Here is a 230,686-nt window from a genome sequence, read left to right on the forward strand (position 1 = left end):
AATTGTCGGCGTGCAAAGGCGCGGGCAACGTCGTCGGCTTCGATGCCGGCGCCGCGACCAGCGTGGGCCAGACCTGTTCGATCGCCGCGAAATAGATGCGGTGCCCGGCGGCGGTCGGGTGCACGCCATCGAGCGAAAACGTGCGGGGATCGTCGGGTGCGTCCGGAGCCTTGAACAGGAGCGTGCCCGCACTTACCCGCCGCGCGATCTCCACGCCGAAGTGAAGCGAGGGAAGCGCGTAGTGCCCGGCCACGCGCTCCATGGCCGCGGCTGCGACCGGAAAGCGGCCGGCCTCGAGGTCGGGCAGGCCTGGCGTGGAGACGGTGTAGACGAAAAAAATATCCGTCTGCGGATTCGCGCGCCGGGTCTGGCGGACGATGCCTTCCATCGTCCGCTCGATCCGGTCCGGCGGCGTCGACGCGTCGTTCACCGCAAATTCGACGAAGAGCAGATCCGGCCGATGCCGCAGAACGTCGCGTTCCAGCCGGCAGACGCCGAGATCCGAACCGGTGCCGGGCAGTCCGGCCGCAATCTCGACGACATGAAGTTTTGGATACGACGCCGCGAGATGAGCGGTGGTCAGGCTGCGCCAGCCGTTGGCGGCCGCGGTGATGCTTCCGCCAAGATACGCGACCCGTAATTCACCGTCGCCTCGTGTCGCGATGTCCGCCACATGCGGCAGTCCGCCGCGCCGGTGGAAGGCCGTGGCGGACGGTTGGGCGAGGGCGGGGGCAGCCAGCGCGGCGGCCAGCAAAAGGTGACGGAGAAATCTCATCGCGCGTCAGGAGGCGTAAACCCGGATTTCGAAGACGCGAGCGTGGGAAACACCGTGGGTGCGGTTCACGCGCAACTGCAGCCGGCTGGCGGCGACCGCCTCGGTCAGCCGGTGCACGCGCTTGCGGACAAGGTTGTCCTGCACCTCGAGCAGCACGCGGCCGTCGAGCAGGAGCTCGTAATCGCGCACCAGCTCGGGTTGCGGCCCGCGGATGAGTTTCCGCGTCGTGCTGTCGCTCGCACTGAGCGTCAGCTCGCGCTCGAAACCGGAATCGAAGGTCAGATGAACTTCCCGCACGGCCACCGGCTCCGACCATGCGAGCTCAAGCCACGCCGGCAGCGTCGCGGATTCCCAGCGGTGCGTCGCCCCGTCGGCCCACGGCCCGAAGCCGCGGAGAAGTTCACGGGTGATGCCATCCGTCACCTGCGCGGGCGCCCCGCGTTCCGTGGCGGATGAGGCGCTCACCTGCGAGCGGCGGGCGAGATCGGCGGCATCCTCGGCGCGGAAGGCCGGCAGGAAGGCGTCGTCGCGCAGCAGCACTTCCTGGAGGCGGCGAATCGCAACCGGATCGAAATACTCGGCGAGCGCGCGCGAGCCGAGCGGCGTGGCGAGCGCGGCGGCGGTGCCGATGGCCTGACCCATCACCGCGCAGGTCGCCATCACGCGCGTGCTGGCGAAGGCCACGTGTGTGGCGCTCATGTTGCGGCCGGCAAAGAGGAGATTGGCGATATTCCGCGATACGAGCGCGCGCAGCGGGATCGTGTAAAGGTGATCGAGGTGCGTGTGCTCGCAGGGCCATTCGTCGACGGCGTCGACGCCGCTCGGCGGGTGCAGGTCCAGTGGCCAGCCGCCATAGGCGACCGTATCCGGAAAAATACGACCGCTTTGCAGATCGTTTTGGGACAGGACGTGCGGGCCGAGGAAACGGCGCGACTCGCGTTTGCCCGGGAGGGCGCCGACCCATTCCAGCGCCCAGTTGGCCGAACCGGGATGGTCGCCGGAGTTTTTCACATAATCCCAGACGCCGAGCGCGATGCGCAGGAGCTCGTGCCGGATCGTGGCGTTGTCCTTCAACGTGTCGAGTTGCCCGCCCCATTCGGCCCACCAGTAGCCGTATTCGAAACTGTCGATCGGGCGGAACTTGAATTCGTTTTTTTGAAAACGGCGGATCCAGGACGGCGCGCGGAACGGCTGTGGCGTGTCGTAGCGGCGCGCGGTGAACAGGATCGAACTGCCAAGCGTTTTCCGGTCGGCGACGTCGAGCGCCAGTGACTCGCCGTAGTCGGATTTTGCCTCGCGCCCGACCGTGAAATCCGCGCCGGCTTCGACGCCGAGCCGGCCGTCGCCGGAACAGTCGGCGAAGACGTCGGCGCGAATGGAAAACGCATCCTCCGTCGACTGGCGGACGGCCTCGACGCTGACGATCCGTCGCAACCCGTCGGGCCGCGTCTCGCAGGTGCAACTCACGCAGTCCGTGTCGAGCAGCAGCGTGAGGTTCGGCTCGGCCATGACCTTCTCGTAAAGCAGCAGATCCCACTGCGAGTAGGACCGGTGGGGATTGCGCGCGGCGTCCTCGAGCCGAAGCTCCTCGATCAGACCGGATTCGCGCGCGCCGGGCCGGCGGCCGTGAATGTCGGCGCCGACGACGTGCATGCGAATCTCGCTGGAGGCGTTGCCGCCGAGGACGGAGCGGTCCTGGATGAGGATGACGCGACGGCCGTTGCGGGCTGCGGCCAGAGCGGCGCAAACGCCGGCCAGGCCGCCGCCCACGACGAGAAAATCGGTGGAAAGCTCGTGACGAGTCATGAGGACGAAAAGTGAAGGGGCGACGGGACGAAGGCACCGCGCCAGCGATGCGTTGGTCCGGCCCGCCCGTGGGAACGGTGGATCGCAACTTTGCGGCGGTCCGGCCGCGTCGCGATTCGCCGCCTACTGAAATCGCTCAGTGAGCGGGCGCGTCGCTCGTCAACGAGGCGAGAAAACGATCGGCAATCGCGAGGGTTTCGCCCCGCAGCGTTCCGCCGCCGGCGCGATAGGAATAGAGCGGGTGCCCCTGGCCGGGAAAGACCGTCACCTCGCACCGCGCTCCGCTTTCACGGGCGAGGGTTTGAAACGTGTGCACCGTCGTTGCCGGGACCGCCGGATCGGCGCCGCCAACCAGGATCAGCGTCGGCGGCAGCGGCCGTATTCCGGCGCGGAGGAGATGAAGAGGGGAGAGTTCTGCGAAGCGCGGCCCGAAGCGTTCGTGGCCGTAGCCGTCTGCGCTCGTATCCAGAATCGGATACCAGAGCAGCAGCGCGTCCGGCCGCGCCGAAACGGCAGGCGCGTTTCCCGGGCGAGGCTCGTCCGCCGCCAGCGCGGCCGTCAGGGCCAGATGGCCGCCGGCCGAAGCGCCGGCGGCGTAGATTCGTGCCGGATCGACGCCGAGCTCCGCGGCGTGCGTGCGGATCCACCGGAGCGCCGCGCGCGCATCGGCCGCGCTTTCGAACGGAGTCGTGCCGTGCGTCGAGGCGATGCGGTAGTCGGCGCTGATCGCCACGAAACCGTTCGCCGCGAAATGCGCGCACTCCGGGTAAAATTGCAGCGGCGTGCCATGCGTCCAACCGCCGCCGAAAAAGAACACGATTGCGGGGCGCGGGCCGGTCGCCGACGCGGGGGACGCGGGGTCGAAAACGTGAAGCTGCAGCGTCGTGTCGCCGATGGTTTCATAGGTGACGCGGCGCGGTGCGAACCGCTGTGCCGGCGGCGGGAGGACGCGTTGCAGCGCGTCGAACCAACGTTGCGCCATCTTTTCGGCGCCGCGCGCGTTGGGATGAACTTTGTCGGCAACAGTATCCGTCTCCCAGTCGAAGCCGCTCGCCTGATCGACCAGCACCACGCGTTGGTCGGCGCGGTCGAGTCGCGCGGCGAGTTCGGCGAGCGCGGCGTTCAGTGCGGGAAGGTAAGCGTATTTCGGCAGCTTGCCGGCCGGGATCACCTGCGCGAGCAGCACGGTGACGCGCGGATTCGCGGCGCGAAACGCAGCGATCAGTTTTTCCGTGGCGGCGACGATGCCGGGCACGGGCTGCTCCTCGACGGTGTGATTGTGGCCGCTGTGCAGCAGCACGATGTCGGCGGGCTGCGCGGCGAAATGCGGCGGCACTTCGGTGGCCAGGTATTCGGTATTCTTGCCGCTGTAGCCCTCGTGCGCGAGCGGACCGATGCGCGTGGGTCGCGTGCGCGTGCCGACGAATTCGACGACGTAGCCCGCGCCGAAAAGTTTTTCCCAGAGGGAAAACCGGTAGCTCGTGAAGAAGTCCGCGCCCTCTGTGATCGAGTCGCCGACGGCCATGAGGCGCACCGGTGTCGCCGGGGACGTCGTGGCGGCGCCGGCGGCAGACGCCGGCAAAGGCAAAACGGCAGCGCCACCGCAGGCGAAAAGAAGGAAGGCGAGCAAACGTCGGGGCATGCGCGTGATTACCATCGGACAAATCCCACCTCCGACCGCGTGTCTGCTGAAATCGTTCGGGATTTTTTGCTCCTGGTCCGATTGCTGAGCGATTTCAGTAACGCAGCGGTTCCCGGGCCTCCCGGCCGCGGTCATAGGCACTGCAACCCCAGCAAGCCCTGCGTTTGGGACCGGCTTCCGACCTCACGTGCCCGCCGCACGTTCGGGCCGCCCATCGAGCGCTTGCCGGCTGACACCGCCAACCCATCAACCAAGCTGCTCCATGAACCTTCCCCGTTCCCATCCGCTGGCGTTCTCCGCCGCCTTGCTCGTTGCGAGCCTGCCCGTCGCTCACGCGCAGACCGCGGCCGCACCGAGGGACTCCTCGGAGAATTCCGAGGTCGTGCAACTCTCCGTGTTCGAAGTCACGAGCAAGAAGGACTCGCCCTACGTCGCCGACAAATCCGTCGCGACCACCGGCTTCGCCGCGGACCTCGCAAAGATCCCGCTCGCGATCAACGTTGTCACGGAACAGTTCCTCAGCGACACGGGCGGCGTCGGTTTCAACGGCGTCGCCGCTTATCAGGCGGGCCTCACGACCGACCAGGGCGGCATGGACGACGGCGCGCGCAACACCGCGGGCGTGAATCCGACGGTCGGCGCCGTCACTGGCGGCGAGCCGCTGCGCACCCGCATGCGTGGCCAGCCGATCAATCTCAGTCAGCGCAACGGCCTGCCGATGATGTTCGGCTTCGGCACGGAAAACGTGAATCGCGTCGAAGTCGCGCGCGGTCCGATGACGGTGTTCATCGGCGGCTCGACGCTCGGCGGCGTGATGAATCTCGTGACCGAAAAGCCGTCGTTCCAGCGCAGCGGTTCGCTCAACGTCCGCGTCGATTCCAACGAAAGCTTCATCTCGAAGCTCAATCTCACCGGCCCGATCGTGAAGGACAAACTCGCGTATCGGTTCATCGCCTACTACCAGGACGGCAACACGTGGCGCGACGACAGCCACAACCAGACGCGGTTCATCAACCCGCAGCTGACCTGGCGGCCGTTCAAGCGCCTGACGACGCGACTCGAATACGCGCATCGCAAACGCAGCGGCAATGCGGTCAGTCATTCGCAGCAGTCCACGCAGAATTACCAGAACGACTACGACAATCCGCCGCAGGCGCTGCTCGATCTCGGCAGGAGCCGCACGACCGGTCCCAACGCCGGCCAGCCGTTCACGATCGCGGAATACCGCACGCGCATCGGCCGGGCGTTTGCCACGTGGCGCTCCGATCGCTACACGGCCTACGGCAACTGGGTGTCGCTCGGCGAGGGCGAGGGCTTCGTTGCCGGCGATTGGCCCGGCGGGGTCGAGGCCAACCATTTCGGCGCGCACAATCCGTTCAACTCCGACTACGACCTGGTCGAAAGCGAAACGAATCTGTTTGTCGCCGACTGGCTCGAACTCCGGCTCGTCGGCCGCTGGATGGATCTGCACAGCACCACGACCGCGTTCGGCAACGCCTACCGGCGCTACCCGGACGGCTCCACGCCGCTCGCGACGAGTTTTTCCACGAAGCGCGAGGAGATTCCGCTCAACGGCAAGGTCGAGGCCGTGCTCAGCAAGGAAATGCTCCGCATCAAGCACAAGCTGCTCCTCGGCTACGAGGCGGCGTTCAACCAGGCGTGGTCCGTGAATCCAGTCTGGAACTACACGAGCCTCGGCACGGTGGCCGGTTCGCCCAACGTCGCCGGTTCGCCCGCGACGCTGACCGGCTCCAACATCTTCGGCTATTTCGATCCGCGCGTGCATCAGGTGCCCGATTACACGCAGGTGCAGAAGTTCGCCGACGAGGTTTACGCCGACGGTGTCTCGGCCCAGTTCTACACGCGCTCGTTCCCGGAGGCCGGCTACGCCGCCTATAGCGGCAGCTTTTGGAAGGACCGCATCAGCGTCTTTGCCGGTTATCGCAACAGCATCATCCAGGCGCACACGTGGACGGAGGATCGCAATCGCACCCGGCTCGCGAGTTCGACGATCACGCCGAAGCAGTCCACGCAGTCGCGCACGATCGGCGTCGTGTTCGAGCCGTTTCCCGGCCTGAATTTCTACGCAAGCGAAAACATCGGCCAGGAGGCGCAGACGGGTTCGTTGATCAACGCGACCACCACCTCCTTCAACAACCTCGTGACGCTCGAGGAGCGCGCCGCGAATCTCGTGCCGGACCTGGAAGGCTACGGCCGCGAGGCGGGCGTGAAGGTCGAGATGCTCGATCGCAAGCTCATCGGCCGCGTCGGCGTCTTCGACCTTTATCGTCACAACACGATTGTCGTGGACAACGAGCGCACCGCCAACGACCCGCGCAACGTGGGCACGCAGGTCGATCCGAATCCCGCCACGCAGAACACCGCGCAGACGGCGCGTGTGCAGTGGAACCGCACCCTCGACGGCAATCGCTCCAGCGGCATCGAGGTCGGTTTCACCTGGATGCCGACCCGCAACTACACCGCGGTGCTCGAGATGAGCCACCTGTGGACCAACAAGCTCACGGTGAGCAAGCCCGCGAGCACGAGCCCGACGGTGTTGATGGATTACATGATCCTCAACGGCCGCCCGCTCGACAACACGCCCGACGACACGCTGCGCCTCTGGCAGAAATATTCGTTCACCGAGGGCCGGCTCAAGAGCGGCTGGATCGGTTTCGGCGTGCGCGCGCAGAGTTCGCTCATGCCGGCGGCGAGCACGTCGTCGTGGGGCACGGTCGTCCGCGGCTGGGTGGTGTATGACCTCGCGCTCGGCTACACCGTCAATCTTGCCGGTCGCCCGGTCGAGTTTCAGCTCAACGTGGAGAATCTCACCGACGAACTTTACTCGGCGGGTGGCCGTTCGTTCTCGCCGCCCCGGCAGTGGTTGCTGCAGGCGACGACGCGGTTCTGAGCGGGACGACGGAATCGATTAACGCAAACGGCGCGCGTCGAGAGGACGCGCGCTTTTTTTTTGGCTGCATGCGCCCGGAAGGTAGTTCGCGTGTCCCCGCGAGGACGCCGCTGTCCTAAGTAGCGAAGGCAGGCGCGATTGAGCGGAGCCGGCCGCGGTCCCAAAAAAAAACAGCGCACATCTTGCCGGCGGTTTTCGTCACCATTCGCCAACTCGCGCGTCAGATTGCCAAGATTGGGGATAACGAGTCCGTTGCGCTCGGTTTCCATTTCGTATCTTTTCGGCTCTCTGATGAAAAAACGTGTCATTCTCACGACCTTGGTCGCGCTGGCAGTGGTCGGTGCGATCTTCGGCTATAAAATTTTGACGCTGCGGAAAGCCGCGGCGGCGATGGCGGCGATGAAGCCTCGACCTGCGGCGGTCACCACCGCGCCGGCGGTGCAACAAAACTGGCGCACGCTGCTTTCGGCCGTCGGAAGCGTGGAAAGTTACCAGGGAATCACCGTGCGGACCGAGATCGAGGGACGCGTCTTGAAAATCGGTTTCGAATCCGGCACGCACGTCAATGAAGGCGATCTCCTGATCGAGCTCGAATCGTCCACCGAGCAGGCGCAGCTGACGAGTGCGGAAGCCGGGGCGAAGCTCGCGCAGGCCTCGTTGAACCGGGCGCGCGAGTTGCGCTCGACGAACGTCAGCACCGCCGCCGAGCTCGATGTGGCGGAGGCGAACCACGCGCAAGCCATCGCCGCCGTCGACGCCATCAAGGCGACCCTCGCCAAGAAGCGCATCGTCGCGCCGTTCGCCGGCCGCGTGGGCATTCGCACGATCGACGTCGGCGAATTTCTAAACAAGGGCGAGGCCGTGGTCACCCTCGAGGCTGTCGATCCGGCTTACGTGGATTTCGCGCTGCCGCAGCAGGATATCCCGCAGCTGCGCACCGGGCTCACGGTGCGCGTCAGCGTGGATGCGTTTCCCGACCGCACGTTCGAGGGTAAAATCGAGGCGATCGATCCGCGCGTGACCGAAACGACGCGCAACGTGCGCGTGCGCGCCATCGTGCCGAACTCCGACGAGATTTTGCGCCCCGGCCTGTTCGCGCGCGTGGCGGTGGAGCTGCCGGCCGAGACGCCCGTGCTCGAGCTGCCGGCGACCGCGATCGTCTACAGCCCTTACGGAAATTCCGTCTATGTCGTGGTGGAAAAGGCCGGCGACAACGGCGCGACCCAGCTTGTGGTCGAGCAGCGCTTCGTCACCACCGGGACCAAACGCGGCGATCTCGTTTCCATCGTCAACGGGCTCAAGCCCGGCGAACAGGTCGTCACCTCCGGCCAGATGAAGCTGCGCAACGGCGCGGCGGTCGTCATCAACAACTCCGTCGTCCCCGCCAGCAACCCGGCGCCCACGCCGGCGCAGAGCTGAGCCGCTCCGAGGCACTTCGCGGCCGCTTCCGGCGTATCCGGGATACCGTGACGCCATCGGCCGGCTTCGTCGCCTCCTTATCCTCATGAGATTCACCGACCTTTTCATCCGCCGTCCCGTGCTCGCGACGGTGGTCAACCTTTTCATCCTGCTCGCCGGCTGGCAGTCCATCCGCGCGCTCACCGTCCGGCAGTATCCGCGCACGGAAAACGCCGTGGTGAGCGTGAGCGTCGCCTATCCCGGCGCCAACGCCGACCTCGTGCGCGGCTTCGTGACCACGCCGCTCGAGCGCGAGATCGCCTCGGCCGACGGCATCGACTACCTTGAGTCCTCCAGCCGCCAGAATTCCGCCACGATCACCGCGCGCCTGCGCTTGAACTTCGATCCGAACGACGCGCTCACCCAGATCACCTCCAAGGTGAATCGCGTGCGCGGCGAGCTGCCCGCGGGCGCCGAGGATCCGGTCTTCGACGTCTCCGTCGGTGAGACGACGGCGTCCGCCTACCTCGGTTTCTACAGCGACACGATGAGCGGCAATCAGATCACCGACTACCTCGTGCGTGTCGTGCAGCCGAAGCTGTCCACCGTCCCCGGCGTGCAGAAAGCCGAGGTGCTCGGCGCACGCACCTTCTCGATGCGCATCTGGCTCAAGCCGGACCGGATGGCGGCGCTGGGATTGAGCGCGGCGGACGTCCGCAGCGCGCTCGCGGCGCAGAACGTGCTCTCGGCCGTCGGCCAGACCAAGGGTTCGATGCTCACGGTCTATCTCACGGCCGAGACGGATCTCACGTCGGCGGAGGGGTTCCGCAACATCATCGTGCGCGAGCACAACGGCGAACTGATCCGCGTCCGCGACATCGCGGATGTCGTGCTCGGCGCCGAGAGCTACGACAGCTCGGTGAAGTTCTCGGGGCAGAACGGCGTGTTCATCGGCGTCTTCGCGCTGCCCACGGCGAACTCGATCGAGGTGATGCAAGGGGTGCGGGAAATCCTCCCGGACATCGCGGCGCAGCTTCCGCCCGGCCTGCACGGCAAGGTGGTGGCCGACCTCACCGAGTTCATCACCGATTCGATCAGCGAGGTGATGCATACGCTGCTCGAAGCCATGCTCATCGTGGTCGTGGTGATTTACCTCTTCCTCGGCTCGTTCCGCTCCGTGTTCATTCCGATCGTCGCGATCCCGCTGTCGATCGTGGGCGCATGCACGTTCATGCTCGCCATGGGATTTTCGATCAACCTGCTGACGCTGCTCGCGATGGTGCTCGCGATCGGTCTGGTGGTCGACGACGCGATCGTCGTGGTGGAGAACATCCACCGTCACATCGAGGAGGGGCTGACGCCGTTCGACGCCGCGCTGCGCGGCGCGCACGAACTGGTCGGTCCCGTCATCACGATGTCGATCACGCTCGCCGCGGTGTTTGCGCCGATCGGTTTTCAATCCGGCCTGACCGGCGCGTTGTTCCGCGAATTCGCGTTCACGCTGGCCGGCTCCGTGATCATTTCCGGCGTGGTGGCGTTGACGCTCACGCCGATGCTTTCGTCGAAGATCCTGCGCCATAATCCGAATCCGCGCGGGTTCGAGCACTGGCTGGACGTGGCGTTCACCAAGCTGCGCAGCGCCTACGAGCGCTCGCTGCACACGGTGCTCGAAACGCGGCTGGCGGTGGTGATCGTCGCGGTGCTCGTGTTCGGCTCGATCATTCCGTTCTTCCTCATGACCAAGAGCGAACTCGCGCCGGACGAGGACCAGGGTATCATCTTCATGCAGGCCCAGGCGGCGCCGAACGCGACGCTGGAGCAAACGGAGATGTTTGCCGATCAGGTCTCCGCGATCATTCGCGAGAACTACCCGAACGAGACGGCCGACATTTTCCAGCTGGCCGGATTCGGCGGAGCCACCAACACGGCGTTCATCGGTTGGCGCTTGAAGCCGTGGAGCCAGCGCGATCGCTCGGCCGCGGAACTCCTCGCCGAGATCCAGGGGCGGGCGGCGGCGGTCGCGGGCTTGAACACCGCGGCATTTCAACGTCCGCCGCTGCCGGGTTCGACCGGCGGCCTGCCGGTGCAGTTTGTCATCGGTTCGACGGAGGAGCCACTGCGCGTCGCGGAAGTTGCCAACGATCTCCTGCAACGCGCGATGGCGAGCGGATTGTTCCTGTTCGGCGACACGAACCTGAAATTCGACCAGCCGCAGGTGAGCATCGAGATCGACCGCGAAAAAGCCGCGGCGCTCGGCGTCAACATGCAGCAGGTGAGCTCCGATCTCGGCTCGATGCTCGGCGGCGGCTGGGTCAACCGCTTCGCGATCGAAGGACGCGCCTACAAGGTCATCCCGCAGGTGACCCGCCTGGCGCGGCTCAATCCGGATCAGTTGAAGGACTACTACGTGTCGACCACGAAGGCCGGCCTCGTGCCGCTCTCGACGTTCGCGACCTTGAAGGAGACGACGCAGCCGCGCGAACTGCGGCGCTTCCAGCAATTGAACGCGGCCACGGTGTCGTTCCTCCCGGCGCCCGGCGTGTCTCAAGGCGAGGCGCTGGCGTATCTGCAGGAGCAGGCCAGCACGTTTCCGCAGGGCTTCACGGTCGATTACGCCGGCACGTCGCGTCAGTTCATGCAGGAGGGCAGTTCGCTCCTGGCGACCTTCGCGCTCGCGGTGCTCGTGATCTTCCTCGTGCTCGCGGCGCAGTATGAAAGCTTCCGCGATCCGCTGATCATCCTCATGTCGGTGCCGCTCTCGATCGCAGGCGCGCTGCTGTTCCTTTTCTTCGGTTTCGCGACGCTCAACATCTACACGCAGGTCGGACTGATCACGCTGGTGGGCCTCATCACGAAGCACGGCATTCTCATCGTGGAGTTCGCGAACAAGCTCCAGGAAGAGGAGGGCTACTCGGTTCGCGAGGCCGTGCAGCACGCGGCCGGCGTCCGGCTGCGCCCGATCCTGATGACGACCGCGGCGATGGTGCTCGGCGTGCTGCCGCTGGTGTTTGCGTCCGGTGCGGGCGCGGCGAGCCGGTTCTCGATCGGTCTCGTGATCGCGGCGGGCATGTCGATCGGCACGCTCTTCACGCTCTTTGTGGTGCCGACCTTCTATACGTTCATCGCCCACGACCGGAAGAAGGAGGCCGCGGTAGCGGCCGCGAGGTCGACGCACGTCCATCCCGGCGCCGAACCCGGGACGGCGGCGGCGGAGATCTGAGCGAAGCGCACCAGATCGATCAGCGGGCGGGGCGGATGATCGCCCCGCCTTTTTTGTAATTGGAAAACGGGGACGCACGGCGCCGCCCCGTTTTTCCCGCAAATCGCCCACCGGCGGCGGCAGCCAGTCCCATTTGGCTCCCCACGGGCGGGGAGCGTTGCCACTGAAGCGGCGCGCCAGCGGCGGAAGCGCCGCGGCGCCACACACCTAACCCCCGACCTCCCCCCATGCTCTCCCTGCGCGTTGGTTCCCCGACCCTGCGTTTCGTTGGCGCGGCGCTTTGCGTTGCCGCCTTTTCCCTGCCCGCCGCCTTCGGCCAGGGCTGCGTCATCGCCCGCGGCGGTGGATCCGCCATGATCCCTGACGGCGCGTCCTCGCTGCAGCCCGGCCACTGGCAGGTCACGGTGGCGCACCGCTGGTTCAAGTCGCACCGGCATTTCGCAGGCGACGACGAACAGGTGCATCGCGAGATCGAAGGCACGGAGGTCGTGAATCGTTCCCACTTTCTGGATACGACGCTCACCTACGGCTGGTCGCCGCGTCTGAGCCTCAACCTCACGCTGCCGTTCGTGCATCACGACCGCTCGTCGATGTATGAGCACCTCGGCAACGCCTCGGGCAAACGCTACCACACGCAGGCGGCCGGGCTCGGCGACATGCGCGTGAGCGCGAATTACTGGGTGCTGAACCCGGAAGAGCATCATCGGGGCAACCTCGCGGTCGGCCTCGGCCTCAAGGCGCCGACCGGCGACTACAAAATGGCCGACACCTTCATCCGTCCGACCGGCCCGACCCTCCGCTATGTCGATTCGTCGATCCAGCCCGGCGACGGCGGCTGGGGGTTCACCGTCGAGCTCCAGGGCTATCTGCACCTCGTCCAGAACTGGTCCGCTTACGGCAATGCGTTCTATCTCTTCAATCCCAAGGAGCGGATTGCCTCCACCGGCTTCTCCGTGCCCGACGCCTACCTGGCCCGCGGCGGGTTCGAATATGCGGTGACCTCCGTGCGCGGTTTGTCGGTCGGACTCGGCGCCCGGATCGAGGGCGTGCCGGGTAACGACGCCTTCGGCGGCAGCCGCGGCAGCCGCCGCCCGGGTTTTGCGGTGGCCGTCGAGCCGGGCGTAGCCTTCACCAAAGGTCGTATCACTGCGGCGGTGACGGTGCCGGTGGCGGTGCATCGCCGTCGTTCGACGACGTATGGTTCGGCGCGAGCCGGCGACGCGGCGTTCGCCGATTACACGGTGAACTCGAGTCTGACGGTGCGGTTCTGAGCTTTTCAATCGGAACGGCCGCCGCGCTCCGGAGTCGGCAAACCGACACGGAGCGCGTGACCGTTGTCCGCAGGCGCAGGATTGCGGTCGGCCAGGGCGGCGATTTGACTGGGGCGAGCCTGTCGAATTCATGAAATCTACCCCCTGGCGCTGGTTGGTCCTTCTCGTTCTCTGTTCGTCGTTCTGCACCGCCGCGTTCGCTGCCGCTGCCGCAAAGCCGACGACCGTCTCGGATCTTTGGAACGCGTCATGGATCGCGCATCCGACCGATCCGGAGCTCGGCTATGGGGTGTATCGTTTCCGGAAAACCTTCGAGCTCTCCGAAAAACCGGAGCGCTTCGTCGTGCAGGTTTCCGGCGATCGCCGCTACCGGCTGCTGATCAACGGCACCTCGGTCGCGGTCGGTCCGCAACGCGGCGACGCGTTGCGGTGGCATTACGAAACGGTCGACCTCGCGCCGCATCTGCGACCGGGCCGCAACGTCCTCGCGGCGACCGTCTGGAACTACGGCGCCGAGCATCCCTACGCGTTGCACACGGTGCGCACGGCTTTCATCGTGCAGGGCGCGGGCGAGTCGGAGAGCGTCGTCAACACCGACGACAGCTGGCGCGTGAAGCGCGAGGACGCTTATGCGGCGCTGCCCGTCGATCACGCGGCATTGCGGACGTTCATCGTCGTCGGCCCTGGCGACCGCGTGGACGGACGCCGTCTCGCGTGGGGCTGGGCGGAGGCGGATTTCGACGACGCGGGCTGGCCCCACGCGGCCGCGCTCGGCCGGGGCACGCCCGAACGCATGGCGACCGACGTGAGCTGGTGGCTCGCGCCGCGAACGCTCCCGCTGCCGTTTGAGCGCCAGCAGCGACTCGCCCGGGTGCGCCGGTCGGAAGGCGCGCCGGTGCCGGAGAATTTCTTGCGCGGAGCCAACCCGTGGCGGATTCCGCCGCGAACGGTGGCGCGCGTGCTGCTCGATCAAGGTTTCGAAACCAATGCGTATCCAGAACTTCATGTCAGCGGCGGAAAGGATGCCGTGTGCCGGCTGACGTATGCCGAAGCCCTTTTCGATTCCGCCGGCCGAAAAGGAAATCGCGACGAAATCGACGGCCGCCGGATCGTCGGGGTGCAGGACGAGTTTGTGGCCGACGGCGGGGTGGAGCGCGTGTTTCGGCCGCTGATGTTTCGCACCTACCGTTACCTCGAGTTGACCGTGGAGACCGGCGACGAGCCGCTCACGGTGCTCGATCTCACGGGGGTGGCCACCGGTTATCCCTTTGAGGAGCGCGGGCAGTTTTCCAGCGACGATTCCCGGTTGAAAACGATCTGGGACGTGGGTGTGCGCACCGCGCAACTCTGCGCCTATGAGACCTACGTCGACTGCCCTTATTACGAACAGCTGCAATACGTCGGCGACACACGCATCCAGGCGCTGATCTCGCTGTATGCGTTTGGCGATGACCGGCTGATGCGCAACGCGATCGAGCAGTTCGATCGGTCGCGGTTGTCGTTTGGGCTCACGCAAAGCCGCTATCCGGTCACGAGCGCGCAGATCATCCCGCCGTTTTCGCTCTTCTGGATCGGGATGGTGCACGACTACTGGATGCACCGCGACGACGACGCGTTCGTGCGCGCGCGACTGCTGGGCGTGCACAACGTCCTCGCGTGGTTCGAGGAGCGGATGGATCCGGCGACGGGATTGCTGGGGCCGCTGTCGTATTGGAACTTTGTGGACTGGCCGGACGAGTGGCCATGGGTCGACGCGGCGCGTCCCGGCGGACAACCGGCGGGCATTCGCGAAGGCGGCTCGGCCATCGTGTCGCTGCAATTCGCGTGGGCGCTGCAGCAGGCGGCCGCGCTGGCCGACGCGTATGGCCAAACCGCCGAGGCAACCCGCTGGCGCGACATAAGCGCCCGCATCCTCGCGGCGGTGCGGCAAAACTGCTGGGATCCGCAGCGTAATCTGTTCGCGGATACGCCGGATCGCGATCGTTTCAGCCAGCATGTGAACGCCCTCGCCGTGCTGACCGGTGCCATCGGAGGTCCGGAGGCGACGGACCTGATGCGACGCGTGCGCGACGACGCGACGCTGACGCAGTGCACGCTCTATTTCCGGTTCTACCTGTTGCGCGCGGCGAAGCAGGTCGGGCTGGGCGACGACTACCTGCGGGCGCTCGGACCGTGGCACGACATGCTCGCGCGCGGATTGACGACATTTGCCGAGCGGCCCGATCCGACGCGCAGCGATTGCCACGCCTGGAGTGCGTCGCCGGTCTACGAATTCCTCGCGACCGTGTGCGGCATCGAGCCGGCGTCGCCCGGCTTCCGGCGCGTCACGATCGAGCCGCGTCTGGGCGAACTGCGCCGCGCGGCCGGACGGGTGCCGCATCCCGCCGGGCCGATCGAGGTGAATTTCGAGCGGGCGGACCACGGTCTGCGCGCGGAAATCAGTCTTCCTCCCGGGATCAGTGGAACGCTGCTTTGGCGCGGCGAGACGATCGAGCTGCGCCCCGGCGCCCAGACGATCCAGCGCTAGCCGGAGCGACCGGGGCCGCCGGCGCCGCGCAGGAAATGCGCAGAAGATGCGCAGAAGATGCGCAGAAGATGCGCACTTTTTACCAAAATACTGCGAGGTGGGTTGCAGGTTTTTCGCTAGTTTTGGCGAATGGCCCCTATCGCCTCTGACCTCGGACCCCAGGCTTGCGGCAGTGCCTCGTTGCTTCATGGCGCGGCGCTGCTCGTCGATCCCTTGTTGAACAAGGGCACGGCATTCACCGAAGAGGAGCGGAATCTGCTCGGCCTGCGGGGCCTGCTGCCGCCAAAGGTTTTCACGATCGAGGAGCAGCTGGTCCGCGTTTATAACAACTTCAAACGAAAGTCCGATCCGCTGGAGAAATATATCTTTCTCAGCATGCTCCAGAATCGGAACGAGACCCTCTATTACCGGCTGATTCTCGAACATTTGGAGGAGATGATTCCCATCATCTACACGCCGACGGTCGGACAGGCGTGTCTCGAGTTCGGCGCGATTTTCCGCCGGCCGCGCGGGTTGTTCATCAGCATTCGCGACCGGGGACATATCGCGGAGCTGTTGAGCCACTGGACGCGGACGGATGTGCGGATGATCGTCGTCACTGATGGCGAGCGCATCCTCGGATTGGGCGATCTCGGCGCCCTCGGCATGGGCATCCCGATCGGCAAGCTCGCGCTCTATACGGCCTGCGCCGGCGTGCATCCGTGCTATACGTTACCGATCGCGCTGGATGTCGGCACCGACAACACGGCGCTCCACTCCGATCCGCTTTATATCGGACTGAACCAGAAACGCGTGCGCGGGCCCGACTACGATGCGTTCATTGACGAGTTCGTGACCGCGGTCAGCAAGGCCTGGCCTCGCGCGCTCCTGCAGTGGGAGGATTTCGGTAATACGAACGCCTTCCGTCTCCTGCACCGTTATCGCGAGCGGATCTGCAGCTTTAACGACGACATCCAGGGCACCGCAGCCGTGGCGCTCGCCGGGTTGATCGCCAGCCTCCGATTGACGGGGTCGTCACTGAAGGAGCAGCGGCTGCTCTTTCTCGGCGCCGGCGAGGCCGGGATCGGGATCGCCGACCTGTTCGTCGCCGCGGCGCGCGCCGAGGGGTTGAGCGAAAAGGAAGCGCGGGAACGATGCTGGTTCGTCGATTCGCGGGGTCTCGTGGTCCAAAGCCGGCTGCCGAAACTCGCCGAGCACAAAGTCGCGTATGCGCACGTGCACGCCCCGCTCGCGCATCTGGCGGACGCCATCGATGCGCTGCGACCCACCGCGCTGATCGGTGTGTCCGGCCAGCGTGGGGCCTTCACGCCGGAGATCATTCAAGCGATGAGCCGGCTCAGCGCCCGACCGGTGATCTTTGCGCTCTCCAATCCGACGGCGATGGCGGAGTGCACCGCGGAGGACGCGTATCGCCACAGCGGCGGCCGCGCGATTTTCGCGAGCGGCAGCCCGTTCCCGCCGGTGACCTTCGAGGGCAAGACCTTCGTCCCTGGCCAGGGCAACAATGTGTATATCTTCCCCGGCGTCGGTTTCGGCGCGCTCGTGAGCCAGTCGCGGCTCGTAAGCGACGGCATGTTCCTGACGGCGGCGCGAACGCTCGCGGCGCTCGTGACGGACGAGGACCTGGCGATGGGACGCGTCTATCCTTCGCTCACCCAGATTCGCTCGGTCTCGGTGGCGATCGCGACGGCGGTCGCTGACGAGGCCTTCCGCAGCGGCACCGCGCGCGCACCGCGTCCGCACGATCTGACCGCCGACGTGCAAGCGCGGATGTTTCAGCCGGATTATCGCCCGCTCGTCCCGAACGCCGACGCGTGAAAATTTACGCCGACCGTCGCGGCGTGGCGCCTTCGTCGGCATTCGAGGCAAGGCGGCATCAGGGGCTAGATAACCGCGGCGTCGCACGCGGGCGCACGGCCCATGCGCCCGGCCCAAGCAGGGCCTGAGTGCCGAGCGCGATGGTGAGAAACGCAGGATATTCCCAGCCACCGTCCGGCATCGAAAACATCCAGCCATTCGGAGCGTGCACCGTCCAGGCGCCGAGCATCACCGGCATCAAGGCGGCGGACACCCAGCGTGTTTGCCAGCCGGTCACGAGGAGCGCGCCGCCGATAGCCTCGACTCCGAAAACCGGATACGCCGTCCAGTCCGGAAATCCGTGCGCGGCGAAGAACGCCGCCGTGCCGGGCAGCGTGAACATGAAGTATTTCGCGGCGGCGTGCGCCAGCATCACCGCGCCCAGCGCGCAACGCAGCAGGGTGGCGCCGTAGTCCGGTAGAGAAGGGGAAGTCGTTTTCATGAGCGAGTCGGGAAACGTCATGAAACTACCGCAGAACGCCCTCGGCCGGGTAATGCTTTCAGGTTGGCACCGTCATGCCGGCTGGGCATGACTGGCGCCCGCATGGAACTGAGGCATCTGCGGGCGCTGGTGACGGTCGCCGAGACCGGCAGCATTACGGCGGCGAGCAAACGGCTGCGCCTCGCGCAACCCGCGCTCAGCCGGCAGCTGCGTGCGCTCGAGCAGGAGATCGACGCCTCGCTCCTGGAGCGCAGCGCCCGCGGCGTCCTGTTGACCGAGGCGGGCAAGGCTTTCGCTGCCGATGCCCGCGGGATTCTCGCGGCGGCCGAAGCCGCGGCAACGGCGGCGCGGGCGCGGGCTCGCGGCACCGTGGGCGAACTGCATCTTGGCTACGCGCCGTCGCCGACCGCTGAAATTCTGCCGGCGGCGCTGAGGACACTGGCCGAGGCCGCCCCCGCCGTGAACGTGGTGCTGCACGATCTCGGAGGCGACGAACTGCTGCTCGGCCTCGAATCCGGAAAACTCCAGTTCGCGGTGATGGTGGATCCGGGCGAGCTCGTGCCGGCCAATGTGATTTTTCGCCCGCTTCAGCGTTACGCGCATTGCGTGGCGTTCGGCTCCCACCATCCGTTCGGACGCCTGAAATCGGTGCCGTTGACGCGGCTCGCGGACGAGCCGCTCGTGGTCTATGACCGCCGCCACTACGGTGAATACCGACGCACGCTGGCCGCGTTGCTGGCGCCGGTGACGCGGGCGCCGAACATCGCGCTCGAGTGCGACGGGCTGACCTCGCTGATCGCGGCGGTGACGGCGGGGCGGGGCGTCGCGGTGGTGCCCGAGGTTTTCCGGCGCTTCTCGGGCGAGGGGATTCGCCTGCGCAAAATTGCTCCGCCGCCGGAGCCACTGGTCATCGGCTACGCGCACCGGGTTGATGTGCCGTTGGCGCCGATTGCGCGACGACTGATCAAAATTCTCCTCAGTCTCGCGCGGGACACCGCCGCGGAACGCCCCGGATCGCCATGACCCACCGCGGTGTTCAGACCATCGTGAGCGCTCGCCGACAACCACCTCGGGCAACCGTGTCCAGTCCCTCCCTTCCGACCGCCACCAAGCAGAGTGTCATACATTATATGACACTCTGCTTGAGGCGGGGAGAGGCAGACGCGAGGCGGTCGGGGGTGAGGCGGAGCGGAGTTTTGCCTTGTCGAGAAAAGGGCGGGCGGCATGGTCGGGCGATCGGCAATGGATTCTGCCGGCCCGCTCTGCGGGAAACCGCCCGACGAGCGTTGGGGCTGATGACTCCTGCTGCGAGGCGACGCATTGAGGAACCATCATGTCCTTATACTTCTGGATTTTTTTCGGCAGCGGTCTGGGCGGTCTGGCGCGGTTCGCGCTCTCCGGCCTGGTGGCCCATCGCATCGGCGAAACCTTCCCGTGGGGCACGCTGGTGGTGAACGTGTCGGGTTCGTTCGTCATCGGATTTTTCGCGACGTTGACCGCACCCGACGGCCGTATCCTCATCGGCCCTACCGCGCGGCAGTGCGTGATGACCGGCATCCTGGGCGGGTTCACGACCTACTCGTCCTTCAGCCTGCAAACGCTCGCGCTGGCGCGGGACGGAGAATGGCTGCGCGCCGGCGCGAACGCTTCCGGCACTTTCATCGTTTGTTTTCTCGCCGTGTGGCTCGGACACCTCTGCGCCGCCTGGCTCAACGCTGCGAAAGGATCGTGATCATGCACCTGCCCACCGACTCCACGCTGTTGCGTATTTTCATCGGCGAATCCGACCGTCACGGCGGTCTGCCGCTCTACGAAGCCATCGTGCTCAAGGCCCGGGAAACGGGATTGGCGGGCGCCACGGTGTTGCGCAGTCCGATGGGCTTCGGCGCGGCGAGCCGGTTGCACACGGCGAAAATCCTGCGACTCTCCGGCGACCTGCCCATCGTGGTCGAAATCGTCGACGACGAAGCCAAGATCAACGGCTTCCTGCCGGTGCTCGACGGGATGATGGGAGGCGGCCTCGTGACGTTGGAAAAGGTCCGCGTGATTCGCTATCGCCACGATCGCGGCACGCCATCGCCCCAGCCGTGAAGTGGCGTCGAGCCGAACTCCGGCCGCCCGGTCCTCACGAGCCTGCGACGCGGTCCCGCAGCGCGGCATTTGATTTGACGATTCTGTAAACTCGTTCCCCTTCGGACGGTCGCCCTTTCCCTTTTCGAATGAAACTCTGGTCGAGAATTGCTGCGTTTCTGCTGCTGGCGCTTTGGTTGCCGGCGACCCAGCATTGCGATCTGGAAGCGGCGGGCCTCGAATTTTCGGCCCACGAGGGTCACGCCTCCGCGACCTGTCAGGACGCCTGCAAGGACGATGCTTGCCGCAATGTCGAAGGCGTCGCGTTTCCGAAGCAGGTCGGTTCGGTGCGGGTCCTCCCGCCGCCGGTGCTCGCACTGTGCGAGGGCTTGCGGGCGCTAATGACTCCGCGGGTGGTCGCGATCGTGACACCGGTCGTTGAAGGCGAGAGCTCGGACGAACTTCTGGTGCTGCATCGCACCTGGTCCTTTGTGCACCGCGCCGCGCTGCCCGCGCGGGCGCCGGATTCGCTGGCCTGAACCGTCCCTGCGCGGACGGATTTTCCAGGCTGATTGTGCCCTGCTGACGCGCATGCGTGCGCGCGTGGGGCGTTCCGAATCCCTCCTTTCCCCAACTTACCATGTCCCGATCTCTTCGTTTTCTCCGGCCGCGTCCGGTCCTAGCCGCGGTTTTGCTCTTCGCCACGCACACCGTCCTCGCCGAGCAAGTGCCGTCGTCAGCAGCCGTTTCCCTCACAGAAGCGCTGCGGCGTGCGGCTGAACGCAATCCGGCGTTGCTGGCGAAACGCCATGACGAGCGCGCGGCCGAGGCGCTGATCGAACAGGCCGGGCTGCGTCCGAATCCGACGCTCGACGTGGCGCTGGAGAATTTTGCCGGCACCGGTGCGGTGCAGGGCGTGCGTGGTCTGGAAACCACCGTGCAGGCGAGCCAGGCTTTCGAGCGCGGCGGCAAACGCGATCGCCGCGTGGTGCTCGCCGGCAGCGAACGCGCCGCGGCCGCAAGCGAATATGCGGTGCTTCGCGCGGAGATCCTCGCGGCGACGGCGACGGCTTTTGTCGAAGCGCTGGCCGCGCAGGCACGCCTCGCGCTCGTGGCCGAGCCGCGGCGTCTGGCGCGTGAGACCGTATCCGCGGTGGAAGGGCGGGTGAAGGCCGGGGCCGCTTCACCGGCCGAATCGGCGCGCGCCCGCGCGGGACTCGCGGTCGCCGAGGCCGACTTCGTCCGCGCCGAGGCGTCGCTGAACGCCGCGCGCGCGCGTCTCGCCGCGACCTGGGGCGGGGCGTCTGAGGAGGTGGCGACAGTGTCCGGGGCGTTGCACCTGCCGGAGGCCTTGCCGGATCGCGAGGGGTTGTTCGCACGACTTGTGGAGCATCCGCGTTTGGAATGGCAGCGGACCGTGATCGCGAGCCGCCGCGCGGCGCTCGATCTGGAGCAGGCGCAAGCCGTGCAGGACATCACCGTCGGCGGCGGGGTCCGCTTTCTCCGCGATGGCAGCGACGCGGCCTTTGTCGCCGGAGTTTCCGTGCCGCTGCCGGTGCGCAATCGCAATCAGGGCAACATCCGGGCCGCGCGGGAGACGTTGTCCCGCGCGGAGCAGGAGGTGCGCACGGTCGAGGTGGAGTTGCGGGCGGCGTTCGTCGCCGCCTGGCAGGACCTTTCGGCCGCCCATCGGGCCGCGCGCAACCTGCGGCAGCAGGCGCTGCCCGCGACCGAGGAAGCGCACGAAGCGGTGCGTCATGCTTACGAGCAGGGGCAGCTGCCGCTGATCGATGTGCTCGATGCCCAGCGCGCGCTCGCCGCGATTCGTCGTGAAATTCTCGATACGGAGTCCGCCTATGCCCTGGCGCTGGTGCGCCTGGAGGCGTTGACCGATCCCGCCTACGCGGCCCTTTCCCGCCTGATCGCCCAACCCTGATCGCCCAACCCTGATCGCCCCTTCCCGCTTATGAAATTCAGACTTCCCCTCACGATTCTCGCCGTGCTGGCGCTCGGCGGCGCGCTGGCCTTTTATCTGCACGAAAGTGGGCCTCAATACGCGACGGGCGACGCCGACGAGCACGGACACCACGGCCACGCCGAAGCGGAAGGCGAGCGAGGGCCGCACGGCGGGCGGCTCCTGGTGGACGACAGTTTTACTGTGGAACTCGCGATCGTCGAAGCGGGGGTGCCGCCCGAGTTTCGTGCCTGGTTCACGCGGGACGGCGAAGCGGTGGCACCTTCCACGGTGACGCTGACGGTCGAGCTCACGCGACCCGGCGGAAAGGTGGAAACGCACCGGTTTGTCGCCGAAGGCGACCACGCCCGCGGCGTTGGCGAGGTGCGTGAACCTCACTCTTTCGATTACCGCGTCGTGGCGGAGCAGGCCGGTCGCACGCACCGCTGGACGTTTTCCGCGCCGGAGATGCAGACGACCATTCCGGCGGACGTGGCGCGGCGTTCTGGCGTCGAGGTCGAGGTGGCGGGTCCCGCGACGATGCGCGAGACGCTCTCCGTTTATGGCAGCGTGAAACTGAACGCCGATCGCGTTGCGCGCGCGGTGCCGCGTTTCGGCGGCATCGTGCGCGAAGCGCGCAAGGCGCTCGGCGACCCGGTCGCGGCCGGCGAGACCGTGGCGGTCGTCGAAACGAACCAATCGCTCGCGACGATCGAGGTGAAAGCGCCGATTGCCGGCGTGATCGTGGATCGCGACGTCAATGCCGGGGAAACCGCCGGCGACGGCGCGACGCTCTACACGATCGCCGACTTGTCGGACGTCTGGGTCGATCTCAACGTGCCCAAGCGCGATCAAGCCCGCGTGAAGGTCGGGCAAGCCGCGGTGATCCATGCCGACGACGGTGGGGCGGACGCATCGGGCAGGATCGCCTGGTTGTCGCCGGTCAGCTCGCCCGAAGCCCAGACGCTCATCGCGCGTATCGTGCTGCCGAATACGGAGCAACGCTGGCGTCCAGGGCTCTACGTCAAGGCGGCGATCACCCTGAGCGAAACGACGGTGCCCGTGGCCGTGAAGGACTCGGCGCTGCAGTCGCTCGCGGATTTCACGGTGGTGTTCTCGCAGCATGGGGACATTTACCAGGCGCGCCCGGTGGAGTTGGGGCGTCGGGGCGGCGGTCATGTGGAAGTGCTGGCGGGCCTCGAGGCGGGCGAACGCTATGTCACGGGGAACAGTTACCTGATCAAGGCGGACATCGGCAAATCCGGTGCGGCCCACGAACATTGAGGAACGCGCCATGCTGACGAACATCATTCGCTATGCGATCCGTCACCGCTGGCTCGTCCTGATCCTCACGATCGGGATCGGCGCGCTGGGCGTCTATAATTACCGGCACCTGCCGATCGATGCGGTGCCGGACATCACGAACGTCCAGGTGCAGATCAACACCGAGGCGCCCGGCTTTTCCCCGCTGGAGGCGGAGCAGCGCGTCACGTTTCCGGTGGAGACGGCCATGGCCGGCCTGCCCGGTTTGGATTACAGCCACTCGATTTCGCGCTATGGGCTTTCGCAGGTGACGGTCGTTTCCAAGGACGGCACCGACATCTATTTCGCCCGGCAGCTCGTCAACGAACGTATCCAGGAAGTGAAGTCACAGCTTCCGCCCGGCCTGGAGCCGACGATGGGGCCGATTTCCACCGGGCTGGGCGAGATCTTCATGTTCACCGTGGAAGCGGAACCGGGGGCACGAAAACCTGACGGCTCGGCCTACACGCCCACGGATCTGCGCGAGATTCAGGATTGGGTCGTGCGTCCGCAGCTGCGCAACCTGGCGGGCGTCACGGAGGTGAACACCATCGGCGGTTTCGTGAAGCAGTTTCACGTCACACCGCGGCCGGACCAGCTGATCGCCTACGGATTGACGCTGCGCGACGTGATCGACGCGCTGGCGCGCAACAACGCCAATGTCGGCGCGGGCTACATCGAGCGGCACGGGGAGCAATATCTCATCCGGGTGCCGGGCCAGGTCAGCGGCATTCCCGAGATCGAGAACATCGTCGTCGCGCGGCGCGGCGGGCAGCCGGTGCGCGTGCGCGATGTGGCGGACGTCATCCTCGGACAGGAACTGCGCACGGGCGCCGCCACCGAGAACGGACGCGAGGTCGTGCTCGGCACCGTGTTCATGCTCATCGGTGAGAATTCGCGCGAAGTCTCGACACGAGTTGCGGCCAAGCTGATCGACGTGAACCGCAGCCTGCCGAAAGGCGTGGTGGCGAATGCGGTCTACGATCGGACGGCCTTGGTGGATCGCACCATTGGCACCGTGCAGAAGAACCTCGTGGAGGGTGCGCTGCTGGTGATTGTGATTCTTTTTCTCCTGCTCGGAAACTTTCGCGCGGCACTCATCACCGCGGCCGTCATTCCGCTGTCGATGCTGGTCACGATCACGGGCATGGTGACCAACCAGGTATCGGGAAACCTGATGAGCCTCGGCGCGCTCGACTTCGGCCTGATCGTGGACGGCGCGGTGATCATCATCGAAAACTGCCTGCGTCGGTTCGGACACGAGCAGCATCGGTTGAGCCGTCTGCTGACGCGGCCGGAGCGTTTCACGCTGGCGGCGGAGGCGACGGCGGAGGTGATCAAGCCCTCAATTGCCGGCGTGTTCATCATCACGGTCGTCTACATCCCGATTTTCGCGCTCACCGGCGTGGAGGGAAAGATGTTCCATCCGATGGCGTTCACCGTCGTCACGGCGCTGCTCGGGGCGATGATTTTGTCCATCACCTTCGTGCCGGCGGCGGTGGCGATTTTCGTGAGCGGAAAAGTTTCCGAGCAGGACAACGTCGCGATCCGTGGCGCGAAGTCGCTCTACCGGCCGGTCCTGCGCTTTGCATTGTCGGTCCGGCCGGCGGCGGCCGTCGCGGCGGTGGTGGCGGTCGGACTGGGCGCGCTCGCGGGGTCGAAGCTGGGCACGGAGTTCATTCCCGGTCTCGACGAGGGCGACATCGCGCTGCACGCGTTGCGGATTCCCGGCACCAGCCTCACGCAATCGCTGCAGATGCAGACGATGGTGGAGGAGACGCTACAGTCATTTCCCGAGGTCGAGCGCGTGTTTGCGAAGATCGGCACGGCCGAAGTGGCCACGGATCCGATGCCGCCGAGCGTGGCCGACACCTATGTGATGTTGAAACCGCGCGACCGGTGGCCCGATCCCAAGCGCGACAAATCCGACCTCGTCGCGGCGATGGAGGCCGCCGTCTCCCGGATCCCGGGCAACAACTACGAATTCACGCAGCCGATTCAGATGCGGTTCAACGAACTGATCTCCGGGGTGCGCTCCGACGTCGCCGTCAAGGTGTATGGCGACGATCTGGACGTCATGACGGAAGTCGGAGAACGGATCGAAGCGGTGCTTCAGCAGATTCCGGGTGCGGCGGATGTGAAGATCGAGCCCGCGACGGGGCTGCCGCTGCTGACGGTGCAACTCGACCGCGAGGCGATCGCGCGCTACGGTCTCGCGGTCGGCGACGTGCAGGAACTTGTTGCGACGGCGCTGGGCGGCACGGCCGTCGGGCAGGTGTTCGAAGGCGACCGACGTTTCGATCTGGTGGTGCGTTTGCCGGAAGAGCTGCGCACCGATCTCGCTGCGCTCGGCGACCTGCCGGTGCCGCTGCCGCGGCTACACGACGACGAGGCACAGGTTTTGCCAGCGATGCTTCGCGCCGGTGGACATGGCGCGCCGGCGGACGAGTTGACGCGCGCCTACATTCCCCTGCGCGAGGTGGCGCGGATCGAGATCGCGCCCGGGCCGAACCAGATCAGCCGCGAGAACGGGAAACGGCGCGTCGTCGTGACGGCGAACGTGCGCGGTCGGGATCTCGGGAGCTTTGTCGGCGAGGCGCAGGAGCGCATCGCGCGATCGGTGGAGGTTCCCGCGGGCTACTGGCTGGATTATGGCGGCACGTTCGAGCAGCTGATCTCGGCGAGCAAACGACTGCAGATCGTGGTGCCGGTGGCGCTCCTGCTGATCTTCGGATTGCTCTTCATGACCTTCGGCAACGCGAAGGATGCGCTGCTGGTTTTCACCGGCGTGCCGCTCGCGCTGACTGGCGGGATCGCGGGGTTGTGGTGGCGGGGCATTCCCTTGTCGATTTCGGCAGGGGTGGGATTCATTGCCCTTTCCGGCGTGGCGGTGCTCAACGGGCTGGTGATGATTTCGTTCATCCGCAGTTTGAGAGCGGACGGGAAATCGCTCGACGTGGCCGTGGAGGAGGGCTGCCTCACGCGACTGCGGCCGGTGCTGATGACGGCACTGGTGGCGAGTCTCGGTTTCGTGCCGATGGCGCTCGCCACCGGGGCGGGAGCGGAGGTGCAGCGTCCCCTGGCGACGGTCGTGATCGGGGGGATCGTCAGTTCGACGCTGCTGACGCTCGTCGTGCTGCCGGCGCTGTATCGCATGGCGCACCAGGACGGCGAGCGGGCGGACGGGTGAGCTTCGCAGGGCCCGCCAGTGGACTTCTGTTCACCGATATAATGAACTGAAATGAACCAATAGGTGCAGCGGATCCAGAGGGCGGGAGGCGGGAGTGCGCCTGGGCGGGGCGCAGCTCCTCTTCGAGCGATTGACATCGGCGGAGGACTCTGCGGGTTTGGGCGGGTTGCGCCGTTTCTTTAACTTCCCCCGTGTTGTATAAGTTCATGAACATAAGTTCCGGTATTCCCGCGCTCTGGATCGCCGCGCTGACGCTGGTGTCGGCGGGGCACGGCGGAGAGCGCGAGGCGGACCTCCTGTGGTATGATGCTCCGGCGACGACGTGGGAGGCGGCGTTGCCGTTGGGAAACGGGCGGATCGCGGCGATGGTGTTCGGCGGGATCGAGCGCGAGCGCATCGCGCTCAACGAAGACACGCTGACCTCGGGGGAGCCGCCGGCAGACTTGAGGTCGCTCGACATCACGACGACCTATGACGACGTGCGCGCGTTGTTGGCGGAGGGGAAACCCTCGGCAGCGGAAGCGATCATCAAGTCGAAGTGGCTGGGCCGGAGTCAGCAGAGCTATCAGCCCCTGGGTGATCTGTGGCTGGAGATCGAAGGCGACGGGGAAGTATCGGCCTACCGACGCTGGCTGGATTTGAGAACGGCGGTCGCCGGGGTGTCGTATGCTCGAGGCGGGGCGACCTTTTCCCGCGAGATGTTTGTGAGTCATCCCGATCAGGTCATGGTATTACGGATACGAACGAACCGGCCGGGTGCGATCGGAATGAAGGTGGGGTTTTCGTCGCCGCATCCCACGGCGGAGGTCCTGGCGAAGGGCAGGGAAATAAGAATGTCGGGTCAGGTGCCGGGTTTCGTCGGCCGACGGGAGCTGGCGCTGGTGGAGAAGTGGGGGGATCAGTGGAAGTATCCGGAGAATTTCAATCCTGACGGAACGAGGAAGGCGCACGCCGCGCAGGTGTTGTACGGCGCGGCGATCGATCGTCGTGGGACGTTTTTCGAGTCGCGCGTCCGTGTGCGCACCGATGGCGTCGTCAGCGCGGCGGACGGGGCGTTGCGGATCGCGGTGGCCAGTGAAGTCGTTCTCGTTCTTGGAGCGGCGAGCAGTTTCAACGGCGTGAGTCGCAGCCCGAGCCGCGAGGGCCGCGATCCGGCGAAGTTGAACGAGGCGACTTTGGCGAGGAGCGAGGGAGCATCGTTCGAGGCGATGCAGGAGCGTCACGTGGCGGATCATCGGGCGTTGTTCGATCGCGTGGAGTTGGATCTGGCGGGCGAGCCGTCGAAGACGCATTTGCCCACCGACGTCCGGATCGCGTCGTTTCGCGAGTCGGGCGATCCGGCATTGGCGGCGCTCCTGTTTCAATTTGGACGTTATCTGATGATTGCCGGATCGCGCGAAGGCACGCAGCCGCTGAATTTGCAGGGAAAGTGGAACGACCAGGTGATTCCCCCTTGGTCGTCCGGCTACACGCTCAACATCAATGCGCAGATGAATTACTGGCCGGCGGAGACGACGAATCTGGCGGAGCTGCACCAGCCGCTGTTTCAGATGATGCGGGAGCTGGCGGTCAACGGCGCCGTCACGGCCAGATCCATGTATGGTCGTCGCGGATGGGTGGTGCATCACAACACGACCTTGTGGCGGGATACCTTTCCGATCGACGGCTGGGCGCACACGTCGATCTGGAACATGGCGGCGGGCTGGTTGTGCAGCCATCTGTGGGAGCACTGGCTGTTCAGCGGTGACGAGGCGTTTCTGCGGAATGAAGCCTATCCGCTGATGAAAGGTGCGGCGGAGTTTGTGTCGGACTGGTTGGTGGAGGCGGCGGATGGGACCTTGGTCACGCCGGTCAGCACATCGCCGGAGAACAAGTTCGTCACAAAGTCAGGTGAGCGCGCCTCGGTCAGCGAAGGCGCCACGATGGACCTTGCGATTGCACGGGAACTGTTGGCGCGCACGGCGGAGGCGGCCGAGCGGTTGGGGACGGATGAGGCTTTTGCGCAGCGCCTGCGCGAGCAGTTGGGGCGCATCGCGCCGTATCGTATCGGCGCTCGCGGGCAGCTCCAGGAGTGGCGGGAGGATCAGGTGGAGAACGATCCTGCGCACCGGCATCTCTCGCATCTCTACGGCTTTCATCCGGGCAATCAGATCAACGGGGATGCGACGCCCGAGTTGCTGCGGGCGGTGCGGCGGACGCTGGAGCTGCGCGGCGATGAAGCCACGGGGTGGTCGATGGGATGGAAGTTGAATTTATGGGCGCGGATGCAGGACGGGGACCGCGCCTACACGATCATCCGTAATTTCTTTCATCTGGTGGAATCGACTGAAGTGGGGATGACCGGCGGCGGGCTGTATCGAAACCTGTTCGACGCGCATCCGCCGTTTCAGATCGATGGAAATTTTGGATACACTGCCGGAGTCGCGGAGATGTTGGTGCAGAGTCACGCGGGCGTCGTGCAGTTGTTGCCCGCGCTGCCGTCGGCCTGGCCGACCGGGAAGGTCAGAGGGCTGCGTGCGCGCGGCGGGTTCGAAGTGGACCTGAGCTGGGCGGAGGGAAAATTGACCGAGGCGACGATCCGGTCGAAGCTTGGAGGCGTGCTGAGATTGCGAACGCCCGTGGATGCGGCGATCTCGGGGGGCACGAGTCAGCCCGCGGCAGGCGCGAATCCGAATCCGCTTTTCCGGATCGTTCCCGCCGGCCGGCCGGAAATCATGGCGATGGCGGACGACGACGAGGGGGTGCTCCCTGCCACCTGGACCGTGGATATCGAAACGACTCCGGGTGGCGTCTATCATGTTCGCGCGCGTTGAACGCAGTCGCACCTCCGGCCCGAAAGCTATCTCGCCCTTTTCATCATGAGCAAAAACTACTCGATCGCCCACCTGAACGACATCGCGCCCGTGAAGTGCCCCTGCGGCTTTTCCAAACGGGCGTTCGCTACGCCCGACAATCAAGTGGCCACCCTCCACCTGGTCGACATCCAGGAGGATGCGCAGACGCATTATCACAAGAAGCTCACCGAGATTTATCTGATCCTCGAAGGCGAAGGATTCATGGAGCTCGATGGCGAGCTGCATCCGGTGAAACCGATGTCGACGATCTTGATCAAGCCCGGCTGCCGGCATCGCGCGATCGGGAAGCTGAAGCTCATCAACGTGCCGGTTCCGGCATTTGATCCGGCAGACGAGTGGTTCGATTGACCGTGGCTGGTGTCCGGCCGCGCTCACCGGAGAAACGGCCGGAATCCCGGCCGAATTAGTTCACCAAACCGAGGCCCGTTCCATGAACTTGCTCGGTTTTGATGGCAACCGGGCCGGGATTCTGCCATCCGTCAATTTGTGGCAGCAAAGAAAACTCGGATAACGAAGGCGCCGCCGACGGTGCGAGACATCGCGCGGCTGGCAGACGTGGCGGTCGGTTCGGTGTCGCGGGCGTTGAACGGACATCCCGATCTCAATGCCGACCTGCGTGAGCGCATCCTGAATGCTGCTCGCGAGCTCGGCTACACGCCCCTGCGCAAACGGCGCACGAATGCCCAGCCGCGCCGGGGCGGACTGGGTGACGGCGGTCGCATCGGCCTGATTTGCTTTGGGATGGAAGACACGCTGGTGCAACTGCCGGTGGTGAGTGCAGCGGTGCACGGGATCGAAGAGGCCGTCTCGCTTAGCGGCGGCACCCTGATGTTCGCGAATATTCCGCGGGGTGACCGGCTGCCGCCGTTCCTGGCGGAAAAACAGGTGTCCGGCGTGATTCTGAAAGGTCCCAATATGGGTCTCCTGCCGCCGGAATCCGAAAGCGAATTGCTGCGGGCGATCTATCGGCTCCCGCATGTCTGGCTGCTGGGACAGCTGCCGAACGCACGTGGCGATCACTGCAACTTCGATCATGAAATTGCGGGACGCCTCGCCGCGAACCATCTACGGGAAAAGGGCCACACGCACGTCGCGTTCCTGAATCCGAAGCCGGGGCATGCCCAGTTCGAACCGTTGAAGGCCGCCTTCATGTACTCGGCGCTCCAACGTGGCATGAAGGTCGATGTGCTCGAACCGGCGAGCGATAAGGTTCCCTCGTGGCCGCTGCCGGCCATCGCCTCGGAAGCGGTGGTGGAGGCGCTGGTAGCCGAGTGGGCGAAAGTCAGGGCCAAGCAGCGGGCAACCGTCATCGCCGTCGGCGCGGACTCGACGGCGGTGCAGCTCTACGCGGCTCTCAACAAGATCGGCGTCCGGCCGGGTCGGGACGTCGGCATCATCTCCTGCAACGACGAGCGGTCCCTGATCATGAGCCTGAATCCGAGCCTCACGACGATCAACGTCGGGGCGGAGACGGTGGGGAGAAATGCGGTCGCCCGGCTCGCCTGGCGGCTGGCGCACGGCAATGAAGACACCGCCGTCAGGATCCTGGTGGAGCCGAAGCTGGTGGTGCGCGATTCCGTCCCTGAACTGAAATAAGTTCATTTCTGTTCATGGAGAAACCTGGCGGCGCCGCAGCCGGCAGAGCCCGGCACCAGCGATTTTTTGCGCTCCGTCGCGATCGCGGTTTGACAGGGCTGGTCCAGCCTTCATTTTTGTTCATAGATATTTCATGAAATAGGTTTTCAAAAACCTGTTTCCGTTTCACCCTTTGCGCGCGGCGAATCCCTCCGGGCCTTGCATTTCCGGAGTGGGCGGGCCGCGCCGTGTTGCCCCCGCACGTCCCATGATCAAACCCCTTTCCGCTTCCGCCCGCTATGCCGTGTTGGCTGCGGCTTTCGGCGCCCTGCTCTTCGACGGCTTCGAGCTGGGCCTGATGCCGCTCGCCTCGCTTTCGGTGACGCAGGATCTTTTGGGCGACGCCTACACACCGACGGTCGGCGGGGACTGGTTCGCTCGCTACACGGCGGCGCTGATGCTGGGTGCGGCGATCGGCGGCATCGTGCTCGGCAGCCTGGGGGATCGCATTGGTCGCACGCGCGCGATGGCGGTGAGCATCTTGTTCTACGCGGTGTTCGCCGGGTTGGGCGCGTGGGTGACGAACCAATGGCAGATGCTGGCGCTGCGCTTTGTGGTCGGATTGGGGGTTGGCGGCGTCTGGCCCAACGCGGTTGCCCTGGTTTCGGAGTGCTGGCCCGACAAGGCGAAGCCGACGGTGGCCGGCCTCATGGGCGCCGCGATCAACTCCGGCATTTTGCTGCTCTCGCAGATCGCGCAGTTTTGGGATGTCTCCCCGGACTCCTGGCGCTGGCTGTTCCATGTTGCAGCGTTCCCGACGGTGCTCGGGCTGCTGGTCCTGTTGTTCCTGCCGGAGTCGCCAAACTGGCTGGCGGCGCGGCAGCAGCAGGGAAACCGGAAACGGCCGGCGCCCTTGCGGGAGTTGTTCCAACCGCAGCTGATTCGGATCACCTTGATCGGAATTCTGCTGGGCTCGATTCCGCTCATCGGTGCGTGGGCGGCGAGCAAGTGGATGATTCCGTGGGCGGACAAGATCGGCGGCGAGACGCACACCGGCTACAAGGCGATGACGCAGGGGTGGTGGGCGATCGGCGCGATCATCGGCAGCATGGTAGGCGCCCAAGTCGCGAGCAAACTGGGCCGTCGTCGCTCGTATTTCCTGATCAGCGTCGGCTCGTTTCTGCTCACCTTCGCGATGTTCAAGCTGACGGCGCCGCTCGAGCCCTCGTTCTTTCCGATCGTGTTTGCGCAGGGATTCGTCGCCACGCTGTTCTTTGGCTGGCTCCCGCTCTATCTGCCGCAGCTTTTTCCCACTCATGTGCGGGCGACCGGGAGCGGCATTTCCTACAACGTGGGACGTTTCGCAACGGCGGTCGGCGTGCTGGTCGCGGGCGGAATTTTCCATCTGCTCGGCGGCAGTTACCCGGCGATGGGCACAGCCGCGGCTTTCATTTACGCCTTCGGAATTCTCGCGATCTGGCTGGTGCCGGACTCCGTGGGAGCGGATTCCAAGTGAGGAAGGCCGAGCCGTTCGACCAAGAGGCGTGCTCCCGTCATGACCCGTCGCGGGCTTCCCTCGCGCGCGCGCTTCCCGCTAACTTCCGTTTCTAAAATTATGTCAACCGCCCGCACTTACGGATTCGCCATCGTTGGCGTCGGCATGATTGCCGAATTTCACGCGCAAGCTCTGGCGCACGTTACCGGCGCCCGACTCGTGGCGGTGGCCAGTCGAAACGGCGCCAACGCCCGCGCCTTTGCGCAGAAGCACGGCGTGCCGTTTGCGACGACGTCCGTCGCGGCCCTCGTGGCGCGCCCCGAAGTGGACGTCGTGTGCGTGACGACGCCGAGCGGCGCGCATCTCGAGCCTGCGCTGGAAGCCGTGCGCGCGGGCAAGCATGTCGTCGTGGAGAAACCGATCGAAGTGACCATCGAGCGCGCGGATGAACTGCTGCGCGCGGCGGAAAACGCGGGCGTCATGGTGGCGCCAATCTTCCAGGCGCGTTTCGGGCAGGGCGCGATGACGGTCAAGGCGGCGATCGACGCCGGGCGTTTCGGACGGCTGGTGCTGGCGAGCGCCTACGTCAAATGGCATCGGGCCGCGAGCTACTACACGGGTTGGAAAGGCACGCTCGCACTCGACGGCGGCGGGGCGCTGATCAACCAGGGCATTCACGCGGTGGACCTTCTGCAGTGGTTCGCCGGAATGCCGGAGAAGGTGACGGGTTTCACGACGCGTCGCGTGCACACCGGTATCGAGGCGGAGGATACGATGAGCGGCAGCCTGCGCTTCACGAATGGCGCGCTCGGGGCGATCGAGGCGAGCACGGCGATTTTTCCCGGATCGCCACGCCGATTGGAAATTTGCGGGGAGCATGGGGCGGTGACGCTCGATGACGACCGCATCGTGCGTTGGGAATTCCGCGAGGCTCAGGAGGGAGACGAGGCGATCCGGGCCAGCCGGGAGGCTGGGGCGCTCGGTTCGGGGGCCAGCGCGCCAAACGCGATCAGCATCACCGGCCATCAGCGGCAGCTGCAGGATCTCGTGAACGCGCTGAACGGCGGCACGCGCCTGGCGATCGACGGCCGCGAGGCGCGCAAAGCGGTCGCGATCGTGCGCGCGCTCTACACCTCGGCCGCCCGCGGCGGCCAGCCTACCGACGTCTGAGTTTTCGTTTTCCTTTCCTGTATCCCCCAATGGCAAATTCCCCTCTGACCCAACCCTGGTGGCGGACCTTCAATCGCGAGCATTGGATGGTCTTCAGCATCGCTTCGCTGGCCTGGCTCTTCGACTGCCTCGACCAGCAGTTCTTCAATCTCGCGCGCGATGCGGCGCTGGAGCAGCTGATTCCGGACAAGACCAAGGCGACGGAGTACGGGCCTTATACGACGTCGGTGTTCCTCGTGGGCTGGGCGATCGGTGGATTGATCTTCGGATCGCTCGGCGATCGTTACGGCCGGGCGAAAGTCCTGACGTTCTCGGTGCTCCTGTATTCGGTGTTCACCGGGCTCAGCGCGCTGTCGACGGGTTTTTTCGATTTCTGCGTGTATCGCTTTTTGACCGGCCTGGGCGTCGGCGGGGTGTTTGGTCTCGTGGTGGCCTTGGTCGCGGATTCGGTGCCGGATCGGGCGCGAGCCCCGGCGCTGGGCCTGCTGCAATCGCTGTCGACGTGGGGAAATCTTCTCGCGGGATTGATCGGAATGGGCGTCGGCTTGCTGGCGGCGCGGCAGGCTCTGCCCTTCGGGCTGGAGGCGTGGCAGACTTTGTTTCTGATCGGCGCGGCGCCGGCGTTTCTGTGCGCGTTCATTATTCGCAAGCTGCCGGAGCCGGCGAAGTGGCGGGAGGCGAGAGCGGCGGGCGCGCTGAGAGGCGTGAAGTTCGGCTCCTACGCGACGCTGCTGCGGCATCCGCGCTGGTCGCGACATGCCTGGCTGGGTTTGTTGCTCTGCAGCGCGGGCATCGTGGGGCTGTGGGGGATCGGAAATTTTCACCCGAAGATCGTGGGCTCGATCATCGAGCAGCACCTCGCGGCGTCGAACCTCGACGCGGAGAGCATGGCGAGCGAGAAAGCTTACTGGCGGTCGCTCGGTTTGCTGCTGCAGAACATCGGCGGCTTTCTCGGCATGCTTTCGCTGACGAAATTTGCGCAGGTGAAAGGACGCCGGCCGGCGTTCGCGATCTCGCTCTCGCTTTCGTTTCTCACGACGCTGCTCGTCTTCAAGGGCCTGCGGGAGGTGGACCAGATGTATTGGATGCTGCCGCTGATGGGGTTTGGGCAGCTGTCCGTCTTTGGCGTGTATGCGGTTTATCTGCCGGAGCTTTTCCCGACGAGCCTGCGCAGCACGGGCACGAGTTTCTGTTACAACTTCGGCCGGCTCGCGGCCGCGACGGCGCCTTTCACGATGGGAAAAATCACGAAAAGCCTGGGCGGAGACATCGAGAGTTTCCGCACCGCCGGCGTGTGGGTCAGCCTCGTTTTGCTGGCGGGAATTGCGGTGCTGCCGCTCCTGCCGGAAACGAAGGACCAGCCGCTGCCTGAGGAGTGAGCGGCGGTCGCGCCGCCAGCCACCATCCCTATCGCATGAATAAATCCGACGGAATGAATTACGCCCCGCGGGGCAAACCTGCTCCCGTGGTGAAGCCCGGTGAGTTCACCTTTGCGGCGACGCACCTCGAGCACGGTCACATCTACGGACAGTGCAACGGACTCACGGAGGCAGGCGCGACGCTGAAGTGGGTTTACGATCCCGATCCGGAAAAAGTCGCGGCGTTTCGCGCCCAGTTTCCCGAGGCAAAGGTGGCGCGCTCGTTCGACGAGGTGCTGGCCGATCCCGAGGTGAAACTCGTGGCGGCCGCGGCGATTCCGTCCGAGCGGGGCGGGATCGGCTGTCAGGTGATGGAGGCGGGGAAGGATTATTTCACGGACAAGACACCGTTCACGGCGATGGACCAGTTCGAGCGCGCCCGACTCGTATCCGCGAAGACAGGACAGAAATACATGGTGTATTTCAGCGAGCGGCTGCACGTGGAGGCGGCGATGCATGCGACGGACATGATCCAGCAAGGAGCGATCGGTCGCGTCCTGCAGGTCATCGGGCTCGGGCCGCACCGGCTGAACCAGCCATCGCGACCGAAATGGTTTTTCGAGCGGGAGAAATATGGCGGCATCCTGTGCGATATCGGCAGCCACCAGTTTGAACAGTTCCTGACGTTTTCCGGGGCGACGGATGCCTCCGTCATGCATGCGGCGGTGGCGAATCATGCGCATCCGGACGTGCCGGAATTCGAGGATTTCGGCGAGGCGTCGCTCCTGGGCAACAATGGGGCGACGAATTTTGTGCGGGTGGACTGGTTCACGCCGCCGGGGCTGAGCACGTGGGGCGACGGGCGGATGATCATCCTCGGGGAGAAGGGCTATATAGAATTGCGCAAATACGTGGACGTCGCGCGTGAGGCGGCGGGCGACCATGTGTATCACGTCGATGAGCGCGGCGAGCATTACATCAATGTGGCGGGGAAGGTGGGCTTCCGGTTTTTTGGCGAGTTGATTCTCGATTGCTTGAACCGCACCGAGAAGGCGATGACGCAGGCGCATGTGTTCAAGGCGGCCGAGCTGTGTCTGCGGGCGCAGGCGGTGGCGCGGCGGATTGCGTAACGCGCAGCGCGGGACGAATCGCTGGCCAGCAAAAACGCCCGTTCCTGCCGGGACGGGCGTTTTGATTGAGAGAACTACGACGTGTTCGTACGGCTTACTGCGTCAGGGAGACGTTGTCGAAGGTGGCCGTGGCGAGCGTCGAGGTGTCGGACGCCACCGCGAGGCCGATGTAGGTGTTGGTCCCCATCGAGATCGTGACGGTCTGATCCAGCGTCCAGGACGTGCCGCTGCCGCTGTGGTAGAACTTGAACGTGTTGCCGGTGCGATTGACCTTCACCCACTCGGGCACGGACACGGCGACGGTCGTGTCGTCGGTGTTTCCGCTGACGGTGGTTCGGCGGCGGGCCTTGGCGGCGTTGCTGGTGTTGGTGAGGAGCATCGCGGCCATCTGGCAGTTTGAGTTGAGGTTGTCGCGAATCATCACGCCGGCGGCCGCATCGGGGTCGCTGCCGGTGAGGCTCGCCACGCGGGCGATGATCTCGCAATCGCCCTGTGCCTCCTGATACACGAAGTGGAAGCGATCGTCGGAACCCTTCAGGTCGCCGCCGCCGGAGATCGTGTGCGTGCCGCTGGATTCGGAATGGCTGCCGGCGGCGCTGGGACTGCCGACATCCTGCCCCAACCACGTCGTGGGCGGACGCTTTTTCAAACCTTCGCTGGTGTCCTCGTCCATCACAGTGTCGATGATCCGCGTGTCGGTTTCGTCGCGATAACTTGAATGCGCGCCGACAGACGCGAGGATTCCCGCGAGGAAGGTGGTCTTGTTGGCGATCGTGGTGACCGGAGCGCCGGAGAGTGACGTCGTGCCGGTGGTGATGACCTGGTCGTTGTAGGCGGTGCTCGCGTTATTGACCTGCACGAGGTTGCCCGACGAGGGGTTTTTGGCGAACACGACGCGCCGTTGGTCATTCGGATCGCCCGCGTCGGCTGAGGGGCGGTTGGGGCCGAAGTTGCCGCTCACGTGAACCTTCAGCAGCGTGGGGCTGGTAGGCGAGGACGTGGTGGCGGCGACGATTTCCTTCGGGCCGGTGTCGGTGCCGTTGTTGGCGCCGTGGCTGTAGAAGAGATTGCCGATGAACTGAAAGTCGAAGGTGGCGTTCGACGGAGTGTCGTTTTCGATATCGGCGCCGTAGCGGGAGCCGGATTCGGTATAGTTGAACATCACGTTATTGACGGCCTCCATCTTCACGAGGCGCTGGCCGCCGGTTTCGGGATAAGCTTCTCTCACATCGTTGGCTTCGAACTGCGGTCCGCGGGTGCGGTAATTGTAGAACAGGTTGCGGATCAGCGAGAGGGTGGCCGCGCTGGCGTTGATGCAATAGTTGTGGTCGGCGCCGTAGGGATGAATCTGGTCGGGGAGCGGATCCTGAGGCGAGGATGACGTGCCGCGGGGCGACACCGCGACATCACCGAGCGGCTCGGCGAAAATGCATTCGCTGATCGTGACGTTTTGCGCGCGCATCACGCCGACGATCTCGTCGCAGCTCCACGCGAAGGAGATTCGGTGCAGCACGACATTGCTGACGTCCTCGAGCGCGATGCAGTCGAGTTGGGCGCTGCCATTGCCATACTTGAACTGTGAGCGGTCCATCAGCTCGCGTCCGCGGCGGATCCGCAGTTCCTTAAAGATCACCTGCGAGGTGTTTTTGATCGTGATCTCGTAGCCGGCGATCGTCACGCCACGGATGCTCGAGTCGGTCGCATCGATGACGTTGGAACCGTCGACGGTGAGTTGCCCGCGGGAGGAGCCGTCGATGATGAGACGCCGGTTCAGCGTGATGGTTTTTCCGGCAAGGCTGTTGGCAAACGTCACGTAACGCGCGCCGGTTTGGGTCAGCGCATGACGGAGCGTGCCGGACACGGTGGGGTCGGGGTCGTCGTCGCGGTTGACGACCAGGGACGTGTAGCCGGAGGAGCCGGCGCCGGTGGTGGCAGCTCCGAATCCTTCGAAGGGTTGCGCCAGGGCGACGGTGGGGAGCAAGAGGCCGGCAAGCGCCATGGCGAAGCAGGCGCGGAAGCGTAAACGTGAAACGTTCATGTTTTTGGGGTGGGTTTTGGGAAACGCATGAAGTTGCTCCATGCGCAGGATCGGCCGCCGTTCGAAGAGCTGGATGACGACAGAAAGTGGGTCGCTAAAAAGTGGATACCTTACGGGCGGAGTTGCGTGGCGCGGGCGGGATCGAAGTTCTCGTTGATGGTGGGGAGCTGGGCGCCGGCGGCGGACAGATGTTGCTGCAACGTGGCGAGGAGTTCGGCCGCGCCGGTCGGTTGCTCGAGGATGAGGTTGCGGGCCTCGCCTGGATCGTCGCGGAGGTTGAACAGTTCGTCCCCGGTGCCGTGAGCGGTCAGGGCGTGTTCGTAGTAGTGAATGAGTTTCCAGTCGGCATGGCGGATGGCGCTGGCGGGGCCGTGAACGCCGGCGGTGTGATAGTGCGGGTAATGCCAGATCAAGGGGCGCGGGGAGTGCGGAGATTCGCCGCGGAGCACTGGCAAGAGGCTGACGCTGTCTCGCGGTTCGTCGTCGGAGAGCGAGGTGCCGGTGACGTCGAGAACGGTCGCGAAAAGATCAGTCGAGGTCGTGAGGACGTCGGTGGTCGTTCCCGCGGCGATCGTGCCGGGCCAGCGCATGATGAGAGGAACGCGCAAGCCGCCCTCGTAGAGCTGGGCTTTGCCGCCGCGGAAGGGCCCCTGGGTAGCGTCTTTCAGACTGCCGCCGTTGTCGGAGGCGAAGATGACGAGGGTGTCTTGGGCCAGGTTGAGCGCGTCGAGTTTTGCGAGCACATCGCCGATGGCGGCGTCCAATTCTTCCATCATCGCGGCGATGATGGGATTGTTCTCCGGAAGTTGGGCGCCGGGGCGCAGTCGGTGTTTTGTTTCCAGCGAGGCGGGAGCGATGAGCGGCGAATGGAGGGTGTGCGGCGCGAGATGGAGAAAGAATGGCGCGTGTTGGTGGCGTTCGATGAAGGCGAGCGCGCGTTGCTTGATGGCGTGGACGCTGTGAGGGTCTGTTTCCGGGGCGGAATCCTCGGATGGTTTCTCGGTGATGAAGGCTTCGTGGAAGCCGTGGCGAGGAGACGCGTCGTGGGTTGGGGACGGTGGCGTGTAGCGATTGGGAACATGCCATTTGCCGAAAACGCCGGTGATGTAGCCGCGCTCCGCGAGGAGGTGGGGGAGGAGCTTTTCGTTGAGCGATTTCCTCCACTTGGGCTGCAGCAGGCGCGCGTAGGGAAACGGGTGGCCGGGGACGAAATCGGTGAGACGTGTGCGGGCGGGAGATTTGCCCGTCATCATCGCGGCGCGCGACGGTGAGCAAACGGGAGCCGCAGCGCAGGCGGCGGTGAAAACGAGACCTTCGCGCGCGAATTGGTCGAGGACGGGCGTGGCGGCGTAGGGATTGCCGTAGGCCCCGACAGGATTGAGCCCGAGATCATCGGCCAGAATTAGCACGACATTCGGCGGGCGTTCGGATGCGCGGCCGAGGGACGCGGAGATCGACGCGACGAGGAGAAAAAGAATCGCACCGCGTCGCATCGGGAGAACGGCGGGTCGGATTAACGCGCGGCGTCCGCGGCGTAGTCCGCGTAGTGCTGAGCGACGTGGGCGCGCTGCTCGTCTCCGTGGTGGAAGAAGATGCGGTAGCGCAAGGTGAGCTCGCCGCCGGCGGGGATCGTGATGTCGCCGGCGTTGGGCTGGTCCTTCAGCTTTTCGAAATCGTGTTTTCCGAACGGATTGGCGGCGAAGAGGCCGTAATCGCGGACGTGCCACCAGGTCGGATGTGAGGGGTTTTTCGGATGATCGAAGATGGCGATGCCGATGTGTTTGCCATCGACGGAGCCGTTGTAGTCGCACCACGGCGCGCGCTTGCCCCAGGCGGCGCGATCGGTGTCGCCGTTGGCGTTCACGATTCTGCCGGTGCCGCGTTTGCGGTCCTTGCCCTTGCCGACCATGAGGCGGATGCCCTCGTTGATGCGGACGCCGAGTGCGCCTTCCTCGGTGTCGCCGAGGACGACCGGGCCGTGCGTCGCCTGCAGCGTGATTTCGCAATCGAGGAAATAGCCCTCGGCGATGCGCTCGAAGCGGTAACGCGTGGTGTCGGAGCAGATGATCTCGTTGGTGGCGGCGATCCAGTGATTGCGGACCTGGAGTTCGCCCGTCGCGCCGCTGCGCGCGGAGACAATCTCCTGATGGACTATGCGGCCGGTGGAGTTGTCGGCGAGTTCGCGCCAGAAGTCGTGACCGTTGACGAGCCCGTGGGCGAACCAGACGGAGCGGTGCCAGTCGTGGTCCTGGATCTCGCCGTCGACCTTCTGCATCGGCCAGTGGCGCGTGTAGAAGGTGCCTTCCTGATCCTGGATCGGGTAGAGGCACGGTTTCGGTCCGTCGCGGAAACGGTATTCGGTGAACAGATACCCATCGATTTCGACGCGGACGCGATCGCTCAGCGGCGTGAGCACGACGCGGTTTTTGAGCTGCGCAGGAGCGGGCGCGTTGGCCGCCGCGGACGGTAGTCCGCACAACGCCAGTGCACCGAGAGCGACTCCTTGAAACGCGACGCAAAGCGACGAGGAGAACCGGCTCATAGACGGAAGAGTTTGCGGGCGTTGGTGGAGAAAAGCTTCTGCTCGGACTCGGGCGGAAGGCCGGCGGCCTGGACGGTGTCGACGATCAGTTTCGGTTCCACCCACGGGTGGTCGCTGGAGTAGAGCAGGCGATCCGGGCCGATGAAGTCGTGGCCGAATTTGACCGCGAGCGGCAGCGGCGAGACGACGTCCATCCAGATCTGCTTCAGGTATTCGCTGGGCAGGCGCGTGAGATTGCGCGGGCCGCGTTTGAGCACGCTGACCTGGTGATCGAGACGGCCGACGATGTAAGGGAGCGTGCCGCCGAGGTGCGGGCAGACGAGTTTGAGCTTCGGGAACTCGTCGAGGATGCCCGACATCAACAGGCGCGTGATCGCAATGGTGTTGTCGAACATGTTGCCCAGCGTGCTGGTGAGTTCGTAGGCCTTCACGAACTCGGTCGTGATGGGTTTTGCCGGGTGAAGGAGAATGGGGATGTCGAGTTCGACGGCGCGCGCGAAGAGCGGGCGAAACTCGGGTTCGTCGGGAAACTTTCCGGCAAGATTCGTGTAGAGCAGGATGCCCTTCATGTCGTAGGCACGGACGACGCGATCGAGTTCGGCCAGCGATGCGCGCATGTCCTGGAGTGGCAGCACGCAAATGCCGAAGAAGCGCGTCGGATGTTTGCGCACGGTTTCGCCGACGAAATCGTTGTAGAGTTGAGCGACGATGGGGCCGTCGGCGCCGAACCATTCCGGGCCGGGATCGTTGATGCTGAGCGCCGTCCGGGAGATGCCGGCGGCGTCCATCGCGGCGAGCTTCGCATCGACGTCGGTGTAGTGCGCGGGGATCTTGCGATACCAATCGCCCATCCGCAGGATGCGCACGCCGTCGGCGGTATAAACGGAAGGATCGGTTTTACGCTTCTCCATCAGGGTGATCGCCTCCGGGCAGAACAGGTGGCTCTGGCAATCGATGCGTTCGCCGACGACGGGCGTGGCGGACTGAGTGGACGCGCTGAGATCCAGGCTGAGGGTGGACATCGCCGCGGTCGCGAGGGAGGTGCGCGCGATGAATTCGCGCCGGTTGATCAAAGGAGACTTGAGCGACATGGGAAGGGAGGCGGAGGGTGATCGGGTTATTGCGACGGCGGACCGTCGGAAGGCAGGGTGCTTTCGAGCGCCTGGGAACGTTGGGCGAGGAGGAACGCCACGACGTCGGCCATTTGTTGCGGACTGAACGTGTTGCCGAACGGCGGCATCGCGGACAAATGCAGGCTTTCGCGCGAGGTGATGAGGGCCTTGTCGATGCTGACGGTGCTGCTGTCCATCTGCACGAGGACGAGCGAACGGTTGGTCTCCTCCTTGAAGACACCCGCGAAGGACTGGCCGTCGCTGGTCGACACCGTAAGGAGGGCGAAGCCCTCCGCGATCGCGGCGCTCGGCGCGAGCATCGAGTCGATGATGTGCGCCGCATCGGCTTTGTCGCCCATGGCGGTGAGGTCGGGGCCGAACGTTTTGCCTTCGCGTCCGACGCGGTGACAGCTGACGCACCCGGCGGCGGTGAACAAACGCCGGCCGAGGACGATGTCGCCCGTCTCGACGAGAGGAAGGACCTCGGCAGCGGTGAGCGGCTGTTCGCGAGGTTCGAGGACGAGGGGCGGGAGTTCCTCGGCCGCGGCGCGCCGTATCCACGTCGCGGTGACGGTGGGGCCGACCTTCTGATACGTGCGTTCCGACTTCGAATCGGAACCGGGCACGAACAACGCGATCTTCAGCGTGCTGGTCTGGTCGATCGTGACGCTGGCGCCTTCGCGGGCGCGCTCCTTCGGGCCGGGCGGCACCGGTTCGGTGCCGTCGCTCGTCCAGCGCAGTGCGGCGGGCTTGATGCCGGCCAGCAGCTCGATCTTGAGGGGGCCGGTGAACTCGCCGGGAACGGGGTTCATCACGACCAGCGGATTGCCGGAGAGACGCGCAATCCACTGCGCGGCGAGTTCGGACACCTTGGCGTCGGAGTCGCTGACCAGGCGTTCGACCGCCGGGCGATCGAGGGCGTCGCTTTCCAGAAGGGCGAGCAGCGCCGCGCGGCGCACGCCGCCGCGCGAATCGCCGAGCAGGGAGGTTAGCTGAGATTCGTCCGACAGCGCACGGAGCGCCTGCCAGGTGGCGTAGAAGGTGATGCGCTCGGATTCGTCGGCGGCCAGGTCGAGCAGTGCGGGCACGAGTCGGCGCTGACGCGCCTGCTCGATGGCTTGCACGGCGGCGAATCGAACGCGGGGTTCGGAGGCCTTCAATGCGGCGACGACGAAGGCGGGGAAGGCAGCCGACGAATCGGTGGCACGCCAGCGGTGGCCGGCGATGCGGATGGATTGGATGCGGGCGTTGGCGGAGAGGGTGGATCCGGTCTGGGAGAACCAAGCATCGATCGCTGCATCCGAAAGATTGATACGGCCGAGCGTCCAGAGCGTCCACGTTTCCTGCGCGGTGCCGAGTAGGCGGGATTCGAGGGCCGCGATGAGAGCGGGGACGACCGCGGAGCCGCGGCGGACGAGTTCTTCCTGCGCGTTGGTGTTCCAGACGGGGAGAATCGAGCCGAGATCTTCGATCAGCTCGGCGACGCTCCAGTCGGTGAGGGGACGCGTGCGCTTGGGCGTATTCCAATCGGCGTTGGGCGCGTCGGGCCAGGAGATGCGGAAGACACGGCCCTCGTTGACCTGTTCGCCGTTTTTATAGACGGCGCCGTAGGATTTACCCCAGCCGCTCAGGTAGAGCGCGCCATCGGGGCCGGCGGCGATGTCGACGGGTTGGAAGAGGGCGGCGCGACCGACGGCGAACTCCTGCCATTTTCCGCCGGAGGGGACGGTGAGGGCGCCATCCCAGGTCGGGCGGTAGACGAAGGTCGTTTTGCGCAGCCAGTCGTTGATGAACCACACGCCGCGAAACTCGGGCGGCATCTGGGGCGAGTCGTAATACACGAGGCCGGTGCCGGAGCCTTGGAAAACGGGCCCGCTAATCGGCGCCGTGGGAAGGTGCTGGTCGCCGGTCCAGTCGGCGCTCCAGGTATGGCCCCAACCGAAGTGGGCCCCGAAGAACGGCATGATAATGCGGTCGCCGTCGTATTGGTCGTTGTCGGTGCCGAGCCAGTTGAATTCGTGGTCGAAACCAATGTCCCAGACGTTGCGGGTGCCGCGGGAGACGATTTCGAGGTTGGCGCCCATCGCATCGGCGCGCAGCACGCCGCCTTCTCGGCCCCAGTTGTCCTTGGGGTCCTGATAAGTGTGCCGGTATTCGCCTTTTTTATACGTGCGCGGCGGAGGGATGTCAGGAGTGCCTGCTGGAGCCTGCACGCCCCACAGATCGCGGAAGGCTTTCGGCGCGAGGCGATCGGGCGGTTGGGTCAGACCCTTCGAGGTGCCGGCGGAGAGGTAGAGTTTGCCGTCGGGGGCCCAGTTGAGTCCGTGCGACGCGTGTTCGAGATTACCGAGGTCGGTGTAAACGCGCACGTATTCGTCGGCTTCGTCGTCGCCGTCGAGATCGCGCACGACGGTCAGATCGGGCGAGTTGGCGACCCAGAGATCGCGGCCGTTCCAGGCGAGGCCCTGGATGCAGTTGAAGCCGGTGGCGAAGATCTTGGTTTTGTCGGCGACGCCGTCGCCGTCGGTGTCGAGGAGAATGGCGATGCTGTCGCCGGGAGTATCCGGTTTAGGGTTACGATATTGGGGCCCGTAGCCGACGAAGAGGCGACCCTGGGCGTCGAAGACGAGAGCGCAGGGATTCCGCACCAGCGGTTCCCTCGCGTAGAGTTCGGCCTGCAGCGGCGCGGGCACGACGGGCAGCAGGGACGGGTCGGCCCCCAGCAGCGGACTGACGAGCAGAAGTGCGCACGAGACGGTGGTGATGGGAGGGCGCATGAGGGCGAAAGGGCGGAGAGGCTGAGGCAGAAACCGGAAAGCGAACGGCCGAACGGCTAGGTGTCGTCCCTCACCGGACGGCGCGCGGAGAGGACGCGGATGATGGCGCTGTTGTCGAGTTCGCCGAAGCCCTCGGCTTCGGCATGTTCGAGGATGGCCCGGTGCGCCTGGCTGAGGGACATGGGCAGGCCGGAAGCGAGGCCCGCCTCCACGATGAGCCGCACGTCCTTCAAGTGTTGGGAAAGGCGAGCTTCGGGGGAGAACTCCCGCCGGATCATCTTGTCGCCCTTCACATCCATGGCGCGCGAATAAGCCGGACTCCGGCGCATGATTTTGAGGACCAGGTCGAGGTCGAGCGACAGCCCTTCGGCGAACGCGAGTCCCTCGGCGAGCGCGGCGCGGTTGAGGCCGAGGACGAGGTTGGTCACCAGCTTCATCTTCGCGCCGCTTCCGCTGGGGCCGGTGTGAAACGTGGCATCGGCGAACAGGTCGAAGATGTCGAGACAGGCATCGAAGCCGACGTGGTCGCCGCCGACCATCATGACCGCGGAACCATCGCGAACCTGCCGGCTGCTGCCGGAGATGGTGGCGTCGAGGTAGGTGACGCCCTGGGCCCGGAGCGTGGCGGCGATCGTTTCGGAGCTGGCGGGATCGCCGGTGGTGGTGTCGATGACGGTCATGCCGCGGCGGAGGCTCGCGGAGTTGCGGGTGAACACGTCCGTGACTTCGCGGTGGCTGGGCAGGCTGACGAGGATGCGCTCGCAGGCGCCGAGCACCTCGGCGGCGCTGGCCGCGATGCTGCCGCCGGCTTGGGAAAGTTCAGCCAGGCGGTCGGAGTTGATATCATAGCCGATGACGGCGCGGCCGCCGGCCATGAGTCGTAGGGCGAGTTCCGAGCCGACGAGGCCGAGGCCGATGATGCCGATCGGATCAGTGGAGCGTGAGACGGGAGGAGGCGAAATCATGGAGAGGAAGGAGCCGGGAGCTTGCTCCCGGCGGGATGGGATGGAGGAATCAGAACTCGCCCTGAACGCCGGCGGAGATGCGCATGCCGTAGATCTGGGTGTCGCGCTGGAGGCGTTCGTTGCCCTGGTATTTGGTCCGTTTCGAGTTGGTGAGATTGTTGATGTCGAGGAACACGGACGTGGGGGTGCGGCGGAGGCCGTACTTGATGCTGAAGTCGACGGAGGTGCGGGCGCCGTCGTATTCGCGCTCCATCGGATTGTCGTCGAAGTTGTTCAGGCGGCCGCCGTTGTAATTGGCGGAGAGGCGGATGGTGTATCCATGCTTGATATACGAAAGGCCCGCGTTGCCGGAGCGCTTCGTGAAGCCCGCGATGTCGTCGTGGACTTCGTCGGTGGCGTAGGTGCCGCGGCTCCGGAGGAAGGTGGCGTTGGCGTAGATGCCGAAGCCGTTGAGGAAGCCGGGGAGGAAGGTGAGCTGCTGCTGGTAGTTCAGCTCGAGGCCGTCGACGTTCGCCCAGCCGCCGTTCTTGACCGTGCGGAGCTTCCAGAGACCATCGGCATATTTGTCGCCGAAGATCGGATACACGATCGGATCGCCGGGCCGGATGAGGCGCAGTTCGTCGAAGATGAACCCGGTGATCTCCTTGCGGAAGACGCCGACCGACACGGTGCCGACGCCCTTGAAGTAGTATTCCGCCACGAAGTCGTAATTGTCGGAGAACTGGGGCTCGAGATTGGGGTTGTTGACCTCGATGCGCGGGAGGTCGTCGCTGTCCTCCGGATCCGAGTCCGTGATGTCGCGGACGCGCACGTTGGGCATGAGCCGGGTGAAATTCGGCCGGCCGATGCCGGTGGAGAAACTGGCGCGGAGGTTGAAGTTCGGCGTGACGCCGTAACGCAGGTGGAGGCCGGGGAAGTAGTTGTTGTAGCCGCCTTCCACGCGCTGGACGCCTTCGTAGCGAAGCGGATTGCCTTCGCCGTAGGCTTGGTTGAGCCGCATGTTCTGGCCGTAGGTTTCGGTGCGCTCGAAGCGGAGGCCGCCGACGGTGGTGAGCTTGCCGGTCTTGACGGAGCCCATGAGGTAGCTCGCGTAGATCCGCTCGCCGGCGGTGAGGTCGTTGGCGAGATCCTGCTCGATGCCGCGGTTGACGTTTTCGGTGAACCGCTCGGAGCCGTAGTCGTCGATCTCGTCATGGACCGCACGGAGATCGGGCCACGGCCAGCGCTGGTAACGGCCCTCGACGGGGAAGACCGTGCGATCGTTGCCGTGAAAGCGGTTCAGATCTCCGATGGCGGACGCGATCGCGGTCCAGCGTGGGCGTTGGCGGTCCTGGGTTTTTTCCTGGTGCCGGTAGCGCAGGCCGGTCTTGAGATAGGTGGGGAAGCGGGTGTTGAAGGCGCGCGTGACATTGAGTTTGCCGGCGGTGACGTCGTCCCAGTTGTGGTCGAAGCGGCGGTCGAGGTTGTTGAGAGCGCCCTTGCTGTAGTCGGAGATGTCGTTGCCGGCGGTCTGGGTGATCGTGGGGAAGTGGATGCTGGCCGAGCGATCGATGCGGTAGGTGATGTTGTTGAAGCGCATCAGCATGATCTCGCGCTCGTCGCTGCCGTGGGAGTGGGAGGTGGACAGATCGTAATCGAAATCCCAGTCGCTGAGCTGGGTGCGGCCGCCGATCTGCACCATGTTGGTCTCGACGGTGCGGGTGCGGCCCTCGAGTTCGAAGTCGACGCGGCCGCGCAGTTCCTGCTGCTCGAAGGACGGCGTCCCAACGACGTTGGTGTTCGCCAGGATGAACTTGTGCTGCGACATCTCGTCGTTGAAGTCGTTGTAGAGGACGTTCAGGAAGAGCGTGGTGCTGGGGTTCAGCTTGAAGTGCAATTTGCCGCCGAGCCCGAGGCGGTCGAGGAGGATGTCGTCCTCGGTCGTCTGGAAGTTGTTGATGATGGCGACGGGGCTGGCGAGGGTCTCGTCCTTGTATTCCATCCGGGCGGCGGTGCGGGGCGAGAAGGTGCGGTTGAAGCTCGCATTCATCGTGAGGGCCCATCGTTTCTCCTGACCGAGGACGTCGGTGTAGCTGATGCTGCCGGAGGGATGGGCTTTCGCGCGGGCAAATTCGAAGACGCCGCCGCCGCCGCGGCGCGTGCCGTCGGCCCCGGAAACGTAATCCTGGAGAAACACATTCGCGCCGAGGCTGTAGCGGATGGTGCGGCCGTGGGCGTCGAAGCCGTTTTTGGTCTTCAGGTTGATTTTCCCGCCGATCGCGTCGGCGTCCATGTCCGGCGTCGGCGCCTTGATGACCTCGATCGATTCGATCGAGTTGGTCGAAACCTTGTCGACTTCGAAGGCGCGACCGGTGCCGCGACTGCTGCCGCTGGCGAGGAGCGTGCCGTCGACGGAGACGGAATTCAGGTCCGGCGAGATGCCGCGGATGCTGACCTGGTAGGTTTCGGCTTCGTCGCGCTCGGGCGAGATGCCGGAGAGTTTGACGAGGAGGTTGCCGACGTTGGTGTCGGCGACATTGCCGAAAGCATCGGTGGAGACGACGGCGACGACGTTATCGGCGTTGCGCTGTTCGTTGAGGGCGGCGGCCTGGCCCTCGCGGACCGCGGAAACCTGGAATTGCTCGAGACGATAGATCTCCGACTGCAGCTCGACTTCGACGGTGGTCGTGTCCTGGGGACGAACGACGACGGGAAGCTCGGTCGGGTTGAGACCGGTGTAGCTGACGATGAGCGTGCGGGATCCGGACGGCACGTGATTGAGGCGGAAGGAGCCGTCCTCGGCGGTGCGGGCGAAGTGCCGCTCGCTGCCGGCGAGCGTGACGGAGGCGCCGGGGAGCAGCGCGCCGCTGGCGTGGCTGCGGACCCGGCCGGCGATGGATCCGGTGTCGCCGGACTGCGCGAGCAGGGCGCCGCTCAGCGAAAGAAAAATTGATGTAACGAAGATCCTGATACGAATACGGGGGGCGAAGGCGGGTGTCATGGGGGTGGAACGGGGTGGGGGAAATGGGGTGGGCGGGGCTGGCCTTTTTGGGGCGCCGCAGGCCGGCGGCCGGTGTCCAGGCCAGGGCGAGCAGATCGCCCCGGCCTGGCGCGGAGACGGAGATGCGTTTAGAATTCGCCCTTCACGCCGGCGGTGATGCGCATGCCGTAGAGCTGGGTGTTGTTCTGGAGCTCCTCGCGGCCTTTGTAGCGGGTGCGCTTCGCGTTGGTGAGATTGTTGATGTCGAGGAAGAGGGAGGTCTTCCAGCGGGGCAGGGCGTAGGCGAGGCTGAGGTCAATGCTGGTGCGTGCGCCGTCGTAGAACTGGCGCTCGCGAATCGCGTTGTAACCTTCGAGGCGCGGGCCGTTGTAGTTGAGGGACGCGCGCGCGGTGACGCCGTATTTGATATAGCTGACGCCGAGATTGGCGGAGCGCTTGGTGAAGCCCTTGATCTCGTAACGAATCTCGTTGAGGGATTCGTCATACGTGCCCTTGGAGTTGAGGAACGTGCCGTTGGCATAAACGCCGAGGCCGTCGAGCGGACTGGGCAGGAAGGTGAGCTGCTGTTGGTAGCTCAACTCGAGACCGTCGACCCGGGCCCAGCCGCCGTTGGCGGTGGTCTTCAGCGCGTATCCTTCATACATGCCGCCGAAGCCGTTGTCCGGGCCGGCGCCGATCTCGTCCCACTGCGTGAAGATGAAATTGGTGATGTTCTTGCGGAAGATCCCGAGGGTGAAGGAACCGACGCCCTTCATGTAGTATTCGGCGGAGAGATCGAAGTTGTCCGAGAACTGCGGCTTGATGTCGGGATTGTTGATCTCGACGCGCGGGATCGGGTCGCCGGTGCCGGAGGGCGTTTCGCCGTCGTTCAACTCGCGAACCTTGATGGCGGGAATCAGCTTCGTGAAGTTGGGGCGGCCGATGCTCGTGGAAATGCTGCCACGGAGAATCAGGTTGGGGATCGGCTCGTAGCGGAGGTGAACGCCCGGGAAATAGTTGGTATAGGAGCCGTCGACGCTCTCGACCGTGCCGTAGCGGCGGGGATCGCCGGCGGCGAAGCGGAGGTCTTCCTTGACGCCGCTGCCGTAGGTTTCGGTGCGCTCGACGCGCACGCCCGCGAGCGAGGTCAACTTGCCCGTCTTCACGCTGCCCGTGAGATAGGTGGCGTAGATCTTTTCGCCGGCGGTCCAGTCGTCCTTCATCGTGTTCTCGGTCGAGGTCGCCGGATTGAAGGTGTAGAGCTCGGGACGGTTATCGAGGTCGTCGTAGATGCGTTCCATGTTCGGCCAGATCCAGCGGTCGTAGCGGCCTTCCACGGGGAAGTAGCGGCGGCCGTCGTCGAGGTAGGTGTCGAGGACGGGCTTCGGGCCGGTGAACGCCCAGCGGTCGCGGTGGCGATCCTGGCGCTTCTCCTGGCCGCGGTAGCGGAGGCCGGTCTTGAGGAACGAGGGGAAACGGGTGTTGAAATCGCGGCGGGCGTTGAACTGCCCGGCCGTGACGTCGTCCCACGATTGATACTTTTGCCGGTCCACTTCCGGCAGCGTGCCGGTCGAGAACGCGGCGGGATTGCCCTGGGTGACCGTGAGGGTGGGGAAATGGATGCTGTTGGTGCGGTCGATGCGGAAGCCGAGATTCGGGACGCGCAGCTGGATGGCCTCGCGGGCATCCGTGCCGTAGGAGGACGACGTCGAGAGATCGTAGTCGAACTCGTAGTCGCGCCACTTGGTGCGGCCGCCGACCTGGACCATGCCGGTCTCCACGGTGCGGATACGGTCCTCCAGCTCGATGTGGATGCGGGCGGTGAGGTCGCGGACGGTCTCGGGATTCTGCGGTTGCTCGAGGGCCTGGTTGATGCCCTGCAGCTTCACCTTGTGCTGCGTCATGTCGTCGTTGAAGTCATTGTACATGACGTTCAGGAAGAGCATGGTGTTGTCGCTCAGCTTGAAGTTGACCTTGCCGCCGAGGCCCAGGCGATCGAGCAGGATGTCGTCCTCGGTGGTGGTGAATTCGGTGTATTTCGGCGTGGGCAGGGAAAGCGTATTGTTGTCCCAGCCCTGGATCAGCGCGGTGCGGGGCGAGAAGGTGCGATTGAAGCTGGCGTTGAAGGTGACCGCCCAGCGCCGGTCCTTTCCGAGGACATCGGAGTAATTGAGGCTGGCGGAGGGGTGCGCTTCGGCGCGGGCGAAGTTGCTGCCGCGGCGGACGCCGTCGGAGCTGCGCGCATAGGGCTGGAGAAAGATATTGGAGCCGATCGTGTAGCGGATCGTGCGGCCTCTGCTGTCGAAGCCGTTTTTGGTGCGAAGATTGATTTTTCCGCCGATGGCGTCGGCGTCCATGTCCGGCGTGGGCGCCTTGATGACCTCGATGGACTCGATGGAGTTGGTGGAGACCTTGTCCAATTCGAAGCCGCGAACATTGTCGCGCGTGGTGGCGCCGGCGAGGAGCGTGCCATCGACGGAGACCGAGTTGAGGTCGGCGCCGATGCCGCGGACGCTGACCTGGTAGGCTTCGGCTTCGTCGCGTTCGGGCGAGATGCCGGGCAGCTTCATCAGCAGGTTGGCGGCGTTCGTGTCGGCGACGTTGCCGAAGGCATCGACGGAAACGATGTTCACGACGTTGCTGGCGTTCTTCTGCTCGTTGATCGCGGCGGCCTGACCCTCGCGGACGGCGGAAACCTGGAAGGTTTCGAGCGAATAGATCTCCGAGGACAAATCGATCGCGACCTCGACCTGCTCGTTGGGGATGACGGTGACCGAGCGGTGGGCCGTGTTGAGGCCCGTGTAGTTGACGACGAGGTTGCGCTGACCGGCGGGAACGTGATTGAGCCGGAAGGTGCCGTTCGCATCGGTGAGGACGAAGAAGCGTTCGGTGCCGGAGACGGTGACGGAGGCGCCCTGCAGCACGCTGCCGCTGGCGCTGTTGCGGACCCGGCCGAGAATCGAGCCGGTGTCGTCCGACTGGGCGAAGGCGGCGGTGGCGCCGAGCAGCAGCGCAAAAGCGCCCGCCACGACACGGGCGTGCGGGCGGCGGACAGGGAGGTGTGGTGACGGGATCATGGGGTCGCTGGAGGGTGGGGGTGGTTTGTAGTTCATGAAATATAGTTCATGAATTATCGGAGCCGGTCCGAAGGAGTTCATCTCAAATGCGGTCCCGATTTCTGTTTTCAACCCTAAAAGTGCCGCGAAAACGAAAATTAGGGCGCTGCGAAATAGATCATGAACTAAAATGAACGAGATTTTGCTTGAACGCGACGGAAGGAGCCGCGAGATCGATGCGCGGTTGCCGACGGGCCGGTGTTCCACCGCCCTTTCCGGCGGCACGCGCGTTTCCGACGACCCTCAACCCCGCACCTGCCCCCCCCGATGAAACTTTCCTTCCCCATCCGTGTGCTCTCGGTGAGCGTCGCGCTGCTGGCAAATGCTCACGCGACGGTTGCGTTCAAGAAGATCGTGCTGACTGACGAATATCTCGCGGACGGCATCAATGCCGGCGATTTCAACCGCGACGGGCGTCGGGATGTGGTGGCCGGGCCGTATTGGTATGCGGGGCCGGACTTCAGCACGCGGCACGCGTTTTATCCGGCCGAGCCGCAGGATGTGGAGGCGGCTCCGTCCAACAGCCTGTTTTCATTCGTGGCGGATTTCAACGGCGACGGCTGGGACGACATTCTCGTCCTGGGCCGCGTGCTGCATCACCAGGCCTTCTGGTATGAGAATCCGCGTGGCGCCGGCGGTTTTTGGAAAAAGCATTTCGCGATCCATCGCGTCTTCGGCGAGGCGCCGATGTTTGTGGACATGGATGGCGACGGTCGCGCGGAGGTCATCAGCTTCTGGCAGGACCAATGGGGCTGGTGGGCGCCCGCACCGGGCGAGCCGGCGGCGCCCTGGGGGTTTCATCCCGTCACCGAGAAGGGCAAGTATCGCGAATACTATCACGGGTCGGGCGTCGGCGATATCAACGGCGACGGTCGCATGGATCTGGTGTTGAACGAAGGCTGGTGGGAGCAACCCGCCGAGAAAGGCGCCACGTGGAAGCATCATCCGGTGAAATTCAGCCAGGGGCGGGGCGGCGCGCAGATCCTCGTTTACGACATTGATGGCGATGGCGACAGCGACGTCGTTTCGGCAATCGATGCGCACGGCTGGGGGCTCTCGTGGTTCGAGCAGGTGAAGCGGAACAAGGAGCAGATCGAATTTGTGGAGCACCGGATGATGGGCGATCGGTCGGAGGAGACGAAGTTCGGCGTCGCATTCTCGCAGCCGCACGCGCTCTGCCTGGCCGATATCGATGGCGACGGTTTGATGGATGTGATCACGGGCAAGCGGCGCTGGGCGCACGGGCCGAAGGGTGACGTGGAACCGATGGGCACGCCCGTCAATTACTGGTTCCGCCTCCAGCGCGACGGCCGCGGCGGCGCGTGGTTCACCCCTGTTTTGATCGACGACGCTTCGGCGCTGGGCACGCAGGTGGAGGCGATCGACGTGACCGGCGACGGGCGGCCCGACGTCCTGACGGCCTCGAAACTGGGCGCATTCGTTTTCGTGCCGGAGGCGACGGCGTCCTCCCGCTGAATTCGGAGCAATCCGGATTGTTCCAACCCGCCGGCGAAAAGCCGGAGCGTATTCACAGCCTGAATCCCATGATCGCTTTTTCTGAATTGAAGAAACGGATACATCTGTTCTGCGCCGCTTTCGCCGTGCTGACCGGCGCGGCGTTCGCGGCCGGTCCGGAAAGTTTGCTGATCGAGCGAACGCTGATGCCGGAGGCCGCCCCGAGCTCGTTTGCGGTGGGATTTCCGAACGGCGTGAGCTTCTGCTACGACGTGGTCCGCGGCGGAGTGAGCTATGTCTGGCGCGGAGGCTTCGTCGACGTGACGAGCGTCCGGCCCAATGCCGGCAAGGCGGTCGCGCCAGTGACGCTGCTGGGAAAGATCGTTTATCGGGAGGAAGGTTTTTTCCCGCTCCGGCCCGGCGATCCGCAGCACGGCTCGGCGTTCGTCTTCAAAGGCTATCGGTTGCGAGAAAACGCGATCGAGTTCCGCTATGAATTCGGCCGCTGCGAGGTGAGGGAAGAAGTGGCTCCGCTGCCGGATGGCTCCGGCTTGGTGCGGCGGTTTCGCATCGCAGGCGCCACGGCGGACGAGGCCTGGTGGTATGTGCCGGGCCCGAGGTCTGGCGGTGAACTCGTCGCGCCGCGGGGGCGACGTGACGCCGACGGGTTCCGCTTCGATGCGGCCCGTGAATTCGCGCTTGAAGTGCATTTTGGGAAGGAGTCGTCATGAGCCGTCTCGCCTGGATGTTGCTGCTCCTAGTCCTGCCACTCGGCGCGAACGCCGGCTACCACATCGAGACGATCGTGCTGCCGCCGGAACTGCGCGGAGGGATTTCCGGCGTCGCGTTCACGCCCAAGGGCACGCTGGTGCTTGCGACGCGCTACGGCGAAATCTGGATGCGGGACTCCGATGCGGCGCCGTGGCGGAAATTTGCGGGCGGACTCGATGAGCCGCTGGGGTTGGTGGCGGAGTCCGAGGACGTCGTTTATGTGGCGCATCGGCCAGAGCTGTTGAAGCTGTCGGATACGAACGGCGACCGGCGCGCGGACACGTTCGATGTGCTCGGCTACGATTGGGGGCAGTCCAACAACTACCACGAATTCTTCTACGGCTTGCGGCGCGACGCCGACGGCAATTTCTACGGTGCGATCTCGCTCGATTCCTCGGGCACGAAGGAGCCGGCCGGCCGGACGCGCGGTGTGCGCAACCTCACACCGGCGGTCGAGGCTTCCTATCACAATTCCGAAATGCCGTATCGCGGCTGGGCGGTGAAGATCACACCGGCCGGCCGGACGATTCACTTCGCCTCGGGCCTGCGGCAGGCGAACGGCGTGGGCCTGAGTCCGGAAGGCGATCTGTTCATGACCGACAATCAGGGCGACTACAAACCCTCGGGCGGGCTGATGCATGTCGAGTTCAACGATTTTCACGGTCACGCGGAGAGTTTGAAATGGGAGCCGGGTTTCGTATCCGGTTCGCTGACACCGGAAAAATTGTGGCGGCGCTACAAGTCTCCCGCGGTGGTGTTTCCACATGGGCCGCTCGGCGTGTCGGCCGGCGAACCGGTGTGGGATTTGTCCGCAGGACGGTTCGGTCCGTTCACTGGCCAGACCTTCGTCAGCGACTTCACCAATCTGGTGCTGCGCGTCGAACTGCAGAAAGTCGGCGGTGCGTATCAAGGCGTCGCGTTTCCCTTTCTGGGACGAAGCGAAGATCCTGAGTTCGTTTCCGGCGATCGGCTGAAGCAGGGGGGAATCCGGCTGGCGTTCGCCCCGGATGGCAGCCTCTACATCGGCCAGACGAGCGGTTGGGGCGCGGGCACGATGGGGTTGCAGAAGGTCACGTGGGACGGCGGCATGCCCGCGGAAGTGCTCTCGCTGCAACTGACGGAGCGGGGCTTTGCGTTGAAATTCACGCAGCCGATGGATCCGTCGACCGTGCCGGCGTTCGCCGGGCAGGGCGTGCGCGTCTTCCGCTACTATTATCACGTGCAGTATGGCTCGCCGCCGATCGACGAGACGGTGTTACCGATCAGCGACGTGCAGCTGAGCGCGGATGGATTGAGCGCGCACTTGACGGTCCCCGGATTGAAGGCGGGGTTCGTTTATGAGTTCGATTTCGAGCGACTGCGCACGCAGCGGGGCGGCATCCTGGCCAATCCGGTCGCCTATTATACCGCGAACCGCCTCTTGACCGGCGAAGTGGCGATCGGGGGCACGACGCGGCTGCCGCGGCCCAACGAAGACGCTCTCGGGGCGAAAGCGGCGCTCAACGAACTCGCCCCCGCGGCTTTGGTCGCGGAAGGAAAGAAGGTTTATGCGCTGTTTTGCGCGGCCTGTCACCAGCCGGACGGCCGCGGGATGAAGGGTGGGGCGGCCAATTTCGTCGACGACAAGAGCCGGCTCGCCAAGTCGGATGAGCAGTTGCTGAAATCCATCGCCCAAGGCGTCGAAACGAAAGGCATGCCGGCGTTCGGCTCCACCTTGCCGAAGGGCCAGCAGAAGGCGGTGCTCGCGTATTTGCGCGCTGCTTTCGGCGAGCCGGCGACTGCCGCGCGGCAGGAGTGAGTGCGCGAGTTTTTCCATCCATCATGCAACCCTCCCTTCCTTCCCCCTCGGGCGTCGATCGCCGCGCTTTTCTAAAAACCCTCTCCGTGGCCGGCCTCGGCCTGGCCGCGATGAACGCGTTGCCGCGAAGCCTGGCGCAGGCGCCCACTGTGCCGCGGCGCAAGCGTTACGCGATCGTCGGACTCGGCTCGCGGTATCGTCTTTACCAGAACGCGATCCACACCACGCACAAGGATTACGCTGAACTGGTGGGCGTGTGCGATCTCAACCCGGGCCGCGTCAAACTCTCGCAACAACGCTCCGCCGCCGCGGGTGCGAACGTGCCGCCCGGATACGGACACACCGATTTCGAGAAGATGATCCGCGAGACGAAGCCGGACTGCGTCATCGTGACGACAGTCGACGCGACGCATGACGACTATCTCGTGCGCGCGATGGAGTTGGGCTGCGACACGATCACGGAAAAGCCGATGACGACCACGCCGGAAAAGTGCCAGCGCATCCTCGACGCGCGACGTCGCACCGGCCGGGAGGTGCGCGTGCTTTTCAACTACCGCTATTCTCCGCCGCGGAGCCAGGTGAAGGACATCCTGATGTCGGGCGAGATCGGCGAAGTGCGGTCGGTCGATTTTCATTGGTTGCTCAATACGACGCATGGCGCGGACTATTTCCGCCGCTGGCACGGCGAAAAGATCAACTCGGGCGGCCTGATGATTCACAAGGCCACGCACCATTTCGACCTCGTCAACTGGTGGCTCGGCGCGGTGCCGGTCAGCGTGGTCGCGACCGGGAAGCGTGAGTTCTACACGCCGGAGATGGCGAAGCGTTTCGGATTGGAGTCGCACCACGAACGCTGTCGCACGTGTCCGGAGCAGGCCCGATGCGGCTTCTTCGTCAGTTTGGAGAAGTCACGCCAGCTCAAGGAAACCTACCTCGACCACGAACATCACGACGGCTATTTCCGCGACCGCTGCGTGTTCCATCCCCGTATCGACATTGAAGATACGATGAACGTCATCGTCGGCTACGACAACCGCGCGACGCTCAGCTACTCGCTCAACGCCTTTAATGCGTGGGAGGGCTATCACGTCGCCTTCAATGGCACCAAAGGCCGGCTCGAGCACAGCATTGTCGAGGCGGTGTATGCCAACGGCACCACGAGCGAGGAATCGCAGGGGGCGATCGCCGACGGCGGCGTGAGCACGCGTTTGATCCCGCTGCGGGGCGCGCCCCGCGCGATCGAGCCTTGGACGGGGGCCGGAGCTCACGGGGGCGGCGATGCGGTGATGTTGGACGACGTTTTCCTGCCGCAGCCACCGGCGGACAAGTATCAGCGTGCGGCCGACGAACGCGCGGGCGCGCACTCGATGCTGATCGGCGCGGCGGCGAACATCTGTTTCAAGACCGGCCAGTCGGTGGAGGTGCAAAAGCTGGTGAACAATCTGGCGCGGCCGGACTATGCGCCGATGCCTTCGCGCACCGGGCCTTTGCCGATGCCCGAGCCGGCGCAAATCCTGCGAGGCTGACGTTATGGCTCGGCTGCAGGCGGTTGCGCGGCCGCGGTATCGGCGCGACTTATGACCGGCCGCGTTCGCCCTACTGACCTTCGAACGCGCGGTGTTCCGAGTTGCACGTCGGTCTGCCTTGGGGATTGTTGGCGATGTTCCTCCGCTTAGCGGAGGATTGGGGTAACTAAGAAAGCAATGCCCGCCGCGTTAGGGGTAACGCGGCGGGCTCTTTTTTTTTTCAGCGGCGATGAAGGATCAAGTGTCTGCAGCTACGGTGCGTTAGGGCAGTTTGAGAATCGCAATCGATGCGGGACCGCTCTCGGTCTTCATCAGCGCGTTTTTCATCCCCACCGCGACGGCAACATACTGTTTGCTGTCGAGGGCATAGGTGATGACGCCGCCGCCGATCGGATCGCCGAGGTTTTTCTTCAAGAGGACTTTCCCGCTGTCCGCATCGAAAACCAGCAGATTGCCGTCGAGATCGCCGGTCAGGACCAAGCCACCCGCGGTGGGGGTGATCGCAGCCACCAGCGGCCGCGGCGCCCGGTATTTCCAGCGAATTGCGCCCGTGTCGGCGTCGACGGCCGTCAACCAGCCGATCATCTCCTTATCGTCGTCGCCGAAAGCATTGGCCGATCCGATGAAAGGCACGCCGACCTTGTGATTGAGACTGTCGGGGGAGCCGAGTTTCACGGTGACGCCGGCATCACGGGCCGGAACATACAACGCGTTCGTGACGGGCGAGTAGGCTGGACCGTTCCAGTTCACGCCGCCCTGCGTGCCGGGGAAGAAATGCGTTCCTTCGGGGGTGATGGGCGCATCCTCGTTCTCGATTCTGCAGACCGGCACCTCGAAGCGCACGGTCTGGAGATCGCGGTCGAGTCCGTAGAGTCGGCCGTTCTTGGCCCCCACGCCGACCATCTTCCGGCCGCTCTTGGACGTGAACAGCATCGGGCTGGCGGCGATGTCCCAGTCGTGGACATCGTGAGGCACGAACTGATGATAGCCGCGCAACGCTCCGGTGGCGGCATCCAGCATGAGCACCGAACACGTGTAGAGGTTCGCGCCAGGCCGGTAGGCCCCGTAGAAATCCGGGCCGGGATTGCCGGTGGGCACGTAGAGCGTGCCGGTTTCCGCATCGAGCGCGTAGGACGAATACGTGCCGCCGCCCGCACGGTGTTTCTCGGGGTCTGACGGCCAGCTTGAGGCCGCCGGATCGGTGGAGCCGGGACGGGGAACATTGTCCCAATTCCAGATGCGTCGGCCGTCCTTCACATCGAACGCCATGATGTGGCCGATCACGCCGATATCGCTGCCGGAATTTCCGATATAGATGCGATCCTGCCAGACGATCGGGGCCGCGGTGAAATACTCGCCCTTGCTGGCGTCAGCCGCCTCCACGCTCCACAGCACCTTGCCGGTCGCGGCGTCCAACGCCATCAGTCGGGCGTCCATCGTGCCGCGATACAACCGGCCGTTGGCATAAGCCACGCCGCGGACGGGCGTGCCGATGCCCATCGATTTCGGCACTTCTTCGTGCGACCACCGCAGTTTGCCGGTGCGGGCGTCGATGGCATACGTCGCGTTGACGGTGGTGAAGTAGAGCGTGCCGTCGACGGCCACGATCCCGCTTTGGAACGATGTCGTCTCGGGCAACTGATAGCGGGCGGCGACTTCGAGTCCGCCGACGTTGCCCGGTGTGAGTTCGGTCAGCGGCGAATAACGCGCCGCGTCGTATTCGCCATTGAACATCGGCCAGTCGACCTGTCGGGCGGCCGCGGTCGGCGCCGGCCCGGCGGTCGCCGCCCGCGCGAGCGACCCAAAGGGAAGGAGGATGGTCAGAATCAGAATGATACGCAGCGGAAGGCTCCGCCGGCGGAGGACAACGAGCGATGGGGTGGTCTTCATGGGATACAGGCGTCGTATTTGTGAACGCGATACGCACCGGTTGCGCCGCCGACGGGGAAGGTCTCCCTGATTCAGCCAGAGCGGTGGGCGCGTGTTGCGGGCCGGGGACGTGACGATTCGAGGGGGCGCGTGGCGGCTCCGATGTGGGAGCTTCATCGCGCTTCTTGAACGCGGGGTTCGGGTCGTCGATTCGTTAGCTTCGAGTGCGGGTGTGCGTTTTCCCGCACCGCGCGGACAGCCTAAAGATGGCTCATTGGTGGACGATCGCGAGTGACGCCGGCGCCGAAACGCACGGCTTCGCTCATCGGAAATCGTCCGACGCTCGCCCGTTCGAAGCACTTAGGCGGCGGGCTATGACCGTCGCGCGCGGCGCCAGTTGAGCTCGGCGACGAACCTCTCGCCGACTGCGCTCGCCTCGACCTGACAGCCCAGGCTGGGGGCCAGGGCGCGGGCAATCCGCAACCCCATCCCGGTGCGTTGCCGCTCCGCTTTCGAAGGGGCGATCTTGTTTTCGATCCGGCAAACCGCCCCGTCCGGAGTGCGGGCCAGCGTCACACGGATCGGCCCGCAGCCGTGCCGGACCGCGTTGGTGAGCAAGTTATGCAAGATTTGTCGCAGATACCGCGGGTCGGAGGCCACCGTGATGTCATCCGACGCGACATACGTGACGGTCCGTCCGCTTTGATTGGCCCAGAGCTGATACGTTTCGATCAGGTCGTCCAGGAACGGGTGCAGGTGCACGTCCTGGCTCTTCACCTCCAGCCGCCCCTGTTCGGCGGTGGCAAGCAACAGGCACTGGTCCACGTAGTCGGACAAACGGGCCAGCTCATCCTGAATCGATTCCGAGAAGTCCGGATCGATGCGTGCGCTGGCGTCCTCCAATTTCAATCGAAGCAACGTCAGCGGCGTGCGCAGTTCATGGGCCACCTGCGCTGAGTATTCGGTGAGCTGGCCGAAGGCGTTTTCCAACCGGTCCAGCAGGAGATTGATCTGGGCCACGATCGGCTCGAACTCGCGATCGACCGCCGGCAGCGCGATGCGGCGGCCGAGGCTTCGCGCCCCGATGGCGGAGAGTTGCTGTTCGAGCGCAGCGACCGGCTGGAAGGAGCGCCGCGCGAGGAAGTAGCCGATGCCGAACGCGAGCACCCCGACCGGCAGTGCATAAAGAAGCGAGAGGCGCCAAAGCTCACCGGCAATATCGTCGACCTCCGCTTCCGAATAGCTGCCGTGCAAGGTCCAGTCGGAGTGTTGGGGATGAGCGCGCTCCCAATGCTCGAGTCTCAATTCGTGGCGGAGATGCGCGTAGGTGATGGCGGCAAAAACGCCGAGCACGACGATCATGCTCAACGTGAACCAAAGCGCGATCTTCAGGCGCAACGACCTCATGGCTCCCGCACGGCAAAACCAACACCCCGCACCGTTTGAATCAGCGGCACGCATCCCGGCGGATCGATCTTCGCCCGAAGGTAGTTGACGTAGACGTTGACGACGTTCGTGCCCGAATCGAAGTGCTGGTCCCAGACGTGCTCGACGATCGCAGTCCGGCTGACCGGCCGCGGCGAGGAACTCATCAGCAGTTCGAGCAGGGCAAATTCGCGGTTCGTCAGGGTGATCGTGCGACCGCCGCGGGTCGCGGTCCGGGCAATCAGGTCGAGTTCGAGATCCGCGACCCGCAACCGGTCGCTCAGGTCCGGACGCTGGCGACGCAGCAAGGCGCGAAGCCGCGCCAGGAGTTCGACCATCGAGAACGGCTTGGCGAGGTAATCATCCGCACCGGCGTCCAATCCCCGCACGCGATCCTCCAGCCCATGCCGGGCCGTGAGAAAAATCACCGGCGTGCGCAGGCCCTTGCGGCGCATTTGCCGCACGGTGACGATGCCGTCCTTTTCCGGCATCATCACATCGAGCACCACGGCGTCGTAAGGCGTGTTTTCCGCCATCCACAGCGCTTCCGCTCCATCCGCCGCCACATCCACCGCATAACCTTCTTCCGTCAGTCCTTTCCGGAGATGTTCGGCGAGCTGCTTTTCGTCTTCGGCGACGAGGATGCGCATGGGATTTTGCTAATCGCGAACGACGGCCACGGCGAGCCTTCCCTCGCTCAGCCCGCCGCGGTCGGGCTCCGGAGCAGGAGCAGGCGAAGCCCGTTCAAACAGACGAGCACCGTGCTGCCCTCGTGCGCCACTACGCCGAGGGGCAGCGGCACCCGAGCGACGAGCGTGGCGACGACCATAATGACGATGACCCCGAAGGCGAAGGTCAGGTTTTGAATGACGACCCGCCGCGCCCGGCGACTGGCTGCCAGGGCGAGCGCGACGTTGTGGAGGTTGTCGCTCATCAGGACGACATCGGCGGTCTCCATGGCGACGTCCGTGCCCGCGGCACCCATCGCGATCCCGATGTTGGCGGCCGCGAGGGCGGGGGCGTCGTTGATGCCGTCGCCGACCATGGCGACCGGCCCCACCTGCTGCAGGTTACGCACGACGCGCACCTTTTCCTCGGGCAGGAGCTGGGCGTGGACTTCGTCGACGCCGGCTTCGCGGGCGATGGCTTGCGCGACCCGGCGATGATCGCCGGTCAGCATCGCGACTCGCTTCACGCCCAGGTGCTTGAGCCGACGAATGACGGCCGCGGCCTCGGGGCGCAGGACATCGGCGACGGCGATGACGCCCAGGATTTTCGCCGCCTCGCCGCCGGTCGCTGTCTCCGCAATCAGGATACAGGTTTTACCCTGATCCTGGAGGTCTCCGATTTCCGCGAGGGCTTCCTCCAATCCGAGGCAGGACCGCCCTTCGAAAAAGCCCGGGCTGCCGACCGCGAGGCGACGCCCCCGCACGGTGGCCGTCGCCCCTTTGCCGGATATCGATTGGAACGCGGCGGCCTCGAGCAGCGGCAGGCGACGTTCTTCGGCCGCATCGACGATCGCACGGGCGAGCGGGTGCTCGGACTTCATTTCGACGGCGGCGGCGAGCTGGAGGAGATTGAGAGCGTCCGCGTCGCTGCAGGACGAAAATTCGCATCGGTGGCCGCCGGTGACGATGTCGGTGACCCTGGGTTTGCCCCGTGTCAGCGTGCCGGTCTTGTCGAACGCCACGACGGTGATCGTCGCCATGCGTTCCAGGTGCGCGCCGCCTTTGAACAGCACGCCGCGCCGGGCCGCGCCGCCGATGGCGGACAGGATCGATGCCGGCGTGCTGATGATCAGCGCGCAGGGCGAAGCGACGACCATCACGGTCATCGCCCGGTAGAACGTCTCGTGAAACGGATGTCCGAGGAGAACGATCGGCACGAGAATGAGGCCCATCGTGAACAGCAGTACGCCGACCGCGTAATACTGCTCCGTGCGGTCGAGAAAGCGCTGCGTCTGCGCCTTCTCGCTCTGCGCCTCCTCGACCATCTTGATGAGCTTCGCGATGGTGGAATCCTTCGCCAGTTTCGTGACCCGGATTTCAAGACCGCCGGTTTGATTGATCGTCCCGGCGAACACCGGCTGGCCGACGCTCTTGGCGACCGGCAGCGACTCACCGGTCAGCATCGATTCGTCGAGAGTGCTCTCGCCTTCGATCACGACGCTGTCGAGCGCGATGCTCTCGCCTGGTCGGACGATGAGCACGTCGCCCACCACGAGTTGCTCCACGGGCAGCAGCCTGGCCTCGCCGTCCCGCCGGCAGAGCGCCTGTGTCGGTCGCAATCGCATGAGCGAGTTGATGGCCCGGCGCGTGCGATCGATCGCGTAGGCTTGCAGCACATTGGAAAGGGAGAAGAGGAACAGCAGCATCGCACCCTCGAACGGAGCGCCGACGAAGGCGGCGCCGAGCGCGGCGAGGACCATCAGCAAGTCGACGTCGATGACGCGCTGCTTCAGCGACTGCCAGCTCGCCTGAACCCCGAAAAAACCGCCGGCGAGATAGGCCAGGACGTAGGCGGTGACGCTCGCGGCCGGCAGGTCCATTCGTTTCAACGCCCAGCCGGCGAGCATCAACACGAACGTGGCGACGGTGCACAGGAGCTCCCAGCGATCGCGCGTGAACCACGTCGGCGCTGCACCGCTGGCGTCATCCGGACGGCGTTTGACCGGCGCGCCCGTTTCGCGCACCCGGGTCTCGAGGTCGGTCTCGGAAAGCACCTCCTGGTTGTAATTCACCGTCATGACGCCGCCGATGAAAGTCGCGGTCGCGCGCCGCACGCCGTCGATCTTCTCGGCCTTCCGCTCGAATTTGATCGCGCAGCTTTCGCAAGCGCGCCCGGAGAGACGCAGCGTGCAGTTGGCGAACTGGCCGCTGGCAATCGGCGCGACGCGTTCGATGATGCGGCCGATTTCCGCCTCGCTCGCGGCTTCGGGCCGGTAGTCGACGCGAATGCGCCGCGGCTCGGCTTGGACCTCCACGGACACTACGCCGGGATGGCTTTGCAGCGTGGCCTTCATCGCGTCGTCGCATTCGCGCGGCGCGGAGGGGGAGGACTTCATGGGATGAAATCGGGAACAACCGGCGGAGCGGGGCCGCGGGGTGGCGGGAGCTCAATCGTCGTCGTGGTCGCCGTGATGGCGTTGGCGCTCGTTCTTGCCGCGCGTGCGGCCGTCGCGTTCGCCGCCTTCGTTTTCCCCGAGTTGGATCACGGTCCCAACGAGCGGCAAACGCACCGTTGCCGCCGGGGTGTCGTGATTGGAGAACAAAGCGACTACCCAGGCCAGCGCTGCGATCCCGAACGCCGCGCCCCAGATGGAGTGGCTCGATGCAATCGCCTCGTTGGGGGCCACCGCCTTCTTTCCGTCCACCATCGAGAACGCGATGTTCTCGCGATGGCGCAACGTATGCAGCACGAGGCCGAGCAAGTGCGCGCCGATCACGCCGAGTAAAACGTAGGCGGCCACTTCGTGCACCTCCTCGAAGGTCTCGCCGCCGCCGATCGCGCCGGTGAACACCACGACGGGGACCAGCCCCAGCATCGCGAGCGTGGCGAGCGCCGAACCGGGATTGTGCCCGGCGAATTTCTTCGCGCGGCCGGTCAGGATGCCTGCAAAATAGGCGAACGTTGCTCTCGGAGCCACGGGGAAGTTCGCAAAGCGGGAGTAGCGCGAGCCGAACAAGCCCATGGCGAGGCGCAGAATCAGGAGAAAGGCCGCGACGAGACCGAACAGCATGTGGAGTTGGAAGAGCGGGCTGTGGTCGTCAACGGCCAGGGCGAAGATGAACGAAAGGGAGATCGAAGCCGTGAATCCCCAATGAAACAGGCGGGTGGGAAGATCCCAGATGAGGAATTTTTTCATCGTGAGCGGAAGGTGCTCACGAGCTTACCCGACCGATCCTTAGGAATCGGGGTGCGGTTGATTAGAATGCTCTAATCTTCGGCGGTTTATTGGACCCGAAGCGCGCGCCCGAAAAATGAACCGGAGCGCTTGGTGGCGCCTAAAGCAGAACGCCTCCCGAGCAGTGGGAGGCGTTTGAAATTGGGTGCAGGGGTTGGATTTGAACCAACGACCTTCAGGTTATGAGCCTGACGAGCTACCAGGCTGCTCCACCCTGCAACAAATGGGAGGCGGAACGTGCGAGCGGCGTTTAGGCCTGTCAACCCCCTTTTCCGAAAAAGCCCGAATTCTCGCTTGCCAGCCTCGCACCGCCTCTCTGTCTTCGACCGCTCTGTCAGTCAACGACCGTCAACCATAACCTCCCTCCCGATCGCAAGGCGGCCCTGCGGCCGACCTGTGTTTCAGAGGAAACATAGATCAAATGAACATCACTCCTAAAGACCTGCTCGATGCCGGTGTGCATTTCGGGCACCAGACCAAGCGCTGGAACCCGCGTTCGAAGTCCTTCGTCTTCGACCACCGCCAGGGGATCAGCATCATTGACCTCGGCAAAACCCATGCCGCCCTCGAAAAGGCCTGCGCGTTCCTCGAGGACACCGTCGCCAACGGCGGCAACGTTCTGTTCGTCGGCACCAAGCGCCAGGCGAAGGATATCGTTCGCGAAGCCGCGACCGCGACCAACATGCCTTTCTGCGTCGATCGCTGGCTCGGCGGCACGCTCACGAATTACGAGACCGTCAAGCGCTCCATCGCGAAGTACAAAAAGTACCAGCAGATGGAAACCAGCGGCGAGCTCGCGAAGCTTTCCTCCAAGGAAGAGTCCGCCATCAAGCGCGAGATGGTCCGCATGCAGAAAAATTTCAGTGGCATCGTGGAGATGCCCGGGATGCCGACCGCGATGTTCGTGGTCGATGTGAACCACGAAAAGATCGCCGTGGCCGAGGCCGCGCGTAGCGGCATTCCTTGCGTCGGGCTCGTCGACACGAATTCGGATCCGGCCACCGTCTCGCATCCCATCCCGGGCAACGACGACGCGGTGAAGTCCATCCGCATCATCGTCGAAACCGTCACCGCAGCGATCCAGAGCGGCCTGTCGCAGCGCGACTCCCGTCGCGCGGCGCGCGGTGCCGCCGACCTGAAGGCCGCCGCGGCTGCCTCTGCCGGCGTCACGGGCGAGCAGCCCGCGCCCGCGGCCGATGACGTCGATCCCGCCAAGGTGGAGCTGCCCGCCGAGGTAGCTGCCGAAGTCGAAGGCGAGACCGAAGCCGCCGCCGCGAAGAAGAAAACGACGCGCGCCAAGCGCCCTGTCGTCAAAGCCGAATAATTCAAATGTCCGTCACCATCACCGCTCAAATGGTCAACGACCTCCGCACCGCCACCGGTGCGGGGTTGCTCGACTGCAAGAAAGCCCTCACGGAAGCCAACGGCAACGTCGAGGAAGCCACGACGATCCTTCGCAAGAAGGGTGCCGCCTCGGCCGCGAAGAAGGCCGATCGCGCGACGAACCAGGGTCTCATTGAGAGCTACATCCACGTCGGCGGAAAGGTCGGCGTGCTGCTCGAGGTGAATTGCGAAACCGACTTCGTGGCGCGCAACGAGGACTTCAAGGCGTTCTGCCGCGATCTTTGTCTGCAGATCGCCGCCGCGAGTCCGCTCTACGTCGGACGCGACCAGGTGCCCGAAGAGGACCTCGCCAAGGAGCGCGAGATCGCTGCGGCCCAAGTGCAGGGCAAGCCGCCGGCGGCCGTCCAAAAGATCGTCGAGGGCAAGCTCGAGAAGTTCTACTCCACGATCTGTCTGCTCGATCAGCCGTTCGTGAAGGACCCGGAAAAGACGGTCAAGGATATGCTCACCGAGAGGATCTCGAAGATCGGCGAGAACATCCAGATCCGCCGTTTCACGCGCTACCAGCTCGGCGCCTGAGCCCGTCCCGCCAGAACAAATCTTCAAGGCGCCTCCGCAGGGAGGCGCCTTTTTCTTTGTGAGCGACGAGGGGCAGACCATAGTGGCTTCGTTCCCAATGATGAAAGTCACGCGAGTCCATATTGTTGCCCGAGGCCTGACCAACCGCTGCCCGAACTGTGGCGGCCGCACCCTTTTCAAAACGGGCACATTGTTTCAGGTGAATCAGAACTGTCCCCGCTGCGGCTTTCAGATCGAGCGCACAAACGACGAGGGGTTCTATCTCGGCTCGCTCTCGTTGAACTACGGCGTGACCCTCGTGTGTTTTCTGGTGCCGGTAATGCTGCTGGCGTATAACGATGCAATCAGCGTCCGCGCGGCGACCGTCGCCGCGGTGATCGGCGCGCTCCTGGTGCCGGTCCTGTGCTACCGCCCGTCGCGCAGCTGGTGGCTGATGAACTACTACTTGCTCTTTCCTCATCACCTGCCGGCCAACGGTGGCACAGGGCGGGGGAGCGAGACCGATCGCTGATTTACAGCGATCGCGGCGGCCTGGCCGGCGCCGCCAAGAAAGCGTCGATAGCGACGAGAAAAGTCGCTCGCGGAGTAGTATAAAGTTTAGCCCTATATAGATTCTAGGAAAATTACCTAGGCTGAGGCTGAGCGTCTGACGCGATTACGCCCTATACGCCGAACTATCAGAGTCAGATGTCCAATGCGCTACGGTTAGACTCATGGGGCTTTTGATTCCCCCGGCGAGGTCTGGTTGCTTCGCCGTATTCGGTCGTTTTCACCCCGGATTCTCCGATGGTCGCCTCGTTCCTCGGATATACCCCCATCCCGAACCGCGATTTTATGCGCCGGCGTTGGTGAGCCGCGCATTTGTATAACAACCCCCTAGACACCACCCAAACTATGAAACCCGCCAGACAAGCCAAGCCGCGGATGAAGGTCGCGTTAGCCTTCTCTGCGTTAAGCGTCGCCGCCTACGCCCAGGTGGCTTCACCGACTCCACCTTCGACCTCCGCCGAGCCGGGCGACGAGGACGTCGTCATGCTCTCGCCCTTTGAAGTGACCTCGCAGACCGACCGCGGTTATCAAGCGACGGAGACACTTGCCGGCACCCGCATCCGCACGGACCTGCGCGACGTCGGTTCGGCGATTTCGGTCGTCACCCGCGAATTCATGCAAGACGTCGGTGCGACCGACAATAGCACCTTGCTCCAATATACGACGAACGCCGAAGTGGCCGGCACCCGCGGCACCTATGCTGGCCTGGGCAACGGCACCAGCGTCGACGAAACCGCCAGCCTGCGGGCGCCGGCGAGCGCCCAACGGGTGCGCGGCCTCGCTTCGGCTGACAATACTCGCGACTTCTTCGTCACCGACATCCCGTGGGACAGCTATAATGTCGACCGCATCGATATACAGCGCGGCCCGAACTCGATTCTTTTCGGGCTCGGCAGCCCGGCCGGTATCGTCAACGCGTCCACGCGCAACGCCGAGTTCCGCAACCTCGGATCGGTGGAGGCGCGCACCGGTTCGTATGGCACGTTCCGCAGCAGCATCGACATCAACCAGCAGCTCATTCCGAAAATGCTGGCGATCCGGCTGGACGGGATGTGGACCGACCAGAAATACCAGCAGGATCCGGCGTATCAGGACGACAAGCGCTTCTTCGGTGCGATCCGCTTCGATCCCAAGCTCTTCGCGCGCGACGATTTCCGCACCAGCATCAAGGCGAAATACGAACACGGCGAGATCGATGCCAACCGGCCCCGCCTCGTTCCGCCCAACGACAGCATCACGCCGTGGTTCCGTCCGGTCGACACCAAGAGCCTGAACGGCGGCATGGGCAAGCTTGCCATCAACAACGGGTACGAAGTCGGCGCCGCCCTTTCCGCCGTCAATCCCTGGCTGAGCGGCGGCGGCATCGATCAGCAGCAGCCGGCGTGGTTCATCGATGGCATGACGGGCTCGCTCGACCGGATCTACGGCGGATACGTCAACACCGGCGCCCGCAATGCCGACGGCAGCCTGCGGGGCGTCAACGACAGCCTGGTCGCGCAGCGCTATTCGCAGCCGTTCTTCGGCCTCACGAGCCTCAGTTCCTATGCGGGCATCGCTGGATTGCCGGGTTCCACCTTCGGCCAATACCGCACCGCCACGTTGCTCGATCCGTCCGTCTTCGATTTTTATAATCAACTGATCGATGGTCCGACGAAGAAAGAATTCGAAAACTGGAATGCCTATAATATCGATTTTTCGCAGACGGCCTTCGATGACCGCTTCGGTCTGCAGCTGACCTATGACCTGCAGAAATACCGTCGCGGTGGCGAGGCGTTGCTCGGCAGCAGCGTCAACACGTCGCCCACGCTGACGATCGATATCCTGAAGAACTTCCAGGATCTCTCGGCCAATCCCCACTTCGGCCGGCCTTATGTGCTCGGCGGACCCGGCGGCGGCGACTCCTATGAAAGCGAGCGCAAATACGTCCGCGGTTCGCTCTTCGGCGAACTTCGCGCCTCCGATTTCCTATCCAATAATTTCCTCGTTAAACTGCTCGGCAAGCATCGGCTCAACGGTGTCTATAGCGACGAGAAGTATTTCGCCGAGACCCGCCGCTGGCAGATGTATGCCAACAACCGCGCCTGGGATACCTACTGGACCCGCGCGGACGGAAACCTGAACGGCATCAATAATCGTCCGCCCGTGGCCGTTATCTACCTCGGGCCCTCCCTAGGCAGTGCTGCTTCCGCGTCGGGGGCGCACATCCCCGGGATCGCCGCACCGGTGACGCTCGCGGACGGGAATTTGTATTACTTTGACGCCACGTGGAAAAATCCCACCGGCGTCAACTTCGGCGATCCCTGGACGGTTCCCGCTAATCTGTCGCCGATCTTCAATCCCACGGCTCTCCCCGCGGGCCAGACGCAGTTCCTCCAGAATTCGAATCCCGCCAATTACGTTGGCTGGACGACGAATTATCAAATGAACCTCCTGCGTTATAATGACGGGGAGAACCTGGGACTGCTCCGCAACGCTGCCAAAAGCCTGCGGCGCACGAAGTCCTACGCCGGCAGCTGGCAGGGCTTCCTCTGGAACGACGCCATCGTGCCGACCTTTGGCTGGCGCTATGACGAGGTTCGGGGCCAGAACGTCACCGCGCAGTCGGTCGCCAACAACCGCTCGATGCTGAACCTCAGCGAATCGGGCGACGCCGCGACCCGGCCCTATGCGCTGCCGCGCGGTGCCACCGGCTTGAACAGCAACCAGTCGTATTCGACCTTCAAGGACCACTCCACCGCCGGCGGCGTCGTCGTGCACCTGAACCGCCTGCTCGAGAAGGACCCGCTGCCGATCAACGTCAGCCTTTCCTATAACAAATCGAGCAACTTCCAGGTCACCAACACGCGTCGCGACATCTACGGCAATCTGATCGGCAATCCGAGCGGATCGACCAAGGACTACGGGGTGCAGCTCTCGACGAAGGACGGGAAGTATTCCTTCCGCGCGATCAAGTACGAGACCAGCCTCACCAACGCCGACACCCAGCTCGATATCAGCGGCCTCACGGGCACGATCAAGAACGGCCTGAACTGGCGCAATATCATGCTGTATCACATGACCGGTTACGCGTGGTCGACGGTCACGACGGGAAACAACATCCGTTTCGAATGGATTCCCGCCTACGTGAATCAATATGGCCGCACCGTCTGGTCGCAGGACAAGGTGACCGCCGGTCAGCCGCCGCCTCCGGGCGCGGTCCTGCAGACCGAGGCGCAGTCGATCGCCCAGCGTGACGCCTCGATCGGCGCGTGGAATGACATCCAGAAGTTCCTTCAGGATAAAGGCTACTTCTCGGCTTGGAACTACGGCGTCGGGCCGACGAGTCCGGACAAGTTGACCAATCGTGCGACCTACGAGGCGAACCCCGGCGCGTATCAGCCCGATCCGGCCAGCGTCTACGATTATCGCAACGCCCCGAACCTGCAGGGCTTCGCGGTCACGGCCGACACGATGTCGAAGGGTTACGAGTTCGAGTTCACGGCCAATCCGCTGCCGAACTGGCGCATTGCGTTCAACGCCGCCAAAACGACGGCCGTGCGCACGAATGTCGGCGGAGCGCTCCTCGATGATCTCGTCAATTACATGACCGAGAAGATCGGCACCGCGACGGTGCCCGGAGCCGCCGGCGACATGATCATGTTCAACGCGCACTTCGACGATCCCACGAACGTGATCTGGAACAACGGCACCTGGAAAAACTTCCGGTCCGGCTACACGCTCCTGAAGCTGCAGGAGGGCGCGGCGACGGCCGAGCTCCGCAAGTGGCGCTACAATGTCGTCACGAACTACACGTTCGACACCAGCTTCCTCAAGGGCGTGGGCCTCGGCGCCAGTTATCGCTGGCAGGACAAGATCGCGATCGGCTATCCCGTTCTCGAAGGCGCGGGCGGCCTGGCGACGTTCGATCTTTCGAATCCCTACTACGGGCCGAAGGAAGACGCGCTCGATCTCTGGATCAGCTACGAGCGGAAGCTCACCAAGAAAATCCGGTGGAAGATCCAGCTGAACGTTTACAACGTCGGAAAGAGCGAGGATCTGATTCCGATTTCCGTTCAGCCCGATGGACACACGTGGGCCTCGGCCCGCATCGCCCCGGTGCAGGAGTGGATGCTGACGAATACGTTCTCGTTCTAACGTCGCCTCTGCCTCCCTGCTAGGTTTCACCCGCGGCGGGGTCGCTCCGACCCCGCCGCTTTTATTTTAACTCATCGCATGATTCATCGACTCCCTCCTGGTTCTCTCGTTCGTCTCGTGCTCGCCTGGCTGCTGGGCTTGAGCGTTTCGACCGCAGCCTTCGCTTTGCTGGCGCGGCCGTCCTTCGTCGTGGAGACCGGAAGCGCCGGCGATTTCCCGCTGGTGCGCGAGGGCCAGGCCGCGGACGTGCAAGTGGCGCCGCAGGAGTTTCCCGGGGTCCGGCGCGTGGCCGGCCAACTGCAGGCCGATCTCGAGCGAGTTTCAGGGGTGCGCCCGGAGTTGGTCGCATCCGCGCGTCCGGCGCGGGGGCCGGTCGTGATCGTCGGCACCCTCGGTCGCGGAGGCGCGGTGGATGAGTTGGCCACGAGCGGAAAGATCGACGCGACGCAGATCCGGGGACGCTGGGAAGCGTATACGATCTCGGTCGTGTCGCAGCCGTTTCCCGGTGTCAGCCAAGCGCTCGTGATCGCGGGCAGCGACAAACGCGGCACGATTTACGGCCTCTATGAGCTTTCGGAACAGATCGGCGTTTCGCCCTGGTATTGGTGGGCCGATGTGCCAGTGACGCGCCGGTCCAGTCTCTGGATTCGGCCCGAGCCGATCGTCGAGACCGGACCGGTCGTGCGCTATCGCGGGATTTTTATCAACGACGAGGCTCCCGCGCTGACCGGCTGGGTGCACGAGAAGTTCGGCCGGTTTGATCACACCTTTTACCAGCACGTGTTCGAGCTGATCCTCCGTCTGCGCGGCAACTATCTGTGGCCCGCGATGTGGCAGCCGCGGGCGTTCATCGACGACGATCCGAAAAACGCGGCGCTGGCCGACGAATACGGCATCGTGATCGGCACCTCGCATCACGAGCCGATGATGCGCGCGCATGCAGAGTGGGACCGCTACGGCAAAGGTCCGTGGAATTACGAGAAGAACGCCGACGTGCTCCGGGAGTTCTGGCGCGGCGGCGTGGAGCGCGTGAAGGATTACGACAAGATTGTCTCGCTCGGCATGCGTGGCGACGGCGACGAGCCCATGTCGGAAAGCGAAAACGTGGCGCTGCTCGAGCGTATCGTCGCCGATCAGCGGCAGATCCTTTCCGACGTGGAGCGCCGGCCGCTGCCGGAAATCCCCCAGCTTTGGGCGCTCTACAAGGAGGTGCAGGGCTATTACGAACGTGGCATGCGCGTGCCGGACGACGTGACGCTGCTGTGGTGCGACGACAACTGGGGCAACATCCGCCGGCTGCCCACCCCCGAGGAACGCAAGCGCACCGGCGGCGCCGGCGTGTATTATCATTTCGACTACGTCGGGGGACCGCGGAATTACAAGTGGATCAACACCACCCCGATCACGAAGATCTGGGAGCAAATGCACCTCGCGTGGCGCCTTGACGCGACGCGGATCTGGATCGTGAACGTCGGCGACATCAAGCCGATGGAGTTCCCGATCGAATTTTTCCTGCGCTACGCGTGGAATCCGGCCGCGCTGCCCTACGAGCGGCTGGGCGACTATTCCGTCGCGTGGGCGACGCGGAATTTCGGCGCGGAATACGCGTCGGAGATCGCCGCACTGATCAACGGCTACACGAAACTTCTCAGCCGGCGAAAGCCGGAGATGCTCGCTCCGGACACGTTCAGCCTCGTGAACTATCGCGAGGCCGAGCGCGTGCTGGCCGAGTGGCGCGACCTCGTCCGCCGGGCCGAGGCGGTGCGCACCGCGCTGCCGGCCGCGGCGCAGGACGCGTTTTTCCAGCTGGTGTGGTATCCGGTCAGGGCCGCGGCCAACGTGCAGGAGGTGCACGTCGCGGCCGGATTGAACCGGCTCTACGTGGCGCAAGGCCGCGTGGCGGCGAATGCGCAAGCTGCCAGAGTGCGCGAACTGTTCGCCTTGGATCAGGAGCTCGCGCGCCAGTATCATGCCCTCGGAGGCGGACGGTGGGATCATCTGATGTCCGAAACCAAGTTCGGCTACACCTACTGGCAGACGCCAAATCTCGAAGCCGCGCCTGCCGTCCAGGAAGTGCGGCCGCGCGACGAAGCCTCGCCCGCGCTGGCGATCGAAGGCAGCGCCGTGGCGTGGCCGTCCTACGGTGCACGTGCGCCCCTGCTGCCGTCCCTCAATCCACTCGGTAGCGAGACCCGCTGGATCGAGGTATTCAACCGCGGCAATCGCGAATTCGGGTTCCGCGCCGAGGCGGACCAACCGTGGGTGACGCTGTCGTCGCGAGAAGGTCGCGTCACCGACCAGGTGCGTCTCGAAGTCGGCGTCGACCGCGCCGCCGTGCCGCCGGAGGCCTCGACTGCGACGGTGAAGATTGAAGCGGAGGGACAGACGTTCCGGATTCGGTTGCCGATCGAGCAGCCGCCGGGCGAGCGCGCGGGTTTCGTCGAAACCGATGGCCACGTTGCCATCGAAGCGCCGCATTTCGCTCGCAAGATGGATGCTGGAGACGTCGCGTGGCGGACGCTCGACGATTTTGGGCGCACGCTGGGCGGAGTGACGACGTTTCCGGTAACGGCGGCGGAGTCGACGCCCGGCGGCGCGTCACCACGGCTTGAATACGACCTGACGCTGACGTCCACCGGCGAGGTCACGGTGGAGCTGCACTGCGCGCCGTCGCTCGATTTCCAGCCGGGCGAAGGCTTGCGGCTGGCGGTTTCTTTCGACGACGAGCCGCCGCAGATTGTAAAACTCGACACCTGGGCGACACTGCAAACCTGGGAGACGTCGGTGGGCGACGGGGTGCGGCGCGTCGTTACGCGCCATCGTATCGAGCGTCCGGGCGTTCACGTCTTGAAGGTCTGGCGGGTTTCGCCGGCCGTCGTGATCGAGCGCATTGTCGTGAACACGGGCGGCGTGCGGCCCAGCTACCTCGGCCCGCGGGAAAGCCCGCGTGTGGGACCCGGCAACTGACTTCGTTCCCGCGGTCTTTTTCATTCCATTTCTTTCATGAAACTCGGTCTTGGCCTTTATCGCCACATGCTCACGCCGGAGAACTTCGCCTTCGCGAAGCAGGCCGGCGCCACTCACATTGTTGCGCATCTCGTCGACTATTTCCGCGGCGGCGCGGGTCATTCGGCGACGGACGACCAGCCGCTCGGCACGGATTGGGGCTGGGGGCTGGCCGGCGATCCCGACCGGCTCTGGACGCTCGAGGAAATCGTCGCGGTGCGCGACGCGGTCGAGGCTGCGGACTTGAAGCTCGAAGCGATCGAGAACTTCGATCCGGCGCATTGGTATGACGTGTTGCTCGACGGCCCGAAGCGCGCGCAGCACATCGAAAACGTGAAGACCATCGTGCGGCGCGTCGGCGAGGCAGGCATCCCGATCATGGGCTATAATTTCTCCATCGCCGGCGTAGCCGGGCGGACGAAGGGCAACTACGCCCGCGGCGGCGCACCGTCGGTTGGGATGGAAGGACCTTACGACCTGCCAATGCCGAATGGTCTCGCGTGGAACATGGTGGTGGATCCGACCGCGCCGGGCCGCGACACCGGCACGATCCCCTCCGCCACACACGAGCAGTTGTGGGATCGCTATCGCCGGTTTCTCGATGACGTCCTGCCGGTCGCCGAACGCGCCGGCGTGCGGCTGGCGCTGCACCCCGACGATCCGCCGATGCCGTTCATCCGCGGCCAGCCGCGGCTCGTGTATCAGCCGGAGTTATACCAAAAGGCGATCGATCTGAACCCAAGCCCGGCGAACGCCCTGGAGTTTTGCGTCGGCTCGCTCGCCGAGATGACGGAGGGCGACATCTACGACGTCGTCGATCGCTACAGCCGGCAGCAGCGGCTCGGCTACGTGCACCTCCGGAACGTCCGCGACAAAGTGCCGCATTACAAGGAGACCTTCATCGACGACGGAGAAGTTGATGTGCTGCGCGTGCTCGCGATTTTGAAGAAGAACGGCTTCGAGGGGGTGATCATTCCGGATCACGCGCCGCAGATGAGTTGCGCGGCGCCGTGGCACGCAGGGATGGCCTTTGCGCTCGGTTACATGAAGGCCGGTTTGAAATCGCTCGGGATCGAGTGACGGTCAAGTTTCGCGAGGTGTCGGTTTCGCTCGCCGGAAGACGCACTACACCCAGAGATTCGTTCCGCGAATCGTAACCCCTGAGAAAACCACGATGAAACCTCCGAAACTCCTTCGTCTTGCCCTTGCGTGCCTGGCGCTCCCGCTGGCCGGCCTGAGCGCGGCGCAACTCGACGTCAAAGTCGACACCGCCAAAACCGGCGCGCCCATAAACCCGTTTATCTACGGCCAGTTCATCGAGCACCTCGGTCGCTGCATCTATGGCGGGATCTGGGCGGAGATGCTCGAGGACCGGAAATTCTATTTTCCGGTCACGGCCGACTACGCGCCCTACAAGGCGTTGCAGGATTCGAACTATCCCGTCGTCGGCGCCTCGCCGTGGCAGATCATCGGCGACGCGGCTGCGGTGACGATGGTGAAGGAAAACGTGTTCGTCGGCGATCACGCTCCGGCGGTGCGCGCGGGCGCGGGTCTGCGGCAGCGCGACCTCGGCGTGGTGGCGGGGAAGAACTACGTCGGTTACGTCTGGGCGCGTCCGCTCGGCGGAAGTGCGGAGATCGAGGTGACACTCGTCTGGGGCGAGGGCGCGGCCGAACGCGCGACGCGGAAGCTCTCGTTTCGTGGCAAAGATTTCAGCAAGCAGGGGTTCGAGTTCACGCCCAAAACCACGCTGGAGCGCGGCGCTAGCTTGGAAATGCGTGTGTTGAAGGGCGACGTCGTGCTCGGTCCGCCGTCGCTGATGCCGGGTGACAATGTCCGCGGTCTGCGCCGCGACACCCTCGCGCTGCTGAAGCAGCTCAACGGCACCGTGTATCGCTGGCCCGGCGGCAATTTCGTGAGCGGCTACGACTGGCGGGACGGCATCGGCGATCGCGATCGGCGCCCCCCGCGCAAGAATCCCGCGTGGACCGGCGTGGAGCACAACGATTTCGGCACGGACGAATTCATCGATTTTTGCCGCGAGATCGACACCGAACCCATGATTGCCGTGAACACCGGCTTCGGCGACGCCTACTCGGCGGCGCAATGGGTGGAGTATTGTAATCGAGGCGCGGATACGATCGGGGGCGGCTGGCGCGCGAAGAACGGCCACGCGAAGCCCTACAGCGTGAAATACTGGTGCGTGGGCAACGAGATGTTCGGTCCGTGGCAGCTCGGTTACATGCAGCTCCCGCATTACACGCTGAAGCACAACCTGGTCTCCGAAGCCATGTGGAAGGTCGACCCCAAGGCGGTGCTCGTGGGGGTCGGCGACCTGGAAACGATTCCGCTGTCGTTCGATCCCGATCGTCCGGCGCCGAAAACCGGCTGGTCCGAAGGCATGCTCGCGGCGTCCGCGGATCACATGAACATGTTGTCCGAGCATTTCTACCGCGGCCGCGTGCCGTGGACCCAGGAAGGCCGCACGGACGTGCTCACGCATGTGGGCATGTTGCGCGAATCGATCCGCAAGAAAGCTGACGGCCATCGCGAGTTGCAGGCGCGGCTGCCGAACCTGAACGGTCGCGTGATGCCGATCGCGATGGACGAATGGAATTACTGGCACCGCGAATCCGCCTACGGCGAGCTCGGCTGCATTTACGAACTGACGGACGGCCTCGGTGTGGCCGCCGGCCTGCACGAATATTTCCGGCAGAGCGACCTGATCCACATGGCGCATTATGCGCAGACGGTGAATGTGATCGGCGCGATCAAGACGTCGCGCATCGCGGCCGAGATGGAAACCACCGGTCTCATGCTGCAGATGTATCGCGCCCACTACGGTCAGACGCCGCTCGAGATCGGCCGCGATTTCGGCAACTATGACGTCACCGCGGCGCTCACCGCCGATGGCAAGGTGCTGACGCTCGGCGTGGTGAATCCCACGAACGAGGAGCTGTCGCTCCAGCTCGACCTCGCCGGGCGGTCGGTCGCCGGATCGGGCACGCGCTGGCATGTGACCGGTGCGGATGCCTCGGCGCACAACACTCCCGGTCAGCCCCGGGCGGTCGATCTCCAGCGCACCGAAGGTGTCAACGGATCGCAACTGCGCATCCCGGCGCTCAGCGCGGCTGTGTTCGCGTTGCCGCTGAAATAGGAGAGCGCCGCCGCCGCTCCGATTCTTTCTCATTTCTTATGAACCACGACGACTTCTCCACCATCTTCTCTCTGCGCAACGAACACGCGCTCATCACGGGCGGCGGCACCGGCATCGGCCTGGCGGTCGCCCGCACGATGCACGCCGCCGGAGCGAAGCTGACGCTGGTCGGTCGCCGGGAAGCGGAATTGAAAGCGGGGGCGGTCGCGGTCGGCCCCAACGCCGGCTACATCGTTCATGACATCACGGAACTCGATCGGGCCGACGAGCTCGTGCGGCAGGCCGCGCGCGAACGCGGACCGGTCTCAGTCCTCGTGAACAATGCCGGCATTCACCTGAAGAAATCGGTCGTCGAGACGACGCCGGCCGAGTTTCAGCAGGTGCTCAATACACATATTCTCGGCGCCCACGCGATCTCCCGCGCGGTGCTGCCGGGGATGATGGAGCGCCGGCACGGCTCCATCCTGTTCATGGCGTCCATGGCGTCGCTTTTCGGGATTCCCTACGTGGTCGCTTACAGCGCGGCGAAATCCGCGATGGTCGGCATGGTGCGCACGATGGCCACGGAAGTCTCGAGCCACGGCGTGCGGGTCAACGCGATCGCGCCGGGTTGGATCGAGACGGAGATGTCGCGCAAGGCTCTCGACGGCGACCCGGTGCGTAAAAACAAGATCGTCGGACGCACTCCGATGGCGAAGCTGGGCCGGCCCGACGACATTGGCTGGGCGGCGGTTTATCTGTCATCGCCAGCCGCGCAGTTCGTCACTGGCGTGGTCCTCCCGGTCGACGGCGGCGTGAGCGTGGGTTTCTAGAGGTAACCGGCGCAGCTCGGCAACCTGGCGCTGCGAGGTAGGGCGGGGTTCGACCCGCCCTCGTCGCGATAACCGAACCGAAGCCTGCGGCGCGACGTCGCCCGGGAATTTTTCGCGAATCGCGTCACTTTGCGGATACACAATCCGTCCTGCGCTAGATTACCCCATGAACGCCCCCGCTGTGCTCCACTGGTCCGCGCTCGGCTCCGCCGTCGCGTTTGGTTTGCTCACCCCCACCGTCAGAGCGCGCGCCGACGAACCCGTCGGCGAATTCGCGCAACACGCCGATGTGGGCGATCCGGCGATCGCCGGATCCGCGAATTACGATTCCGATACGCAACACTACCGCTTCGCCGCCGGCGGCACCAACATGTGGGGCACGTCGGACCAGTTTCACTTCGCGTGGAACCGCATGAAGGGCGATTTCATCGTGCGTGCGCGGTTCGAGTTCGTCGGCCAAGGCGTCGATCCGCATCGCAAGGTCGGCTGGATCGCGCGGAGCTCGCTCGCCGCGGACTCGCCGTATGCCGACGCGTGCGTGCATGGCGACGGGCTCACGTCGCTCCAATACCGTCGCACCCAAGGAGGCGAAACGCAGGAGGTGGCGCTGCCGCTGCGGGGCGGCGATGTCATCCAGCTCGAGCGACGCGGGCGGACCTACCTGTTTTCGTCGGCGCGATACGGCGAGCCGTTCGTCACGCGTGAGATCGAGCTCGAGCTCGGCGAAGAGGTGCTCGTCGGCTTGTTCCTCTGCTCGCACAATCCGCAGGTAAAAGAAGAGGCGATCTTCAAGGACGTGCGCATCATCCGCCCGCCGAAGACGGGCTACGTGCCGTATCGCGATTACATCGGCGCACAGCTCGAGGTCCTCAACGTCTTCACCGGCCAGCTCTCCGTCGTGCATCGTTCCCCGGAAGCGTTTGAGGCGCCGAACTGGATGCCCGATCTGCGCACACTGCTCGTCAACGTCAGCGGGCCAGGGCCGAACAAGGGGCGCCTTCAGCGCTTCGATCTCGTGACGAAGCAGATGACTCCGTTCGACACGGGCTTTGCGACGCGCAACAACAACGATCACGTGCTCTCGTTCGACGGGCGTCAGCTCGGCATCAGTCATCACAGCGCGGATGACGACGGCCGCTCCGTGGTCTATCGCTTGCCCGCGACGGGCGGCACGCCGGTGCGCGTCACGCCGAAATCGCCGTCGTATTTCCACGGCTGGTCGCCGGATGGGAAATGGCTCGTCTACACCGGCGGGCGCAAGGAGCGGCCGGACGGCCCCGACAAATACGATATCTACAAAATCTCCCTCGACGGCGGCGACGAGGTGCGGCTGACCGATTCGCCGGGGTTGAATGATGGGCCGGAGTTTTCGCCGGACGGACGCTATATCTACTTCAACTCGACGCGCACGGGCCGGATGCAGCTGTGGCGGATGAACGCGGACGGTTCCGGACAGGAGCAGCTCACCGACGACGGGCTCAACAACTGGTTTCCGCATGTCTCGCCGGACGGGAAGTGGATCGTGTTTCTCTCCTATGGTGCCGACGTGAGACCCGACGATCATCCGTATTACCGGCAGGTTTATCTGCGGATGATGCCGGCGGACGGGGGCGAGCCGCGCGTGATCGCGTATGTCTTCGGCGGACAGGGCACGATGAACGTTCCCTCGTGGTCGCCCGACGGCGTGCGGATCGCGTTCGTCAGCAATACGGCGATCGAATAGCCAAAAAATGAATACGCGAAACCTCCTCGGCGCGATTGCGGTGGGCGTCGCGCTGGCGCTGCCGCTCGGCGGGCAAACGACAACGACCGCCAAAAAATCCCCGCCAGCCGCGTGGCCGTCGCCGGAGGAGCGCAAGCGCATCGCCGAAGCGTCGCACGCGGACTGGCAGCGGATGATGACGCAACTGGGATTGTCGGTGCCGGACAATCTGTCGCCGGAGGAAAGCGATCCGCAGCGTCCGCCGAACGCGCAGCGCAATCCGAACGGCAACGGCTGGACGGACAACGGGCGTTTCGTCGTGCGCTCCGCGTGGGGCAACTGGATCCGCTACGATCTGGACCACGCCGACGTCGGCCCGCTGCCGGATCCGCTCACGCTGGAGAACGGCGAGCATGTGACGACGCCCGCGGCCTGGTGGTCGCAGCGGCGGCCGCAGATCGCGGAGTTGTTCGCCCGTGAAATCTACGGTCGCATTCCGGCGGATACGCCTGCGGTTACTTGGGAAACGATCGAGACCGACGAGCACGCGCTGGACGGACGCGCGCGGCTGCAGCGGCTGGTCGGCCGCATCGACAATCGTGCGTATCCCGAGGCAGAGCCGACGATCGAGCTCGAACTCTATCTGCCGAGCGCGGCGCGCGGACCGGTCCCGGTGGTGGTGGCGATCTCGTTTAATTTTCCGCCGGGGATGCGTTTCCCCGGCGCGCCGACAGGACCAAGCGCACTCGAACAGACGATCGCGCATGGTTGGGGCTACGCGCGCTTCGTGCCGACGTCACTGCAGGCGGACCATGGAGCGGGTTTGAATTCGGGGATCATCGGTTTGATGAACCGCGGTCGGCCGCGCACCCCGGACCAGTGGGGCAGCATCGCCGCGTGGTCGTGGGGTTTGAGCCGGATCGTGGACTATTTGGAAACGATTCCCGCGATCGACGCACGGCGCCTCGCGGTGCAGGGGCATTCGCGTTATGGGAAAACCGCGCTTGTCGCGGCGGCGCTCGAACCGCGCTGGGCGCTCGTGTTTGCGAGTTGTTCCGGCGAGGGCGGGGCGAAACTGCACCGGCACGATTATGGCGAGTCCGTCGACATCGTCGCGTCGAGCGGCGAATACCACTGGATGGCGGGGAATTTTCTCAAGTATGCGGGCCGCTGGAAGGAACTCCCGATTGACCAGCACGAGCTCATCGCGCTCGTGGCGCCGCGACCGGTGTTCGTGACCGGCGGCACGCAGGACACGTGGGCCGATCCGGTGGGCATGTTCAGGGCGTGCGTCGCTGCGGGACCGGCTTATCGGTTGCTCGGAAAAGAGGATCTGGGGCGGACGGAAATGCCGGCGCCGGACGAGGAGTTGATCGCGGGCGATCTGGCGTTTCGCTACCACGAAGGCGGCCACTTCGATGTGCTCGACTGGCCGACGTTCCTGAAGTTCGCGGACAAATATTTCGCGAAGGCGAAATGGTAACAAGAAAGTGGATGCGCGATCCGGTTCAGCGCATCGCCGGATCGCCGGGAACGTAGCGCAACCGGATCGATTTGTAGTAGTCGAGCGGATGCTCCGGTGGTTCCACGCCGGCGGGTAGCGGGCGTTGCGAGAACGTCTGAAAATACAGCAGGCAGGCGTCGCGCCACTCGCGCGCTTCGCGTTCCTGACGGCGGAGGAGCGCTTGCACGTGACGGAAGCGTTCTTCGTCGATGCGGCCCGTGAGGCCATCCCACGTGCGTTGAAAGCCGCGAACCGCATCGACGCCCGCCTGATAATGCAGGGCGAGTTCGTCCCAGAGCGTGCGGCCGGATTTCATCCGATAATCCCACGGCAGGTGGTGAAACCACAGCAGCAGGTTGTCGGGGGTGGTCGCGGGGTTGCTCCAGCGCTGCTGGATCTCAGGGGCGTATTGACCGAGTGCGTTGGAGCCGTGAGCGGTGCGATCGAAGCCGATGCCGTTGCGATCGGCGCGGTGATAATAAACGGAGGTCCAATCCGCCCGGCCCGCGTTGTCGACCCACGGACCGGGACCGTAGTGATGACCCTCGGCCATGATGTGATGCAGACCGAGCGGCATCGAGTAGTTCACGGCCGCTTCGCGGGACGCGAGGAGGATGGAGTCGATCGCCGACACGACGGCTGAATCGTTCGAATAGGTCTGGCGGGTCCACTCTTCGGCAATTTGCGCGGAGGCGAGCGCGGGATCCCAGGCGAGCCGGCCGTAGGCATACCAGTTGGCCTGTGCGAGGGGATTGCCGGTCCAGTTGCGGGCGTTGCCGACGTTGGCGACGCCGGAGATGGCGGAAAGTCCGTGGAGGTCGAGCGAGCCGTCGACGATGCGCGCGACGGTCGAGCCGGGGCCGCGCACGAAGGTGTCGGCGTCGAGCACTTCTTCGAACAGCGGTCCGAGGAAAACCGTGTGGATGCCGCCGCCGAGATATTCCTGCGTGATCTGGAGCTCGAGCGCGAGCGGTGTGCGGGGCATCGCGCCAAACAGCGGGTGAAATGGTTCGCGCGGCATGAAATCGATCGCGCCGTTCTTGACCTGCACGACGACGTTGGTGCGGAACTGGCCATCGAGGGGCTGGAACTCGTTGTAGCCCTGCTTGTGGCGGTCGTCGGGAACCTCGTGATCGTAGACAAACGCGCGCCAGAGCACGATGCCGTTGAACGGGACGACGGCGTCGGCGAGGAGATTGGCGCCGTCGGCGTGCGTGCGGCCGTAGGCCTGTGGGCCGGGCTGGCCCTCGGAGTTCGCTTTCACGAGAAAGCCGCCGAAGTTCGGAATCAGGCGATAGATCTCCGCGGCCTTGTCGTTCCACCAGCGTTTGACGGCGGGATCGAGCGGGTCGGCGGTCGCGAGTCCGCCGATCTCGATGGGCGCGCTGAACCGGGCGGTAAGGTAGACGCGGATACCATAAGGACGAAACACCTGCGCGAGGGCGGCGACTTTTTGCAGATAAGGCGCGGTGAGAACGAGAGCGTTGGCGTTGACGTTGGTGAGGACGGTGCCGTTGATGCCGATCGAGGCGCAGGCGCGGGCGTAGTCGCGGTAGCGCGGGCTCACGTAGTCGGGGAGCTCGAACCATTCCCAGAGCGAACCGCCGGACTGGCCGCGTTCGACGGTGCCGTTGAGGTTGTCCCAGTGGTTGAGGATGCGCTTCTGAATGCGCGGCGCGCTGACCATTTCGAGCCGTTCGACCGGTTTATGGGTCTGCAGTTGGCGCAGCAGGGCGAACGCGCCGTAGAGCACGCCGATCTCGCGGTTGGCGAGCAGGAGCGTGCACGGGCGGCCCTCAAACACGGTCCGGCGCAAAATAAAACCCTCTTCGCTCGCGGCGCGGAGATCGGACTCGCTCACGAGTCGCGTGATGGCGGGCGAGCGCGTCGCGACGGCGAGCAACAACGTGCCCTGACCGGTCGGCCGATCGACGACGGGCACATCGACTCCGAACAGGCCTTGGAAGCCGGTGCGCAGTTCGTCGACGGCGGTGCCGACGGAGTTGGGGCCCCACGGCGTTTCGCGCGTGGCACCGACGATCGCGATTTCGCGAAACGCCGCAGCGTAGCTTTGGCGCAGGGCGTCGTCGGCGATGCGATCGTAGCGCAGCCACAACCGGTAGCCGTCTTCCGCCCGCGCGTGAAGCGCGGACAAAACGAGCGCGAGCGCAGAGAAAAGAAACGGAGCGAGGCGGATGCGAGCGGCCACGGTGGGAAAGGGCTAAAAAGGTTAACGGATATCGCGCGTGCTGGTGACGAGGTGCTTCGATTCGACGAAGAGATCGCGGATCATCAGCAGCTCGAAGGTGTGGTGGATGCGCGTGAACTCGGTTTTCGTCAGGGGCTCCTTGATCATGCGGAGCGAGCCGTCGATCGGGTCGATGTAAGGCACCTCCTGCATCTCCGCGGCGACTTGGCGAACCGGACCGCGCGTCGTGACGGAGTAAGTCCAGATCTCGCCGGTGATACCCTCGGCCGCGAACGCTTTGACGCTCGCGGGCGGGCCAAGTCGGGCGCGGACTTCGGCCGTGGTCATGCCCTTGATGATCGTGGTGAACGGTTTGATTTCGTCTTGCGGCTCAGACGCGGCGGACGCGGGCGAGGCGGTCGGTGCGGGTTGAGCGCTAGGGCTCGTGCACGCGCCGAGCAGAAAGGTGAAGAGCGCGAGCGCGGGAAAAACGAACCGGGAGGAGGGGAGGCATCGCGAGGTCATGGGCGGGATCGGTTGGAGAAACGGCTAAACTCAAGGGGCGTCTGGCGGCGCGAACGCGTGGAAGCGCCCGCTCACCTGGAGGAGAGCAAGATGATAAAGCAGACCGTCGTAGTAGCGCCAGCGGCCGGTTGGGATCGGCAGGTCCCAGAGTTGCTGCACGAACGGCCGCGCGAGCTCGGGATCGGCCGCGAGACCGGCGACGGCGGCCATCGCGATCAGTCCGGGCGATGGTTCTTCGGAGAGCGGCCGGCCATCGAGGGTGAATTGGTTGGGGATGCGCGGCGCGTGCGAAGCGAGGAAGCGCAGCACGCGGTTGCTCTGTTCGATCTGCCACGGGTCGGCGGCGAACCACGCGTGGTCGAGGGCGACGTGCGCGAGCGTGCGCCACGCGTCGAAACGGAAATCGCCCTTGCCCGGGCCGAACAACGTCTCGGTGAAAGGGCGTCCGTCGAAGTGCGCGTATTCCGGCATGAGTCCGGTTTGGGGATGCGCGGCGCGTCGAAAAAATTCGCGACTGGTGCGGGCGGCCTCGCGCCAGAAAACGCGGTCGTCGGCGTCGTCGGACCATTGGGCCCAGAGCTCGTAGTAGGAAGGAAGATGATACGAAGGATCGGTCAGCTGACTGGCGGCGGGCGTGGGAGCGAAGACGACCTGGCGCCGTTCGCGATCGAAGATGCTGGTGACGCCGCCCGTGGCGGGTTTGTGCAGCATGTCGCGGAGGAGCGTCTGCGCTTCGGCGGCGTAAGTGTCGTCGTGCCAGCGGTGGGCGGCGAAGAAGAGGGCCATCGCGAACCATTCCTCGCCGTCGGAGGCGGAGCCGGCGTCGATTTTCTTTCCGTCGAATTTGCAGTGCCACGCGAAGTAGCCGCGACGCGGACCGGAGTCGTGGCGCATGTGGCGTTTGGCCCAGCGCCAGAGCCGGTCGAATTCGTCGCGATGATCGGTCTGCACGGCGATCATCATGCCGTAAGACATGCCCTCGGTGCGGACATCCTGGTTGCCCGTGTCGGCGATGTAGGCGGCGTCGCCGTCGGCCGGGTAGTAGAGCCGCTCGGTGCGTTCGTCGCCGTGGAACAGCTGTTGCCAGGCGGCGTCGAGTTTCGCGTCGATCGCGGATTCGGGTTGGCCGAGCAGTTCGGTGAAGAGATTGCGCGTGGAAGAGGGCGTCGCGGACAGCGTCGACACGGCGAGCACGAATGAGGCGGCGAGGAAGTTCAGAAAGGAGTGACGTCGCGGGATGAAATGGCGACGAGACGCTGAGGTGGAGCCCGACGTCCTCGTCGGGCTGATCAGCGAGCATTTGTTCCCGGTGGGGACATCGGGCTCCACCTTGCGGCGAGACAGCGCGAGGTTCATTGCGGACCGTAGATGCGGAAGTTGCCGCTCACTTCGAGGAGCGCGATCATCGTGAGCAGTCCGTCGTAGTAACGGAGCCGGCCGGACGGCACGGGCATGTCCCACAGGCGTTGCACGAACGGCTCGCCGAGTGCGCGGTCGGCGGCGAGCGCGGCGGTGGCCGCCATCGCGATCAGGCCGGGCGTGTTGACGTCGGTCGAGACGGGCGTGCCGTCGATTTTGAAACGATCCGGAATATCGGGCAGGTGCGAGCCGAGGAAACGCAGCACGCGGTTGCTTTGCTCGACCTGCCATGGGTCGGCGGCCCACCAGGCGTGATCGAGCGCGGGATTCGAGAGCGTGCGCCAGGCGTCGTAGCGGAAATCCTCGTGATTGCCCCACGGCGCTTTGCGGGGCGAGCCGTCGAATTCGCTATAGTCGGGCATGAGGCCGGTCTGCGGGTGCGCGGCTTTCTTGAAGAGTTCGCGGCTCACTTTCGTGGCATCGGCGAGAAAAGCGCGATCGGCCGGATCGGCGGCCCAGCGCGCCCAGAGTTCGTAAAAGGCGGGCAGATGATACGACGGATCGGTGAACGTCGCGCCGGGTCCGTGCGGCGTGAAATTGATCTGCTTCGCGGCGCGGTCGAACATGTTGGTGATCGAACCGCGATCGGGTTCGTCGTCCTTGTGCAGCATCGTGCGGAGGAGCGATTGGGCTTCGGCGCGGTAATTGAAAATGCCTTCGCCATCGCCCCAGCGGTGCGACGCGAAGAACAGCGCCATCACGAACCATTCCTCGCCATCGGGCGCGGGGCCGGCGCTGAGCCGGCGTCCGTCGAAGGCGGTGTGCCAGGCGAAGTAGCCGCGGAGCGGGCCGCTCGGATAAAACATGTAGTGTTTCGCGAACTTCCAGATCTGGTTGAACTCCGATTGGCGGTTCATCTGCACGGCGATCATCATGCCGTAGGACAGTCCCTCGCTGCGGACATCGTTGTTGTTGATGTCGGGGACGTAGGCCATGTCGCCGGGAACGGGATAAAACAGCCGCTGCGAATTCTCATCGCCGTAGAACAGCTGCTGGAAGGCGCCGTCGACTTTGGCGGCGATCTCGGCGTCGGACTTGCCGAGATATTCGCGGAACAGATTGCGATACTGGCCGGTGGCAGCGGCGCCCTGGGGAGCGGCGGAGATCGAACCGCAGCAGCAGGCGAACAGCAGAAGGGGAAGGAGTTTGCTCATGACGGACGAAAGCACGCAGGGAAGACGAAGCGGCGCGGCGGAAGAGTCGCCGCGCCGCTCACAAAAGGAACTGAGCCGCCCGCCGGTCGCTCAGGTCGCCAGACCCGCTTTCGCGCGGCGATCGGCGAGCTCGGAGGCCATCTGGAGGGTGAGCTTCTTGTTGAGCTTGCAGAAGGCGATCGCGAACGCGCCGCCGAGGAACAGAATGCCGACCCCGATGCTGCTGGAGGCGTGGTAGCCGGTGACCGCGTTGGGCGCGGCAGGCGCGGTGGTTTCGTAATTCCAGAATCCGGCCATCGCCCAGAGGAAAATCGCCGAGCCGAGCGCCAGGCCGGTCTTGAGCGCAAAGCCGATCGTCGCAAACACGATGCCGGTGAAACGCCGGCCGGTCTGCCATTCGGAGTAGTCGGCGGCGTCGGCATACATCGCCCAGGCGACGGCGATGGTGGGCGCGTAAACGAGCGAGCCGACGATCGCCAGCACGAGCATCGCGGTGGTGCTGGTGGGCGTGAGGAAGTAGTAGGCGAAGGCGTTGAGCGCGGCGAGGAGGAAGCCGGTGAAGATCACGGCCTTCTTGCCGAATCGTTTCGACAACCCCGCGGAGAGGATGATCACCACGATGGTGGTCGCGAAACCGGCCATGTTGATGATGCTGTTGAACACGTCCGCGACGTTCGAGCCCGCGAGGTTGTCGCGGGTGCCGTGCACGATGTAGCCGAGCGTTTCGAGCAGGCCGCTTTCCGCGGCGCCGGCGGAGGTGAGACCGAGTTTCTCGACGAAGTCGAACATCGCGGCCTTGTCCGCAAAATGATGATACAGGTTGTAGTGCGCCCCGCCGCGATAGGTGAGCATCGCGAAGTTGAAGAGCGTGTAGACGAACAGCGCGATCCACGGGGCGTTCCTGAAGAGGTCGGCGAAGTCCTGCTTCGGCGAGGACTTGGTGGTGACGACCGGCTTGATGCGCTCGCGGGTCGTGAAGAACGTGATGAGGAAAAGCACGAGACAGAGGACGGCCCAGAGGGTCATCGTCATCTGCCAGCCGTGGGCGCGGTCGTGGCCGTGCGCGAACTTGGCGACGAGGGGGAGCGTGAAACCGCCGACGATGAACTGCGCGATGTTGACGGAGACGAAGCGGTAGGAATTGAGCTTGGTGCGTTCGTTGAGATCCGCCGTCATGACGCCGCCGAGCGCGGAATACGGCATGTTGTTCATCGAATACAGCGTCATCAGGATCGTGTTCGTGATGCCGGCGTAAGCGATCATCATGCCCGTGCTCAGGCCGACCGGCGTCGTGTAGGCGAGCACCATCACGATCGCCCACGGCAGCGAGGTCCAGAGGACCCACGGCCGGAACTTGCCCCACCGCGTCTCGGTGCGGTCGGCGAGGACGCCCATGATCGGGTCGAACAGCGCGTCCCACAAACGCGGCCAGAGCAGGATTGCGGCCGCGGCGCTGGCGGAGAGCCCGAAGACATCGGTGTAGAAGTTCAGCTGGAACAGCACCATCGTCATGAAGACGAAGTTGGCGGCGGCATCGCCGGCACTGTAGCCAGCCTTTTCGATGAACGAGAGACGCTGAACGGGCGCAGACATGGGGTCGTGGGGCGTGGTTGAGTGGACGCTTATTCGTTGAGCCAGAGCCAGGCGGAGACGCCGCGCGGATAATAGCGGCTACCGCAGGCGATGCCAGAGTCGCTACGGATCTGGTCGCACATCGCGTCGCGGCCGCAGCCGGGCGTGCGCTGCCAGTCGGCGTGGACGCGATCGCCCTGGCGCGCGGCGTCCGTCATCGCTTCGGGGAAAAGCTGCCGGATCACGTGCTGGGCGATGGCGATCTTGCTGAACCAGGTGTTCGTGCTCGTGCTGCTCATCTTCCAGCCGCCGCTGGTGGCGTCGAGGCAGATCCCGGGTTGCAGCGCCTGGGCGATGTGCTGGCTGAGTTGTTTGAAGAGCGGGGCGAAGCGGCCGTTGCGATCGGTGGCGTCCTTATAGCCGAGGAACAGCGGATAAATGAAGCCTTCCACGGCGGGCAGGATCCGCGAGCGGTTGCCCTTCTCGAATACGGCCGGGAAGAAACCGGTGTCGGCTTCGAACTTGGTCGTGAGCGTCTGCGCCAGCAGATCGGCCGTCGCGTGGGCGTCGGCGGCGGCCTTGGCGAGTTTCAGCGTGGCGAAGGCGCGTTCGAGCAGCACCCACGCCCCGAGGGTCTTCACGGCGAGGTAGAGGTTGTTGCGCGCCTGGCCGAGGCTGACGTCGAGCGAATCGTAGGTGGTGATCTCGGAACCGCCGCGGACGCGATTCGAATCCTGTTTCAGGATACCGTCGCGTTTTTTCGGATCGGGATCGTCACGGCGGTGGAGGCTGTCGGCGCACGCGAGGAGGGTCCTCTGGTTCGCGCGGAGCCACGCACGGTCGCCGGTGTGCTCGGCGTAGGTGACGGCGGTGAGGATCCAGTTGAGCAGCTGCTCCATCGTCATGTGGCTGAAGCAGCCCTCGAGTCCGTCGCACTCGTAGCTGGAGCGGCCGGGCGGGGTGAAGAAGCTGTTCACTCCCATGTCGTGGGTGAACGAGAGCCCGTGCTGGTCGCGATACGAGTAGCGGCGGACGAACAGATCGAGCGTGTCGCGGACCGCCCAAGGCTGCCAAACGAGTTCGAAGAACACGTGGTCGACGGTGAGATCGAACGTGTTGATCATGCGGTATTCGCCTTCGTTGACCATCCAGAGCGGGCGGCCGTTGCTCCACATCAGCTGTGTGCTGCCGAAGTAGCTGTGGGCGGATTGCGCGAGGAGAAACTTCTGGTCGTCGTCGAGCCGGCTGCGCGCGAGCTCGCGGTCGCGTTGGGCGGCGACCTTGCCGTAGCGGGCGTGTTCCTGGAGGCCGTGCACGAGCACGTCCTCGAGATTCTTGAACACCCGCGTGTAGGCGTAAACGGAATCGATGCCGGTCGTGATCGGCCCGGCGGCGTAAAAGCCGAGGGCGAGCGGGAAGCGCTTCCGCGCCCCGGCGGGCACTGTGAAGACGAGCGCGGTTTCGCCGGCGATCACCAGCAGCCCGCGGTAATCGCGGAACTTGGGATCGAGGATGTCGAAACCCTGGCGCATGGTCACGCCGCGGGCCGGTTTCGTCGCGTAGCCGAACGCCGTGCCCCCCGCAAAACCCATGAGTTTGTCGCTGGTGTCGGTGAGCGGCCGCAGCGTGTCCTCGCCATTGCCCACGCCGAACATGAGCTCGACGGGCTCCTTGCCCTGGCGGTTGTCGTATTCGATCCAGCCGGTGACGACCGGCGCGAGGTGGAAGCGGGCGGCGGCTTTCGGCATCCGCGCGGGATCGGGCACGCGATCGAACGGCGTGAGCAACGAGAAACCGAAACGCCCCTCGTCCGCGCGCCAGGTATCGCTCGCCAGACCGAGAGTGCGGGTGTAGTCGGACGGCCGCAGGGCGTCGAAGCCGCGCGGCGGCTGGACGACGGTGGTGTCGCCGGTGAAGGCTCCCTCCTGCGATTTGGGCGGCGTCAGGAACGGCAGCAACTGCCAGGTGCGCTGGGCGTGACCCCGGAACCCGATGTAGATGTTCTGGCGGGCGGGACCGCGCAGGGACTGACCGAATCCGCCGGGGGAGTCGACCAAGCCGATCGTGAAACTGGCGAACGCCCCGAAGGGCGAGTGCTGGGTGTGGTAGTTTGCTTCGGGCACGGGAACAGGAGGTGAAAAGATCGCGGGCGCGCAGAACAGGGAAACGCTTCATCGTGTCGCGGGCAGGCCGCCATGAACGGCAACGCGCGCCGGGGGGAACGGAAAGCAGGCGGAGATGATTCCCGTCGGGCCGGCCTGCAGGCGAACTGACGCAAACTCTAACTGTAGACTTGTGCAGCGCTCACTTCCCCTCCGAATGGTCGCTGCATGAACGAGCGCCGTGTTACCCTCGCCGACGTCGCCCGCAAAGCCGGTGTGCATGTCACGACCGTCTCGCTGGCGTTGCGCAATCATCCGCGGCTGCCGGAGGCGACGCGGCAGCGGTTGCAGGCGCTGGCGCAAAAGATGGGTTATGCGCCGGACCCGCTCCTGCGGGCCTTGATCGCCTACCGCGGCCGCGTGATGCCGCGGCGCAATCCGCCGACACTGGCCTATCTGACCAACTGGTCGACCCGCTGGGGCTGGAAAAACACCACCGCCCATCCCGACTTCTTTCTCGGTGCCGAAGCCAAGGCCAAGGAGATCGGCTATCATCTGGAGCATTTCTGGACGCACGAACCCGGGCTGACGCACGGCCGGCTGAGCGCGATCCTGCACGCCCGCGGGATCGAAGGCGTGATCCTGGCTTCCCACGGCCGCGAGATGGGCGACGAGTTGCTGTTCGACTGGGATCACTTTTCCGCGGTGAAGATCGATTACTTTCCGCACCAGCCCGCATTGCACAACGTCACCAATCACCAGTGCGACATCGTGCGGCTCGCCATGCGCAAGGTGATTGCGCTCGGCTATCGCCGGATCGGATTCGTCATGCACCGTGGCTGGGATCACGCCGTCGACCGCCACTGGACCGCCGGTTACCTGTGCGAACAGGAGCAGTTGCCCAAAGCCCTGCGTATCCCGCCGCTGCTCTTCCCCGAGCCCACGCCGATCGAGGGCTGGCTGCGGGAGAACAGCGATCCGGTCGTCGATCCCGAGGTGTTTCGGCGCTGGTTCGAACTGCACCGGCCGGAGGTGCTCATCAGCAAGGCATCGTTTGTTCGCTCCGCGCTGGCGGAATTGAAGCTGCAGAGTCCGCGGGATGTCGCGTATGTGGACGTCTTCCTCGAGGACGCCGCGGCCGGGACGGTGGCGGGCGTGAGGCAGAATCACCCCACGGTCGGCGCGCTCGCGGTGGAGATCCTCGCCGGGCAGCTGCAGCACAACAAACGCGGCGTGCCGCGCATCCCGACCACCACGTTCGTGGAAGGCACCTGGTTCGACGGAGCCTCGTGTCCAAGAATTGGAGACATCGCGCCGTCGCCGGCAATCCGCCGCCGGCGGCAGAAGGTCTGACCGGCAACCCGCCATGGAAGAACGACGCGTAACCCTGGCGGACGTGGCCCGGCGGGCGGGCGTGCACGTGACGACCGTGTCGCTCGCGCTGCGCGACCGGCCGCGGCTGCCGGAAGCCACGCGCCGGCGCATCCAGGAGCTCGCGCGCGAGATGGGTTACGCACCGGATCCGTTCCTGCATGCGCTCGTGCACTACCGCAGCCCGGCATCGCAGCCGCGGCGCGAACCGGTGCTGGCATATCTGACGAACTGGCACACGCCGTGGGGATGGAAGGACGTGCCGGCGCATCGCCGATTCTTCGCGGGAGCGGAGGCCAAGGCCCTCAAGCTGGGCTTCCGTCTCGAGCATTTCTGGACGCACGACCCGGCCCGGCGGCCGGAGGAGCTCGGCGAGACGCTGCGGCAGCGCGGGATCCAGGGCGTGATCCTGGCCTCGCACAGCCGCGATGTCGGGGACGCGCTGCAGCTCGACTGGGAGCGGTTCAGCGCGGTGAAGATCGATTATTTCCCGCATTACCCGCCGCTGCACAACGTCACGAACTCGCAGTCGCGGATCATCCGGCTGGCGGTGAGGAAAACCGCCGCCATGGGGTATCGGAAAATTGGATTCGTCGTGCACCGCGGCTGGGATCATGCGGTCGATCACAACTGGACCGCGGGGTTTCTTTGCGAGCAGTCCTGCCTGCCGGACGCGGACCGGGTGCCGATCCACGTCTTCCCGGGGGCGCGCCCCGTCGCGCGTTGGTTCAACGAGAAGAACGCGTCGGTGCGCGCCGATCGCGCACCGCTGGAACGATGGTTGGAGCGTCACCGGCCGGAGGTCGTGATCTCCAAAGGCGACTACGTGCTGCCGGTGTTCGCCGAGATGGGCGTGCGGATCCCGGAGGATTTCGCCTTCGTGAATCTGTTTCTCGATCCGCCCGACGGGACCATGGCCGGCGTGCGGCAGAATCACGAAACCGTGGGCGAGCTGGCCGTGGAAACCCTGGTGGGACAGTTGATCCACAACAAATTCGGCGTTCCGTCGATTCCCACGACCACCTTCGTCGAGGGCACGTGGTTCGATGGCGCCTCGTGTCCCCCGCTCCCGGGCGTGGCCGCGTCGGGCGAACGAGGAACCGCGCGAGGCGCCCGCTGACAATGGCGGGACCACGCCCGCGAGTGACGCACGGCGATCGCTGCCGCGGCGTTTCGCGCGCCGGCTCATCCACGCCACGCCATGTCGCTCGCCGAATACGCCCGCAAACGAGACTTCGCCAAGACCGCGGAGCCGAAAGGCGGTCGCGTCGCGCGGAGCGGGCATCGTTTCGTGATCCAGAAGCACGCGGCCTCGCGGCTGCATTACGATTTTCGCCTGGAGATCGGCGGGACGTTGAAATCGTGGGCCGTGCCGAAAGGGATGCCCTTCAAGAAAGGCGAGCGCCGGCTCGCCGTGCACGTCGAAGACCATCCGGTATCCTACATCGATTTCGAAGGGACCATTCCCCAGGGCCAATACGGCGGCGGCACCGTGATGGTCTGGGACCGCGGCACTTTCGAGCCGCTGAGCCGCACGCCCGCGAAGGACCTCGAGGGCGGCAAATTGCACTTCGTCCTCGCGGGCGAAAAACTGAAAGGCGAGTGGTATCTCGTGCGCCTGCGCGGCGGCGACGAATGGCTGCTGATCAAAGGCGGCGAGGACATGAAGCCCGTGAGTGCGAAACGCGACGACACGTCCGTGCTTTCCGGAAAATCCATGAAGGCTCTCGCCGCGGGCGATGGGCGCGTGTGGCAGTCGAACCGCACGGAGAAACCTACGTTCAAGGCGAGGATCGCCGCCGCCGCGCAGCAGGCGGAAGCGAAATCGAAAAAACCGAAGGCCCGCGCCGAACCGACAAAAAAACGGGCGCGTCCACGGGCTGCGGCGAAGAAGTCGAAACTCACTCCCGACTTCATCGAGCCGATGAAAGCGCTGTTGGTCGACGCGCCGCCGGCGGGCGATTGGATCTACGAAATCAAGTTCGATGGCTTTCGCGCGATGGCTTTTCGCGACCGGCGTGGCGTGCGGCTGCTTTCGCGCAACAACAAGGATTTCGCGAAAAAGTTTCCCGATGTGGTCGGCGCCGTGGCCGAGCTGCCGGTGGACGATGCGGTGATCGACGGTGAGATCGTCGCACTCGACGACAAAGGCCGGTCGTCCTTTCAACTGCTGCAGGCTTATGAGATGGGCGAGGAGCGGCCGCCGCTGTTTTTCTACGCGTTCGATCTGTTGCAGCTGAACGGTCGGGATCTGCGCGAGCTGTCATTGACGGAGCGCAAGGCGGAGTTGCAGCGGCTGTTGCAGGAAGAGGACGGAATGGTGCGCTTTTCCGTTTCGCTGGGGAGCGACGCCGAGGCGCTGCTGCAGCAGGCGCGCGAACTCGGCCTTGAAGGCTTGATTGGCAAGCGACCCGACTCGACCTACGAGGCCGGCGCGCGAAGCGGCGCGTGGGTGAAGTTGAAGTTGCATCAGGAGCAGGAGTTCGTGATCGGCGGCTACACGCCGCCGGGCGGCTCGCGCACGCATTTCGGCGCGCTGCTGGTCGGCTATTATCAAGGCGCGAAGCTGATGTTCGCCGGCAAGGTCGGGACCGGCTTCGACCGCAAGCGGCTCGCGAGCCTGCACGCGCAGTTCGAGAAAATCGCGCGCACGTCGTGTCCGTTCGCGAACCTGCCGGAGAAGCGCAGCGGGCGCTACGGGCAGGGCGTCACGGCGGCCGAAATGCGGCGGTGTCACTGGCTCGAGCCGAAGCTCGTGGCGCAGATCCGGTTTGCAGAATGGACGCGCGACGACCGGCTGCGTCAGCCGGTGTTTCTCGGGCTGCGCGAGGACAAGGCAGCGAAGGACGCGGTGCGCGAAAAAGGAGCGTGAATCATGGCGACGAAAACGGAAATGACGGTCGGCCGGACGAAGGTGGCGGTCAGCAACCTCGACAAGGTGCTGTATCCAAAAGTCGGTTTCACGAAGGGCAACGTGATCGACTACTACATCCGGGTTTCGGACCAGCTGCTGCCGCATCTCAAGAACCGGCCGATCACGCTGAAGCGTTATCCCGACGGCGTGGAGGGATTCTTTTTCTACGAGAAGCAATGTCCGTCGCATCGGCCCAAATGGGTGAAGACGGCGACGGTGCCGCGCGGCCGCGGCGGCGAGATTCATTACTGCGTGATGAACGACCTGCCGGCCCTGGTCTGGGCGGCGAATCTCGCGGATCTCGAGCTGCACACGTTCCTGCACAAAGCGCCGTCAATCTCACGGCCGACGGCGATTGCGTTCGACCTCGATCCGGGTCCGCCGGCCGACATCGTGCTCTGCTGCCAGGTGGGACTCTGGGTCAAGGCGCTGTTCGACGGGCTCGGGTTGAAGAGTTTTGCGAAGACTTCCGGTTCGAAGGGCCTGCAGATTTACGTGCCGCTCAACACGCCAGTGACCTACGCGCAGACGAAACTTTTCGCCCACACCGTCGCGCAGGTGCTGGAGCGGCAGTTTCCGGACGTCGTCGTGTCGAACATGTTGAAATCGCTGCGCGTCGGCAAAGTGCTCGTCGACTGGAGCCAGAACGACGAACACAAGACGACGGTGAACGTCTATTCGCTGCGCGCGAAGGAGCGACCGACGGTGTCGACGCCGGTGACGTGGGACGAAGTCGAGACGGCGTTGAAAAAGAAGAAACGCGAGCTGCTGACCTTCGAGACGGAAGACGTGTTGAAGCGGATCGAGAAGCACGGCGATCTTTTCGCGCCGGTGCTGCAGGTGAAGCAAAAGCTGCCGCCGGTAAAGGCCTTGGAATGAAGACGGTGCGGTTCGCCGACGTGGTTGCGCGCAGCGGCGAACCGGAGGTGCATCTCCCTTGGCTGCCACCGAAGCAGGATAAAACCTTCCAGCGCGCGGTGAAGGCGCAGCGCGTGATGACGATTCACCAGGAAAACGTCGGCACGAAAAAGGATTACGGTCTCGTCGGCTTCGAGGAACAGCCGCACGCGCAGTATCTGGTGTTTCCGAAATCGCTCGCCGCGTTTGAGGGCAGACGGGTGATCGGCATCAACTACCACCTGCTCGCCGAATGCTGCCGGCCGGCCGCGAAACCGGCGCGCGGAACCGCGGCGAAGCCCGAGAAAAAAACGCCGGTGAAGAAGGCGAAGCCGAAAACAGAAAAGCGCGTCGCGCCGGAAAACGTGGTGCCGTTTGCGTCGGAACCGGCGGCTACGCCCGCGCCGGAGCCGGTGAAGGAGCGCACCGCGCGCACGTCACTCGATCGCCGCGCGATCGCAGAAATCAAAAGGGCGATGAAGGAGTTGCGCGCCGGCAAAGCCGTGCCGGCGTATGAGCGACTGGCGAAGCTGGTCGAGGATTCCGAGTAGGGCGGATTCAGAACCAACTTAGCCGCCTTGCTCGGGGCCGGACGCGTGCGGCTCGCCGCCGGGCCGCAGGCGGACACCGTGGTTCGATCTGGAGGAACACACGTTATGATGAACGAAAGACAAAGCTCCGCATTCCGTGCCCTCTGCGCATTCCGTCGTAAAAAATTGGCCCCCGCGCCGCTGGTCGCCGATTTGTTCGCCGGCAGCATGCGCTCAACTCAGGACGCGTGAGGACACGCGTTCCTATCTTGGATGGGCAATCGGGACGATTGCCGCGCCCAACGCCGCGGAGTTTAGGACCACAGAAGGCACTGAGTGCACGGAATGCTGACGTCGGACCTCAGCCCGACGGGATGTCGGGCTTCACTAGATCACGCGTGACGGTGGCGATCGCTTGCTGCCCGGCGGCTCAGCGGAAGCTCGGATCCAGCTCGAGGCGGAAGTAGTCGCGGGCGTTGGCGAAGCAGATGCGACGCACCATGCCGCCGACGAGTTCGCGATCGTTCGGGAGTTCGCCGCGTTCCATGTCCTGGCCGAGCAGATTGCAGAGGACCCGGCGGAAATACTCGTGACGCGGATAACTGAGGAAGCTGCGCGAGTCGGTGAGCATGCCGACGAAGCGGCTGAGCAGGCCGAGATTCGAGAGCGCGTTCATCTGCCACTCCATGCCTTCCTTCTGATCGAGGAACCACCAGCCGCTGCCGAACTGCAGCTTGCCCGCGACGGTGCCGTCCTGGAAATTGCCGATCATCGTGGCGAACGCGTAGTTGTCGTTCGGATTCACGTTGTAGAGGACGGTGCGCGGAAGCTCGTCGGTCGAATCGAGCGCGTCGAGATAGTTCGAGAGCGCGCGAGTCTGCGAAAAATCGCCGATCGAGTCGAAGCCGGTGTCGGGGCCGAGCTTGCTGAGGAGGCGGGTGTTGTTGTTGCGGAGCGCGCCGAGGTGGAGCTGCTTGGTCCAGCCGGCGCGGGCGTCCCAGCGTCCGAACTCAAGCATGAGAAACGACGCGAATTTCGCCTGGTCGCCGGCATGGGCGGCGCGACCAGCGCGGGCGGCGTCGAAGATCGCTTTCGCTTCGGGGGCGGTGCAGGGCTCGGCGTAGGCGGACTCCATGCCGTGGTCGGAGAGCCGGCCGCCGATCGCGTGGAAGTCGTCGTGACGGCGCTTCAGCGCGGCGAGGAAATCGTCGAAGGAGTTCACCGACGCCTTTGCGACGCCGGCGAGTTTCTCGATCCAGGCGTTGAAAGCTGACGGCGCGCCGACGGCGAGCGCCTTGTCGGGGCGGAACGTGGGATAGACGCGCGTCTTGAGGCCGAGCTTTTTGATCTGCACGTGTTGATCGAGCGAATCGGCGGGATCGTCGGTCGTGCAGATGACGGCGACCTTGTTGGCGGCGAGGATGTCGTGGACGCGGAGCGTCGCGAGTTTCTCGTTGGCCTCGCGCCAGATTTTGTCGGCGGACTTGTCGTTGATGAGATCGTGGATGCCGAAGTAACGCGCGAGCTCGAGGTGCGACCAATGGTAGAGCGGATTGCGCAGCGTGTGCGGCACGGTGGCGACCCACGCATCGAACTTCTCGCGCGGTGTGGCGCTGCCGGTGCAGAAGCGCTCGTTGACGCCGTTCGAGCGCATGGCGCGCCACTTGTAGTGATCGCCGCCGAGCCAGATCTCGGCGAGGTCGGCGAAGCGGTGATTCTCGAGGATCAGCTGCTGCGGCAGGTGGCAGTGATAATCGTAGATCGGCTCGTCCTTCGCGAAGCCGTGGTAGAGCTCGCGGGCGGCGTCGTTGTGAAGGAGGAAATCGTCGTGAATGAAAGGCTTCATGGAGGGCAAGGTAGCGAAATCGTGAGTAGCGGGTAGCTGGTAGCGAGTAGAAGGCGGTCGGGAGTCTCAAGCTCGTGCTCGCTGCTCCCTACGCGCTCCTCGCTCGTTTCATCGGCTGATGTCGTTGAGCATGTCGTCGAGCCGCGTGTAGCGCTCGAGAAGGTGACGGGCGGCGGCGCAGCGTTCCGCGGTCGCGAGTCCGGTGTTTTCGGCGAGGAAGAGGATGTAGCTCGCGATGTTCTTTGCGAAGAGCAGCCGGCCCTCGTCGCTGACCGAATAGAAACGCGCACGCTGGCGGTAGCCGGCGGGCGAGTGATCGCCGAGCGCGGATTTCTCGGCCCGGCCATCGGCGGCGAGCACGAAGAGAAAGTTGTATTCGAACCAGAACATGTGCTCGGGGCTCGGCGGCAGCGCCTCGAGCGCGGCGCGCGTGGCCTCGGGCGAGGCGAAAATCTTGTCTGCATCCGCGCCTGCAATCGCCGTCGTGATGAACGTCCGCGCCATCTTCTGCTCGGTCGCGTCGGCGCTGAAAGCGCCCTTCAACGCGAGCTCGATGGTGAACGTATACCAATCGCGCCAGAGCGCCTGGTCGGCGGTGTTCTTCGAGGCGAAGAGCGCGCGGCCCATCTCGTAGGTGTAGCGGCCGCTGGTCTTGATTTCGAGACGGCTGCCGGTGACCTGGCCCATGACCTGGTAGTTTTCGGCGGATTTGCCGGAGCCGGAGTGGAAGCCGATGCTCGCGCCGAACTTTTCGCAAACGGCCCATTGCTTCGCGATCAACGCCCGCAGCGCGGCGTTGTCGGGGTAAGGCATGTTTTTCTGGAAGCCGAAGGCCGGCGCGACGAAGTGGATCTGCATCCCGAGCGTCTCGCAGAGCGCGAGCATGATCGCGGTCGTCTCCGGCGTGGTGAGGCCGGGCAGTTCGTCGATCGACAGTTCGCGGAGATACGCGCGACCCTCCGGCGTGGTGAACAGCTTCTCGCGCGCGGCGGTGTATTTTTCGTCGCGGCGCTTCATCTTGAGGAGCGACGGCCAGACCTTCGCGAGCAGTGCCTCGAAGTCGGCGTCGTTGAGCGTGAGGCCGGCGGCGGCGACGCGCGCGCGCACCTTGGCGACGAGATCGGCGGGGATGTGCTCGATACGCGCGGGGGCGTTGAGCGCGAGCTCGGGCGAAAGATCGAAGGTGATGTAGCTGGCGAGCACGCAACCCGTGACGAGCTGGTCCTCGCGCGCGTCGAACTTGCCGCCGATCGGCTGGTGATCGGCGTTGAAGCTCCACGGAATTCGGCGGTGGTGGAAGCCGTGCTTCAGTTTCGCGAGCACGCAGCCGTGACTCATGCCCTCGACGCTCTGGCCCTGGTGTCCCTCGGGGACGTTGGTGCCAATGAAGGGGAACGGCACGGTGTCGAGCTGGCCGGCGAGCATCTGATCGACGTCGAAGACGAGCTCGCGCGGGATGGAGTTCTGATTGGCGGTGACGCCGAGTTCGAGCGCGCTCATCGCCCAGTCGACCGCGGGCCAGTGCAAGGTGGTGAAACGCGCGCCGATACCGAGCGTGCTGCGGCCGAGTTTGCCGCCGGCCGAGGGGAAGATCGTGGAATCGGCATCGTGTTCGAGCACGAGGTTTTTCAACCGGAGCAGGTTTTCCCAGGTGGCGGGAAACACTGCGAGCGAACCGTCGAGCGAGACGCCCTGGAGCAGTTCGCCGGCGGAGCTGCCGGTCGCGCGCGTCTCGAGCCGCCACGCGCAGTCGCCGGTCGCCTCGTCCTCGAGCAGTGTCCACGAACCGGCGGCGGTTTCGAAGCGGCTCTTGGACCAGGCCTTCAGGGACGCGCCGGCGACGATCTTCGCGCTGAGCGCGCTCCAATCGAGACAGAAGTCCGGGCTGACGCAGGGATTCTGCGCGATGCGAAGATCGTTGCTGAGGAGGAATTGGTTGATCGGTTTCATAAGTTTGAAAAGGACCGCGAGGCTGCGGCGGCGGCGCGGGTCGGCGCCAAGGGTTGAAGATATCCGGGCGCTTAGATCGTCATCGCGTGATAACCGCCGTCGACGATGAGCTCCTCGCCGGTGATGAAGGAACCGGCCGCGTCGGACGCGAGCAGCAGCGTGGCGCCGATGAGCTCGCGCGCCTCGCCGAAACGTTTCGCCGGCGTGTGGCCCAGGATCGAGGCGACGCGCTCGGGCGTGAGGACCTTGCGGTTTTGTTCGGCGGGGAAGAATCCGGGCACGAGGACGTTGACGCGGACCTTGGCCGGCGCCCACTCGCGCGCGAGATTGAGCGACAGATTGTGCACGGCGCCCTTCGAGGCGGAGTAGGTGAACACGCGCGACAACGGCACGATGCCGGACATCGAACCGAGATTGATGATCGAGCCGCCCTGGCCGCGCTCGACGAGGTATTTGCCGAAAATCTGGCAGCCGAGAAACACGCTCTTCACGTTGACGCTCAGGATGCGCTCGAACTCGTCCTCGCCGATATCGAAGAACGGCGTGGCGGAGTTGATGCCGGCGCCGTTGACGACGATGTCGACGCGCCCGGAGCGCTTCACCACGGCGTCGAGCAAGCCCTGCAACTCGGCCTTGCTCGTGGCCTCGGCGGCGTGAAACCACGCCTTGCCGCCGGCGGCGCCGATGCGGTCGAGCCGCGCCTGCGCTTTCTCGACATTGCGGCCAACGATGACGGTTTCGGCGCCGGCGAGCGCGAGGCCCTCGGCCATCGCGCCGCACAATTCGCCGGTGCCGCCGATGACGACGGCGACCTTGCCGTTGAGGCCGAAAAGTTCGTTCAAGTAGTTGGGAGCGTTCATGAGAAAGATGGTTTGGGGTTCAGGGTGGTAGTCGGAGAACAGAGGGTCAGGGTTGCGCGGGCTCGACCTGAAAATAACGGAAATCGGCGCCGCCGGCGTTGGATCCGCTGGCGAACAGCCCAAACTTGGCGCCGACCCAACGCGATTCGCGGGCCTGGAACGGTTCTCCCAGCGGCACGAAGGCGCCGTCCGCACCCGCGTAGGAAAATTGACAGCGCGCGCCCTCGCGCACCGTTACACGCACGCGGATCGGGCCGGAGACGGCGGCGCCGCGAGTTTCGGTGACAACGGGTTTTTCGTTGGCCGAGCGGACGGTCGTTTGCACGACGTGGCCGTTGCGGACGCCGATCCACGCATAATCGAAACCGAAGACGATCAAACCGGCCGCGGCGCGGGTGTCGCCGGTTTGCAAGGTGAGTTCAGTCGTGACGGTGAACTCGAGCGCGGGAAATTTCTGCAGCAGCAAATGCGGCGCGTGAAACAGATTCTCCTGCCCCTCGGGCTGCGGAAACAGGCGCAGCGTGCCGGGCTGAGCCGACAGCGAGAACCATTCGGCGCGCGGATTCGCCTGCCATTGCCACTGCTGGCCGAGTGTGGGCGCTTTGAAGTCGTCGCTCGTCGGCGGTTCGGTCGGCGCAGACGCGGGCGCAGCGACACGAGGCTTGGTGTGCACAAGCAAGGGTTCGCCGGTGCCATCGCCATCCGGATCGCCGCCGATCACGGGCCAGTCGTCGATCCACGCGACGGGCTGCAGGTGCACGATGCGGCCATACGGGCCCTTGTCCTGGAAATGGATGAACCACCATTCGCCCGCGACGGTATCGACGAGCGCGCCTTGATGCGGGCCGTTGATCGGGGTGTTGCCCGTGGCGAGGACGATGCGCGGTTCGTAAGGGCCGCGGATCGAGCGCGAGCGGAAGACCGACTGCCAGCCGGTTTTCACGCCACCGGCGGGAGCGAAGATATAATACCAGCCGTTGCGTTTATAAAGTTTCGGCCCCTCGAGCGTCGTGTAGTTGCGGAGCTGGTTGCCGTCGACCACCACGCCGAGATCCTCGGCCACGCTGCGGCCGTCGGGCTGGAGCTTGAGCAACGTGAGGACATTGGCGAAACCCGCGCGGCTCTTCGCCCAGCCATGGATCAAATAGACGCTGCCGTCGTCGTCCCAGAGCGGACACGGATCGATGAGCCCGCGGCCGGCTTTCACGAGCGTCGGCTCGCTCCAGGGGCCGCGCGGATCGTCGGCGGTGATGAGATAGAGGCCGAAATCGGGATCGGGATAATAGATCCAGAATTTGCCGTCGTGGTGACGAATCGACGGCGCCCACACGCCCTTGCCGTGTTGCGGCGTGGCGAAGGCGTTTTCCGGCACCAGCCGGGGCAACGCGTGCGTGACGAGCTGCCAGTTGACGAGATCGCGCGAGTGGAGGACGGGCAGTCCCGGCACGTGGCTGAAGCTCGACGAAATCAGCCAGTAATCGTCGCCGACGCGCACGGCGTCGGGATCGGAATAGTCCGCGTGCAGAATGGGATTGCGATACGTGCCATCGCCGCGATCCGCGCGCCACACCGGCGCGCCGGAGGCAGCCGTGGCCGTCAGGGCGGAAACGAAAGACATGAGAAGAAAAGAGCGAAACATGGGGTTGCGAGCCGGGCTCAGGATGCCGTTGGGCCGATCCGCGGCACGAGCAGCTGGATGATGGCGAGCGACGCCAGATAGAGGAACGACGCCGCCGCGAAGATGGACGCGTAGCTGCCCGTGCGCTGCAGGATCTCGCCAATGATCTCGGTCACGACGCCGCCGGTGAAATAGGCGACGAAGCCGCCGAGCCCGACGACGGAGCTGATGGCCTCCCGCGGCATCGTGTCGGAAACGAAGCTGAACAGATTGGCCGACCAGCCTTGGTGCGCCGAGCCCGCGAGTCCGACGATCGCGACGGTGAGAAACACATTCGGCATGCTCGGCGCGGCGAAGATCGGCACGACCGCGAGGGCGCAGCACAGCAGCGCGAGTTTGCGCGCGGCGTTGAGCGACCAGCCGCGGCCGAGCAGGCTGCCCGACAACCAGCCGCCGGCGATCCCGCCAAACGACGCGATCAAATAAAACACCGCGGTCCAATCCCCGACCGACACGAGATCGAGTTGGAAATGTTTTTGCAGGAAATCCGGGAGGAAGAACATGTAGATGTTCCACACCGGTCCCGCGAGAATACCGGCCGCGACGTAAGCCCAGACCGCACGGTAGCGAAACAACGACAGCCACGGCACGGACGTCTTTGGCGCCTCAACGGCGGGCTGGCCGGCGCGGATGTAATCGCGCTCCGCGTCGGAAAGTCGCGGATGCCGGTCGGGTGTTTCGTAGAGCCGCCACCATGCGAGCAACCAGAGGATGCCCAGGCCACCGGTGATATAGAACGTCGCCGGCCAGCCCCACGCGGCATACATGCGCGGCACCGCGAACGGGCAGACGATCGCGCCGACATTGGTGCCGGCGTTGAACAATCCGGTCGCGAGCGCGCGCTCCTTCACGGGAAACCACTCGGCGACGGCCTTGATCGCGCCCGGAAAATTGCCGCCCTCGGCGAGGCCGAGCGCGATGCGGGCGGACATGAAGCCGAACACCGTCAGCGGCACGGTGAACGCGCCCAGCGAAAGCCAGGTGAGCGACAGGCTGACGGTGTCGTTGACCGGCAGCAGCGAGCAAAGCCCGTGCGCCGCGGCGGCGATGCTCCACAGGAGCACGGCGAGCGGCAGGCCGCGTTTCACGCCGATCCGGTCCATCAAACGTCCGCCGAAAAGATAACCGAAGGCGTAGGCGAATTGAAAAGCCGCGGCGATATGCGCGTAGTCGGTCTCGCTCCAATTCAGCTCCTGGCTCAACGGCCCCTTCAGGATGCCGATGATGTTTCGATCGATGTAATTGAGCGCGACCGAGAAAAAGAGCAGCCCGCAGATCGACCACCGAAAGCGGCCAGGGGATGCTGCAGGAGACGTGGTCATCGGAAGCGAAAACGAGACGGAAGCGCCGCGGACGGCGCCGAATGGGCGGGGAAAAGAAGTGAACCTCCACGCCGGCACATCGGGCCGGGCGTGGGGACGCTCGAAAACTGAAGTTGGGGAACGGATTTTCCGATAGTGGAGACTGCGCTCATCGTTGATGCGATTGGATCAGGACGGCTGACCGGGCCGATGAAACACGCGGACGCCCCGGCCCGGCCGTCCGGGCGGCGTCTCGACGTTCCTGAGACAAAACCGCCGTCATCCGGATGGGCATGACGGCGGTCGGGTTGGACGTATCCGAAGGTCGATTACAGTTCGAAGTTGGCCGAAAGAATGAACTGCTGCGGATCCTTGATGCGGTAGGCGAGCGGCGAGCCGTCGGGGAAGACCTGCGTCACGAGCAGGCCGCCGCCGGGTTCGCCGATGTTGCGCGCATTGAGCCGGAAGGTGGCGCGGACCTTGTCGTGAAACAGCTTCGTCGAATACGCGACAAACAGGTCGACCTGGGTTTCGGCCGGGCTGAACACGGGCTTGTTCGTGTCGAGCTGCGTGATCTTGTCGGGCAGCGATTGCACGCCGAGGAAGCCGATTGAGCGCTTGTCGATCCAGCGGAGCGAGCCGCCGACGGTGACGTTGCGCAGGATGGGGTGATCGGTGATGCCGGAGAGCCGGTAGCGCGTGCTGAATTTCGCGTTATATTTGCTGATCTGCGGACGCGGGCGGCCCTCGAGTTGACGGTAAACGGCGAGCGGGCCTTCGACGAACGTCACGAAGTTCGTGGCCGCCGAGTTGTTCGCGTCGTAGCCGTAAGCCGTGAACGCGGAGCCGCGGATATAGCGCCAGAGCAGGTGGCCGGTCGAGCCGGTGGGAATCGCGAGCTCCGGGTTGCCGGCGTTGGGATCGTTGGCCGCGGTGAAACGCGGATCCTCGACCGTTTCCCAAACGGGCATGCGGGCATTGATCCACTCTTCGATCGTGCTGCCGGCGTTCTGGTTGATCGCTTCGGTCTTCGTGACGGACGCGGTGACGGTCCAGTTGGTCGTGGGGTTGAAGTTGATCTCCAACTCGTCGCCCTTGGAAACGTAGTCTTGGATCGCGGCGAGGCGGCCGGCGGTGATGGCGTCGATCAGGCCGTTCATCTGGTCGGTCGCGAGGCCCATGGTCTTCGCGCGTTCGGTGTCGACTTGCGCCTGGGTCCAGTCGGGGTGGAGCGACTTGAGCCACTCTTCCGAGCGATCGTAGAGGTTCCAGCGGTCGTTGGCGTTGAGGCCATCGGCGCGCAGGACGCGCTGGGCGATGGTGCTGATGTCGCCGTTGCGCAGGTTGATCGAATTGGTGTCGAAGTGCGTGTAGCGGAGGCTGAGTTTGCCGTCGAAAAGCGTCAGCCAGAAGCCGATGTCCTTGGTCTTGCCGGTTTGGTTGGGCAGCGACTTGAGGTTGAGGTCCACGGCGGGGCCTTGGGGGACGAAGCTGTCGGCGGTGTTATAGGTGAGGCTCAGGCCGCCGAGCGCCTCGGCAAGAAAGCGGCTGAAGCCGGTCCCGGTCTCGACCTGATTGCGCACGAAGCGGAAATCCCGGAAGGGACGCAGAACAAACGATGCCGTTTTCGTCGTGCCTTCGGCCGCGCCCCACTCCGGATTCCAGCCGTCGGAGGCGGCGCGATCGAAGTCGAGCAGATCGGGGGTGAGCGTCGCGAACGGCGCGGAGCGGTCGTAGACCTTGTCTTTGCGGACACCGAAGGTGGTGACCAGTTTGCTGCCGAGGAAGAAGCTCTGGATCATCGCGCCATCGGTCTTGATGATGGTTTGCTTGGAGGCGCCGGCCGCGGAGCCGTCGGGGCTGGGGGTCCAGCCGATCGTCAGCGGATCGGCATGGAAACTGCCGGTGTTGCCCCAGTGGAAGGGAACCGTCGCGCCGTTGGGGAAGAAGTTGGGTGCATACTCGACGCCGCCACCGGGCGTATCGCCCACGTAGTAGTATTCATACACGCGCGAGATGTTGTTGCTGGCCTGGTAATTGGTGCCGCTGGCGGTGCGATTGGCGAGCGGCGCGTTCGTGTCGAACTGGCTCTGGAGGTAGGGCTGGTTGTAAGCCGTGGCGGTGCGGCGCCACGCATACTGGCGGCTCTGGCGGTCCTTGTATTCGTAGTATCCGAGAAGCTGATGCGCGCCGAGCCACTTGCTCCAGTTCGCGTTCTCCGAGAAGTCGAAGCGATATGCGAGCTGGGCGCGGTAGGTGTCCCACTGCAGCGGCTTGTCGCGGAGGAAGGGCTCCTTGCTGCGCAGATACGGCCGGCCGTAGTAGGGGTTGGGCGTGCCGTCGAGGTTGCGGATATTGGGGTCGGCGTAGAGTTCGCCGATGACGCCGTTGACGCTCGCAGGGCCGAGGGGCTGGTTCTCGATGCGCTTCGCGTCCTCGCGCATGAAGGTGGCCTGCGCGGCGAGGGTTTGGCGGGGCGTGTTGAGGATGATCTGGTCGAGCTGCGCGAGGTAGGTGTCGACGTCGTCCCAGGCCTTGTTGCCGTTCATGAGGCTGATGCGCTCGTAGTCGTAGATCGACTTGTCGGAGAGCGCGGCGTAGCTCGCGAAGAGCGGCTGGGCGGCGCCGTAGGAATTCACCGGGCCGGTGGCGACGTAGCGGATGTTGTTGTTCACCGCGGTGAGCGGCGTCGTCGGATTGGTGACCGTGGGCGTGCTCCAGTAAGGATCCTCGTCGTCGCGGCCGACGCGGAAGAACGACCGGCCTTCGCTGGGGCTGTTGTTGAAATAGGACGGCAGAGCGTTCGTGATCGGAATTGCGGAGCCGGCCACGAGTTGGTTGCCGCTGGCGGTGTTCTGGCCGTAGGTGACGCCGTTGAGGGTGATCAGGCGGGTGACGGGATCCCAGGACGGTTTGCCGGCGGCGATCCAGCCGCTGATGTTGTCGCGGGGTGTCGTGAAGTTCGGCCGTTGCGCGAGGTTCTTATAGTTGAACCACGAGGCCGAGACGGTGGTGTTTTTGAACGGCTGCGCCTTGAACTGAAGGCTGAGCCGCCGGGCGTCCTCGCCGGAGGGTTTGCGCTGAAACGCGGTGTGTTGATATGCGTAGCTCGCGCGCACCGACAGCTTCTTCGCCCAGAGCATGCGGTTCACGTCGAGCGAGGTGCGCCAGCCGCCTTCGCTGTCGCCGCGCACTTCGGCGCGCGTGAAGTTGCGCGTGAGATTGGCCATCGCGGGCACCTGGTTGACGGTGCCGCCGGCGTTGCCCAGGCCGAAGATGTTGGCGTTGGGACCGCGGCTGACCTCGACCGAGTCGAGCCAGAGCGGATCGATCGGCACGCGGCCGGTCGTCTGGATGTTGTTCAACGCGATGTTCGCGTTGCTCAGGCCGCGCACGCGGTTCGCGTTGTTCGGATCGAGCGAAACATTGTCCGTCACCGCCCCCGTGCGATCGACCTCGAAGGCCGAGTAACTGTGCGTGCCCTCGGTGCTCGCCATGTAGTCGAACACGTCGTTGATATCGAGCATCCCGAAGTCGTTCATCTGCTCCTTGGTCATCACCGTGATGGACTGACCCAGGTCTTCGATCTTCGAGTTCAGGCGCGTGCCCGACATCGCGTTTTGTTGAAAGTAGCCGGTCGCCTCGCCCTTCACCTCGAAGGGCGAAAGGGTCAGGACCTCGTCCTCTCGGGTGGACGCCGGTTCGCTCGGGGCGACTTGGGCGAGCATCACGGTGGAACTGAAAGCGAGGCAGGCTGAGGCGTGCCATCGCGCGAGCCGCAGGCAGGGTCGGGCAGGTTTCATGACGGTTTTGGGTTGGGGGAAAAGACTCGAGCCATGAGGCCTCGAGCCGGACGGCGCCGTTGCCGGCGCGAGGGGGAAACCGCGGGGGAAGCGCGGCGCTGGATTGAAAGCCGCACCGTGGCGCGCGCTTCAATGCGCCTGGTGCGCGCATTGTTGAATCAGGCGTCGAAATCCGGCGCCCGCGCGGAAAGCATCAGAGACGCGGCGGCAGCGTTTCGCCTTCGCGCCATTCGCCGGTCAGCGAAATCTCGTGGCGCAACGCCGGCACGCCGAGCTCGTTGCGGTGCATCAGACCGATCAGCATTTCCACTGCGAGTCCGCCGATCTTCGCGGGCTCGCAGGCGACGCCGGCACAATTCAATTCCGGATGATCGCCGGCGAGATCGACGAGGCCGACGTCGCGCGGCACGGATTTGCCGAGACGTTGCAGCCACGACAGCACCGGCCGTGCGTGCGAAACGAGGAGAGCGTCGGGGCGCTTCGCCGTGAACCAGCGGGCGAACTCGGCTTCGTTGGTCGCGCCGGCGGCACAGATCGGGATGCGATGTGCCGCGGGCAAGCGGAGTTGCGCGCCGACGTAGGCGCTGAGCCAGCGTTCGCCGACGTGCGGACTGTCGTTGGCTTCGGAAAAGACGAAACCGATCCGCCGGTAGCCGCGGGCGACGCATTGCTGCATCGCCCGGGCCGCAGCCTCGAAATGATTCTCCGTGACGTGATGGAGCAGCGGCGCGTGCAGCGTCATGCCGAGTGCGACGCAGGAGAAGTGCTCCCAGTCGAGGTTCAGCTCGTGCTCGCCGGGAGGCAGCCGGCCGACGATGAGGCCGTGGATCCCGCGGTGGCGGAGAATTTCGCAAAAACGCGCCGGCATCATTCCCGGTTCGCGCAACCAGAAGTGTTCGACCCGATAACCGAAATCGCGGGCGCGGCGCTCCGCACCGGGGAAGTAGTCGGGCCGGTCGTGATGTTCGGGACGCCAGCCGTAGCGCGTCGGATAATTCGTCACGTAGGCGAGCGTGACATGTTTCACCGGCTTGCCGCTGCGGCGACTGCGCATCAACGCCGCCACGAGCGGATTCAGCCGGTAGTTCAACTCGCGCGCGATCGCCTGCACGCGGCGGCGGGTATCGGCGGAAATCCGTCGATCGTCGCGCAGGGCCAGCGCCACCGTGGACCGGTGCACGCCGGCGCGCTCAGCGACATCCTGCAGCGTGGCGGAGGAGGGCACGGGCAACGATTACCGCGGTCCAGGCGGCGGTTGCAAACGGGCATCGAGCGCGACGCGACCGCCGGCGGGCACTACGACCGCCGTGTGAAGATCGCCATAGCGCACGCGCGCTTCGCCGCCGTTTTCCGAACGCAATTCCAGGCCGGCGAGGCGACCGTCGCGCCACGAGAAATCGATTTCGAAACCGCCGCGGGCGCGGAGCCCGCGCACCGAGCCGGTGGGCCAGGCGCGGGGCAGCGCGGGCAACAGTTCGATCTCGCCCGTGTGCGTCTGCAGGAGCAGTTCGGCGATGCCGGACGTGCCGCCGAAATTGCCGTCGATCTGAAACGGCGGGTGGGCGTCGAAGAGATTTGGATACGTGCGCTCCGGGCTGAGCAGCGCCTGGAGGATCCGGTGTGCGCGATCTCCGTCGCGGAGTCGGGCCCACAGGTTCAGGCGCCAGGCGATGGCCCAGCCGGTGGAGAGATCGCCGCGCGTCTCGAGCGTGCGCTGGGCGGCGGCCGCGAGAGCGGGCGTCGTGCGCGGGTCGATCTGCTCGCTGGGAAACAAGCCGTAAAGATGCGAGACGTGGCGGTGCTGTTGCTCGGGCGCGATCGCGTCCCAATCCTCGATCCACTCCTGGAGTTGTCCCTGCGCGCCGATCTGGTTCGGCGGGAGCTTGGCGCGGGCGGCGGCGAGTTGCGCGCGGAGGTCGGCGTCGATCCCGAGGATGCTGGAGGCCTCGATGCAGTCGGAGAAAAGGTCACGCAGGATTTGCGCGTCCATCGTGGGACCTTCCGCGAGCGAGACGCCGGGATGGTGGGCGTTTTCGGGCGAGACGGAAGGATTCGTGACGAGCCAGCCGTGGCGCGGTTCCGGGACGAGCGTTTCGAGAAAAAACTCGGCGGAACCCTTCATCAGCGGATAGGCGCGGGCGAGAAATTCGCGGTCGCCACTGTAGCGATAATGTTCCCAGAGATGGCGGCAGAGCCAGGCGCCGCCGGTGGGCCACATGCCCCAGAAGGCGCCGTCGATCGGGCCGGCGGCGCGCCAGAGGTCGGTGTTGTGGTGCGCGACCCAGCCGCGCGAGGCACCGTAATGTTCCTGGGCGAAGCGCCGGCCGGTTTCGCTGAGATCGCGGATCAGGCCGAACAGCGGCTCGGCGCATTCGGCGAGATTCGCGACCTCGGCCGGCCAGTAGTTCATCTCGGTGTTGATGTTGATGGTGTATTTGCTGCCCCAGGGCGGCGTGAGATGATCGTTCCAGATGCCCTGCAGATTGGCTGGTTGCGTGCCGGGGCGGGACGAGCAGATCAGCAGATAGCGGCCGTAGTTGAAATATAAGGACGCCAGCGCGGGATCGGGTTCGGTAACCGCGCGACGAACGCGTTCGTCGGTGGGCTCGGCCGCGAGGGCGGTGGTGCCGAGGTCGAGGGCGACGCGACGATACAGGCGCTGGTGTTCGGCGATGTGACGCTGGCGCAGCGCCTCGTAGGTTTGGCCGGCGACGGCGGCCAGGGTGGCGGCGTTGAGCGCGGACGGGTCGCCGCCGACGTCGTCGTAGCGGCGGAAGCTCGTCGCGGCGGCGACGACGATGGTGGCGGAGTGGGCGCCGCGCACATGGATGTGCTGGCCGTCGGAGGTGACGCTTCCGCCCTCGGTGGTCACGCGCGTGCGCACCTCGAACTTGAGCTGGCCGGGGATGTTTTCGGCGGAGCTGTTGGTGCCGCGGAGGACCAGGTCGCTGTTTTCCGCGGTCGAGGTGCGGGCGTCCTGGGGCGATTGCAGCGCGAGCGTGAACGAGAGCGAGCCGCCCCATTCGGGCCGCGGCGGGTTGCGTTCGGTGGTGAGGCGGATGATCAGCGCCTGGTCGACCGGGCTGATGAAGGCTTCGCGGACGTGGCGGACGCCGCCGATGACGAATTCGGTGCGGGCGATGGCGGTGTCGAGATCGAGCTCGCGGCGGTAATCGGTGCAGGACTCGGAGCCGGGGAAGGTGAGGATGAGGTCTCCGGTTGTCTGATACGGCATTTGCCGCATGGGGCGGGACATGAATTTTTCCTGCACGAGCGCCTGGGCGGCGGCGTAGTCGCCGGCGTTCACGAGTCGCCGGATCTCGGGCAGCGCGGCGCGGGCGTCGGGGTGGGCGGGATTGTAGGGACCGCCGGCCCAGAGGGTGTCCTCGTTGAGCTGGAAGCGTTCGGTCTGCGGGCCGCCGAAGACCATCGCGCCGAGGCGGCCGTTGCCGAGCGGGAGTGCTTCGACCCACTGAGCGGCGGGCTGGCGATACCAGAGGACGTGGGTGGCGGGGTCGCCGGCGCGAGCGAACGACAGCGGCAGGGCGAGAGACAGGACTGCCAGCAGACCGCACTGACGGAGAACGGAACGTCGGAGGAGGGGCATGGGGCTGAAGAGATCGGTGGGTATGGCCGCACGGCCGGGCGCTGCGCGGGGGATTTCGACTCAACGCGCCGGGGGAAAATGTGAAAGAAAAAAGCCGCCCGGAAACCGGGCGGCTTTGAGAAGAGATCCGTGCGGGACGGGCGTCGTTTTTAGAACGAGCCCTTCAAGCCGACGGTGATCTGCACGCCGAACTCTTCGCGCTGATACTGCGAGGCGTAGCCGGGCGTGTTCGCGTTTTCGCGCAGGAGATCCTGCGGCTCGTCGAACAGATTCCGCGCGTTGGCGAAGAGCGCCAGGTTGCGGTTGATCCGGTATTCGGCGTTCACGTCGACGGTGACGCGCGAGTCGAAGTATTGGTAGAAGCCGGCGGCGGCACCACCGAACGCTCCACCGGTCTGCGCGCCCTGCGCCTGTTTGCCGCGGTAGTTCACGTTGAGGCGGAGGGTGACCTTCTTGTCGCGATAGGTGATGCCGGTGTTGCCGGCCTTGTCGATGAAGCCGTTGAAGTCGGCCGGCGTGCCGCCGTCGAGATCGAGCTTCGTCGCGTTGAAGAAGAACTCCAGCTTGTCGCCGATGCCGGGGATGAACCGGAGCGGCTGGCGGAAGTTGATTTCGCCGCCGAGGATCTTTGCCTTCGTGGTCAGGTTGCGCTGGGTCTGCAGCGCGTAGCCGACGTATTCGCTGCCGAGGCCGAGGAAATCGAGATCGGCCTGGGTGGCGGTGCTGGCGACGCTGCTGAAGAAGTTGTCGATGTCCTTGCCGAACACGCCCACGGCGAAGAGGCCACCGTTGGGGAAGTAGTATTCGGCGGAGAGATCCCAGCCCTTCGCTTCCCACGGCTTCAACGCCGTGTTGTTGTAGATGATCGTGTGCGGATCGATGTTGCCGATGCCGTCATTGATCTGGAGATCCGTGTCGTTGATGCGGACCAGCGGCAGGATGTTGCCGAAGTCCGGACGGCCGACGGTGAACGCATAGGCGGCGCGGAGCACGATGTCCTTCGTCGCGTTGAAGTTCACGTGCACGCTCGGGTAGAAGTCATCGTAGGACTGGTCGACGGAGAGGCCGCGTTCGCGCCAGTTGGCGGCTACGTTGGCGAGCGTCGCGCCCGGCGTGGGCGTGAGCGGGCCGCGGCCGTCGTCCTCGGTCTTCTCGTAGCGGACGCCGGCGAGGACGGAGAGACGGTCGTCGATGAACTTCGCCTCACCCATGATGTAGGCCGAGGTGATCGTCTCTTCGAGGAGCTGGGAGTTCTGGATCCGGAAGCGCTCCGTCGCGAGCTGCTGGGCGGTGGTTTGCTGGAAGTAGCCCGGGTTGCTCTTGAACAGGTCGCCGAGGAGGAAGGGATCGATCCACTGAATCGTGGGCAGGCCCCAGTGCGGGTCCGGCGCGTAACGCGAGTCGCCATAGAGCGCGGCGTTGTCGTCGGCCGTGTTGGCGATGCCGTCCGGCCCGACGAAGTTCCACGTGCTGGAGCGGCGGGTGATGTCGCGCTTCTGTTTCGACTGGTCGACGCCAGCGCGGAGCGTGAACGGCACGGCGGCCTTGAAGTCCTTCGCGACGTTCATGTGGCCGGTGGTGAACTCGTCCTTCGCATCGAGCGGCGTGGAAGTCACGGTCGTGAGGCGATAGTTGATGAGTTGGGACCAGTTCAACTGCTGGCCGGCGGCGTTGAGGGCGCGAATGACGTTCGGGCGCTCGACGGTGTAGTCGGCGAACTGCACGCTGGAAACGCCCTGCATGCTGGCGTTGGCGCCGTTGAAGTGGCCACGCTCGATGTCGCGATACCACGTGCGGGACGCGGCGTAGGAGAGGCCGGCGTCGAAGTCCCAGTCGGTGCCGTTGTAGCGGTATTTCGCCATGAAGGCACCGGTGGCGCCGAGCTTGTCGCGGAACGAGGAGCCACGGTTGACGGAGCCGCGGCCGGTGGCGCCGTTGGTGAAGTCGGAGCCCCAGCTCAGCGGGCTGCCGGAAGCCGGCGAGGGCACGGCGTTGGTGCCGACGTTCCAGGTGATGTTACGATTGCCGAAGAAGGATTTGTAGTAATTCGCCTGATACCCGATCCACATCGCGGAGCGGGGCGAGATGCGCCAGTCGGCCTTGAAGCTGACCGAGTCGCGGAACGAGTTCTTCGGCCCATCCTGCATGACGTAGGACATCAGGTAGGGATTGGTCTCGGTGGCGCCGGCTTGGGCGAAGTTCCAGTTCTTCTGCGAGCGGTGCTGCTCGTTGAACTGATTCGAGGTGAGGCCGGTGATGACGAAGCCTAGATTGTCGTTGATCGGCAGGGTGTAGTCGAAGTCGAAGCCGGGAAGAACCTTGTAGGTTTCCTTGCGGCCGGGGCCGGGCGTCTTCGAGAAGAAGTCGAGGTCCTCGTCGTTCATGTTGAACGAAAGGCGGTAGTTGAACTGCGCGCCTTTGCGTTCGAACGCGTTTTTGCCGATCAGGTTCACCGCGCCGCCGAGCGCCGAAGCGGGCATGGCGGGCGTGGGCACCTTGGTGACTTCGACGCGGGACGCGTTGTTGATCGAGACCTGCTCGAACTCGAACGCGCGGTTGCCGGCGCCGGACGAGGCGCTGGCCATGCGGAAGCCGTCGACCATGACCGACGTGAAGCCGGGACCGAAGCCGCGCACGGATACCGTGCGGACGTCGGCGGCGACGTAGTCGACCGTGATGCCGGGGAGGAACTTCAGGAACTCGCCGACGTTGCCCTCGGCGACGTCGCCGAACGCATCCGTCTCGATGACGTTTTTGATGTTGGGCGAGAAGCGCTGTTCGTTGACCGCGATGGAGGCGACGTTGGTGTCGCGGGCTCCGGCGACGGTGAACGTTTCCAGCACGACGGGACCCGTGTCGCTGCCGAACTGGAGGTCCTGCGTCACCGACTGGCCGGCGACGACGGTGGCGGCGGCGGTCTGGCGACCGAGACCGCTGTAGAAGGCCTCCACGTTCACCTCGCCGGCGGGCACGTTGTCGAAGTGGTATTCGCCGTATTCGTTGGTGCGCGTGGTGCGGTTGGTGCCGGCGATCGTGACCTGGGCGTTGTTGAGGTAACGGCCGGTGCTCGCATCGAGCACGCGACCGGCGATCGTGCCGGTCGCGGCGGGCTGCGCCTCGGCGGAGGCGAGCACCGACAGGCCGGTGATCAGGGCGATGAACAGACGGAACTGCGATAACCAGCGGGTCCAGGCGAGACGCCGCGGGAATCGAACAGGGACAGGTAGCCTATGGCTGTTGTATGGTATCATGTTTGGTGACAGGGCTTGGGACTGACCGCCGCCACCTTCCCGAATCTCAAACCGCCCTGCGCCACTGCCGGGTCGACCTCCGGCTGCACTATGAAAGCAGCAGCTCGGAACGGACGACAAAGTCAGAGGCAGGAGGGGACTTGGGGTATTTGGGGCGATGGCGGTGGAACGCCTTTTACTCGGCGCTCCAAAGGGGGAGCTGAAGGGGAATCGAACCCCTGAGCGACCTCAAGGGGGTGTTTAGGCACATCGTTGACCAAAACGGCGCCGCGCGGTGCGCGGACGACGACGTGTAGTGGCCCGATGGTTACGTGGCCGGCGGCGGCGCGTCGGTGCGCCAGGGCAGCATGCAGTTCTCCCGCCACTCGCCGGTGAGCAGGATCTCGTGCTGCACGGCAGGAACGCCGGTTTCATTGCGGTGCATGAGGCCGACGAGCATCTCGACCGCGAGGCCGCCGATCTTGGCGGGATCGTAGTAGATGCCGGTGCATTCCATCTCGCGCCGCTGCTCGAGGGCCACCACGCCCACGTCGCGCGGCACGGTGCGATCGAGATTCGCGAGCCACTGCAGCAGAAGTTTCGGATTGTTGACCAGCAGGGCATCGGGTCGGTGGCGGGCAAACCACTGCCGGAACACGCCTTCGGTGGTGGGGTTGCCCGGGCAGACCGGCAGTCGGTCCTGGGGCGGAAATTGGAGTTGCTGCGCCATGTAGGCGCCGAGCCAGCGGTGGCCGACGCGCGGGCTGTCGTTCACATCGGAAAACAGCACGCCGATCCGGCGATAACCGCGCTCGCGACAGCGCTCCATCGCCTGCCACACGGTGTCGAAATGATTCTCCGTCACGTGGTGGAGCACCGGCGAACGCAGGGTCATGCCGAGCGCCACGCAGGAAAAGCGCTGCCACTCGAGATCGAGCGAGTGCTGGCCCGGGGGGAGGCGGCCGATGATGAGGCCGTTGATGCTGCGCGCCGACAGCATGTCGCAGAAGCGCCGCGGTGTCATGCCCGGCTCCGCGAGCCAGAAATGCTCGAGCTTGTAGCCGAAATCCTGGGCGCGTTGCGCGGCGCCGGGAAAGAAGTCCGGCCGGTCGTGATGTTCCGGCCGCCAGCCGTAGCGCGTGGGATAATTCGTGACGTAGGCGAGCGCCGCGTGCTTCACCGGCTTGCCCGAACGCCGCGACTGCATCAACGCGGACACCAGCGGGTTGATCCGATACCCGAGCCGCTGCGCGATGGCTTTGACGCGGCTGCGGGTTTCGGGAGGGATGCGAGGGTGGTCGCGAAGCGAAAGCGAAACCGTGGTGCGGTGCACTCCGGCGGCGCGTGCGACGTCTTCGAGCGTTGCCTTGGCCTGCACGCACGCCAGACACGCGAACGGCCCGGGGCAGTCGAGCAAAATGTGCTCGGACCCGCCGTCGGGCGATTCACCGGCGAAAAAACCGTTCTATTTCACTCGTCAGCGCCTTCGTTCGCTTCGCGCAACGCGGGTGCGAGAGCGGGCACCGCGCGCCGCAGTTCGTCGGCCACCAGCCGCGCGAACACCAGACTGCCGGCGCCGTCCAGGTGCGTCGTGTCGCTGGTGCCGTCCGCTTTCTTCGGATCCAGCTTTACGACTTTCTCCGGGCCCCAAGCTTCGCACAACGCGACGCTGCGTGCGTGCAGATCGAGCACGGGCACGTGCTTTTCGCGGGCGACCCGCTTGGTCGCTTCGACATACGGCGTGAGCGTCGAGACGATCCGGCCGGCGGCGTCGAAATTGCGCCGTGTCAGCGAGGTGATCAGCACCGGCTGGGCGCCGAGCGCCCGCACGTCGTCGACATAACGCCCCAGGTTTTCCGCGAACGTCGTGTCCGGGACGGTTTCGCGTTCCGGGCCTTTCCCCGGCTGGTCGTTGTGACCGAATTGAATCAGGTAATAATCGCCGTGCGCCGCGAGCGCGGTCTGCCAGTGGCCCTCGTCGCGATAACTCTTCGAGCTGCGACCGCTGCGGGCGACGTTCGTGACGGTCACGCCGTCCTTCACCCACTGGCGAAAGCCCGCGCCCCAACCGGAATTGTCCGTCACCGTGGAGTCGCCGACGAGCACGAGATGCGGCTTCATGTCGGCGGCTTCGCGGGAGACGAATTCGCCCAGGACCGCGGCCGGCGTGAGCGCGGCGGCTTCGGCGGCGGTGAGGGTTTTGGCCCAGCGCACGCGCGTGGTGGGCGACGCGCCCGGGCCGGTGCTGCCGTATTCGGCGTAAAACGTCGTTTGCTCAGCCTGCGGCTTGTTCCAGTTGTGCCAGCCTTCGGGCCGCACGACCTCGCTCATTTCGGTGCGGAGAAACAGCGTTTTCGCGAAATCGCGCCAGGGCCGGCCGAGATAGGTTTTCGCTTCCGGTGCGCCGGTGATCGTGCAGTCGGCGAACACGAAACCATGCGGCTGTTCCTTCGGCGTGGCGGCGGCGGTGATGTAGCCGTTGCCCACGCAATGGATGTGGCAGCGTTCGAAATACGCGGTCGCGCCTCCGAAGATGAAATCGACGTGTCCCTCGATCCGGCAGTCGACGAAGTAATGCCGGCCGCGATTCAGCAGAATCGTGTCCTGCCAGCCGAGAAAACGGCAGTGCCGAAACACGAGGCGGTCGCCATCGGCGCGCAGCGCGAGCGCCTGGCCGACGGGGCCGGCGGAGTTCGCGAGCGTGAGGTTTTCCCAGATCATGCCGTCGCCGTCGATCTGCACGGTCGGCGTGCGAAAGGTGCCGATCGGTTTCCCGTCGGGGCCGGGCAGATTCGCGTTGAGGTCGAAGGTGACGATCGTCGTCGCCGCGTCCTCGCCGCGCACGAGCATGTGACCGCGTTCGCGCTGGACGTAGATGCGTTCGCGATACGTGCCGGGTTTGACGAAGATCACCCAGCGCGGGCCGGCGGGATCGGTCTGCATCGGCGCGGCGCTGATCGCTTCCTGCAGCGACGTGTAATCGCCGGAGCCGTCGGCGGCGACGATCGCGTCGGGTTTGGATGCAGCCGCGAGCGGGGCGACAAACGCAGCGAAGCAAAACACGAACGACAGGATGGATTTCATGGCGGGAAATCGGACGACGGGGGCGGTCGCAGCAAACGGGAAACCGGGCGCAAGCTGACGCGTTCGCGCGGCCGGGACGATGGAGGAATTGCGCGCATCGTTGAGTTTTTCTCCTCAAAAAAAACGCCCGGCTCACGAGTGTGAGCCGGGCGTCGGATAAAAAAGGCGCGGGCGCCGATCAAGCTTCCAGATCGATCTGCTTAAACTTCGGCACGAGCAGGTGCATGAGGATCCAGGCCACGAGGTAGGCCGAGCCGCAAATCATGAAGAGCAGCGCGTAGCCGAGCTCCGTCTTGCCGATGGCCGCGAAATGCGCGAGCAGCTCGCCGGCGACCCGGGCGATCAGCACGCCGCCGATCGCGCCGGCCATGCCGCCGATGCCGGTCACGGAGGCGACCGCGCGTTTCGGGAACATGTCGGAAACGGTGGTGAAGATGTTGGCCGACCACGCCTGGTGCGCGGAGCAGGCGATCGCGATCGCGGCGACGGCGAGCCAGGTGTTGATCGCGCCGAGCTTCGACGCGAGGAGGACCGTGAGCGGCAGCAGCGCAAAGATGAACATCGCGGTCTTGCGCGCCTTGTTGGCGTCCATGCCGCCGTTCATGAAGCGCTTCGGCAGCCAGCCGCCGAAGATCGAGCCGCCGGTCGCGATCGTGTAGATGATGGCGACGGCGAACGTCCAGCTGATGACGCCGGGAATGGTCGACGGATCGCCGGCGAAATCCGGATTTGCGGCCTTGTAGGAGGCGATCTTGCGATCGTTTTCGCCGGTGAGGAACGACGGCAGCCAGAAGAGGAAGAACCACCAGATGCCGTCGGTCATGAACTTGCCGACGACGAACGCCCAGGTCTGGCGGAACGTCAGCAGGCGGAACCAGGAGACGCGCGACTTGACCTCCTCGCCGTTGGCGGTGACCTGCTCGTCCTTGTCGCTGTGGATGAACTCGTATTCGCCCTGCGTGAGGTGGCCTTTCTTCAGCTTTTCCGCCGGGGTGCCATACATCGTATACCAGAAGAACAGCCAGACGAGGCCGACCGCGCCGGTGAGAATGAACGCCCACTCCCAACCCCACGCCGCGGCGATCTGCGGGACGCAGAGCGGGGCGACGATCGCGCCGACGTTGGCGCCGGAATTATAAAGACCGGTTGCGAAAGCGCGCTCCTTCTTCGGAAACCATTCGGCAATGGTTTTGTTGGCGGCGGGGAAGTTGCCCGATTCGGCCAGGCCGAGCGCGGCGCGCCAGAAACCGAAGCTCCAGGTGTGATGGCCAAACGCGTGACCGATCGCGGCGATGCTCCAGCCGATGAGCGAATACGCGTAGCCGGACTTCGTCCCGAGCCAGTCGATCAACCGGCCGGCGAGCACCATGCCGAGCGCGTAGGCGAAGGTGAAGCAGATGACGACCGTCGAGTAGTTCAGCTCCTGCGCGGCCGGATCGTCGCCGAACACGCCTTGCTCCGCGAGCACGGGCTTGAGCAGGCCGAGCACGTTGCGATCGAGGTAGTTGATCGTCGTCGCGAAGAAGACGAGGGCGCAGATCGTCCAGCGGTAGCGGCCGATCTGTTCGTTGGTTTGGGCGAACTTGCTCATGAGTTGGGGTTGGAGGTGGAGGATCGGGTTGAGCGTCGGACGGGGTCGGTCAGATCCCGCGCTGGGAAGATCGCGGCGCCCGGGGGCGCGCGGCGGGACCGGCAGAAACCGCCCGACAATTCAATCGGGGGCGAGCTATTTCGTGGCGGGAACGGAGTTGAGGCTGCGCGCGCCCTTGGCGGGCGTGATCGTGACGTTCTGCAACGTGATCGTGCCGGCGTGCTGCACGACCTCGGTTTCGGTCACATTGTTGAAGGTGGAATTGCGGATGCGGATGTTTTCGATCACGGCGCCATCGAAGCCGCGGATGAACATGACCCGCGGGCTCGCGGAGCTGGAGATATTTTCCATGAGAACGTTGCGAACGACCGGCTTGAACGCCCCGCGCGCACCTTCCTCGTAGAGCAAATCGATCGTCAACACGGCCTCGCCGACGCGGCCGATCTTCACGTTGCGCATGAAAACATTCTCGAGCACGCCGCCGCGCACGGCGTTGTTCTTGAACCGCAGGCCGCGATCCAGGTCGGGGCTGTCCATCTCGCAGTTTTCGACGAAGACGTTGCGGATGCCGCCGGTGCACTCGCTGCCGAGCACGACGCCGCCATGGCCGTCCTTCATCACGCAATTGCGGATGACCACGTTCTCCGTCGGGACGTTGACGCGGCGGCCGTCGCCGTTGCGGCCCGATTTGATCGCGATGCAGTCGTCGCCGGTGTCGAACACGCAGTCCTCGATCAGCACGTCGCGCGAGGATTCGGGATCGCAGCCGTCGTTGTTGCCACCGTGCGAGTTCACGGTCACGCCGCGCACGGTGACGTTCTGGGAGAGCACTGGATGCACGATCCACATCGGCGAGCGAAGAACCGTCACGCCCTCGATGAGGACGTTTTTGCAGCGATACGGCTGGATGAAATTCGGGCGCAGATAATGTCCGTCGCCGAAAACGCGCTCGGAAACGGGCGTGTTGGCTTCGGCCAACTGGATCAGCCGGTCGCGCGCGGCTTTTTGTTTCTGCGGCTTGTCGCCCTTGCGATTCCAACTCCACCAGTTTTCCAGCGACGCCTGGCCGTCGAGCGTGCCCTTGCCGGTGACCGCGATGTTTTCCTGTTCGAACGCGTAGATGAGCGGCGAGTAGTTCATCAGTTCCACGCCTTCCCACCGCGTGAACACGATCGGGTAGTCGGCGGGATTCGTGGAAAACTTCAGCGTCGCGCCTTCGCTGACGTGGAGGTTGACGTTGCTCTTCAGATGAATCGCGCCGGTGAACCATTCGCCCCGCGGAACGACGACGCGGCCGCCGCCGGCCTGATGGCAGGCGTCGATCGCCGCGCGAATCGCGGCGGAGCTATCGGCGCCGGCCTTCGCGCCGAAATCCGTGATCGGAAAATCGCGATCCGGAAACGTCGGCGCCTGGATGCGCGCGAGGACTTTTTCGTAATCCACCCAGCCGCGCACGGTGAACGGCGCTTCGTCGGTCGAGAGCAACTGTTGCAGCTCGATGCCGGCCATGATGAACGGGCCGACGCCCTTCAGGTCGTTGTCGATGATCGGCTCGCTGATGTAGTAATCGAACGAACCGTCGCGCGGACGGCCTTTCGACGTCGTGTAGCCGAGACCCGCGACTTCACAGCAGCGCGTGAGGCTGATGCGGTCGGTGCCGTCGGGCCGAATGAATTCGCGGATCAAGCCCTCGTAGCCGCGACGCAGCGCGGGGAGATATTTTTCGCGCGAGAGGTAGCCGCGGTTGATGCCCTTCGCGAGCGTGTAGACGAACATGCTCGTGCTCGTCGCCTCGAGGTAATTGCCCTGGCGATCCGGCTGATCCATCACCTGCCACCAGACGCCGGTTTTGCGATCCTGCCAGCGCACGATGCCGTCGGCAACGCGGCGGAGGATCTCGTTGATGTGTTCGACCTCGGGATGCGTCGGCGGGAAGAAATCGAGGCAGTCGACCAGCGCCATCGCATACCAGCCTTCGGCGCGGCCCCAGAAGTTCGGCGAGGTGCCGGTCTTCTTGTCGGCCCAATCCTGCGCGCGCTTCTCGTCCCACGCGTGATAATGCAGCCCCGTCTTCGGATCGTAGGCGTGCTGATCCATCAGGATGATCTGCCGCGCGACGTCGTCGAAGAGCGCCGGTTCTTCGAAAACCTGCGCGTAATGCGCGAGGAAGGGCGAGGCCATGAACAGGCCGTCGAGCCACATCTGATACGGATAACGCAGCTTGTGCCAGAAACCGCCGTCGCTCGTGCGCGGGTGCTTCTGCATCTGCTCGCGCAAGGTCTCGATCGCGGTGCGGTATTTCGCGTCGTGCCGGCCGTTTTCCCAGAGGTAAAGGAGGACCTTGCCGGGCGGGATCAGGTCGACGTTGTAGTCCTCCATCTTGTAGGTCGCGATCGTGCCGTCGGGCTGGACGAACGACGTCGCAGTCTGCGCGCCGTAGTCGGCGTAGCTCTTGTCGCCCGTCGCTTCGGTCAGCTTCAGGAGCGAGAGGCCGAAGAGCGACGTCGTGTAATTCCAGTTCGCGCGCGCCCGGCTGCCGCCGTGGAACATCGTGTCGCCCTTGCGGGCCATTTCGGATTTCGCGAGTCGCTCGGACCATTCGAGCGGCGTCGCGCCGCCAAACTGCGGGACGCGGGCCGGCTCGGCGGCGCGCAGCGCGCCGAACGAGAGGACCGACAGGACAAACGACAACAATACAGTAACCTTGGGCATCGTCATGGGATCAGGGTAGGGGTGGGCGACCAGGGGGCCGCAGGAAACACGTGGGGACGGGTGCGTCAACCTGCGGGCGCGCGAATCCGCTGTCGACGGATCCGCTGCTCGCATCGTTGCGCGCATGAGAGGTTCAGCGCACGAGCGTCGCCGCCATCAGACCGACGACGACCTCGTTGGCGAGCGTGCGGACCGTGAGCGATTGCAACGGCTTCGTTGGATCCAACGGCAACGCGAGCACCGTCGCCGCGCCGCCAGGAACCGTGCGTCCGCGACCTTTGAACGCCGTGGCGTCGAGCTCACGGATCGCGCCGGTTTTCAAATCGACGCGCGTCGGCAACGGACCGGGCACGCGGAACTGGAAATCGTCGATGAAGAAATCCTCTTCGATCGGCCACCACGTCGTGGGATTTTCCAACGCGAGCCGCTGCGTCGAACCGTCGGCGTAGGTGACGACGATCTCGCCGTTTTCGAACCGGCTCTGCATGTGATTCGTCGACCCGGCCATCAACAACACCACACCGCGCGCGCGGCCGGTGAGCGGGAGCGTCACGTCATCGGGATAGTTGTCCCAAAGCGACGTGAACGCGATGTTGCGCGCGTCGGATTCGCCCGGCGTGGCGAGCGGCACGCCGCTCGGCAGCACGAGGCGGCCGCCCTGACGCGCGGCGACCGCGCGCAAGCCGGAGTCGTCGATCTCGGCGGTGTCGTTGACGCCGCCCGCCCAGCCGCCGATGCCTTGTTTCGGAATCGCGAGCGAAACGAACGGCGAGCGCGGCGCACGATACTCGTTGCGAAAAATCTGCGTGACGCGGTCGTTGAACACCTTGGTGAGATCGACCGGTTCGAAACGCGCGTCCGCCGGCATGGCGAACGTCGGCAAAAGCGTGGCCGGCAGCGGCGCCGCGGGCGCGGGCGGTTGCAGCCAGCGCATTTGTCCCTGTGCGCGCGGCGTGAAGTCGTCGGTCGTCGGTTGCTCGTTCGCCGCGATCCGTTCGCCGCCCCAAGTGATCAAAATTTCGTGCCGTCCGCCGGCGGGACTCGTGAGCACAATCTGCGGCTCGCCGACCGAATCCTCGACGACCTGCCAGGAGGCGGAGTCGCCGTTGATCGCGAACGACGCCACGCGATCGCGGGGCGCGACGAGCTTCATGCGCAGGCGAAGTTGTTGCCCGAAACGTTGCGTGATCACGTAATGATCGGTGTCGCCATCGCGCGTGAACCGCAGCGAGACGTTCGGATGCCGCAGGTTCGCGTGCGTCCACTCTGCGGGAAATCCAGGCGTCACGCGCAACTCGCCTGCGAGCAGGTCGGGCTCGATGCCGAACAAACCTTCGACCACGGTCCGCGACAACACGCCCGAGCCGTCCGCGAAATCGCGCTGCGACTCGCGGCGGTAAACGTCGAGATATGACATCGAGCCGACGTTGCCGGGCGAGATACCCATATACATCGCGGCCAGCAGCGCGCCTTTCGTCATCGTCCACGCCTCGCGCGGGCGTCCCGCCTGCCAAAAGCCGAGCGCGGTGTGCGCAATCTCGGACATCACGACGTTGTTGATCGACCAGCGGTAAGGCATCCACGTCGTCGTTCCGGGGACGCTGAGGCCGGCGGGCACGCCGGGGCCGCGCACGGGCAGGTGCGGCAGCTCGGTTTCGACCTGCTGTGTCAGCTGCCACGCTTCGCGCGTCGTGGGCAGTTGCGCGTCCATCGCATGGTAAAACGTCCACAATCCCGCGTGCGGGTGCGTGCGTTGCGCGCCGAGGAGATCCTTGAATTCCGCGAGGCCGCCGCGTCCGGGCCGCCAAAGCAGTTCGCGCATCCCGCGCGCGATGAGTTCCGCTTCGCGTTCGAAGGGCGTCGGATCCTCGCCGATCAGCCGCGCCAGGCGCGCGGCCTGCGCGTGATGGAAATAATTATACGCCGTCGCGTGCGCCGCGCCGCCGCCGTGATATTGCAGTTCGTCGCTCGCCCAGATCGCCGCGTAGGCTTCGTAGAGCGGGAGTTTTTCGGGACCGAACTCGCGCCGGAACAGCCGCCGCTCCCACGCGAGGTGACGCTCGATCGTCGGCCACATCTCGCGCGCGAAGGCGAGATCGCCGGTCCACTGCAAATGGCGGAACAGCGCGTCCATGTAGACGAGGTTCATGTCGTAGTGCGAATTCGACAGGTCGCCGTTGCTGTGCAGGCCGGTTTCGTTGCGCGCGAGATTCGCGTTTTCGTCGGCGGGCGGAAGCTTCGCCGGAATCGGCGAGGTGTTTTGCCGACCCGCCCAATAACGGAAATGGCTGCGCGCGCGTTCGTGCCAGCCGAGGGCGTCGAGCGAATACGGTCCGCGCCAGCCGAGGAGTTTTGTGCGCCACGCGATCGCGCCGTGCATGATCGCCTGCTGCGGGGCGTCCCACGCGGCATCGGCGGCGACGTTCAGCGCGCCCACGGCCGCATCGAAAAACGGATCCGGCGTCTCGACGCTCACGCGCTGCCGCAGTTCGCGGAAATGCCGCTCCGCCGCGCGAAACCGCGCCGGCAATTCGCCCCGCGCAAAGACCGGCGCAAGCTGGGGAGCACCGGGCGCCGAGGGGCTGCCAGCTTCGGTGCGCGAGGCGGTGACTTCACGATAGGTGGCGAGATCCTCGGTCGTGCGATCGGCAGAGGCCGCGAGGCGCTGCAACGAAAGATAAACCTCTTCGCCGACCGACAGAGCCGCGCGGCCGACGAGAACGGGATGCTTCGGCGCTGCGGCGCCGGCGGGCGCCGGGGCGAACAACGTCGCGGGATCGTTCCAGGCCGCCGCATCGGCGACCGAAAGTTTCGCCTCGCGCGGAACAACACCGGCGATCGTCGCCGGTTTGGCGCTCAGCGTGAAACCCTCGCCGCCGATCGCGATCGCGTTGCCCGCGCAAAACTCGGGCCGAAGCTGAAACCACTCGCTGATCGGCACGTTTTCCGTGCCGATGTCGCCGTCGCGCTTGCCGCGCTGGCCATTCACGCCGCCGTAAGCCCAGACGAGCTCGATGGCGCGATGCGCGTTCTGCCCCGCGAGTGCGGCGCGGACGATCAAGCCTTCCGTTTCGGCATACGCGATCGCCGCGAGTTGCAGCGTGGCTCCGTCGCCGAGCAGCGGATCCTGAATCTCGTAGAGCATCTGACCGGGCCGGTAGCGCGCCACGATGCGGGCGGCGTCATGCAGCCATTTCGTCGTCGCGCCGGCGCGCAGGCCGAGCCGGAGATTGCCGCCACGGCCCGGCAGATAGAGGACGAATTCGGGACGATCGCCGGCGTCGACGCGAAACGCGGTGTTGCCGCCGTAAAGCGGGCGGTTGAACACGCCGTCGCCGTTTTCGATCACGAAATCGGCGCCGTCGGGATGATAACGCAGCGGCCGTTCGAGGTGGTCGGTGAGATTCGGCGCGAGGTGGCCGGCGCCGAACGCCTCGGTCGCGGCGTGCGTTGTCGGCAGGAACACCACGGCAGCGAGCAGCGGAAGAGCGAAGGAGCGGCGGGCGACAGCAGGCATGATAAGACGAAAGACTGGGGCAAATCGCGTCGGAACGCGGGACAGGTCTGACAGATGAAGGGGGAGAGTCGGACGGTGGCGATCCGACCTGACGAGGATGCAGCGAGTTCGTTGCGCGCGTCAGAACCCTTCCGGCTCAGACCGTCCGAACATCGGGGCCTCGCGGCACGGGAGGGCGCGCGTAGCTGTCACGACGCCGATGCGGGCGGCTCGATTCCCCGCGGACCCCTTGCCCTATTATGACGATGCTTCCGATTTTTCGTTTTTGGCATGTGTTGAGCGTGGGTGTGCTGGCGTCGTGGCTCGTCGCGTCGTCCGCGGCGGCTGCGATCGATCGCGAGGCACTCGTGAAGCGTCACAACGTGCGCGTCGACCGGATCAATCCCGAGAGCCCGCTGAGCGTGGGCAACGGCGATTTCGCGTTCACGGTCGACGTGACCGGGCTGCAGTCGTTCGGAGAACGGTATCACGAGCACGGCATTCCGCTCGAGACGCTGAGCACGTGGGCGTGGCACAAGTTTCCCAACACGGAAAACGTGAAGATCGAGGACGCGATGAAGCCCTACAACTTTCACGGGCGCACGATTCACTACGCGGGCCTGCAACACTCGCCGGCGGGAAAATATTTTCGCGAAAATCCGCACCCGATTCCGCTCGGCCAGATCAGTTTCGTCTACGAGGGGCGTCCGCTCGCACCGGAGGATCTCGGCGGCATCGACCAGACGCTGGATTTGTGGACTGGCGTCGTGCACAGCCGCTTCACGCTCGCGGGCCAGCCGGTGCGCGTCGAGACCGTGGCGCACGATACGTTGAGCGTGGCGTCGGTGCGGATCGCGTCGCCGCTGCTCGCGAACGGAGCGCTGCAGGTGCGGCTGCGTTTTCCGTATTCGCACGAGTCGGGCACGCGCAACAAGCCGCCGCTCGCGTGGAGCCCGGAGCGGCATCGCACGACGGTGCGGCGCGACACGCCGCGTTACCGCCAGCTCGAACGCTCGCTCGACGAGAGCCGCTATTTCGCGAACGTGCGCACCGCGGCGGACACGACGCTGCGCGAAGCGGCGCCGCATGATTTCCGGCTCGCGACGACCGCGGGCGCCAACGAACTGGCGCTCACGGTGGGTTTCGCGGCCGAGGGGGAGCGCACGGAATGGCCGACGTTTGCCGAGACACGCGACGCCAGCGCGCGCGGTTGGAAGGATTATTGGACGAAAGGCGCGGCGCTCGATCTCGCGGGCAGCAAGGATCCGCGCGCGGCGGAACTCGAACGCCGCGTGGTGCTCTCGCAGTATCTCGTGCGCGTGAACTACGCCGGGAGTTTCCCGCCGTCGGAAGATGGGCTGACGAACATCACCTGGTTCGGAAAGCACAACACCGAGATGTATTTCTGGCACGCGGCGCAATTCTACGCGTGGGGTCATCCGGAGCTGATCGAGAAAGGACTCGTGTGGTATCAGCAGATTCTGCCGCTCGCGAAAGCCGACGCCGCGGAGCAGGGCTTCGACGGCGCGCGCTGGCCGAAGATGGCCGGGATCGACGGCCGGCCTTCGCCCGGCTCGATCAATCCTTTCATCATCTGGAACCAGCCGAACCCGATCGCGCTGTGTGAACTCGTTTACCGCGCGCGACCCGAGCGCGCGGCGCTGGAGAAATATCGCGACATCGTGTTCGAGTCGGCGAAGTGGCTGGCGTCGTTTGCGCAGCTCGATCCGAAAACCAACCGCTACGTGCTCGGCCCGCCGATCAAGAACGTGAGTGAGAAGGCCGGCGAAAATCACACGCAGAATCCGACGTTCGAACTCGCGTATTGGTATTACGGACTGCAGGTCGCGCAGGAGTGGCGCGCGCGACTCGGCCTTGAGCTGGAGCCGCATTGGGCGGATGTGTTGAAACGACTTTCGAAACTGCCGGAACGGGACGGGCTCTACGTCGAGATCGAGACGGAGCCGGATCTGTTCAAGAAGCAGGGATCGGTGCCCACCTCGATGCTGATGATTCTCGGCTTCATGCCGAAAGTGGACATCGTCGACACGGAAACCGTGCGGCGGACGTTTCACGAAGTCACGCAGCGCAACGGCATCGAGCGCTGGGTGAGCTGGGCGCTGGGGCAGGGCGCGTTGACGGCCGCGCGGCTGAACGAGCCGGAAACGGCCGTGACGATTCTGACGAACCAGGCGCCGGCGGCGCGCTTCATGAATGCCGGCCACGTGCGCCGGCCGAAGGAGCCGGACGGCTGCCCTGCGTATTTGCCGGTGAACGCGTCGCTGTTGCTGGCCGTCGGCCTGATGGCCGGCGGTTGGGATGGAGCGCCGTCGACCGACGCGCCCGGTTTCCCGCAGGACGGCAACTGGACCGTCCGCGCCGAAGGCTTCAACCGCATGCCGTGACGGAGAACCAGAGTGTCATATAATGGATGACACTCTGGTTTGGGTCCGGTGTGGGTTTTTTGCGCCGCCTGAGTTTGCGCCGCGCGGGGAAGTGCGGCGCGGGGTCGGGAAAAGGAGCGGTGACGCGTGGAGCGTTGCGCGTGAGCGGCGCGGAACGCCGCGCGGTGATGAATCGCCGTCTCTGCGTGAACGCGGGGCGCGTGTTGCCGCTCAGACGGGCAGAGTCGGACCGTCCACCCAGGTGGATGGGACGGCGGTGTTACACGGCAGGGTGGGAATGCCGTATTCGTTGCGGTGGAGCTGGCTGATGACGGTTTCGATGCCGCGCACGCCGATTTGATACGGCTGTTGATCGATGCCGGCGGAGGGCACGGCGTTGATGCTGATGTTGAGGCAGCAGAAGCCGTGCGTCTTGGGGACGCGCGCGCCGCAGGCTTTCATCCAGCTCACGATTTCGACGCGATGGCCGAGGACGACGTCGGGCCGGTGCTTCTTGAACCACGGCGAGAACGACTCCTGATCGAGCTCCGGCACGACGAGCGGCGGCACGGAAATGAAGTCGGCGTTGAGATGCACCGAGGAGAGAAAGGCGCCCGCCCAGCGATGCTGCAGCCGCACGCTTTCGTGTCGTTGCAACACGAGTCCGGGGCGCTTGTAGCCCAGTTTGCGCAGCTGCTCGAGTGCGGTGACCATCGCGCGTGGATGGTCGGGGCAGACGGAGTGCAGCGCGGGGCTGTCGATCAGATAATCGGCGTAAACGCCGGTGTAGCGCTCCCAATTCAAATGCGTGAAATCCGGTCCGCGCCAGGCCGGCATGATCAACACGCCCCGGATGCCCCGCGATTGCAGGATCGTGTCGAGCCGGTGCACGGACACGCCCTTTTCGCCGACGAGGAAGCGCTCCAGTTTGAAACCGAGTTCGTTCGCTCGATCGGCGGCGCCGCGCAGGAGGTCGCGCCAGAATGGGCCGGTGAACTGCGGCCGCGCCGGCTCCTCGAGGCTGACGGCGGCCAGCACGCCCTGGAAGGAACCGAGTCGCGTGCGCCGGACTTCACTCAAAATTGAACTTGCGAGGGGATTGAACCGGTAGCCGATCTCGCGCGCATGGGCCTGCACGCGCTCGCGGGTGGCGCGGTTCACGCGCGGGTGGTTGCGGAGGGAATCGGAAACGGTCGTGCGGGAGAGCCCGAGCGCGATGGCCATGCTCCGCATCGTGGGGCGGGAATCACTGTTCACGGAGGCGGACCCAAACATCGGACGGTCCGCATGCCGAACTCTTTCGATTCAGACGGAACGAATCGGGGTGATTCGACCGCGCCTCGGACGCTTCCACGTTGACGGCCATGACGTCCCGCCGTCTTCGCGGAAGGCCGTCACCCAATCCCCAACCCAAGCCGGATCCCCTTTGGCCAACCCGTCCCCGCGGCGAAGCCAGAGCCGGCAGCTTGACCGCCAACCCAAACCCAAGCCCTCGCATGAAACTGCACCGTTCCTCGAGCCGGAGCCATTCGCTCTCCGCGCTCCTGTTCAGCCTGGCTCTTCCTGCTGTCTCCACGGTCCAGGCCCAGACGTCGCCCGACGCTCAAAACAGCTCCACCGATCAGCCGATCGTGCTTTCGCCCTTCGAGGTCAACGCCGCCAACGATCGCGGCTACCAGGCGTTCAATACGCTCTCCGGCTCGCGCATGAACACGAAGCTGGAGGACCTCGCCGCGTCGCTCTCGGTCGTCACGAAGCAGCAGCTGCTCGACACCGCCGCGACCGACATCAACGACGTGTTCCTCTACGAGGCGAACACCGAGGGCATTTACCAGTGGACGAGTTTCAACATCGATCGCGGCAACGTGAGCGACGACGTCCAGAGCGATCCACACAACGCGACCCGCATGCGCGGTCTGTCCTCGCCGAACATCTCGACCGGACTTTACCGGACGTCGCTGCCGCTCGACACCTACAACATCGATTCGATCGAAATCTCGCGCGGTCCGAACTCCTCGCTCTTCGGTCTCGGCAGCTCCGGCGGCGGCATCAACGTCATCTCTGCCCGCGCAAATCTCGACAAGCGCACGTTCGGTTTCGCCACCCGCACCGACGACCGCGGCAGCTTCCGGTCGAACTTCGACATCAACCAGCCGCTCCTCGAGGGTAAACTTGGCCTGCGCGTCCTCGGTCTCTACGACGACAAGCGTTACGAGCAGGAGCCCGCGCAGGATCTGACGCGCCGCCTCCAGGTGGTGCTCGGCGCGAAGCCGTTCAAGAACACGACGATTCGCGGCAGTTTCGAATCCTACCGCAACTCCGCCAACCGCCCGAACTCCACCACGCCGCGCGATATGTGGAGCGACTGGGTCGCCGGCGGCAAACCGACGTGGGATCCGATCACGCAGACCGTGCATCTCGCCGACGGCACCAGCATCGGCCCGGTCGCGCCGAACCAGCAGGCCGCGCTGTTTCCGCGCGGACTCGACGTCGCCCAGACCGGTTTCACTGGCCGTCCCAGCTGGTATATCGATAACGGCAACGTTGAGCTCTATATGATCAACCGGATGCCGAACGCGTCCGGGAACGGCCCGCAGAATCTTTCCGGCACGAACATGCTGTTGCAGAACACGACGGATTACCTGCGCAACAGCGGCGATTATCCGCTCTTCACCACGCCCGGCGTGAACGACCGTTCGCTCTACGACTGGACCTCGGTGAATCTCATGGCGCCCAACCAGGATTGGACGACCGGCGAGACCAGCAACGTCGAGCTCGAGCAGATTTTCCTCAACACCCCGCGCCAGACGCTCGCCCTGCAAGCCGGCTGGCTGCGCGAGCGCATCAACACCGATTCGCGCGCCTTCCTCGGCCGCAGCAACTCGGCGATCATGCAGGTTTACGTCGACGTGAACGAGAAGCTGCTCGATGGCACGCCCAACCCGTATTTCCTCCGGCCCTACGTCGGCGGTTCCGAACCCGCCTACAGCAAGAAGCGCAACAACTCCGACAACTACCGCGGGATGCTGGCCTACCAGCTCGATCTCTCGCAGGAGCGCGGCTGGCTGCGCTTCCTCGGCCGGCAGAATTTCCTCGCCTACGGGGAATATCGCGAGGTCCTCGGCGGCTCGCTGGGCTTCAAGGACACCATGAGCTCGAACGAGGCGTGGATGGACCCGAGTGCGCCCGCGTTCAGCCGCAACGGCGCCTCCTATCGCATGTATCCGCGCATCTACGTCGGCGATGCCAACGGCTCCAACGTCGATTACGCGCCCGTCGGCTACGGCAGCCCCAACGGCACCTACACGCTGCGCTACTACAACGGCGTCACCGGCCAATGGATCAACGAACCGGTCGAGTTCTCCGAATACTACTACGCCAACCGCCTGAACCGCCGCCTGCTCAGCACCTACGGCGGCATCTGGCAGGGCAGCTTCTGGGACGGCCGCATCATCCCGCTCTTCGGGGCGCGGCACGACTTCAACCGCTCGCGCGAAGGCAACTCGGCGATCAATCCGAGCGCCGCGACGAACGGCTACTACGACACGAGCCCGATGAATTCGTTTGGCCAATACGATTGGGTGGAACGCGAGGGCAACACCACCACCGCCGGTGTCGTCGTGCGCGTCTTCGACTGGCTGCGCCTCAGCTACAGCCAGTCCGACAGCTTCAACCCGAGCTCGCTCGCCTACGACATCTACGGTCAGCCGCTGCCCGACCCGCGCGCCGACACGAAGGACTACGGCTTCGACCTGAGCTTCTTCCCCGACGCCTCCGGCCTCCCGCGGCTGTCGATCCGCGCGCGCCAGTATGAGACGACCGACTTCGGCCGCGGCTCCAGCTCCGTCAACACCATCGTGCAACGCGCGATCCGCCTCGATGCGGACGGCAACATGACCGGCGGCGATCCCGACCTCGAGGGCTTCTATCAGCAGGAACTTACGAAGCTGCATCCCGACTGGTCCATCGGCCAGATTGACGAGGAGGTCCACAAGCTGATGGGCGTCGATCCCGAGTTCATCGACAGCCACCGCAACAAGACGCACAACGACAACAGCGACGCGTTCTCGCGCGGCAAGGAGATCGAAATTACCGCCAATCCGACGGAGTTCTGGACGCTGCGCAGCACGATCACGCAGTCGAAGGCCTTCAACTCGACGATGTCGCCCGCGCTCCAGCAGTATGTCGCCGACCGCCTGCCCGAGTGGATGGCGGCGAAGAGCCCCTTCGACGGCTCCCCGTTTTGGAACGGCACCTACATGGCCGGCAATCTCACGCCGGAGAGCTGGTATATCCGCAACCTGCTCGCGCCGATGAAGCTCGCCGTCGCCACGCAGGGGAAGCCGGTGATGCAGAACCGCGAGTGGAAGTTCAACGTCGTGACGAACTATCAGCTCCGCGGCATCACCGACAACCGCTGGCTGAAGAACGTCGACATCGGCGGCGCCGTTCGCTGGGAGGATCGCGCGATCATCGGCTACGCCGGCGCCGCGCCCGATCCGGACGGCATCATCCGCGAATACGACGCGAACAAGCCGTTCTACGACAAGGCGCGCTCCTACTTCGACTTCATGGCGGGCTACAACCTGAAGCTCCGCAATCGCTCGACGGTCCGCTTCCAGCTCAATGTGCGGAACATCTTCGAGGACGGTCGTCTTCAGGCCGCCGCCGTGAATCCGGACGGCAGCGCCTACGTCTACCGCATCATCGATCCGCGCCAGTTCATCTTCACCGTGCGCTTCAGTCTCTGAGTTGAAAGCGTAGCGGACAGCTTAACGAAGGCGGGCTTTGCGCCCGCCTTCTTCTTTTTCCGCCCTTCGACCAATTCCGCAGACTCCTCGCCCGATGGCGCTTCTCATTCGCATATTTCCGCTCGTCGTTCTCCTCGTTTCGGCCGCTCTCGCGCGGGCCGCGGCTCCGCTGCCCGCGTTTCCCGGCGCCGAAGGTTTCGGCGCGCTCGCGACCGGCGGGCGCGGCGGAGAAGTCTATCGCGTCACCACGCTCGCCGATCACGGGCCAGGCTCGTTCCGCGACGCCGTCAGCCAGCCGAACCGCACGGTCGTGTTCGCCGTCGGCGGCGTGATCCGTCTCGAGGACAACGTTACCGTGAGCGACAATCTCACGATCGCGGGTGAGACCGCGCCGGGCGAGGGGATATGTTTATATGGACGCAGCGTTTCGCTCGGCGGCCGGAGCAACATCATCATTCGCTACCTGCGCTTTCGTCAGGGTATGGCCGGCGATCGCGGCAAGAAGGCCCTTGGGATGGACCGTGCGCGCAACGTCATCGTCGATCACTGCTCGATCCAGTGGGGCCGTTGGGACGATCTCGGCATCACGGTCCAGAGCCGCGACATCACGATCCAGCACTGTTTCATGGCGGAGGCCATCCATCCGCAAAGCTTCGGCGCGCTGGTCGACTCGGTCGAAAACGTGACGCTCAGCTACAATCTGTGGATGAGCAACGAGAGCCGGAATCCGAAGGCGAAAGGCACGATCCAGTATATCAACAACGTCGTCTACAACTGGGGCTACACCGGATTGTGCGGCGGGCACTCGGCGGCCGATCGCTGGCTCGATGTGATCGGGAATTACTTCGTCGCCGGACCGTCCTCGAACGATCGCTTCGCAGGCCAGTTTCTCGCGTCGGATCACGTGTATCAGCACGACAACGTCATCGATCTCGATCGCAACGGCGTGCTCGACGGACGCGCGGCGCGGCCGGAGGAGTTTCACCGGCCGGACGAAGAGCGCTACACGCTGCCGACGTTCACGGAGGCACCGGCGATGACGCCGCTCGTGCCGGTCACGGTGGTGAGCGCGGCGGAGGCGTTTGCGCGCGTGGCGGCGGAGGCGGGCTGCTCGTTGCGGCGCGATGCGGTCGACCGGCGTCTGATCGCAGAGCTGCATTCGCTCGGGAGGAAAGGCGCCACGATCTCACACCAGGATCCCCGCGGCGAAGCGTTGGTGGGCGGGCAACCCGCGGTGCTCGGAGGCGAAGCACCGCCGGACAGCGATGGCGACGGCCTGCCGGACGCCTGGGAACGTGCGCATGGGCTGGATCCGCAGCATGGCGCCGACAGCGCGCGGCTGACGAAATCGGGCTACAGCGAGCTGGAGCTGTATCTGCATCATCGCGCGTCGCAGCGCAGCTCGGAATCTTGAACCACAGAGTGCACGGAATGCACGGACTGCTGAAAGGGCGCGCGCGGCCATTCCGTGCGTTCTGTGCGCTCCGTGGTCCAATCTGAGGTGCGGCGATCGTCCCGATCGCCACTCCGAGGGTGGAGACGCGTGTCCCCACGCGTCCTGGATTATGCGCGCACGGTGCGAACAGCGTGGCAAGAGCGGCAGTCTGCGACCCGGGATCTAGAACCACAGAATGCACGGAATGCACGGGCTGCTGAAAGGGCCCGCGCGGCCATTCCGTGCGTTCTGTGCATTCCGTGGTCCAAGCTGAGGTAGCGGCGATCGTCCCGATCGCCACTCCGAGGGTGGGGACGCGTGTCCCCACGCGTCCTGGGTTCGGCGCGCGCTGCGCGAGTAGGGTGGCGAGAACTACAGACTGTGCCCCGGGCTTTAGAACCACAGAATGCACAGAAAGCACAGAATGCTGAGGCCGCGCGGCCATTCCGTGCGTTCTGTGCACTCCGTGGTCCAATCTGAGGTGCGGCGATCGTCCCGATCGCCACTCCGAGGGTGGAGACGCGTGTCCCCACGCGTCCTGGATTATGCGCGCACGGTGCGAACAGCGTGGCAAGAGCGGCAGTCTGCGACCCGGGATCTAGAACCACAGAATGCACGGAATGCACGGGCTGCTGAAAGGGCCCGCGCGGCCATTCCGTGCGTTCTGTGCATTCCGTGGTCCAAGCTGAGGTAGCGGCGATCGTCCCGATCGCCACTCCGAGGGTGGGGACGCGTGTCCCCGCGCGTCCTGGGTTCGGCGCGCGCTGCGCGAGTAGGGTGGCGAGAACTACAGACTGTGCCCCGGGCTTTAGAACCACAGAATGCACAGAAAGCACAGAATGCTGAGGCCGCGCGGCCATTCCGTGCGTTCTGTGCACTCCGTGGTCCAATCTGAGGTAGCGGCGATCGTTCCGATCGCCACTCCGAGGGTGGGGACGCGTGTCCCCACGCGTCCTGGGTTCGGCGCGCGCTGCGCGAATAGGGTGGCGAGAACTGCAGACTGTGCCCCGGGCTTTAGAACCACAGAGTGCACAGAAAGCACAGAATGCTGAGGCCGCGCGGCATTCCGTGCGTTCTGTGCATTCCGTGGTCGAAGCTGAGGTAGAGGCGATCGTCCCGATCGCCACTCCGAGGGTGGGGACGCGTGTCCTCACGCGTCCTGGGTTCGGCGCGCGCTGCGCGAATGGGAATGGCGCGGGCGAAGCAGCGGACGCCTCGGAGAGGCGTCCCTACCGGATCCGTGGCGCGATCGCGTTTACTTCAACGAGACTTTGACCGGGGAATTCAGGCGGGCGGCGCAGGCGGCGACGTAGTCGTTCCACGCTTGCTCGCTCGTGAACTCACCGGCGCGGGACCAACCAGCGCCGGCCAGATAACGAACCGGTTTGCCCGGCTGCGCCTTCGCGAGCACCAGGAGATTGCGCTCGTCTTCGGCGAAGCCGGCGAACGCCGCCGGATCCATCACCACCGCGGTGCCGAGCGAATCGTTGGTCTTCTGCACGACCCACTGGGTGAGCGAAGCGTTTTCCTTGCTCCGCGAAACCTGGATCTGCGGATCCTGGCCACGATCCGCGGGATTCTTGTTGAGGCCGACCGCCACGGTCAGTTCGTTCGCCGCACCTTCCGCCAGTTTGAAGGTGCTCTCGATCAGATCGAGGTTGTGACCCGCATCGACGGTGAAGCGCTTCGTTTCGGCGACCTGGCGGCCGTGGGCGTCCCACGCGTCGTAGGTGAGCTCGAAGATCGCGCGGATCGGGCCGTTGGCGATGATCTTCCACGTTTTGTAGTTGCGGCCCACGGCGAGCGTAGTGCCGTCCCAGATACCGGTGCCGCCGCAGCCGCGGCTCGGCCCGACCTGATACATGTCCATGCCCTCGCCCTCGTCGTGGTGATAGTGGTCGTGGCCCTTGTTATACCAGCGATCGACGATCGGGTAGCTCACCCGTTTGCACCAGACGTCGAGGCCGCTGGTGACGAGCACTTCCTTGCCGCGTTTTTCCGTGTCCGGCGCCGCGAGCGCGGGGCCGTAGGTGCGGTGGGCAATCTTGTCGTTTTCCCATGCAAAGTCGTCGAGCCGCTCGGGAATGTAGCGCGCAAACGCCTTGGTCGGAAAGACCGGGGCGACCTCGTCGATCTTCTCGACGGTGAAGGTCGCGGACTTTTCGCCGGCGGCGAAGTTGTGCTGGAAAATCAGGTCGCCGTAGGCGACGCCCTTGTTCTGCGGGTCCTTGGCCTCAGGCGCGACGTTAGTCACCTGATACGGCAAGCTCTGGCCGCGGCTGTCGCGGACCGCGATTTTCTGAAGCAGCGCGCCGGGCAGGGCTTCGGAAATCTTCGACCACGGCACGGTGATCGTCTCGGAGGGACGCGCGATCGCAAGGTCGTGGGTGACGGTGATCGTCACGCGGTCGGCCGCCAGCGCGAACGGGGCGGCGAGGAGGAGCAGGGCGAGCAGACGGAGTTTCATCGGTAACTACGGGTTGTCGGGAAAAGGGTAAGCCCGCTCGGGGGAGCGGGCGAAAAACGAAACAGCCCTGCGCCGGGGGGACGCAGGGCTGGAAACAATCAGCGGGCGAGCCAGCCGCCGTCGACGGCGATGGTGTAGCCGTTGACGTAGTCGGAGGCGGGCGAGGCGAGAAACACCGCGGCGCCCTTCAGATCGTCGGGCGTGCCCCAGCGCGCGGCGGGGATGCGATCGAGAATCGCGGCGCTGCGTTTTTCGTCGGCGCGGAGCGGCGCGGTGTTGTCGGTCGCCATGTAGCCGGGGGCGATGGCGTTGACGTTGATGCCCTTCGACGCGAGCTCGTTGGCCATGAGGCGGGTGATGCCCTGCACCGCGCTCTTCGAGGCGGTGTAGGACGGCACGCGGATGCCGCCTTGGAACGACAGCATCGAGGCGATGTTGATGATCTTCGCGGGCGCGTTGCGCGCGATCGCGTCGCGGACGAACGCCTGCGAGAGGAAGAACACGGCGTCGATGTTGATGCCCATGACATCGTCCCAATCCTTCTCGGAGAAGTTCACGAAATCCTCGCGACGGATGATGCCGGCGCAGTTCACCAGCACGTCGAGGGTGCTGAACGTCTGCCGCGCGGTGGCGACGACCTGCGGGATCGCGGCGCGATCGGAGAGGTTGGCGGCGATGGTGAGGCATTTGCGGCCGAGCGCCTCGACCTGCTTCTTCGTGTCGTCGGCGGGCAGCATGTCGACCGCGACGACGTTGGCGCCGGCTTCGGCGAGCGCGAGGGCCATGCCCTGGCCGAGGCCGCGGGCGGCGCCGGTGACGAGGGCGACTTTTCCGTCGAGTTTGAACTTATCCAGGATGTTGCTCATGGGATTGGAAACGGAGGCGTGGGTTAGCGGAGATCGGTCGGGGCGACGCCGTCCATGTCGGAGAAGACCTGATTGTCACCGCCCATCGCCCAGATGAAACGATAGCTGCCGGTGCCGGCGCCGGAGTGGATCGACCACGACGGGGAGAGCACGGCTTCGCGGTCGCGCACGATGAGGTGACGGGTTTTTTGCGGCTCGCCCATCAGGTGCACGACGATGTCGGAACCGAGGTCGAAATAGAGATAGATCTCCGTGCGGCGCGAGTGCGTGTGCGGCGGCATGGTGTTCCAGACGCTGCCGCTTTCGAATTCGGTGCAGCCCATGACGAGCTGGCAGCTCTTGATGCCGTCGGGATGGATGAATTTGTTGATCCGGCGGCGGTTCGCCTTGGCGGGATCGCCGATCGGCGCGCCGATGTTTTTGTCGCGGGTCGAGTGGGCCGTCGGATGTTTCGCGTGCGCTGGCGTGCTGATGTAGAAGAACTGCGCCTGACCGGCGGAGCCGTTTTCGAACGAAACCTCGCGTTCGCCGAGACCGATGTAGAGGCAGTCGAGATTGTTCATCTCGAAGCGCTCGCCGCCGACCTTGATCACGCCGGCGGCGCCGACGTTGATGATGCCGATTTCGCGACGCTCGAGGAAGAAGCTCGTGCCGGTTTCCTTGGCGTTGGGCAGGCCGAGCGCGGCGTTGGTCGGCACGGCGGCGCCGAGGATCATGCGATCGAGATCGGTGTAGTGCGCGGTGATCTCGCCGGGCTTGAAAAGGTCGCCGATCAGAAAGGCGGAGCGGAGTTGCTCGGTGCCGAGCACGTTGGCCTCGGCGGGGGAGGGGGAATAATGCAGCTTCATCAGGTTAAAGGAGCAGGGCGGAGGGAAATGGCAATGGCTTCGTCGGTTGACAGTTGGCACGCGGCCGCAGCGGGCGCGTGTCGCGAAACATCGGCGTTGGGGAGACCGAGACCTTCGTCTGTCACGCCCGGCACCGCGCGGCACGGGCGTTTACTGTCGCATTGTTGACCATGGCCAGAAAGGCCTTGGTCGGCGCGGGGATTGTGATTTGTGTCGGTGGCAACCATCGTCGTTTCTTCCCCATGACTCGCGTTCTCCTCACCACCACGTCCTTTCAAGACACCCCGGGCGCGCACCACGAGCTGCTCGCCTCCACCGGCTGGGAAATCGTCCGCGCGCGCGGCCCGTTGAACGAAGCCGACACCCTCGCGCTCGTCGGCGAGGTCGACGGCTATATCTGCGGCGACGACATGATCACGCGCGCGGTCCTCGAGAAGGCCCGCCCCCGGCTGAAGGTGATTTCCAAATACGGCATCGGCGTCGACAAGATCGACGTGAAATCGTGCACGGAGTTCGGGATTCCGCTGCTTTTCACGCCGGGCGTGAATCACACGACGGTGGCGGAGCATACGTTTCTGCTGCTGCTCGCGCTCGAGAAGAATTTCCTCTTCCACACCGATTCGACGCGTTCGGGCGGGTGGAAGCGCAAGACCGGTCACGAACTCCTGGACAAGACGATCGGCATCGTGGGTCTCGGCCGCATCGGCAAGGAAGTCGCGATCCGCGCGCGGGCGTTCGGCATGCACCCGATCGGCTACGACGTTTACTGGGACGAGAAGTTTGCGGCGGAGCACGGCGTGAAGCGCGCGGCGACGCTCGACGAGATTTTCGCGGCCTCGGACTACCTCTCGCTGCACACGAACCTGACGCCGGAAACGCGCGACCTGATCAACGCGAAGAACATCGCGAAGATGAAGAAGGGCGTGCTGATCCTGAACTGCGCCCGTGGCGAGATCGTGCACACGAGCGACCTGGTCGAGGCGTTGAAGAGCGGGCAGGTTGGCGGCTACGGCACCGACGTGCTCGATCACGAACCGCCGGCCGCGGACCACCCGCTGTTGAAGCTGCCGAACGTCGTCTGCACGCCGCACATCGGCTCGCGCACGCACGAGAGCGTGCAGCGCCAGGCGCTCGCCTCGGTGAAGAACCTCATCGCCGCGATGCACGGCGAAAAGCCGCTCGCGCAGGTCAATCCGGAAGTGCCGGTGAAGCGCGTCGTCTGAAGACGACGCGCAGTTGAGAGTTGAGAGCCGAGAGTTGAGAAGCCGATCCGATCAGGCCTTCCCAACTTACGGCTGTTCTGCTCTCAACTCTCAACTCTGAACTCTCAACTTCCTCCTCCCATGTCCGAAACTTTCTACGTCGTCCCGGAAGAACAGCACAACGCCCTTGTCGCCGCTGCGTATAAGAAACGTGGTTACAGCAGCCAGGAGGCCGGCGCCGGTGCGCGCTTCTGCGCCGAGGCCACGCGCCACGGCATCCGCACGCACAACGGCCTCAAGGCGCTGCACCTCGACCACCTCTTCGGCTCCGGCGCCGGCGGCTGCGTGCCGAAGGCGAAGATCGAGAAGGTGAAGACGCGTTTCCGCGGCGCCGCCGTGTGGAACGCCAACAAAAAGCTCGGCCAGGCGACCGGTTACGCCGCGATCGAGCAGGCGATCAAACTCGCCGACAAATACGGCGTCGGCATGGTCTCGGTCGACAACGCGTTCCACTACCTCTGGGGCGGTGGCTACGTGATGGACGCGGCGCGTCGCGGCTACATCGCCTACACCAACTGCACCGCAGCCCTGGCCGAGGTCGTGCCGTTTGGCGGCAAATATCCGACGCTCGGCACGAATCCGCACTCGTGGGGTTTTCCGACGACGGACGCGATCGGTTATCCGATCGTGATCGATTGGGCGACGAGCGTCGTCGCCATGGGCCGCGTGCAGCAGCTCGCGCGCGAAGGCAAACAGCTTCCGCCCAACGCCGCCGTGGACGAAAACGGCCAGCCGACCACCGACCCGACCAAGGCGAAATACCTGATCCCGTTTGGCGCGCACAAGGGTTACGGTCTTGCATTGTTGAACGAGATCGTCGGCGCCTTCATCGGCGGCTCGCTGCCGACGATCCGCAACCGCTGGGATCAGGTCACCGAAGGCGAGAAAGGCACGTGCGCGTTTTTCTTCCAGGTCTGGCACCCCGACGCGATGAATGCGGGCGCCTTTGCGAAAGGCCGCACGCAAGCGGAGAACGTGAAGGCGGTGATCGCCGACATCCTCGGCCACGGCAACGAGAGCTGCATGCTGCCCGGCCAGCTCGAAGCGCAGGCGGCGGCGCGCAGCGCGAAGAACGGCGGCTTGTTGTTCTCCGAAGCGGAGGTCAACGCCTTCAACGAAATCGCCGGCGAAATCCGCCAGCCCAAATGGAACCTCGCCGACCTCAAAGTCGCCGAGTGATTATCTAGAAACCACGAAAACCACGAAACACACGAAAGGGATCGATCTGATTTGCCCACGGAATACACGGAAGACACGGAAGACGCCCAGCCTATCGTTCATGAGTGTATGTCTGATTTCCGTGTCTTCCGTGTGTTCCGTGGACGGCCTTCCGATCGGCTCGGCTTTCGTGTCGTTCGTGTGTTTCGTGGTTAACCCTTTTCTTCTTTTTTCCCCATGAGCCTCCAAATCAAACCCGCGAACTCCTGCGCATTCGATCAGATCTCGCTCGGCGAAGTCATGCTTCGCCTCGATCCCGGCGAGGGCCGCATCCGCACGGCCCGTGAATTCAAGGTCTGGGAAGGCGGCGGCGAATACAACACGTCGCGCGGCCTCCGGAAATGCTTCGGCTACAAGACCGCCGTCTGCACCGCGTTCGTCGACAACGAGGTCGGCCACCTCGTCGAGGACTTCATCATGCAGGGCGGCGTCGCGACCGACTTCATCAAGTGGCGCGAGGACGACGGCATCGGCCGCACTGTCCGCAACGGCCTCAACTTCACCGAGCGCGGCTTCGGCATTCGCGGCGCCGTCGGCGCGCCCGATCGTGGCAACACCGCCGCCTCGCAGCTGAAGCCCGGCGACTTCGACTGGGATCACATCTTCGGCAAGCTCGGCGCGCGCTGGTTTCACACCGGCGGCATCTTCGCGGCCCTGTCGGAGAGCGCCGCGGCGCTGACGATCGAGGCGGTGAAGGCCGCCAACAAGCACGGCACGATCGTGTCCTACGATCTCAACTACCGCCCCTCGCTCTGGAAGACCATCGGCGGCCTGAAGAAGGCGCAGGAGGTCAACCGCGAGATCGCGAAGTATGTCGACGTGATGATCGGCAACGAGGAGGACTTCACCGCTTCGCTCGGCTTCGAGGTGAAGGGCGTCGATCACAACATCAGCACGATCGAGACGGACGCGTTCAAGGACATGATCCAGACGGCGGTGAAAACGTATCCGAATTTCAAGGTCGCGGCCACGACGCTGCGCCGCGTGATCACCGCGACGAAGAACGACTGGAGCGCCATCCTCTGGCACGACGGCAAGTTCTACGAGAGCCGCAAGTATGCGGAGCTCGAGATCCTCGACCGCGTCGGCGGCGGCGACTCGTTCGCCAGCGGCGTGCAGTTCGGCTTCATGGAATTCAACGACCCGCAGAAGGCGGTCGAGTATGGCGCGGCCCACGGCGCGCTGGCGTCGACGACGCCCGGCGACACGTCCATGGCGACGCGCAAGGAAGTCGAGAAGCAGATCAAGGGCGGTGGCGCCCGCGTGGTGCGCTGAGCGCGGAGTTCGTTTCGGCGTGAGTCCCGCTCCTCACGGAGCGGGCCACGCACGATTTCCGAAATAGCGACTCCGAGGTAGGGAGGCCTCCCAGGCGTCCGAAGATCGGAGGGGCCCGGCCCAGTCCGGCCTTCGCGCCGCTCAACTCAGCAGCCGGACGGGCACTTTCACGAAGTGCGGCCGCGGTCCTGCGTGCCGTCCGTATTTCCGGCAGGTGCGCAGCGCCCAGAGCGTGGCGGCGAGCCGGTTGGGTGCGCCGGTTTTCAGGAAAATCGCCGAGACATGATCCTTCACCGTCTGGACGTTGATCCCGAGGATCGTCGCGATCTCGACGTTCGTTTTGCCTTCCGCGAGCCACGCCAGCACGTCGGCTTCGCGCGGCGTGAGCCCGGCCTGCGTCAGCGCCGCCGCGTCCACGCCGTCGACGTCTTCCTCCGCCTTCAATTTCGCGAGCTGACGCGCGTTGGCCAGGTGTTGCTGCGCGAGGGCGATCACGGCGCGGTCGCGTGACGAAAAGTCCGGGCCGCGCCAGCGTTCGATTCCGAAAAAAGCGATCTCGTCGTCGCCTGCCGGCACGTGCACGGCACAGTGATTGTCGCTCGGCAGCAGCCGCATGCAGTCGCGGTAAATGTCGAGTTCGCGAAACTGGCGCGCGGTGAAAAAGTCGCTGCGATAAAATGGCCGCCCTTCGTTCACTTTCGGGTCCCAGCGATAGAGTGGATACTGCATCATTATCTGGCCAAACGCAGCCATCGCGCGCGGGAACTCGGGGACGGGCGTGTCGAAGCCGATGTCGAGTTTCATCTTCGCGACGTCCAGCGACCCGAATGCGACAAACTCCTTGCTGACGATGCGGCCGATGAAATCGAAGCTCCGGGCCGCATACGTCTCGAGCGTGAGGCCCGGCGCGTAGAGCACATGACATGCTTCGCTGTAGGCGGAGAGATCTTGGGCGGAGAGCCGAATCATCAGGTTGGGCTGGGGAATACGCCGCAGACGCGGATGTGGAGCATTGATTTCTCGCGCCGCTGCGAACGTCCGTCACGGCCTCACCTCTGACAATTCGGTCAGGAGCACCCCCTACGGTCGGGGGATGGTGAGCTCCGCCGTTTCTCTTTAGGATACGGCAGGTCCCGCACACCCGACGCGCGTTTCCACTTCCGCGCAGCCTTTTCCCGAACGGTGGCTCTCGCCCGAGCCGCGCCGCGGCATGCGCGTCCGCTTTTCCCGCATGCCACGAAAGAAACCGAAACCCGCCGAGAGCCCGCGTGCGGCCGCCTGTGAATCACGCTCCACGTCCCGCTCCATGCGCGTGGGCACGAAAACCGAACCCGGCCTGGTCGTCACCATGTCGCCGGACTGCACATCCGCCACGATCTGGCTGACGGGCGCCACGCCTCCCGCGGCCGCTTCCAGCAATCGCCCGCGCCGCAGGCCCCGCTGATCCCCCGATCTCCAGCAACGATTCTCCACACCTCTCCGCTTCCATCATGCCGTTCTCCAGATACCGCCTCCTCGCGTTCGCCCTATCCTTTGTGGCACGAAGTTCAGTTCTGCTGTTCGGCCTCGGAGGTGCCCTTCCGGCAGCCCTTGGCGCGGCTGCGCCCACCGCCGTGCACGGGATCACCAGTGCCGGCACCAAGGTCGTTGGGGACACGTTTACGATCCGTGTCACCTTCTCCGACACCGTTGTCGTCACCGGCACGCCGACGCTCACGCTCGAGACCGGTGACGTCGATCGCGTAATCCCCTACGAAAGCGGCTCGGGCACGACGTATCTATTTTTCCGTTACACGGTGCAACTCGGCGACACGTCGCCCGACCTTGATTATGTTTCGACGACGGCGCTGGCGCTCAACGGGGGCACGATTCTCGATGCGGACGGCAACGACGCTACGCTCACGCTGCCCGCACCCGGCGCCAGCGGTTCGCTGGCCGCCAACGAAGCGTTCGTGATCGACGGCCGTGGCACGGCTCCGACTGGCTTCACGCTTTCTTCCACGCGCATCCACGAGCGGATGGCCGTCGTGCGCGCCGCGATCGGCACGCTTTCCACCACCGATTCGGATTCGGGCGACGCGCACACCTACACCCTTGTTGCCGGCGAGGGCGACACGCACAACGGCTCGTTCGCGATCGACGGCGACGCGCTCCTTGTCGCCACGCCAAACCTCGCGGTCGGGAATTACTCGGTGCGCGTTCGCACCACCGACGTCGGAGGCAATACCTTCGAGAACGCCTTCACGCTCACCGTTTCCAACAGCCCTCAGACCGGCGCCGGCTTCAACCGCGCCAACCCGGAACACTGGTTCCCGACGACCACCGGCAAATACTCCATTGCGACGTGGGAGCCCGCGATCGGCGAACGCGGCGAGGGCATCTACACGATCGAGTTTCAAATCGAAGCCACCGGTTACTGGCCTGGTCGGGAGGGTTTCATCTACGGCATCGCCGAGATCCCATTCAGTGACACGAGTTTTCACGATCTCGGCGCGAAGTCACGCGAGTGGGGCTTCCGGGGGTGGGAGGCTCAGAAGGCCGTTGAAGGCGTCGCGTCGAACTTCGGATCGATCTTCAAGGAGGTGGGTGAGCGCATCCGGCTCCACTTCGACACCCGCACCGGCACACTCAGCATTCATACAAAGCGAATCGGCGACACCGATTTCAGCCTGGAAGGCGGAGCGCCGCTGGCCACCGGGATCGAGGTCGCCGAAGGAAAGAAGCTGCATTTCGCGGTCTCAGGGATCGCATGGCAGCCGGCCGGGGTTTCCGTGGTGAGCGAAACCTTCCCCAACGCCGCCCCCACGGACATCTCGCTGTCCTCCGCCACGATCGCTCAATCCGCCGCCGTCGCCGGTGCAACTGTTGGCACCTTTGCTTCAACCGATGACGCGGGCGACGTCCACACGTATGCCTTGGTCTCGGGTGAAGGCGACACGCACAACAGCTCGTTCGTCATCGACGGTGCCACCCTGAAACTCGGCGCTTCGATGCTCGCGCCGGGCACTTACTCGCTGCGCGTGAAAACGACCGATGCGGGCGCTGCGACATTCGAGAAAATCATCAGCGTTACTGTCGCCCCGCCCACCGCCGTCGCCGTCCACGGCCTCACCACCGCCGGCACGAAGGGGAGCGGAGCCTCGTTTCTCATTTGCGTCACCTTCTCCGACGCCGTCGCCGTAACCGGCACGCCGCAGCTCACGCTCGAAACCGGCGCCATCGACCGCATCGCTTCCTATGAGAGCGGCTCCGGCACCCCGTATCTCGAGTTCCGATACACCGTGCGCCCCGGCGACAGCTCGCCCGATCTCGACTACGTCTCCGCTGACGCGCTCGCGCTCAACGGCGGCACGATTCGCGACGCGGCGGGCAACGACGCCACGCTTACGCTGCCGGCGCCGGGCGAGCCGGGTTCGCTCTCCGCCAATGCGGCCATCCGCATCGCCGCTGCGGCCAACAACGCCCCGCGCGATCTCTATCTCTCCAGCAATACTCTTTTCCCCGCGGACGCGCTCGCCGGAGAAACGGTCGGAACCCTCCAGGCCGTCGACTCCGATTATGGGGACGTGCACACCTACAGCTTCGTCGCCGGCGAGGGCGACACGCACAACGCCTCTTTCGTGCTCGATGGCGCGACGCTGAAGATCGCCGGTTCCCCGCTCACCGCCGGCGTCTACTCCGTGCGTATCCGCGTAACGGACGCGAGCGATACCACGTTCGAAAAGGCGCTCACCGTCGCCGTCAGCAACCGCCTGGTCACCGGCGTAGACAGCCTCGTCGCCAACGGAACCTACCGGAATGGCCACACGTTTCTCGTGCGTATCACCTACTCGGATGTGGTCTTCGTCACCGGCACGCCGACACTCACCCTCGAGACCGGCACCCTCGACCGGGCTGCGACCTACGAAAGCGGTTCCGGCACCGCGGAATTGTTTTTCCGCTACACCGTTCGCCCTGGCGACAGGTCTTCCCAGCACAGCGATCCGCGTCCGCTTTTCAAGGAAGGGGTACTTGATTACTTCGCCGTGAATCCGCTCTCGCTGGCTGGAGGCACCATTCGTGATGCGGATGGCAACGACGCCAGTCTCGTCCTGCCCAGGACCGGTTCCGCCGGCTCCCTCTCGTACAGCAAAAATCTCTACGTCCTCGCCACCGCGAACACCACGCCCGCGGCCCTCGTGCTCTCCAACACCTATCTGCTGGTCGACGACGCGACCGCCGGCGCCACCATCGGCACGCTTGCGGTCACCGACGACGAGGCCGACGTTCACACGATCGGGTTCGTCGCCGGCGAAGGCGATACGCACAACGCGGCGTTCAGCTTCGACGGCGAAACGCTGAGAATCGGCGACGCTGCACTCGCCGCTGGCACCTATTCCGTTCGCTTTCGTGTGACCGATCTCGCCGGTGCGGTGCTCGAGCAGGCGCTTGCGATCAACATCGTCGATGTCTCGCAGGTGAGCGTCGTCGGCGTCTCCGCCCCGACAGGCGCGCATTATGCCGGGCGCGTGATCGATTTCACGGTGGCGTTCAATCAGCCCGTGCTGGTTGACACCACCCATGGCACGCCGCGGTTCGGGCTCACGATCGGAGATGCCACGCGCTACGCGCATTACGTTTCCGGGAGCGGCACCACGAGGCTGACTTTCCGCTACTGGATCCTGCCGGCGGACGTGGTTGCCGGAAGTCTGGTCGTCAACTCGCCGGTCGAGGCCAACGGCGGTTTCATCGGCGCAGGATCGCTCACGTTTACGCCCCCTGACACCTCCACGCTCCGCCTCGTGCCGCCCGGCTCCGACGCGTTTGGATGGGGAAGCAATGGCGTGGGTCAGCTCGGGCGCGGCACCACCGCGAACGCCTCATCCGCCGCAGCCGTGAACACCTCCACGTTCGCGGGCAAAACCATCGCCGGGATCGGCATCGAGTGGGCCTTCAACCAGCAGTTTGGCGCTTCCTACTTCGTTACCAGTGAAGGCCTGCTGTATGGTGTAGGTTACGTTCAGGGGACGCTCTACAGCACGATGGCGGTCCTCGGCTCCGAAGGCCTGATCAATGGGAAAACCTCCGTCGCCGTTGCGGGCGGGAATCAGTGGCGCCTGATCCTTTCGAGCGATGGGGAGCTGGCAGGTTGGGGCATCAATTCAAGCGGACAACTCGGTAACGACACGACCACTAGTCCCGCCACCCCGGTGCCTGCCTTCACATCGGGAGCGGCTGCGGGCAAGACCATCGTCGCGATGACCGCAGGTTACAGTCATTCATTGGCATTAAGCAGCGACGGCCAGGTCTTCGCATCGGGTGACAATACCCGGGGCCAGTTGGGCGACGGCACGACCAGCTTGCGATCGACGCCAGTGGCCGTCCCGACATCCGGTGTGCTGGCCGGTAAGACGATCGTGGCGATCGCGGCCGGTGCGGCTCATTCGCTCGCATTGAGCAGCAATGGTGAGGTCTTCGCTTGGGGCTATAACGCCGTGGGCCAGCTTGGCGATGGCACGAACACGGACCGGGCGGCACCGGTGGCAGTCGTTTCGTCGGGCGCGCTTGCCGGCAAGCGCATCATCGCGATCGCTGCGGGGAGCGGGCACTCGCTGGCCCTAAGCGACGACGGGCAGGTGTTCGCCTGGGGCTCCAATGCATCCGGCCGCCTGGGGGACGGCACGAGCACCAGTCGATCGACACCGGTCGCCGTGGGCGGCGCGCTCACCGGCGAGGACATTGTAGCCATCGCCGCCGGCTATGATTTTTCGCTCGCGGTGAGCCGCTCCGGGAAAGCCTTCGGTTGGGGCGAGAACGGCATGGGCCAACTCGGTAACGGCACCACCACCGACAGCCTGACGCCCGGCGCCGCCGCCACCGATCTCGCCGATCGCCGCATCCTGGCCCTCGCCACTTCACCAGGAGCCGCTTTCACCGTGGCGGTTGCGGTTTCCAATTCCGCGCCTTCGGACGTGGAACTCTCCGCCGCGTCCATCGCCGCGTCCGCCGCCAGCGCCGGCGCGACGGTCGCCACCTTCAACACGATCGATCCCGACGCGGACGACGCGCACACCTACAGCTTCGTGAGCGGCGAGGGCGATACGCACAACGCCTCCTTCACGCTCGACGGCGCGGTGTTGAAAGTCGGGGCTATCGCGCTGCCGGCGGGCAGTTATTCCGTGCGTATTCGAAGCACGGATATTGCGGGGCTCACGTTTGATCGAACGTTCACGATCACGGTGGTCGACGCCGATCCGCCTCAAGTGGTGTCAATCGAGCGGCAATCGCCTGCGACCTCCCCGACCGATGCCGACACGCTCGTCTGGCGCGTCACGTTTAGCGAAGCCGTCGCGAATGTGGATGCTGGCGATTTCACCGTTTCCGGCACCACGGCCACGATAAGCGTTGCCGCCGTCCCCGATAGCGGTGGAGCGGCCTACGACGTGACGATCTCCGGCGGCGATCTCGCCGGGCTCAACGCTACGGTCACGCTCGCGTTTGCCGCCGGCCAGGATCTCGCCGACACCGCCGGCAATGCCCTCGCGGATACGGCGCCGAGCGCAACCAACGACGTCACCTTCGTCCTCGCGAACAACGCCGCGCCCAGCGACCTCGCGCTCTCGAGCGAATCGATCAACCAATCCGCCGCGCTCGCCGGCGCGATCATCGGCACGCTCACAACGAACGACGCCGATGCCGACGATATCCACACCTACGCATTCGCGAACGGCGACGGCGACACGGACAACCGCTTGTTTTCGGTTGCTGGCGCGACGCTGAAGATCGGTGACGCCGCGCTGGCCGCCGGCTCTTGCTCGGTGCGCTTGCGAACGACAGATCCCGCGGAGGCATCCTTCGAGAAAGCGATCGTGATCACCGTTGTCGATGACGTCGCCCCCGGAGCTCCCTCCACCCCCGATCTGATCGCGGCGAGCGATTCCGGCCGTTCGAACAACGATAATCTCACGAATGTCACCACACCCACCTTCACCGGAACCGCCGAAGCGGGCGCGACGGTAAAGTTGTTCTCCGGTGACAGCCAGATCGGCACCGGTGCTGCCGATGAATCCGGCAACTGGACGATCACTGCCAGTGCCCTCGCGCCGGCCACGCACGCGATCGTCGCGACCGCGACCGACGCCGCGAACAACACGAGCGGCGAGTCGGATGCACTCGAGATCACGATCAAGACCACCGCCCCTGTCGTCACGGTCGGTGTGCCGTCCTCCGCGCGCACGCGCACCGGACCGGTCACCTTTGCGATCGCGTATTCGGATTCCCACTTCGATGCATCGTCGCTGGCGCTCGGCGATCTCACACTGAACAAAACCGGCACGGCGGACGGCACGCTTGCGCTCACCGGCGACGGCACGGATTACATCGTCACCGTTTCCGACATTACCGGCGACGGCACGCTCGGGCTCGCGATCGCCGCCGGCACGGCCGCCGATCTGGCCGGTAATCTCGCCGACGCCGTTGCGGCCAGCACGACCTTCGCCGTCGACAACACCGCCCCGGCGGTTGTTTCGATCGTTCGGCAGTCGCCCGCGACCGTCCATTCCGATGCGGCAACGCTGACCTGGCGCGTCGCCTTCGACAGTGAAGTCACGGGTGTCGACGTCGCCGACTTTGCGGTGACGACCCTCGCTGGCGAGACGGGGGCGCAAGTCGAATCCGTCTCGGCGCTGGACGCAGCCACCTACGACGTCACCGCTACGGTCGGAGAGGAAATCGCGCCACTCCGACTCAATTTGAACGGAGCCGGCACCGGCATCGTTGACCTGGCAGGCAACGCCATCGCCGATGGCAGGTTTGAATCGGGCGAGTTCTACGTCGCAGGCGCGGCCAACGTCTTCGAGACGATGGCACTCGCCGCCGATGGCACTCGCACAGTGACGACGACCAATGCGGTGGCGCAGCGTTTCACCACCGCGGCCGCCGGCCCGCTGTCGTTGAACTCGCTCGTCCTTCGACTGGGCGACGTGCAGGGGGCCGCCCCCGCAGTGTCTGTTCACCGCGACGACGGCGGGATGCCCGGTGCGACGGTCGGAGGTCTTGAGAATCCGGATACGCTGATGCCGCACGCGCTCAGCGTCTGGACGGGGCGCATCTCGCTCGAGGCGGACACCACCTATTGGATCGTGTTTGCCGCGACGGCCGACGATTACGAAATCGCGACCACGGAGGCGACCGCTGGTGGCTTGGGCGAGTGGCTCGGTGCACCCGCGGACTATGGTTACGTCGCGGGCTGGCCCGACGCCCCGGCCGCGCAATCCGGCGCGCTGCACCTCGCCCTCGGCGCGACGAGCGTGCCGGCGATCACCAGCGCGTTGACGGCGAGCGGTACTTACAAGACGTCGTTCAGCTACACGGTGACGGCGACGAACACGCCGACGAGTTACGCGGCGACGGGCCTGCCGACCGGATTGAGCCTCGATGCTGGCACCGGTGAAATCACCGGCGCGCCGACGCAGACGGGCACGTTTGATGTCGAGTTGACCGCGACGAACGGCAGTGGCATCGGACCGGCGTCGACGCTGGTGTTGACGATCGGCAAAGCGGCGCTGACGGCGAAGGCCGACGCGAAGAGCCGCCGCTATGGCAGCAGCAATCCGCCGCTGACGGTGAGCTACGCGGGCCTGCTCGGCGGCGACACCGCGGCGTCATTGACGACTGCGCCGACCGCCTCGACCACGGCGACGGCCAGTTCTCCGGTGGGGACCTACGCGATCACGGTGTCCGGTGGCGTGTCGGATCACTACACGTTCACCTACGAGGCCGGCGTGCTGACGGTCAACCCGGCCCCGCAGACGATCAGCTTCACCGGTCCCGGCGAGTTGATTATCGGTGCAACGGCCACGCTCTCGGCGACGGCGAGCTCCGGTCTGCCGGTGTCGTTCTCGGTGATCAGCGGGCCCGCGACCTTGTCCGGCATCACGCTGACGGCGACCGGGGTGGGCACCGTCACGGTGCGCGCTTCGCAAGCGGGCGATGCCGAATTCGACGCCGCGGCCAACGTCGATCGCCGCTTCAACGTCACCGTCGGTCTCCCGACGGTCACGACACCCACGCAGGTGCCGACGCCGCCGGTGGGCGGCACGGCGGAGCTGATCGTACACAACAGCAATCCAAACGTTGACTACACCTGGCAGCGCAACGGCGCCAACCTGCCGAACGGCAGCGGGCGGTCGCTGACACTCGCTGCCATGCAGCCGCCGGTGGCGGGTCTCTACACCTATACGGCGACGGTCCCTGGTGGCGGCAGCGGGACAAGCGCCCCCGTCATCGTCGGTCTCGACACCACTGAGAAAGTTATTGGCAGCGGCGATGTGGTCGGCTCCGACATCCAGCATCCGAATGGCAACATTTACGACCAGGTGTTGCTGGAAGGAAACGGCGCATCGGTGACCGCCGACCCGAACAAGATCACGCGTCTGTCGTTCATCGACCTGTCGAACGACATCGTGCAGGTGGAGTTCAGCGGGGCGGGCACGTTGTCGGTCGTCATGGACGACGCGTCGACGCCGTCTCCAGCCTCCAACTACAACCAGCCTGGTGTCGATTACGTGAAAGGCCACGTGGGGCTGGTGATCACGGGTGCGAACGAGACGTCGCACCTGACCGTCTTCACGGTGGGCAAGATCACGGCGGTGAACCAGACGCTGTTCAAAGACGGCGTGGATTACGACGGCGTGGCGAACATCGCATTCGTGGCGATCCAGAGCACGAACGGGAAGTTTGGTTCGATCCGTACAGGCAACGCGCACTACTTCGCGAACCAAGGCTTCACGGGCGTATATGCGCCAGGGGTGGAGTTCATGGGCCCGGTGAACATTGGTGACGTGACGGCGTTCGACTCGGCGACGCCGGTGCTGGTGTTCGGCGCGGTGCCGCTGGTGCAGATTACGGGTGGCAACCTGGCACAGGACAACGGCGCGTCGGTGACGGTGAGCGGCATCGCGGCGCTGAAGTTCGTGCCCGGCACGACGTCACAAGGCGATGAAATCCCCGCGCAGGCGGGCGCCGGCGTGCTAGTGGAGAACGGCGTGGACGTGACCGACCAGATCGTGGTGGCGCTGTAAATCGTTCCACGAAGCCGCCTCGCGGGCTTCGCGAGGCGGCCAATTTCTGGGCGGCCGCGTTTTGTCCGACGTGCGGCCGCTGACTTGCAGTATTCATAAATTGGCGACTGCGTGGCATCTGGCGCGCATACATTTTGCAGGGGCGGCAGGGCGGCGTCGGCGACAACGATAAAAAATTTCAGAAACGCGTCGCGCCGTCGTTACAAGGCTCGACGGCCGCAACGGCGGCGCCGCATCTTCGCGAGTTCAGCCCATCCACATGTCTTTTATCCAACGCTTCACGCGCCGGACCGCTACCGCGTTCCGCTTCGTTTCAATCCAGGCACGCGACTTCGGTTGCACATCTTTTTCGTGGCTGGCGTGTGGGGAAGGACCGCGACGTTTCCGATCAAGTTCCCCCGCGGTTCGGCCGCAGGATTGTTGGATCGGCTGGAGCGGTCCGCGCTTCCGGCTGTGGGCGTTAGCGACGCTGCTGATCGCGATGTGCGGTGGGGTGGCGCTCCGCGCCTTCGCGCCCACTTCGGTCACTTGGAATCCTCCGGGGGATCCCTACGGAGCGGGCTCGCCCTCCAATCAGGGCGTGCTGATTCCGTCTCCGTATTCGCAGGATGGATTCAGCCTGACCTACAACGGTTACGCGGAGGAGGACAGTCACACGCTGGTGTTTGGCACGCACTGGAGCGGACAGGTTGGCATCAATTATGTGCGCGGATCCCAAGGGCCCGACAACACGGTCATCTCGTTCGCGCGGGGCGGCACAGCCTTCTGGCTGAATGAGTTCAACATCGATCTCGATGCCACCAGCGCGAAAATCGTGCGTTTCCAGGGTTTCAAAGGGGGCGAAGCGGTGACCGACTTGTTGACGTTTGGCCTCAAGGGAGGATCCAACAACGTCGTCTTCGCCGATCCGGCCTTTGCGGATATCGACGAGTTCCGTGTGAGCGCCGACACCGCCATCCGCGGCTATCTGCGCCAGACTAAGTATCACCCGTCCACCGTGACCGGCAGTTATGGAAATCTCCTCTCGGCTGGAGATATCGCGATCATCGCCGCGAGCACCATCAGTTATGATTTCAGTTTTGTCGCTCTCGCTGATTTGCCGGGCGATCACTATATCTTTTTCACCACTGCAGGCTGGAACAGCAGCACGGGGGCCTGGGTTGGGGGAACGCCGGCCCTTGCGAGTGCGGATTGGCAGGCCCAAGGCGTGTTCTGGAAGACTCCGACGAACGGAGTACCCCAAGGCACGATTCTCAACTACCTCGGGGTGCCTGGAGAGCGCAGCACGGAGGCAGTCTACTTTCTGACTAACGATGGCTCCTATTTCATCGAGGATCAGATTCTGGTTTTCGAAAAAGCGGATGCGTCGGCAGCCACCCCGAATTTCATCTACGCGGCCAACTTTTTCGACAGCGGGGAAAACGCCCTCGGTTTCCAGACATCGTTCGAGTCGGATGCGGGCTACATCACCGGTGCGCCAACGGGCCTCACGGCCGCAGCTTCGGGGCAAACCGGCAGCGCTTTCGGCCTCGCGCCGACATCTGGCTACGACGTTGCGCTGAAGACGGGAGTGCTGGTGGACGGCATGACGCGCGAGGAGGTGCTTCAGGCCATCCACACGCCGTCGAACTGGGAGGTGTATTCGGATGTGGAATACATCGGTTTCGATCTTGCCAATCGTTATCCGGCCGCGATCTCGATCGACGATCCGGTGCTGCCCGCGCCGGCCGTCACCTCCGCCACCTACGATGCGAGCACCGGCATGCTGGTTGTCACCGGCACGAATTTCACGGCGACCGGTGGTGTCACGAATGATGTCGTCGCCAACAAATTCACCCTCACCGGTGAGGGCGGCACGACCTATACGCTCACTGACACTGCCAATGTCGAAATCACCAGCGCCACTTCGTTCACCCTCACGCTGAGCGCCACCGATCGCGCCGGGGTAAACACGCGCCTCAACAAGAACGGCACCTCTTCCACCGGAGGCACCACCTACAACCTCGCCGCCGCGGCCGGTTTTATGGCGGCTTCGGCAAGCGCGGCGGATCTCACCGGCAATGGTGTCACGGTCAGCAACGTCAACACTCCTCCGGTTGCCGGACTTGGTCGCGCGCTCGGTTTCGAGCGCAACCGCAGCGAAGGCGTGCAGGTGGCGGACAACAATGCCCTCGATTTCGGCACGGGCAGTTTCACCGTCGAGGCCTGGATCAAGCGGGCCAGCGTCGGCACGGGCTTCTTCACGGTCGCAGGCAAGCAGGACAGTGCGGGGTGGTATTTCCGGTTGAACGATCACACTCTCAATTTCACCACCGCGTTCAGTGCCAGTTCCGGCAACAGCGTTTCCGCCGCAAGCGTCCTCACCGATACCGATTGGCATCACGTGGTGGGCGTGCATGACGCGTCGGCGAAGACCGTGGCGATTTTCATCGACGGCGTGCTGAGCAACAGCAGCGCCTACGTCACCGCCGCGGATGTCGACAACGCCGCGGCCCTCGGCTTCGGGATGAAGCCGGGCTATCCGACGGAGCATTTCGACGGCTCCATCGACGATGTCCGTCTCTGGAACGTCGCCCGCACGGCGTCGCAGATCCGCGAATACATGCGCACCCCGCTGGCGGGCACCGAGGCCGGCCTCGTCGGTTACTGGAACTTCGAGGAAGGCTCCGGCGCGTCGACCGCGAATCGCACCGCCACCAGCGGTTTGAACGGCACCCTGCAGAACCCGGACGGCGACGAGTGGCTCACCGGCAACATCGGCTACCGTGCCACGGCGGCCGAAGACACCGCCGTGTTGCTCCGGCTCGGCGGCAGCGATGCGGATTCTCCTTCGGCGGCGACCGCGGTGATCACCGCGCTTCCGAGCCACGGCGATCTCTATCAAACCAACGACGGCTCCACGGTCGGCGCTCAGATCGCCGCCACCGGCACGGCGCTGACCGACACGGGCGGCAATCCCCGCCGCGTCCTCTACGTCCCCGACCCGAACTTCAACGGTGCGGACAGCTTCACCTACAAGGTCAACGACGGCACCGCCGATTCGGCCAACACGGTCACCGTCAACCTGACCGTCGCGCCGGCGAACGACGCGCCCACGCTGACCACCGTCAATGCGCTTTCCGGTGCCACCGAAGACACGGCGTTCACGATCACCTACGCCGCGCTCGCCGAAGCCGCCAATGAAGCGGATGTTGACGGCGATACGCTTTCGTTCCGGATCGAATCCGTTGCCAGCGGCACCTTGACGAAAAACAGCGTCGCCGTGACCGGAGGTGTGACGTTGCTCTCGACGGGCGAGGAACTCGTGTGGACTCCGGCGGCGAATGCCAACGGCGCCCTTGCGGCGTTTACCGTCAGGGCGTGGGACGGCGCCGCTGCGTCCGCGTCCGCGGTGTCGGTTCAGGTCAATGTCACGGCCGTGAACGATCATCCCTCGGTATCGGGTCTGCCGGCCAGCCTCTCGTTCATCGAGGACACGAGCGGCAACCCCGATCTCTCCGGCAGCAGTTTCAGCGATCCCGACAGCAGCAGTATCACCGTTGCCCTCACGGCCAGCGGCGGCACGTTCGGCGTGGCGGCCCCGGGCGACATTGCGGTGACGCTCGGCGGCAATGGCACTGGCACGATCACCATCGCCGGCGCTCCGGCCGCGGTAAACACCTACCTCGCGACCCCGACCAACATCACCTACACGCCTGCGGCCAATGCGAGCGGTACCCCGGGCGCCACGCTCACCGTCACTGCGAACGACGGCGACGGCTCGGGCAACGTCTCGCTCGGCTCGATCGCGATCAACATCACGCCGGTCAACGATGCGCCGATCGTGACCGCGCCGGCGTCGATCAGCGTGACCGAGGACATCTCCGTCGCGCTCACCGGCATCAGCTTCAGCGATGCCGATGCCGGCGCCGCGGGCGTCGTCGCGACGTTCTCCGTCCCGTCCGGCACGATCAGTGCAATCTCTGGTGGGGGCGTCACGGTGGGTGGCACGGACTCCGCGCGCACGCTCAGCGGCACGATCGCCAACCTCAACGCCTTCATCGCCGCCTCCGGTGTCGTCTTCACGCCCGCGTCCAACGACACCGCGTCCGTCACGCTCACGATCACCATCGACGATGGCGGCAACACCGGCATAGGAGGCACTCAAACGGCGGCCGCGACGGTGGCGCTCGACGTTGCGGCGGTCGCCGATCTGCCCTCCGTCACGAACGGCACCACGGACGAAGGCACGCTTTCCGCGGCCTTGCCCATCACGCCCAACGCGGCCGATGGCGCGGCGGTGACGCACTTCAAGATCAGCGGGATCACCGGCGGAAAGTTGTACAAACAAAATGGTACCACGCAGATCATTGAAGGGGATTTCATCACCACCGCCGAAGGTGCGGCCGGCGTGCGATTCCTCCCGTTCCCGGCGGATGCGAACAGTGTCTCGGACGGACCCTTCAGCTTTGACGTTCAGGCCGTGCTGGACGCCGCGGGCACCGGCATGAGCCCGGCGGCCACGGCCACCATCACCGTCGAAGCCGTGAACGATGCGCCGGTCGTGACCACGAGCGGAGGCACCGCCGCCTACACCGAAGGCAACAACACCACGGCGAGCATCGCCGTCGATGCCACGCTCGCAGTCTCGGATATCGACAACCTGACGCTCGCGAGCGCGACCGTTACCATCAGCGGCAACTTCGTGTCCGGCGAGGACCGACTCGCGTTCGCCAACGACGGCTCGACGATGGGCAACGTCACCGGCAGCTACGACAGCAGCACGGGTGTGCTCACCCTGACCTCGGCCGGTGCGACCGCCACGCTCGCGCAATGGCAGTCCGCGTTGCGGTCGGTGATGTATTCGAATAGTTCCGACACGCCGGACACCTCGAGTCGCACGATCGCGTTCAGGGTGAACGACGGCGCACTCGACAGTGCCGACGCCACCAAAAACGTCGCCATGACGGCGGTCGACGACACGCCCGTCCTGGTCACCAGCAGCGGCACGACCGCCTTCGTTGAAGGAAACAGCGCCGCCTCGACGCCGGTCGCGATCGACTCCGACCTCACGGTCTCCGACGTCGATACGGCCGACCTCGCTGGCGCGACGGTCACGGTTGGCGATGGCTTCCAGTCCCTCGAGGACGTGCTCGGCTTCACGGCGCAAAACGGCATCACCGGAACCTACGACAGCGCCACGGGCGTGCTGACCTTGACCGGCGCCGCCTCGGTCGCGGATTACCAGACCGCGCTGCGCTCCGTGACCTACACGAATTTGTCGGACACGCCGGACACGGCGAACCGGACCATCGTGTTCACCGTCAGCGACGGCAATTCCAGCAGCGCCGCCGGCACGCAAATCGTATCTGTGGCCGCCACCAACGACACGCCCACGGATATCGCGTTGTCCGCGACGACGGTAAATCAAAGTGCCGGAGCGAACGGCGCCGTCGGCACGCTCTCGGCGACGGATGCCGACGACAACGCCTTCACCTTCACGCTCGTCGCCGGGGCCGGTTCCACGGACAACGCCTCATTCAACATTTCCGGCACGACCCTGCGCGCCGACAATGCCGGCGCGCTCGCCGCCGGCACCTATTCCGTCCGCGTGCAAGCCGATGACGGCCGCACGGCGGGCACGTATGCGGAGGCATTTACGATTACCGTGGTCGACGATGTTGCGCCCGCGGCCCCCTCCGTCCCGGACCTCGCTGCAGCCAGCGATAGTGGAACTTCGAATACAGACAATGTGACCAACGACACGACGCCGACGTTCTCCGGCACGGCCGAGGCGGGCAGCACGGTCGAGGTGTTCCGTGCCGGCAACGTTTCGCTGGGCACGACCGCGGCCGACGGAGCGGGCGGGTGGACCTTCACGCCGGGCATCGCCCTTTCCGAAGGGACGCACACGATCACGGCCAGCGCGACCGATGCCGCTGCGAATACGAGTGCGGCTTCGGCCGGGCTCGCGGTGACAATCGATCTCACCGGCCCCACGGTCGCATCCGTCGCGGTGCCGGCCAATGGCACCTACATCTCCGGTCAGAACCTCGATTTCACCGTCAACTGGAACGAAAGCGTGACGGTCGATACCGGCGACGGCACCCCGACGCTCGCCATCACCGTCGGCTTGAGCACACGCAGTGCGACGTATCTTGCCGGATCCGGCACCTCCGCCCTGGTGTTCCGCTACACGATCCAGAGCGGCGATCTGGACACCGACGGCGTCGCGGTCGGGACGCTCTCGCTCGAAGGCGGCACCGTGAAGGACAGCGCGGGAAATGATGCCACGTTGACCCTCAGCAACATTGGCTCCGCCACGGCCGTGACGGTCGACGCCGAAGCTCCGACCGTCACCGGTCGCACGGTGCCGGCCGCCGGCACTTACAAGATCGGCCAGAACCTGGATTTCACGGTCACTTATTCGGAAAATGTCACGGTCAACACCGGCGGTGGGATGCCGTACCTCGCCATTACGCTCGACACCGGCGGCAGCGTGCAGGCCGCCTACAGTGGTGGCTCCGGCACCGCGACGCTGACGTTCCGCTACACGGTGGTCAGCGGTAATCTCGACGCCGACGGCATCGACGTCGCCGACGCGATCACGCTCAACGGCGGCACGATCAAAGACGCCGCCGGCAACGCCGCGGCGACCACCGACCTCGGCTTCAGTTCGACGGCGGAAGTTTTGGTCGATGGTGTCGCACCCACCGTATCCTCGAGCGATCGTCATGCGCCTTCGACGGCTTCGACGAAGGCCACGAGCGTGGTCTTCCGCGTGACCTTCGACGAAGCGGTGACGGGCGTCGACGGTACTGACTTCACGCTCAGTGACACCGGCACGGCGGAAGGAACGATTTCGGCCGTCAGTTCCGTCAGCAGCACCGTTTACGACGTCACGGTGACCGACGTGACCGGCGATGGCAGCCTGCGGCTCGATCTGAAGAATGCCGGCACGGGCATCACCGATTCGGCCGGCAACGCGATCGCGTCCGGCTACACCGAGGGACAGACCTACACGATCGACAACACCGCACCGACGATCAGCTCCATCGTGCGGCAGAGTCCGACGACGGTGAACTCGGATGCGACGACGATCACGTATCGCGTGACGTTCGACGGCGGCGTGACGGGCCTCGACCTCGCCGACTTCACTCTCACCGCGCCGACCGGCAACCGGCCGGCGAGCACGGCGACCGGCACGATCGCGTCAGTCGATCCAGTCAGCGTAGGAGTTTACGACGTCGTGGTGAATGCGGTGAGCGGCCAGGGCAAGGCGCGGCTCGACCTGAAGAGCACGGGCACCGGCATCGCCGACCTCGCGGGCAATGCGATCGACGACGGCGGCTACGCGACGGGCGAGTTCTATTTCGTGGGCGCCACGAGCGTCTTCGATACGCTGAACCTGACTCACGACGGCAATTACGTGGCCAACGCCGCCGCGAACAAGCTGGCGCAGCGCTTTACCACCGCTGCGGGGCAGCCGCTGACGCTGACGTCGGTGGTGGCCAAATTGAACGAGATCACGGGGGCACCGAATCCCGTGGTGAAGGTTTACAAAAGCGACCCGCACGATGCGGCCGTTATCGGGAGCGCCCCCGAAGATGAGGTCGGCACGCTGACCAATCCTTCGAGAGTGACGGCACCCGCCCTGAATGTATGGACCGGCAGCGTGACGCTCCAACCCAGCACGACCTACTGGATCGTGTTCGCGGAAACGGACACGGAGTACGACATTGATATAGCGGAGGGTAACACGGGCGGCACGGGCAGCTGGCTGACCGACGCCGATTATAGTTTCCGCTACGGGGTCGAATCGGGCTCTCTGGTGGACGAGGCAGTGCTAAAAATCGCCCTTGGCGCGACGAGCGTGCCGGCGATCACCAGCGCGTTAACGGCGAGCGGTACCTACAAGACAGCGTTCAGCTACACGGTGACGGCGACGAACACGCCGACGAGTTACGCGGCGACGGGCTTGCCGACCGGATTGAGCCTCGATGCTGGCACCGGCGTAATCACCGGCGCGCCGACGCAGACGGGCACGTTCAACGTGGATCTCACGGCGACGAACGGCAGCGGCACCGGACCGGCGTCGACGCTGGTGTTGACGATCGGCAAAGCGGCGCTGACGGCGAAGGCCGACGCGAAGAGCCGCCGCTATGGTAGCAGCAATCCGCCGCTGACGGTGAGCTACACGGGGCTGCTCGGCGGCGACACCGCGGCGTCGTTGACGACCGCACCGACCGCCTCGACGACGGCGACGGCGAGTTCGCCTGTGGGCACCTACGCGATCACGGTGTCCGGCGGCGTGTCGGATCACTACACGTTCACCTACGAGGCCGGCGTGCTGACGGTCAACCCGGCCCTGCAGACGATCAGCTTCACCGGTCCCGGCGAGTTGATTATCGGTGCAACGGCCACGCTCTCGGCGACGGCGAGTTCCGGTCTGCCGGTGTCGTTCTCGGTGATCAGCGGGCCCGCGACACTTTCCGGCAACACGCTGACGGCGACCGGGGTGGGCACCGTCACGGTGCGCGCTTCGCAAGCGGGCGATGCCGAATACGACGCCGCGGCCAACGTCGATCGCCGCTTCAACGTGACCGTCGGTCTCCCGACGGTCACGACACCCACGCAGGTGCCGACGCCGCCCGTGGGCGGCACGGCGGAGCTGATCGTGCACAACAGCAATCCCAATGTTGACTACACCTGGCAGCGCAACGGCGCCAATCTGCCGAACGGCAGCGGGCCCTCGCTGACGCTCGGTAACATGCAGCCGCCGGTGGCGGGTCTATATACCTACACGGCGACGGTCCCTGGTGGCGGCAGCGGCACGAGCGCACCGGTGATCGTCGGCCTGACGACGGACGAGAAAGTCGTCGGCACCGGAGATGTGGTGGGCGCGGACATCGTCCATCCGAATGGCAACGTCTACGATCAGGTGTTGCTTGAAGGAAACGGCGCATCGGTGACCGCCGACCCGAACAAGATCACGCGTCTGTCGTTCGTCGACCTGTCGAACGACATCGTGCAGGTGGAGTTCAGCGGCGCGGGCACGTTGTCGGTCGTCATGGACGATGCGTCGCAGCCGTCTCCAGCATCCAACTACAACCAGCCTGGTGTCGATTACGTGAAAGGCCACGTGGGGCTGGTGATCACGGGTGCGAACGAGACGTCGCACCTGACCATCTTCACGGTGGGCAGGATCACGGCGGTGAACCAGACGCTGTTCAAAGACGGCGTGGATTACGACGGCGTGGCGAACATCGCGTTCGTGGCGATCCAGAGCACGAACGGGAAGTTTGGTTCGATCCGTACAGGCAACGCGCACTACTTCGCGAACCAAGGCTTCACGGGCGTGTATGCGCCGGGCGTGACGTTCACGGGGCCGGTGAACATTGGTGACGTGACGGCGTTCGACTCGGCGACGCCGGTGCTGGTGTTCGGCGCGGTGCCGCTGGTGCAAATCACCGGTGGCAACCTCGCGCAGGACAACGGCGCGTCGGTGACGGTGAGCGGCATCGCGGCGCTGAAGTTCGTGCCCGGGACAACGTCGCAAGGCGACACGCTTCCCGCGCAGGCCAATGCGGGCGTGCTGGTGGAGAACGGTGTCGATATTACCGACCAGATCGTGGTGACGCCGTAGTTGCGTTGCCGAATCCGGTTTGGTTTCGATTCAAGCCCGCGGCTCCGGCCGCGGGTTTTTTTGTGGGCCGACCGCCCCCTGCACGTCGACCTAGATGAGAGAGTGACGCAGGTTACCAGGGGATCAGGGCGGGGGAAATTGTGCAGCCCGAACCTCGCCGGGATCCGCGTGTGTGCTTCTCGGTCGTTCGCGGGCTCATACCGAGTTTCCGCGGGAGCCGCCCGCCGATGCCCCTTCGGGATAGGATTTGCGTGCCCCAGGCGGGCTGATTGTGTCGGACCCGTTTTATCTCCGCCATGAACCTGTTTCGAATTCGGTTCCTTATCGCAGGGTTGCTGACCTCGGCGACGCTGATCGCCGCTGCCCCGCCGCCGGTCGCCGCGTTCGAAGCTGCGGCTGCACGCCACCGTGTGGCGCTGGTGCTGCCGACGTATCCGAAAAGCGCGGACGAGGTGCGGTCGCTGACCGCCCACGCGTTGGAACGAGCGGACGAGTCGCTCGCCGCGCTGGCGCGGCAGGACCGGAAAACACTGACGTTTGCCAGCACCTTCGCCGCCTACGATGCGATCACCGGCGACGTCAGCAGTTTCGCCGGCCAGATCGAGACTGTCGCCGAGACGAGCCCCGGGCAGGCCATGCGCGATGCGGCCCGCGAGATGTCGGTCAAAATCGAGGAGTGGGGGATCGCGCTCGATTACCGCGAGGATGTCTACCGCGTGCTGCAGGCGTTCGCCGATCGGAAGGTCGCACTCGATCGGGAACAGCAGCGGCTGGTCGATTTCACGCTCCGCGATTACCGGCGGGCCGGTCTCACGCTGCCTCCTCAGGAGCGCACGACGGTGGAGCGGCTGCGGAAGGAACTGTCGGCGCTCGAGCAGGAGTTTTCCGTCAACATCAACCAGGCGCGCGCACCGCTGGATTTCACCGCCGAGGAGCTCGCCGGCGTGCCGGACACGCTGCTGAAAAGTCCCGGCGTCCTCCAGCCAGATGGACGCTACCGCGTCATGGCGAACATCACCTGGCACGTGATGACGGTGATGGATAACGCGAAGAACACCGCCACGCGTGAGCGGCTCTATCGCGCGCGCAACACGCTCGCGCGGGACGCCAACCTCCCGGTTCTCACCAAGCTGGTCGCTCTGCGCGCGGAAATCGCACACCGCCTCGGCTACGCGACGTGGGCGGATTACCGCACCGAGACGCGCATGGCGAAAACCGGCGCGACCGCGCGCCAGTTCGAAGAGGAGCTCGTCGCGGGGCTGCAACCGAAATTCGCGGAGGAGCTGGCGGTGCTGCGGCAGTTGAAAAGCGCGGAGACCGGCGTGGCCGACGTGCCGCTCGAGCCGTGGGACGCGAGCTACTACATGAACCAGCTGAAGAAGCAGCGCTACGACGTCGATGCCGAGCAGCTGCGCGTCTATTTCCCGTATCAAGCGACGCTCGACGGCATGTTCGCCATTTACCAGCGGATCTTCGGGTTGAAGTTCACCGAGGTGCAGCCGCCCTACGTGTGGGCGGGGGGCGTGCGCCTGTTTGTCGTGGCGGATGCCGCGACCGGCGTGCCGATGGGTAGTTTTTATTTGGATATGTTTCCACGCGAAGGGAAATACAACCACTTCGCGTGCTTCCCGCAGTCGTCCGGGCGGGTGCTGCCGGACGGTCGCTACGAGCTGCCCGTCGCGGCGCTCGTGTGTAACTTTCCGCCGGCGTCGGCGGACAAACCTTCGCTGCTGGCACACGCCGACGTCGAGACGCTGTTCCACGAATTCGGCCATGTGATGCACATGCTGCTCGGGCGGGCGCGCTTCCAGGCGCAAACCTCGGGCGGCGTGCCGCGCGACTTTGTCGAGGCGCCGTCGCAGATGCTGGAGAACTGGGTGTGGGACAAGACCGTGCTCGATACGTTTGCGGCGGATTACCGCGACCCGAAGAAAAAGATCCCCGCCGAGACGATCGCGGCGCTCACCCGCGCGCGCGAGGCGACGGATGGCTATCTCAACCGCCGCCAGCTTTCGCTGGGCCTCGTCGATCTGACGCTGCACCTGCTGTCGTTCACCGAGGTCAAGAACGTCGAGATCGTGCAGCTCACAAACGACGTTTTTGCGCGGGTGACGATCCCGCCGGCGCCGGACACGGCGTTCGTCGCCTATTTCGGACACCTCGCCGGTTACGATGCCGGCTACTACGGCTATTTGTGGTCGAAGGTCATGGCGATCGACATGGCGAGCGAGTTCAGAAAAGCGCCCGACGGATTTCTCGATGTCGCGGTCGGCCGGCGGTTGCGCGACGAAGTTTACGCGGCGGGCGACACCCGCGACGTGGCGGAATCGGTGGAGAAATTCCTCGGTCGGCCGCGGTCGATGAAACCGTTTCTTGAATACGTCGGGATCCGCCCGTGAGCGGAGTTACCTTGTAGGAGACCTCCTGAGCCCGCCGTTGCCCGCCCACGTGTGACTCGAGCCGGCGGGGGCGGCGACCTGCCCTGCATCTGTGAGCGTCAGCCGACGATCGTCTTGACGTTCACGAAGGAGCGCGTGCCCCATTCGCCCAGCTCGCGGCCGAGTCCGCTCTCCTTGACGCCGCCAAACGGCAGCGCCGGATCGGAGCGCACGAAGTCGTTGATCGCGACGAAGCCCGCTTCGATCTGCGCCGCGACCTCTCGCGCACGACGGCGTCGGCCGAAAACGGCGGCGCCGAGTCCGTAGCGGCTGCGATTGGCGGCCGAGATCGCCGCCGCTTCGTCGCGCACCGGGACGATCGCAGCGACGGGGCCGAAGAGTTCCTCGTCGAAGGCGGGCATGCCGGGTTTCACGTTCGTGAGCACCACGGGCGTGTGAAAATAGCCGGCGCCGGGTTGCGGGCCGCCCTCGAGCAGCACGCGTGCGCCGCGCCGGACGCTGAGCCGCGTTTGGCGGACGAGCTGATCGCGCAGATCGCCGCGGGCGAGGGGGCCGACGTCGGTCGTGGCCAGCGTGGGATCGCCGACGCGCGCCGCAGCCATGCGGTCGACGAAGCGTTGTTCGAACGCGCGGCGCACGCGGTCGACGACGATGAAGCGCTTGGCGGCGACACAGCTCTGGCCCGAGTTGACGAGCCGGGCCTGGGCGCAGCGCTCCGCGGCCAGGTCGAGATCGGCGTCCTCAAGAATCAAATACGCATCGCTGCCGCCGAGTTCGAAGACCGCCGGCTTCATCGCCGCGCCGGCGAGTTGGCCGACGCTTTTGCCGGCCCGCGTGGAGCCGGTGAGGGTCACGCCCGCGATCCGGGGATCGGCGATCAGCCAGGCGATGGCGGGCGGCTCGACGAGCGCAGTTTGAAACGCGCCCGGTTCGAAGCCGGCTGTGGTGAAGGCCCGCTCGAGCGCGAGCGTAATGCCGGCGGTGGTCGGGGCGGGCTTCAGGAGCATCGTGTTGCCGGCGAGCAGGGCCGGCACGGCGGCGCGGATCGCCTGCCACAGCGGAAAATTCCACGGCATGATCGCGAGCACGACCCCGAGCGGCGCGAAAACGACCTCGGCGTTGCGGGGGGCGCCGGGCGGATGGATTCGGGCCAGCGCGCGGACGCCGTAGCGGACGGCGTAGTCGCACGCCGCGGCGGATTTATCGACTTCGGCCAGCGCCTGCGCGATCGGTTTGCCCACCTCGGCGGTGATGAGCTGGGCGAGCGCGTCGCGCTCCGCGCGCAGGATTCGCGCGAGACCGCGCAGCGCCGGCGTGCGGTCTGCCGGTCGGGCGAGGCGGTTGGCCTGAAATACCGCGTGAGCGCGGGCGAGTCTGGTTTCGGTTTCGCGGGCCGGATGCGAGGGATGGCGGGCGAGACGACGGCCGGTCGCGGGGTTGAGGGAAACGAAGGCCATGAAACGCAGTCAGGCGCAAACGCCCGCGGGCGCAAGCGGCGCGACGAGCGAAGGCTTGACCCGCACGGCGAACGCGGCTTTTCCCGCATCGGGGTAACCCTTAGTTTGCAGCCTGCGTTAAATTTCGACCAGCGCGGAACTTGCCGGGCGGAAATCAAATCCTACTGTCCCCATTTTATCGCATGAAAAAAGCACTGATCACCGGCATCACGGGACAGGACGGATCGTATCTGGTCGAGCTCCTGCTCGAAAAAGGCTACGAGGTCCATGGTGTGATTCGTCGTTCCTCGACGTTCAACACCGACCGGATCGATCACCTCTACGCCGACCCGGCGATCTATGGCAAAAAGCTGTTCCTGCACTATGGCGACCTCGCCGATTCGGTGCAGATGGTGAAGCTGCTGTATGAGCTCCAGCCGGACGAAATCTACAACCTCGGGGCGCAATCGCACGTGAGGGTGTCGTTCGACATTCCGGAATACACGGGCGACGTCGACGGGCTCGGCGCGCTGCGCATCCTCGAGGCGATCCGCGAGGCGGGGCTGGTGAAGAAGGTGCGGTATTATCAGGCCTCGTCTTCGGAAATGTTCGGCAAGGTGCAGGAAGTGCCGCAGACGGAGACGACGCCGTTCTGGCCGCGTTCGCCGTATAGCTGCGCGAAGGTCTACGCGTATTGGCTGACGGTGAATTACCGCGAGAGCTACAATCTCCACGCGAGCAACGGCATCCTGTTCAATCACGAGTCGCCGCGCCGCGGCGAAACCTTCGTCACGCGCAAGATCACGCGCGCCGCCACCCGCATCAAACTCGGTCTCCAGGACGCGTTGATCCTCGGCAATCTCGACGCGCGCCGCGACTGGGGTTACGCGAAGGAATACGTCGAGATGATGTGGCTGATGCTCCAGCAGGACAAACCGGACGACTACGTCGTGGCGACGAACGAGACGCACACGGTCCGCGAATTCTGCGAGGAGACATTCAACCTGCTCGGCCTCGACTGGGAGAAATACGTGAAATACGACGCGCGTTACGAGCGGCCGGCGGAAGTCGACCTGTTGATCGGCAATCCGGAAAAGGCGCGCAAGCAGCTGGGCTGGGAGCCGAAGGTTCGTTTCAAGGAGCTCGTCAAGATCATGGTCGACGCCGACATGAAACTGGCGCAGCGCGAACTGCAGATCAGTCAGCTGCCGAAGCTGACCTGAGCCGTGCGACCTGCGCGAGAGAAACGCCGCCGCGGACTTCCGTTTGCGGCATTCCTGTATTTCATGGCCCCTGATTCATGAAACTCTACATCGCCGGACATCAAGGGATGGTCGGCTCCGCGTTGGTTCGCCGTTTTGCGCAGGAGCCGGGTTACACGATCCTGCAGCGCACGCGACGTGAGCTCGAGTTGACCAATCAGTCGGCCGTCGACGCGTTTTTCGCGACGGAGCGTCCCGACGCGGCGATCATCGCTGCGGCGAAGGTCGGTGGTATCCACGCCAACAACACGTATCCGGCGGAATTCATCTACGACAACCTCATGGTCGCCGCGAACGCGGTGCAATCGGCCTACAAGCATGGCGTGAAGCGGCTGCTGTTTCTCGGCAGTTCGTGCATCTATCCCAAGCACGCGCCGCAACCCATGCCCGAGGACTGCCTCCTCACGAGCCCGCTCGAGCCGACCAACGAGGCCTATGCGATCGCGAAGATTGCCGGTCTCAAGCTCTGCCAGTATTATCGCAAGCAGTTTGGCGTGCTCTTCCATTCGGCGATGCCGACGAATCTCTACGGACCGGCCGACAACTACCATCCGCAGAACTCCCACGTGCTGCCGGCGCTGATCCGGCGGTTTCACGAGGCGAAGGAAGCGGGCCGGCCCGACGTCGTCGTGTGGGGCACGGGTGCGCCGCGGCGCGAGTTCATGCACGTGGATGACTTGGCGGATGCTTGCGCGTTTCTCCTGCGGCTCGACAATCCGCCCGACTGGATCAACGTCGGCACCGGCACGGACGTCACCATCAAGGAACTCACCGAGACGGTCGCGGACGTGACCGGCTTCACCGGCCAGATCGTTTGGGACAGCTCGAAACCCGATGGCACACCTCGCAAACTCATGGATGTCTCCCGCCTCGCCCGCCTGGGCTGGCGGGCGCGCATCGGCTTGCGCGAAGGTGTGCAGCGGACCTATCAGGCTTTCCTCGCGGAGAAGGCAGCGGGCACGTTGCGCGCCTGAGCGGCGCGAGCGGGAGCGCGAGATCCACCCTGTGCCGGGCGCACCTGGCGCGACCGCAACCCGCGGGGCGTTTTCCCGCCGGCCTGATGCCGGCGCGGCTTTGCAATCATGACGGATGTCGAACACGTGCCCGAGGACGAGGATCTCGGCGAAAAGAAATCGTTCTGGGATCATCTGCGCGACTTGCGCAGCGCGCTGCTGCGCTCGGCGGTGGCGGTCGGCATCGCGCTGATCGTCTGTCTGCTGATCGCGGACAAGCTCGTGACCGTCCTCGAATATCCGCTCAAGCGCATCGACATTTTCCAGAAGCCGCAGCCAACGGTCTCGTTCAAAATCGGCAAGTCCCAGATCGGACCTTACCAGGTCGACCGGGAGCAGTTTGCCGGATTTAACGAAAACAAGGAGGCGATCCACTTGCTGTATGAGATCGGCGTGACGGAAGTCGGGGGACAGCAAGTGGCGACGTTGAAAACGCTGCCGACGCCGGCAGACGCGACGTCTTTGAAGGTGCGATTGCTCAATTTGAGTCCGGCCGAGGCGTTTTTCGTGGCGTTTCGCGTGGCGCTTTACGGCGCGTTGATCGTCGCGGCGCCGTTCTGGGTTTACTTCATGGGACAGTTTTTCCTGCCAGCGCTGAACGTGCGCGAGCGCAGCGTCCTCTTCCAATGGTTCGGCTGGGGCGTGTTCCTGTTTTTCACGGGCGTGCTGCTGACGTATTTCCTGCTGCTGCCGATCGCGTTGCGGGCGTCCGTCGAATATTCGCACCTGATGGGCTTCGAGGCGTATGACTGGCGGGCGGAATCCTACATCGGATTCGTCACACGCTTCCTGCTCGGCATGGGCATCGGGTTTCAGTTTCCGATCGTGGTGCTGCTGTTGGTGAAACTTGGCTTCCTGACGACGGAGCAACTCGCCCATTACCGGCGTCATGTCGTGGTGCTGTCGCTGATCATCGGCGCGGTGCTGACGACGCCCGAGGTGTTCACGCAGATCGCCATGGCCGTCCCGCTTTACCTGCTCTACGAGGTGAGCATCGCGATCTCGCGTTACTGGGACTGGAAGCGTCGCCGGGCTGAGGCTGCAGCCGCGCGCCGGTAAGACGGACGGGACAACATCGTCGCGAGGGTGTCAGCGTTTGCCCGCAACGACCAACGCGTCGGATTGAGAATCACAGACTGCACAGAAGACACGGAATGAGACAGAGGCCGGGAATCGGACTCCGTGTATTCTGTGCTTTCCGTGGTCAACAATCCCGGAGGCGTGCCGCGCGCTCCGTGCGAGTGACTCGTCGGTCGCGGGGGCGATCTCGCGATCCGGGCTAAAGTTCGGGCGGGGGCGTGACGTTGAGGGTGAAAGTCATTTTCATCCATGCCCGACTCTGCCGATGGGACGGTTGAACCCGATCTTTCGCCTGCAGCCGGGCCGCCCGCATTGGCGGGAGGGCCGGAGGGGGGCGGTGCGGGCGAATTTGCGATCGGGCAACGCTGGCGCGATCTGGTGATTGTCGCGGAGGTGCCGGGCGGCGCGCCTCGGACCTGGCGGGCGGATCACGTCGGGTTGATGGAATCGGTCGTCGTGCGCTCGTTTCCCATCGACGACAAGATCGAGTGGCGACGCGGGGCCTGGGAGCGGCTCTGCGCGTTGCCGGAGTCGCGGGTGGTGGCCTGTCGCGAAGCGATCGAGGAGAGTGGCTGGCGCTACGAGATCTCCTCGGTGCCGCCGCCGACGACGTTGCGCGAATGGATCGCGTGTCACCGGCCTGGATACGCGGATGTGGAGCGTTTTGTGCGACAACTGTCGACGACGCTCGGCACGCTGCACGCGCAGGGCGTCGTGCACCTCAATCTCCGTCCGGAAGCGATCTTCGTCGACGAAAGCCGTGACGAGCCGGTGTATCTGCTCGGCGGGCTGCACGAATCGACGCTGTATACGCAGACGGAGGTCGCGCCCGGCGAGATCGACCCGCGCTATGCGCCGCCGGAAACGGTGGGTCGCGACCGGTATCCGCCCGGCACGCGGCTCTGCGCGTGGGACTGGTGGTCGTTTGGCCGCGTGTTGCAGGAATTCCTTCTGGGCCAGCACGTGTTCGAACTGGTGTTCGAGCGGGATTGCACGCGGTTGACGCCGGAGCTGCGCGAACTGGCGGAGCAGTTGCTGCTCGAGCAGCAGCCGCCGGGCGTGCGGGCCGGAGCGCTGGATTTCACGCTGGTCGAGGCCGTTTACCTGCCGTTGCTGCGCGGATTGCTGACGAGTGCGTGCGACGCACGTTGGGGAGCCGATGCGGTGCAGCGATGGTTGCGGCGTGAGCCGGTGCGCGATCATTACGACCTGGCGCGCGACGCGCGCGTCTGGAGCTGGAAAGGACGCATCTTCACGATCGCGGAGGCGGCGGATTTTTTCACCGACGCGGCGAACTGGGACATCGGCGAAGACATGCTGTTTCACCCCCATGATCCGTCGACGCTAGCGGCGTTTCTGGAGCAGGTCCCGGCCTACCGTGCAGACTGGGAGCGGCTGCAGGCGGTGTGCGATCTCGCGGAGCAGCCGGCGTGGGCGGAGCTGCCGGTGGTCGCGCGGCGAACGGTGACGGCGGCGCTCGGGTGGCTGGCGTTGGCGGCGGGGACGGGCAGCCGCGTGGCCTTTCGCGTTTGCGGGCACTCGATCGACTCGGTGGGGTTGACGGAACTCTTGCGGGCGGATTCCGCCGATCGCGGCGTGGCGCTGGTCGGTTCGTTGCTCTCCCCGGCGGTGGTGCAGTTTCTGGAGCCCTTCGATCCTGCGGCGGCGCGGGTGTTGAAGGGGGTTGCCGAAAAAGGCGGCGTGGCGATTCAGGAAGCGCTGCGGCGTGGCTGGATCGATCCCGAGGATACCGGTGCCCAGCGCCGGCTGCTGGAACTCTCGTTGCAAGGGCCGGTGGCGTTGCGCGAGCGGGTGGAATTGCTGCGCGCGGAGTATGCTTCGAACGCGGACGCGGAGCTGGCGCGGATGCTGGGGGAGAAGACCCCGACGCCGGCGGAGCTGGTCTTGCTGGCGTTCACCGGCGAAGCGGCGGCGAAACACGGCTACATCACGCACGAACGCTGGCGGCGGCAGCGTTGCGCAGCGCTGCAAGGCGAAGGCGCCGCGTTGGTGCGCGGACTCGTCTGGCTGGAGCTGCGGCGATTTTTCCGGATCGCGCGGCTGTGGGGTGCGACTCCGGCGGTGTTTGCGGCGGCCACGTTGCTGGCCACGGCGACCGCCGCGTGGGCGGGGCGGTCGTTTGCGCCGGCGGCGATCGTGGCCGCAGCCCTACTGGGATCGCGCGCGTGGGTGTGGTGGCGGGTGCGCTCGATCGTGCGTCGTTTCGATCCGGAAGCCGCCCCGTGGATCTGGACCGATGCCGGCCGGCGCGCGCACGCCGAGGTCGAACGAGTGATCGGCGCGCGTCGCGCGTCGATCGCGGAAATGAAACACGCGTTGCGGGCGACGCGCGATGCTCTCGCCGGCTTGGGAACGCGCCCGCAGCCCGCCCCAAGAATTCCTCAGCCGAACTGGCTGGATGTGTTTGCGGCGGCGGGACTCGCGACGGGCCTGGCGCTCACCGTGCTGATCTTGCCGGCAGTGCGACGGGTCGCGGACCTGAGGCCGGCGGCGGCGACGGAGGCATCCGATACCGCGATGCCGGCGCAGGCCGTTGTCCTGCCGCCGAAACCGGCGGAGGTGCCGCTCGACCGCGACGCGGCCAGCCCGGAGGCGCTGCTGGCCACGGGACGTTACGAAATCGTCGACGACGGCTTCGGCCGGCGTCTGCGGGGGCCGTTGCGGATCTGGAAACACTTTGCGCTTGCGCACGTGCCGCGCATGCAGGTCGACGCGGAGGCAACCGCGTCGCCGGAACAGTCGGCGTTTGCGCTCGTGAGCGGCGCGTTGCTTTTGCAGCCGTATCCACGGAAAGGAGTCAGTGTCCTGCTGGCCGTCCCGGTGCCGACGACGCGCGGATTCGGCGTCATGATTTTCAACGCGCGCGAGCGTGAGCTGCTCAATCGCGAGGTGCTGCTGCTCCATTCCGCTCCCGTGCCGGAGACGTGGTATCAGATCGGAAGCCGGCGCGTGCTGTATCTCGGGTCGCCGCTGCCGCTCGATGCGGAAATTTCCCTTGCGCCGCGTTGAGGTCTTTGCGGCCATGGACCCCTTACCATGATCGCACCCGAGACTTTCAGCCACATCGAGAACATCAAGAAGCGAGCCGGCCACCTATGGAGGTTTCTTTGACTGCGAACAAAAGCAGCGGGAAATAGAGGCCCTCGAGGCCGAGATGGGGGCGCCGACGTTCTGGGATAACAACGATCGCGCGCAGCGGCACATCACGAAGCTGAACGGCTTGAAGAAGGCCGTGCTCCCGGTGGTGGCGTTTCAAAAACGGGTCGAAGACCTCGACGTGATGGTCGAGCTCATCGAAGCGGCGACCGACGCCGAACGCGAAGCTTCCGAAAAGGACCTCGAGATGCAGGTCAACGGCATGGTTGAGGAACTCGACGACCTGGAGATTGCGTCTTTCCTCACCGGCCAGTTCGACAAGAACAACGCCATCCTCTCGATCCAGTCGGGCGCGGGCGGCACCGAGTCCAATGACTGGGCCGACCTGCTGTTCCGGATGTATAACCGCTGGGCGGAGCGGCGCGGTTTCACCGTCGAGGTGCAGGACGTGCAGGCCGGCGATCAGGCGGGCATCACGAAGGCGACGATGTTGATCAAGGGCGAAAACGCCTACGGTTACGTGAAGGCCGAGCGCGGCGTGCATCGCCTCGTGCGCATCAGCCCGTTCGACGCCAACAAGCGCCGGCACACGTCGTTCTGCGCGGTCGACGTGGTCGCGGAGGTCACCGACGAGATCGACATCGACATCGACGAAAACGATCTGCGAATCGATGTGTATCGCTCGTCGGGCAAGGGCGGCCAGGGCGTCAACACGACCGACTCGGCCGTGCGTATCACGCACATGCCCTCCGGCATCGTGGTGGTTTGCCAAAACGAACGCTCGCAGCTGAAGAACAAGGCCGCGGCGATGAACGTCCTGAAGGCGCGGCTCTACGAAAAGAAACAGGACGAGCAGCGCGCCGAGATGGACAAGTTTTACGGCGAGAAGGGCGAGATCGGTTGGGGTAGCCAGATTCGCAGCTACGTGCTGCAGCCTTACCAGATGGTGAAGGACCTGCGCACGGGGATCAGCACGAGCGACACGCAAGGCGTGCTCGACGGCGATCTCGACCGCTTCATCAACGCCTGGCTGCGCGCCGGATGTCCGCGTCATCGCAACAAGGACATCCAGATGGAAGAGTGAACATCCACGGCGGCGCGTCCCACCGGCGCGCCGCGTGAAGATTTAGGTCGGCGGGTTTGCGTCGATCCGTCAGCCTCACAGGCTTTCGGCTCTTCCCATGTCGCTCTCCTACGGGTCCATCAAGGCCGCGCTCTCGGCGCAGCCGTTGTTCGAGGATAAATCGTGGCAACTCTCGCCGGACGCGTGGCCGCTGACTGCCGAGCAGCTCGCGCAACTGGAGGCGATCGGCGCGGCATGTCTGGAGTTTCATCAGGCGCTGGAGACGCTCTACACGCGATCGGCGACCGGAAAGAACCTCCTGCGCAACAAGCCGCTGCTCGCGCCGTGGGTGGCCGATTATCTCGATCGCGGCAAACCCGCGGAATTGATCGCGCACGCGCGCGATCCGAAAAACCGCGGCGTCGTTCCGACGGTGTTGCGGCCGGATCTGTTGCTGACGGAGGAAGGGTTCGCGCTCACGGAGCTCGATTCGGTGCCGGGTGGCATCGGGCTGACGGCGTTTCTCAACCGGCTTTACGCGGGCGACGGGATTCTGGGCGCGGACGACGCGATGATCCGGAATTTCCACGCCTCGCTGGCGGCGTTGCGACCGGAGATGCCGAATCCGCTGATCGCGCTCGCGGTCAGCGACGAGGCCGCGACCTACCGGCCGGAGATGGAGTGGCTCGCGCACCAGCTACAGCTGCTCGGCAAGCGGGTGTTCTGCGTGCGTCCTGAAGATATTTTCCCGCTCGGCTCGTCGCTGTGCATCGACGTCGACGGCAACCCCGAGAAGGTCGATGTGATCTATCGCTTCTTCGAGCTGTTTGATTTAGCGAACATCCGGACGGCCCACTTCATCTTCGAGGCGTGGACGGCCGGCGAGGTGGCGATCGCGCCGCCGATGCGGCACTTCCAGGAGGAGAAACTCGCGTTGGCGCTGTTTCATCACCACCTGCTGCAGGAGTTTTGGGCGGAGGCGTTGAGCGGGCGCGCGTTGAAATTATTGCGATCCTTGATCCCGGCGTCGTGGGTCATCGATCCCGCGCCGCTGCCGCCGGGCGCCGTGCTCGATGGACCGAAGGTCGGTGGGCGTTCGCTCAACGACTGGCGCGATCTCGCGTCGGCTTCGCAGAAGGAGCGCGATCTGATCATCAAGATCAGCGGTTATCACGAAACCGCCTGGGGCGCGCGCAGCGTCGTGCTGGGCAGCGATTGCTCGCGCGAGGAGTGGCAACAGGGCGTGACGCGCGCCGTCGAACTCGCGCCGACGAACCTGCACGTGCTGCAAACGTATCGAAAGCCGAAGCGGCTCGAGCACCGGCTTTACGCGACGCCGGCAGAAGGCGGCGAGGCTCCGATCGCGGCCACGAAGGCGGGGCGTTTGCGGCTGTGTCCCTACTACTTCATCGTCGAGGGCCAGCCGCGTCTTTCCGGTGCGCTCGCGACGTTTTGTCCGCCGGACAAAAAGATCATCCACGGCATGCAGGACGCCGCTCTGTTGCCGGCGCGCGTGGTCGGCTGACTTGGCGCTACCAAGGCCGCGCCGCCAGGTGCGAAACGAATCCGATCGACTCGCGCCGGTAGCGAACGCGGGTCGTTGGGAAGAGGTCACCGCTCCGCGAGCTCAATAAGCGCACGGACGGTGTGAGCGCGGGCGGCTGCCGCTCAGGCGGCGCAGTCCTTGTGGGCGGCGGCGGGCTTGGCCGCGGCGTCCTTCGCCAGCATCGCGAAGAAGTGATCGCGACGTTCGCGGGCGACGCGGACATCCTTCGTGCCGAGCGAGCGGCGGATGCGCTCCTTGGTGAAGGGCGTCGGGTGGATCGTGTAGTGCAGGAACCAGGTGCCGTGATTATCCCAGAGATGATGGTTGGGATTTTCCGCATCGACGCGGATGCCGGGGAGTTTGGTTAGGGAGGTCATGTGCGGGAGGGTCTGTGTGGGAGCTTCGCGCAACAGGGGAAAACAAAAAAACCGACCTGGGCATCAGGTCGGTCTCGTCTTCGGGAGCGTTGCTGGTTCGCCACCTTGCAGTGACGCACATCCGGGGTTTCCCCCGATCCACCGTGGCCGCTCCCGGCCCGGTTGGCGGAATCGACTTGTTAGGGTCGACTCGTTCCTGATGCGACAGCGAGCGTGAGTTCTGCGCCGGTGCTGTCCAGCAATTTTTTCGGGAATTTGGAATTCCCTGGCAGTAAGGGGCAGTGGGAGCGCTCACCGTACAATCCGTCCACGTGATGTCCGCGTGGCGCTCCGTCGTCGGCGGGAGCGGACGGATTTGAGTCGGCGGACGAAGTTCCGACCGCCGACTTCAATCCGCTGCTTCAGCTCAGCTTGACGCCACGCGCCTGAGCGGCGCGGATGAGCGCGTCGGCCATGTCGCTGGGTGTCACGGCGACTTCGATGCCGCACTCCTTGAAGACGGCGATCTTGGCCGCGGCAGTGTCCTCGGCGCCGCCAACGATCGCGCCGGCGTGGCCCATGCGGCGACCCGCGGGCGCCGTGGCACCGGCGATGAAGCCGGCGACGGGCTTCTTGCAGTGATCCTTGATCCAGCGCGCAGCCTCCACCTCGGCGTTGCCGCCGATCTCGCCGATCATGATGATGCCGTGCGTCTCGGGGTCGTCGTTGAACATCTTGATGACGTCGAGGTGCGACGTGCCGTTGACCGGATCGCCACCGATGCCGACGGACGTGCTCTGGCCGATGTTTTTCTGCGTGAGCTGGTAAACCGCCTCGTAGGTGAGGGTGCCGGAACGCGAGACGACGCCGACGTGGCCTTGCTGGTGAATGTAGCCGGGCGCGATGCCGATGCGGCAGCCGCCTTTGGAGTCCTTGCCGGGCCCGGGCGTGACGATGCCGGGGCAGTTGGGACCGACGAGGCGGGTGCGCTTGCCCTGCATGGCGCGTTTCACGCGGACCATATCCTTGATCGGAATGCCCTCGGTGATGGCGACGGCGAGATCGAGGTCGGCGTCGGCGCACTCGAGAATGGCGTCGGCGGCGAACGGCGGCGGGACGAAGATCGCGGAGACCGTGGCGCCGGTGGCGGCTTTCGCTTCGGCGACGGTGTTGAAGATCGGCACGCGAAACGTGCTGTATTCGAAGATCTGGCCGCCCTTGCCGGGCGTGACGCCGGCGACGATGCCGGAGCCGTAATCGAGGGAGAGCTTGGCGTGACGGCCGCCGAAGTCGCCGGTGATACCTTGCACGAGGACCTTCGTGGCGGGAGTGACGAGGATGGACATTTTAGAAAAGTTGAGAGTTGAGGGTTCAGAGTTGAGGGGACGGAAGCTGGAGGAGGACGGCGCGTCTGGGTGGATCGGTCTCTCAACTCTCAGCTCTCATCTCTCAACGGCTGGTTGCTACGCGACCAGCTTCACAATCTTTTGCGCGGCGTCGGCCATCGAGGTGCCGCTGACGATCGTCAGGCCGGAGTCGTCGAGCGTCTGGCGGGCGAGGACGGCGTTGTTGCCCTCGAGGCGAACGACGAGCGGCAACTTGAGGCCGACTTCCTTCACCGCCTGCACGATACCGGTGGCGATCACGTTGCAGTCCATGATGCCGCCGAAGATGTTGACGAAGATCCCCTTCACGTTCGGGTCGCCGAGGATGATCTTGAACGCAGCCACCACCTGGTCCTTCGAAGCGCCGCCACCGACGTCGAGGAAGTTGGCGGGGTTGCCGCCGTAGTGCTTGATGATGTCCATCGTGCTCATCGCCAGGCCGGCGCCGTTCACGAGGCACGCGATGGTGCCGTCGAGCGCGATGTAGTTGAGCGAGTATTGGGACGCCTCGATTTCCTTCGGGTCCTCCTCGTTGAGATCGCGCAGCGCGAGAATCTCGGGGTGACGGAAAAGGGCGTTGTCGTCGAAGCTCACCTTCGCGTCGAGCGCGAGGACTTCGCCGGTGGGCGTGGTGATGAGCGGGTTGACCTCAACCATGGAGGCGTCGGTATCCCAGAACAGCGTGTAGAGATTGCGGATGAGCTTGGTGGCGTTCTTCGCCTCCGCGCCGGCGAGGCCGAGCGCGAAGATCACCTGGCGCACCTGGAAGTCGGCGAGGCCGTAAGCGGGATCGACGAAGACCTTCACGATCTTCTCGGGGGTCTCGTGCGCGACCTTCTCGATCTCCACGCCGCCTTCGGTCGAGGCGACGATCACGGGGCGCGAGGTCGCGCGATCGAGCAGGATGGCGAGGTAGTATTCCTTTTTGATGTCGCTCGCGACCGTGAAATACACCGTCTGCACCTTGCGGCCCGCGGGGCCGGTTTGGAGCGTGACCAAGGTGTTGTCCAGCATCTGGCTGGCCGTGGCCTTCGCATCGGCCTTGGTCTTGCAATACTTAACGCCGCCCTTGAAGCCGGTCGTGAACGTGCCCTTGCCGCGACCGCCGGCATGGATCTGCGATTTCACCATCGTCGGACCCTCGGGCAAACCGCCGAGTGCGGTGTCGAACTCGGCCACGGATTTGGCGGGGGCACCGGCGGGAATCGGCACGCCATATTTTTCGAAGAGCGCTTTCGCCTGATACTCGTGAATGTTCATTGAAGGGGTCTGAATTCAGCGGATACCGCCGGGCATGGCACGCCTAAAAACGGCAACTTTATCTGATCGTCCGCTCGCCGTGCGAGCGGGATTGCGTTTCGGGTTCGCGCTGGCACGCTGCGCGACCATGGATGCTCATGAGCTCATGCGAGAGGTGCTGAAACGCACCAGCGCCAAGCAGATAGCCGCCGACATGGGGCTGTCGCTTTCACTCATCTACAAATGGGCCGAGCCGCCGGAATCCGAGAGCGGCAGCGGCGCGAGCAGTCCGCTGGAGCGTGTCGGCCAACTCGTCCGCACCACGCAGGATGCGCGCATCGCGCAATGGGTCTGCGAACGCGCGGGCGGTTTCTACATCCGCAATCCCCACAATTTCCCGCCAGGAGGCCCGCTCATTCCGGTGACGAACGACATCGTCCAGGAATTCGCCGACATGCTCGCCACGATCGCGACCGCGGCCGCGGACGACATGGTCACGAAGGAGGAGGCCAAAAAAATTCGCGCGCGCTGGGAGGAGCTCAAGAGCGTGACCGAGGGCTTCGTGCGCGCCGCCGAGGCCGGCAATTTCGGTGGCAACGTTGAACCGCCGAAGTCGGCGTAGATCCGGCTCGCGACGGGATGCGCGACTAGAACGTGTGCGCGTAGCTGAGCGTCACCGCGGCACGGCGGTCGGCGTCGGGATTCGCTTCGCGCGGGGTGCGACCCGATTTGTAGAAATTGTTGCGGCCTTCGCTGTAGGTCACGTTGAGCGCGAGCTGTGATCGGAGACCGATCTGCACCGGGAGCGTGACGCTGGCCGTCCAGTAATCGCCCCAGTTCTTCAGCGCGGGCGACGTGTCGGCGAGGTCGTTCCAGCGAAAGGTTCCGGCCGTGAGCGCCAGCGCGAGCTCCGTGCCCCAGGTCGTGAGCGGCCACGCCGCCGCGGCGGTAAACTCATATGTCGCGCCTTCAAGCATGGCGTCGTAATAGATCTTCGGCGTGAGCCGCACGCCGCGCACGGTCAGATTCGCCGCCAGGCTCGGCTCGACCGTGACGGCATGGAGGCCGGCCGTGTGTTGAGAATCCGGATACGTGTAGACGGTCACGCCCGGGACGAGGCTGCGGGTTCCGTCCGCCGACGCGATCGTGTAGGATCCGTAGAAATCGATTTCCGGATCGCGGTCGGGCCCGTCCCCTTCGTCGAGGGCGACGTTGCTCCACGCGCCCAGCGCCAGCGGCCCGGAATAAAAGTCGAGCGCCGGCTGAAACGAGACGCCGGCCCGTCGCACGCCGCGAAACAGGTAAGCCGAGGTCAACGCCGAGGAGAGCGTCCACGAATGCTCGCCGAACGCCGGCGCCGGCGTTTGCGCCGGCAGCGGCAATACCGGGGCGGCGGCGATGGTGGCGACGAGGAAAGGACGCAGCAGCAGAGACGGATTCATGGGACGAACGCGCGGCAGATCCGCGCCGAAAACCCGACAGCTAGGCGCTGCGTTTCCTCCGGTGCAATCGCGATATGACACGCGACCGCACCCGCTTGCCGAAGCTGGCAAGCGATCTGCTAACACGGTTCCGCAAGCCGAACGTTTCCGGCCTGAATGGAAACGACGGTACGCCTGCTGCAAACCTACTAATCAAACTATGATCCAAAATACCTCCAAGCTAGCTGGCTGGGCTGCGACGTCGCTCGCTCTCGTCGCGACCGCCGTCGCCGATGTGAAGGTCAACGACTACATCAGCGTCAACGGTTATGCCATCGGCGCGGTGACCAACACCGACATCGACGGCGGCGGCCACATCGACAGCTATTTCGAATCGAAGGGCTCGCCCGCCGTGGTGAACGCCGACGCCGTGAAGCTCGGAGTGCTGGCCAGCGCCGACAAGCTCAGCGCCTATGGCTCGATCCTCTATTTGCCCGGCGCGGCGGACGAGGCCGGCCTGCTCGATGCCTACGTCACCTTCGACACCGGCACGGGCGTGAAGCTCACGGGCGGCAAATTCCTCAGCTATCTCGGCTACGAGGCGTTCGATCCGGTCAACATGGCGCAGCTCACCTACGGCTCCACGATCTTCGCGATCCCGGCTTATCACACCGGCGCCAAGATCGACTACTCGACGGAAACGTTCTCCGTGGGCGTGGCGGCGGTGGACTCCGTCTTCCTCGGCTCGAAGGGCTTTTTCGAAGGCGACCGCGAATACGACGACGACATCGGCTTCGAGGCGATGATCTCCTACACGGGCATCGACAAGCTCACGATCTTCACCGGTATTGCATTTGAGGATACGAAGGGCGCGGCCGACGAGCTCTTCATCTTCGATCTCTGGCTGAGCTACGCCGTCACCGACAAGCTCACGCTCGCCGCGGAATACGATCACCAGAACGACACGATGGACGGCTGGCTGGCCTTCGCGGGCTACAAGTTCACCGACAAGTTCTCGACCATCTTCCGCATCAGCGGCGTCGAGTGGGACGGCGGCGGCAGCGACACGAAATACACCGTCGCGCCCACCTACACGATCGACAACAACCTCTCGCTCCGCGCCGAGTTCTCGGTGGGCGAGGGCGACAGCGGCGACTACACGTTCATCGGCGGCCAGATCGTCTTCAAATTCTAAGCGGGTCCCGTCCGCTGCTTCTTCCGGGCGCCGCGCCTGCGCGCGCGGCGCCCGCTCCTCCTCAACCCAACGTCCGGTTTTTATCTCCTCCGCGGAGGTGCCTGGCCACTGCCGTGCCCCGACACCGCCGCGCGTCCGCGAACTTCCCCTCCATGATCAAGAAACTCACCCAACTGCTCGGCGTCGGAGCCCTCGCGCTCTGCGCCTCGATCGGCACCGCTCGCGCGGCCGATACCATCAAGGTCGGCGTCCTGCACTCCCTCAGCGGCACCATGGCGATCAGCGAGACGTCGCTGCGCGACGTGCTGCTGTTCACCTTCGACGAGATCAACGCGAAGGGCGGCGTTCTCGGCAAAAAGATCGAGCCGGTCGTGGTCGACGGCGCGTCGAACTGGCCGCTGTTTGCCGAGAAGGCGAAGCAGCTGCTCGAGCAGGACAAGGTCGCGGTCGTGTTCGGCTGCTGGACTTCCGTGTCGCGCAAATCCGTGCTGCCGGTCTTCGAAAAGAACAACGGCCTGCTCTTCTATCCCGTCCAATACGAGGGCGAGGAGGAGTCGCAGAACGTCGCCTACACCGCCGAGGCGGTGAACCAGCAGGCCACGCCCGCGGTCGATTACTACCTGGCCGAGGGCAAAAAGAAATTCTACCTGCTCGGCACCGATTACGTTTATCCGCAGACCACGAACCTCGTGCTGCTCGAATACCTCCTGAGCAAGGGCGTGCCGCTCGAAAACATCGGCGGCGGCTACCGCAAGGACGATTCGGGCAAGATCATCTCCGCCGGCAAATACACGCCGTTCGGCCACACCGACTACCAGCAGATCGTCGCCGAGATCAAACAGTTCGCCGCGTCCGGCGACGCTTGCGTGATCTCCACGCTGAACGGCGACACCAACGTCCCGTTCTTCAAGGAATACGCCGCCGCGGGTCTCACCGCCGACGATTGCCCGGTGGTTTCGTTCTCGATCTCCGAAGACGAGTTTCGCGGCTTGCCCGCGAAACAGCTCGTCGGCCAGCTCGGCTGCTGGACCTATTTCCAGTCGCTCGACACGCCGGCGAACGAGAAATTCGTTTCCAACTTTATGCAGTGGCTCAAGACCACCGCGACGCCCGGCATCGTGCGCGAAGGCCGCGTCACCTGCTCGCCGATGGTGCTCAGCTATGACGGCGTTTACCTCTGGAAGGCCTGCGTCGAAAAAGCCGGCAGCTTCGACGTGGACAAGGTTCGCGAGGCCTGGAAGAGCGGTGTTTCGTTCGACGGCCCCGGCGGCCGCGTCACCACGCAGCCCAACATGCACCTCACGAAGAACGTCTACATCGGCGAGACCAAGGCCGACGGTCAGTTCAAAATCGTGAAGTCCTTCGACAGCGTCTACGGCGAGCCCTGGCTCAAGGGTAAGTTCAAGTAAGCGCGTCGGTCATCGCGAGTCCCGCGCCTGCGGGACGTGGCAATTCCGCTGGATCGCTTCAACGCGGGGCGCGCCTCGGAATGACATACTGCGGGTTTCTGAAAATCTCCCACACACCAACACACAACTTGGCCCATTGATTGCTAAGACGGGGGCGGGTTCGGGCCACGAACCCGCCCCTTTGTTTCACCGGATTCCTTCCGACTACCCGTGTCTGTTTCGAAATACCTCTTCGTTGGTTTTCTCCTGCTGGTCGCACCGTGTCTCGGGGCCGAGACCGCGCGGCAGATCATCGCGCGCGCCGCGCTCACCGGGCCGAACGCGCAACGCATGGAGATCCTGCGCACGTTGATCGGGGAGGGCGACGAAGCGATCGCGCCGCTGCTCGCTGCCTGGCGCGAGGACGCGCTGTTCGTCTACACACCCGGCGAGGGTGCGCCGTTCGTAGTGCAGCTGACGGGAGAAAAAGATTCCGCCGGCCGTTTCGCCGCCGTGCGCGTCGACACGGGGGCGGCGGTGACGGATGCGTCGGGCCAGCCGCTGCGCCTCGCGCCCGGCGGGTTGAAGGCGGTCGAGCACACTTCGGCACTGCGGCGGGTGATGAAGAATGTGCTCGATCTCGCCGATCTCGCGAAACCCGACGTGACGAAACGGATACGCGCGATCCAGGCCTTCGGCTACTCCCAGGCGGCCGACAAACTGCCCGCGCTCGAGACGCGGTTGAAGATCGAGGAGGAGACGCAGGTCCGGCTCACGTTGCGTGAGGCGATCGCGTTGATCCGGCTCAAGGACGCGAGCGACGACGTGAAGCTTGCCGCGCTGCACGACCTCAAGGAGCTGCACACGATCGGCAGCGCGGACGCGTTGCGCGCGGCTTTGAAATCCGCGCAAACCGAGAAAAAACCGGCGCTCGTCGCCGCCGCGTCTTCCGCCATCCACGCGGTCGAGAGCCACGTTTCCTTCGTCAACTTTTTCGGCACGCTTTTCCGTGGCCTGAGCCTCGGCAGCATCCTGCTCGTCGTCGCGCTCGGCCTCGCGATCACGTTTGGCCTGATGGGCGTGATCAACATGGCGCACGGCGAGATGATCGCCGTCGGCGCCTACACGACCTACATTGTCCAGAATCTTTTCGGGTCGGGCCTGGCGCTGTCGCCGTTTGGCTGGAGTTTCAGCCTGCCGGGGCTCAACGCGCACGGCTGGTTCTACGAGAGCTATTTCCTCTGGGCGCTGCCGCTCAGTTTCCTCGCCGCCGCGGGCGCGGGCATCCTGCTCGAGCGCGGCGTGATCCGTTTCCTTTACCGCCGTCCGCTGGAGAGCCTGCTCGCGACCTGGGGCGTATCCATGGTTCTACAACAGCTGTTCCGCCGCGTCTTCGGCTCGAACAACGTGCAGGTGAGCAGCCCGAGCTATCTCAGCGACAGCTGGACGTTCAACGACATCATCTTCGGCTGGAACCGCGTCTTCGTAATCGGTTTCGCGGGCGTGATCGTGCTGGGCGTGTGGCTCGTGCTCACGCGCACCTCGCTCGGTCTGCTGATCCGCGCGGTGATGCAGAATCGCAACATGGCCTCGTGCATGGGCGTGCGCACCGAGCGCGTGAACATGCTGACGTTTGGGCTCGGCAGCGGACTCGCGGGACTCGCGGGCGCGTTTCTCTCACAGATCGGCAACGTCGGTCCGTCGCTCGGCCAGAGCTACATCGTCGACTGTTTCATGACGGTCGTCGTTGGCGGCGTCGGCAATCTGCCTGGCACGGTGTTCGCCGCGGTCGGCATCGGCATGGCGGATCAATCGCTGCAGCAGATCCTGCTGAATCCGGTGCTCGGAAAAATCACCGTGCTGGTCGCGATCATCCTGTTCCTGCAATGGCGGCCGGCGGGCATTTTCGTGACGCGCAGCCGCAGTTTGGAGGGATGAGTTTTATGAACCACGAAAAACACGAAACCCACGAAAACAATACGAACGGAAGGCTTGGTCCTTTCCGTGTATTTCGTGTGTTTCGTGGTGAAATTCGATCGAGATGAGCGCGCCGACTCTTCGCAAAATCGAACTGAGCGCGATCGCGGCGATCACGTTGTTCCTCGTGGTCGTGTTCCCGCTGCTCAACAGCTACGGGCTGATCAGCGACTTCACGCTGAACCTGTGGGGCAAGTATCTCTGCTACGCATTGCTCGCGATTTCCGTCGATCTGCTCTGGGGCTACACCGGTCTGCTCAGTCTCGGCCAGGCGCTCTTCTTCAGCCTCGGGGGCTACATGATGGGCATGTATCTGATGCGAATGATCGGCGATCTCGGGCAATACCGGAAGCCGATCCCGGACTTCCTCGTGTTCCTCGGCTGGTCAGAGCTGCCGGCTTTCTGGAAGCCGTTCGACAGTTTCCCGTTCGCGGCGGCGATGATCTTTCTGCTGCCGGGCATCGTCGCCTTCGTTTTCGGTTTCCTCGCCTTTCGTTCGCGGATCAAAGGCGTGTATTTCTCCATCCTCACGCAGGCGCTCACCTACGGCGCGTCGCTCATGTTTTTCCGCAACGACATGCTGATGGGCGGCAACAACGGCTTCACCGATTACAAGTTCATCCTTGGTCACGACATTCGCGACGCGGCGACGCAGCGTGGTCTCTATATCGCGAGCGCGCTCGCGCTGGTGCTCGTGTTTCTCGGCTGCCGCTGGCTAAGCCAGACGAAGTTCGGGCTCGTGCAACGCGCGATCCGCGACGGCGAGAATCGTGTGCTGTTCAGCGGCTACGCCGCTGCGCATTTCAAACTTTTCGTTTTCGTCGTCGCCGCGTGCATCGCCGGCATCGGTGGCGCGCTCTACGTGCCGCAGGTCGGCATCATCAATCCATCCGAGATGACGCCCGACAAATCGCTCGAGGCCGTCGTGTGGGTCGCGGTCGGCGGACGCGGCACGCTCGTCGGCCCGATCATCGGCGCGGTCACGGTCAATGCCTTGAAGAGCTGGGCGACGCGCGCGTATCCCGATCTCTGGTTGTTCCTGCTGGGCGGACTGTTCGTCGTGGTCGTTCTGCTGCTGCCCGGTGGACTCGTGAGTCTGCCCGGTCGGCTCTCCGCGTGGTGGAAACACCGCGCCGCGCGTCCGAGCGCTCGCACGGATTCCGAGCCGTCGGCCAAACCTGTCACCTCCGCGTCATGAATGTCGGCCCCGACCGCACCAATTTCATCCTGACCGTCGAGGATGTGAGCAAGACGTTCGACGGGTTCAAGGCCATCACGAACCTGAACTTCTATCTCAACCGCGGCGAGCTGCGCACGGTCATCGGTCCGAACGGCGCCGGCAAATCGACGTTCTTCGATCTGATCACCGGTCGCACGAAACCGGATACGGGCAAAATCGAATTTGGCTGGGACACGGATCTCGTCGGACTCAACGAATATCAGATCAATCGCCTCGGCATCGGCCGCAAATTCCAGACCCCGTCGGTTTACGTGGATCATACCGTATTCGAGAATCTGTTGCTCTCGCTCAAAGGATCGCGCGGCGTGTTCTCCACGTTGTTTCATCGCGTCACCTCCGACCAGCGCGACCGGATCGACGAATTACTGAAGCTGATCCGCCTCGACGCGAAACGCGATCTGCGCGCCGGCCAGCTCGCCCACGGCGAAAAGCAGTGGCTCGAAATCGGCATGCTCCTCGCGCAGGAGCCGCAACTCCTGCTCGTCGACGAACCGGCGGCGGGCATGACCGACGACGAAACCGCTCGCACCGGCGAGCTGCTGATCAGTTTGTCGGAAAAGCACAGCATCGTCGTCGTCGAACATGACATGACGTTTGTGAAACAGATCGCGCGCGACGGCAAAGTGACGGTGCTGCATCAGGGCACCGTCTTGTGCGAAGGAAAGTTCGACGAGGTGCAGGCGAACGAACAAGTCCGCCACGTCTATCTCGGCCGCGGTAAGCACGGATGAATCGCCGCAAAAATGCGCAAAACGCGCAGAAGCTCGCAACGGCCCGTTATGAAATCTGTCTCGACCGCCCATTTTTTGCGCTTCCTGCGCCTTTTTGCGGCCACCTCTCATGAGTAGTCCTCTGCTTCAACTTTCGACGGTCGAAGCGGACATCGCCGGATCGCGCATTCTGCGCGGGGTGAACCTGGAGGTGAATGCCGGCGAAGTCGTCGCGCTCATGGGCCGCAATGGCGTCGGCAAAACCACCACGCTGCGCTGCATCACCGGCTTATTGCCAGTGCGCAATGGCAGCCTTCGGTTCGACGGCCAGGATCTCGCGAAACTCTCTCCCGACGCCCGCGCGCGCGCCGGCATCGCGTATGTGCCGCAAGGTCGCGACATCTTTCCGCACCTGACCGTCGAGGAAAACCTGCACGTCGGCCTCGTCGTGCACCGTCGGGGCAAGGCCGCGGATCGCGACGGCCTCGAGCGCGTCTTCCATCTGTTTCCTGTCCTGAAGGAGATGCTCTCGCGCAAAGGCGGCGTGCTGTCCGGCGGCCAGCAACAGCAACTCGCCATCGGACGCGCGATCCTGACGCGACCGAAATTGCTGATCCTCGACGAACCGACGGAAGGCATCCAACCGTCGATCATCGATCATATCGGCGACACGTTGAAGAAGTTGAAAACGGAGGGGCTCCACGAGAATCCCGTGGAAGAGATTCAGCATGCGGTGAAGGTGCTGAAGCAGGAGCAGTCGCTCGCGATTTTGCTGGTCGAACAATACGTGGATTTTTGCCGCGACGTCGCCGATCGCTTCTACGCGATGGACCGGGGCGCAGTCGTGGCCTCCGGCTCGATCGCCGCGCTGACCGACGAAGTCGTGAAGGAGCATCTGCAAGTCTAGAGCCCAGCGCCCAGAGCCCAGAGTCAATCAACCTCCTTCATCTCTCCGCCTCATCCGCTCCGGCTTCTCGCCTCTAGCCTTTAGCCTCTCGCCTATTCGTCCCCATGCACCTCACCCCCCGCGAACGCGAAAAGCTGCTGATCGTCACCGCCGCGGATCTCGCGCGCCGGCGTCAGGCGCGAGGCTTGAAGCTGAATTATCCCGAAGCGGTTGCGATCATCACCTACGAAATCATCGAGGGCGCGCGCGACGGTCGCACCGTGGCTGACCTCATGAGTTTCGGCACGACGATTTTGAAACGCAGCGACGTGATGGAAGGCATCGCCGAGATGGTCCACGAGGTGCAGGTCGAGGCGACGTTTCCCGACGGTACGAAACTCGTGACCGTCCACCATCCGATCCGCTGATCGGAAAGCGCTGAAACGCTGAAAACCGAAATGACCCCCGGAGAAATCATTCCCGCCTTGGAGGCGATGCCACTGTTCGCCAACGACGGTCTCGAGACCAAGCGACTTATCGTCGCCAACTCCGGCGACCGGCCGATCCAGGTCGGCTCGCATTACCATTTTTTCGAAACGAACGAGGCGCTGCGTTTCGATCGCGCCGCCGCCCGCGGGTTTCGATTGAACATCCCCGCCGGCACCGCCGTGCGTTTCGAAGCTGGCGACTCCAAGGAAGTGGAACTCGTCGCCCTCGCCGGCACGCGCGAAGTCTACGGCCTCCAGGCCAGAATCAACGGCCGGCTGGATTCCGCAACGTGACCAGGATCGTCCTCTGTGCTCTCAGTGCAGCCTCCGTGATCTCTGTGTAACAAACCCTCTCCCATGCCCCTGAAACTCACCCGCCGCCAATACGCGGAAATGTTCGGCCCCACCGTCGGCGACCGTGTCCGTCTCGCGGATACGGAACTCTTCGTCCAGGTCGAGCGTGACCTCATCGCCGAGGGCGGCGGCTACGGGAACGAGATCAAGTTCGGCGGCGGGAAGGTCATTCGCGACGGCATGGGCCAGTCGCCGACCGCGCTCGATGCCGAGTCGCTTGATCTCGTCATCACCAACGCGCTCATCCTCGATTCGCGGCTCGGCATCCTGAAGGCCGACATCGGTATCAAGCACGGTGTGATCGTCGGCATCGGCCACTCCGGCAATCCCGGCATCCAGAACGGAATCGGGTCCGTTTACGCCGATCCGCAAACCAAGCGTCGCAACCCGATGATCGTCGGCGCCGCCACCGAAGTCATCGCCGGCGAAGGTTGCATCGTCACGGCGGGCGGCATCGATTCCCACATCCATTTCATCTGCCCGCAGCAGATCGACGAAGCGCTGTCGTCCGGCATCACCACGATGCTCGGCGGCGGCACGGGTCCGGCGACCGGCACCTTTGCGACGACCTGCACGCCGGGAAAATGGAACCTCCACCGCATGTTCGAGGCCGCTGAGGCGTATCCGATGAACCTCGGTTTTCTCGGCAAGGGCAACTGCGGCACAGCCGAGCCGCTGCGCGAGCAGATCGTCGCGGGCGCGATCGGGCTCAAGTTGCACGAGGATTGGGGCACGACGCCGGCCGCGATCGATACCTGCCTGGGCGTCGCCGACGAACTCGACGTGCAGGTCGCGATCCACACCGACACACTCAACGAATCCGGTTTCGTCGAAACGACGATCGCGGCGTTCAAGGGCCGCACGATTCACACCTTTCATTCCGAAGGCGCCGGCGGCGGCCACGCGCCGGACATCATTCGTGTCTGCGGCGAGGCCAACGTGCTGCCGTCGTCGACGAATCCGACGCGTCCTTTTACCGTGAATACGATCGATGAGCATCTCGACATGCTCATGGTGTGTCACCACCTCGATGCGAAGATTCCGGAGGACGTTGCGTTCGCCGAATCGCGGATCCGGCCCGAGACGATCGCGGCCGAGGATTGTCTGCACGATCTTGGTGCGATTTCGATGACCTCGTCGGATTCGCAGGCAATGGGCCGCGTGGGCGAGGTGATCCTCCGCACCTGGCAGACCGCGCACAAAATGAAGCTGCAGTTCGGCGCGCTCAGCGGCGGGGCTCACCCGGCGGCCGACAATTTCCGCGTGCTGCGCTACCTCGCGAAATACACGATCAACCCGGCGATCGCGCACGGGATTTCGCACATCGTCGGCTCGCTCGAAGTGGGGAAACTCGCGGACCTCGTCATCTTCAAACCCGCGCTTTTCGGAGTGAAACCGGAACTCGTGTTGAAAGGCGGTTTCATCGCGTGGGCCAACATGGGCGATCCGAATGCCTCGATCCCGACGCCGCAGCCGACGTTCTACCGGCCGCAGTTTGGCGCGGCAGGCCGTGCGCTCGGTTCGACGAGTATCACGTTTGTGAGCCAGGCGTCGGTGGATCGCGGCGAGCTGAAAGACCTGGGGCTGCGTCGCCGGCTCGAGCCGGTGAAGAACTGCCGCCACATCGGCAAACGCGACATGGTGCTCAATGACGCACTCCCGCAGATCGAAGTCGATCCGGAGACCTACACGGTGAAGGCCGACGGCCGCGTGCTCACGTGCGAACCGATGCAGGAGCTGCCGATGGCGCAGCGGTATTTTCTGTTCTGAGGTCGAATCCGGCGTCCTCCTCGGGAGGGTTTGGGGCCCTTCGATTCTGTGCCTTCCGTGCAGTCTGTGGTCAGAGTTTCAGAAATGAACCACAGAGAGCACGGAATGCACGGAAACCAGATGCTGCCGTGCCGAGTTGGTAGCGGCCGTCGTCCCGACGGCCATGGGTGGTCCGCTGCGGGCGAGCACTTTCAGCCCGACGAGGACGTCGGCCTTCACCGATCCAGAGATCTCAGACGCACGCGATCGGCGGTGAAAGTTTGTCCAAGCAAGCGTTCGCCGCGCGTGGCGAACCACGCGGCGTCGTCGGTCGTCGCGAAACGTCGCGTGCCGCCGCGCGTGAGTCGCGTCTCGTGTTCCGGATGACGCTGCAGCCAGTCGGCGAGGCGTGTGCTGACGATTTCGGCCTGATCGAGGATTTCGACTTCCGGCGGGATCAGCGGCGTCAAGGACGGCAGCAGCAGCGGATAATGCGTGCAGCCGAGCAGGAGCCGCTGGGGCGGGCGCGCGCGGTGGATCACGGGCTCCAGCGAACGCCGGAGAAAATACTCCGCGCCGGGTCCGCTGAGTTCGCCCGCTTCGACGAGCGGGACCCACATCGGGCAGGCTTGTTGAATCAATTCGAGCCGCGGAGAAAGCTTGTGCAACTCGAGCGCGTAGGAGTCCGACGCGATCGTGCTCTCCGTGCCGAGCACGGCGACCGTGCCGGTGGCGTTGGAGGGCGGCGTGATGCCTGGCAGCGCGCCTGGGGGCAGCCCGGCGAGCGCTTCGACGGAAGGACGGACCACGCCCAGCACGCGTCGATCGGGCCGATGCGCGGGCAGATGCAGCTGCTGGATATTACGCAGAGCGCGCGCGGACGCGGTGTTGCACGCGAGCACCACGAGCGTGCAGCCCTCGTCGAACAGCCACTCGACCGCTTCGAGCGTGAACGTGTTGATCACCTCCGCGCTGCGGGCGCCGTAGGGCGCGCGGGCGCTGTCGGCGAGGAAAACGTAATCGTAGGCCGGCAGCCGGCGCAGCAGGGCTGCGAGTACCGTGAGTCCGCCAAAGCCGGAATCGAAAACGCCGATCATTCTCCGCGAGCGGAGCGCGGACGTCGGCGCAAGGCAAGCCGGCACCGGCCACGTCGCCACGCCTCCAGTCTTGCACGGCGCGCGGTGAACCCGAATAAGGACGGGATGAGCGATTGTCCCTGCGGCTCCGGCCGGTCCTACGAAACGTGTTGCGAGCCCATCATCGGCGGCGCGCCGGCGCCGACCGCCGAGGCGCTGATGCGTTCGCGCTACTCCGCGTATGTGAAGCACGCGTTCGACCACCTCGGACGCTCGCTGTCGGCGAAGGAGCGCAAGGATTACTCGCCCGACGACGCGCGCAACTGGGCCGAACGATCGGAGTGGCTGGGTCTCACGATCCTGCGCACGGAAAAAGGCGGCGCAACCGACGACGAGGGCGTCGTGGAATTTTCCGCCCGGTTCAAAACCGAAGGCAAGGAACACGAGCACCTCGAGGCGGCGCTGTTTACGCGTGAGGACGGCAACTGGGTTTACGCGGGCCAGCTCCCGCAGCGCGGGCAAACCGTTCGTTACGAAAAGCCCAAGGTCGGCCGCAACGATCCGTGCCCCTGCGGCAGCGGGAAGAAATACAAGAAGTGCTGCGGCGCCGCCGCGTAGCGGCCTAGGTGGGTCCGCGCAGCTCGGTTCGCGCAATCCGTCGCGAAATTCGCGTTGCCGGCGCGCGTTGGCCGGTGAACGGCAAGCTTCGTGCTTTGGGCCGCTCGTGTTGATCCTCGTTCACTCCGTCGTTGCCCAACCGGACCCGGCGTTGCCGGAAATTACGTTGCCGGCGGAGCGCATGCAGGTGGCGAAACGCCGCTGGCGAGGCACCGCGGACGATGGGAGCGAGTTCGGGTTCGAACTCGCCGCGCCATTGAAGCACGGCGACACCTTTTGGCAGACGGCGGCGGCGCGCTATGTTGTGCGTCAGCGGTTGGAAGCGGTGGTGGAGATCCCACTCGAGTTTCCCGCGTCGGCCGCGGCCGGCGTCGGCTGGGCGATCGGCAATCTGCATCTCGAACTGCAATCCGAGCCCACGCGTCTGCTCGCGCCGGACGAACCCGCGGTGCGCCAATTGCTCGATCGGCTCAAGGTGCCGTATCGATCGACGACGGCGGTGTTTCGCCCCGGCCGCTTCGCGCGCGGTCAACCCCAAGAAACGCATGAACTCGGTCCCAGCCATCGACACTGACGCGGCCGTGACGCGTTCGCCGACGGCATGGCTGTGCGCGGTGCTGCAGGCGGGCGATTCGTTTTATCCGACGGGCAGCTACGCGCACTCGTTCGGTTTGGAAGGGCTCGTGCAGGAAGGCGTCGTGCGTGATCGCGCCACGCTGCGGACATTTCTGCGGGAATCCGTTTTGCCGGCGCTGCGGCAGAGCGAACTGCCGCTGGCGGTGCACGCATGGGCGGCGCTGGCGGACCGCGATTGGGTGCGCGTGCGCGAACTCTGCGAGTTATCGTCGGCGATGAAGACGTCGCGCGAGGCTCGCCAGGCGTCGGACAATATCGGCCGCCAGCGCGCGGAACTGGTGGCGACGCTGCGCGGCGATCCACGTGCGCAGGAATTGCTCGCGCGCGCCGCCGAAGGACGCTGGCCGTGTTCGCCGGCGGTGTCGGCAGTGTTGGAGTCGCGTGCGTTTGGCGCGCCGCGCGACGCATGCCTGGCTGGCATGGCGTATTCCAGCGTGGCGGCGATCGTGTCGGCCGCGATGAAGCTGCTGCGGCTGGGGCAGAACGCGAGCCAGTCGCTCCTGACTGAAACGCTCGCGAAGATCCCGGCGATTATCTCCGGCGCGGAAAACGTGGCGTTCGACGACATCGGCTGGTTCAACCCTTGGCTCGACATCGCCGCCGCGCGCCACGAAACCGCGTCAACGCGGATGTTCATTTCCTGAGATGAAGCGCAAAGGCGCCAAGATGCGCAAAGTTTCGCGAAGCGCCCCGTCGGCTCCGGATGCTTGGCGTGGCTTCGCGCCCCTTCGCGTCTTCGCGCTTCCTGAATTTCCCCCATGACTCGTCCTCCTCGCATCGGTGTCGGCGGGCCGGTTGGCTCCGGCAAGACCATGTTGTGCCTGAAACTCTGCCAACGGCTGCGCGAGCGCTACTCGATGGCCGTCGTGACCAACGACATCTATTGCTCCGAGGACGCACAGTTCCTCATCCGGCACAGCGCGCTGCCGCCGGAGCGTATCGCTGGCGTGGAGACGGGAGGCTGTCCGCACACCGCGATCCGTGACGACACCACGATGAACGAACAGGCGTGTCGCGCACTGGAAACGAAGTTTCCGGACCTGCAACTCCTGCTGGTGGAGAGCGGCGGCGACAATCTCACGGCGACGTTTTCGCCGGAGCTGGTGGACGCGTTCATCTATGTGATCGACGTGGCGGAAGGGGACAAAATCCCGCGCAAGGGCGGGCCGGCGATCCGGTTCAGCGATCTGCTCATTATTAACAAAATCGACCTCGCGCCGCTGGTCGGCGCCGACTTGTCGGTGATGGAGCACGACGCGAACGCGCAACGTGGCGCGCGGCCATTTCTGTTCTGCGATTTAAAACGCGAGCACAACCTCGACGCCGTGATCGAGTGGCTCGAGCGCGAGGTGTTGTTCGCGCAGACCGCGGAGGCGGCCACATGAATAGCCGCAATAAAGCGCAAAAGGCGCAAAAAAGGAGCAGGGGAGCGCTGGGTATTTTTGCGCGTTCTGCGCCTCTTTGCGGCCAATGCCATGGCTGAGTTTTCCGGGCATCTGCGATTGCGGGCGGCGCAGCGGGAGCATGGGCGGACGGTGCTCGCGGAGCAGTCGTTTCGCGCGCCGTTTCATCTGAGCAAGCCGTATTGGGATGTGGATACGCGGGTGCTGCTGGTGCAGGTCGTGAACCCGACCGCCGGCATTCTCGCCGGCGACCGGCTCGAATCGGAGATCGTCGTCGAAACGGGCGCGGCGCTCTGCGTGACGACGCCGAGCGCGAGCCGGGTGTTCATGATGCGCGACGGTGAGGCGGCGGCGCGGCAGCGATTTGTCGTGGCGCGCGGCGGCTGGCTCGAGGTGTTACCCGAGCCGCTCGTGCCGCATCGTGGATCGCGTTACCGGCAGGCGACGGCGATCGAGGTCGAGGAAGGTGGCGGACTATTCTTCGTCGATCCGTTGCTGCCCGGCCGCGTGGCGCATGGCGAAACCTGGAGCTGGGACCGGCTGCGACTCGAGCTCGACGTGCGTTGCGGCGGCGAGCTCGCGTTGCGCGAGCGGCTCGATCAAGGCGGCCGGGAGTTGGAAGCACTGGCGCGCTGGGCCGGTTCAGGTGAGGCAGCGTGTTTTGCGAACGCGGTCGTGATTTCGCCGGACGGCTCAGGCGACGCGCCCTGGCGCGAAGCGGTGCAGGCGTTGCACGGCGAGGGCGTGTGGGTCGGCGCGAGTGCGCTGCGCCGCGGGGGCTGGAGCATCAAAGTCGTCGCCGCAGATGGCGTGCGACTCAAACGCACGGTGCGCGAAGTGCGCAGCATTCTTGCGCAAACCTTGCCCGCGCTCCGCTGCGATCCGCGGAAACTTTGAGGCGGTTGAGTGCCGGTCAGTCGCGCGAATCGGTCGGAGCGTCGTCCTCTTCGCCGGCGCGACGCACTGCGACACGCACCAGCCACATGGCGCCGAGCAACACGCCGAAGCACAATAGCGTGGCGATCGGGTGCTCAACCAGGTGCGAGAAATCCCAGGTGATTTCGGGATCGTCGTGTCCGGGGTGGGCGAGTGCGGCCAGCGGAGTAAAACCGGCCAGCAGCGCGGCGAGACGAACGAGGGGGCGGGAGCGAGGGCGCATGAAGTCGGAAGTGAGCAAGTCGTGCGCCAGATCGCGGGTCAGCGGCCCAGGAGCTGGCGGGTGAGAAACGACGTTTGCAGCGTGGCGATTTCCTTCAGGCCCTTTTGCGCGAGGGCGATGAGCCGCTGCAATTGCTCGCCGGAGAACGTGGCTTCTTCGCCGGAGCTCTGCAGTTCCACGAACTGGCCGCGGCCGGTCATGACGATGTTGGCGTCGACCTCGGCGTCCTTGTCCTCGAGGTAGTTGAGATCGAGGTATTCCTGTCCCTGGAAAATGCCGGCGCTGACGGCGCCGACGGAATCGGCGAGCGGGTTTTCCGGAATAGCTTTCGCGTCGAGCAGTTTTTGGATCGCGAGGCGGGCGGCGAGCCAGGCGCCGGTGATCGACGCGGTGCGCGTGCCGCCGTCGGCTTGGAGGACGTCGCAGTCGATCCAGAGCGTGTTCTGGCCGAGTTTTTGCAGGTCGATGACGGCGCGGAGCGAACGGCCGATGAGGCGCTGGATCTCGACGGTGCGGCCGTCGATCTTGCCGCGGGAGATGTCGCGGGCTTTGCGCTCGAGCGTGGAGTAGGGAAGCATCGAATACTCCGCGGTGAGCCAGCCGCCGGGCACTTTTTGCTGCTTCATCCACGTGGGAACGTTGTTCTCGATCGTGGCGGCGCAGATCACGCGCGTGGCGCCGAAGGAGACGAGCACGGAGCCGGTGGCGTGCGGGGCCACATTGGCTTCGAACGTGATCGGACGCAGTTGGTCGGGTTTGCGGCCGTCGAGGCGCGCGGCGTTGGTGCTCATCGCGCCAAGCCGAATCGGCGGGAGGCGCGCTGGCAAGTGGGGAAACGGACGGTTGCGCGGATCAGCTCTCCGACTGCTTCGAGCGCTGCACCGGCGTCACCTTCGTGGTGCTGAAGCTGGCACCCTGCTGGGTCATGAACGCGATCAGGCGATCGTTGAAATCCTTCGCGGGATCGTGGCCCATCTTCTTCAATGCCTGAGTGAGCGCGGCGACCTCGACGAGCCGGGCCATGTCACGGCCGGGCCGGACGTAGAGCTCGATGTGCGGGACGCGTTGACCGAGGATCTCGTAGTAGTTTTCCTCGAGGCCGGTGCGTTCCTCGACGACTTCGGGCGTCCACTCGTAGAGCGAGACGACGAGGTCGATGCGTTTGTCGAGGCGGATGGATTTCACTCCGAACATCTCGGCGATGTTGATGATGCCGAGTCCGCGGCATTCCATATAGCCGCGGTTGAGCGGTCGGGAGGAGGCGATGAGTTCGCGCTCGTCGAGGAGCTTGATGACGGTGAGGTCGTCGGCGACGAGCGAGTGGCCGCGCTCGATGAGGGCGAGGGCGCATTCGCTTTTGCCGACGCCGCTGGAGCCGCGGAGCATCACGCCGATACCGCGGACGTCGAGGGTGGTGGCGTGTTCGGTGGCGCCGGGGGCGAACTCGTTGTCGATGCAGAGCGTCGCCAGGTTCACGAAATTCATCGTGATCATGGGCGTCCGGATGATCGGCAGGCGCATGTCGGTGGCCACCTTCAGCATCGACGGCGTCGGGTGAAAGTTGCGGGTCAGCACGAGACACGGGATGTGCTGTTTCACCATGCCGCGGAAAATCTCGATCTGCTTCTCGGCGGGCACGGCTTTCAGAAACGTCATCTCGGCGGCACCGAGGACCTGGATGCGTTTGTTCGCGAAATATTTGAAGAAACCGGTGAGCGCCAGCGACGGCCGGTTGATGCTGCCCTCGCGGATGAGCCGGTGAAGGCCGGCCTCGCCGGTGACGAGCTCCATCTTCAGTTTCGCGCGATAGGTATCGAGGAAGTGCGCGACGGTGATGCCGTGGATGGCTTTTTGCATGGAGGACGGGTCAGGGGTTAACCACGAAACACACGAAAGACACGAAAAGAAATCAGAGCCTCGAGCCCGGCGGTATATGGGCTGTTTTAGTGTGTTTCGTGTAGTTCGTGGTCCTCACAAATTGAAATCTTCGCCGAGGTAGAATTTGCGGGCTTGCTCGTCCTGGATCAGGAACTCGCCGGTGCCCTCGGCGAGGACTTTGCCTTTGTGAATCAGGTAGGCGCGGTCGACCACGCGCAGCGTCTCGCGGACGTTGTGATCCGTAATGACGACCCCGATACCGCGAGCCCTCAGGTCGAGGACGATCTTCTGCACCTCGGCGACGGAAATCGGATCGATCGCGGCGAACGGTTCGTCCATCAGGAGGAACTTCGGGCGGGTGACGAGCGCGCGCGCGATCTCGAGCCGCCGGCGTTCGCCGCCCGACAGCGTGTAGGCCTTCTGTTTCGCGACGTGCGTAAGGTGCAGTTCCTCGAGATGCGCCTGCACGCGACGCGCGCGTTCGCGGCGCGGCACGCCGGTCGCCTCGAGGATCGCGAGGATATTCTGTTCGACGGTGAGTTTGCGGAAGACCGACGGCTCCTGCGGCAGGTAGCCGATGCCGTGACGCGCGCGCTCGTGCATGCGCTGCTTCGTGAGGTCCGTGCCGTCGAGGCAGACGCGTCCGGCCGACGCCGCGATCAGGCCGACGATCATGTAAAAAGTCGTGGTCTTGCCGGCGCCGTTGGGCCCGAGCAGGCCGACGACTTCGCCGCCGCAAAAGCGCACGTTGACGCCGTCGACGACGCGGCGCTCGCCGTAAATCTTGACCAGCCCCTCGGTGCGAATCTCCGGAGCGGCGGCGCCGGCCGTCAGGGGCGAAATACTGGGAGCCGTCGCGCTCATTTCGCGGAGTTGGCCGGCGTATCGGTTTTGCGATCGTAGCCCAGATCGCGGATCGGCGGACCCTTGAGGCGCGGCTTCTCGACTTCGACGCGTTCCTGGCCACGGAGCATCGTGATCTTTTCGCCGGCGGTCGTGACATCGCTCGCGCGATCGGTCACGACGGGATTGCCGGTGAGCACGACCTTCTCCTCGCGCGGGAGCACCTCGGCGCGCTCGCAGGTCGCGACGCGCGTTCCCTGCGCGATCGACACGTTGCCGGTGGCGAGCAGGTAGCGGAACTTTTCCAGCGTCGGGATCGATTCGGCCTCCTGGTCGTCGCCGATGCGGCTCGCGGTCAGCTCCAGCCGATCGCAGACGATGCGAAGATTCGTGCCGGTGACGGTGACGTTGCCCGTGCAGATGGCCTTGGTTTCGTCGCCTTCGCTCCACATGTCCATGTGGTCACAGGTGAGCGTCGTGGGCGACGGCGCGAGGTTTTGTGCGCGCACGTGCACCGCGCCGAGGAGGGCGAAGGCGAGAAGGAAAAAAGGAAGGCGTTTCATCGAAGGAGATCCCTGATCTCGGCGCGGAACGTTACCTGCACGTTGCCGTCGAGCGAAATCTTTTTGTCGGCGTGGCGGTAAACCCAGCGAATGCCCGAAGCCTCGATGTCGTCGCGCACGACGCGCACGAACTTCTCGCCGTGGGCGACCTGCTCGTCCGGCTGGAACGTGGCGGCGGGGCTGAGGATGACGGTGTCGACGACGTTGTCGGCCGTGCCGGTGAAATAAGTGAGGTTGAGGTCGACGACCTCGAAGTGGCGGTCCTGGGTCATGCGCGCTTCGGAGCCGCGCGCGAGCATCGAGCGGTTGCCTTCCTTCGTGAAGACGGGAAGTGTCCAGTTCTTCGCCGGCGCATTGAGCTGCGCGCGGGCGGTCAACGCGCACAGGCAAAATAGCGAAATCCGCGCGGCGAGGCGGAGCGAGAGGGGTGGCGGCATCGGTGTATCAGCGGCGGGACGACAGAATCAGTTCGCAGATTTCGCGGACGGCGCCATGCCCGGCGGCGCGCTGGGTGATGTAATCGGCGGCGGCGACCGCAGACGGCATCGCGTCCGGCACGGTGGCGCCGATCCCCGCCCACTGCATCGCCGGCGCGTCGATGTCGTCGTCGCCCATGTAAACGCAGGCGGCGGCCGCGAGGCCGAGTTGCGCGGCGAGCTCCTGCAGCGCGGTAAGCTTGTCCGTGCGGCCCTGAATCAGATGCGGGATTTGCAGCTCGGCCGCGCGGGCGCTCGTCGCGCCGGAACCGCGGCCGCTGATCCAGGCGGTGAGGACGCCGGCTTTCTCGAGGCGTCGCAAGCCCATGCCGTCGAGGATGGAGAAGTTCTTCGACTCGGTGCCGTCGGAATGGATGCGCACGGTGCCGTCGGTGAGGATGCCGTCGACGTCCATCGCGAAGAGCCGGATCGCGGCCCAGCGCGCGGCGGGAAGGCTTGCGCCCTGTTTCTCGGAATGCGGATGCGGCGACATGGCGGACGCGTTCAGCCGAGCCACGTGGTCACGAGTTCGAGGACCTTGTCCGTCGTCGGGCGGTGAACCTGTTCGAGCTCGGGCGCGAACGGCACCGGGATATCGAGCGAGGCGATCCGCAGCGGCGCGGCTTTCAAGTGCGCGAAATTCTGCTCGGTGAGACGCGCGACGAGCTCGGCGCCGAAGCCATGCGTGCGACGGCCCTCGTGGAGCACGACGAGCCGGCCGGTGCGGGCGACCGACGCGTGGACCGCGTCGAGTTTGAGCGGCGAGAGGCAGCGCAAATCGAAGAGATCGAACGTCTGCTCGTATTCGGCGGCGACGTAGTCGCAGACCTCGCGCGCGAGGTGCGTCATCTCGCCGTAGGTGACAAACGTCGCGTGCTCGCCCTGGCGGAGCTGTTTCGGCGTCCAGACGTCGCGGTAATTCGGGTTCCACGCGACCGTGTCCTTGGCGCGTCGATACAGGCCCTTGTGTTCGAAGAGAATGACGGGATTGTTGTCCTCGTAGGCGGCGAGCACGGCGTCGAAAGCGTCCTGCGGCGTGCTCGGGTAGAGCGCCTTGATGCCGGGAAACGCGAGAAAGACGGACTCAAGTTCCTGCGAGTGGAACGAGCCGAGCGTGATGCCGCCGCCGCACGGGTAGCGCAGCACGAGCGGACACGCGGCGCCGGAACGGTAGTGAAACGTCGCGGCGTTTTGCGTGATCTGCGTCATCGCCTCGGTCGAGAAATCGGCGAACTGGAATTCCTCGATCGGACGGTGGCCGTTGACGGCGAGGCCGATCGCGTAGCCGGTGCAGGCGCTCTCGGCGAGCGGACTGTTGAACACGCGCGCGCGGCCGAATTCGCCGAGGAGATTCTCCGTGACCTTGAAGGCGCCGCCGTAGGTGCCGATGTCCTGGCCGAGGATCAACGACTCGGGACGCTCGGCGAGGACCTTGCGCAGCGCGTGGTTGATGGCCTGGGCAAAGGTGAGAACTTCGGAGTTCGGAGATCGGAGATCGGCGTTCGGGGCTGAGACCGCAATCGTGGGTTTCCAGGGGAGCGGCGGCGAAGGCGGCGCGAAGACGTCGGCTTTGAGCGCGTCGAGGTCGACGGTCGGCCGGGCGACGGCGAGGGAAACCTTGATGCACGCTTCGACGAAGGCGCTGAGCTCGGCGTCGATGGCGTCGAGCCGCGCGGCGTGTCCGGCCGCGACGAGTTGGGCGCGAAAACGCGGCAGCGGATCGCGGGCGAGGAAGGCGTCGCTCTCGCCGGCTTTCAAATAATTGCAGGTATCGTAGGCGGCGTGACCGCGCAGCCGCAGCGTGTGCGCCTCGATGAGAATCGGCCGCGAAGTTTTGCGGACGGTGTCGAAGGCGTGGGCGAGCGTGCGGGCGGTCGTGGCGACGTCGACGGTGGTGTCGATCGCGAAACCCTTCATGCCGTAACCCTCGGCGCGGCGCCAGAGCTCGACCTCGGGCGCGAACTGTTCCGCGCACGGCGTGGAATAGGCGTAGCAGTTGTTCTCGATGACGAAGACGATCGGCAGGGAGAGGAGCGAAGCGAGATTGAGCGATTCGTGGATGTCGCCGGTGCTCGAGCCGCCGTCGCCGAAGAACGCGAAACCGATGGCGTCGATGCCGTTCCGGCGCTGCGAATCCGTCATGCCCAAGACCGGACCGAGCATGGCGCCGAGATGGCTGATCATCGGCAGCGAGCGGTTTTTCGGATCGCCGCGGTGGACATTGCCCTCGCGCGCCTGGGTCGGGCTGAGAGCGTTGGCGAAATACTGGTTGAGGTGCTCGCAGTAGTGCTGGCCCCAGATGAGATGGCCGCCGAAGTCGCGGTGGGTGAACGACACGACGTCCTTGGCCTTGTCGGCGAGCAGCGCGAGCGGAACGATGAGGCCCTCGTTGCCCTGACCGCCGGTCAGCGTGCCCTTCATCAGGCCCTGTCGGAAAAGGTCGAGATTGCGATTATCGCCGATGCGCGAGAGCTGCATCCAGGTATAGATGCGGATCAGCGTGTCGGTGGAAGGATTCTCGAGCTCCGCGGCGCTGAGATCGCGCGCCGCCAGGATCGCGGGAGGAGTTGGGAAGGCCATGTCCAAGTCCTCACGGTGAGGAGCGGGAACACGCCGGGCAAGCGAGAGATTTCCGCGCGGGAAATCTGCGACAGCGTCCCTCAGATCTCGATGGTCTCGCGGGGTTGCATCACCTTCACGGCGTGACCGGTGCGGACGGCGTCCGCGGCGAACGCGTGCGGGTCGACGCGGATCTTGTCGTTGGAATTGTAATGCATCGGAATGGCGAGTCGCGGGCGCAACAGGTGCAGCGCCTCGACCGCGTCGACCGGTCCCATCGTGTAGAAATCGCCGATTGGCAGCAGCGCGACATCGAGACCGTGGCGGCCGATCAGGCGCATGTCGCTGAACAGCGCGGTGTCGCCCGCATGATAGAGCGTGCGACCGTCGGCGCGCACGACGAAGCCCGCGGCAACGCCCAAGCTGCGGGTCAGGCCGTCGCCGAGTTCGAGCGCGGAGCTGTGGATGGCGGGCGTCATCTCGATCCGGCCCCACGGCAGGTTCACGCCGCCGCCCGGCATCAGGTCGATCGTGGCGGCACCGGCCGCGGCGAGGTGTTCTGCCAATTCGTAAGGCGCGACGATGGTCGCCTGATGCAGCCGCGCGAGTTCGAGCGCGTCGCCGAGGTGATCCGCGTGCGCGTGCGAGCAAAGGATGTAGTGGCACGAGACGGACGCGGGCTCGATGGCGCCGTGTGGGTTTTCGCGCAGATACGGGTCGAACAGGAGTCGACGATCGCCGATCTCGAGCAGGAACGCGGAGTGACCGAAATAGGTGAGATGCATGGCAGGCGTGCTTTTTTAGCACGCAGCATTCGAACATATCCCCGGCGCGGATTCAGTTCCCAAATCCTGCGAACCGGGCAACGGCAGCCGGCGCGAACGGCGGGGCGTCAGGTCGCAACCCCGCGGGAGACGCTGTCGAGGCGGCGCATGAGTTCCGGTGTGAGCCGGTCGACGACGTCGATCGCGCCGAGATTCTCGCGCAGTTGTTCGACGCGCGAGGCACCGAGAATCACGGAGCTGACGTGCGGGTTTTTCAGGCACCAGGCGACGGCGAGTTTCGGGAGCGAGACGCCGAGCTCCTGCGCGAGGGCGGCGATCTGCGGGACGGCGCCGAGTTTCTTTTTTCCGGCGGGATCGTTGAGGATCGTGTCGCGCAACCACTCCATGCCCGGCGCGTTGAGCCGGCTGTCGGATGGCACGTCGTCGTTGTATTTGCCGGTGAGAAGTCCGGAGGCGAGCGGCGACCAGATCGTGGTGCCAAGCCCGGGCGAGGCGTAGAGCGGCGCGTATTCTTTTTCCACGCGGGTGCGATGAAACAGGTTGTATTGCGGCTGCTCGACGATCGGCGCGTGCAGGTTGTGCGCGGAGCAAACGCGGTGGACCTCGCGGAGATTTTCGGCGCTCCACTCGCTCGTGCCCCAGTAGAGCACCTTGCCCTGCACGATCAGGTCGTGCATCGCGCGCGCGGTCTCGGCCACGGGCACGTTGGGATCGGGTCGGTGGCAGTAAAAGAGGTCGAGATAATCGACCTGCAGCCGGCGCAGGGCGTCGTGGCACGCTTCGATCACGTGTTTGCGCGAGAGGCCCGACTGGTTGGGTTTGTCGTCCTCCCAGCCGAAATACACCTTGCTGGAAACGAGATAGCTGCTGCGGCGCCAGCCGGATTTTTTCAGGATGTCTCCCATCACGATCTCGGCCTGGCCATCGGCGTAGGCTTCGGCGTTGTCGAAGAAGTTCACGCCCGCATCATAGGCGGTGTGCAGCAGATCACGCGCGACGGTGTCGCCGATTTGTTTGCCGAACGTGACCCAGGCGCCGAAGGACAGCGCGGAAATTTGCAGGCCCGATGGGCCGAGCTTGCGGTAGATCATGACGAAGAAATCCAGGTTTGAGCGTCGGCGATCTCCTCGCGCGTGAGGTTGTGCGCGGCGGCATAAGTCTTGAGCGTGACGTCGGCGCCGCCGGCGCGAAGGTGCGCGGCGAGGCGGTGCGGGTGATCGGCGGGGACGATCGGATCGTGCGCGCCGCTGGCGATGAGCACGCGCTTGCCCTCGAGCGAGTGCGCCGGGGCCGGCTGGTCGAGCACCACCATCGGCCGAAACAATACCGCGGCGTGCAACACCACCGGGCGCAGCAGCAGGAGCGTGGCGGCGATGTTGGCGCCGTTGGAGATGCCGACGGCCACGAGCCGGTTGAGGTCGAGCTGGTATTTCCGGCTCGCCTCGCTAATGAAATCGGCGAGCTCGTGCGTGCGGCGCGCGACTTCAGAGGGATCGAAGATGCCGGAGGAAATGCGGGCGAAGAAACGCGCGGCGCCCTGTTCGTTCACCGGTCCGCGCGGCGAGAGGAAGGCCGAGCCGGGCGAAAGCGTGCGGCCCAGCGGCAGCAGATTGTGTTCGTCGCCGCCGGTGCCGTGCAGCAGGAGAACGGGTGGCGCGGACGCGATTTCTCCGGGTTCAAAGGCGTGGACGTAGGCGAGCGGCATGCTTCCTCGATAGCGAGAAAGCCGGCCCTTCGCAACTTTGCCGCCGAAAATGCCGCGGAACGCCCCGTCCGCCGCGCTCAGGCCCGGTCGATCTTGGCGATGCGCGCGGCGTGGCGGCCGCCCTCGAACTCGGTCGCCAGCCAGGTGCGCACGATCTTCAACGCGTCGGCTTCGCTGACGGTGCGCTGGCCGAGCGACAGCACGTTGCCGTCGTTGTGCGAGCGGTTCCAGATCGCGACCTGTTCGTTCCAGCAGAGGCCGCAGCGGACGCCGCGCACGCGGTTGGCGACGATCGCCTCGCCGTTGCCAGAGCCACCGAGCACGATGCCGCGCTCGAATTCGCCGCGCGCCACCGCTTCGGCGACCGGGCGGATGAAGTCCGGGTAATCGCAAGGCGCGTCGCTGTCGGTTCCGAAGTCCCGCACCGTGTGCCCCTCCTGCAAGAGCATGGTTTTGATGGCTTCCTTGTAGGCGAAGCCGGCGTGGTCGGAACCGATGGCGATGGAAAACCTCTTCATGGGTCGGGAAACTTGGTGGCGAAAAGAGGGTCTCTTATCCGCAGCCGGCTCCGCCGCAGCAAAGCAAAAACAACGGGATCGTTCCACCGGTCCCGCTTACTCTGTCCCATGAAAAACTCACTCTTCGTTCTCGGATGCTGTCTGGCGCTCGCCTGGGCGGGTTGCAGCACGGTGGACTCACGCCTGAAAAAGCACGAATCCGCCTTCAACTCCTGGCCGGCGGACGTGCAGCAGAAAGTGCGCAGCGGCCAGATCGATCTCGGGTTTACCCCCGAGATGGTGCAAGTCGCTCTGGGCGATCCGAGCCGGGTCTTCACGCGCACGACGCAGAACGGCAACGCGGAAGTTTGGGTTTACCCGGAAAAGGGCCCGAAGTTTTCCTTCGGGGTCGGGGTCGGCAGCATGCGCGGTTCGACCGGCGTCGGCGGTGGCGTGACCGTGGGCGACACCTGGCGCGATGAGGAAGCGCTGCGGGTGGTGTTCGAAGGCGGCCGCGTCAGCGCGATCGAGCGTCGCCGGTAAATTCCCGCGCGCGCATCAGCAACCGAGCGCGGCCAGCACCGCGGCCGTGTCGGAAAGGTCCGCCAACACGACCGTCGGCTGATGCGCCTGCAATTCCGCGACGCTGTGGCGTCCGGTCGCCACCGCGAGGGTGCGCGCGCCGATGACCTTGCCGCATTCGATATCGTGCGGCGTGTCGCCGATGATCCAGACACGATCCGCGGCGAATTCGACGGAGTGATGCTCCGCGGCACGACGCACGGCGTGCGGGCCGAGGTCGTTGCGACGCTCGCTGTCGTCGCCGAACGCCCCGAAGGCGAAGTGCTCCCAAAGGCCATGAGGCTGCAACTTGATCTCCGCGCCGGCGCGCAGGTTGCCCGTGAGCAGGCCCTGGGCGACGTCGCCGCGTTGCGAAAGCGCGCGGAGCACTTCCGGCACGCCGGGCAGCAGCCGCGCGTGCGGATGGGGCTGACTCGAACGAAGCGCGCGCAAATACGCGGCGAGGTAGCGGCTGACGTTGTCGGGCGTATCGGGCAGGGCGAATTTCGCGAGCACCCGACGCGCGATCCAGGCGTCGGTGCGCCCGGCGATCTCGATGTCCTCGAGCGTGCCGACGATGCCGAACTCCGCGTGGAGCGCAGCGACCAGCGCGCGTTCGCCGGCGCCGCCGGAGTGCAGGAGCGTCCCATCGATGTCCCAGAGCAGAAGCGTCTTCATTGTCTGTAACCGCCCATCAACGTCCGCCGTCAGCCGTTTCAGCAAGCCACTTCGATTTGCGGATCGCTCGCGGTCGAAGTTCATTTGTATCATGCAACCCAGAAACCCTATGAAAACTTTCCTAGCCCTCATGGCTCTTTTCCTGGGCGCGTTTGCGCTCAGCGGTTGCTCGACGCCGGAAACGCGCATCGCGAAACAGCCGGAGCTGTTCAACCGACTTACGCCCGAACAGCAGCAGATGATTCGCGAGGGGCGCATCGGCATGGGCTTCGATCAGGACATGGTGAAGCTCGCGCTCGGCGATCCGGATCGCGTGCGGGAGCGGATCGACTCGAGCGGCCGTAGCGAGATCTGGATGTATATCACCTACGAAACGATGGACGGCGCACTGCTTTATCGCGGCTGGTATCATCGCGGATGGGGCAGCCCGTACTATCCGTATTATCTGACGGTGGACGGGCGGCGCGAACGCACGCGGGACGAAGTCGTTTTCCGTGACGGCCGGGTCGTTTCAGTGGAACAGGAACGTTAGTTCGTCTCCCGGTCCGATTTTTTCAGAGCGCGTTGGAAACGACGCGCTCTTTTTCATGCTCGCGCACGGCGACATCGACGCGGAGTTCCTTCGTCGGCGCGCCGCGATACGTGCCGCTCACCGGCCGGATGTCGCTGTAGTCGCGGCCGGCCGCGAGTTTCACGTAACGCTCGTCGGCCGGTCGCGCGTGCGTCGGGTCGTAGCCGATCCAGCCTTGGCCGGGGAGGTGAACTTCGACCCACGCGTGCGACGCTTCGCTTTCGTCCGGCCGGCGTTCGACGTTAAGAAAATAGCCGCTGACGTAGCGCGCCGGCAGACCGGCGGCGCGGCACAAGCCGAGCATCACGTGCGCGTAGTCCTGGCAGACGCCGGTGCGCTGACGCAGGGCTTCGGTTGCGACGGTGTTCACGCCGGTTGAGTAGGGGCGGTAGGTGAACGTCTCAAACACGTGGCGCCCCAGCGCGCAGGCGTCGGCCCACATGCCCGTGCGCGGGTGGCGATCGAAATACTCCTTCACTTCGTGACGCAGCTCCACGCCGAGATTGACGTAGTGGGAGTCGGCGAGGAATTCAGCGTGAAGTTCGCTCGGCGCCGGCGCGCCGGGGCGTCCGGGCGAAGTCACGTCGCTCCGTGGCGGGCGCACGGCGTCAGGCACCGTTTCCACCTCTGACTCAGCCTCGATCACGAGACGATCGTGTGCGCCGGAAAGATCGAAGTAGTGCACGCGGTTGCCGTAATAATCGAGGTAGTCGCGCACGTCGCCGCCCGGCGGCGAAATGCGCAGGTCAAACCGACGACACGACTGGCGGTCGTCGTCAATCGGGCGCAGGCGAACTTCGTTGAAACTGTCGCGAACGGGTCCGGCGTAAACGAAGGTGGTGCGGTGGAGAACGTGGAGCAGCATGGCAGGCGGCCACCCGGCCGCGGAAAGAATCAGGAAAAAAGGAGCGGGCGCAAAGCCACGAAATCGCGGGGCTTCACGTCGGCTTCGGAACTCCGCGGTCGCTGCGGCCGCACCGGAGGGACTGTTGCTGCTGGTGTTGTTGCTGCTGCTGGCGGTCGTCGGGATTCGCCTCCGCCGGGTAAAACATCGTGGTCTGCACGACTTCCTCGCCGATGCGAGCGAGGGCTTGCTGCGTCTCGAGCAGAAATTCGTGCAAGCCCTGCGCCAGCACGTCGTTGATCGTGGACGATTCAAGGTCTCCGAGCAGACGGCGCGAGGCGCGGGCGGCGGCGGTGCGGGCGCGCGGGCCGTCGTCGCCGAGGATGCGGCGGAGCAGTTCGTCGAGTTGCGCGGTGCAGTAATGCAGCGAGCGCGGAAACGAATCGGAAAAGATGAGGAATTCGGCGACCTTCCACGCGAGGATTTCGCGCACGTAGAAACGCCGGTAGGCGTCGAGCGCGCTCGCGGACCGCAGCACCGCCTGCCACTGCGCGGTGTCGACCGCGCCGCCGACGTCGGTGACATCCGGCAGGAGAATGTGATATTTCACGTCGAGGATCCGCGTCGTCATCTCCGCGCGTTCGATGAACTTTCCGAATTGCACGAACTCCCAGCCCTCGCTGCGCGGGTAGGTCGAGTCGGTGAGACCTTGGAACAGGTGCGAGTGGCGCTTGATGTGTTCGAAAAATTCGTGCGGCCCCGCGGCCCAGACTTCGGCGGCGTTGCGGGCTTTGAGAAACAGATACAGCTCGTTGATCGCTTCCCACATCTCGGCGGAGATCTGGTCGCGGATCATGCGGGCGTTCTCCCGCGCGGCGTAGATGCACGCGAGGATGGAGCTGGGATTGCGCAGATCGAAGGCGAAGAACGACGTGACCGACTGGCTGTCCGCGGCGGGGTAGAGCGATTCGAATAGCGACCGGTTGCCCGAGCTCGCGATGAGCGAGTGCCAGTGGTCCTTCAGCGACTCGTCCTCAATGTCCTGAAAATCGAGCAGGAACTGGAGATTCACTTCGAGCAGACGCGTGATGTTTTCCGCGCGCTCGATGTAGCGACTCAGCCAATACAGCGAGTGCGCGACCCGCGAGAGCATCACGGTCGCCTGCGGGCGGGAAACGGGAATCGTCGGCGTGGGCATCGGGACGGCGCAGACGCTCATTCGTCTTTTTGCAGCACCCACGTGTCCTTCGAGCCGCCGCCCTGGGACGAGTTGACGACGAGCGAGCCCTTGCGCAGCGCGACGCGGGTGAGCCCGCCGGGCGTGACGGTGATTTTGTCGCCGTAGAGAATGTAAGGCCGCAGATCGATGTGGCGCCCCTCGAGCTGGCCGTCGCACCATGTCGGCGAGCGCGAGAGACTGATCGGGTCCTGCGCGATGAAGTTGCGCGGCTCGGCGGCGACCTTGCGGCGGAAATCCTCGCATTCCTGTTTGGTGGCGGCGGGGCCGATCAGCATGCCGTAGCCGCCGGCTTCGTTGGCAGCTTTGATCACGAGCTTTGGGATGTTCTCGAGGATGAAGGAACGATCGGCCGGCTCGGACGCGAGGTAGGTGTTCACGTTGGGCAGGATCGGATCCTGATCGAGGTAGTATTTGATCATCCGCGGCACGTAGGCGTAGATGACCTTGTCATCGGCGACGCCGGTGCCGATCGCGTTGGCGAGCGCGACGTGGCCGGAGCGATACGCGTGCACGAGTCCGGGCACGCCGAGGATCGAGTCGGAACGGAAAACCGAAGGATCGAGAAAAGCGTCGTCGATGCGCCGGTAAATCACGTCGACAGGAACGAGGCCGGCCGTCGTGCGCATGAAGACGCGCGCGTCGCGCACGAGCAGATCGCGACCCTCGACGATCGGGATGCCCATCTGGCGCGCGAGAAACGTGTGCTCGAAATACGCGCTGTTGTAGACGCCGGGGGTGAGCAGGACGACGTTGGGTTTGTCGCGGCGGGTCGGCGCGACGTGCAGCAGGGATTTGAGCAGTTCGTCGGGATACGTCTGCACCGGCCGGACCCGGTAGCTGCCGAAGAGAGCGGGAAACGCGCGTCGCATCGCCGCGCGATTCTCGATCATGTAGGACGCGCCCGACGGGCAGCGGAGGTTGTCCTCCAGCACCAGATAACGTCCGTCGCGATCGCGGATGAGATCGGTGCCGCAAATGTGAACGTAAATCCCCTTTGGCACATTGAAGTGCATGAACTCGCGCCGGAAATGACGCGCGCCGAGGACGAGCGCGGCGGGCACGACGTGGTCGCGGAGAATGCTTTGTTCGTGATAAACGTCGTGGAGAAACAGGTTCAGCGCGGTGATGCGCTGGATCAGCCCCGCTTCGAGCCGGGCCCATTCCGCCGCGGGAATGATGCGCGGGATCAGGTCGAACGGGAAAATCCGCTCCGCGTCCTCGCCGTCGCCGTAAACGGTGAACGTCACGCCACGGCTGAGAAACGCGAGATCGACGGCGGTGCGTCGCTGGTTGAATTCGGATTCGGGCAGGTTGCCCAGGCGCTCGGTGAGACGGCGGTAGTGCGGACGGACCGCGCCGTCGGCCGCGAGCATCTCATCGAAGAAGTTTTCGGCGTCGTAGCTGGCGTTGAAGATCGGCACGGAAGGGGAGATGACTCCTGTTTAGCAGGAGTCTTGCCACGCGTGCCGGTGACGCGGGCGGTGTCAGCGCGTCCAGCCGGCGTTCGCGGCGGAGATGGCTTGAAAATAGACCGCGACGACCAGCTCGCCGGACGTGGCGCTGGTTTTCAGGCAATCGGCCATCGTGGCGGGTGCGGAGGCGTCGGCCGACGGCTGGGCCGCGAGTTGCCGGGCGAGTGCGAGACCGTCCGCCGGCGTGGCGGTGTGAAGGGAGGTGGGAAGGAGATTGATCATGACAAAGGCAGCGGAGGTTGGAAACGGCGGCGGCCCCCGGAAATGCCGGGGGCCGCACAAAGAGCGGCGTTACGCGCCGGGCGGAGCCGGCGCCGCCACGAGCGGACTTACGCTTGCGCGGCAGGAGCGTGAGCGCCGAGTTGCGAGGTGAACTCGCTCAGGTCGAGCCCGAGCGCACGCGCGACGCCGACACCGTAATTCGGATCGGCGCGGAAGAAGTGACAGATCTGGCGGAGCTGAATCTCCTGCGGCACGCCGTTCATGTGACGCGCGATGTTGCCGAAGAGGCGCTCCTTCTGCTCGGGTGTGAAGAGGCGGAAGAGATTTCCGGGCTGCGTGTAGTCGTCGTTGCCCGCGCGGTGATTATAGCGATCGGCGTCGCCTTCGATTTTCAATGCCGGTTCGTTGAAGGCCGGACACTCCTTCGGGCCGTTGAAGGAGTTGGGCTCGTAATTCGGCGAGCTATCCTTCGAGAAATCAAAACGCATCGCGCCGTCGCGCTGGTAATTGAAGACCGGGCAACGCGGCGCGTTGACGGGCAGTTGTTGGTAATTCGCGCCAATGCGATAGCGTTGCGCATCGGCGTAGGAAAAGATGCGCGCTTGAAGCATCTTGTCCGGCGAGTGGCCGACGCCCGGGACGATGTTCGATGGCGCGAGCGCGGCCTGCTCGACCTCCGCGTGATAGTTCTGCGGATTGCGGTTGAGCTCGAGGATGCCGACCTCGAGGAGCGGAAACTCGCCGTGCGGCCAGACCTTGGTGAGATCGAACGGATTGAACTTCCACGTCCGCGCCTGCTCCTCGGTCATCACCTGGATGCAGAAGCGCCAGCGCGGGAAATTTCCGTCGGCGATCGCGTGGAAAAGATCGGCCTGCGAAGACTCGCGGTTGCGACCGACGATCTCGGCGGCTTCCGCGTCCGTGTAGGTCGCGATGCCCTGCATCGACTTGAAGTGAAATTTCACCCAGTGGCGCTCGCCGATGGCGTTGATGAACGAATACGTGTGAGAACCGAAACCGTGCATCTGGCGCAGATTGCGCGGAATGCCGCGGTCGCTCATCAGGATCGTCACCTGATGCAGCGACTCGGGCGAGAGCGACCAGAAATCCCACGCGGCGACGTTGTTGCGGAGATTGGTCTGCGGGTCGCGCTTCTGGGTGTGGATGAAGTCGGGGAACTTGAGCGGATCGCGCAGGAAGAAGACCGGCGTGTTGTTGCCGACGATGTCCCAGTTTCCTTCCTCCGTATAGAAACGCAGCGCGAAGCCGCGCACGTCGCGTTCGGCGTCGGCCGCGCCGCGCTCGCCGGCGACGGTGGAGAACCGGAGAAACGTTTCGCAGGTGTTGCCGACCTTCGCGAAGAGCTTCGCGGACGTGTATTTCGTGATGTCGTGCGTGACGGTGAACTTGCCGTAGGCGGCCGAGCCTTTCGCGTGCACGACGCGCTCCGGGATCCGCTCGCGATTGAAGTGCGCGAGTTTCTCGAGCAGCCAGAAATCCTGCAGGAGCACGGGGCCGCGCGGGCCGGCCGTGAGCGTATTCTGGTTGTCGCCGACCGGAATGCCGGAGGCGGTGGTGAGCTGAGGTGCGGTAGACATGAAAATCGGGAGATCGCCCGCGAGCGCGCGGGACGACGGAGATTATCAGCTCGTCGGAAAATGGAGAAAGACTAAGTTCCGCTTTCAGAAATAGGAAACGCCTATGGAGCTGCACCAACTACGCTACTTCGTCGCCGTGGCGCGCACGCGGAACTTCAGCCGGGCGGCGGAACGCTGCCGCGTGGCCCAGCCTTCGCTCAGCCAGCAGATCATGAAGCTGGAACAGGAGCTCGGAGAGCGGCTGTTCGAGCGCACGAAACGCGCGGTGTCGCTGACGCCGGCGGGCGAGCTGTTCCGCCAACATGCCGAGCGCGTGCTGGACGAGGTGGAACTGGCCGCGGACAGCGTGCGGGAGGCGGGCGGAGTGCTGCGCGGCCGGATCGCGCTCGGCGCGCTGCCGACGGTGGCGCCGTATTACCTGCCGGAGCGGTTGCGGGCGTTTTCGACGTCGTATCCACAGGTTGAAGTCGTGGTGCACGAGGATACCACCGATGCCCTCGCCCGCGCGGTGCTCGGCAAGGAAATCGATCTCGCGCTGCTGAGCTTGCCGGTGGAGCGCGCAGGGCTGGCGGCGGAGGCATTTTTCGACGAGCCGCTGCTGGTGGCGATGCCGGCGGGGCACCGCCTGGCCGGCCGGCGCGCGCTGAGTCTCGACGATCTGGCGGTGGAGGCCTTCATTTTGATGAAGGAGGGACACTGTCTCGCCGGGCAGGCCCTGCAGTTCTGCCGGTTGAACGGATTCGCGCCGCGGGTGAGTTTTCGCAGCGCGCAGATCGAGACGGTGCTGGCGTTTGTCGCCGCGGGCTGGGGCGTGTCCATCGTGCCGGCGATGGCGAAGAAGCCCGAAATCAAAGGTGTGCGCTATCGCGCGCTCGGAGGCATGACGCGGTCGATCGGTATCGTGCATCGCGAAGCCCGACCGCTGAGTCGCGCGTCACGGGCGCTGGTGGATTTCCTGCGCGGAGGGGAAAAGTAACGTTTGCCGGGCAGCGCGCGGGTCGCGGCGGACGCCTGATTCTCGTGAATCGCCGCGGCGATCCCGGGCACGCACTCCCGTCGCGACAGCGAGGAGACGCGGGCGAGCGGAAGCGCCTTCAAGGCGTGCAATTGGGGCGCGGCTGTGTAGGGTCGGGGACCGTGCCGGCTGGCGTCGTGAGTTGGCGACCTGGGCCGCGCAGCCCCTTTATGCCTACAGCCATTGTCATGTTGAAAATCGAGCCGCGCAAAGTCACCGGCACGGCCGAAAAGCTGCTCGAGATCCGCGATATCACCGAAGTCTACTCCGTCTCGGGACGTTTCGATTTGCTGGTGATCATCAAGAGCGAATCGCTCGACAAGATCGAATACGTGATCACCGACGAGCTGCTGAGAACCGAAGGTATCGTCGACAGCGAGACGATGTTCGCCTTCCGCAGCTACGACAAACGCGAGGGCGGTCGCGCCGTCGACGTCGACTGACGCTCATCGTCCCGCCACCTCCGCGAAAACACCCCAAACCAGAGTGTCATCTATTATATGACACTCTGGTTTGGGTCGGAATGAGGAGGTGCGGAGAGCGGGAGATAGAAATCGAGGGGCGCGGTGCGGGCCGGCAATTCTTGATCGGGAACGCCCGGCGAAATCAGAGCGCGTGGAGGGCGCTCTTGCTGACGGCGAGGCCGGCTTCCTTCACGGCTTCGCTCATGGTCGGGTGCGCGTGGATCGTGCGCGCGAGGTCTTCGGCGCTGCCGCCGTATTCCATGTGCGTGACGATTTCGCTGATCAATTCGCCGGCGTTGTGACCCAGAATCTGGGCGCCGAGAAGCTTGTCCGTCTTCGCGTCCGCGATGACCTTCACGTAACCATCGGTGGCGCCGGCGGCGATGGCCCGCCCGTTGGCGGCGAAGTTGAACTTGCCGACGTTCACCGCCAGGCCCTTGGCCTTCGCGGCGTCCTCGCCGAGGCCGACAGACGCGACTTCAGGCGACGTGTAAACGATCGCGGGCACGAGATCCCAGTTGATGTGACCGGCTTTGCCGGCGATCCACTCGGCGACGGCGACGCCGTCCTCCTCGGCCTTGTGCGCGAGCATCGGACCGGCCACGACGTCGCCGATCGCCCAAACGCCGGGCGCGGTGGTGCGCAGGTGCGCGTCGACTTTCACGCGCTTCTTTTCGTCGAGCTGCACGCCGGCTTTTTCGAGCGCGAGACCGTCGGTGTAGGGACGGCGGCCGACGGAGACGAGGACCTTGTCGGCGGGAAACTCGAGCTTCTTGCCATCGCGCTCCGCGGTGAGCACGCCCTTGGCGAATCCGGTGACCTTGGCGCCGGTTTCGATCTTCAGGCCCTGCTTCGTGAGGAGGCGGGTGAAGTTGCGCACGATATCGTCGTCGTAGTTTGCGACGATCTTCGGCAGGAATTCGACGACCGTGACGTCGCTGCCGAGGCGGGACCAGACGGAGCCGAGTTCGAGGCCGATCGCGCCGCCGCCGACGACCACGAGTTTCTTCGGCACGGAATCGAACGCGATCGCGTGATCGGAGGAAACGACGGTCTTGCCGTCGAACTTGAGGAACGGGAGCTCGACGGGCGCGGAGCCGGTGGCGATGACGATGTTCTTCGCGGTCACCTCGGAGGGTTGGCCGGAGGCGGGCTCGACCTTCACGGTGTTGGCGGAAACGAAAGAGGCCGTACCCGTGATTACGGTGATCTTGCGGGCCTTGGCGAGCTGGGCGACGCCGCCGACGAGTTTCGTGACGACCTCGTCCTTGTGCTTCATGAACGTCGGCAGATCGACGTCGACGGAGCCGAGCTTGATGCCGTGGGTGCCGGCATGCTGTTTCGCCCAGGTGACGTGTTCGCTGGCGTGCAGGAGCGCCTTGCTGGGAATGCAGCCGACGTTGAGGCAGGTGCCGCCGAGCGTGGCGCGCTTGTCGATCAGCGCGACCTTGAGGCCGAGTTGAGCGGCGCGAAACGCGCAGACATAGCCGCCGGGGCCGGCGCCGAGGACGATAAGATCGAAGGAGTCCATAGCTGAGAGTCTAGAGCTGAGAGCAAGAAGGTTGGTCCGAGACTCCAGGCTCTCAGCGCTAGGCTCTCGGCTCGCGTTTGCGCCACGCGATCGTCAGACCGCGAGGAGCAAACGCGTGGGGTCCTCGATGGCTTGCTTTACTTTCACGAGGAAGGTGACGGCCTGCTTGCCGTCGACGAGACGGTGGTCGTAGCTGAGCGCGAGATACATCATCGGGCGGATCACGACCTGACCGTTGATGGCGACGGGGCGTTCGTTGATCGCATGCATGCCGAGGATGGCGCTTTGCGGCGGATTGATGATCGGCGTCGAGAGCATCGAGCCGAAGATGCCGCCATTGGTGATCGTGAACACGCCGCCTTCGAGATCGGCGAGCGTGATCTTGCCCTCGCGCGCTTTCGTGGCGGCGCTAGCGAGTTCCTTTTCGATGTCGGCCATCCCGCGGGTGTCGCAGTCGCGCACGACGGGGACCATGAGGCCCTTCTCGGTGGAGACGGCCACGCCGACATCATAGTAGTGATTTTCGACGATCGTATCTCCGTCGATCTGGGCGTTGATCGCCGGCACTTCGCGGAGCGCGTGGACGACGGCTTTGATGAAGAAGCTCATGAAGCCGAGCTTCACGCCGTTCTTCTTCACGAAGTCGTCCTGATATTTTTTCCGCAGCTCCATCACGCCGGACATGTCGACCTCGTTGAAGGTAGTCAGCATGGCGGCGTCGTGCTGCGCGGAGACGAGGCGTTGCGCGATTTTCTGCCGCAGCGGCGACATCTTCTTGCGCGTCTGACGGTGCGTCGCTGGTGCGGGCGCCGCGGTTTGAGATTTCAGATTTGAAATCTGAGATTGCGGCGCCGGGGACGTCGTGGCGGCGAGCATGTCACCCTTGGTGACGCGACCGCCTTTGCCGGTGCCGGAGACCTTGGCGGGATCGACGCCGGTTTCCTCGGCGAGACGGCGGACGGCGGGCGAGACGGCGGAGGACTTTGCTTTCGTTTCACCGGCGCCAGCGGCCGCGGCCGCCTGTTCGGTCTGCGGCGGGGCGTAGGGATTGGGCGTGGCGGAGGTCGCGGTGGCGTCCTTGCCGGTGGAAACCTGCGGCGCGGCGGCGACGTCGGTGTCGATCCGGGCGACGACCTCGCCGATCTTCACTTCGGCGCCGGCTTCGACGGCGAAGGTGATCTTGCCGGCGGCTTCGGCGGTGCCTTCCGACGTGATCTTGTCGGTCTCCAGTTCGAAGAGCGGCTGGTCCTTCTGGACGACATCGCCGTTTTGCACGTGCCATTTGGCGAGGATGCCGGAGCTGATCGACTCGCCCATCGGCGGGATTTTGACTTCGAGTTGGGGCATGAGAGGGAGGCGCCGGTGGCGCGGAGATCGGAGTTGGGAGATCGAAGAGGGGGTGGGAGGCGTCAGAGGTTGAACGCGTCCTGGAGGAACGCGGCCAGTTCGAATTTGTGGAGCGCGAGGGCGCCGACCGCGGGGGACGCGGCGGCGTGGCGACCGGCGTAGAGCGGCAGGAAACCGAAGATCCGGTAGAGCTGGGGGGCGATGAACGTCCACGCGCCCATGTTCTGCGGCTCCTCCTGGCACCAGACGACGCGGGCACCGGCGTATTTGTCGGCCAGCTCGGCGAGCTTGTCGGTATGGAGCGGATACAGCTGCTCGACCCGGACGATGGCGACGTTGGCGAGCTTGGAGCGGTCGCGGAAGTCGCAGAGATCGTAATAGACCTTGCCCGAGCAGAAGATGACGCGTTCGGGTTTTTGCGGCGCCTTCGGGTCGTCGAGGACCTCCTGGAAATTGCCGGAGTGAAACTCCTCGAGGCGCGAGGTCGCGGCCGGATGGCGCAGGAGCGATTTCGGCGACATCACGACGAGCGGCTTGCGGAAATCGCGCTTCATCTGCCGGCGGAGGCAGTGGAAGAAGTTCGCCGGGGTGGTGATGTTGACGACCTGGATATTGTCCTCGGCGCAAAGTTGCAGGAAGCGCTCGAGGCGGGCGGACGAGTGTTCCGGGCCCTGGCCCTCATAACCGTGCGGCAGCAGGAGGACGATGCCCGAGACGCGCTGCCACTTCGATTCGCTGCTGGAGATGAACTGGTCGATCACGACTTGGGCGCCGTTGGCAAAATCGCCGAACTGCGCCTCCCAGAGGCAGAGCATCTGGGGATAATCCATCGAGTAGCCGTAATCGAAACCGAGCACCGCGGCTTCGGAGAGCAGCGAGTTGTAAACGCAGAACCCGGCCTGCTGCGGATCGAGGTTCTTGAGCGGAACGTATTTTTCGCGCGTTTCGTAGTCGTAGAGCACCGCGTGGCGGTGGCTGAAAGTGCCGCGCTCCGTATCCTGACCGCTGAGACGCACCGGCGTGCCTTCGAGCAGCAGCGTGCCGAACGCGAGGGCCTCGCCGAAGCCCCAGTCGATCGGGCCGCCCTCGCGATGAGCATGGGCGCGATTGTCGAGGAAGCGCTTGATCTTCGGGTTGATCTTGAAGTGCGGCGGAATCGTGGTGAGTCCGGCGACCACGCGGTCGATCACCTCGGGGCTGACGCCCGTGTTGATGTTCGAATGGCGATAGCCCGGTTGGATGAAGCCCGTCGAGCCGTGGAATTTCCGGGCTTCGATCGCCTTCGATTCCTGCGCGCTACGGGCCACTTCCTTTTCCTTTTCGCGAGCCTTGGCGCGTTCGAGGTTGGCTTCGAGTGCGGCGGTGTATTCGGCCTTGATCGCGTCCGAATCGGCTTGGGCGATCGAACCTTCAGCCACGAGTTTCTCGGTGAGAATCGTCGAGACGAGCGGATGCGCGGCGATCTTGCGATACATCGTCGGCTGCGTGAACGCGGGCTCATCGCTCTCGTTGTGGCCGTGGCGTCGGTAGCAGACCATGTCGATGACGACGTCGCGTTTGAAGCGGACACGAAACTCGAGCGCGAGCTGGGCGACCATGCAGACGGCCTCGGCGTCGTCGCCGTTCACATGCAAGATCGGCGCCTCGATCATCTTGGCGACGTCGGTGCAGTAGCGGGTCGAGCGGGCCTCGGCGGGCAGCGTCGTGAAACCGATCTGGTTGTTGATGACGAGGTGGACCGTGCCGCCGGTGCGGTAGCCGGGGAGCTGCGAGAAATTGAGCGTTTCGGCCACGACGCCCTGACCGGCGAACGCGGCGTCGCCGTGAATGAGAAAAGGCAGGACGCGGCGGCGCTCGTCGGTGTCGCCCCGGACACGCTGGCGGGCGCGGGCCTTGCCCTCGACGATGGGGTTGACGATTTCGAGGTGCGAGGGGTTGGCGGCGAGCCGGATCTCGACCTTCTCCCCGGAACTCGTGTTGAGGATGGCCTCGTAGCCGAGGTGGTATTTGACATCGCCGTCACCGGCGACGGATTCGGGGATGTAGTTTTCCGAGAACTGTTCGAAGAGCAGTTCGAACGGTTTGCGCAGGATGGAGGTGAGGACGTTGAGCCGGCCGCGGTGGGCCATGCCCATGACGATCTCCTCGACGCCGAGCTCGGGGCATTTTTCGATCATGGCGTCCATCGCGGCGATGAACGGCTCCGCGCCTTCGCCGGAGAAACGCTTTTGTCCCACGTATTTCGTGTGGAGGAATTTCTCGAAGAGCTCGGCTTTGTGCAACCGGCGGAGAATGCGGATCTTCTGCTGTTTGGTGAACGACGGCTGGTTGTTCGTCGCTTCCATCCGCTCCTGCAGCCATTCGCGCGCCTCGTGCTGCTGGCAATGCATGTATTCCACGCCGATGTGGCCGCAGTAGGTCTGTTGCAGGGCGGTGAGGATGTCGCGGAGCTTGTGGTGACCGCCGCCCTTGAAGTTCGTGAGGGTGAACGTTTCGTCCAAGTCGCTTTCGCTCAAGCCGAAGTGCGACAACGCGAGCCGCGGGTGCGGCGGCGGCGGATCGCCGAGCGGATCGAGATGGGCCTGCAGGTGCCCGTGGGCGCGGTAGGCGTTGATCAGCCGGGCCACCTGGCCCTGCTTGATGCTGTCGAGAATGTGAACGCCCGCGGCCTGCTCGCTTGTGACGGTCCCTCCGCTGGTGCCGAGGGTGAAGCCTTGGAAAAAGGCACGCCACGTCGGGTCGACGGAGTCGGGATTCTGTTGCCAGGCCTCATAAGCCGCTTCGATCAAGGCGGCATTGGCATTGGCGGACACATTGAGCGCATTCATTGGAAAATATCAGCACATGCCGCCCGCGGCGTGGGTGGGAAAAGCGCAAGGGGCGGTGCATGCGAGAAAGGTCGGAAAAAACATCACGCTACGGCGGTGGACTCAAGCTTGGGGTGGCATCACGCCGGAATTGCAATCCGGCTAAACGAGCGTAACGACGGAATTAGTTTTCGCACGCCGCTCTATGGAAAATCAGATCAAACGCTCGGTGCAGGCCCTGCTCGATGCCATCAAAGCCGCTGACGGCCAGCGCGTTGCCGCGGAGATGACGCAGCTCGATGCCTGGTTGGAAAAGGGGCGGGAAACGCTTCACCCGCAGCTGGTTCACTTTCTTCAGAACCGCAGTTACGCCAAGGCGCTGATGTTTCTGGGCGGCGAAGCGGATATTCCAGTAGGCATCTGCGGCGGTCGCGCCGGAAAAAGCTGAACCATGGCCCACGGAGGAAAAATCCCGACCGATGGCGGCGGCACGCTCGGTCATAATCCTTTCGGGGCGCTGAGCGGTGCCGGGCTGCCGTCCGCGCCGACGACGCCTACGAACGCTGCGGCGGGCGCCCAAAAACCAGCTCCGGCACCGGCGAAAAACCGCGGTCGCGTCGATATCAAACGCGAAACTGGCGGCCGCGGCGGCAAAACCGTCACCGTCATCAGCGGCTTCGTGGGCATCGGTCTCCCGGAGAAGGAACAGCTCGCGAAGAAGATGCGCGCTGCTTGCGGTTGCGGCGGCACGGTGAAGGACGGCCAGATCGAGATTCAGGGCGATCAGCGCGAAACGATCGCGCGCATCCTGACCGAAGCCGGTTTTCGGCCGGTGTTTGCCGGCGGGTGACGAACGAGGACTGGCCGGGAGCGCGACGCCTTCGCGCGCGTTTCGGCTTCCGTTAGATCACGCCGCAAGTCCGGCGGACAACGCGAGCGCGGCCTTGGCGCGATTCAAAATGTAAACGTGATAACCCGGCGCGCCGTGGGCGAGCAGGTCGCGGATCTGCGTCAACGCCCAGTCGACGCCTACCGTCTCGGCGACATCGGCATTTTCGCCGGCGGTCTCGAGCCGGGTCACGAGCTTCGCCGGCAGCGCTGCGCCGCACATCGTGGTGAACCGCTGGATCTGTTTCAGCGACAGCACCGGCATGATGCCTGGCACGATCGGCACGCGAATTCCTGCCGCGCGGCAGCGATCGACGAAGCGGTAGTAGCGGTCGTTGTCGAAAAACAGCTGCGTCGTCACAAACGCCGCTCCCGCGTCGACCTTCTGTTTCAGATGCACAAGATCGAGGTCGGCCGAAGGCGCCTCGGGATGGGTTTCCGGATATCCGGCAACGCCGAGACAGAAATCGGCGTGACGGGATTTCAGCAGCGAAACGAGTTCGTTGGCGTTGCGAAGGCCGTCGGCGGCGACTTGAAACGCGCTCGCGCCTTTCGGTGGATCGCCGCGCAGCGCCATGATGTTGCGGAAGCCGTGTTCGTGAATCCGATCAGCCACCGCCGTGAGTTCCGCGCGCGAATGTCCGACGCAGGTCAGATGCGGCATTACCGTGAAGCCGAATTCGTTTTTCAGCAGATCGCTAACCTGCGCCGTGCGGTCGCGCGTGGATCCTCCGGCGCCGTAGGTGACCGAAACGAAATCCGGCGACATGCGCTGAAGGGCGGCGGCCGTTGCGCGCAGCGCCTCGACGCCGGCATCGTCCTTCGGCGGGAAAAATTCGAGGGAGCGAAGCGGACGCTGTTGCGCGAAAAAGTCGGAAATGGGCCGGTCCGGCGTCATGTGATGTCAACACATGCGGATGTGATGATATGTGGCAAGCGAGGAGTGTGACACGGCCGCAGCGAACGCGAAAAAGAAGGCCCGTTCCGTGGAACGGGCCGAATGCGGGCGGGACGTGGATCGAGGCCGCGCGGAATTATGACTTTGCGGGTTCGTTGGCCGAACCGACGGCGGATTCGGCCGGTTTCGGCGAACCGGCGGGTTTGGCCGGTGCGGGTTCGAAGAGTTCGTCGCGCTTCTGTGGCAGGCCGGTGACGGTCCAGTCGCCAATCTGAAACGCGCGCTTTTGCATCATCGCGTTCACTGGCGCCTTTTCGTCGCTGCTGGTGACAAATGCGAACACAGGGCCGGCGGGGATCGTTTCGAATTCGGGCTCCAGCGGCTTCGCGTCGGTGCTCGCGGCAGGGTCGGATTTTCCGTCGGTGGCGGGCGCGTCCTTTTTGGCGAGGTCGCTCAGCGAGCCGAGCGCGGCCGGGCCGCTCTTGCCGTCCGCGGTCGGCGCCGGCGGCTTCAGCTTCTTTTCCTCGGGCTTGCGGCCGAGGGCGACGGCGTAGGTTTTGCCGTCGAAGGTGGTGAGCGTGAATGTGCGGAGGTGCGCCTTGGCAGCGGCGACTTTTGGGTCGTCGGGCGCAGTCGTATCGGAAAAACGGAGACTGCCGACCGATGACAGCACCGAGGCGATTTTGTCGGCTTTCACCTGCTGGCCGGCCGGCGTTTGCGGCGACGTCCACGTGTCGTCTTTTTTCGCGCGGCTGACGGTGACGGCGCCGCCTTCGGCAAACGGAATCTCGATCTTCGCGATGTCTTCCGGCTTCAGGTTGAGGAGTTGGGCGTTGGCCCAGTTCTTCGGTTCGGCGTCGAGCCAGGCGCGGAAGCTGGCGAGGTAGGCTTTGTTTTCGGAGTCGAAGCGGACGAAGCGGCCGCCGTTGTCGGCGTTCTTGCCCAGAGTGACGGCGGCGAGCGCCTTGCCGGCGGGATCGAGGAGCTCGATCTTGGTATCCTTGAATTCGAGACGCCCGATCCGTTCGGAATTGCTGGTCACGAGCCGCTCGATCTTCGCCTCGGTCAGGTCGCTGACCAGGCGGGAGAGTTTCGAGAAATCCGCGGGCAGGTCGTAATAGTTCGTCACGCGCCAGGTGCCGGAGTCGTCGCGGGTGAGCGTCACGTTCTTGCCCTGGTCGGAGAGAAGAAGCTTCGCGGCGTTCCCAGCGGTGTCGGCGGCGACGAGCGGTTGGCCGAGACGGGCGTCGGCCGATGGCGGCGGCGCGGGGCGGCGAACGACGTAAACGATCGCAGAAAGAACGGCGAGGGCGGCGACGACGATGGCGAGGGTTTTCAGTCTCATGGTCGGAGAGTCGAGAGCTGAGCGCGGCGTCAGCGGCGGCGGGAACGCTGGAACCAGAGGCCGACGGCGCAGACGAGCAGGGGCGCGGCGAGGAGGTTGACGATCAGCAGCCGGTTCCCGAGTGCATCGATGTCTTCGCGGAGCGCGCGGCGGATCTCGCGGCGCTGGGCGCGGAGCGAGGCGGATTGTTTCTGGAAATCCTCGATCGCCTTGGCGATTTCGGGCGAAGCGACGAGGCGGTTGCCCTCTGATTTCTGTCCCTGCAACTCGGTCAGCTTGGTTTGCACGCTCTGCAGCTGCGCCTCGAGCTCGGTGAGTTTCTCCTGATACTTTTTCTGCGCGTCGACCTCCATCTGGCGGACGACTTCGAACGGACGCAGCGAGGTGCCCTTGCCGCGGATCGAGATCAGGTCCTGCGAACCGCCAAGGTATTCGACGGCGTTGGCGGCAAGCGCGAGATTGTCATTGAACGGCTCGGCGGCGGTCTGCCCGAAGAAGTTGAATTTGCGCAGGCTGAAGTCGTCGAAGAGCCAGTCGGTGTCGGCGATGACGAAAAGAGTCGAAGTGGACTTCGACTGTTTGAGCTGAGAGCCCAGAGCTGAGAGCTGAGAGTCGGAGTCCGAGTCGGGCTTGGCGGCGTCTTTGGTTTCGTCGGGCTTGGGTTCATCCTTGGGCGCTCCGTTGGGGAACGCGGAGGTGAACTTTCCTGTAATGACGGCGGCGATGGTTTTCCTGCCGCTGGGCGTGAGTTGTTTCGCGATGTCGTCGGGTTGCGCGAACTGCAACGCTGCCGTGTCGAGTTCGCCGGCTTGATCGGACGTCTGGATGAGCGGCGTGAACGTGAGCGAGCTGCCGGCTTTGGGCGCGAGGCTGCCCGATTCGACGAAGAGGGTGGAGTTGAGTTGCGCGGTGGGGAGCGCGGTGGCGTTGAAGTCGGCTTTGCGCAGGCTGAGCCACACGGGGTAGCGCGCGACGCCGTTGCCGGTTTGGACTTGCGTGGCGTTGACGAGATCGCCGACGACCTTTTGCGGATTGTAGGCGATGCCGTAGGCGTCGAGCAGGGCGTGAAGATCGCTGGAAACGTTTTCCGCGCCGCCGCCCATCATCATCTGCTGCGGGTTGCTCTGGCGCTTGAAATACTGCGACGACGGATCGACGGCGAGGAGGACGGGTTTGCCGGCGAGGAGGAACTGGTCGATCGCGAACTGAAGTTTCGGCGGGAGGTTTTGCGGATGCGCGATGACGAGGACGGCGAGGTTTTCGGGCAGCTCGGTCGCGGTCGGTTCGATGGTAACGATGTCGAACGACTCGCGCCATTCGTCGACGATGAACTGGCTCGGCTGCGGCTGCCGGCGCATCATCATCATCATTTGCATCTCCTGCGGGCTGCTGCCCTGGAGTGGAAGGCTGGTGAGGAGGCCGAGCTTGGGTTTGTCGAATTGCTGGACGCTGTAGATCAGTTTGGAGAGATCGTATTCGAGGAACTGCTCGCGCTGCGGCGTGAAGGCCGGGATGTTTTTTTCCTGGTCGGCCTGGGTGGCGACGAGGCCGAAGAAGAATTGTTCGCCGCCGGTTTGGGCGACCTGCGGTGTGAGGCCGGCGGCGGTGGCGCGTTCCTCCTCGGGCGTATCGGGGCGCGGGTTGATGAGATTGAGCGTGATCTTGCCGCGGGCGGCGCGGGCGTATTGGCGCAGCATTTCCTCCACGCGCGTCGCATAGTTTTTATACGCGATCGGGAGGCCCGTGGCGTTTTTGGAGAAATAAAGATCGAGCGTCAGGGGCTCCTCGATCTTGCCGAGCATCGATTGGGTGCCGGGCGAGAGCGAATAGATGGACTCGGCGGTGAGGTCGGCGCGCGCGGGGATCGACGACGCGAGGTAGTTGACCAGCACGAGACCGACGAAGAGGAGGACGATGGCGAGGGCTTTGCTGCCGGGTTTCATGAGCGCGAAACGAAGTTGGGATTAAGCGCAAAGACGCGGGGAGATCAGCGTTCGAGGCCGACGACGTTGAGGAAGAGCGTGAAGCCGATCAGCGAGAGGAAGAACGCGAGGTCCTTGGGGTCGACGATGCCCTTGGTGAACGCGTCGAAATGCGTGATGAAGCTGAAATTCGAGATCACGTCGACGAGCCACACCGGCAGATAACCGCTGAGAAAACCGGTGAACACGCTCACCCCGAGCAGCGCCATCACGAAGCAAACGAGCACGCTGATGACGAAGCTGATGATCTGGTTTTTCGTGAGCGCGGAGGTCAGCGAACAGATGCCGAGATATCCGCCCGCCATGAGGATCGCGCCGAGGTAGCCGGAGAACATGACGCCCCAATCGGGGTCGCCGAGATACGCGGTGGTGAAGATCAGCGGGAAACTGAGGAGAATCGCGATGGCGGTGAAAGCCCACGCCGCGAGAAATTTTCCGACCACAGCCTCGAGCGTGGTGATGGGCAGCGTGAAGAGCAGCTCGACGGTGCCGGTGCGTTTTTCCTCGGACCACAGCCGCATGCCGGCGGCGGGAATCAGAAAGAGAAACAGCCAGGGCAGGTAGATGAAGAAACTCTCGAGGCTCGCGGAATTGGCGCGGAAGAACTGGCCGAGAAAGAAGGCGCAGCCGACCGTCGCGAGCGAGAAGACGATCAGGAACACGTAGGCGACGGGCGAACGGAAATAGCCGAGGAATTCGCGTTTGAAGACAGGCGTGATCTGGCGCATGGGGTGGGAAAAGTAGCGAGTAGCGAGTAGCGAGTAGCGGGTAGCGAGTAGGGAGTAGACGGGAGCGCGTTGGCGGAATGCTCGCTACCCGCTACTCACTTAGCTACTGGTCGGAACTGGTGAGGCTGCGGAAAATTTCGTCGAGGCGGGCGCCCGGTTGGCGCGCGCGGAGCTCTGCGGGCGTTTCGTCGACGACGATCCGGCCTTGGGAAATGATGATGACGCGGGTGCAGATCGCATCGACCTCTTCGAGGATATGCGTCGAGAGGATCACGGCCTTTTCGGCGGCCATCGCCTTGATGAGCGAACGCACCTCGTTTTTCTGGTTGGGATCGAGGCCGTCGGTCGGCTCGTCGAGCACGAGCACGGGCGGATCGTGCAAGAGCGCTTGGGCGAAACCGACGCGCTGCTTGTAGCCCTTCGAAAGCGTTTCGATCGTCTGCGTGCGCACGGTGCCGAGATGGGTGAGGGCGACGGCGCGCTCGATCGCGGCGCGGCGGGCATCGGCGGTGCGCAGGCCGCGGACTTCGGCGATGAAGCCGAGAAATTCGTCGACGGTCATTTCCGGATACGCTGGCGCGCTTTCGGCGAGGTAGCCGAGCCGGGTTTTCACCGCGACGGGATCGTCGGTGACATCCACGCCGTCGACGGTCGCGGTGCCGGCGTCGGGCCGCAGAAACCCAGTGAGCATTTTCATGGTCGTCGACTTGCCGGCGCCGTTGGGGCCGAGGAAGCCGAGGATGTCGCCGCGGTTGACGCGAAACGAAATGCCGTCGACGGCACGCTTTGAACCGAAGGTTTTAACGAGGCCTTTGACTTCGATCATGGGGAAGCGGAGAGCCGTGAGAAAAAGCGACGCGAAAAGGGTTCCGCGAAGTCGTCACGGCAACAGGAAGCTGTGGCTAAAAAATGTGAGAGCGCGGGCGGCAAGCGGAAAATCCGGCGCGCTCCGCGGGCGCGCCCGATCGCGTCGATGACGCGTGCCGGCCGGGGTGGTTACTTGACAGCGTTCGCGGCTGCGACTCTCTGGCCGTCAGACCACCGGCGATTGTTCTGGATTCGCGCGCCTACCGGAGGTCGGCGCCCGAACACTCCCTGCATGAAATATTGGATCTTTTTGTTAATCGCCGCCGTGTTCGAGGTGGGCTGGGCGATCGCGTTGAAATACACGGACGGCTTCACGCGGCTGTGGCCGTCGGTCGCGACCTTGGCGATGCTGGCGGTCAGCTTTTATCTGCTGGCGCTCGCGGCTCGCGGGCTGCCGATCGGCACGGCCTACGCGGTGTGGACCGGTATCGGCGCAGCGGGGACGGCGCTGCTCGGGATGGTGCTGTTGAAAGAGCCGGCGACCGTGGCGCGACTGGTGTGCCTCGGGCTGATCGTCGCGGGCGTGGTGGGCTTGAAGGTTTTCGGCGGCGCGAGCGAAACGTGAGCCGGCCGAAAGCCGCTCGCTAGGCCGACGTCGCGGCGAGCTCGCGTTCCTTCTCCGTTTTCAGGCGGAGCTGCCCGCACGCGGCGTCGATGTCGTGGCCCTTTTCGCGTCGCAACGTGACGGAGACGCGCGCGTCGCGAAGGATGTCGGCGAATTTTTCCTGACGCGTGAGCGAAGGCCGTTTCCACGGCAGCCCCTCGACGGTGTTGTAGGGGATCAGGTTGACGTGCGCGTGGAGATCGCGGGCGATGTCGCGGAGCTTTTCCGCCTGCTCGAGCGAGTCGTTCACGTCCTCGATGAGGATGAACTCGAGGGTGACCATGCGGCCGTGTTTCTCGGAAAACGCCTTCACTGCCGGGATGAGTTTTCCGAGTGGGAAAGCCTTGTTCACCGGCATGATCTTCTCGCGGACCTCGTCGGTCGCGCCGTGCAGCGAAATCGCGAGCCGGATGCCGAGCGGCTCATCGGCGAGCTTCAGGATTTTCGGCACGAGTCCGCTGGTGGAAAGCGTGATGCGGCGGGCGCCGAAACCGAGGCCCCACTCGGCGTTCACGATCGTGAGCGCGCGGATGATGGCGTCGTAATTGGCGAGCGGTTCGCCCATGCCCATGACGACAATGTTGTCGAAGGAGGCGAGTTCGGCGCGCGCGCGCGTGGTGCGGGCGTCCTCGCGGTAGCAAACCTGCAGAAGTTGGGCGACGATCTCGCCGGCGGAGAGATCGCGTTTCAAACCGGCGAGGCCGCTGGCGCAAAACGCGCACGCCATCGCGCAGCCGACCTGAGTCGAGATGCAGATCGTTTTGCGCGAATGATCGACGCCGACGCCCTCCTGGGGCGCGCGGATGATGACGGTTTCGATCAGCGAACGATCGCGCAGCTCGAGCAGGAGCTTGTCGGTGACGTCGGCCGATTGTTTGCCGATCACGAGATCGGCCGGCATGAAATCGAACGACTCGGCGAGCCACGCGCGCAACGGCTTCGACAGATTCGTCATGTCATCCCACGAACGGGCGCGCTTCTTGTAGAGCCACTCGAGAATCTGCTTGGCGCGAAACGCCGGCTCGCCGCGCGCACGCAGTTTTTCGGTGAGCGACTCGAGAGTCTCACCGGTGAGCGGCGGCTTGGCGGGTTGGAACTTCATGGAAAAGGAAACGAGCCCACAGAAAGCACAAAAACCGCAAAAGCAGAAAATGATTTTGCGCGGATCCGGCCTTTTGCTGATTACTTGAACCCAGCCCAACGCGTCGGGTGCGACGCGAACCCCCTTCCCCATGAACCGAATACTCGCTACCGTCCGCGTGTGCCTGGGCCTGTCAATGCTTGCCGCCAGCGCCGCCGCCAAGGAGTTTATCGAGCGTTTCGATCCGGCCTTCGATCGGCTCGTCGCGGCGGACGCGAAGATCGAGCGCCTGGCCGAGGGATTTACGTGGTCGGAAGGACCGGTTTGGTATGACGGCGCGCTGCTGTTTTCCGATGTGCCGAAGAACGTCGTCTATCGCTGGGCGGAAGGGATGAAGCAGGCGGACGTGTTTTTGCAACCGAGCGGACTGCTGGAGCCGAATCCGGCGTTTCGCGAGCCGGGCAGCAACGGCCTCGCGGTCGACCGGCAGGGCCGGCTGCTGCTGTGTCAACATGGCGAGCGCCGCGTGGCGCGCTGGGAGAAGGGAAAGTTCACGAGCTTGGCCGAGCGTTGGGAAGGGAAGCGTTTCAACACGCCGAACGACCTCGCGGTGCGCCGCAAGGGCGACGTGTATTTCACGGATCCGCCGTATGGTTTTCGCGAGATGGACGACTCGCCGTTGCGGGAAATCCCGTGGCATGGCGTTTACCGCGTGACCGCCGACGGGGCTGTGACGCTGCTCACGAAGACGATTCGCTATCCGAACGGCATCGCGTTTTCGCCGGACGAAAAAACGCTCTACGTGAGCTCGACGGAAAACGGCAATCCGCACGTGCAGGCTTTCGATGTGCAACCGGATGGGACGCTGGCGAATGAACGCCTCTTCTTCGATGCGCGGCCTTTGAGCAAAAAAGACGCGCCGGGTTCGACCGATGGATTGAAGGTCGATCGCGACGGCAACGTCTGGACGTCGGGGCCGGGCGGAATCCTCGTGATCACGCCGGCGGGAAAGTTGATCGGGCGCCTCAACACCGGCGTGCCCACCGCCAACTGCGGCTGGGGCGAGGACGGCGGCACGCTCTACATCACGGCCAACAACGCGCTGCTGCGGGTGAAAACGCAGACCAAAGGCGCGGGCTGGTAAGTGGCAGCGCTTCGGTTGGGTTGTAGGGCAGGAGCGGGAGACCCGCCCTACAACGAACCACGGATTGGTCAGCGTTTCGCGAGCACGCGGTTCAGCGCGCTGACGATCGCTTTGATCGATGCGAGCTCGATGTTCGTATCGATCCCGGCGCCGAAGAGCGTGTGACCGCGCTCGGTTTTAATCTGGATATACGAAACCGCGCGCGCCTCGGCGCCTTTGCCGAGCGAGTGCTCCGAATAGGACAACACCTCGAACTTCGGCAGCGGCGTGGCGGCGAGCGCGCGCACAAACGCGTCGATCGGGCCGTTGCCGTCGGCGGACAGTTTGTGCACCTGGCCGTCGATCGCGATCTGCGCCTTGCACGTCACGGCGCCGTCGCGCTCGGTGGTCTTGAAGTGATCGAGCGCCACGGGCGCGCGGCGCTGCAGGTATTCGCGCTGAAATGCGTCGTGGATGTCGGCCGCCGTGAGCTCGGTGCCCTTGGCATCGGCGAGGTCGTTGATGATCTTGCCGATCTCCTTGTGCATGAGCTTGGGCAGCGCGAAACCGAACTCGTGCTCGAGGATGTAGGCGACGCCGCCTTTGCCGGACTGGCTATTGATGCGGATGATCGCCTTGTAGCTGCGGCCGATGTCGGCGGGATCGATCGGGATGTAGAGCACGTCCCACGGCTGATCCGGCTTTTGCACGGACCAGGATTTCTTGATCGCGTCCTGGTGCGAGCCGCTGAACGCGGTGAACACCAGCTCGCCCACGTAAGGTTGGCGCGGATACACCTCCAGCTTCGTGCAACGCTCGTAGACCTCGCGGATGTGGTTGATGTCCGAGAAATCCAGGTTCGGGTGGACGCCGTGGGTGTAGAGGTTCAGGGCGACGTTGACGATGTCGAGGTTGCCGGTGCGTTCGCCGTTGCCGAACAGCGTGCCCTCGACGCGGTCCGCGCCGGCGAGCAGGGCCAGTTCGGTGGCGGCGACGCCGGTGCCGCGATCGTTGTGCGTGTGCAGCGAGACGATGGTGCGGTCGCGCCGCGTCAGGTGCGTGCACATCCATTCGATCTGGTCGGCGTGGACGTTCGGCGTCGCGTATTCGACGGTCGCGGGCAGGTTGAGGATGATCTTGTTTTCCGGCGTGGGCTGCCAGACGTCGGTGACCGCCTCGCAGATCTGCAGGGCGAATTCCAGCTCGGTGCTGGTGAAGCTCTCCGGCGAATATTCCAGGCGCAGGCGCGTGCCGCTGGCGACCAGCGGAGTCATGCGGGCTTTCAGGAAGGCGACCGCGTCGGTGGCGATCTTGACGATCGCGGGACGGTCGGCGTTGAAGACGTAGCGCCGCTGGGCGGGCGAGGTGGAATTATACAGGTGGAAAATGACGCGCTTGGCGCCTTGCAGCGCTTCCAGCGAACGCGTGATCAGGTCCTCGCGGCACTGGCACAGGATCTGGATTGCGACGTCGTCGGGAATGCGGTTCTCCTCGATCAGCCGACGGCAGAAATCGAACTCGATCTGCGACGCGGAGGGGAAGCCGACCTCGATTTCTTTGAAACCGATTTTCACCAGCAGGTCGAAATACTCGAGCTTCTCCTCGACGCTCATGGGCTGGGCGAGGGCTTGATTGCCGTCGCGGAGATCGACGCTGCACCAGACGGGAGCGCGGGTCAGGGTGCGGTTGGGCCACTGGCGATTGGGCAGAGAAACGGGCGGAAACGGACGGTATTTGCTAACGGGAGCAGATTGCATGAGCGAACGTGTTTTAACTGAAAAATGCGGACGGAAACAGACCTAAAACCACGCCGGCCTGACGAGGCGGCGGACTAACCCAGGCGGAGACGCACGACCGGCCGCTAAGCGGCGATTTAGAGATCGTGCGCGGACGTAAGTCGAAGGAGAGCCTGGGCGAAAATTCGCATCAAGAGTGCTTCGTCTATCGGTGCGGAGGCGCAAAAGTCAAGCGGCAGCACGCCGGGCGACTCCGCGCGGACGCATTGACTCCGCCGGCGCTCGGCGAACGTAACCCATGGAACGAGGGCCGCGTCTTGCGTGTAGATGAGCGCGCTCGCATATGTTTACCCATGCCTGACGAACCACCCTTCGACCTTGCCGGTTGCTTGGAGCGCGTTCGTCGGAACGATCAACAAGCCGCGCGCGAACTGGTGGAACACCTCTATCCGCTGGTCATTCGCATCGTGCGAGCCCGTCTGCCGCGACGCGTGCCGGAAGAAGATCTCGCCCAGGAGGTGTTTCTGAAAATGTTTTCCCGGCTGCATCAGTATCAAGGCAGCGTGCCGTTCACGCACTGGGTCTCGCGGATCGCGGTGACCACCTGCATCGATCATCTGCGGGCGCAGCAGCGGCGGCCGGAGTTTCGGTGGGCGGATTTGTCGGAAAACGAGGCCAACCTGCTCGATGCGGTGATGACGAACGAGCGGGCGGTCGCGCCCGACGATGCATTGGAAGCCAGCGAGCTCGTGCACAAGCTGCTCAATCAGCTTAAGCCCGACGATCGGCTCGTGATCCAGATGTTGGATTTGGAACAACGCTCCATCGCCGAGATCAGCGAGCACACGGGGTGGAATACGACCCTCGTGAAAGTGCGTGCGTTTCGCGCACGTCGGAAGTTGCAGAAGATGTTTCGGGAGCTACAACGAAAGGAGCGCACATGACACCGGAAGACAAAGTCTGGCAAAATCTCGTCTCGGCCGCCCGGTCGGTGCGGGATGACCGCACGACGGCCGCTCCGTATGGATTCGCGACGCGCATCGTCGCGCAGGCATTCGCGGCGGAGTCGCGGCCGGCGCCGATGCTGCTCGACCGCTTTTGCTGGCGGGCACTGAGCGTCGCCGGATTGCTGGCGGTGGCCGGCGTGGCGGCGAACTACACCGTGGGGCTGCGCAGCGAAGAGGAAATGCCTCTGGACGAAACCGCCGTGACCGCGGTGTTCGACATCTCCTGAATATGAATCGCACCTGGAAAATCGTGCTGGCGTTCGTCGGGGTTTTTCTGGCGGGCGCCATCTTCGGCGCGGCGCTGGCGCCCCGGCTGATGCGCACGCTGCTGCCGGAACGCCGGCAGCCGTTCCAGGAGCGAATGATGGAGCGGCTGGACGAGGAACTGCACCTCACGGCCGAGCAGAAGCAGAAGATCGCGCCGATCGTGCAGCGCATGGCGGAGGAGACGCAGCGGATGCGCCGCGAAGGCGCCATCACCTATCGCACGGTGATGGAAGGATTGAACGAAGAGATCGCCATCGAACTCACGCCCGAGCAGCGGGCCAAGCACGAGGAAATGCGCCGCAAGCTGCGCGAGCGAATGGAACAGTATCGCGGGCGGTCGGGTTTTCCCGGCCGCTGAGCGCGAGCGGGTCCGTCGCGCACAATTAGCCCTTGCGCCGCGAAGCGGACGCCGCATGGTGCGCCTCGGCCAGGCGCCATGCATGGGCAGGCGCGTGAACTCCGCCAGGACCGGAAGGTAGCAACGGTAACGACGTTCTCCCAGTGCCGTGGAGTGCCTGGCCACTATTTTTTTGCCGCCGGACGCGGCGAAGGTTGAGTGATGAGAGTTGAGCGGTGAGAGAAAGAGGAGTCGTTCGAGTTTTCGGCTTTTCACGCTCCGCTCTCGGCTCTCAACTCTGCACTCCTGTTTTGAGCTCCACCGGTTACCAAGTCATCGCGCGCAAGTGGCGCCCGCAGACGTTCGACGACGTCGTCGGGCAAGATCATGTTGTGCGGACTTTGAAGAACGCGATCGCGCGCCAGCGGATCGCGCACGCCTATCTGTTCGTCGGCCCGCGCGGCACCGGCAAGACCTCGACGGCGCGCATTTTCGCCAAGGCGCTTAACTGCACCGACGGCCCGAAGGCCGATTTCGATCCCAACGATCCCGCATGCAAGGCCATCGCGGATGGCACGCATCTCGACGTGATCGAAATCGACGGCGCGTCGAACAACGGCGTCGACCAGGTGCGAGATCTGCGCGACACGGTGCAATACGCGCCGGCGCAGGGTAAGTTCAAAGTCTACATCATCGACGAGGTGCACATGCTCTCGGCCGCGGCGTTCAACGCCCTGCTGAAAACCCTCGAGGAGCCGCCGGAGCACGTGAAGTTCGTGTTCGCCACGACCGACCCGCAGAAGGTGCTGCCGACGATCGTGTCGCGCTGCCAGCGGTTCGATCTCAAGCCGATCCCATCGCCCCTCATCATCGAGCGGCTGAAGAAAATTGCCGCGTCGGAGAAAATCAAAATCACGGACGAAGCCCTCGCGAGCATCGCGCGGATGGCCGACGGCG

157 protein-coding genes, 1 tRNA gene, 1 other RNA gene and 1 riboswitch (2 of these 160 running past the window's edge) are annotated in these 230,686 nt (G+C 64.9%); of the genes, 81 read left to right on the forward strand and 78 right to left on the reverse strand.

Translation table 11 applies throughout. The annotated features are described in order from the left end of the window. The 3 genes from AC6RV7_RS06470 to AC6RV7_RS06480 all read right to left on the reverse strand — a co-directional run. Window positions 1–775: the 5' portion of an SGNH/GDSL hydrolase family protein gene (locus tag AC6RV7_RS06470; protein WP_500093096.1), read on the reverse strand. The gene continues 479 nt to the left of window position 1, outside the view; the window shows 775 of its 1,254 coding nt (coding positions 1–775); it begins with the start codon at window positions 773–775; its stop codon lies off the left edge, out of view. A gap of 6 nt (window positions 776–781) precedes the next feature. Further along, window positions 782–2,581: an FAD-dependent oxidoreductase gene (locus AC6RV7_RS06475; protein ID WP_500093097.1), complete on the reverse strand. Its 1,800-nt coding sequence runs from the start codon at window positions 2,579–2,581 to the stop codon at window positions 782–784. Window positions 2,582–2,717: 136 nt separating this feature from the next. Continuing rightward, window positions 2,718–4,223, reverse strand: a complete 1,506-nt coding sequence (locus AC6RV7_RS06480; RefSeq protein WP_500093098.1) for an alpha/beta hydrolase fold domain-containing protein — start codon at window positions 4,221–4,223, stop codon at window positions 2,718–2,720. Window positions 4,224–4,485: 262 nt separating this feature from the next. Here AC6RV7_RS06480 and AC6RV7_RS06485 point away from each other — a divergent pair, with 262 nt between their 5' ends. From AC6RV7_RS06485 to AC6RV7_RS06510, 6 genes are all read left to right on the forward strand, one after another. Beyond that, the gene (locus tag AC6RV7_RS06485; protein ID WP_500093099.1) at window positions 4,486–7,134 is read left to right on the forward strand and encodes a TonB-dependent siderophore receptor; all 2,649 of its coding nucleotides are present in this window, start codon (window positions 4,486–4,488) and stop codon (window positions 7,132–7,134) included. 291 nt (window positions 7,135–7,425) lie between these two features. Further along, window positions 7,426–8,553, forward strand: coding sequence for an efflux RND transporter periplasmic adaptor subunit (locus AC6RV7_RS06490; RefSeq protein WP_500093100.1), 1,128 nt, complete (start codon window positions 7,426–7,428; stop codon window positions 8,551–8,553). Window positions 8,554–8,638: 85 nt separating this feature from the next. Next, window positions 8,639–11,752 (forward strand): efflux RND transporter permease subunit, encoded by a 3,114-nt coding sequence (locus tag AC6RV7_RS06495; RefSeq protein ID WP_500093101.1) that lies wholly within the window; start codon window positions 8,639–8,641, stop codon window positions 11,750–11,752. A 227-nt stretch (window positions 11,753–11,979) separates the two neighbouring features. Continuing rightward, window positions 11,980–13,023, forward strand: a complete 1,044-nt coding sequence (locus AC6RV7_RS06500; RefSeq protein ID WP_500093102.1) for a transporter — start codon at window positions 11,980–11,982, stop codon at window positions 13,021–13,023. A gap of 130 nt (window positions 13,024–13,153) precedes the next feature. Next, on the forward strand, window positions 13,154–15,550 hold the full coding sequence (locus tag AC6RV7_RS06505; protein WP_500093103.1) for an alpha-L-rhamnosidase-related protein: 2,397 nt from the start codon (window positions 13,154–13,156) through the stop codon (window positions 15,548–15,550). A 129-nt stretch (window positions 15,551–15,679) separates the two neighbouring features. After that, window positions 15,680–17,368, forward strand: coding sequence for an NAD-dependent malic enzyme (locus AC6RV7_RS06510; RefSeq protein WP_500093104.1), 1,689 nt, complete (start codon window positions 15,680–15,682; stop codon window positions 17,366–17,368). 58 nt (window positions 17,369–17,426) lie between these two features. Here the strand turns inward: AC6RV7_RS06510 and AC6RV7_RS06515 are convergent, their stop codons facing one another. After that, window positions 17,427–17,849 carry a DoxX family protein gene (locus tag AC6RV7_RS06515; protein ID WP_500093105.1) on the reverse strand — a complete coding sequence of 141 codons (423 nt, stop codon included), beginning with the start codon at window positions 17,847–17,849 and terminating at the stop codon, window positions 17,427–17,429. 102 nt (window positions 17,850–17,951) lie between these two features. Here AC6RV7_RS06515 and AC6RV7_RS06520 point away from each other — a divergent pair, with 102 nt between their 5' ends. The 14 genes from AC6RV7_RS06520 (at window position 17,952) to AC6RV7_RS06585 (ending at window position 35,948) form a co-directional block, all read left to right on the forward strand. Further along, window positions 17,952–18,872 carry a LysR family transcriptional regulator gene (locus AC6RV7_RS06520; RefSeq protein ID WP_500093106.1) on the forward strand — a complete coding sequence of 307 codons (921 nt, stop codon included), beginning with the start codon at window positions 17,952–17,954 and terminating at the stop codon, window positions 18,870–18,872. Window positions 18,873–19,078: 206 nt separating this feature from the next. Then, window positions 19,079–19,161: riboswitch (Fluoride riboswitch) on the forward strand. Between the two features lie 21 nt (window positions 19,162–19,182). Further along, entirely contained in the window at window positions 19,183–19,581 is a 399-nt protein-coding gene (crcB, locus tag AC6RV7_RS06525) for a fluoride efflux transporter CrcB (RefSeq protein WP_500093107.1), read from the forward strand. Between the two features lie 2 nt (window positions 19,582–19,583). Beyond that, window positions 19,584–19,940, forward strand: a complete 357-nt coding sequence (locus tag AC6RV7_RS06530) for a DUF190 domain-containing protein (RefSeq protein WP_500093108.1) — start codon at window positions 19,584–19,586, stop codon at window positions 19,938–19,940. A gap of 128 nt (window positions 19,941–20,068) precedes the next feature. Further along, window positions 20,069–20,458, forward strand: coding sequence for a hypothetical protein (locus AC6RV7_RS06535; protein ID WP_500093109.1), 390 nt, complete (start codon window positions 20,069–20,071; stop codon window positions 20,456–20,458). A gap of 101 nt (window positions 20,459–20,559) precedes the next feature. After that, the gene (locus tag AC6RV7_RS06540) at window positions 20,560–21,855 is read left to right on the forward strand and encodes a TolC family protein (RefSeq protein ID WP_500093110.1); all 1,296 of its coding nucleotides are present in this window, start codon (window positions 20,560–20,562) and stop codon (window positions 21,853–21,855) included. 30 nt (window positions 21,856–21,885) lie between these two features. Further along, window positions 21,886–23,157 carry an efflux RND transporter periplasmic adaptor subunit gene (locus AC6RV7_RS06545; protein WP_500093111.1) on the forward strand — a complete coding sequence of 424 codons (1,272 nt, stop codon included), beginning with the start codon at window positions 21,886–21,888 and terminating at the stop codon, window positions 23,155–23,157. 10 nt (window positions 23,158–23,167) lie between these two features. Further along, entirely contained in the window at window positions 23,168–26,365 is a 3,198-nt protein-coding gene (locus AC6RV7_RS06550; RefSeq protein ID WP_500093112.1) for an efflux RND transporter permease subunit, read from the forward strand. Window positions 26,366–26,571: 206 nt separating this feature from the next. Next, the gene (locus tag AC6RV7_RS06555; RefSeq protein ID WP_500093113.1) at window positions 26,572–29,178 is read left to right on the forward strand and encodes a glycoside hydrolase family 95 protein; all 2,607 of its coding nucleotides are present in this window, start codon (window positions 26,572–26,574) and stop codon (window positions 29,176–29,178) included. A 45-nt stretch (window positions 29,179–29,223) separates the two neighbouring features. Beyond that, entirely contained in the window at window positions 29,224–29,568 is a 345-nt protein-coding gene (locus AC6RV7_RS06560) for a cupin domain-containing protein (protein WP_500093114.1), read from the forward strand. Between the two features lie 138 nt (window positions 29,569–29,706). After that, window positions 29,707–30,816, forward strand: a complete 1,110-nt coding sequence (locus AC6RV7_RS06565; RefSeq protein ID WP_500093115.1) for a LacI family DNA-binding transcriptional regulator — start codon at window positions 29,707–29,709, stop codon at window positions 30,814–30,816. A gap of 247 nt (window positions 30,817–31,063) precedes the next feature. Further along, the gene (locus tag AC6RV7_RS06570) at window positions 31,064–32,311 is read left to right on the forward strand and encodes an MFS transporter (RefSeq protein ID WP_500093116.1); all 1,248 of its coding nucleotides are present in this window, start codon (window positions 31,064–31,066) and stop codon (window positions 32,309–32,311) included. Window positions 32,312–32,410: 99 nt separating this feature from the next. After that, window positions 32,411–33,460 (forward strand): Gfo/Idh/MocA family protein, encoded by a 1,050-nt coding sequence (locus tag AC6RV7_RS06575; protein ID WP_500093117.1) that lies wholly within the window; start codon window positions 32,411–32,413, stop codon window positions 33,458–33,460. A gap of 29 nt (window positions 33,461–33,489) precedes the next feature. After that, on the forward strand, window positions 33,490–34,839 hold the full coding sequence (locus AC6RV7_RS06580; protein ID WP_500093118.1) for an MFS transporter: 1,350 nt from the start codon (window positions 33,490–33,492) through the stop codon (window positions 34,837–34,839). Between the two features lie 35 nt (window positions 34,840–34,874). Next, window positions 34,875–35,948 (forward strand): Gfo/Idh/MocA family protein, encoded by a 1,074-nt coding sequence (locus AC6RV7_RS06585; RefSeq protein WP_500093119.1) that lies wholly within the window; start codon window positions 34,875–34,877, stop codon window positions 35,946–35,948. 94 nt (window positions 35,949–36,042) lie between these two features. Here the strand turns inward: AC6RV7_RS06585 and AC6RV7_RS06590 are convergent, their stop codons facing one another. The 8 genes from AC6RV7_RS06590 to AC6RV7_RS06625 form a co-directional block, all read right to left on the reverse strand. Continuing rightward, a complete protein-coding gene (locus tag AC6RV7_RS06590; RefSeq protein ID WP_500093120.1) occupies window positions 36,043–37,986 on the reverse strand; it encodes a hypothetical protein in 1,944 nt (647 codons plus the stop codon). A gap of 110 nt (window positions 37,987–38,096) precedes the next feature. Beyond that, on the reverse strand, window positions 38,097–39,479 hold the full coding sequence (locus AC6RV7_RS06595; protein WP_500093121.1) for a sulfatase: 1,383 nt from the start codon (window positions 39,477–39,479) through the stop codon (window positions 38,097–38,099). Window positions 39,480–39,499: 20 nt separating this feature from the next. Further along, window positions 39,500–40,528, reverse strand: coding sequence for a DUF6807 domain-containing protein (locus tag AC6RV7_RS06600; RefSeq protein WP_500093122.1), 1,029 nt, complete (start codon window positions 40,526–40,528; stop codon window positions 39,500–39,502). Further along, window positions 40,525–41,619 carry an amidohydrolase family protein gene (locus AC6RV7_RS06605; protein WP_500093123.1) on the reverse strand — a complete coding sequence of 365 codons (1,095 nt, stop codon included), beginning with the start codon at window positions 41,617–41,619 and terminating at the stop codon, window positions 40,525–40,527. Before AC6RV7_RS06605 ends, AC6RV7_RS06600 begins: the two co-directional genes overlap by 4 nt. A 26-nt stretch (window positions 41,620–41,645) precedes the next feature. Beyond that, complete coding sequence (locus tag AC6RV7_RS06610) at window positions 41,646–44,417, reverse strand: PVC-type heme-binding CxxCH protein (RefSeq protein WP_500093124.1); 2,772 nt, start codon at window positions 44,415–44,417, stop codon at window positions 41,646–41,648. Window positions 44,418–44,473: 56 nt separating this feature from the next. Beyond that, window positions 44,474–45,382 carry an NAD(P)-dependent oxidoreductase gene (locus AC6RV7_RS06615; RefSeq protein WP_500093125.1) on the reverse strand — a complete coding sequence of 303 codons (909 nt, stop codon included), beginning with the start codon at window positions 45,380–45,382 and terminating at the stop codon, window positions 44,474–44,476. A gap of 49 nt (window positions 45,383–45,431) precedes the next feature. Then, window positions 45,432–48,362: a TonB-dependent receptor gene (locus AC6RV7_RS06620; RefSeq protein ID WP_500093126.1), complete on the reverse strand. Its 2,931-nt coding sequence runs from the start codon at window positions 48,360–48,362 to the stop codon at window positions 45,432–45,434. A 128-nt stretch (window positions 48,363–48,490) separates the two neighbouring features. Further along, window positions 48,491–51,418 (reverse strand): TonB-dependent receptor, encoded by a 2,928-nt coding sequence (locus AC6RV7_RS06625; RefSeq protein WP_500093127.1) that lies wholly within the window; start codon window positions 51,416–51,418, stop codon window positions 48,491–48,493. 306 nt (window positions 51,419–51,724) lie between these two features. Between AC6RV7_RS06625 and AC6RV7_RS06630 the strand changes: the two genes are divergently transcribed. The 4 genes from AC6RV7_RS06630 (at window position 51,725) to AC6RV7_RS06645 (ending at window position 57,007) form a co-directional block, all read left to right on the forward strand. Continuing rightward, on the forward strand, window positions 51,725–52,933 hold the full coding sequence (locus AC6RV7_RS06630) for an FG-GAP repeat domain-containing protein (RefSeq protein WP_500093128.1): 1,209 nt from the start codon (window positions 51,725–51,727) through the stop codon (window positions 52,931–52,933). A 68-nt stretch (window positions 52,934–53,001) separates the two neighbouring features. Then, window positions 53,002–53,643 carry a hypothetical protein gene (locus AC6RV7_RS06635; RefSeq protein ID WP_500093129.1) on the forward strand — a complete coding sequence of 214 codons (642 nt, stop codon included), beginning with the start codon at window positions 53,002–53,004 and terminating at the stop codon, window positions 53,641–53,643. Then, the gene (locus AC6RV7_RS06640; RefSeq protein ID WP_500093130.1) at window positions 53,640–55,481 is read left to right on the forward strand and encodes a c-type cytochrome; all 1,842 of its coding nucleotides are present in this window, start codon (window positions 53,640–53,642) and stop codon (window positions 55,479–55,481) included. Before AC6RV7_RS06635 ends, AC6RV7_RS06640 begins: the two co-directional genes overlap by 4 nt. Before the next feature lie 23 nt (window positions 55,482–55,504). Continuing rightward, window positions 55,505–57,007, forward strand: coding sequence for a Gfo/Idh/MocA family protein (locus AC6RV7_RS06645; protein ID WP_500093131.1), 1,503 nt, complete (start codon window positions 55,505–55,507; stop codon window positions 57,005–57,007). 261 nt (window positions 57,008–57,268) lie between these two features. On the opposite strand, the gene AC6RV7_RS06650 is transcribed toward AC6RV7_RS06645, so the two are convergent. The 6 genes from AC6RV7_RS06650 to AC6RV7_RS06675 all read right to left on the reverse strand — a co-directional run bounded on the left by AC6RV7_RS06650 (window position 57,269) and on the right by AC6RV7_RS06675 (window position 64,424). Then, complete coding sequence (locus AC6RV7_RS06650; protein WP_500093132.1) at window positions 57,269–58,897, reverse strand: pyrroloquinoline quinone-dependent dehydrogenase; 1,629 nt, start codon at window positions 58,895–58,897, stop codon at window positions 57,269–57,271. A gap of 351 nt (window positions 58,898–59,248) precedes the next feature. Then, a complete protein-coding gene (locus AC6RV7_RS06655; protein ID WP_500093133.1) occupies window positions 59,249–60,238 on the reverse strand; it encodes a sensor histidine kinase in 990 nt (329 codons plus the stop codon). A gap of 41 nt (window positions 60,239–60,279) precedes the next feature. After that, window positions 60,280–60,951, reverse strand: a complete 672-nt coding sequence (locus AC6RV7_RS06660; protein WP_500093134.1) for a response regulator — start codon at window positions 60,949–60,951, stop codon at window positions 60,280–60,282. Between the two features lie 47 nt (window positions 60,952–60,998). Beyond that, window positions 60,999–63,365 carry a heavy metal translocating P-type ATPase gene (locus tag AC6RV7_RS06665; RefSeq protein WP_500093135.1) on the reverse strand — a complete coding sequence of 789 codons (2,367 nt, stop codon included), beginning with the start codon at window positions 63,363–63,365 and terminating at the stop codon, window positions 60,999–61,001. Between the two features lie 51 nt (window positions 63,366–63,416). Beyond that, entirely contained in the window at window positions 63,417–64,166 is a 750-nt protein-coding gene (locus tag AC6RV7_RS06670) for a cytochrome b/b6 domain-containing protein (protein ID WP_500093136.1), read from the reverse strand. 181 nt (window positions 64,167–64,347) lie between these two features. Next, window positions 64,348–64,424 (reverse strand) — tRNA-Met (locus AC6RV7_RS06675). A gap of 202 nt (window positions 64,425–64,626) precedes the next feature. Here AC6RV7_RS06675 and rpsB point away from each other — a divergent pair. From rpsB to AC6RV7_RS06725, 10 genes are all read left to right on the forward strand, one after another. Next, complete coding sequence (gene rpsB, locus AC6RV7_RS06680) at window positions 64,627–65,529, forward strand: 30S ribosomal protein S2 (protein ID WP_500093137.1); 903 nt, start codon at window positions 64,627–64,629, stop codon at window positions 65,527–65,529. A 5-nt stretch (window positions 65,530–65,534) separates the two neighbouring features. Further along, window positions 65,535–66,128 (forward strand): translation elongation factor Ts, encoded by a 594-nt coding sequence (tsf, locus tag AC6RV7_RS06685; protein WP_500093138.1) that lies wholly within the window; start codon window positions 65,535–65,537, stop codon window positions 66,126–66,128. 199 nt (window positions 66,129–66,327) lie between these two features. Beyond that, a complete protein-coding gene (locus tag AC6RV7_RS06690; protein WP_500093139.1) occupies window positions 66,328–66,639 on the forward strand; it encodes a DUF983 domain-containing protein in 312 nt (103 codons plus the stop codon). Between the two features lie 383 nt (window positions 66,640–67,022). Next, a complete protein-coding gene (locus tag AC6RV7_RS06695) occupies window positions 67,023–70,811 on the forward strand; it encodes a TonB-dependent receptor plug domain-containing protein (protein ID WP_500093140.1) in 3,789 nt (1,262 codons plus the stop codon). Window positions 70,812–70,889: 78 nt separating this feature from the next. Continuing rightward, window positions 70,890–73,778 carry a glycosyl hydrolase 115 family protein gene (locus tag AC6RV7_RS06700; RefSeq protein ID WP_500093141.1) on the forward strand — a complete coding sequence of 963 codons (2,889 nt, stop codon included), beginning with the start codon at window positions 70,890–70,892 and terminating at the stop codon, window positions 73,776–73,778. 36 nt (window positions 73,779–73,814) lie between these two features. Next, a complete protein-coding gene (locus AC6RV7_RS06705) occupies window positions 73,815–74,897 on the forward strand; it encodes a mannonate dehydratase (protein ID WP_500093142.1) in 1,083 nt (360 codons plus the stop codon). A gap of 94 nt (window positions 74,898–74,991) precedes the next feature. Next, a complete protein-coding gene (locus tag AC6RV7_RS06710; RefSeq protein ID WP_500093143.1) occupies window positions 74,992–76,974 on the forward strand; it encodes an alpha-L-arabinofuranosidase family protein in 1,983 nt (660 codons plus the stop codon). A gap of 38 nt (window positions 76,975–77,012) precedes the next feature. Beyond that, the gene (locus AC6RV7_RS06715; RefSeq protein WP_500093144.1) at window positions 77,013–77,786 is read left to right on the forward strand and encodes an SDR family NAD(P)-dependent oxidoreductase; all 774 of its coding nucleotides are present in this window, start codon (window positions 77,013–77,015) and stop codon (window positions 77,784–77,786) included. 166 nt (window positions 77,787–77,952) lie between these two features. Further along, window positions 77,953–79,509, forward strand: coding sequence for a TolB family protein (locus AC6RV7_RS06720; RefSeq protein WP_500093145.1), 1,557 nt, complete (start codon window positions 77,953–77,955; stop codon window positions 79,507–79,509). A gap of 7 nt (window positions 79,510–79,516) precedes the next feature. Then, on the forward strand, window positions 79,517–80,971 hold the full coding sequence (locus tag AC6RV7_RS06725; protein ID WP_500093146.1) for an alpha/beta hydrolase family protein: 1,455 nt from the start codon (window positions 79,517–79,519) through the stop codon (window positions 80,969–80,971). 25 nt (window positions 80,972–80,996) lie between these two features. Here AC6RV7_RS06725 and AC6RV7_RS06730 read toward each other — a convergent pair whose 3' ends face one another. The 6 genes from AC6RV7_RS06730 to AC6RV7_RS06755 form a co-directional block, all read right to left on the reverse strand. Continuing rightward, the gene (locus AC6RV7_RS06730; protein WP_500093147.1) at window positions 80,997–83,201 is read right to left on the reverse strand and encodes an alpha-glucuronidase family glycosyl hydrolase; all 2,205 of its coding nucleotides are present in this window, start codon (window positions 83,199–83,201) and stop codon (window positions 80,997–80,999) included. Between the two features lie 21 nt (window positions 83,202–83,222). Next, entirely contained in the window at window positions 83,223–83,705 is a 483-nt protein-coding gene (locus AC6RV7_RS06735) for a hypothetical protein (protein WP_500093148.1), read from the reverse strand. Window positions 83,706–83,735: 30 nt separating this feature from the next. Next, a complete protein-coding gene (locus AC6RV7_RS06740) occupies window positions 83,736–84,890 on the reverse strand; it encodes a family 8 glycosyl hydrolase (protein ID WP_500093149.1) in 1,155 nt (384 codons plus the stop codon). A 167-nt stretch (window positions 84,891–85,057) separates the two neighbouring features. After that, complete coding sequence (locus AC6RV7_RS06745) at window positions 85,058–86,278, reverse strand: family 8 glycosyl hydrolase (RefSeq protein WP_500093150.1); 1,221 nt, start codon at window positions 86,276–86,278, stop codon at window positions 85,058–85,060. 90 nt (window positions 86,279–86,368) lie between these two features. Beyond that, window positions 86,369–87,871, reverse strand: coding sequence for an MFS transporter (locus AC6RV7_RS06750; RefSeq protein ID WP_500093151.1), 1,503 nt, complete (start codon window positions 87,869–87,871; stop codon window positions 86,369–86,371). Window positions 87,872–87,900: 29 nt separating this feature from the next. Beyond that, on the reverse strand, window positions 87,901–89,973 hold the full coding sequence (locus tag AC6RV7_RS06755) for a glycoside hydrolase family 52 protein (protein WP_500093152.1): 2,073 nt from the start codon (window positions 89,971–89,973) through the stop codon (window positions 87,901–87,903). Between the two features lie 207 nt (window positions 89,974–90,180). Between AC6RV7_RS06755 and AC6RV7_RS06760 the strand changes: the two genes are divergently transcribed. From AC6RV7_RS06760 to AC6RV7_RS06780, 5 genes are all read left to right on the forward strand, one after another. Beyond that, window positions 90,181–91,305: a LacI family DNA-binding transcriptional regulator gene (locus AC6RV7_RS06760; RefSeq protein ID WP_500093153.1), complete on the forward strand. Its 1,125-nt coding sequence runs from the start codon at window positions 90,181–90,183 to the stop codon at window positions 91,303–91,305. 13 nt (window positions 91,306–91,318) lie between these two features. Further along, on the forward strand, window positions 91,319–92,443 hold the full coding sequence (locus AC6RV7_RS06765) for a LacI family DNA-binding transcriptional regulator (RefSeq protein ID WP_500093154.1): 1,125 nt from the start codon (window positions 91,319–91,321) through the stop codon (window positions 92,441–92,443). Window positions 92,444–92,524: 81 nt separating this feature from the next. Then, a complete protein-coding gene (ligD, locus tag AC6RV7_RS06770) occupies window positions 92,525–94,195 on the forward strand; it encodes a non-homologous end-joining DNA ligase (protein WP_500093155.1) in 1,671 nt (556 codons plus the stop codon). A 3-nt stretch (window positions 94,196–94,198) separates the two neighbouring features. Then, window positions 94,199–95,116: a non-homologous end-joining DNA ligase gene (ligD, locus tag AC6RV7_RS06775; RefSeq protein ID WP_500093156.1), complete on the forward strand. Its 918-nt coding sequence runs from the start codon at window positions 94,199–94,201 to the stop codon at window positions 95,114–95,116. Further along, window positions 95,113–95,685 (forward strand): hypothetical protein, encoded by a 573-nt coding sequence (locus AC6RV7_RS06780; RefSeq protein WP_500093157.1) that lies wholly within the window; start codon window positions 95,113–95,115, stop codon window positions 95,683–95,685. The genes ligD (AC6RV7_RS06775) and AC6RV7_RS06780 overlap by 4 nt, the downstream gene beginning before the upstream one ends. 409 nt (window positions 95,686–96,094) lie before the next feature. On the opposite strand, the gene uxaC is transcribed toward AC6RV7_RS06780, so the two are convergent. The 14 genes from uxaC to AC6RV7_RS06850 form a co-directional block, all read right to left on the reverse strand. Beyond that, window positions 96,095–97,510, reverse strand: a complete 1,416-nt coding sequence (gene uxaC / locus AC6RV7_RS06785; protein ID WP_500093158.1) for a glucuronate isomerase — start codon at window positions 97,508–97,510, stop codon at window positions 96,095–96,097. Window positions 97,511–97,618: 108 nt separating this feature from the next. After that, window positions 97,619–99,460: a tagaturonate epimerase family protein gene (locus tag AC6RV7_RS06790; RefSeq protein ID WP_500093159.1), complete on the reverse strand. Its 1,842-nt coding sequence runs from the start codon at window positions 99,458–99,460 to the stop codon at window positions 97,619–97,621. A gap of 71 nt (window positions 99,461–99,531) precedes the next feature. After that, window positions 99,532–100,320: an SDR family oxidoreductase gene (locus AC6RV7_RS06795; protein ID WP_500093160.1), complete on the reverse strand. Its 789-nt coding sequence runs from the start codon at window positions 100,318–100,320 to the stop codon at window positions 99,532–99,534. Window positions 100,321–100,366: 46 nt separating this feature from the next. Continuing rightward, window positions 100,367–101,938, reverse strand: coding sequence for a glycoside hydrolase family 43 protein (locus AC6RV7_RS06800; RefSeq protein WP_500093161.1), 1,572 nt, complete (start codon window positions 101,936–101,938; stop codon window positions 100,367–100,369). A gap of 38 nt (window positions 101,939–101,976) precedes the next feature. Continuing rightward, window positions 101,977–103,320, reverse strand: a complete 1,344-nt coding sequence (locus tag AC6RV7_RS06805; RefSeq protein WP_500093162.1) for an MFS transporter — start codon at window positions 103,318–103,320, stop codon at window positions 101,977–101,979. A 308-nt stretch (window positions 103,321–103,628) separates the two neighbouring features. Beyond that, window positions 103,629–107,102: a TonB-dependent receptor plug domain-containing protein gene (locus tag AC6RV7_RS06810; protein WP_500093163.1), complete on the reverse strand. Its 3,474-nt coding sequence runs from the start codon at window positions 107,100–107,102 to the stop codon at window positions 103,629–103,631. A gap of 193 nt (window positions 107,103–107,295) precedes the next feature. Beyond that, window positions 107,296–108,327: a LacI family DNA-binding transcriptional regulator gene (locus AC6RV7_RS06815; protein WP_500093164.1), complete on the reverse strand. Its 1,032-nt coding sequence runs from the start codon at window positions 108,325–108,327 to the stop codon at window positions 107,296–107,298. A 9-nt stretch (window positions 108,328–108,336) separates the two neighbouring features. Continuing rightward, window positions 108,337–110,709 carry a glycoside hydrolase family 95 protein gene (locus AC6RV7_RS06820; protein WP_500093165.1) on the reverse strand — a complete coding sequence of 791 codons (2,373 nt, stop codon included), beginning with the start codon at window positions 110,707–110,709 and terminating at the stop codon, window positions 108,337–108,339. A 149-nt stretch (window positions 110,710–110,858) separates the two neighbouring features. Next, the gene (locus tag AC6RV7_RS06825; RefSeq protein WP_500093166.1) at window positions 110,859–113,960 is read right to left on the reverse strand and encodes a TonB-dependent receptor; all 3,102 of its coding nucleotides are present in this window, start codon (window positions 113,958–113,960) and stop codon (window positions 110,859–110,861) included. Window positions 113,961–114,267: 307 nt separating this feature from the next. After that, the gene (locus AC6RV7_RS06830) at window positions 114,268–115,356 is read right to left on the reverse strand and encodes a LacI family DNA-binding transcriptional regulator (protein ID WP_500093167.1); all 1,089 of its coding nucleotides are present in this window, start codon (window positions 115,354–115,356) and stop codon (window positions 114,268–114,270) included. A 53-nt stretch (window positions 115,357–115,409) separates the two neighbouring features. Further along, a complete protein-coding gene (locus AC6RV7_RS06835; RefSeq protein ID WP_500093168.1) occupies window positions 115,410–117,023 on the reverse strand; it encodes a pectinesterase family protein in 1,614 nt (537 codons plus the stop codon). Window positions 117,024–117,201: 178 nt separating this feature from the next. Then, a complete protein-coding gene (locus AC6RV7_RS06840) occupies window positions 117,202–118,614 on the reverse strand; it encodes an MFS transporter (protein ID WP_500093169.1) in 1,413 nt (470 codons plus the stop codon). Between the two features lie 135 nt (window positions 118,615–118,749). After that, on the reverse strand, window positions 118,750–121,452 hold the full coding sequence (locus AC6RV7_RS06845; RefSeq protein WP_500093170.1) for a glycoside hydrolase family 88 protein: 2,703 nt from the start codon (window positions 121,450–121,452) through the stop codon (window positions 118,750–118,752). 7 nt (window positions 121,453–121,459) lie between these two features. Further along, a complete protein-coding gene (locus AC6RV7_RS06850) occupies window positions 121,460–124,843 on the reverse strand; it encodes a DUF4450 domain-containing protein (protein WP_500093171.1) in 3,384 nt (1,127 codons plus the stop codon). A 245-nt stretch (window positions 124,844–125,088) separates the two neighbouring features. Between AC6RV7_RS06850 and AC6RV7_RS06855 the strand changes: the two genes are divergently transcribed. Further along, window positions 125,089–127,227, forward strand: coding sequence for a hypothetical protein (locus AC6RV7_RS06855; RefSeq protein WP_500093172.1), 2,139 nt, complete (start codon window positions 125,089–125,091; stop codon window positions 127,225–127,227). A gap of 210 nt (window positions 127,228–127,437) precedes the next feature. On the opposite strand, the gene AC6RV7_RS06860 is transcribed toward AC6RV7_RS06855, so the two are convergent. Then, window positions 127,438–128,430: a LacI family DNA-binding transcriptional regulator gene (locus AC6RV7_RS06860; protein ID WP_500093173.1), complete on the reverse strand. Its 993-nt coding sequence runs from the start codon at window positions 128,428–128,430 to the stop codon at window positions 127,438–127,440. Between the two features lie 272 nt (window positions 128,431–128,702). Between AC6RV7_RS06860 and AC6RV7_RS06865 the strand changes: the two genes are divergently transcribed. Both AC6RV7_RS06865 and AC6RV7_RS06870 read left to right on the forward strand, forming a co-directional pair. After that, on the forward strand, window positions 128,703–131,957 hold the full coding sequence (locus AC6RV7_RS06865; protein ID WP_500093174.1) for a TonB-dependent receptor plug domain-containing protein: 3,255 nt from the start codon (window positions 128,703–128,705) through the stop codon (window positions 131,955–131,957). Window positions 131,958–132,051: 94 nt separating this feature from the next. After that, window positions 132,052–133,371, forward strand: a complete 1,320-nt coding sequence (locus tag AC6RV7_RS06870; RefSeq protein ID WP_500093175.1) for a pectate lyase family protein — start codon at window positions 132,052–132,054, stop codon at window positions 133,369–133,371. A gap of 1,276 nt (window positions 133,372–134,647) precedes the next feature. Here the strand turns inward: AC6RV7_RS06870 and AC6RV7_RS06875 are convergent. From AC6RV7_RS06875 to kduI, 3 genes are all read right to left on the reverse strand, one after another. After that, entirely contained in the window at window positions 134,648–135,859 is a 1,212-nt protein-coding gene (locus AC6RV7_RS06875; RefSeq protein WP_500093176.1) for a BT3233 family polysaccharide utilization protein, read from the reverse strand. 98 nt (window positions 135,860–135,957) lie between these two features. Continuing rightward, window positions 135,958–136,725 carry a 2-dehydro-3-deoxy-D-gluconate 5-dehydrogenase KduD gene (gene kduD, locus AC6RV7_RS06880; protein WP_500093177.1) on the reverse strand — a complete coding sequence of 256 codons (768 nt, stop codon included), beginning with the start codon at window positions 136,723–136,725 and terminating at the stop codon, window positions 135,958–135,960. A 23-nt stretch (window positions 136,726–136,748) separates the two neighbouring features. After that, a complete protein-coding gene (kduI, locus tag AC6RV7_RS06885) occupies window positions 136,749–137,573 on the reverse strand; it encodes a 5-dehydro-4-deoxy-D-glucuronate isomerase (RefSeq protein WP_500093178.1) in 825 nt (274 codons plus the stop codon). A 242-nt stretch (window positions 137,574–137,815) separates the two neighbouring features. On the opposite strand from kduI, the gene AC6RV7_RS06890 reads away from it, so the two are divergent. The 3 genes from AC6RV7_RS06890 to AC6RV7_RS06900 all read left to right on the forward strand — a co-directional run bounded on the left by AC6RV7_RS06890 (window position 137,816) and on the right by AC6RV7_RS06900 (window position 141,328). Beyond that, window positions 137,816–138,796 (forward strand): phosphoglycerate dehydrogenase, encoded by a 981-nt coding sequence (locus AC6RV7_RS06890; RefSeq protein WP_500093179.1) that lies wholly within the window; start codon window positions 137,816–137,818, stop codon window positions 138,794–138,796. Window positions 138,797–138,916: 120 nt separating this feature from the next. Beyond that, window positions 138,917–140,014: an Ldh family oxidoreductase gene (locus tag AC6RV7_RS06895; protein WP_500093180.1), complete on the forward strand. Its 1,098-nt coding sequence runs from the start codon at window positions 138,917–138,919 to the stop codon at window positions 140,012–140,014. A gap of 216 nt (window positions 140,015–140,230) precedes the next feature. After that, window positions 140,231–141,328: a PfkB family carbohydrate kinase gene (locus AC6RV7_RS06900; protein ID WP_500093181.1), complete on the forward strand. Its 1,098-nt coding sequence runs from the start codon at window positions 140,231–140,233 to the stop codon at window positions 141,326–141,328. Between the two features lie 141 nt (window positions 141,329–141,469). On the opposite strand, the gene AC6RV7_RS06905 is transcribed toward AC6RV7_RS06900, so the two are convergent. Then, window positions 141,470–142,297, reverse strand: coding sequence for a response regulator transcription factor (locus AC6RV7_RS06905; protein WP_500093182.1), 828 nt, complete (start codon window positions 142,295–142,297; stop codon window positions 141,470–141,472). A 521-nt stretch (window positions 142,298–142,818) separates the two neighbouring features. Here AC6RV7_RS06905 and AC6RV7_RS06910 point away from each other — a divergent pair. From AC6RV7_RS06910 to AC6RV7_RS06920, 3 genes are all read left to right on the forward strand, one after another. Next, complete coding sequence (locus AC6RV7_RS06910; protein WP_500093183.1) at window positions 142,819–151,389, forward strand: RCC1 domain-containing protein; 8,571 nt, start codon at window positions 142,819–142,821, stop codon at window positions 151,387–151,389. A gap of 580 nt (window positions 151,390–151,969) precedes the next feature. Further along, window positions 151,970–161,014, forward strand: a complete 9,045-nt coding sequence (locus tag AC6RV7_RS06915) for a tandem-95 repeat protein (protein ID WP_500093184.1) — start codon at window positions 151,970–151,972, stop codon at window positions 161,012–161,014. 296 nt (window positions 161,015–161,310) lie between these two features. Further along, complete coding sequence (locus AC6RV7_RS06920; protein ID WP_500093185.1) at window positions 161,311–163,413, forward strand: M3 family metallopeptidase; 2,103 nt, start codon at window positions 161,311–161,313, stop codon at window positions 163,411–163,413. A 98-nt stretch (window positions 163,414–163,511) separates the two neighbouring features. Here the strand turns inward: AC6RV7_RS06920 and AC6RV7_RS06925 are convergent, their stop codons facing one another. Next, entirely contained in the window at window positions 163,512–164,870 is a 1,359-nt protein-coding gene (locus AC6RV7_RS06925) for an aldehyde dehydrogenase family protein (RefSeq protein WP_500093186.1), read from the reverse strand. A gap of 182 nt (window positions 164,871–165,052) precedes the next feature. On the opposite strand from AC6RV7_RS06925, the gene gmd reads away from it, so the two are divergent. From gmd to AC6RV7_RS06955, 6 genes are all read left to right on the forward strand, one after another. Continuing rightward, window positions 165,053–166,072: a GDP-mannose 4,6-dehydratase gene (gmd, locus tag AC6RV7_RS06930; RefSeq protein WP_500093187.1), complete on the forward strand. Its 1,020-nt coding sequence runs from the start codon at window positions 165,053–165,055 to the stop codon at window positions 166,070–166,072. A gap of 77 nt (window positions 166,073–166,149) precedes the next feature. Next, window positions 166,150–167,085, forward strand: coding sequence for a GDP-L-fucose synthase (fcl, locus tag AC6RV7_RS06935; RefSeq protein ID WP_500093188.1), 936 nt, complete (start codon window positions 166,150–166,152; stop codon window positions 167,083–167,085). Window positions 167,086–167,193: 108 nt separating this feature from the next. Further along, on the forward strand, window positions 167,194–168,183 hold the full coding sequence (gene tatC / locus AC6RV7_RS06940; protein ID WP_500093189.1) for a twin-arginine translocase subunit TatC: 990 nt from the start codon (window positions 167,194–167,196) through the stop codon (window positions 168,181–168,183). 270 nt (window positions 168,184–168,453) lie between these two features. Continuing rightward, window positions 168,454–171,234 (forward strand): protein kinase domain-containing protein, encoded by a 2,781-nt coding sequence (locus tag AC6RV7_RS06945; protein WP_500093190.1) that lies wholly within the window; start codon window positions 168,454–168,456, stop codon window positions 171,232–171,234. 27 nt (window positions 171,235–171,261) lie between these two features. Then, a protein-coding gene (gene prfB, locus AC6RV7_RS06950) for a peptide chain release factor 2 (RefSeq protein WP_500093191.1) occupies window positions 171,262–172,405 on the forward strand; the annotation gives its coding sequence in 2 pieces (ribosomal slippage) (window positions 171,262–171,333 and window positions 171,335–172,405; 1,143 coding nt in all). A 97-nt stretch (window positions 172,406–172,502) separates the two neighbouring features. After that, window positions 172,503–173,909, forward strand: a complete 1,407-nt coding sequence (locus AC6RV7_RS06955) for a hypothetical protein (protein ID WP_500093192.1) — start codon at window positions 172,503–172,505, stop codon at window positions 173,907–173,909. 143 nt (window positions 173,910–174,052) lie between these two features. On the opposite strand, the gene AC6RV7_RS06960 is transcribed toward AC6RV7_RS06955, so the two are convergent. The 3 genes from AC6RV7_RS06960 to sucC all read right to left on the reverse strand — a co-directional run bounded on the left by AC6RV7_RS06960 (window position 174,053) and on the right by sucC (window position 176,931). Continuing rightward, window positions 174,053–174,307, reverse strand: coding sequence for a hypothetical protein (locus AC6RV7_RS06960; RefSeq protein WP_500093193.1), 255 nt, complete (start codon window positions 174,305–174,307; stop codon window positions 174,053–174,055). A 401-nt stretch (window positions 174,308–174,708) separates the two neighbouring features. After that, on the reverse strand, window positions 174,709–175,632 hold the full coding sequence (gene sucD / locus AC6RV7_RS06965) for a succinate--CoA ligase subunit alpha (RefSeq protein ID WP_500093194.1): 924 nt from the start codon (window positions 175,630–175,632) through the stop codon (window positions 174,709–174,711). Window positions 175,633–175,749: 117 nt separating this feature from the next. Continuing rightward, entirely contained in the window at window positions 175,750–176,931 is a 1,182-nt protein-coding gene (gene sucC, locus AC6RV7_RS06970) for an ADP-forming succinate--CoA ligase subunit beta (protein WP_500093195.1), read from the reverse strand. Window positions 176,932–177,058: 127 nt separating this feature from the next. On the opposite strand from sucC, the gene AC6RV7_RS06975 reads away from it, so the two are divergent. After that, window positions 177,059–177,532 (forward strand): phage regulatory CII family protein, encoded by a 474-nt coding sequence (locus AC6RV7_RS06975; RefSeq protein WP_500093196.1) that lies wholly within the window; start codon window positions 177,059–177,061, stop codon window positions 177,530–177,532. 25 nt (window positions 177,533–177,557) lie between these two features. On the opposite strand, the gene AC6RV7_RS06980 is transcribed toward AC6RV7_RS06975, so the two are convergent. Next, entirely contained in the window at window positions 177,558–178,352 is a 795-nt protein-coding gene (locus tag AC6RV7_RS06980) for a TorF family putative porin (RefSeq protein WP_500093197.1), read from the reverse strand. 199 nt (window positions 178,353–178,551) lie between these two features. Between AC6RV7_RS06980 and AC6RV7_RS06985 the strand changes: the two genes are divergently transcribed. From AC6RV7_RS06985 to ureC, 9 genes are all read left to right on the forward strand, one after another. Beyond that, window positions 178,552–179,526, forward strand: a complete 975-nt coding sequence (locus AC6RV7_RS06985) for an outer membrane beta-barrel protein (protein WP_500093198.1) — start codon at window positions 178,552–178,554, stop codon at window positions 179,524–179,526. 155 nt (window positions 179,527–179,681) lie between these two features. Further along, window positions 179,682–180,935, forward strand: coding sequence for an urea ABC transporter substrate-binding protein (gene urtA / locus AC6RV7_RS06990; RefSeq protein WP_500094190.1), 1,254 nt, complete (start codon window positions 179,682–179,684; stop codon window positions 180,933–180,935). Between the two features lie 210 nt (window positions 180,936–181,145). Then, window positions 181,146–182,852 carry an urea ABC transporter permease subunit UrtB gene (gene urtB, locus AC6RV7_RS06995; RefSeq protein ID WP_500093199.1) on the forward strand — a complete coding sequence of 569 codons (1,707 nt, stop codon included), beginning with the start codon at window positions 181,146–181,148 and terminating at the stop codon, window positions 182,850–182,852. Between the two features lie 103 nt (window positions 182,853–182,955). Continuing rightward, window positions 182,956–184,089: an urea ABC transporter permease subunit UrtC gene (gene urtC / locus AC6RV7_RS07000; protein ID WP_500093200.1), complete on the forward strand. Its 1,134-nt coding sequence runs from the start codon at window positions 182,956–182,958 to the stop codon at window positions 184,087–184,089. Then, entirely contained in the window at window positions 184,086–184,862 is a 777-nt protein-coding gene (gene urtD, locus AC6RV7_RS07005) for an urea ABC transporter ATP-binding protein UrtD (protein ID WP_500093201.1), read from the forward strand. Before urtC ends, urtD begins: the two co-directional genes overlap by 4 nt. Before the next feature lie 109 nt (window positions 184,863–184,971). Then, window positions 184,972–185,748 (forward strand): ABC transporter ATP-binding protein, encoded by a 777-nt coding sequence (locus tag AC6RV7_RS07010; RefSeq protein WP_500093202.1) that lies wholly within the window; start codon window positions 184,972–184,974, stop codon window positions 185,746–185,748. Between the two features lie 104 nt (window positions 185,749–185,852). After that, on the forward strand, window positions 185,853–186,155 hold the full coding sequence (locus AC6RV7_RS07015; RefSeq protein WP_500093203.1) for an urease subunit gamma: 303 nt from the start codon (window positions 185,853–185,855) through the stop codon (window positions 186,153–186,155). Between the two features lie 30 nt (window positions 186,156–186,185). After that, the gene (locus AC6RV7_RS07020) at window positions 186,186–186,509 is read left to right on the forward strand and encodes an urease subunit beta (RefSeq protein ID WP_500093204.1); all 324 of its coding nucleotides are present in this window, start codon (window positions 186,186–186,188) and stop codon (window positions 186,507–186,509) included. 63 nt (window positions 186,510–186,572) lie between these two features. Then, window positions 186,573–188,339 carry an urease subunit alpha gene (gene ureC / locus AC6RV7_RS07025; protein ID WP_500093205.1) on the forward strand — a complete coding sequence of 589 codons (1,767 nt, stop codon included), beginning with the start codon at window positions 186,573–186,575 and terminating at the stop codon, window positions 188,337–188,339. Window positions 188,340–188,554: 215 nt separating this feature from the next. Here the strand turns inward: ureC and murI are convergent, their stop codons facing one another. Next, entirely contained in the window at window positions 188,555–189,415 is an 861-nt protein-coding gene (gene murI / locus AC6RV7_RS07030) for a glutamate racemase (protein ID WP_500093206.1), read from the reverse strand. Between the two features lie 105 nt (window positions 189,416–189,520). On the opposite strand from murI, the gene AC6RV7_RS07035 reads away from it, so the two are divergent. The 5 genes from AC6RV7_RS07035 to AC6RV7_RS07055 all read left to right on the forward strand — a co-directional run bounded on the left by AC6RV7_RS07035 (window position 189,521) and on the right by AC6RV7_RS07055 (window position 192,948). Next, window positions 189,521–190,012: a YchJ family protein gene (locus tag AC6RV7_RS07035; protein ID WP_500093207.1), complete on the forward strand. Its 492-nt coding sequence runs from the start codon at window positions 189,521–189,523 to the stop codon at window positions 190,010–190,012. A gap of 106 nt (window positions 190,013–190,118) precedes the next feature. Next, on the forward strand, window positions 190,119–190,586 hold the full coding sequence (locus AC6RV7_RS07040) for an urease accessory protein UreE (RefSeq protein ID WP_500093208.1): 468 nt from the start codon (window positions 190,119–190,121) through the stop codon (window positions 190,584–190,586). After that, on the forward strand, window positions 190,558–191,292 hold the full coding sequence (locus tag AC6RV7_RS07045; RefSeq protein ID WP_500093209.1) for an urease accessory protein UreF: 735 nt from the start codon (window positions 190,558–190,560) through the stop codon (window positions 191,290–191,292). The genes AC6RV7_RS07040 and AC6RV7_RS07045 overlap by 29 nt, the downstream gene beginning before the upstream one ends. A 114-nt stretch (window positions 191,293–191,406) precedes the next feature. Continuing rightward, complete coding sequence (gene ureG / locus AC6RV7_RS07050; protein WP_500093210.1) at window positions 191,407–192,033, forward strand: urease accessory protein UreG; 627 nt, start codon at window positions 191,407–191,409, stop codon at window positions 192,031–192,033. A 90-nt stretch (window positions 192,034–192,123) separates the two neighbouring features. After that, window positions 192,124–192,948, forward strand: a complete 825-nt coding sequence (locus AC6RV7_RS07055) for an urease accessory protein UreD (RefSeq protein ID WP_500093211.1) — start codon at window positions 192,124–192,126, stop codon at window positions 192,946–192,948. Between the two features lie 16 nt (window positions 192,949–192,964). On the opposite strand, the gene AC6RV7_RS07060 is transcribed toward AC6RV7_RS07055, so the two are convergent. The 12 genes from AC6RV7_RS07060 to rpiB all read right to left on the reverse strand — a co-directional run bounded on the left by AC6RV7_RS07060 (window position 192,965) and on the right by rpiB (window position 202,537). After that, window positions 192,965–193,210: a hypothetical protein gene (locus AC6RV7_RS07060; protein WP_500093212.1), complete on the reverse strand. Its 246-nt coding sequence runs from the start codon at window positions 193,208–193,210 to the stop codon at window positions 192,965–192,967. A 38-nt stretch (window positions 193,211–193,248) separates the two neighbouring features. After that, complete coding sequence (gene rph, locus AC6RV7_RS07065; RefSeq protein ID WP_500093213.1) at window positions 193,249–194,001, reverse strand: ribonuclease PH; 753 nt, start codon at window positions 193,999–194,001, stop codon at window positions 193,249–193,251. Window positions 194,002–194,062: 61 nt separating this feature from the next. After that, entirely contained in the window at window positions 194,063–195,067 is a 1,005-nt protein-coding gene (gene hprK, locus AC6RV7_RS07070; RefSeq protein ID WP_500093214.1) for an HPr(Ser) kinase/phosphatase, read from the reverse strand. 114 nt (window positions 195,068–195,181) lie between these two features. Continuing rightward, window positions 195,182–195,952, reverse strand: a complete 771-nt coding sequence (lptB, locus tag AC6RV7_RS07075) for an LPS export ABC transporter ATP-binding protein (RefSeq protein ID WP_500093215.1) — start codon at window positions 195,950–195,952, stop codon at window positions 195,182–195,184. Then, window positions 195,949–196,494 (reverse strand): LptA/OstA family protein, encoded by a 546-nt coding sequence (locus tag AC6RV7_RS07080; RefSeq protein ID WP_500093216.1) that lies wholly within the window; start codon window positions 196,492–196,494, stop codon window positions 195,949–195,951. Before AC6RV7_RS07080 ends, lptB begins: the two co-directional genes overlap by 4 nt. After that, window positions 196,491–196,931 carry a hypothetical protein gene (locus tag AC6RV7_RS07085; protein ID WP_500093217.1) on the reverse strand — a complete coding sequence of 147 codons (441 nt, stop codon included), beginning with the start codon at window positions 196,929–196,931 and terminating at the stop codon, window positions 196,491–196,493. Before AC6RV7_RS07085 ends, AC6RV7_RS07080 begins: the two co-directional genes overlap by 4 nt. A gap of 7 nt (window positions 196,932–196,938) precedes the next feature. Beyond that, window positions 196,939–197,463 (reverse strand): KdsC family phosphatase, encoded by a 525-nt coding sequence (locus tag AC6RV7_RS07090; protein ID WP_500093218.1) that lies wholly within the window; start codon window positions 197,461–197,463, stop codon window positions 196,939–196,941. Between the two features lie 11 nt (window positions 197,464–197,474). Beyond that, entirely contained in the window at window positions 197,475–199,550 is a 2,076-nt protein-coding gene (locus AC6RV7_RS07095) for a thiamine pyrophosphate-dependent enzyme (protein ID WP_500093219.1), read from the reverse strand. 80 nt (window positions 199,551–199,630) lie between these two features. After that, window positions 199,631–200,314, reverse strand: a complete 684-nt coding sequence (locus AC6RV7_RS07100; RefSeq protein ID WP_500093220.1) for a metal-dependent hydrolase — start codon at window positions 200,312–200,314, stop codon at window positions 199,631–199,633. A gap of 107 nt (window positions 200,315–200,421) precedes the next feature. Further along, window positions 200,422–201,405, reverse strand: coding sequence for a potassium channel beta subunit family protein (locus AC6RV7_RS07105; protein ID WP_500093221.1), 984 nt, complete (start codon window positions 201,403–201,405; stop codon window positions 200,422–200,424). Further along, entirely contained in the window at window positions 201,402–202,019 is a 618-nt protein-coding gene (locus tag AC6RV7_RS07110) for an alpha/beta hydrolase (RefSeq protein ID WP_500093222.1), read from the reverse strand. Before AC6RV7_RS07110 ends, AC6RV7_RS07105 begins: the two co-directional genes overlap by 4 nt. Before the next feature lie 77 nt (window positions 202,020–202,096). After that, window positions 202,097–202,537 carry a ribose 5-phosphate isomerase B gene (rpiB, locus tag AC6RV7_RS07115; protein ID WP_500093223.1) on the reverse strand — a complete coding sequence of 147 codons (441 nt, stop codon included), beginning with the start codon at window positions 202,535–202,537 and terminating at the stop codon, window positions 202,097–202,099. A 108-nt stretch (window positions 202,538–202,645) separates the two neighbouring features. Between rpiB and AC6RV7_RS07120 the strand changes: the two genes are divergently transcribed. Next, on the forward strand, window positions 202,646–203,059 hold the full coding sequence (locus AC6RV7_RS07120) for a hypothetical protein (protein WP_500093224.1): 414 nt from the start codon (window positions 202,646–202,648) through the stop codon (window positions 203,057–203,059). 15 nt (window positions 203,060–203,074) lie between these two features. Here the strand turns inward: AC6RV7_RS07120 and AC6RV7_RS07125 are convergent, their stop codons facing one another. Beyond that, the gene (locus AC6RV7_RS07125) at window positions 203,075–203,755 is read right to left on the reverse strand and encodes an HAD family hydrolase (RefSeq protein ID WP_500093225.1); all 681 of its coding nucleotides are present in this window, start codon (window positions 203,753–203,755) and stop codon (window positions 203,075–203,077) included. Between the two features lie 130 nt (window positions 203,756–203,885). Between AC6RV7_RS07125 and AC6RV7_RS07130 the strand changes: the two genes are divergently transcribed. After that, the gene (locus AC6RV7_RS07130) at window positions 203,886–204,287 is read left to right on the forward strand and encodes a hypothetical protein (protein WP_500093226.1); all 402 of its coding nucleotides are present in this window, start codon (window positions 203,886–203,888) and stop codon (window positions 204,285–204,287) included. Between the two features lie 22 nt (window positions 204,288–204,309). Here the strand turns inward: AC6RV7_RS07130 and AC6RV7_RS07135 are convergent, their stop codons facing one another. The 5 genes from AC6RV7_RS07135 to AC6RV7_RS07155 form a co-directional block, all read right to left on the reverse strand. Next, window positions 204,310–205,191: a transglutaminase family protein gene (locus AC6RV7_RS07135; RefSeq protein WP_500093227.1), complete on the reverse strand. Its 882-nt coding sequence runs from the start codon at window positions 205,189–205,191 to the stop codon at window positions 204,310–204,312. A gap of 73 nt (window positions 205,192–205,264) precedes the next feature. Continuing rightward, window positions 205,265–206,389: an alpha-E domain-containing protein gene (locus tag AC6RV7_RS07140; RefSeq protein WP_500093228.1), complete on the reverse strand. Its 1,125-nt coding sequence runs from the start codon at window positions 206,387–206,389 to the stop codon at window positions 205,265–205,267. Further along, window positions 206,386–207,783 carry a circularly permuted type 2 ATP-grasp protein gene (locus AC6RV7_RS07145; RefSeq protein ID WP_500094191.1) on the reverse strand — a complete coding sequence of 466 codons (1,398 nt, stop codon included), beginning with the start codon at window positions 207,781–207,783 and terminating at the stop codon, window positions 206,386–206,388. Before AC6RV7_RS07145 ends, AC6RV7_RS07140 begins: the two co-directional genes overlap by 4 nt. A 111-nt stretch (window positions 207,784–207,894) precedes the next feature. Then, window positions 207,895–208,104, reverse strand: a complete 210-nt coding sequence (locus AC6RV7_RS07150; protein WP_500093229.1) for a hypothetical protein — start codon at window positions 208,102–208,104, stop codon at window positions 207,895–207,897. 107 nt (window positions 208,105–208,211) lie between these two features. Beyond that, a complete protein-coding gene (locus AC6RV7_RS07155) occupies window positions 208,212–209,702 on the reverse strand; it encodes a catalase (RefSeq protein ID WP_500093230.1) in 1,491 nt (496 codons plus the stop codon). A 103-nt stretch (window positions 209,703–209,805) separates the two neighbouring features. On the opposite strand from AC6RV7_RS07155, the gene AC6RV7_RS07160 reads away from it, so the two are divergent. Beyond that, window positions 209,806–210,678 carry a LysR family transcriptional regulator gene (locus tag AC6RV7_RS07160; RefSeq protein WP_500093231.1) on the forward strand — a complete coding sequence of 291 codons (873 nt, stop codon included), beginning with the start codon at window positions 209,806–209,808 and terminating at the stop codon, window positions 210,676–210,678. 209 nt (window positions 210,679–210,887) lie between these two features. After that, window positions 210,888–211,160, forward strand: a complete 273-nt coding sequence (locus AC6RV7_RS07165; RefSeq protein WP_500093232.1) for an Lrp/AsnC family transcriptional regulator — start codon at window positions 210,888–210,890, stop codon at window positions 211,158–211,160. Between the two features lie 163 nt (window positions 211,161–211,323). Here AC6RV7_RS07165 and lpdA read toward each other — a convergent pair whose 3' ends face one another. The 4 genes from lpdA to AC6RV7_RS07185 all read right to left on the reverse strand — a co-directional run bounded on the left by lpdA (window position 211,324) and on the right by AC6RV7_RS07185 (window position 217,326). Continuing rightward, window positions 211,324–212,712, reverse strand: a complete 1,389-nt coding sequence (gene lpdA / locus AC6RV7_RS07170) for a dihydrolipoyl dehydrogenase (protein WP_500093233.1) — start codon at window positions 212,710–212,712, stop codon at window positions 211,324–211,326. Window positions 212,713–212,805: 93 nt separating this feature from the next. Beyond that, the gene (gene odhB / locus AC6RV7_RS07175; protein ID WP_500093234.1) at window positions 212,806–214,059 is read right to left on the reverse strand and encodes a 2-oxoglutarate dehydrogenase complex dihydrolipoyllysine-residue succinyltransferase; all 1,254 of its coding nucleotides are present in this window, start codon (window positions 214,057–214,059) and stop codon (window positions 212,806–212,808) included. Between the two features lie 62 nt (window positions 214,060–214,121). Further along, window positions 214,122–216,887, reverse strand: coding sequence for a 2-oxoglutarate dehydrogenase E1 component (locus AC6RV7_RS07180; RefSeq protein ID WP_500093235.1), 2,766 nt, complete (start codon window positions 216,885–216,887; stop codon window positions 214,122–214,124). A gap of 163 nt (window positions 216,888–217,050) precedes the next feature. After that, window positions 217,051–217,326 (reverse strand): hypothetical protein, encoded by a 276-nt coding sequence (locus tag AC6RV7_RS07185; protein ID WP_500093236.1) that lies wholly within the window; start codon window positions 217,324–217,326, stop codon window positions 217,051–217,053. Between AC6RV7_RS07185 and AC6RV7_RS07190 the strand changes: the two genes are divergently transcribed. Then, on the forward strand, window positions 217,318–217,716 hold the full coding sequence (locus AC6RV7_RS07190; RefSeq protein ID WP_500093237.1) for a translation initiation factor: 399 nt from the start codon (window positions 217,318–217,320) through the stop codon (window positions 217,714–217,716). The two genes, AC6RV7_RS07185 and AC6RV7_RS07190, sit on opposite strands and share 9 nt — an antisense overlap. Before the next feature lie 57 nt (window positions 217,717–217,773). Here the strand turns inward: AC6RV7_RS07190 and metF are convergent, their stop codons facing one another. The 5 genes from metF to AC6RV7_RS07215 form a co-directional block, all read right to left on the reverse strand. Next, entirely contained in the window at window positions 217,774–218,652 is an 879-nt protein-coding gene (metF, locus tag AC6RV7_RS07195; protein ID WP_500093238.1) for a methylenetetrahydrofolate reductase [NAD(P)H], read from the reverse strand. A 136-nt stretch (window positions 218,653–218,788) separates the two neighbouring features. Beyond that, the gene (locus AC6RV7_RS07200; RefSeq protein ID WP_500093239.1) at window positions 218,789–219,997 is read right to left on the reverse strand and encodes a DUF4340 domain-containing protein; all 1,209 of its coding nucleotides are present in this window, start codon (window positions 219,995–219,997) and stop codon (window positions 218,789–218,791) included. Window positions 219,998–220,026: 29 nt separating this feature from the next. After that, complete coding sequence (locus tag AC6RV7_RS07205; protein WP_500093240.1) at window positions 220,027–221,940, reverse strand: GldG family protein; 1,914 nt, start codon at window positions 221,938–221,940, stop codon at window positions 220,027–220,029. A 44-nt stretch (window positions 221,941–221,984) separates the two neighbouring features. Then, the gene (locus tag AC6RV7_RS07210; RefSeq protein WP_500093241.1) at window positions 221,985–222,707 is read right to left on the reverse strand and encodes an ABC transporter permease subunit; all 723 of its coding nucleotides are present in this window, start codon (window positions 222,705–222,707) and stop codon (window positions 221,985–221,987) included. 103 nt (window positions 222,708–222,810) lie between these two features. After that, window positions 222,811–223,533 (reverse strand): ABC transporter ATP-binding protein, encoded by a 723-nt coding sequence (locus tag AC6RV7_RS07215; RefSeq protein WP_500093242.1) that lies wholly within the window; start codon window positions 223,531–223,533, stop codon window positions 222,811–222,813. Between the two features lie 273 nt (window positions 223,534–223,806). On the opposite strand from AC6RV7_RS07215, the gene sugE reads away from it, so the two are divergent. Next, window positions 223,807–224,139 carry a quaternary ammonium compound efflux SMR transporter SugE gene (sugE, locus tag AC6RV7_RS07220; protein WP_500093243.1) on the forward strand — a complete coding sequence of 111 codons (333 nt, stop codon included), beginning with the start codon at window positions 223,807–223,809 and terminating at the stop codon, window positions 224,137–224,139. A gap of 19 nt (window positions 224,140–224,158) precedes the next feature. On the opposite strand, the gene rlmN is transcribed toward sugE, so the two are convergent. Then, the gene (gene rlmN, locus AC6RV7_RS07225) at window positions 224,159–225,280 is read right to left on the reverse strand and encodes a dual-specificity RNA methyltransferase RlmN (protein ID WP_500093244.1); all 1,122 of its coding nucleotides are present in this window, start codon (window positions 225,278–225,280) and stop codon (window positions 224,159–224,161) included. 130 nt (window positions 225,281–225,410) lie between these two features. Here rlmN and AC6RV7_RS07230 point away from each other — a divergent pair, with 130 nt between their 5' ends. Continuing rightward, on the forward strand, window positions 225,411–226,403 hold the full coding sequence (locus AC6RV7_RS07230) for an SMP-30/gluconolactonase/LRE family protein (RefSeq protein ID WP_500093245.1): 993 nt from the start codon (window positions 225,411–225,413) through the stop codon (window positions 226,401–226,403). 68 nt (window positions 226,404–226,471) lie between these two features. On the opposite strand, the gene leuA is transcribed toward AC6RV7_RS07230, so the two are convergent. Continuing rightward, window positions 226,472–228,139 carry a 2-isopropylmalate synthase gene (leuA, locus tag AC6RV7_RS07235; protein ID WP_500093246.1) on the reverse strand — a complete coding sequence of 556 codons (1,668 nt, stop codon included), beginning with the start codon at window positions 228,137–228,139 and terminating at the stop codon, window positions 226,472–226,474. Between the two features lie 332 nt (window positions 228,140–228,471). Here leuA and AC6RV7_RS07240 point away from each other — a divergent pair, with 332 nt between their 5' ends. From AC6RV7_RS07240 to dnaX, 5 genes are all read left to right on the forward strand, one after another. After that, the gene (locus tag AC6RV7_RS07240) at window positions 228,472–229,062 is read left to right on the forward strand and encodes an RNA polymerase sigma factor (protein ID WP_500093247.1); all 591 of its coding nucleotides are present in this window, start codon (window positions 228,472–228,474) and stop codon (window positions 229,060–229,062) included. Continuing rightward, window positions 229,059–229,352 carry a hypothetical protein gene (locus AC6RV7_RS07245; protein WP_500093248.1) on the forward strand — a complete coding sequence of 98 codons (294 nt, stop codon included), beginning with the start codon at window positions 229,059–229,061 and terminating at the stop codon, window positions 229,350–229,352. The genes AC6RV7_RS07240 and AC6RV7_RS07245 overlap by 4 nt, the downstream gene beginning before the upstream one ends. 2 nt (window positions 229,353–229,354) lie before the next feature. Next, entirely contained in the window at window positions 229,355–229,750 is a 396-nt protein-coding gene (locus tag AC6RV7_RS07250; RefSeq protein ID WP_500093249.1) for a hypothetical protein, read from the forward strand. A gap of 67 nt (window positions 229,751–229,817) precedes the next feature. Continuing rightward, window positions 229,818–229,916, forward strand: an RNA gene (gene ffs / locus AC6RV7_RS07255) — signal recognition particle sRNA small type. A gap of 124 nt (window positions 229,917–230,040) precedes the next feature. Then, window positions 230,041–230,686, forward strand: partial view of a DNA polymerase III subunit gamma/tau gene (dnaX, locus tag AC6RV7_RS07260; protein ID WP_500093250.1) — the 5' portion only. Its footprint extends 506 nt past the window's final position; the window shows 646 of its 1,152 coding nt (coding positions 1–646); the start codon lies at window positions 230,041–230,043; its stop codon lies beyond the right edge, outside the window.

This window comes from Opitutus sp. sgz309028, from assembly GCF_059821195.1.

What these genes read in the sequence shown, in the direction of transcription:
- AC6RV7_RS06475 (WP_500093097.1), bottom strand. Translation starts at nt 2,581, where the DNA reads ATGACTCGTCACGAGCTTTCCACCGATTTTCTCGTCGTGGGCGGCGGC.
- AC6RV7_RS06480 (WP_500093098.1), bottom strand. Translation starts at nt 4,223, where the DNA reads ATGCCCCGACGTTTGCTCGCCTTCCTTCTTTTCGCCTGCGGTGGCGCT.
- AC6RV7_RS06485 (WP_500093099.1), top strand. Translation starts at nt 4,486, where the DNA reads ATGAACCTTCCCCGTTCCCATCCGCTGGCGTTCTCCGCCGCCTTGCTC.
- AC6RV7_RS06490 (WP_500093100.1), top strand. Translation starts at nt 7,426, where the DNA reads ATGAAAAAACGTGTCATTCTCACGACCTTGGTCGCGCTGGCAGTGGTC.
- AC6RV7_RS06495 (WP_500093101.1), top strand. Translation starts at nt 8,639, where the DNA reads ATGAGATTCACCGACCTTTTCATCCGCCGTCCCGTGCTCGCGACGGTG.
- AC6RV7_RS06500 (WP_500093102.1), top strand. Translation starts at nt 11,980, where the DNA reads ATGCTCTCCCTGCGCGTTGGTTCCCCGACCCTGCGTTTCGTTGGCGCG.
- AC6RV7_RS06505 (WP_500093103.1), top strand. Translation starts at nt 13,154, where the DNA reads ATGAAATCTACCCCCTGGCGCTGGTTGGTCCTTCTCGTTCTCTGTTCG.
- AC6RV7_RS06510 (WP_500093104.1), top strand. Translation starts at nt 15,680, where the DNA reads ATGGCCCCTATCGCCTCTGACCTCGGACCCCAGGCTTGCGGCAGTGCC.
- AC6RV7_RS06515 (WP_500093105.1), bottom strand. Translation starts at nt 17,849, where the DNA reads ATGAAAACGACTTCCCCTTCTCTACCGGACTACGGCGCCACCCTGCTG.
- AC6RV7_RS06520 (WP_500093106.1), top strand. Translation starts at nt 17,952, where the DNA reads ATGGAACTGAGGCATCTGCGGGCGCTGGTGACGGTCGCCGAGACCGGC.
- crcB (WP_500093107.1), top strand. Translation starts at nt 19,183, where the DNA reads ATGTCCTTATACTTCTGGATTTTTTTCGGCAGCGGTCTGGGCGGTCTG.
- AC6RV7_RS06530 (WP_500093108.1), top strand. Translation starts at nt 19,584, where the DNA reads ATGCACCTGCCCACCGACTCCACGCTGTTGCGTATTTTCATCGGCGAA.
- AC6RV7_RS06535 (WP_500093109.1), top strand. Translation starts at nt 20,069, where the DNA reads ATGAAACTCTGGTCGAGAATTGCTGCGTTTCTGCTGCTGGCGCTTTGG.
- AC6RV7_RS06540 (WP_500093110.1), top strand. Translation starts at nt 20,560, where the DNA reads ATGTCCCGATCTCTTCGTTTTCTCCGGCCGCGTCCGGTCCTAGCCGCG.
- AC6RV7_RS06545 (WP_500093111.1), top strand. Translation starts at nt 21,886, where the DNA reads ATGAAATTCAGACTTCCCCTCACGATTCTCGCCGTGCTGGCGCTCGGC.
- AC6RV7_RS06550 (WP_500093112.1), top strand. Translation starts at nt 23,168, where the DNA reads ATGCTGACGAACATCATTCGCTATGCGATCCGTCACCGCTGGCTCGTC.
- AC6RV7_RS06555 (WP_500093113.1), top strand. Translation starts at nt 26,572, where the DNA reads ATGAACATAAGTTCCGGTATTCCCGCGCTCTGGATCGCCGCGCTGACG.
- AC6RV7_RS06560 (WP_500093114.1), top strand. Translation starts at nt 29,224, where the DNA reads ATGAGCAAAAACTACTCGATCGCCCACCTGAACGACATCGCGCCCGTG.
- AC6RV7_RS06570 (WP_500093116.1), top strand. Translation starts at nt 31,064, where the DNA reads ATGATCAAACCCCTTTCCGCTTCCGCCCGCTATGCCGTGTTGGCTGCG.
- AC6RV7_RS06575 (WP_500093117.1), top strand. Translation starts at nt 32,411, where the DNA reads ATGTCAACCGCCCGCACTTACGGATTCGCCATCGTTGGCGTCGGCATG.
- AC6RV7_RS06580 (WP_500093118.1), top strand. Translation starts at nt 33,490, where the DNA reads ATGGCAAATTCCCCTCTGACCCAACCCTGGTGGCGGACCTTCAATCGC.
- AC6RV7_RS06585 (WP_500093119.1), top strand. Translation starts at nt 34,875, where the DNA reads ATGAATAAATCCGACGGAATGAATTACGCCCCGCGGGGCAAACCTGCT.
- AC6RV7_RS06590 (WP_500093120.1), bottom strand. Translation starts at nt 37,986, where the DNA reads ATGAACGTTTCACGTTTACGCTTCCGCGCCTGCTTCGCCATGGCGCTT.
- AC6RV7_RS06595 (WP_500093121.1), bottom strand. Translation starts at nt 39,479, where the DNA reads ATGCGACGCGGTGCGATTCTTTTTCTCCTCGTCGCGTCGATCTCCGCG.
- AC6RV7_RS06600 (WP_500093122.1), bottom strand. Translation starts at nt 40,528, where the DNA reads ATGAGCCGGTTCTCCTCGTCGCTTTGCGTCGCGTTTCAAGGAGTCGCT.
- AC6RV7_RS06605 (WP_500093123.1), bottom strand. Translation starts at nt 41,619, where the DNA reads ATGTCGCTCAAGTCTCCTTTGATCAACCGGCGCGAATTCATCGCGCGC.
- AC6RV7_RS06610 (WP_500093124.1), bottom strand. Translation starts at nt 44,417, where the DNA reads ATGCGCCCTCCCATCACCACCGTCTCGTGCGCACTTCTGCTCGTCAGT.
- AC6RV7_RS06615 (WP_500093125.1), bottom strand. Translation starts at nt 45,382, where the DNA reads ATGATTTCGCCTCCTCCCGTCTCACGCTCCACTGATCCGATCGGCATC.
- AC6RV7_RS06620 (WP_500093126.1), bottom strand. Translation starts at nt 48,362, where the DNA reads ATGACACCCGCCTTCGCCCCCCGTATTCGTATCAGGATCTTCGTTACA.
- AC6RV7_RS06625 (WP_500093127.1), bottom strand. Translation starts at nt 51,418, where the DNA reads ATGATCCCGTCACCACACCTCCCTGTCCGCCGCCCGCACGCCCGTGTC.
- AC6RV7_RS06630 (WP_500093128.1), top strand. Translation starts at nt 51,725, where the DNA reads ATGAAACTTTCCTTCCCCATCCGTGTGCTCTCGGTGAGCGTCGCGCTG.
- AC6RV7_RS06635 (WP_500093129.1), top strand. Translation starts at nt 53,002, where the DNA reads ATGATCGCTTTTTCTGAATTGAAGAAACGGATACATCTGTTCTGCGCC.
- AC6RV7_RS06640 (WP_500093130.1), top strand. Translation starts at nt 53,640, where the DNA reads ATGAGCCGTCTCGCCTGGATGTTGCTGCTCCTAGTCCTGCCACTCGGC.
- AC6RV7_RS06645 (WP_500093131.1), top strand. Translation starts at nt 55,505, where the DNA reads ATGCAACCCTCCCTTCCTTCCCCCTCGGGCGTCGATCGCCGCGCTTTT.
- AC6RV7_RS06650 (WP_500093132.1), bottom strand. Translation starts at nt 58,897, where the DNA reads ATGAAGACCACCCCATCGCTCGTTGTCCTCCGCCGGCGGAGCCTTCCG.
- AC6RV7_RS06655 (WP_500093133.1), bottom strand. Translation starts at nt 60,238, where the DNA reads ATGATCGTCGTGCTCGGCGTTTTTGCCGCCATCACCTACGCGCATCTC.
- AC6RV7_RS06660 (WP_500093134.1), bottom strand. Translation starts at nt 60,951, where the DNA reads ATGCGCATCCTCGTCGCCGAAGACGAAAAGCAGCTCGCCGAACATCTC.
- AC6RV7_RS06665 (WP_500093135.1), bottom strand. Translation starts at nt 63,365, where the DNA reads ATGAAGTCCTCCCCCTCCGCGCCGCGCGAATGCGACGACGCGATGAAG.
- AC6RV7_RS06670 (WP_500093136.1), bottom strand. Translation starts at nt 64,166, where the DNA reads ATGAAAAAATTCCTCATCTGGGATCTTCCCACCCGCCTGTTTCATTGG.
- rpsB (WP_500093137.1), top strand. Translation starts at nt 64,627, where the DNA reads ATGAACATCACTCCTAAAGACCTGCTCGATGCCGGTGTGCATTTCGGG.
- tsf (WP_500093138.1), top strand. Translation starts at nt 65,535, where the DNA reads ATGTCCGTCACCATCACCGCTCAAATGGTCAACGACCTCCGCACCGCC.
- AC6RV7_RS06695 (WP_500093140.1), top strand. Translation starts at nt 67,023, where the DNA reads ATGAAACCCGCCAGACAAGCCAAGCCGCGGATGAAGGTCGCGTTAGCC.
- AC6RV7_RS06700 (WP_500093141.1), top strand. Translation starts at nt 70,890, where the DNA reads ATGATTCATCGACTCCCTCCTGGTTCTCTCGTTCGTCTCGTGCTCGCC.
- AC6RV7_RS06705 (WP_500093142.1), top strand. Translation starts at nt 73,815, where the DNA reads ATGAAACTCGGTCTTGGCCTTTATCGCCACATGCTCACGCCGGAGAAC.
- AC6RV7_RS06710 (WP_500093143.1), top strand. Translation starts at nt 74,992, where the DNA reads ATGAAACCTCCGAAACTCCTTCGTCTTGCCCTTGCGTGCCTGGCGCTC.
- AC6RV7_RS06715 (WP_500093144.1), top strand. Translation starts at nt 77,013, where the DNA reads ATGAACCACGACGACTTCTCCACCATCTTCTCTCTGCGCAACGAACAC.
- AC6RV7_RS06720 (WP_500093145.1), top strand. Translation starts at nt 77,953, where the DNA reads ATGAACGCCCCCGCTGTGCTCCACTGGTCCGCGCTCGGCTCCGCCGTC.
- AC6RV7_RS06725 (WP_500093146.1), top strand. Translation starts at nt 79,517, where the DNA reads ATGAATACGCGAAACCTCCTCGGCGCGATTGCGGTGGGCGTCGCGCTG.
- AC6RV7_RS06735 (WP_500093148.1), bottom strand. Translation starts at nt 83,705, where the DNA reads ATGACCTCGCGATGCCTCCCCTCCTCCCGGTTCGTTTTTCCCGCGCTC.
- AC6RV7_RS06745 (WP_500093150.1), bottom strand. Translation starts at nt 86,278, where the DNA reads ATGAGCAAACTCCTTCCCCTTCTGCTGTTCGCCTGCTGCTGCGGTTCG.
- AC6RV7_RS06750 (WP_500093151.1), bottom strand. Translation starts at nt 87,871, where the DNA reads ATGTCTGCGCCCGTTCAGCGTCTCTCGTTCATCGAAAAGGCTGGCTAC.
- AC6RV7_RS06760 (WP_500093153.1), top strand. Translation starts at nt 90,181, where the DNA reads ATGAACGAGCGCCGTGTTACCCTCGCCGACGTCGCCCGCAAAGCCGGT.
- AC6RV7_RS06765 (WP_500093154.1), top strand. Translation starts at nt 91,319, where the DNA reads ATGGAAGAACGACGCGTAACCCTGGCGGACGTGGCCCGGCGGGCGGGC.
- ligD (WP_500093155.1), top strand. Translation starts at nt 92,525, where the DNA reads ATGTCGCTCGCCGAATACGCCCGCAAACGAGACTTCGCCAAGACCGCG.
- ligD (WP_500093156.1), top strand. Translation starts at nt 94,199, where the DNA reads ATGGCGACGAAAACGGAAATGACGGTCGGCCGGACGAAGGTGGCGGTC.
- AC6RV7_RS06780 (WP_500093157.1), top strand. Translation starts at nt 95,113, where the DNA reads ATGAAGACGGTGCGGTTCGCCGACGTGGTTGCGCGCAGCGGCGAACCG.
- uxaC (WP_500093158.1), bottom strand. Translation starts at nt 97,510, where the DNA reads ATGAAGCCTTTCATTCACGACGATTTCCTCCTTCACAACGACGCCGCC.
- AC6RV7_RS06790 (WP_500093159.1), bottom strand. Translation starts at nt 99,460, where the DNA reads ATGAAACCGATCAACCAATTCCTCCTCAGCAACGATCTTCGCATCGCG.
- AC6RV7_RS06795 (WP_500093160.1), bottom strand. Translation starts at nt 100,320, where the DNA reads ATGAACGCTCCCAACTACTTGAACGAACTTTTCGGCCTCAACGGCAAG.
- AC6RV7_RS06800 (WP_500093161.1), bottom strand. Translation starts at nt 101,938, where the DNA reads ATGTCTTTCGTTTCCGCCCTGACGGCCACGGCTGCCTCCGGCGCGCCG.
- AC6RV7_RS06805 (WP_500093162.1), bottom strand. Translation starts at nt 103,320, where the DNA reads ATGACCACGTCTCCTGCAGCATCCCCTGGCCGCTTTCGGTGGTCGATC.
- AC6RV7_RS06810 (WP_500093163.1), bottom strand. Translation starts at nt 107,102, where the DNA reads ATGAAACCTGCCCGACCCTGCCTGCGGCTCGCGCGATGGCACGCCTCA.
- AC6RV7_RS06820 (WP_500093165.1), bottom strand. Translation starts at nt 110,709, where the DNA reads ATGCCCCTCCTCCGACGTTCCGTTCTCCGTCAGTGCGGTCTGCTGGCA.
- AC6RV7_RS06825 (WP_500093166.1), bottom strand. Translation starts at nt 113,960, where the DNA reads ATGATACCATACAACAGCCATAGGCTACCTGTCCCTGTTCGATTCCCG.
- AC6RV7_RS06835 (WP_500093168.1), bottom strand. Translation starts at nt 117,023, where the DNA reads ATGAAATCCATCCTGTCGTTCGTGTTTTGCTTCGCTGCGTTTGTCGCC.
- AC6RV7_RS06840 (WP_500093169.1), bottom strand. Translation starts at nt 118,614, where the DNA reads ATGAGCAAGTTCGCCCAAACCAACGAACAGATCGGCCGCTACCGCTGG.
- AC6RV7_RS06845 (WP_500093170.1), bottom strand. Translation starts at nt 121,452, where the DNA reads ATGCGCGCAACGATGCGAGCAGCGGATCCGTCGACAGCGGATTCGCGC.
- AC6RV7_RS06850 (WP_500093171.1), bottom strand. Translation starts at nt 124,843, where the DNA reads ATGCCTGCTGTCGCCCGCCGCTCCTTCGCTCTTCCGCTGCTCGCTGCC.
- AC6RV7_RS06855 (WP_500093172.1), top strand. Translation starts at nt 125,089, where the DNA reads ATGCTTCCGATTTTTCGTTTTTGGCATGTGTTGAGCGTGGGTGTGCTG.
- AC6RV7_RS06860 (WP_500093173.1), bottom strand. Translation starts at nt 128,430, where the DNA reads ATGGCCATCGCGCTCGGGCTCTCCCGCACGACCGTTTCCGATTCCCTC.
- AC6RV7_RS06865 (WP_500093174.1), top strand. Translation starts at nt 128,703, where the DNA reads ATGAAACTGCACCGTTCCTCGAGCCGGAGCCATTCGCTCTCCGCGCTC.
- AC6RV7_RS06870 (WP_500093175.1), top strand. Translation starts at nt 132,052, where the DNA reads ATGGCGCTTCTCATTCGCATATTTCCGCTCGTCGTTCTCCTCGTTTCG.
- AC6RV7_RS06875 (WP_500093176.1), bottom strand. Translation starts at nt 135,859, where the DNA reads ATGAAACTCCGTCTGCTCGCCCTGCTCCTCCTCGCCGCCCCGTTCGCG.
- kduD (WP_500093177.1), bottom strand. Translation starts at nt 136,725, where the DNA reads ATGAGCAACATCCTGGATAAGTTCAAACTCGACGGAAAAGTCGCCCTC.
- kduI (WP_500093178.1), bottom strand. Translation starts at nt 137,573, where the DNA reads ATGAAGCTGCATTATTCCCCCTCCCCCGCCGAGGCCAACGTGCTCGGC.
- AC6RV7_RS06890 (WP_500093179.1), top strand. Translation starts at nt 137,816, where the DNA reads ATGACTCGCGTTCTCCTCACCACCACGTCCTTTCAAGACACCCCGGGC.
- AC6RV7_RS06895 (WP_500093180.1), top strand. Translation starts at nt 138,917, where the DNA reads ATGTCCGAAACTTTCTACGTCGTCCCGGAAGAACAGCACAACGCCCTT.
- AC6RV7_RS06900 (WP_500093181.1), top strand. Translation starts at nt 140,231, where the DNA reads ATGAGCCTCCAAATCAAACCCGCGAACTCCTGCGCATTCGATCAGATC.
- AC6RV7_RS06905 (WP_500093182.1), bottom strand. Translation starts at nt 142,297, where the DNA reads ATGATTCGGCTCTCCGCCCAAGATCTCTCCGCCTACAGCGAAGCATGT.
- AC6RV7_RS06910 (WP_500093183.1), top strand. Translation starts at nt 142,819, where the DNA reads ATGCCGTTCTCCAGATACCGCCTCCTCGCGTTCGCCCTATCCTTTGTG.
- AC6RV7_RS06920 (WP_500093185.1), top strand. Translation starts at nt 161,311, where the DNA reads ATGAACCTGTTTCGAATTCGGTTCCTTATCGCAGGGTTGCTGACCTCG.
- AC6RV7_RS06925 (WP_500093186.1), bottom strand. Translation starts at nt 164,870, where the DNA reads ATGGCCTTCGTTTCCCTCAACCCCGCGACCGGCCGTCGTCTCGCCCGC.
- gmd (WP_500093187.1), top strand. Translation starts at nt 165,053, where the DNA reads ATGAAAAAAGCACTGATCACCGGCATCACGGGACAGGACGGATCGTAT.
- fcl (WP_500093188.1), top strand. Translation starts at nt 166,150, where the DNA reads ATGAAACTCTACATCGCCGGACATCAAGGGATGGTCGGCTCCGCGTTG.
- tatC (WP_500093189.1), top strand. Translation starts at nt 167,194, where the DNA reads ATGACGGATGTCGAACACGTGCCCGAGGACGAGGATCTCGGCGAAAAG.
- AC6RV7_RS06945 (WP_500093190.1), top strand. Translation starts at nt 168,454, where the DNA reads ATGCCCGACTCTGCCGATGGGACGGTTGAACCCGATCTTTCGCCTGCA.
- AC6RV7_RS06955 (WP_500093192.1), top strand. Translation starts at nt 172,503, where the DNA reads ATGTCGCTCTCCTACGGGTCCATCAAGGCCGCGCTCTCGGCGCAGCCG.
- AC6RV7_RS06960 (WP_500093193.1), bottom strand. Translation starts at nt 174,307, where the DNA reads ATGACCTCCCTAACCAAACTCCCCGGCATCCGCGTCGATGCGGAAAAT.
- sucD (WP_500093194.1), bottom strand. Translation starts at nt 175,632, where the DNA reads ATGTCCATCCTCGTCACTCCCGCCACGAAGGTCCTCGTGCAAGGTATC.
- sucC (WP_500093195.1), bottom strand. Translation starts at nt 176,931, where the DNA reads ATGAACATTCACGAGTATCAGGCGAAAGCGCTCTTCGAAAAATATGGC.
- AC6RV7_RS06975 (WP_500093196.1), top strand. Translation starts at nt 177,059, where the DNA reads ATGGATGCTCATGAGCTCATGCGAGAGGTGCTGAAACGCACCAGCGCC.
- AC6RV7_RS06980 (WP_500093197.1), bottom strand. Translation starts at nt 178,352, where the DNA reads ATGAATCCGTCTCTGCTGCTGCGTCCTTTCCTCGTCGCCACCATCGCC.
- AC6RV7_RS06985 (WP_500093198.1), top strand. Translation starts at nt 178,552, where the DNA reads ATGATCCAAAATACCTCCAAGCTAGCTGGCTGGGCTGCGACGTCGCTC.
- urtC (WP_500093200.1), top strand. Translation starts at nt 182,956, where the DNA reads ATGAGCGCGCCGACTCTTCGCAAAATCGAACTGAGCGCGATCGCGGCG.
- urtD (WP_500093201.1), top strand. Translation starts at nt 184,086, where the DNA reads ATGAATGTCGGCCCCGACCGCACCAATTTCATCCTGACCGTCGAGGAT.
- AC6RV7_RS07010 (WP_500093202.1), top strand. Translation starts at nt 184,972, where the DNA reads ATGAGTAGTCCTCTGCTTCAACTTTCGACGGTCGAAGCGGACATCGCC.
- AC6RV7_RS07015 (WP_500093203.1), top strand. Translation starts at nt 185,853, where the DNA reads ATGCACCTCACCCCCCGCGAACGCGAAAAGCTGCTGATCGTCACCGCC.
- AC6RV7_RS07020 (WP_500093204.1), top strand. Translation starts at nt 186,186, where the DNA reads ATGACCCCCGGAGAAATCATTCCCGCCTTGGAGGCGATGCCACTGTTC.
- ureC (WP_500093205.1), top strand. Translation starts at nt 186,573, where the DNA reads ATGCCCCTGAAACTCACCCGCCGCCAATACGCGGAAATGTTCGGCCCC.
- murI (WP_500093206.1), bottom strand. Translation starts at nt 189,415, where the DNA reads ATGATCGGCGTTTTCGATTCCGGCTTTGGCGGACTCACGGTACTCGCA.
- AC6RV7_RS07035 (WP_500093207.1), top strand. Translation starts at nt 189,521, where the DNA reads ATGAGCGATTGTCCCTGCGGCTCCGGCCGGTCCTACGAAACGTGTTGC.
- AC6RV7_RS07045 (WP_500093209.1), top strand. Translation starts at nt 190,558, where the DNA reads ATGAACTCGGTCCCAGCCATCGACACTGACGCGGCCGTGACGCGTTCG.
- ureG (WP_500093210.1), top strand. Translation starts at nt 191,407, where the DNA reads ATGACTCGTCCTCCTCGCATCGGTGTCGGCGGGCCGGTTGGCTCCGGC.
- AC6RV7_RS07055 (WP_500093211.1), top strand. Translation starts at nt 192,124, where the DNA reads ATGGCTGAGTTTTCCGGGCATCTGCGATTGCGGGCGGCGCAGCGGGAG.
- AC6RV7_RS07060 (WP_500093212.1), bottom strand. Translation starts at nt 193,210, where the DNA reads ATGCGCCCTCGCTCCCGCCCCCTCGTTCGTCTCGCCGCGCTGCTGGCC.
- rph (WP_500093213.1), bottom strand. Translation starts at nt 194,001, where the DNA reads ATGAGCACCAACGCCGCGCGCCTCGACGGCCGCAAACCCGACCAACTG.
- hprK (WP_500093214.1), bottom strand. Translation starts at nt 195,067, where the DNA reads ATGCAAAAAGCCATCCACGGCATCACCGTCGCGCACTTCCTCGATACC.
- lptB (WP_500093215.1), bottom strand. Translation starts at nt 195,952, where the DNA reads ATGAGCGCGACGGCTCCCAGTATTTCGCCCCTGACGGCCGGCGCCGCC.
- AC6RV7_RS07080 (WP_500093216.1), bottom strand. Translation starts at nt 196,494, where the DNA reads ATGAAACGCCTTCCTTTTTTCCTTCTCGCCTTCGCCCTCCTCGGCGCG.
- AC6RV7_RS07085 (WP_500093217.1), bottom strand. Translation starts at nt 196,931, where the DNA reads ATGCCGCCACCCCTCTCGCTCCGCCTCGCCGCGCGGATTTCGCTATTT.
- AC6RV7_RS07090 (WP_500093218.1), bottom strand. Translation starts at nt 197,463, where the DNA reads ATGTCGCCGCATCCGCATTCCGAGAAACAGGGCGCAAGCCTTCCCGCC.
- AC6RV7_RS07095 (WP_500093219.1), bottom strand. Translation starts at nt 199,550, where the DNA reads ATGGCCTTCCCAACTCCTCCCGCGATCCTGGCGGCGCGCGATCTCAGC.
- AC6RV7_RS07100 (WP_500093220.1), bottom strand. Translation starts at nt 200,314, where the DNA reads ATGCATCTCACCTATTTCGGTCACTCCGCGTTCCTGCTCGAGATCGGC.
- AC6RV7_RS07105 (WP_500093221.1), bottom strand. Translation starts at nt 201,405, where the DNA reads ATGATCTACCGCAAGCTCGGCCCATCGGGCCTGCAAATTTCCGCGCTG.
- AC6RV7_RS07110 (WP_500093222.1), bottom strand. Translation starts at nt 202,019, where the DNA reads ATGCCGCTCGCCTACGTCCACGCCTTTGAACCCGGAGAAATCGCGTCC.
- rpiB (WP_500093223.1), bottom strand. Translation starts at nt 202,537, where the DNA reads ATGAAGAGGTTTTCCATCGCCATCGGTTCCGACCACGCCGGCTTCGCC.
- AC6RV7_RS07120 (WP_500093224.1), top strand. Translation starts at nt 202,646, where the DNA reads ATGAAAAACTCACTCTTCGTTCTCGGATGCTGTCTGGCGCTCGCCTGG.
- AC6RV7_RS07125 (WP_500093225.1), bottom strand. Translation starts at nt 203,755, where the DNA reads ATGAAGACGCTTCTGCTCTGGGACATCGATGGGACGCTCCTGCACTCC.
- AC6RV7_RS07130 (WP_500093226.1), top strand. Translation starts at nt 203,886, where the DNA reads ATGGCTCTTTTCCTGGGCGCGTTTGCGCTCAGCGGTTGCTCGACGCCG.
- AC6RV7_RS07135 (WP_500093227.1), bottom strand. Translation starts at nt 205,191, where the DNA reads ATGCTGCTCCACGTTCTCCACCGCACCACCTTCGTTTACGCCGGACCC.
- AC6RV7_RS07140 (WP_500093228.1), bottom strand. Translation starts at nt 206,389, where the DNA reads ATGAGCGTCTGCGCCGTCCCGATGCCCACGCCGACGATTCCCGTTTCC.
- AC6RV7_RS07145 (WP_500094191.1), bottom strand. Translation starts at nt 207,783, where the DNA reads ATGCTCGCGGCCGACGGCGCGGTCCGTCCGCACTACCGCCGTCTCACC.
- AC6RV7_RS07150 (WP_500093229.1), bottom strand. Translation starts at nt 208,104, where the DNA reads ATGATCAATCTCCTTCCCACCTCCCTTCACACCGCCACGCCGGCGGAC.
- AC6RV7_RS07155 (WP_500093230.1), bottom strand. Translation starts at nt 209,702, where the DNA reads ATGTCTACCGCACCTCAGCTCACCACCGCCTCCGGCATTCCGGTCGGC.
- AC6RV7_RS07160 (WP_500093231.1), top strand. Translation starts at nt 209,806, where the DNA reads ATGGAGCTGCACCAACTACGCTACTTCGTCGCCGTGGCGCGCACGCGG.
- AC6RV7_RS07165 (WP_500093232.1), top strand. Translation starts at nt 210,888, where the DNA reads ATGCCTACAGCCATTGTCATGTTGAAAATCGAGCCGCGCAAAGTCACC.
- lpdA (WP_500093233.1), bottom strand. Translation starts at nt 212,712, where the DNA reads ATGGACTCCTTCGATCTTATCGTCCTCGGCGCCGGCCCCGGCGGCTAT.
- odhB (WP_500093234.1), bottom strand. Translation starts at nt 214,059, where the DNA reads ATGCCCCAACTCGAAGTCAAAATCCCGCCGATGGGCGAGTCGATCAGC.
- AC6RV7_RS07180 (WP_500093235.1), bottom strand. Translation starts at nt 216,887, where the DNA reads ATGAATGCGCTCAATGTGTCCGCCAATGCCAATGCCGCCTTGATCGAA.
- AC6RV7_RS07190 (WP_500093237.1), top strand. Translation starts at nt 217,318, where the DNA reads ATGGCCCACGGAGGAAAAATCCCGACCGATGGCGGCGGCACGCTCGGT.
- metF (WP_500093238.1), bottom strand. Translation starts at nt 218,652, where the DNA reads ATGACGCCGGACCGGCCCATTTCCGACTTTTTCGCGCAACAGCGTCCG.
- AC6RV7_RS07200 (WP_500093239.1), bottom strand. Translation starts at nt 219,997, where the DNA reads ATGAGACTGAAAACCCTCGCCATCGTCGTCGCCGCCCTCGCCGTTCTT.
- AC6RV7_RS07205 (WP_500093240.1), bottom strand. Translation starts at nt 221,940, where the DNA reads ATGAAACCCGGCAGCAAAGCCCTCGCCATCGTCCTCCTCTTCGTCGGT.
- AC6RV7_RS07210 (WP_500093241.1), bottom strand. Translation starts at nt 222,707, where the DNA reads ATGCGCCAGATCACGCCTGTCTTCAAACGCGAATTCCTCGGCTATTTC.
- AC6RV7_RS07215 (WP_500093242.1), bottom strand. Translation starts at nt 223,533, where the DNA reads ATGATCGAAGTCAAAGGCCTCGTTAAAACCTTCGGTTCAAAGCGTGCC.
- sugE (WP_500093243.1), top strand. Translation starts at nt 223,807, where the DNA reads ATGAAATATTGGATCTTTTTGTTAATCGCCGCCGTGTTCGAGGTGGGC.
- rlmN (WP_500093244.1), bottom strand. Translation starts at nt 225,280, where the DNA reads ATGAAGTTCCAACCCGCCAAGCCGCCGCTCACCGGTGAGACTCTCGAG.
- AC6RV7_RS07230 (WP_500093245.1), top strand. Translation starts at nt 225,411, where the DNA reads ATGAACCGAATACTCGCTACCGTCCGCGTGTGCCTGGGCCTGTCAATG.
- leuA (WP_500093246.1), bottom strand. Translation starts at nt 228,139, where the DNA reads ATGCAATCTGCTCCCGTTAGCAAATACCGTCCGTTTCCGCCCGTTTCT.
- AC6RV7_RS07240 (WP_500093247.1), top strand. Translation starts at nt 228,472, where the DNA reads ATGCCTGACGAACCACCCTTCGACCTTGCCGGTTGCTTGGAGCGCGTT.
- AC6RV7_RS07245 (WP_500093248.1), top strand. Translation starts at nt 229,059, where the DNA reads ATGACACCGGAAGACAAAGTCTGGCAAAATCTCGTCTCGGCCGCCCGG.
- AC6RV7_RS07250 (WP_500093249.1), top strand. Translation starts at nt 229,355, where the DNA reads ATGAATCGCACCTGGAAAATCGTGCTGGCGTTCGTCGGGGTTTTTCTG.